Source organism: Vibrio nigripulchritudo (assembly GCF_027924785.1).
Taxonomy (GTDB): domain Bacteria; phylum Pseudomonadota; class Gammaproteobacteria; order Enterobacterales; family Vibrionaceae; genus Vibrio; species Vibrio nigripulchritudo.
This window is the reverse complement of record NZ_AP027050.1, coordinates 230,687-461,372: the sequence shown is the minus strand read 5'-3', so window position 1 is coordinate 461,372 and position 230,686 is coordinate 230,687. Positions and strand designations below refer to the sequence as shown.

Annotated in this window: 203 protein-coding genes and 1 pseudogene (2 of these 204 cut by a window edge); 97 read left to right on the top strand and 107 right to left on the bottom strand. The window is 46.7% G+C overall.

Going from position 1 to position 230,686, the window contains the following annotated elements; translation table 11 throughout:
* On the bottom strand, nt 1–324 hold the beginning of the coding sequence (locus QMG91_RS20365; protein WP_281831780.1) for a GMC family oxidoreductase. The gene continues 1,272 nt to the left of window position 1, outside the view; 324 of the gene's 1,596 nt are visible here — the first part of the coding sequence; it begins with the start codon at nt 322–324; its stop codon lies beyond the left edge, outside the window.
* 330 nt (nt 325–654) lie between these two features.
* Here QMG91_RS20365 and QMG91_RS20360 point away from each other — a divergent pair, with 330 nt between their 5' ends.
* The 9 genes from QMG91_RS20360 (at nt 655) to QMG91_RS20320 (ending at nt 9,889) form a co-directional block, all read left to right on the top strand.
* Nucleotides 655–1,299: a TetR/AcrR family transcriptional regulator gene (locus QMG91_RS20360; protein ID WP_022560866.1), complete on the top strand. Its 645-nt coding sequence runs from the start codon at nt 655–657 to the stop codon at nt 1,297–1,299.
* A gap of 219 nt (nt 1,300–1,518) precedes the next feature.
* A complete protein-coding gene (locus QMG91_RS20355) occupies nt 1,519–2,556 on the top strand; it encodes a zinc-dependent alcohol dehydrogenase (RefSeq protein ID WP_281831777.1) in 1,038 nt (345 codons plus the stop codon).
* 287 nt (nt 2,557–2,843) lie between these two features.
* A complete protein-coding gene (locus QMG91_RS20350) occupies nt 2,844–3,866 on the top strand; it encodes an aldo/keto reductase (protein WP_004403647.1) in 1,023 nt (340 codons plus the stop codon).
* Between the two features lie 74 nt (nt 3,867–3,940).
* Nucleotides 3,941–4,450, top strand: coding sequence for a VOC family protein (locus tag QMG91_RS20345; RefSeq protein ID WP_004403646.1), 510 nt, complete (start codon nt 3,941–3,943; stop codon nt 4,448–4,450).
* Nucleotides 4,451–4,521: 71 nt separating this feature from the next.
* Nucleotides 4,522–5,928, top strand: coding sequence for an extracellular solute-binding protein (locus QMG91_RS20340; protein ID WP_004403639.1), 1,407 nt, complete (start codon nt 4,522–4,524; stop codon nt 5,926–5,928).
* Nucleotides 5,929–6,050: 122 nt separating this feature from the next.
* Complete coding sequence (locus tag QMG91_RS20335) at nt 6,051–6,941, top strand: carbohydrate ABC transporter permease (RefSeq protein WP_004403633.1); 891 nt, start codon at nt 6,051–6,053, stop codon at nt 6,939–6,941.
* 12 nt (nt 6,942–6,953) lie between these two features.
* Nucleotides 6,954–7,766, top strand: a complete 813-nt coding sequence (locus tag QMG91_RS20330; RefSeq protein ID WP_004403632.1) for a carbohydrate ABC transporter permease — start codon at nt 6,954–6,956, stop codon at nt 7,764–7,766.
* A 12-nt stretch (nt 7,767–7,778) separates the two neighbouring features.
* Nucleotides 7,779–8,906, top strand: a complete 1,128-nt coding sequence (locus QMG91_RS20325; protein ID WP_281831773.1) for an ABC transporter ATP-binding protein — start codon at nt 7,779–7,781, stop codon at nt 8,904–8,906.
* Nucleotides 8,903–9,889 (top strand): zinc-binding dehydrogenase, encoded by a 987-nt coding sequence (locus QMG91_RS20320; RefSeq protein ID WP_281831771.1) that lies wholly within the window; start codon nt 8,903–8,905, stop codon nt 9,887–9,889. Before QMG91_RS20325 ends, QMG91_RS20320 begins: the two co-directional genes overlap by 4 nt.
* 57 nt (nt 9,890–9,946) lie before the next feature.
* Here the strand turns inward: QMG91_RS20320 and QMG91_RS20315 are convergent, their stop codons facing one another.
* Complete coding sequence (locus QMG91_RS20315; protein ID WP_022590903.1) at nt 9,947–10,699, bottom strand: SDR family NAD(P)-dependent oxidoreductase; 753 nt, start codon at nt 10,697–10,699, stop codon at nt 9,947–9,949.
* 173 nt (nt 10,700–10,872) lie between these two features.
* The gene (locus QMG91_RS20310) at nt 10,873–11,559 is read right to left on the bottom strand and encodes a glutathione S-transferase family protein (RefSeq protein WP_281831769.1); all 687 of its coding nucleotides are present in this window, start codon (nt 11,557–11,559) and stop codon (nt 10,873–10,875) included.
* Between the two features lie 187 nt (nt 11,560–11,746).
* On the opposite strand from QMG91_RS20310, the gene QMG91_RS20305 reads away from it, so the two are divergent.
* On the top strand, nt 11,747–12,634 hold the full coding sequence (locus QMG91_RS20305) for a LysR family transcriptional regulator (protein ID WP_281831767.1): 888 nt from the start codon (nt 11,747–11,749) through the stop codon (nt 12,632–12,634).
* Nucleotides 12,635–12,758: 124 nt separating this feature from the next.
* Complete coding sequence (locus QMG91_RS20300) at nt 12,759–13,124, top strand: nuclear transport factor 2 family protein (RefSeq protein WP_004403623.1); 366 nt, start codon at nt 12,759–12,761, stop codon at nt 13,122–13,124.
* A gap of 28 nt (nt 13,125–13,152) precedes the next feature.
* On the opposite strand, the gene QMG91_RS20295 is transcribed toward QMG91_RS20300, so the two are convergent.
* The 5 genes from QMG91_RS20295 to QMG91_RS20275 form a co-directional block, all read right to left on the bottom strand.
* Nucleotides 13,153–13,776 (bottom strand): lysoplasmalogenase, encoded by a 624-nt coding sequence (locus tag QMG91_RS20295; protein ID WP_022560857.1) that lies wholly within the window; start codon nt 13,774–13,776, stop codon nt 13,153–13,155.
* A gap of 14 nt (nt 13,777–13,790) precedes the next feature.
* Nucleotides 13,791–14,183, bottom strand: coding sequence for a hypothetical protein (locus tag QMG91_RS20290; RefSeq protein ID WP_281831764.1), 393 nt, complete (start codon nt 14,181–14,183; stop codon nt 13,791–13,793).
* A 318-nt stretch (nt 14,184–14,501) separates the two neighbouring features.
* Nucleotides 14,502–16,829, bottom strand: a complete 2,328-nt coding sequence (locus QMG91_RS20285) for a glycoside hydrolase family 88 protein (RefSeq protein ID WP_281831762.1) — start codon at nt 16,827–16,829, stop codon at nt 14,502–14,504.
* 50 nt (nt 16,830–16,879) lie between these two features.
* A complete protein-coding gene (locus QMG91_RS20280; RefSeq protein WP_281831760.1) occupies nt 16,880–19,273 on the bottom strand; it encodes a BNR repeat-containing protein in 2,394 nt (797 codons plus the stop codon).
* A 312-nt stretch (nt 19,274–19,585) separates the two neighbouring features.
* Nucleotides 19,586–20,287, bottom strand: a complete 702-nt coding sequence (locus QMG91_RS20275; RefSeq protein WP_281870329.1) for a FadR/GntR family transcriptional regulator — start codon at nt 20,285–20,287, stop codon at nt 19,586–19,588.
* Between the two features lie 477 nt (nt 20,288–20,764).
* Here QMG91_RS20275 and QMG91_RS20270 point away from each other — a divergent pair, with 477 nt between their 5' ends.
* From QMG91_RS20270 to kduD, 5 genes are all read left to right on the top strand, one after another.
* The gene (locus tag QMG91_RS20270) at nt 20,765–21,760 is read left to right on the top strand and encodes a sialic acid TRAP transporter substrate-binding protein SiaP (protein WP_004403616.1); all 996 of its coding nucleotides are present in this window, start codon (nt 20,765–20,767) and stop codon (nt 21,758–21,760) included.
* A 69-nt stretch (nt 21,761–21,829) separates the two neighbouring features.
* Nucleotides 21,830–22,459 (top strand): TRAP transporter small permease, encoded by a 630-nt coding sequence (locus tag QMG91_RS20265; protein ID WP_281831755.1) that lies wholly within the window; start codon nt 21,830–21,832, stop codon nt 22,457–22,459.
* Complete coding sequence (locus QMG91_RS20260) at nt 22,456–23,733, top strand: TRAP transporter large permease (protein ID WP_281870328.1); 1,278 nt, start codon at nt 22,456–22,458, stop codon at nt 23,731–23,733. Before QMG91_RS20265 ends, QMG91_RS20260 begins: the two co-directional genes overlap by 4 nt.
* An 84-nt stretch (nt 23,734–23,817) precedes the next feature.
* Nucleotides 23,818–24,648 carry a 5-dehydro-4-deoxy-D-glucuronate isomerase gene (gene kduI / locus QMG91_RS20255; RefSeq protein ID WP_022560851.1) on the top strand — a complete coding sequence of 277 codons (831 nt, stop codon included), beginning with the start codon at nt 23,818–23,820 and terminating at the stop codon, nt 24,646–24,648.
* A gap of 9 nt (nt 24,649–24,657) precedes the next feature.
* Nucleotides 24,658–25,413: a 2-dehydro-3-deoxy-D-gluconate 5-dehydrogenase KduD gene (kduD, locus tag QMG91_RS20250; RefSeq protein ID WP_281831749.1), complete on the top strand. Its 756-nt coding sequence runs from the start codon at nt 24,658–24,660 to the stop codon at nt 25,411–25,413.
* A gap of 108 nt (nt 25,414–25,521) precedes the next feature.
* Here the strand turns inward: kduD and QMG91_RS20245 are convergent, their stop codons facing one another.
* Nucleotides 25,522–26,175: a Qnr family pentapeptide repeat protein gene (locus QMG91_RS20245; protein ID WP_004403601.1), complete on the bottom strand. Its 654-nt coding sequence runs from the start codon at nt 26,173–26,175 to the stop codon at nt 25,522–25,524.
* Between the two features lie 324 nt (nt 26,176–26,499).
* Here QMG91_RS20245 and QMG91_RS20240 point away from each other — a divergent pair, with 324 nt between their 5' ends.
* From QMG91_RS20240 to QMG91_RS20230, 3 genes are all read left to right on the top strand, one after another.
* Nucleotides 26,500–27,120, top strand: a complete 621-nt coding sequence (locus tag QMG91_RS20240; protein WP_200768341.1) for an NAD(P)H-dependent oxidoreductase — start codon at nt 26,500–26,502, stop codon at nt 27,118–27,120.
* Entirely contained in the window at nt 27,117–29,036 is a 1,920-nt protein-coding gene (locus QMG91_RS20235; RefSeq protein WP_281831745.1) for a cation:proton antiporter domain-containing protein, read from the top strand. The genes QMG91_RS20240 and QMG91_RS20235 overlap by 4 nt, the downstream gene beginning before the upstream one ends.
* A 471-nt stretch (nt 29,037–29,507) precedes the next feature.
* On the top strand, nt 29,508–29,846 hold the full coding sequence (locus QMG91_RS20230; protein ID WP_281831743.1) for a DUF3316 domain-containing protein: 339 nt from the start codon (nt 29,508–29,510) through the stop codon (nt 29,844–29,846).
* A 94-nt stretch (nt 29,847–29,940) separates the two neighbouring features.
* Here the strand turns inward: QMG91_RS20230 and QMG91_RS20225 are convergent, their stop codons facing one another.
* The 4 genes from QMG91_RS20225 to QMG91_RS20210 are packed head-to-tail and all read right to left on the bottom strand — an operon-like array spanning nt 29,941 to nt 32,194.
* Nucleotides 29,941–30,426, bottom strand: coding sequence for a GNAT family N-acetyltransferase (locus QMG91_RS20225; protein ID WP_281831741.1), 486 nt, complete (start codon nt 30,424–30,426; stop codon nt 29,941–29,943).
* A 55-nt stretch (nt 30,427–30,481) separates the two neighbouring features.
* The gene (locus tag QMG91_RS20220) at nt 30,482–30,901 is read right to left on the bottom strand and encodes an N-acetyltransferase (protein WP_022560845.1); all 420 of its coding nucleotides are present in this window, start codon (nt 30,899–30,901) and stop codon (nt 30,482–30,484) included.
* An 8-nt stretch (nt 30,902–30,909) separates the two neighbouring features.
* Complete coding sequence (locus QMG91_RS20215; RefSeq protein WP_281831738.1) at nt 30,910–31,263, bottom strand: hypothetical protein; 354 nt, start codon at nt 31,261–31,263, stop codon at nt 30,910–30,912.
* Nucleotides 31,264–31,285: 22 nt separating this feature from the next.
* A complete protein-coding gene (locus QMG91_RS20210; protein ID WP_281831736.1) occupies nt 31,286–32,194 on the bottom strand; it encodes a GlxA family transcriptional regulator in 909 nt (302 codons plus the stop codon).
* Between the two features lie 119 nt (nt 32,195–32,313).
* Between QMG91_RS20210 and QMG91_RS20205 the strand changes: the two genes are divergently transcribed.
* Complete coding sequence (locus tag QMG91_RS20205; protein ID WP_281831734.1) at nt 32,314–32,862, top strand: cysteine hydrolase family protein; 549 nt, start codon at nt 32,314–32,316, stop codon at nt 32,860–32,862.
* Between the two features lie 61 nt (nt 32,863–32,923).
* Here the strand turns inward: QMG91_RS20205 and QMG91_RS20200 are convergent, their stop codons facing one another.
* From QMG91_RS20200 to QMG91_RS20180, 5 genes are all read right to left on the bottom strand, one after another.
* Nucleotides 32,924–33,562 (bottom strand): hypothetical protein, encoded by a 639-nt coding sequence (locus QMG91_RS20200; protein ID WP_281831732.1) that lies wholly within the window; start codon nt 33,560–33,562, stop codon nt 32,924–32,926.
* Between the two features lie 148 nt (nt 33,563–33,710).
* On the bottom strand, nt 33,711–34,121 hold the full coding sequence (locus QMG91_RS20195) for a GFA family protein (protein WP_004407455.1): 411 nt from the start codon (nt 34,119–34,121) through the stop codon (nt 33,711–33,713).
* 27 nt (nt 34,122–34,148) lie between these two features.
* Nucleotides 34,149–34,646, bottom strand: coding sequence for a GNAT family N-acetyltransferase (locus QMG91_RS20190; protein WP_281831730.1), 498 nt, complete (start codon nt 34,644–34,646; stop codon nt 34,149–34,151).
* 77 nt (nt 34,647–34,723) lie between these two features.
* On the bottom strand, nt 34,724–35,035 hold the full coding sequence (locus tag QMG91_RS20185; RefSeq protein WP_281831729.1) for a hypothetical protein: 312 nt from the start codon (nt 35,033–35,035) through the stop codon (nt 34,724–34,726).
* Between the two features lie 139 nt (nt 35,036–35,174).
* Nucleotides 35,175–36,110 carry a helix-turn-helix domain-containing protein gene (locus tag QMG91_RS20180; RefSeq protein ID WP_281831728.1) on the bottom strand — a complete coding sequence of 312 codons (936 nt, stop codon included), beginning with the start codon at nt 36,108–36,110 and terminating at the stop codon, nt 35,175–35,177.
* A gap of 148 nt (nt 36,111–36,258) precedes the next feature.
* Between QMG91_RS20180 and QMG91_RS20175 the strand changes: the two genes are divergently transcribed.
* From QMG91_RS20175 to QMG91_RS20165, 3 genes are all read left to right on the top strand, one after another.
* The gene (locus QMG91_RS20175) at nt 36,259–36,651 is read left to right on the top strand and encodes a rhodanese-like domain-containing protein (protein ID WP_022612745.1); all 393 of its coding nucleotides are present in this window, start codon (nt 36,259–36,261) and stop codon (nt 36,649–36,651) included.
* Nucleotides 36,652–36,877: 226 nt separating this feature from the next.
* Complete coding sequence (locus QMG91_RS20170; RefSeq protein ID WP_004407470.1) at nt 36,878–37,087, top strand: cold-shock protein; 210 nt, start codon at nt 36,878–36,880, stop codon at nt 37,085–37,087.
* Between the two features lie 419 nt (nt 37,088–37,506).
* Nucleotides 37,507–37,929: a hypothetical protein gene (locus QMG91_RS20165; protein WP_022595923.1), complete on the top strand. Its 423-nt coding sequence runs from the start codon at nt 37,507–37,509 to the stop codon at nt 37,927–37,929.
* Nucleotides 37,930–37,985: 56 nt separating this feature from the next.
* Here the strand turns inward: QMG91_RS20165 and QMG91_RS20160 are convergent, their stop codons facing one another.
* Both QMG91_RS20160 and QMG91_RS20155 read right to left on the bottom strand, forming a co-directional pair.
* A complete protein-coding gene (locus QMG91_RS20160; protein ID WP_281831722.1) occupies nt 37,986–38,345 on the bottom strand; it encodes a nuclear transport factor 2 family protein in 360 nt (119 codons plus the stop codon).
* Between the two features lie 123 nt (nt 38,346–38,468).
* Nucleotides 38,469–39,677, bottom strand: coding sequence for an MFS transporter (locus QMG91_RS20155; RefSeq protein ID WP_281831720.1), 1,209 nt, complete (start codon nt 39,675–39,677; stop codon nt 38,469–38,471).
* 103 nt (nt 39,678–39,780) lie between these two features.
* Here QMG91_RS20155 and QMG91_RS20150 point away from each other — a divergent pair, with 103 nt between their 5' ends.
* Nucleotides 39,781–40,689 (top strand): LysR family transcriptional regulator, encoded by a 909-nt coding sequence (locus QMG91_RS20150; RefSeq protein WP_281831718.1) that lies wholly within the window; start codon nt 39,781–39,783, stop codon nt 40,687–40,689.
* A gap of 15 nt (nt 40,690–40,704) precedes the next feature.
* Here QMG91_RS20150 and QMG91_RS20145 read toward each other — a convergent pair whose 3' ends face one another.
* The 14 genes from QMG91_RS20145 to QMG91_RS20080 form a co-directional block, all read right to left on the bottom strand.
* Nucleotides 40,705–41,079, bottom strand: a complete 375-nt coding sequence (locus QMG91_RS20145) for a hypothetical protein (protein ID WP_281831716.1) — start codon at nt 41,077–41,079, stop codon at nt 40,705–40,707.
* Nucleotides 41,080–41,281: 202 nt separating this feature from the next.
* On the bottom strand, nt 41,282–41,908 hold the full coding sequence (locus QMG91_RS20140; protein ID WP_281831714.1) for a cysteine hydrolase family protein: 627 nt from the start codon (nt 41,906–41,908) through the stop codon (nt 41,282–41,284).
* A gap of 2 nt (nt 41,909–41,910) precedes the next feature.
* Nucleotides 41,911–42,354: a MarR family winged helix-turn-helix transcriptional regulator gene (locus tag QMG91_RS20135; RefSeq protein ID WP_281831712.1), complete on the bottom strand. Its 444-nt coding sequence runs from the start codon at nt 42,352–42,354 to the stop codon at nt 41,911–41,913.
* Nucleotides 42,355–42,605: 251 nt separating this feature from the next.
* The gene (locus QMG91_RS20130; protein WP_281831710.1) at nt 42,606–42,971 is read right to left on the bottom strand and encodes an MmcQ/YjbR family DNA-binding protein; all 366 of its coding nucleotides are present in this window, start codon (nt 42,969–42,971) and stop codon (nt 42,606–42,608) included.
* A gap of 191 nt (nt 42,972–43,162) precedes the next feature.
* Nucleotides 43,163–44,620, bottom strand: coding sequence for a hypothetical protein (locus QMG91_RS20125; protein ID WP_281831708.1), 1,458 nt, complete (start codon nt 44,618–44,620; stop codon nt 43,163–43,165).
* On the bottom strand, nt 44,617–45,636 hold the full coding sequence (locus QMG91_RS20120) for a glycosyl hydrolase family 8 (RefSeq protein WP_281831706.1): 1,020 nt from the start codon (nt 45,634–45,636) through the stop codon (nt 44,617–44,619). Before QMG91_RS20120 ends, QMG91_RS20125 begins: the two co-directional genes overlap by 4 nt.
* Complete coding sequence (locus QMG91_RS20115) at nt 45,627–47,606, bottom strand: cellulose biosynthesis cyclic di-GMP-binding regulatory protein BcsB (protein WP_281831704.1); 1,980 nt, start codon at nt 47,604–47,606, stop codon at nt 45,627–45,629. The genes QMG91_RS20120 and QMG91_RS20115 overlap by 10 nt, the downstream gene beginning before the upstream one ends.
* Entirely contained in the window at nt 47,599–49,821 is a 2,223-nt protein-coding gene (gene bcsA, locus QMG91_RS20110) for a UDP-forming cellulose synthase catalytic subunit (RefSeq protein WP_281831702.1), read from the bottom strand. The genes QMG91_RS20115 and bcsA overlap by 8 nt, the downstream gene beginning before the upstream one ends.
* A 1-nt stretch (nt 49,822) precedes the next feature.
* Nucleotides 49,823–50,344 carry a hypothetical protein gene (locus QMG91_RS20105; RefSeq protein ID WP_004407493.1) on the bottom strand — a complete coding sequence of 174 codons (522 nt, stop codon included), beginning with the start codon at nt 50,342–50,344 and terminating at the stop codon, nt 49,823–49,825.
* A 327-nt stretch (nt 50,345–50,671) separates the two neighbouring features.
* Nucleotides 50,672–51,205, bottom strand: a complete 534-nt coding sequence (locus tag QMG91_RS20100; RefSeq protein ID WP_281832681.1) for a DUF6817 domain-containing protein — start codon at nt 51,203–51,205, stop codon at nt 50,672–50,674.
* Entirely contained in the window at nt 51,205–51,423 is a 219-nt protein-coding gene (locus QMG91_RS20095) for a DUF6500 family protein (protein WP_022599750.1), read from the bottom strand. Before QMG91_RS20095 ends, QMG91_RS20100 begins: the two co-directional genes overlap by 1 nt.
* Before the next feature lie 123 nt (nt 51,424–51,546).
* Nucleotides 51,547–52,554: a S1 family peptidase gene (locus QMG91_RS20090; protein WP_225911840.1), complete on the bottom strand. Its 1,008-nt coding sequence runs from the start codon at nt 52,552–52,554 to the stop codon at nt 51,547–51,549.
* A gap of 100 nt (nt 52,555–52,654) precedes the next feature.
* Entirely contained in the window at nt 52,655–53,641 is a 987-nt protein-coding gene (locus QMG91_RS20085; protein WP_281831697.1) for a S1 family peptidase, read from the bottom strand.
* 211 nt (nt 53,642–53,852) lie between these two features.
* A complete protein-coding gene (locus QMG91_RS20080) occupies nt 53,853–54,845 on the bottom strand; it encodes a S1 family peptidase (protein WP_281831695.1) in 993 nt (330 codons plus the stop codon).
* A 1,381-nt stretch (nt 54,846–56,226) separates the two neighbouring features.
* On the opposite strand from QMG91_RS20080, the gene QMG91_RS20075 reads away from it, so the two are divergent.
* Nucleotides 56,227–56,874 (top strand): hypothetical protein, encoded by a 648-nt coding sequence (locus QMG91_RS20075; RefSeq protein ID WP_022560819.1) that lies wholly within the window; start codon nt 56,227–56,229, stop codon nt 56,872–56,874.
* Nucleotides 56,875–56,962: 88 nt separating this feature from the next.
* Here QMG91_RS20075 and QMG91_RS20070 read toward each other — a convergent pair whose 3' ends face one another.
* Nucleotides 56,963–57,592, bottom strand: a complete 630-nt coding sequence (locus QMG91_RS20070) for an HAD family hydrolase (protein ID WP_022594427.1) — start codon at nt 57,590–57,592, stop codon at nt 56,963–56,965.
* A gap of 444 nt (nt 57,593–58,036) precedes the next feature.
* Here QMG91_RS20070 and QMG91_RS20065 point away from each other — a divergent pair, with 444 nt between their 5' ends.
* Nucleotides 58,037–58,378, top strand: coding sequence for a hypothetical protein (locus QMG91_RS20065; RefSeq protein WP_004407517.1), 342 nt, complete (start codon nt 58,037–58,039; stop codon nt 58,376–58,378).
* A gap of 153 nt (nt 58,379–58,531) precedes the next feature.
* Here QMG91_RS20065 and QMG91_RS20060 read toward each other — a convergent pair whose 3' ends face one another.
* From QMG91_RS20060 to tssB, 18 genes are all read right to left on the bottom strand, one after another.
* A complete protein-coding gene (locus QMG91_RS20060; protein ID WP_281831691.1) occupies nt 58,532–60,106 on the bottom strand; it encodes an EAL domain-containing protein in 1,575 nt (524 codons plus the stop codon).
* Nucleotides 60,107–60,377: 271 nt separating this feature from the next.
* Nucleotides 60,378–60,605 (bottom strand): hypothetical protein, encoded by a 228-nt coding sequence (locus QMG91_RS20055; protein WP_281831690.1) that lies wholly within the window; start codon nt 60,603–60,605, stop codon nt 60,378–60,380.
* Nucleotides 60,606–60,739: 134 nt separating this feature from the next.
* Complete coding sequence (locus QMG91_RS20050) at nt 60,740–61,759, bottom strand: SEL1-like repeat protein (protein ID WP_281831688.1); 1,020 nt, start codon at nt 61,757–61,759, stop codon at nt 60,740–60,742.
* Entirely contained in the window at nt 61,756–63,063 is a 1,308-nt protein-coding gene (locus QMG91_RS20045) for a type VI secretion system ImpA family N-terminal domain-containing protein (protein ID WP_004402262.1), read from the bottom strand. Before QMG91_RS20045 ends, QMG91_RS20050 begins: the two co-directional genes overlap by 4 nt.
* A gap of 70 nt (nt 63,064–63,133) precedes the next feature.
* Nucleotides 63,134–66,679 (bottom strand): type VI secretion system membrane subunit TssM, encoded by a 3,546-nt coding sequence (tssM, locus tag QMG91_RS20040; RefSeq protein ID WP_022590342.1) that lies wholly within the window; start codon nt 66,677–66,679, stop codon nt 63,134–63,136.
* 15 nt (nt 66,680–66,694) lie between these two features.
* Nucleotides 66,695–68,149, bottom strand: coding sequence for a type VI secretion system protein TssA (gene tssA / locus QMG91_RS20035; RefSeq protein WP_281831685.1), 1,455 nt, complete (start codon nt 68,147–68,149; stop codon nt 66,695–66,697).
* On the bottom strand, nt 68,143–68,841 hold the full coding sequence (vasI, locus tag QMG91_RS20030) for a type VI secretion system-associated protein VasI (protein WP_281870325.1): 699 nt from the start codon (nt 68,839–68,841) through the stop codon (nt 68,143–68,145). The genes tssA and vasI overlap by 7 nt, the downstream gene beginning before the upstream one ends.
* Nucleotides 68,814–70,364, bottom strand: coding sequence for a sigma-54 interaction domain-containing protein (locus QMG91_RS20025; RefSeq protein ID WP_281831681.1), 1,551 nt, complete (start codon nt 70,362–70,364; stop codon nt 68,814–68,816). Before QMG91_RS20025 ends, vasI begins: the two co-directional genes overlap by 28 nt.
* A 1-nt stretch (nt 70,365) precedes the next feature.
* Entirely contained in the window at nt 70,366–72,966 is a 2,601-nt protein-coding gene (gene tssH / locus QMG91_RS20020) for a type VI secretion system ATPase TssH (protein ID WP_281831679.1), read from the bottom strand.
* A gap of 69 nt (nt 72,967–73,035) precedes the next feature.
* A complete protein-coding gene (icmH, locus tag QMG91_RS20015; protein ID WP_022560806.1) occupies nt 73,036–73,815 on the bottom strand; it encodes a type IVB secretion system protein IcmH/DotU in 780 nt (259 codons plus the stop codon).
* 2 nt (nt 73,816–73,817) lie between these two features.
* Complete coding sequence (gene tssK, locus QMG91_RS20010) at nt 73,818–75,152, bottom strand: type VI secretion system baseplate subunit TssK (protein ID WP_004404970.1); 1,335 nt, start codon at nt 75,150–75,152, stop codon at nt 73,818–73,820.
* 3 nt (nt 75,153–75,155) lie between these two features.
* Nucleotides 75,156–75,626, bottom strand: coding sequence for a type VI secretion system lipoprotein TssJ (gene tssJ, locus QMG91_RS20005; protein ID WP_038123881.1), 471 nt, complete (start codon nt 75,624–75,626; stop codon nt 75,156–75,158).
* A 2-nt stretch (nt 75,627–75,628) separates the two neighbouring features.
* The gene (gene tagH / locus QMG91_RS20000; protein WP_281831676.1) at nt 75,629–77,173 is read right to left on the bottom strand and encodes a type VI secretion system-associated FHA domain protein TagH; all 1,545 of its coding nucleotides are present in this window, start codon (nt 77,171–77,173) and stop codon (nt 75,629–75,631) included.
* 6 nt (nt 77,174–77,179) lie between these two features.
* Nucleotides 77,180–78,166 carry a type VI secretion system baseplate subunit TssG gene (gene tssG, locus QMG91_RS19995; protein WP_004404978.1) on the bottom strand — a complete coding sequence of 329 codons (987 nt, stop codon included), beginning with the start codon at nt 78,164–78,166 and terminating at the stop codon, nt 77,180–77,182.
* Nucleotides 78,163–79,926, bottom strand: coding sequence for a type VI secretion system baseplate subunit TssF (gene tssF / locus QMG91_RS19990; protein WP_281831673.1), 1,764 nt, complete (start codon nt 79,924–79,926; stop codon nt 78,163–78,165). Before tssF ends, tssG begins: the two co-directional genes overlap by 4 nt.
* Complete coding sequence (gene tssE, locus QMG91_RS19985) at nt 79,926–80,366, bottom strand: type VI secretion system baseplate subunit TssE (protein ID WP_004404983.1); 441 nt, start codon at nt 80,364–80,366, stop codon at nt 79,926–79,928. The genes tssF and tssE overlap by 1 nt, the downstream gene beginning before the upstream one ends.
* Complete coding sequence (gene tssC, locus QMG91_RS19980) at nt 80,366–81,844, bottom strand: type VI secretion system contractile sheath large subunit (protein ID WP_004404985.1); 1,479 nt, start codon at nt 81,842–81,844, stop codon at nt 80,366–80,368. Before tssC ends, tssE begins: the two co-directional genes overlap by 1 nt.
* 35 nt (nt 81,845–81,879) lie before the next feature.
* Nucleotides 81,880–82,401: a type VI secretion system contractile sheath small subunit gene (tssB, locus tag QMG91_RS19975; RefSeq protein WP_004404986.1), complete on the bottom strand. Its 522-nt coding sequence runs from the start codon at nt 82,399–82,401 to the stop codon at nt 81,880–81,882.
* Between the two features lie 1,157 nt (nt 82,402–83,558).
* Between tssB and QMG91_RS19970 the strand changes: the two genes are divergently transcribed.
* The 8 genes from QMG91_RS19970 (at nt 83,559) to QMG91_RS19935 (ending at nt 96,066) form a co-directional block, all read left to right on the top strand.
* Entirely contained in the window at nt 83,559–84,077 is a 519-nt protein-coding gene (locus QMG91_RS19970; protein ID WP_004404988.1) for an Hcp family type VI secretion system effector, read from the top strand.
* Between the two features lie 171 nt (nt 84,078–84,248).
* Nucleotides 84,249–86,297, top strand: coding sequence for a type VI secretion system Vgr family protein (locus QMG91_RS19965; RefSeq protein ID WP_281831669.1), 2,049 nt, complete (start codon nt 84,249–84,251; stop codon nt 86,295–86,297).
* A complete protein-coding gene (locus QMG91_RS19960) occupies nt 86,297–87,838 on the top strand; it encodes a PAAR domain-containing protein (protein ID WP_281831668.1) in 1,542 nt (513 codons plus the stop codon). Before QMG91_RS19965 ends, QMG91_RS19960 begins: the two co-directional genes overlap by 1 nt.
* A complete protein-coding gene (locus tag QMG91_RS19955; protein ID WP_281831666.1) occupies nt 87,838–88,752 on the top strand; it encodes an ankyrin repeat domain-containing protein in 915 nt (304 codons plus the stop codon). The genes QMG91_RS19960 and QMG91_RS19955 overlap by 1 nt, the downstream gene beginning before the upstream one ends.
* A 62-nt stretch (nt 88,753–88,814) precedes the next feature.
* Nucleotides 88,815–89,801, top strand: coding sequence for a DUF4123 domain-containing protein (locus QMG91_RS19950; RefSeq protein WP_281831664.1), 987 nt, complete (start codon nt 88,815–88,817; stop codon nt 89,799–89,801).
* Nucleotides 89,794–90,732, top strand: a complete 939-nt coding sequence (locus QMG91_RS19945) for a DUF4123 domain-containing protein (RefSeq protein WP_281831662.1) — start codon at nt 89,794–89,796, stop codon at nt 90,730–90,732. The genes QMG91_RS19950 and QMG91_RS19945 overlap by 8 nt, the downstream gene beginning before the upstream one ends.
* The gene (locus QMG91_RS19940; protein WP_281831661.1) at nt 90,729–95,606 is read left to right on the top strand and encodes an HNH/ENDO VII family nuclease; all 4,878 of its coding nucleotides are present in this window, start codon (nt 90,729–90,731) and stop codon (nt 95,604–95,606) included. Before QMG91_RS19945 ends, QMG91_RS19940 begins: the two co-directional genes overlap by 4 nt.
* Nucleotides 95,607–95,613: 7 nt before the next feature.
* Nucleotides 95,614–96,066: an SMI1/KNR4 family protein gene (locus QMG91_RS19935; RefSeq protein ID WP_281831660.1), complete on the top strand. Its 453-nt coding sequence runs from the start codon at nt 95,614–95,616 to the stop codon at nt 96,064–96,066.
* Between the two features lie 77 nt (nt 96,067–96,143).
* Here the strand turns inward: QMG91_RS19935 and QMG91_RS29000 are convergent, their stop codons facing one another.
* Complete coding sequence (locus tag QMG91_RS29000) at nt 96,144–96,296, bottom strand: SymE family type I addiction module toxin (protein WP_409351283.1); 153 nt, start codon at nt 96,294–96,296, stop codon at nt 96,144–96,146.
* Between the two features lie 378 nt (nt 96,297–96,674).
* Between QMG91_RS29000 and QMG91_RS19930 the strand changes: the two genes are divergently transcribed.
* The 14 genes from QMG91_RS19930 (at nt 96,675) to QMG91_RS19870 (ending at nt 110,906) form a co-directional block, all read left to right on the top strand.
* Entirely contained in the window at nt 96,675–97,481 is an 807-nt protein-coding gene (locus QMG91_RS19930) for an RHS repeat-associated core domain-containing protein (protein ID WP_281831659.1), read from the top strand.
* Nucleotides 97,447–97,656, top strand: a complete 210-nt coding sequence (locus QMG91_RS28995; RefSeq protein ID WP_409351282.1) for an AHH domain-containing protein — start codon at nt 97,447–97,449, stop codon at nt 97,654–97,656. Before QMG91_RS19930 ends, QMG91_RS28995 begins: the two co-directional genes overlap by 35 nt.
* A 27-nt stretch (nt 97,657–97,683) precedes the next feature.
* Entirely contained in the window at nt 97,684–98,223 is a 540-nt protein-coding gene (locus QMG91_RS19925) for an imm11 family protein (protein WP_281831657.1), read from the top strand.
* 107 nt (nt 98,224–98,330) lie between these two features.
* The gene (locus QMG91_RS19920; protein ID WP_281831655.1) at nt 98,331–99,023 is read left to right on the top strand and encodes a hypothetical protein; all 693 of its coding nucleotides are present in this window, start codon (nt 98,331–98,333) and stop codon (nt 99,021–99,023) included.
* A gap of 94 nt (nt 99,024–99,117) precedes the next feature.
* Nucleotides 99,118–99,696: a hypothetical protein gene (locus QMG91_RS19915; protein ID WP_281870323.1), complete on the top strand. Its 579-nt coding sequence runs from the start codon at nt 99,118–99,120 to the stop codon at nt 99,694–99,696.
* Between the two features lie 234 nt (nt 99,697–99,930).
* Nucleotides 99,931–100,566: a hypothetical protein gene (locus tag QMG91_RS19910; RefSeq protein ID WP_281831653.1), complete on the top strand. Its 636-nt coding sequence runs from the start codon at nt 99,931–99,933 to the stop codon at nt 100,564–100,566.
* Between the two features lie 373 nt (nt 100,567–100,939).
* Nucleotides 100,940–102,154: a hypothetical protein gene (locus QMG91_RS19905; protein WP_281831652.1), complete on the top strand. Its 1,215-nt coding sequence runs from the start codon at nt 100,940–100,942 to the stop codon at nt 102,152–102,154.
* A gap of 403 nt (nt 102,155–102,557) precedes the next feature.
* Complete coding sequence (locus QMG91_RS19900) at nt 102,558–104,000, top strand: substrate-binding domain-containing protein (protein ID WP_281831650.1); 1,443 nt, start codon at nt 102,558–102,560, stop codon at nt 103,998–104,000.
* A gap of 78 nt (nt 104,001–104,078) precedes the next feature.
* Nucleotides 104,079–106,763, top strand: coding sequence for an ATP-binding protein (locus QMG91_RS19895; RefSeq protein WP_281831649.1), 2,685 nt, complete (start codon nt 104,079–104,081; stop codon nt 106,761–106,763).
* A gap of 25 nt (nt 106,764–106,788) precedes the next feature.
* Nucleotides 106,789–107,607, top strand: a complete 819-nt coding sequence (locus QMG91_RS19890) for a response regulator (RefSeq protein ID WP_281870321.1) — start codon at nt 106,789–106,791, stop codon at nt 107,605–107,607.
* On the top strand, nt 107,544–107,900 hold the full coding sequence (locus tag QMG91_RS19885) for an ATP-binding protein (RefSeq protein WP_281870320.1): 357 nt from the start codon (nt 107,544–107,546) through the stop codon (nt 107,898–107,900). Before QMG91_RS19890 ends, QMG91_RS19885 begins: the two co-directional genes overlap by 64 nt.
* A gap of 411 nt (nt 107,901–108,311) precedes the next feature.
* Entirely contained in the window at nt 108,312–109,520 is a 1,209-nt protein-coding gene (locus QMG91_RS19880; protein ID WP_281831646.1) for an MFS transporter, read from the top strand.
* 320 nt (nt 109,521–109,840) lie between these two features.
* On the top strand, nt 109,841–110,248 hold the full coding sequence (locus QMG91_RS19875) for a hypothetical protein (protein ID WP_045965620.1): 408 nt from the start codon (nt 109,841–109,843) through the stop codon (nt 110,246–110,248).
* A 148-nt stretch (nt 110,249–110,396) separates the two neighbouring features.
* Complete coding sequence (locus tag QMG91_RS19870; RefSeq protein ID WP_004405018.1) at nt 110,397–110,906, top strand: hypothetical protein; 510 nt, start codon at nt 110,397–110,399, stop codon at nt 110,904–110,906.
* A gap of 85 nt (nt 110,907–110,991) precedes the next feature.
* On the opposite strand, the gene QMG91_RS19865 is transcribed toward QMG91_RS19870, so the two are convergent.
* Together QMG91_RS19865 and QMG91_RS19860 are read right to left on the bottom strand one after the other, a co-directional pair.
* Nucleotides 110,992–113,862: a cellulose-binding domain-containing protein gene (locus QMG91_RS19865; protein ID WP_281831645.1), complete on the bottom strand. Its 2,871-nt coding sequence runs from the start codon at nt 113,860–113,862 to the stop codon at nt 110,992–110,994.
* 363 nt (nt 113,863–114,225) lie between these two features.
* Entirely contained in the window at nt 114,226–116,118 is a 1,893-nt protein-coding gene (locus QMG91_RS19860) for a sensor histidine kinase (protein ID WP_281831644.1), read from the bottom strand.
* 150 nt (nt 116,119–116,268) lie between these two features.
* On the opposite strand from QMG91_RS19860, the gene QMG91_RS19855 reads away from it, so the two are divergent.
* Genes QMG91_RS19855 through QMG91_RS19845 form a run of 3 tightly spaced genes read left to right on the top strand, consistent with a single transcriptional unit; the run spans nt 116,269 to nt 119,761 of the window.
* On the top strand, nt 116,269–117,444 hold the full coding sequence (locus QMG91_RS19855; RefSeq protein ID WP_281831643.1) for a Mur ligase family protein: 1,176 nt from the start codon (nt 116,269–116,271) through the stop codon (nt 117,442–117,444).
* 52 nt (nt 117,445–117,496) lie between these two features.
* Entirely contained in the window at nt 117,497–119,071 is a 1,575-nt protein-coding gene (locus tag QMG91_RS19850; RefSeq protein WP_281831641.1) for a hypothetical protein, read from the top strand.
* Nucleotides 119,072–119,083: 12 nt separating this feature from the next.
* Nucleotides 119,084–119,761 (top strand): tail fiber domain-containing protein, encoded by a 678-nt coding sequence (locus QMG91_RS19845; RefSeq protein ID WP_004406761.1) that lies wholly within the window; start codon nt 119,084–119,086, stop codon nt 119,759–119,761.
* A 23-nt stretch (nt 119,762–119,784) separates the two neighbouring features.
* Here QMG91_RS19845 and QMG91_RS19840 read toward each other — a convergent pair whose 3' ends face one another.
* Nucleotides 119,785–120,414, bottom strand: a complete 630-nt coding sequence (locus QMG91_RS19840; RefSeq protein WP_022560777.1) for a response regulator — start codon at nt 120,412–120,414, stop codon at nt 119,785–119,787.
* Nucleotides 120,415–121,053: 639 nt separating this feature from the next.
* On the opposite strand from QMG91_RS19840, the gene QMG91_RS19835 reads away from it, so the two are divergent.
* Nucleotides 121,054–121,515 carry a hypothetical protein gene (locus QMG91_RS19835; protein ID WP_281831640.1) on the top strand — a complete coding sequence of 154 codons (462 nt, stop codon included), beginning with the start codon at nt 121,054–121,056 and terminating at the stop codon, nt 121,513–121,515.
* 10 nt (nt 121,516–121,525) lie between these two features.
* Here QMG91_RS19835 and QMG91_RS19830 read toward each other — a convergent pair whose 3' ends face one another.
* From QMG91_RS19830 to QMG91_RS19805, 6 genes are all read right to left on the bottom strand, one after another.
* Nucleotides 121,526–122,644 carry a M20 family metallopeptidase gene (locus tag QMG91_RS19830; protein WP_281831639.1) on the bottom strand — a complete coding sequence of 373 codons (1,119 nt, stop codon included), beginning with the start codon at nt 122,642–122,644 and terminating at the stop codon, nt 121,526–121,528.
* Between the two features lie 21 nt (nt 122,645–122,665).
* A complete protein-coding gene (locus QMG91_RS19825; RefSeq protein WP_004406755.1) occupies nt 122,666–123,436 on the bottom strand; it encodes a glutamine amidotransferase in 771 nt (256 codons plus the stop codon).
* A gap of 72 nt (nt 123,437–123,508) precedes the next feature.
* Nucleotides 123,509–124,597 carry a phosphotriesterase family protein gene (locus QMG91_RS19820; RefSeq protein WP_281831638.1) on the bottom strand — a complete coding sequence of 363 codons (1,089 nt, stop codon included), beginning with the start codon at nt 124,595–124,597 and terminating at the stop codon, nt 123,509–123,511.
* A gap of 7 nt (nt 124,598–124,604) precedes the next feature.
* On the bottom strand, nt 124,605–125,615 hold the full coding sequence (locus QMG91_RS19815) for an ABC transporter permease (RefSeq protein WP_022589920.1): 1,011 nt from the start codon (nt 125,613–125,615) through the stop codon (nt 124,605–124,607).
* Nucleotides 125,615–126,451 (bottom strand): ATP-binding cassette domain-containing protein, encoded by an 837-nt coding sequence (locus QMG91_RS19810; RefSeq protein ID WP_281831636.1) that lies wholly within the window; start codon nt 126,449–126,451, stop codon nt 125,615–125,617. The genes QMG91_RS19815 and QMG91_RS19810 overlap by 1 nt, the downstream gene beginning before the upstream one ends.
* A 33-nt stretch (nt 126,452–126,484) precedes the next feature.
* The gene (locus QMG91_RS19805) at nt 126,485–127,426 is read right to left on the bottom strand and encodes a substrate-binding domain-containing protein (protein ID WP_022593771.1); all 942 of its coding nucleotides are present in this window, start codon (nt 127,424–127,426) and stop codon (nt 126,485–126,487) included.
* 479 nt (nt 127,427–127,905) lie between these two features.
* On the opposite strand from QMG91_RS19805, the gene QMG91_RS19800 reads away from it, so the two are divergent.
* Nucleotides 127,906–128,730: a S1 family peptidase gene (locus tag QMG91_RS19800; protein WP_281831633.1), complete on the top strand. Its 825-nt coding sequence runs from the start codon at nt 127,906–127,908 to the stop codon at nt 128,728–128,730.
* 158 nt (nt 128,731–128,888) lie between these two features.
* On the opposite strand, the gene QMG91_RS19795 is transcribed toward QMG91_RS19800, so the two are convergent.
* On the bottom strand, nt 128,889–129,920 hold the full coding sequence (locus tag QMG91_RS19795) for a LacI family DNA-binding transcriptional regulator (RefSeq protein ID WP_281831632.1): 1,032 nt from the start codon (nt 129,918–129,920) through the stop codon (nt 128,889–128,891).
* 457 nt (nt 129,921–130,377) lie between these two features.
* On the opposite strand from QMG91_RS19795, the gene QMG91_RS19790 reads away from it, so the two are divergent.
* Together QMG91_RS19790 and QMG91_RS19785 are read left to right on the top strand one after the other, a co-directional pair.
* The gene (locus tag QMG91_RS19790; RefSeq protein ID WP_022560768.1) at nt 130,378–131,706 is read left to right on the top strand and encodes a trypsin-like serine protease; all 1,329 of its coding nucleotides are present in this window, start codon (nt 130,378–130,380) and stop codon (nt 131,704–131,706) included.
* A 222-nt stretch (nt 131,707–131,928) separates the two neighbouring features.
* Nucleotides 131,929–133,362: a serine hydrolase domain-containing protein gene (locus tag QMG91_RS19785; protein WP_281831631.1), complete on the top strand. Its 1,434-nt coding sequence runs from the start codon at nt 131,929–131,931 to the stop codon at nt 133,360–133,362.
* Nucleotides 133,363–133,736: 374 nt separating this feature from the next.
* On the opposite strand, the gene QMG91_RS19780 is transcribed toward QMG91_RS19785, so the two are convergent.
* The gene (locus tag QMG91_RS19780) at nt 133,737–135,035 is read right to left on the bottom strand and encodes an aminotransferase class I/II-fold pyridoxal phosphate-dependent enzyme (protein ID WP_281831629.1); all 1,299 of its coding nucleotides are present in this window, start codon (nt 135,033–135,035) and stop codon (nt 133,737–133,739) included.
* A gap of 143 nt (nt 135,036–135,178) precedes the next feature.
* Between QMG91_RS19780 and QMG91_RS19775 the strand changes: the two genes are divergently transcribed.
* From QMG91_RS19775 to QMG91_RS19745, 7 genes are all read left to right on the top strand, one after another.
* A complete protein-coding gene (locus QMG91_RS19775; RefSeq protein ID WP_281831627.1) occupies nt 135,179–136,069 on the top strand; it encodes a dihydrodipicolinate synthase family protein in 891 nt (296 codons plus the stop codon).
* A 25-nt stretch (nt 136,070–136,094) separates the two neighbouring features.
* Entirely contained in the window at nt 136,095–137,312 is a 1,218-nt protein-coding gene (locus QMG91_RS19770; protein ID WP_281831625.1) for an MFS transporter, read from the top strand.
* Between the two features lie 278 nt (nt 137,313–137,590).
* Nucleotides 137,591–138,718 carry a FecCD family ABC transporter permease gene (locus tag QMG91_RS19765; RefSeq protein ID WP_281831623.1) on the top strand — a complete coding sequence of 376 codons (1,128 nt, stop codon included), beginning with the start codon at nt 137,591–137,593 and terminating at the stop codon, nt 138,716–138,718.
* A gap of 49 nt (nt 138,719–138,767) precedes the next feature.
* The gene (locus QMG91_RS19760; RefSeq protein WP_281831621.1) at nt 138,768–139,751 is read left to right on the top strand and encodes an ABC transporter substrate-binding protein; all 984 of its coding nucleotides are present in this window, start codon (nt 138,768–138,770) and stop codon (nt 139,749–139,751) included.
* A complete protein-coding gene (locus tag QMG91_RS19755; protein ID WP_281831619.1) occupies nt 139,735–140,508 on the top strand; it encodes an ABC transporter ATP-binding protein in 774 nt (257 codons plus the stop codon). Before QMG91_RS19760 ends, QMG91_RS19755 begins: the two co-directional genes overlap by 17 nt.
* A gap of 32 nt (nt 140,509–140,540) precedes the next feature.
* On the top strand, nt 140,541–141,326 hold the full coding sequence (locus QMG91_RS19750) for a class I SAM-dependent methyltransferase (RefSeq protein WP_281831617.1): 786 nt from the start codon (nt 140,541–140,543) through the stop codon (nt 141,324–141,326).
* A gap of 243 nt (nt 141,327–141,569) precedes the next feature.
* Nucleotides 141,570–142,781: an acyltransferase family protein gene (locus QMG91_RS19745; RefSeq protein ID WP_281831616.1), complete on the top strand. Its 1,212-nt coding sequence runs from the start codon at nt 141,570–141,572 to the stop codon at nt 142,779–142,781.
* 90 nt (nt 142,782–142,871) lie between these two features.
* Here QMG91_RS19745 and QMG91_RS19740 read toward each other — a convergent pair whose 3' ends face one another.
* Entirely contained in the window at nt 142,872–144,176 is a 1,305-nt protein-coding gene (locus QMG91_RS19740) for a serine hydrolase domain-containing protein (RefSeq protein ID WP_281831615.1), read from the bottom strand.
* 103 nt (nt 144,177–144,279) lie between these two features.
* Between QMG91_RS19740 and QMG91_RS19735 the strand changes: the two genes are divergently transcribed.
* Complete coding sequence (locus QMG91_RS19735) at nt 144,280–145,167, top strand: LysR family transcriptional regulator (protein ID WP_281831614.1); 888 nt, start codon at nt 144,280–144,282, stop codon at nt 145,165–145,167.
* Nucleotides 145,168–145,268: 101 nt separating this feature from the next.
* Here QMG91_RS19735 and QMG91_RS19730 read toward each other — a convergent pair whose 3' ends face one another.
* Nucleotides 145,269–147,191 carry an amidohydrolase gene (locus QMG91_RS19730; RefSeq protein ID WP_281831613.1) on the bottom strand — a complete coding sequence of 641 codons (1,923 nt, stop codon included), beginning with the start codon at nt 147,189–147,191 and terminating at the stop codon, nt 145,269–145,271.
* A gap of 172 nt (nt 147,192–147,363) precedes the next feature.
* Between QMG91_RS19730 and QMG91_RS19725 the strand changes: the two genes are divergently transcribed.
* Nucleotides 147,364–148,254, top strand: coding sequence for a LysR family transcriptional regulator (locus QMG91_RS19725; protein WP_281831612.1), 891 nt, complete (start codon nt 147,364–147,366; stop codon nt 148,252–148,254).
* A gap of 67 nt (nt 148,255–148,321) precedes the next feature.
* Here QMG91_RS19725 and QMG91_RS19720 read toward each other — a convergent pair whose 3' ends face one another.
* Both QMG91_RS19720 and QMG91_RS19715 read right to left on the bottom strand, forming a co-directional pair.
* Nucleotides 148,322–148,516, bottom strand: a complete 195-nt coding sequence (locus QMG91_RS19720; protein ID WP_281831611.1) for a hypothetical protein — start codon at nt 148,514–148,516, stop codon at nt 148,322–148,324.
* Nucleotides 148,517–148,531: 15 nt separating this feature from the next.
* Complete coding sequence (locus QMG91_RS19715) at nt 148,532–149,089, bottom strand: hypothetical protein (protein WP_281831610.1); 558 nt, start codon at nt 149,087–149,089, stop codon at nt 148,532–148,534.
* Between the two features lie 259 nt (nt 149,090–149,348).
* On the opposite strand from QMG91_RS19715, the gene QMG91_RS19710 reads away from it, so the two are divergent.
* Entirely contained in the window at nt 149,349–149,540 is a 192-nt protein-coding gene (locus tag QMG91_RS19710; protein ID WP_281831609.1) for a hypothetical protein, read from the top strand.
* 65 nt (nt 149,541–149,605) lie between these two features.
* On the opposite strand, the gene QMG91_RS19705 is transcribed toward QMG91_RS19710, so the two are convergent.
* The gene (locus tag QMG91_RS19705; protein ID WP_022589896.1) at nt 149,606–150,127 is read right to left on the bottom strand and encodes a DUF2058 domain-containing protein; all 522 of its coding nucleotides are present in this window, start codon (nt 150,125–150,127) and stop codon (nt 149,606–149,608) included.
* Nucleotides 150,128–150,233: 106 nt separating this feature from the next.
* Here QMG91_RS19705 and QMG91_RS19700 point away from each other — a divergent pair, with 106 nt between their 5' ends.
* The 4 genes from QMG91_RS19700 to QMG91_RS19685 all read left to right on the top strand — a co-directional run bounded on the left by QMG91_RS19700 (nt 150,234) and on the right by QMG91_RS19685 (nt 156,872).
* Nucleotides 150,234–151,619 carry a multicopper oxidase family protein gene (locus QMG91_RS19700; RefSeq protein WP_281831608.1) on the top strand — a complete coding sequence of 462 codons (1,386 nt, stop codon included), beginning with the start codon at nt 150,234–150,236 and terminating at the stop codon, nt 151,617–151,619.
* Between the two features lie 361 nt (nt 151,620–151,980).
* Nucleotides 151,981–155,097, top strand: coding sequence for a hypothetical protein (locus tag QMG91_RS19695; protein ID WP_281831607.1), 3,117 nt, complete (start codon nt 151,981–151,983; stop codon nt 155,095–155,097).
* Nucleotides 155,098–155,100: 3 nt separating this feature from the next.
* Nucleotides 155,101–156,378 (top strand): patatin-like phospholipase family protein, encoded by a 1,278-nt coding sequence (locus tag QMG91_RS19690; protein ID WP_281831606.1) that lies wholly within the window; start codon nt 155,101–155,103, stop codon nt 156,376–156,378.
* A gap of 170 nt (nt 156,379–156,548) precedes the next feature.
* The gene (locus QMG91_RS19685; RefSeq protein ID WP_022589892.1) at nt 156,549–156,872 is read left to right on the top strand and encodes a hypothetical protein; all 324 of its coding nucleotides are present in this window, start codon (nt 156,549–156,551) and stop codon (nt 156,870–156,872) included.
* A gap of 204 nt (nt 156,873–157,076) precedes the next feature.
* Here the strand turns inward: QMG91_RS19685 and QMG91_RS19680 are convergent, their stop codons facing one another.
* From QMG91_RS19680 to QMG91_RS19670, 3 genes are all read right to left on the bottom strand, one after another.
* Nucleotides 157,077–158,075: an AraC family transcriptional regulator gene (locus QMG91_RS19680; RefSeq protein ID WP_281831603.1), complete on the bottom strand. Its 999-nt coding sequence runs from the start codon at nt 158,073–158,075 to the stop codon at nt 157,077–157,079.
* Nucleotides 158,062–159,438 (bottom strand): MATE family efflux transporter, encoded by a 1,377-nt coding sequence (locus tag QMG91_RS19675; protein WP_022560746.1) that lies wholly within the window; start codon nt 159,436–159,438, stop codon nt 158,062–158,064. Before QMG91_RS19675 ends, QMG91_RS19680 begins: the two co-directional genes overlap by 14 nt.
* Nucleotides 159,439–159,664: 226 nt before the next feature.
* Nucleotides 159,665–160,957, bottom strand: coding sequence for a hypothetical protein (locus QMG91_RS19670; RefSeq protein ID WP_281831601.1), 1,293 nt, complete (start codon nt 160,955–160,957; stop codon nt 159,665–159,667).
* 518 nt (nt 160,958–161,475) lie between these two features.
* Between QMG91_RS19670 and yegD the strand changes: the two genes are divergently transcribed.
* The 4 genes and pseudogenes from yegD (at nt 161,476) to QMG91_RS19650 (ending at nt 167,369) form a co-directional block, all read left to right on the top strand.
* On the top strand, nt 161,476–162,846 hold the full coding sequence (gene yegD, locus QMG91_RS19665; protein WP_281831600.1) for a molecular chaperone: 1,371 nt from the start codon (nt 161,476–161,478) through the stop codon (nt 162,844–162,846).
* Between the two features lie 623 nt (nt 162,847–163,469).
* Nucleotides 163,470–164,828, top strand: a pseudogene (locus QMG91_RS19660) (S8 family peptidase); the annotation flags it as partial.
* 15 nt (nt 164,829–164,843) lie between these two features.
* On the top strand, nt 164,844–165,230 hold the full coding sequence (locus tag QMG91_RS19655; RefSeq protein ID WP_281832679.1) for a PPC domain-containing protein: 387 nt from the start codon (nt 164,844–164,846) through the stop codon (nt 165,228–165,230).
* A gap of 471 nt (nt 165,231–165,701) precedes the next feature.
* A complete protein-coding gene (locus QMG91_RS19650; RefSeq protein ID WP_225911834.1) occupies nt 165,702–167,369 on the top strand; it encodes a PKD domain-containing protein in 1,668 nt (555 codons plus the stop codon).
* A gap of 44 nt (nt 167,370–167,413) precedes the next feature.
* Here the strand turns inward: QMG91_RS19650 and QMG91_RS19645 are convergent, their stop codons facing one another.
* The gene (locus tag QMG91_RS19645; RefSeq protein WP_281831598.1) at nt 167,414–168,211 is read right to left on the bottom strand and encodes an arylamine N-acetyltransferase family protein; all 798 of its coding nucleotides are present in this window, start codon (nt 168,209–168,211) and stop codon (nt 167,414–167,416) included.
* Between the two features lie 340 nt (nt 168,212–168,551).
* Between QMG91_RS19645 and cysS the strand changes: the two genes are divergently transcribed.
* Nucleotides 168,552–169,928, top strand: a complete 1,377-nt coding sequence (gene cysS / locus QMG91_RS19640) for a cysteine--tRNA ligase (protein ID WP_281831596.1) — start codon at nt 168,552–168,554, stop codon at nt 169,926–169,928.
* A gap of 69 nt (nt 169,929–169,997) precedes the next feature.
* On the opposite strand, the gene QMG91_RS19635 is transcribed toward cysS, so the two are convergent.
* Nucleotides 169,998–170,903, bottom strand: a complete 906-nt coding sequence (locus tag QMG91_RS19635; RefSeq protein ID WP_281831594.1) for an EamA family transporter — start codon at nt 170,901–170,903, stop codon at nt 169,998–170,000.
* A 211-nt stretch (nt 170,904–171,114) separates the two neighbouring features.
* Between QMG91_RS19635 and QMG91_RS19630 the strand changes: the two genes are divergently transcribed.
* The 4 genes from QMG91_RS19630 (at nt 171,115) to prfH (ending at nt 177,848) form a co-directional block, all read left to right on the top strand.
* The gene (locus QMG91_RS19630; RefSeq protein ID WP_281831592.1) at nt 171,115–171,600 is read left to right on the top strand and encodes a MarR family winged helix-turn-helix transcriptional regulator; all 486 of its coding nucleotides are present in this window, start codon (nt 171,115–171,117) and stop codon (nt 171,598–171,600) included.
* Nucleotides 171,601–171,786: 186 nt separating this feature from the next.
* Nucleotides 171,787–175,695 (top strand): amino acid adenylation domain-containing protein, encoded by a 3,909-nt coding sequence (locus QMG91_RS19625; protein ID WP_281831590.1) that lies wholly within the window; start codon nt 171,787–171,789, stop codon nt 175,693–175,695.
* A gap of 357 nt (nt 175,696–176,052) precedes the next feature.
* Nucleotides 176,053–177,228, top strand: coding sequence for an RNA ligase RtcB family protein (locus tag QMG91_RS19620; RefSeq protein WP_281831588.1), 1,176 nt, complete (start codon nt 176,053–176,055; stop codon nt 177,226–177,228).
* Nucleotides 177,225–177,848, top strand: coding sequence for a peptide chain release factor H (gene prfH, locus QMG91_RS19615; protein ID WP_281831586.1), 624 nt, complete (start codon nt 177,225–177,227; stop codon nt 177,846–177,848). The genes QMG91_RS19620 and prfH overlap by 4 nt, the downstream gene beginning before the upstream one ends.
* Nucleotides 177,849–177,904: 56 nt before the next feature.
* Here the strand turns inward: prfH and QMG91_RS19610 are convergent, their stop codons facing one another.
* A complete protein-coding gene (locus QMG91_RS19610; protein WP_281831584.1) occupies nt 177,905–179,482 on the bottom strand; it encodes a S8 family peptidase in 1,578 nt (525 codons plus the stop codon).
* A 463-nt stretch (nt 179,483–179,945) separates the two neighbouring features.
* Between QMG91_RS19610 and QMG91_RS19605 the strand changes: the two genes are divergently transcribed.
* Entirely contained in the window at nt 179,946–180,887 is a 942-nt protein-coding gene (locus QMG91_RS19605) for a bile acid:sodium symporter family protein (RefSeq protein WP_281831582.1), read from the top strand.
* Nucleotides 180,888–180,930: 43 nt separating this feature from the next.
* Here the strand turns inward: QMG91_RS19605 and QMG91_RS19600 are convergent, their stop codons facing one another.
* On the bottom strand, nt 180,931–182,352 hold the full coding sequence (locus tag QMG91_RS19600) for a sensor histidine kinase (protein WP_281831581.1): 1,422 nt from the start codon (nt 182,350–182,352) through the stop codon (nt 180,931–180,933).
* Entirely contained in the window at nt 182,330–183,010 is a 681-nt protein-coding gene (locus QMG91_RS19595) for a response regulator (RefSeq protein WP_022595722.1), read from the bottom strand. Before QMG91_RS19595 ends, QMG91_RS19600 begins: the two co-directional genes overlap by 23 nt.
* Before the next feature lie 160 nt (nt 183,011–183,170).
* Between QMG91_RS19595 and QMG91_RS19590 the strand changes: the two genes are divergently transcribed.
* Nucleotides 183,171–183,668 (top strand): GlcG/HbpS family heme-binding protein, encoded by a 498-nt coding sequence (locus QMG91_RS19590; RefSeq protein WP_004398216.1) that lies wholly within the window; start codon nt 183,171–183,173, stop codon nt 183,666–183,668.
* Nucleotides 183,669–183,732: 64 nt separating this feature from the next.
* On the opposite strand, the gene QMG91_RS19585 is transcribed toward QMG91_RS19590, so the two are convergent.
* Entirely contained in the window at nt 183,733–184,707 is a 975-nt protein-coding gene (locus QMG91_RS19585; protein ID WP_004398217.1) for an alpha/beta hydrolase, read from the bottom strand.
* Nucleotides 184,708–184,829: 122 nt separating this feature from the next.
* Between QMG91_RS19585 and QMG91_RS19580 the strand changes: the two genes are divergently transcribed.
* Both QMG91_RS19580 and QMG91_RS19575 read left to right on the top strand, forming a co-directional pair.
* The gene (locus QMG91_RS19580) at nt 184,830–185,720 is read left to right on the top strand and encodes a LysR family transcriptional regulator (RefSeq protein ID WP_281831579.1); all 891 of its coding nucleotides are present in this window, start codon (nt 184,830–184,832) and stop codon (nt 185,718–185,720) included.
* Between the two features lie 311 nt (nt 185,721–186,031).
* Nucleotides 186,032–187,732, top strand: a complete 1,701-nt coding sequence (locus tag QMG91_RS19575; protein ID WP_281831577.1) for a S8 family peptidase — start codon at nt 186,032–186,034, stop codon at nt 187,730–187,732.
* A 100-nt stretch (nt 187,733–187,832) separates the two neighbouring features.
* Here the strand turns inward: QMG91_RS19575 and QMG91_RS19570 are convergent, their stop codons facing one another.
* The gene (locus QMG91_RS19570; protein WP_022610184.1) at nt 187,833–188,186 is read right to left on the bottom strand and encodes a MerR family DNA-binding transcriptional regulator; all 354 of its coding nucleotides are present in this window, start codon (nt 188,184–188,186) and stop codon (nt 187,833–187,835) included.
* 79 nt (nt 188,187–188,265) lie between these two features.
* On the opposite strand from QMG91_RS19570, the gene QMG91_RS19565 reads away from it, so the two are divergent.
* The 3 genes from QMG91_RS19565 (at nt 188,266) to QMG91_RS19555 (ending at nt 191,443) form a co-directional block, all read left to right on the top strand.
* Entirely contained in the window at nt 188,266–189,081 is an 816-nt protein-coding gene (locus QMG91_RS19565) for an aminotransferase class IV family protein (protein ID WP_281831575.1), read from the top strand.
* Nucleotides 189,082–189,407: 326 nt separating this feature from the next.
* Nucleotides 189,408–190,028, top strand: coding sequence for a dioxygenase family protein (locus QMG91_RS19560; protein ID WP_004398222.1), 621 nt, complete (start codon nt 189,408–189,410; stop codon nt 190,026–190,028).
* 215 nt (nt 190,029–190,243) lie between these two features.
* Nucleotides 190,244–191,443, top strand: coding sequence for a CobW family GTP-binding protein (locus tag QMG91_RS19555; RefSeq protein ID WP_281831572.1), 1,200 nt, complete (start codon nt 190,244–190,246; stop codon nt 191,441–191,443).
* 57 nt (nt 191,444–191,500) lie between these two features.
* Here QMG91_RS19555 and QMG91_RS19550 read toward each other — a convergent pair whose 3' ends face one another.
* The 22 genes from QMG91_RS19550 to QMG91_RS19445 form a co-directional block, all read right to left on the bottom strand.
* Nucleotides 191,501–192,004 (bottom strand): GNAT family N-acetyltransferase, encoded by a 504-nt coding sequence (locus tag QMG91_RS19550; RefSeq protein ID WP_281831570.1) that lies wholly within the window; start codon nt 192,002–192,004, stop codon nt 191,501–191,503.
* Between the two features lie 8 nt (nt 192,005–192,012).
* Nucleotides 192,013–192,438, bottom strand: a complete 426-nt coding sequence (locus QMG91_RS19545; protein ID WP_345739843.1) for a GNAT family N-acetyltransferase — start codon at nt 192,436–192,438, stop codon at nt 192,013–192,015.
* 27 nt (nt 192,439–192,465) lie between these two features.
* Entirely contained in the window at nt 192,466–192,879 is a 414-nt protein-coding gene (locus QMG91_RS19540; RefSeq protein ID WP_281831569.1) for a GNAT family N-acetyltransferase, read from the bottom strand.
* Nucleotides 192,880–192,909: 30 nt separating this feature from the next.
* Nucleotides 192,910–193,401, bottom strand: a complete 492-nt coding sequence (locus QMG91_RS19535) for a GNAT family N-acetyltransferase (protein ID WP_281831567.1) — start codon at nt 193,399–193,401, stop codon at nt 192,910–192,912.
* A 104-nt stretch (nt 193,402–193,505) separates the two neighbouring features.
* A complete protein-coding gene (locus tag QMG91_RS19530) occupies nt 193,506–194,318 on the bottom strand; it encodes an SDR family NAD(P)-dependent oxidoreductase (RefSeq protein WP_281831565.1) in 813 nt (270 codons plus the stop codon).
* Between the two features lie 47 nt (nt 194,319–194,365).
* A complete protein-coding gene (locus tag QMG91_RS19525; protein WP_281831563.1) occupies nt 194,366–194,743 on the bottom strand; it encodes a MerR family transcriptional regulator in 378 nt (125 codons plus the stop codon).
* A gap of 151 nt (nt 194,744–194,894) precedes the next feature.
* Nucleotides 194,895–195,410 (bottom strand): copper-resistant cuproprotein CopI, encoded by a 516-nt coding sequence (copI, locus tag QMG91_RS19520; protein WP_004403771.1) that lies wholly within the window; start codon nt 195,408–195,410, stop codon nt 194,895–194,897.
* A 64-nt stretch (nt 195,411–195,474) separates the two neighbouring features.
* Nucleotides 195,475–198,597, bottom strand: coding sequence for an efflux RND transporter permease subunit (locus tag QMG91_RS19515; protein ID WP_281831561.1), 3,123 nt, complete (start codon nt 198,595–198,597; stop codon nt 195,475–195,477).
* Nucleotides 198,598–198,599: 2 nt separating this feature from the next.
* Nucleotides 198,600–200,300: an efflux RND transporter periplasmic adaptor subunit gene (locus QMG91_RS19510; RefSeq protein ID WP_281831559.1), complete on the bottom strand. Its 1,701-nt coding sequence runs from the start codon at nt 200,298–200,300 to the stop codon at nt 198,600–198,602.
* A gap of 12 nt (nt 200,301–200,312) precedes the next feature.
* Nucleotides 200,313–201,629 (bottom strand): TolC family protein, encoded by a 1,317-nt coding sequence (locus QMG91_RS19505; RefSeq protein WP_409351281.1) that lies wholly within the window; start codon nt 201,627–201,629, stop codon nt 200,313–200,315.
* Between the two features lie 154 nt (nt 201,630–201,783).
* Complete coding sequence (locus tag QMG91_RS19500; RefSeq protein WP_281831556.1) at nt 201,784–202,230, bottom strand: hypothetical protein; 447 nt, start codon at nt 202,228–202,230, stop codon at nt 201,784–201,786.
* A 113-nt stretch (nt 202,231–202,343) separates the two neighbouring features.
* Nucleotides 202,344–202,724 carry a VOC family protein gene (locus QMG91_RS19495; protein ID WP_281831555.1) on the bottom strand — a complete coding sequence of 127 codons (381 nt, stop codon included), beginning with the start codon at nt 202,722–202,724 and terminating at the stop codon, nt 202,344–202,346.
* 145 nt (nt 202,725–202,869) lie between these two features.
* Entirely contained in the window at nt 202,870–203,565 is a 696-nt protein-coding gene (locus QMG91_RS19490; protein ID WP_281831554.1) for an RraA family protein, read from the bottom strand.
* Complete coding sequence (locus QMG91_RS19485; RefSeq protein ID WP_281831553.1) at nt 203,562–204,257, bottom strand: alpha/beta fold hydrolase; 696 nt, start codon at nt 204,255–204,257, stop codon at nt 203,562–203,564. The genes QMG91_RS19490 and QMG91_RS19485 overlap by 4 nt, the downstream gene beginning before the upstream one ends.
* Nucleotides 204,254–205,213: a cupin domain-containing protein gene (locus QMG91_RS19480; RefSeq protein WP_281831552.1), complete on the bottom strand. Its 960-nt coding sequence runs from the start codon at nt 205,211–205,213 to the stop codon at nt 204,254–204,256. The genes QMG91_RS19485 and QMG91_RS19480 overlap by 4 nt, the downstream gene beginning before the upstream one ends.
* 137 nt (nt 205,214–205,350) lie before the next feature.
* Nucleotides 205,351–206,319, bottom strand: a complete 969-nt coding sequence (locus QMG91_RS19475) for a nuclear transport factor 2 family protein (RefSeq protein ID WP_281832677.1) — start codon at nt 206,317–206,319, stop codon at nt 205,351–205,353.
* 3 nt (nt 206,320–206,322) lie between these two features.
* Nucleotides 206,323–207,339, bottom strand: a complete 1,017-nt coding sequence (locus QMG91_RS19470; protein ID WP_004403802.1) for a LacI family DNA-binding transcriptional regulator — start codon at nt 207,337–207,339, stop codon at nt 206,323–206,325.
* A complete protein-coding gene (locus tag QMG91_RS19465; RefSeq protein ID WP_281831551.1) occupies nt 207,339–208,106 on the bottom strand; it encodes an SDR family NAD(P)-dependent oxidoreductase in 768 nt (255 codons plus the stop codon). Before QMG91_RS19465 ends, QMG91_RS19470 begins: the two co-directional genes overlap by 1 nt.
* A gap of 1 nt (nt 208,107) precedes the next feature.
* Complete coding sequence (locus QMG91_RS19460; protein WP_281870318.1) at nt 208,108–209,187, bottom strand: ester cyclase; 1,080 nt, start codon at nt 209,185–209,187, stop codon at nt 208,108–208,110.
* A gap of 18 nt (nt 209,188–209,205) precedes the next feature.
* On the bottom strand, nt 209,206–210,516 hold the full coding sequence (gene hisD / locus QMG91_RS19455; RefSeq protein WP_281831549.1) for a histidinol dehydrogenase: 1,311 nt from the start codon (nt 210,514–210,516) through the stop codon (nt 209,206–209,208).
* Nucleotides 210,517–210,544: 28 nt separating this feature from the next.
* Nucleotides 210,545–211,075: an ester cyclase gene (locus QMG91_RS19450; RefSeq protein WP_004403813.1), complete on the bottom strand. Its 531-nt coding sequence runs from the start codon at nt 211,073–211,075 to the stop codon at nt 210,545–210,547.
* Complete coding sequence (locus QMG91_RS19445; protein ID WP_004403815.1) at nt 211,072–212,142, bottom strand: ABC transporter ATP-binding protein; 1,071 nt, start codon at nt 212,140–212,142, stop codon at nt 211,072–211,074. Before QMG91_RS19445 ends, QMG91_RS19450 begins: the two co-directional genes overlap by 4 nt.
* Nucleotides 212,143–212,560: 418 nt before the next feature.
* On the opposite strand from QMG91_RS19445, the gene QMG91_RS19440 reads away from it, so the two are divergent.
* The 5 genes from QMG91_RS19440 (at nt 212,561) to QMG91_RS19420 (ending at nt 219,078) form a co-directional block, all read left to right on the top strand.
* On the top strand, nt 212,561–213,802 hold the full coding sequence (locus QMG91_RS19440; RefSeq protein WP_281831548.1) for an ABC transporter substrate-binding protein: 1,242 nt from the start codon (nt 212,561–212,563) through the stop codon (nt 213,800–213,802).
* Nucleotides 213,803–213,872: 70 nt separating this feature from the next.
* Nucleotides 213,873–214,904 (top strand): carbohydrate ABC transporter permease, encoded by a 1,032-nt coding sequence (locus QMG91_RS19435; RefSeq protein ID WP_281831547.1) that lies wholly within the window; start codon nt 213,873–213,875, stop codon nt 214,902–214,904.
* Nucleotides 214,905–214,915: 11 nt separating this feature from the next.
* On the top strand, nt 214,916–215,797 hold the full coding sequence (locus QMG91_RS19430) for a carbohydrate ABC transporter permease (RefSeq protein WP_004403824.1): 882 nt from the start codon (nt 214,916–214,918) through the stop codon (nt 215,795–215,797).
* A 49-nt stretch (nt 215,798–215,846) separates the two neighbouring features.
* Nucleotides 215,847–216,851: an ester cyclase gene (locus tag QMG91_RS19425; RefSeq protein ID WP_281831546.1), complete on the top strand. Its 1,005-nt coding sequence runs from the start codon at nt 215,847–215,849 to the stop codon at nt 216,849–216,851.
* Nucleotides 216,852–218,082: 1,231 nt separating this feature from the next.
* Nucleotides 218,083–219,078: a S1 family peptidase gene (locus QMG91_RS19420; protein ID WP_004403828.1), complete on the top strand. Its 996-nt coding sequence runs from the start codon at nt 218,083–218,085 to the stop codon at nt 219,076–219,078.
* 40 nt (nt 219,079–219,118) lie between these two features.
* Here the strand turns inward: QMG91_RS19420 and QMG91_RS19415 are convergent, their stop codons facing one another.
* Nucleotides 219,119–219,529, bottom strand: coding sequence for a GFA family protein (locus QMG91_RS19415; RefSeq protein ID WP_457853494.1), 411 nt, complete (start codon nt 219,527–219,529; stop codon nt 219,119–219,121).
* Between the two features lie 146 nt (nt 219,530–219,675).
* Here QMG91_RS19415 and QMG91_RS19410 point away from each other — a divergent pair, with 146 nt between their 5' ends.
* The 7 genes from QMG91_RS19410 (at nt 219,676) to QMG91_RS19380 (ending at nt 227,395) form a co-directional block, all read left to right on the top strand.
* Nucleotides 219,676–220,062: a winged helix-turn-helix transcriptional regulator gene (locus tag QMG91_RS19410; RefSeq protein ID WP_200768243.1), complete on the top strand. Its 387-nt coding sequence runs from the start codon at nt 219,676–219,678 to the stop codon at nt 220,060–220,062.
* 211 nt (nt 220,063–220,273) lie between these two features.
* Entirely contained in the window at nt 220,274–222,544 is a 2,271-nt protein-coding gene (locus QMG91_RS19405) for an FAD-dependent oxidoreductase (protein ID WP_281831545.1), read from the top strand.
* A 44-nt stretch (nt 222,545–222,588) separates the two neighbouring features.
* Nucleotides 222,589–223,560 (top strand): NAD-dependent epimerase/dehydratase family protein, encoded by a 972-nt coding sequence (locus QMG91_RS19400; RefSeq protein WP_281831544.1) that lies wholly within the window; start codon nt 222,589–222,591, stop codon nt 223,558–223,560.
* Nucleotides 223,561–223,726: 166 nt separating this feature from the next.
* Nucleotides 223,727–224,695, top strand: a complete 969-nt coding sequence (locus QMG91_RS19395) for a TRAP transporter substrate-binding protein (protein WP_022560700.1) — start codon at nt 223,727–223,729, stop codon at nt 224,693–224,695.
* A gap of 69 nt (nt 224,696–224,764) precedes the next feature.
* Nucleotides 224,765–225,256 (top strand): TRAP transporter small permease, encoded by a 492-nt coding sequence (locus QMG91_RS19390; RefSeq protein WP_004403849.1) that lies wholly within the window; start codon nt 224,765–224,767, stop codon nt 225,254–225,256.
* A 2-nt stretch (nt 225,257–225,258) separates the two neighbouring features.
* Nucleotides 225,259–226,572, top strand: a complete 1,314-nt coding sequence (locus QMG91_RS19385; RefSeq protein ID WP_004403850.1) for a TRAP transporter large permease — start codon at nt 225,259–225,261, stop codon at nt 226,570–226,572.
* Between the two features lie 109 nt (nt 226,573–226,681).
* A complete protein-coding gene (locus QMG91_RS19380; protein WP_281831543.1) occupies nt 226,682–227,395 on the top strand; it encodes a helix-turn-helix domain-containing protein in 714 nt (237 codons plus the stop codon).
* A 95-nt stretch (nt 227,396–227,490) separates the two neighbouring features.
* Here QMG91_RS19380 and pstB read toward each other — a convergent pair whose 3' ends face one another.
* From pstB to QMG91_RS19360, 4 genes are all read right to left on the bottom strand, one after another.
* Nucleotides 227,491–228,240, bottom strand: coding sequence for a phosphate ABC transporter ATP-binding protein PstB (pstB, locus tag QMG91_RS19375; protein WP_004403855.1), 750 nt, complete (start codon nt 228,238–228,240; stop codon nt 227,491–227,493).
* Between the two features lie 49 nt (nt 228,241–228,289).
* Nucleotides 228,290–229,144: a phosphate ABC transporter permease PstA gene (pstA, locus tag QMG91_RS19370; protein WP_038125012.1), complete on the bottom strand. Its 855-nt coding sequence runs from the start codon at nt 229,142–229,144 to the stop codon at nt 228,290–228,292.
* Between the two features lie 20 nt (nt 229,145–229,164).
* Nucleotides 229,165–230,094 carry a phosphate ABC transporter permease subunit PstC gene (pstC, locus tag QMG91_RS19365; RefSeq protein ID WP_004403859.1) on the bottom strand — a complete coding sequence of 310 codons (930 nt, stop codon included), beginning with the start codon at nt 230,092–230,094 and terminating at the stop codon, nt 229,165–229,167.
* Nucleotides 230,095–230,175: 81 nt separating this feature from the next.
* On the bottom strand, nt 230,176–230,686 hold the 3' portion of the coding sequence (locus QMG91_RS19360; protein WP_022560697.1) for a phosphate ABC transporter substrate-binding protein. The gene runs 311 nt beyond the window's last position; only the last 511 of its 822 coding nucleotides appear in the window; its start codon lies beyond the right edge, outside the window; its stop codon occupies nt 230,176–230,178.

Sequence of the window (230,686 nt, the reverse complement as noted above, 5' to 3'; positions counted from 1 at the left end):
GCCATCTTCATTCGCCCAGCGGTCGTAATCTTCTGGGCAGCCACGAGTAAATACCTGTGCGTTAACCGAACTGCCGCCACCAATCACTTTTCCCTGTGGGTAAACAATGGAACGGTTAGAAAGATGCTCCGTTGGTTTTGTAAAGTAATCCCAAACCAAAGGACCTTTAGTGGTCTTAAAGAAGCCAATGGGCATATGGATATACATGTCTTTGTCGACAGGTCCCGCTTCCAGCAGCAGAACACGATTGTTGGGATTTTCAGTGAGTCGGGAAGCCAATACGCAACCAGCCGAACCCCCACCAATGATAAGATAGTCGTACATCTTTTATCCTTAAATGTTAGTGCCTTAGCACATTCCTTTGTTTCACTTATTGGTGTTTTGTAATGGTTATTTTGTATGAATGGACACCAAGTAACTATTTAGTTATATAATTGAACGATTAAATTTTCAACTGTTATTTATGTGACCTCCCGAGCAGATGAAAAGATTCACCCCGTATCACAAATGGAGTTTAGGCATAGAAAACTTATAGAAAGATCGCACTGTACCGATTAGCAGTTGCAGGCTAGTAAATATATAGTTACTTTATGATACCCAATATTCCGCACAACTCTTGTGCACAACGGTAAACATATTCAACAGGAAACGATTGTGGCGAATCAGAAAGCAAAAAAACCGATTCATCAAAGGGACAGCGAAGCCACTAAAGAACGTATTCTTCAGGCAGCCAAATACGAATTTGCGCAAAATGGATACGCGGGAGCAAGGGTCGACGAAATATCCGAACGCTCAGAAACCAACAAACGCATGATCTATCACTACTTCGGTGGTAAGCAGAAGCTGTTTAAAGCGGTTCTGGAGCAAGCCTATTTCGATATTCGAAAAGCCGAACGAGCGCTTCATCTCGAAGAAATGGAGCCTGAGAGAGCACTGACCGTACTGGTCGAGTTTACCTGGCAATACTATTTGGATAACCCTGAATTCCTCACACTGGTTAACAGTGAGAACCTTCATAAAGCTGAGCATTTGAAATCATCGGAAGTCATCGAATCTTTACGTGACCCGTTCGTTTCGATGATTCAGGAAATTCTTAAGCGCGGAGTAAAATCTGGTGTTTTCCGTGAAGACGTCGATCCTGTTCAGCTGATCATCACCATGGCCGCGGTGAGCTACTACTATTTCACCAACCGTTACACTGGCTCAATTTTATTTAACCGCGATCTGATGGCAGAGGATGCACTAAAAGAGCGTCTCGCATTTAATGTGGAAACCATTTTGCGAATGGTTAAAGCCTGATTGTAAGCTGTGCTCGCCAAGCCGTGCGGGCACAAATCCAGCCTCCTCTTTTCATTCCTCACGTTCTATTCCATCTTTCTCTGTTCGACCATTTCAAACTACGCCTTCGTCACTTTTCTTAGAGCTATTACTTGCAAATATGTAACTAACTATTTACATACTGTTACATCCATCTCTCACTAAAGTACGTTCGCCTTGAACGGCAACAAGGAGGTTTATATGAGTGAAATGCGAGCCGCATACCTGACCAAGCCAGGGAAATTCGAGCTGAGAACAGTGGCAAAACCCACCCCAAAAGACGATGAAGTATTAATTAAAGTATCTAACTGCAACATTTGCGGAACCGATATGCACATCTTCAACGGGCATTACTCTGCCGACAAACTGCCCATGGTGTTAGGGCATGAGTTTTCAGGGGTGATAACGGAATTAGGCAAGAGCGTGAACCACCTTTCAATTGGTCAGTCTGTCACCGTGGACATCAATAAAGGCTGCGGTCACTGCTACTACTGCCGCCAGAACGAGATCATGAATTGCCCGGATATTTCGCAAATAGGCATTCATGAAAACGGTGCTTTTGCCGAGTACATTGCCGTCCCAGCCAGATTGGTGCTGGTTGCACCTGAGGGAACATCTTTAGAATTACTTTCCCTTGTTGAACCGGTTGCTTGTGTGGTTCGGGCAGCGCGCAAAGCACAGGTCAGTTTCGGTCAAAGTGTCGTTATTCTGGGAGCTGGACCCATTGGCAATTTACACGTTCAAATGATGCGGTTGATTGGCGCCGCGCCCATTATCATTGCTGATCTTTCAGAAGAAAGAACGCAAATGGCACTGGATGTCGGAGCTGATATTGCGGTAACGAATATGGATCAGCTTCAGCAAGTAGTCATGAACCATACCGAAGGCAGAGGAGCGGACATTGTTATCGAGAGTGTCGGCATTCCGCAACTTTACGAAAAAGCGTTTGAGCTGATCAGACCGGGAGGACACGTCAGTGCGTTTGGTATTACAGATGAACACGGTGCCCTTTCACTAAAGCTGTTGGATATGGTGTTGAAAGAAACCTCCATTAAGGGATCTGTTGCCGGAATGGGTCAGGACATGCACGATGCAATGACGCTGCTTCTGCACTATCGGTTCAAAACGGACGCTTTTAACAGCTGTACTTTCCCGCTTGAGGATATCCAGAATGCCTTTGAGCAGGTTGCTAGTCAAAGCCGACCAGACGTGTTGAAAGTTCAGGTAAAAGTTTCCTAAATTCATCAAACAAGGAGTTCGGCGCTTGTCGGTCTGCACGAGCGTCGCCTCCACGAAACCAGCCAAACTTCCCTCTTATATACACCACTCCATGTGCCCTCAACTCCATATGGTGACGTCACAGGAAAACGTCTCCATCACCTTTCTTAGAATTGACACTTGCAAAATAAGTAACTAACTGTTTACATAATTACAACATTGCTTTTTCATTCTCATGCAGTATGGAGCCGTTAGGCTTCAAGAGAAGACACTTCAAATTGTAGATTCTGTTGACCAGAGGAATGGTTATGAAAGCAAATAAAATCAACACGTTCAGTCGAAGTGGCGTTGAGGTAACCGCCATGGGGTTCGGTGCCGCACCGATAGGAAATATCTTCCGCCCTATTGATGAATCCACCTCCGAAGCCATGATTGAAAAGTCCTGGAATGCAGGCATCCGTTACTTCGATACTGCACCTATGTACGGTCATGGTCTGTCGGAAGTGCGTGTCGGTCATGCCCTGCGCTGGAAGCCCCGCAACGAATTCACTTTATCCACAAAAGTGGGTCGAATTCTAAAACCTCAGGCTCGCGAAAAAATCGATTTTACGCCGTGGGTGAACGCCCTCCCTTTCGAAATGCAATTTGATTACAGCTACGACGGCACCATGCGCAGCATCGAAGATTCAATTCAGCGTATGGGGCTGGAGCGAATCGATGTCGCCTTCATTCACGACATCGATAACTTTACTCACGGGAAAGATGCGCAGCCTGCTCGTTTTCGCGAGGCCATGGATGGCGCATACAAAGCCTTGAGCCAGCTTCGTGACGAAGGGGTTGTTAAATCGATTGGTGTGGGTGTAAACGAATGGCAGGTCTGCCATCAAGCCTTGATTGAAAGAGACTTCGACAGCTTTTTGCTGGCCGGTCGCTACACCTTGTTAGAACAGGAAGCACTGGACGAATTTCTGCCACTTTGTGAAAGCCGCGGCGCGTCCATCATTATTGGTGGGGGTTTCAACAGCGGTATTCTTGCTACAGGTGCCACCGAAAAAGCCAAATACAACTACGCCCCCGCTCCTGCTGAGATCAAACAGAAAGTCGCGAAGATTGAAGCCGTTTGTGAAGAGTTTAACGTTGCCCTCCCAGCGGCTGCGCTGCAATTTGTGCTCGCGCACCCTTGTGTACCTTCCATTATTCCGGGCACCCGGGACGTTTCACAGCTTCAGCAGAATCTTGACTGGATCAATCAGGCAATTCCGACCGAATTCTGGGAAACGCTGAAAAAACAACAATTGATCCGAGAAGACGCCCCAACACCTAACGATTGATTTTTGCCCCTCAATAAAGGATGGGGGTATTTTACCCTAACAATAACTAACTAGTTACTTATAGGTATATGAATATGATCAAAGTACATGGAATTAACCACATTGGCTTCACCGTTCCAGACATCGAGCAAGCCGTCGAGTTTTTTACCGAAGTATTCGGAGCAGAAACCATCATGAATGTGGGGTATGTGGACGTCGATGATGAGTTCATGGACAGAAGACTCGGTGTAAACGCGGGCAGAAGAATCAAAGACATGCGCGTTTTGCAATGTGGTAAAGGCGGCGCACTGGAAATATTCGAATACAGCGGTGAAGACGCTTCACCACTGAAGATGAACAGTGAAATTGGCGGTTTTCATATCGCGCTCGAAGTCGACAACGTTTATGAAAGTGCCGAAAAAATGAAAGCCATGGGTGTCGACTTACTTGAAGGTCCCACTCTGATTGATGCAGGTCCAATGGAAGGGCTGAACTGGCTGTATTTCCGTACTCCCTGGGGTCAGTACATGGAAATTGTCAGCACCGAAGGTCCAATGGGCTACGAAAAGGACGGCGGTCCTAAAATGTGGTCGCCAAAACCCTAAGAAAGACAACATCGCGCCAGGACGTAATGCGCGAATTTAACCAAACTACGAACAGCACAAGGAACCATGCCATGAAAAGGATGATATCGGCTTGCTTGATCAGTCTGTCTGCGCTGCTGGCAATGCCCGGACACGCACAGGACAAACCTTTCGCAGGAACCAAACTGAAAATGCTCGCCATTGGGGATACCTCGGTAACCCGAGTCGCACCCATCATTGGAGAGTTTAAAGAAAAAACAGGGATCGACGTTCAAATTGATCAGTTCCCTTACCCGGGTCTTATCGACAAAATCATTATTGAATCGAGCGCAAATAGCCCGACCTATCAACTACTTTGGGTAGATAGCCCATGGGTGGGGGTTCTGGGTGAATCCGGCGCGCTGGAAGATCTTACCTCTCGCGTGAAGCGCGATGCCGATGAAGTCCACCTGGATGACATCATCCCAATTCAGCTACAAGAAAATTCGTGGCAGGGCAAACTGCTCGCCTTCCCGGCGTCTGGCATGATTTGGTCGGTGAACTACCGCAAAGATCTGTATGAAAATGCCGACGAGAAAGCCGCTTTTAAAGCGAAATATGGCTACGACTTAGCCCCTGCTAAATCCTGGAAACAGTACATTGATATCGCGGAATTCTTTACGCGTAAGAAAGGTGACACCTTAGCAGGTAAAACGTTAACCAAGGACTTCTACGGTAACGCTCAGGCATTTAGCCGGGTAGCGGGTGCAATCACGCACGATTACTTCCCTATCATGAGAAGTTTCGGTGGTGATTACTGGGATCCGAAAACAGGTCTTTGCGCCATGACGGGCGAACCGCATGTGAAAGCTGCGAACGTGATGAAGGAGCTGGTGAAGTTCAACCCGCCTGATTACCTGGGTTTGATGTGGGACATCCGCACAGGCTACATGGAGCGTGGCGAAACAGCGACATCCGGTTACTGGTCAGTCAGAACCGTCCGTCTGACCAACCCGGAAGAAGCGGTACTGCCTACTATTGGTGAGGCAGGCTATGCACCAAGCCCAACGGGAGAAGGTAAACCGCAGCCGACATACACCGGTGCTCTGTCTTTTGCTATCAACAGCAAATCTTCCACCAAACAAAAAGATGCGGCTTGGGAATTCATTAAGTGGAGTACCAGCCGCGATCTGATGCGTCGCTTTGCTAATGAAGGTTCTGGCGTAAGTCAGTTCCATAAATCAATTCTTGCCGATCCTGAACTTCAGAAAAAATACCCTTACTACAAGGTGCTTCTGGAAACACAGGACAACGCCAAACGCCGTATCTTCCACCCGTTTTACGCCGATGTCGAAGAGTCGTTTGGTATTGAGTTGAACAAGTTTGTTGCAGGAGAAACCGCAACGGCTGAAGAAGCGTTGGAGAAAGCCTGTACGCAAATCAACTCTCGCCTGAAGATCTTCCCAACAGACATGCGCTTACGTTGGATCAACGACGTGCCTGTCGAGGTTCTTCAATAACTTAGGGTTTGCAGACCTAGGGTTTGCGAACCTTAGGGTTTTGTTGACCTTTGTATTACGGACAAAGGCTGGGCAGGCGCCCAGTCTTCTTCGCACAGAATGTGCTGACACGGATTTCGTCTATGAGTTTTATCAAACAGAGAAACCGAGCACTCGCCACAACGTTTCTGTTGCCCGCGGTTGTTGTTCTGTTTTCCGTCACTATTTACCCAATGCTGTATGCACTTTGGCTAAGCTTTCGCAGTTATGACCTTGCGAAGCCGTTTATTCCCAGAGTGTTCGTTGGGATTGCGAATTACCAAGAAATTCTGACTTCTTCACCTTTTTTTCATTCACTGGTCACCACCTTCAAACTGATGGGTGCTACTTTATCGGTGCAATTAATTCTGGGGTTGGGGCTGGCGTATCTCGTTACGCGTCCAATTCCCGGAATGGCTGTAGTAAGAACGCTGCTTTTGATTCCTATGATGATCGCCCCTGTGATTGTCGGGCTGGTGTGGCTGTTCCTCTACTTCCCGGAATTGGGCTATCTCAACTATTTTCTGGGGCTGGTCGGCATTGATTCTGTAGGCTGGATCACCAGCACCAATTGGGCGCTTACCGCCATAGCCATTGCCGACATCTGGCAGTGGACGCCTTTCTTTATGATGGGTATCGCCGCGTCGATTCAGAGCATGCCACCGGAACCGTTAGAAGCGGCAAAGATCGATGGCAATTCCAACTGGGATGTGTTCTTCCATATTACTCTGCCACAGCTCAAGCCTGTGTTGATCAGCCTGCTGTTTTTGCGAGCCATTGATGCCTTCAAAATTTACGACATCATTTTCGTGCTTACCAAAGGCGGACCGGGCGATTCAACCGAAGTGCTTTCGCTGTTCATTTATCGCCAAAGCTTTACTTTCTGGCGTATGGGAGTCGGTGCTGCCGCGTCGTTCGTTTCACTGATCATCATCGTTGTGTTGATCACGCTGTTCTTCCGCTCGTTGCAGAAGAACCCGCAGACAAATGGGTAAGGAGCGTATCGCATGAAACAGAAGTTACTCACTTATTTCTTTGTCGCCATTGCGCTTGTGCTGTTTATGACGCCCATCTATCTGATTCTGATGTCGTCGTTAAAACCGTCTGCGTACATGTTTTCTCAGCCACCAGCATTTTTCTTCGAGCCAACACTGCAACACTATTACGATCTGTTCACCATGAGACCGTTTCATCTGCAGATCCTCAACAGCCTGATTGTTGCGCTTGGATCAACCGCATTCAGCCTTATTGTGGGTGCATCGGCAGCTTATGCTCTGTCTCGGATTCAGGGGAAATGGGTAGGCGATGTCGCGTTCTGGATCCTTTCTCTCAGAATGTTCCCGCCGATTGCAGTGGTGGTGCCTTACTACATCATTTTTAAATCGGTCAATCTGTTGGATTCCCCGCTGGCACTCATCATTGTTTACTCCACGTTCAACATTCCGCTGACGGTTTGGTTAATGAAAGGGTTCTTCGATGAGATCCCAATGGCACTGGAAGAAGCTGCACAGGTAGACGGACACGGGCTGCTCTCAGTGTTCTTCAGAGTCACTTTGCCACTGACCGCTCCGGGGCTCGCGGTGTCTGCCGTGTTCTGCTTTATCTTTTCGTGGAACGAGTTTCTGTTCGCTCTGATGCTCACTGGGTCTAATGCCCAGACGGTTACGGTTGCGGTGATGTCGTTCTGGTCGAGCGATGCGGTGCAGTGGGGTCGAATTATGGCGGGTTCATTCATCATTTTGATTCCGGGGGTTATTTTCGTTCTCACTTGCCAGCGCTGGCTGGTGAAAGGGCTCACCATGGGTTCGGTTAAAGGTTAAGAGGAAAAATTCATGACATCAGTGACATTAACAAATATCACGAAAAGCTATGGAGAGACCGAAATCGTCCATGGTATTGACTTAAACATTGAGCCGGGCGAGTTCGTTGTCCTGCTTGGTCCGTCTGGGTGCGGTAAAACCACGACCCTTCGTATGATTGCGGGGCTGGAAGACGTCACCTCGGGGGACTTGTGTATTGGCGATTCGCGGGTTAACGATGTGCCTCCTAAAGATCGTGGTATTGCCATGGTGTTTCAGAACTACGCCCTCTATCCGCATATGACGGTTCGGGAAAACATGGCGTTTGCCCTGAAACCTCAGAAGCTTTCGCAGTCGGAAGTGGAGGAGCGCATTAAAAATGTCTCGGAGACGCTGGGGCTGGACACCTTGTTAGAAAGAAAACCCAGCCAGCTTTCGGGCGGTCAAAGACAAAGGGTTGCCATGGGCAGAGCCATGGTGCGCACACCCAATGTGTTTCTGTTTGACGAACCTTTATCCAACCTGGATGCCAAGCTAAGAAGTAAAGTGCGTTTTGAAATCGCCAAGCTCCACCAGACGTTAAAATCGACGGTTGTTTACGTTACCCACGACCAAATCGAAGCCATGACGCTGGCGGATAAAATCGTGGTGATGCGGGACGGGCTGATAGAGCAAATCGGCTCACCAGAATCCATCTACCGCCACCCTGCAAATACCTTTGTAGCAACCTTTATCGGTAGCCCGGAAATGAACCTGCTGGATGCACAGCTCCAACAAAACGGGGCAGAAAATCAGGTTCTGTTTAATGGTGCCAGCTTTCCACTCAGTGCTATCAAGCTGGCGAAAGCGCCCACCGATTCCAACATTGTTCTTGGGGTTCGCCCTGATCACCTTCTTCTCTCTCATCAGGCATTTAAAGATGTACCGTCACTCGAAGCGAAAGTGACTCTGATTGAGTATTTGGGTCAGGAGAAACTGATTAACCTGACGGTTGGGGATGTCGACATGTGTGCGCTGGTTTCCAGTACCACGTCCTTTTCTGAGGGGCAGAGCCTGTTCGTCAGTTTCGATATGTCTCAGGTCAGTATTTTTGACAAATCAACTCAGGAAAACCTTATGCCAAATGGCGGTTCTTCATCAGCAAAACGGAGCGCAGCATGAACAAAGAAATCGTATTCACCGCCCCCAATACGGCTGAATTGTGGGAATTTGAACTCCCACCTTTAGGAGAGACAGAAATCCGGGGTAGAACGGTGTGCTCTCTGATTAGCCCCGGTACAGAAACCGCTTGGTTTACCCAAGGGGAATATCCGTTGAAACCGGGGTACGCCGCAGTTTTTGAAGCTCAGGAATTGGGTAGCAAGGTTAACAGCATCAAACCGGGACAGCTCGTTTTGTGTATGGGCGGACATCGCTCTGCACAACAGTTTGATGAAAAGTACGTGGTGTCTTTGCCCGAAGGAATGTCAGCATCCACAGGTGTGATAGCTCGGTTGATGGGCGTTTCCATGACCACCTTGATGACCACAAAAGCACGACCGGGCGATAAAGTGATTGTGTCTGGCGCGGGCCCCGTCGGTTACCTCGCTGCTCATCAATGTAAACTGGCGGGCTACGAGGTTGCAGTGATAGATCCCAATCCGCAACGCCGTGAAGAAGCGATAAAAAGCGGGCTTAATGCTTTGCCTTCTTTCCCTCTAGAGGATCCCGATTACGCGAAAAAAGTCGCGCTGGTGATTGACTGCTCCGGTCACGAGGCTGCCATACTCGATGCCTGTCGAATAGTACGCAAAAACGGCGAAGTCGTCTTGGTAGGCGTACCCTGGAAAGCCAACACCGACATGTTGGCTCATGCGATTTTGAATGAAGTGTTTTTCAACTACGTCAACCTTCGTTCTGGCTGGGAATGGGAAGTGCCTTTGCTTTCAAGGGACTTTGTCTGGGAAGAGCTTTACGAAGGTTACAATAATGCACCTTACAGTACCTTCGATGGGTTCAAACGTGCGCTTAAGTGGTTGTCTTTGGATGGAGTGATTCCACTGAATGATCTTACTCAGGATCTGAAAATGGACGATCCTCAAGCCATATACAGTGACTTGGTCAGTGGCAAACTCACTAAGCCGTTCAATGTGCTGAATTGGTAACGTCTCCCCCACCTCAAAATATTTTGAGGTGGGGGTTTGTTTTCAGGGTATGCCGACCTACTGAACGGGCTGCCCGGTATGTCCGTCCATTCCGCCTGAAATAGGCAGGTTTACTCCGTTGCATGAACGGGAGGCTTCAGTTGCAAGGAAATACATGGCTTCAGCGACTTCATCAGGAGTACAGATTCTGCCAAGCGGGTTTTTCTTGTTAAACAGATCAATCACATCATCTGGATTCGCTAAAAACATCGGGGTCGCGCAGGCAGAAGGACAGACACTGTTCACTCGAATATTGTATTTTCCATAATCCAGCGCCATGGCTCGGGTCAGGTTCACCACCGCGCCTTTTGCTGCGTTGTAAGCCGCCATGCTGTAATCACCGTAAAGTCCAGACACCGACGCGGTGTTCACTATGGTGCCTCCCCCATTTTCAATCATGTGTGGAACAAAGCTTCGGGTCGTCAGAAAAACAGATTTAACGTCCACATCAAAAATCGCATCCCAGTCCTCTTCAGACGTTTCGTGCAGTTCACCGCCACGCCAGATCCCAGCATTATTGATAACACAATCTACATGTTTGGCGTTTTCCATGGTAAAGCTGGCGAGCTTTTCTACATCGTCACGCTTACCGATGTTACAGCAGTAAAACCAGACGTTTTCATAACCTGCTTCTTTGAGCTGTCTGACGTGCTCAGCACCCGCATCTTCACTAATGTCTACCATCACGACACCCCAGCCTCTTTCCAGAAAAAGCTTGGTCGCACTGAGCCCCATTCCTGAGCAGGCACCTGTAATTACTGCATTTTTCATTTTGCACTCCTTTGCATTAGTAAATGATCAACAACGAATAACTTAAATTGTAACTATCTAGTTATATACCTTGAAAATAAAAAAAGCAATGCGCAAAAATTAGACAAGGTATGTCGCTTTTCAATATTGATTAGCATGAGTGTTTAATGCAGTTACTCAGTCACCTTCAGCAATTATGTTCCTTCCAAATCACCGCTATTTAATAACCGCGAGAGATAACTTTGCTTCTTCATGGCAAAAGCAATAAGCGCCGAATCAAAATCTTTGGCTACTGCCTCTTTAACGGACGATCTTGAAGCCAGTATCTCTCGCCATTGCCCTACTTTCTCAAGCCCATCAAACAAGTCGCTGCTCATGCGCTGTTCAAAAACATCAAAGTAGCGAAAAACGGGAGCATAAGCCGCGTCAACAAGCATAAATTCTGTTCCTGAAAAATAGGGACCAGATATCACCTCTTCAAGCTTTTCAAAGCGGCTGCGCAATTGTTGCCTGGCGTGGTTGAAAGTTGCTCTGTCTTTGGCTGAATAGTACTGCCCTATCGCATTTAAGGTCTGTGAGGCAAACTCTATCCATGAGCGGTGTTTTGCTCGTGCCAGTGGTGTGTCAGGCAACAAGGTGCCACCTGAACTGTCATTGAGAAACTCACAAATGACCGCCGATTCAAAAACAATATGCTCATTATCTAGTCGCAATAGAGGGACTTTGCCATTGGGTGAAAGTGCGTTAAACCAATCGGGTTTAGCGGAAAGGTCTATATCTGTACGCGTAAAAGGTATGCCTTTTTCCAGTAGTGTAATCACAGATCTTTGCACATAGGGGCACAGTTTATAACTTATGAGTTCTAAGCTTTCAGTTTGCATGGTTTACCTCCTTGGTAATAGCGTATTTGCCACTGCGAATGTCAGGCAGTGGATAGGTTCAGCGAACGTTACCTTGGTGAAATATTCATGAAGGCTTCCTGTTTGATGCCCACAATCAAAGCTTACAAGTTGCATTAATGCTCCGGTAGTTGTAATTTTTGCATTAAACAACTGCAAAATTGCAACCATGGACTGGAACTCACTCAAGACGCTGACCTACGTATCCCAAAACGGCTCAATTACCTCAGCCGCTAAGGCTTTAGGGGTTAACTACACCACGGTGTTGAGAAGAATCGAGTCTCTGGAAAAAGAGGTTGGTGGCAAGCTTTTTGAACGTGGCTCGAAAGGATACAAGCCAACTCCGCTGGCAGAAGAAGTACTGGCGCTGGCATTTTCAATGCAGGAGAGCGCAGAGAAAATTGAGCGTCATATCGTCGGAAAGGAGTTTTTACCTAAGGGAATCGTGAAAATTACGGCTCCGTTTAATATTACCAACCATTATTTGCCTCAGGTCTTAGCTTCCATTACTCGTGACTATCCCGATATCCGATACGAAATTCTGTCTAGTAATGATTTATACAACCTTAACTCCCGAGTCGCCGATATTGCGATCAGAGCCACCAGTTCTCCGCCTGAACACTTAATAGGACGAAAAGCGGCAACTATCCCTTGGGGAATGTTTGTTTCAACGCAGTTTGAAAGTACCTGTTCAGCTTTACCTACCTTAGACACACTAGCCGACTTTCCTTTAATTGGTGGCATGGGGAACATGCTTAACCTGCCTGCTTTTTCTTGGCTAGAAGCCCACTTTGCTCGTTCTATTGTGATGCGGTGTGATGAGTTAACCGCAATGTCTTATTACGCTCAAAGCGGACACGGCATTGCCTTTTTGCCCGTTGACCAGCGGCGGGAAGGACTATTAGAAGTCGCAAAATTTGAACCTGGGGAAACCAGTGATCTATGGATACTTACACATCCGGACTTACGTAAATCAGAGCGTGTCCGTATCGTCTCGCAATATCTTGTGAACTACTTTAAAGCGATAAACTTTGAAACACCCTCTAGTCCTAAATGAACCATGGACCACCTAGTTTTGAATGGCTTTATACTTGGCGAACACTGCATCTTGAAGCCATTTGACTATACCTTTTGCTTAATTGTGTATACCCTCTTCGCCAAACAAAAAATAGGGATACCAGATGCATACTGAAACGGAACTTGCCACCATTGCCATCGTCGATCAACAACTCGACGCCTACAACGCTCGTGATATCGAAGCCTTCGCTGCAACCTATCACGATGATGTGGAAATACACTCTTTCTCTCAAGGCTTAATGTACACGGGAAAAGATACGCTGATTGAGCGCTATGGAAAGAAGTTCGCCAGCCTGAATTACCTGAATGCCAGCTCACTTAAACGCATTGTTCACGACCGCTTTCTGGTGGATCATGAACTGGCAGAATCTTCCAGCCTGCCTTCTTGCGAAGTGGAAAACAGCGTGAAAGTTATCGCCGCTTATGAAGTGGTAGATGGACTGATTAAGCGCGTCACTTTTATGGGCTGATGGGCTCTAGGGCAAATATACTCTTAGCCTAATAGACAACAAGAGAATAGGTGATCAGCGCCTGCGCTCCGTAGTAGCTGGTCATCAATATTTGCTGAGCATAGCGCCCTGCACTTCTAAATCGATCCATTGCTAACACAAGATCCGAAACCATAAAGACAATGGCACCCACAAACGCCGCTTTGGCTGCGAGAGAATGATCCTGTAACCACCAGGCTCCTGCCGCCCAGGTCATCTGAACAATCACCAAAATGTAAAATGCAACAGGCAGCTTAAGCTTTCCAAGTGAAGGGAGCAAAAGCAGATACACCATGATGCCTGCCGAAAATAGCACGGCTGGCAACCAGGCAGTCATACTGCCCTCTATCAGACTCCAAAAGGCACATCCATAGGCGACATGGGCAATAAAGAAAGACACCAGCCCGGCGATAAACCTGTCTTTCGGTTGCATTAAAAACACGTCACCAATAGCAGAGAACGCGAGTCCAAAAGCAATAAGCCAGGCAAATGGGTAAGTTTCTGAATGCGTTGCAGCGAGCACCAGAAAACAAATAACAGGAAGCGGTTTGCTCAGATAAAAAGCCCAGCTACGGGCTTTGGAAAGAGTAAATAAATGAATGACTGCCGCCAGCAGCGCAAATGACCAAGTCACAATAAAGCCCTGACCTAATGTGCCGTCATTTCGTTATACGCTTTGATAGCGTGGAACTTTTCTATCACGAGAATGTAATCTTCGCGGCAAATGGTTTTGTGAAGCCCTGTATCCAGATCCTGTGTTTCTGGGTTACCAGATTTCACAATAGCGCGTAATTCATACACGGGTGACTTAGCGTAGGTGTACCAGAAAACCAATAAGAATATAGGCAAACCTGCGTACAGAGGGTGGACAAGAAGACCAACAAAACTGAAAACAAACGCAATCAGCAACGCGCGTTTCATTTTGTCCGAGATGGTGTAATCCTTAACATAAAGCTCTTCAATCTTTTCTATATCAATCACAGAGTCACCGACTTTCAACCCTGCAGAAGTCATACTAGGAACGTCCACTTTTTTAAACATCAAAACATCCTATTTCAACGTAACCTACTTGTTCATATCTGGCATTTTGTGAGCCATTAACCTTTATAATTTTAGGTATATTTTACGGCTCAAGACCAAGAGGAAATAAAAGTTAACATATAACTTATTGATCTGGTGTGCACCAGATTACAAAACCATCAAGAAACTGGCGGATTTCTGCGCTTTATCGCAAGATTTTTAACCATCACGGTTATGGAATTGACTTCTCACATCTCGTTGTAATAAGAATTTTTTACCTGACTGCCTCGGAATCAAACATAAAAAAGCGCTCTGTTTAGAGCGCTTTTACTGACTTAACTATTCGTACATCGAAAGTTCCGTCAAGCTGGTCCAGGGAATAATACCCGGAGGAAACTCCGTTACCGTTAACCTAAGTTTTGACGTGTTAACAGGGTTAGCCAATATGTGCTGAACGCCGGGTTGTGCTGAAGCGGAATCACGTTCATCAATCACTTCATAGTTACCACTGGCTACAAGTGCCTCCAGTTTGTACCCGTATTTTCTATCCTGATACGTACTCAAACTGTAGGCTCGTAGAGCCTTCTGGCTGCCAAAATCAATATCAACGATGCCGTATCCGTCCGTCGACCAACGATCACCTGAAGAAGTACTGCCATCAAACAGGTTTTCGCACCCATATTGCGCTTGTGGTTCCTTATTACAGGTATAAGACGCCGGTTGAATCAATTCTGGCGTGTACTCTCTCCCATATAAATCCCATTCTCGCAGACTTACCCAATTAGACGTGTTGTTTGCAATGCCTGTTACGGTCAGTTTCACGAATCGGGCGACAACCTGAGGGAGCGATTGATACTGCCCAGAACCATCACCACCATTTATCTGAGCAATGGTCTGGTAGTCTGCCTCTTGTGTGGCTTTCACTTCAATTTTGTAATCGTAGTTTCGGTTGTAGAGTGCACTCAACGCAAACCCATTTAAGGTGTGCAAGTCGCCAAGATCAACTGTCACCGACTGAGGGAAAGTCATGGCTGACCAGCGATCCGCTGATCCTGTTTTGCCATCCACGATTTGGTCACAGCTGTATTGTGGCTGAGGTTCATCGCTACAACTGACCGATTTGTTCAGAGCGATACTTTCCAGAGTCGAAGGTTTTCCAAACACCTCTACCTCTCTTACGCTGACCCATGGACCGTTGTACGTTGCGGCACCTTCCACAGTCACCCGGACATATCGTCCAAACGTATTGTCAGGGAAACCAATCAGGCTTGCCCGACCGTCGGTGTTATCCGATTGATCAATAACCGTCTCATATTGGCTCCCAGCATCGACTTTCACCTCAACTTTATATTGGTAGTCGCGGTCAAAATAGAAGTTGCCTCTGAATGCCGAAAGCTCGCTAATCTCACCGAGATCGATTTCGATCCAGGCAGGAAACTCATCCGCAGACCAGCGCTTATGTCCTGCCAAGTTTCCGTCGACCGCCTGACTGCACGGTGCAACCGAGGGCTGGGGTTCTTTTGAACATGTCACTGATTTATTTTTTGCGATGTTTGAGTCAGCCAGAAGGTGGTATATCTCACCCGATGCCGCCAGATAAGAACCTACGGTATAAGGCTGACTGGAACCCGCTCTGGCGTATGCCATGTAGGGTTCATGAGCTACACCCTGTGCCCACCCTAATCGACCAGAGTCCTGTAGCGCAGTGTTCGCCAGCGCCAGCCACCCTTTCTCGATCACTGGCATATAAGTGTCTGCATCTAATAATCCCAGTCGCACACCAATTGCCATGCCATAAACAAAGAAGGTCGTACCACTCGACTCAGGGGCATTGATATGATGAGGTTCAATCAGATCGGCTCCCCAGAATCCATCGTCCTGCTGAGCATTTTTGAGTGCTGCTGCCACTTTGATAAAGTTAGTCACGTATTCATCATAGTGGGGAGCATCGGCTGGTAAACGATCCAATAGCCTAGCGATACCAGCGAACACCCAACCATTCCCCCGAGACCAGAACATCGGGCTACCGTCTGGGCTAGGGTTTCTGGGATAGACGTATCGAGAATCTCGTGCCCAGAGATCGTACTCTTCATTCCAGAGCTGATCGTAAGTGGATCTATATTGGGTATACAGCGACTGATAAACCGTTTCTTTTTCTGATTCATCAGAGAGAGTATCAGCCATCAGCGGCCAGACTGCTGGTGCCATATATAGGGCATCTGCCCATGACCAGTAACGGGGATAAGAAGAATTCACCACCCCCATGACACTTTCTTTTAAACAGTCCAGAATGGTGCCAGGTTCATTCGCCAATGGTGCCAGTTCAAAGAAAACCTGCCCTGCTGCCTGATGATCCGCATGAGTTGTTGAACATGAACCGTGTGGTTCATAAGAAAAATCTCTCGCCCAACTTAGTGTGTTGTCCCACGCTTTTCCGTTTCCAACCAGCTTGAAATATTCAAACTCACCGATATGGTATGCCCCATAAATCCAGTTTGTGTCTGGAGTATACTGGCTGTTGTAGAAGCCATTATCTACCCAGTAATCGTGCACCAGTTTTGAGGTATTTAGCATGTCGTTTGGGGTAAATTTGTAAGCCCCGGAAGCAGTTGCGCTCGCTAACATTGCGCCTAATAGCGACAACTTTATCATTGATAACTTGTTCATTTTAACTGTCCTTAGTTAAAAAGGATGATGATTAAACCTTACGCTTTGACCTATAGTGCCGGGTCGCATCGGTCATCAATCTGGTTTCCGTTTGCATCGTCAAACACACGTACATTGCGGAAAACCGACTCGCCGTTCTTTTCACCATTGTCATGGTCAGCAATCAGAACTAAGTACTTGGTGTTTTCAGCCGAGGCATGTTGACCGACAGGAATCGTGAAGTGCTGGAACTCTCCGCTGCCGTCGTAGTTTTTGTAGGATTCGTTTGAACTCGGATCGGCTTGAGTTCCGTAGAGAGAAAACCGGGTTTCACCATTGTTCAGAACTAAATCTCTGTCCATCGCAATACCGTGAAACTCACCTTGCTGAGCACTCTTGAACTCAAATGTAATAACGGTATTTGGTGTGATGTCATAAGGAAGCTCAATCACTCTCCAGCCATTGTCGCTGATCGACAATGTACTGCCGTCAGGAGAAACCGTGAATGTTCCTCCATCTCCCTGATTCGGATCGTAAACATCAACTTGATTGCGACTGAAATAGATGTCGCTGTAGTCTTCAAACAGAGTGATATTTCGGAAGGTAGAATCGCCCTGAGCGTTCGCGTCGTCGTCTGCGTTTAATACTAGATAATTGGCATTAAATGGCTGATTGGCGATGGCTTTTCCTAGCGGCGCTATGTAACGGGCAAACGCTCCACTGGTGTGATAGGTATCGAACCTGCCTTCAATATTGGCGTCTTTTTGTGTGCCATATAAACGTGTTCGCAGGTGATTGCTGACCGACAGGTTATTATCAAACCCAATGGCGTGTTCTTCACCCTGAGCATCCGATTTAAATTCAAAGGAGACTGTGGTGTTTGGTGTCACCCGGTAGTCGATATCAATCGCCTTCCAGCTGTTCCCTGTTAGGGTTATGCCATTACCGCTGAATGTTGCGCTTCCCTGATCCTGACTGCCACCATATGAAGTGGTATTTGAGTTTGACGGGCTTACTTCTACCGCACGGCATGTGCCCGCGATGTATGAACCTTGTCTGCTAATGTATTTACCGACAATTTTCGAATCGTAGCCTTTGAAATAATAACGTTCGCCCGTGCTCTGTAGGTTCTTATAGCCGTTCACGAAAGACTCATACTTTCCGGTAAACCAGATCACTACCTGTTCGCTGGAATTTGAGGCACCAAAGGGGACAAACGGTCGGTAGTTATTGTCTGGAGAATCCGAAGTCAGCGCTTCCCATGTGAAGCCAGACCCATTGAACGATCCTTTGTAGATTTCAAACTTGCTTGTATCCAAACCCGTTGTTGGGTTCACATTGGTGGAAATAAAAAGTTCAGAAGAATTATATGGGTTAAGCGTGATGCCCCCAGCATAGTCAATCTGAGAACCGCCAAATCGCGTTCCATCTGGTGCGGTCATCGCCTGAGGGATTAGTGAATCTCCTGCATCTGCCACCCATATCTTATTCCACTGATTCGCAGTGTCGTCCCAAACCGCCATGTAGTAATCGATGGTATTTCTGTCTTGCTGATGGCTGTAAAGAAGTACCGGATTTCCAGATGCATCATAGCGAACTTCGTGGTTCCACGGAGAGCGGTTGGTACCGTCTTCACCTTGCTGATACACGACCGTTCCGTCAGATACCACAAACGGTGCATCGGCCAGATTACCGATCAGAGTGCCGTCGGTTTTGTAGGTTTTTCCGTTTTTAATGTAGAGGTGATATAGGCTGGTCCGTTTTTGGGTTGGGTGACCGTCCGTAAAGAAAAAATCGATGCGATCAACGCCATTCGACGCATATTTTGCGTAAGCTCTGTCCCACCATTGGTTGCCGTTCTGAATAAAATGTTTCGCTTCAGTGGGGTTGTCACCATTAGCGTCGAAGGTGACGTAATAAGGGTCGCGCGCACCTACGCGAAAGAAGTTATAAATTTTACCGTTTTCAGCAGAGAGCTGATACGCATTGTTGTAGGTTGCAGAACCCGGAATGGGATAGGTTTTCTCGTCTCCCCAATCTTCAAGGGTCAGTGGCAGAGAAGTGTTAGAAACCCGATAGTATTGTGTACGCCTTGCATCATGCAGAGTGTAAAGCGACATCATTTTCCCATTTTGTAATGGAAGAATGGCACCATTATTGTGGTCGTCAGCTTGCTGGAAGCTACTGAGATCGATGTCGTCACCAATTCTGGAACCTGACTCCAGATCCAGTGTAGACATACCTGTGTAGCCATCAATCTTCACATAGGACGTATACAGAACCCCATTGCTAATTCGAGCTCGTTCATCAATAAACCAGATGTATGTGCCGTCTTCCGTGACGACAAAATCGTAGTCGTTTGATACTGGGGATGCATTAAGTGCATTGGCAAACACCAGACAGGCGGAACATAACGCGCCTACTGTAAATCTGGTATAGCTTACTTGCCATGTTGAGGTGAGCATTGTTGTTACCTCTCAATCAATTGATCCAGTTAGTAAACTGAACCAAAGAAATATCGAAAAGTAACCGACAATAAAGCAGCTAAAAATAACTATTCTTCTTTGTCGATTACCACTTAAACAACTAAAAAAAGCATTAAAGTTGTCGACAAAGAATGAACAACGCAGGACAATTTTAAATTACTAAATGATCACATTGTCAATATGAACCAGTATAAAAACCATCCTTTTTGAGATGTTAATCACATCAAAAATAATAAATATGAGAAACGGGATAGAGGAGAAATATTTTATTAAATGAGTAAAGTTGCTTAACTAGCAACTGGATTCAGAATCCAGTTTTTTATATCTGGAAATTCCTTTTTCTAAATGGGCAGCCATTGTTTTACCTGCTTTTTCTATATCCCTTTGCGCAATGCATTCATACATCGCTTTATGTTCCAGATATACGCGATCGAGAAAATCCGCTTCGTCGTCAGGTAATTGATAAAGGTCTATTCTTGAATGAGGAATTATCTGGGGTCCGAGATGCTCTAGTAATTTAAGGAAATAAGGGTTGCCAGAGGCTTCAGCAATGGCGATGTGAAATTGAAAATCAGCAATGGAAACTTCGCTGTAATCGTATTCTGCATTTTTAAACGCATCCAACGCATCTGCGATTTTTTCTAACTGAGATTCGGTGCGATACTCGGCAGCAAGTTGAGCGGCTTTTGTTTCCAGACACAACCGAAGATCGAGCACATGCAGTATGTCTTTCAATGTTTTAGGGTTAAAAAGCTCCAGCTTACTCACCGGGTTTTCTGTGACGAATGCACCAATGCCCTGACGTGTCACCACCATTCCATCGGCTCTTAATCCGGCAATGGCTTCACGCACAACTGTTCGACTGACACCATATTGATTAATCAGGCTCTGTTCTGATGGCAATTTATCTCCGGGAGACAGAACACCATCAATAATGTTTTTCTTTATTTTCTCAATAAGTTGAGATGCTAATGTTTTTCTTTTTCCTAACATATTTCTGAACCGTCTACACCGACATTAATTGTTCCATTTAAGGCTGTATGACACTCTTTTTAATCTTTTTTATACGCATCTGGCAATATCATCCTAATTCAATTTCATAGAAATAAACAACTTCGATTAACAACCAGTATGAGCGTACTCGTCTATTAAAAGAGATAAATTTCCCATCTCTCTATGTCTCAAAAATAATAATTATTGACATTGCGCACAATAACAAAAAATCAATTTCTGAATTTTATGCCCTGATTATCAATTTATCTCGACCCCACAAAACCATATTTTTCATAAGGTTGATTCTCGAAAACATTCCAAAAAACACACTTTACTCATATAAAATATGGCAAAAGTTGGTTAAAAAAACAACTTGTATGATGACATACATGTGTTAATTTTTAACCGAAAGAATGACAACGCATATACATTCAAATCAAAAAACAACCAAAAAACACATAATCCAAGGAGCGTACAATGGACAGAAGGAATTGGCTCAAACGCGCAGCAGTAAGCTTCACAGTTGCATCTTTCGCACTATCTGGTTTGTTTTCTCCAGTGGCGATTTCAGGCGAAAAGCTCAAATGGGCACACGTATATGAAACGTCTACTCCCTATCACAAATGGGCTGAATGGGCAGCGGAGCAAATCGGGAAACGAAGTAACGGAAAATACGAGGTTCAGGTTTTTCCTGCTGCGTCTTTAGGGAAAGAAAATGAGATCAACGAATCATTGAGCTTGGGCACCATTGATATTATTTATACTGGCTCGACGTTTGTGGGCCGGTCATATGGTCCGCTTGCGATCCCCAGCGCTCCATTTATGCTGCGCGACTTTGATCACTTCAATGCTTATGCTAGCAGCCCGCTTTTTTCCGAGCTGAGTGATGGTTATCGGTCGGTCACTGGTCACAACATTCAATCACTGACTTATTACGGTCAGCGGATGGTGACTTCCAATAAACCTGTTTATAAACCCGCAGACATGAAGGACATGAAGTTGCGCGTTCCACCCGCTCCACTTTTCCAAATGTTTACGGATTCAGTGGAGGCAAATGCCACGCCTATTGCGTTTTCTGAAGTTTACTTGGCGCTGTCACAAGGCGTTGTTGACGGACAGGAAAACCCACTTCCAACCATCAAAGCCAAAAAGTTCTATGAGGTGCAAAAGTACATCAATCTGACGGGGCACATTATCGACAGCCTGGTGACGGTGGTTGGTGGACCTACCTGGAACAAGCTGTCTGACAGTGACCGAGCCATGTTTAAAGAAGTGTTTGTAGAAGCTGCGGCAGGGGCAAGTAACGACATCCAGAAATCGGAAAAAGAACTGGTCGCCTGGTTTGTTGCTCAGGGCGTAAACATTAATACAGAAATTGACCGCAAGGCATTCCGTAAAGCAGCGATGACCGTTCATAACGGTAAACATGCTTCATGGTCAGAAGATGTCTACAAGCGATTCCAGGAACTTTAATATCAAATTCAGTCTGGTTCGCCCGTGAAGTTTACACGCGAACCTTTCTGTAACCCATAGGAGGGTGAAATGTTAGAAGTAAAGGATGCGGTCGCCTCTCAAACTTACCGGTCAGGTAACGGAGATATGAGTTCAAAAGCTACAACAGGTGAACAACAGCCCGGCATTCAGCAAACAGAGGAAAAAAGCGGGTTTATCGAAGATGAAGATAAGAACTTCGCGTGGCGAGATATAGGAATACTGGAGTGGTTTTGTATATTCGCCTTCTGGGTCTTGGCGTTTGTAGTGTTTTACCAGTTTTTCACCCGATATTTTCTCAATGACTCGGCGGTCTGGACGGAGGAAATCGCAAGAAATATTCTGATTATTCTTACATTCTTTGGTTCTGCACTCGCTCTTAAAAGGCAAGCACACATCAGTGTTCAGTTTTTTGTTTCCAAGCTTGCCGTCTCTCATCAGAAAAAGATGGTTTGGATTAGCTCGATATTGCAGTCAGTGTTTTTCGCCTTTGCGGTATACCTTTGTCTAACGGTCGCGGAGGCAATGAAGTTCCAGAAGCTGATGGCTATCGACTTATCCAGAAGTGTCATCTACCGGGCAGTGGCATTGTCTTTCGTTGCCATGCTCATCATTGAGCTTTACCAGTCGGTAAAACGGCTTAAAAGCAACGAAGATCGTTCACCAGGAGGTCAGTCATGATTGCCATTCTCTTTGTTGCCGCAGCGGTCTTTATCTTTATTGGTTTGCCTGTGGCGGTATCACTGGCAGGCGCATCCTTACTGTTTATTTTGATCGACGACAGCCTGCCGAGCATGGTGGTGCTCCATCGTATGGTCAGTGGTGTTGATAGCTTCCCGCTGTTGGCGGTGCCCTTCTTTATTCTTGCTGGAAATCTGATGAATTCAGCTGGAATAACCAACCGTATCTTTGATTTTGCTAAGTCCATTGTTGGCTGGTTGCCGGGTGGGTTAGGTCATGTCAATGTCGGCGGAAGCGTGGTGTTTGCGGGCATGTCCGGCGCTGCGGTTGCAGACGCTGGCGGGCTTGGAGCTATTGAGCTGAAAGCAATGCGTGAAGCGGGTTACGACACCGAGTTTTCTGTTGGTATTACCGCTGCGTCTTCCACAATCGGACCTATTATTCCTCCTTCCTTACCTATGGTGATTTACGGTGTTCTGGCATCAGCATCCATTGGTAAGCTGTTCGCCGCAGGGCTCATTCCGGGGCTGATGATGGCTGTGGCGCTAATGCTGATGATCGCCTGGTATGCAAAACGCAGAAATTACCCTGTAGACAGTGCATTTTCTTTTAAAAGGGTGGCATCAAGCAGTAAAGGCGCATTTTTGTCTCTGCTGACTCCCATTATCGTTGTCGGAGGCATCACTACCGGAGTCCTGACACCAACAGAAGCCGCCATTGCCGCCGTTGCATGGGCGCTGTTCTTGGGTTCTTGTGTCTACAGGACGTTAAACCTGAAACGTCTTGCGGTTGTATCGCTCAAATCCATCGAAACAACAGCCGTGGTGTTGTTTGTTGTGGCAGCGGCTTCCATATTTGCCTGGCTACTCACCAACCACAATATCGCCACCGCGATGGCTGATGGGCTAATGACACTCTCGGAGAATAAGTACGTCATCCTCAGTATTATTCTGCTCCTTTTACTGGTCATTGGTTGCTTTATGGAAACCATTGCCGCTATGACAATTCTTGTCCCGGTCATGCTGCCCACAGTCACTCAACTTGGAGTCGACCCGGTTCACTTTGGTGTCATCATGGTGCTGACTCTGATGATCAGCCTGCTCACTCCCCCCGTCGGAGTGGTGCTTTACGTTTTATCCAGTATTTCAAAACTGAGTTTCGAACGCTGTGTTGTGGCCACAATGCCGTTTCTGGTGCCCCTTGTCATCGTGTTACTGATCGTCACCTTTATGCCGGGTCTGGTTATGTGGCTACCTAACCTGCTTTACCCGTAAACCGATAACCAACAAAACTCTACGCGAACCCATCATGCATCCATGGGTTGGGTTCGCTCGTTTCAAATTTGACGGAATCATAATATGAAGAGCTATTATTCAACGCATTCTGATGATTACAGAAGCTACGACACACAAACTTTACGAGACAGGTATCTGATTGAATCGATATTTAAACTCGGACATGTTCAGCAATATTATTGCCACGATGACAGGCTCATCATTGCCGGGATTTGCCCAGATCATTCGCCACTGATGCTTACCGAAGGTAAAGAGCTTGGAGGGCTGAGTTTCTTTGAACGCCGTGAAGCGGCTACCATCAATTTAGGTGGCGAAGGTCGGGTAAAAGTTGGCAATGAGACTTTCTCTTTAGGTCACAAAGATGCTCTGTATATTGGTCAGGGACCACATATCGTGACTTTCGAAAGTGTTGATCCTGACCAGCCAGCACGTTTTTATCTGTGCAGTTCGCCAAGTCATTACTCCTATTCCACCACCCTGATAAGACGTTCGGAAGCGAAGCAAATTCGTCTAGGCGACCCAAAAGCTTCAAACGAAAGAATCATCAATCAGTACATTCATCCCGATGTGTGTAAAAGCTCTCAACTTGTTATGGGGCTGACGGAACTCATCAACACCTCCAACTGGAACACCATGCCCTGCCATACCCATGCTCGCCGAATGGAGGCTTACTTCTATTTTTCAGAACTGGAAGACGCGCAGGTGTTTCACTTTATGGGTAAACCTGATGAAACCCGCCACATCGTTATCTCCAATGAACAGGCAGTGATCTCACCGAGCTGGTCAATTCACAGCGGGGTCGGTACTTCTCCATACAGTTTTATCTGGGCAATGGCGGGCGAAAACCAAGAATTCGATGACATGGATTTTGTCGCCCCACAGGAAATGCGTTAAGAGGTCGTTATGGAATTATTCAATCTAGAGGGAAAAGTGGCGTTAGTGACTGGCGCATCTAAAGGTTTGGGGCAGGCGATGTGTATTGCTCTGGCGAAAGCAGGAGCCGATATCGTTGGTGTCGCCCGTTCATCTACAGAGCAAACACAGGCAGGCGTTGAGTGTCAGGGCAGAAAATTTATCGGCATTGAAACGGATTTAGGGAGAAGAGACGCCATAGACAGCATTATTCAGACGCTCGCTGTTCTCGATTCCACACCAGATATTTTGGTCAACAATGCTGGAATCATAAGAAGAGAAGACAGCATTAATTTTTCAGAAGACGACTGGGACAGCGTGATGGACATTAACCTCAAATCTCTGTTCTTCCTGAGTCAGGCAGCGGTTAAACAGTGGGTGGCGCAAAACCGAACCGGGAAAATCATTAACATTGCTTCCATGTTGTCGTTTCAGGGAGGGATACGCGTCCCATCCTATACGGCAAGCAAAACCGGCGTATTGGGCTTAACCCGAATCGGCGCATGTGAATGGGCAAAATATGGCATTAACGTTAACGCCATTGCGCCGGGCTACATGGCAACGGATAACACTCAAGCGTTAAGAGAAGATTCCAATAGAAATTCCGAGATTCTGAATCGAATTCCAGCGGGAAGATGGGGAGAGCCTGAAGACATGCAAGGTGCCGCTATTTTCTTAGCCTCTTCAGCTTCTGATTATGTTAATGGAGCGGTACTCACTGTCGATGGCGGCTGGCAAGCCCGATAGAGTACCGATAAACGGATTCCTGATTTCCAATTAGCGATTATTTTGCCTGTTTCAGGCGGCTCATCCCCAGGGTTTGCCCGGTTTCGCCGGGCTTTTTTTTGATGCTAACTAAGGAAGAACAATCACACCCAAAGGTTCAAGAAGTTGTTCTTGTTGCCACTCGCAGATTTTCACACCATTTAAGGAAATGCGCCTCGGATCCAGACCATAAAGTTCCGTATGAGTGAGATCACAATGCTCAAAACGGAATTGCGACCACGCATCTTCTGAGAATTCTCCTCGAGACAGATCCGAACCTTTAAAAGAAGCCCCATTGAGGTTGGCACCTGTCCAGCGATTTTCAAACAGGTCGCACTTCTCGATACAGGCATTTTCAAAGTTCACGTAAGAGAGGTTGCAACCCGTTATGTATACTGAACAGAAGTAAACCTGATGACTCACACGGTTTGCGAAATTGACCTTCAGAAAATTCGCGCCTTTCATGTCGCATTGACGAAATTCGGTACCGAGACAGTTGGCACCTGTAAACTGTGCCAATGCCAGCTGGCAGTTTTTAAAACTGGCGTCTTTCAAATTGGCATACTGAAACTGACAACCTTCGTGCGCCCCTGCCTGAAAGAACTGGCAATCTTCAAAAAGTGCGTCGGTTAAGTCGGCACGTGAAAAGTCACACCTTTCAAAAGTGCACCTGAAAAATCGATACTCCATCATTTCGTTTCGGGCAAAAGACTCTTCAGTGAAGTGCTGTTCAATAAATTCCATTAGGGCTCTCTCAAAAACTGAATGTGTCGCTAAACTAACACTCTAACCCTTTGAAAAACAAACATTTTAAAACCTTAAAAAACAAGAGCTTAAAAACCCTCAAAATCGCCAATTTAAGGCACCTAGAAAGCTCTCTAAGCCCTCTGTTTTTAAATAATCGATAGCGCATATTCAGAAAAAAGTTATTCGCAGCTCACACACAATCAAAAAATCGCGGGGTTGCTCAAGAATTCTGCTCAACATAATCAAATAAATGACCTTGTTACACACCTGATACAAACTGTATGGTATTCGTAAACAACCAAAAAAGTTCAGGGAAGATCTATGCCCCAAAAGAAAGTTCTGGTGCTTTTTGCACATCCGTCTCATAAAAAATCTGAAGTGAACATCCCGCTGTTCCGAGCGGCTCAACACGTTGAAGGCGTCACTTTGGTCGACCTCTATCACGAATACCCTCGCTTCAACATTAATATCGACCGGGAACAACAAAGACTGCGAGATCATGACATTGTGATATTTCAGTTTCCTCTGTATTGGTACTCGACTCCAGCCATTCTTAAAGAGTGGCAGGATCTTGTGCTGGAATACGGCTTTGCCTACGGCTCTGAAGGTAAAGCCCTTCATGGAAAATACTTTATGTGTGCCATTACTGCTGGCGGCACTGAAAGCGCTTACTGTACCGATGGATACAACCACTTCACCATTGGCGAGTTACTCCAGCCTCTGGAGCAGATGTCGTCTCTTACCGGAATGAACTACTTAGCTCCGTTCGTTCTGTTTGGTTCGCGCACCGCAGCGGAAGAAGGAAGGATCGAAGGGCACACCAAACGATATCAGGAACTGCTTACCGCTCTGGTGGAAGACGAGATTGATATGGATAAAGCAGCAACCGCATCCAAAATTACCAACGACTTATCACCGCTGCTTAAGGAGAAGGCGCAATGACCAGTTATTTTCTTCAAGCCTTTATCTACCTGATTGCCGCGGTGGTCATGGTTCCTATCGCCAAAAGGCTCGGCTTAGGCAGTGTGTTGGGGTACCTTATTGCAGGCGTCATCATTGGTCCGGTTATTGGATTAGTTGGTGAAGAGACAACGACGATTCAGCATTTTGCAGAGTTCGGTGTTGTCATGATGCTGTTTTTAGTTGGCTTAGAGCTGGAACCCAAAATGCTCTGGTCGATGAAAAACAGGCTGATCGGATTGGGTGGTCTGCAAGTCGGTTTAACTACGGCTGCCGTTATGGGCATTGCCCTTTGGCTTGATCAACCTTTGACTATTGCACTCAGTATCGGCCTCATTTTCGCGCTCTCTTCTACCGCTATTGTTCTGCAAACTTTCAATGAGAAAGGTTTGTCTAAAACCGAAGGCGGACGTAATGCCTTCTCGGTATTACTTTTCCAAGATATCGCCGTTATCCCAATGCTGGCGTTTATTCCGTTACTAGCGCTGCCGGAACTGGTTGAAAAAGCGCAAAGTGCAGCGCAAGCGGCAGCTGACCATCACGAAGAAATGAGTCTGGTGGCGGGTTTACCGGGCTGGGCTTACGGGCTGGTGATCATCGTTACCATTGTTGCCTTGGTCGTTGGCGGTCACTTTGCCAGCCGGCCGCTGTTCCGGTTTGTGGCAAGTTCCGGGCTGCGTGAAATCTTTACCGCTACTGCTCTGATGCTGGTCGTCGGAATTGCAGCACTAATGAGCTTGGTCGGGCTCTCCCCTGCTCTTGGTACATTCCTAGCGGGAGTGGTGTTGGCGAACAGTGAGTTTCGACATGAGCTGGAATCCAATATCGACCCGTTTAAGGGGCTGTTGTTAGGTCTTTTCTTTATTACCGTTGGTGCTGGTATTAACTTCGATATTCTGGGTAACCAGTTCTTTGCCATCATAGGCATGACTATCGGGGTCATGCTGCTCAAAGCGTCAGTACTATTGGTACTGAGTTTATTCTTTGGCATTCGAGCCAGCGACCGCTGGTTGTTCTCGCTCAGTCTGGCTCAGGCGGGTGAATTCGGTTTTGTTCTGCTGAGTTTCACTGTGCAAAGCCACGTATTACCAACCGAACTGGCGCAAACTTTATCGATGGTTGTTGCCCTGTCTATGTTCCTAACACCGGGGCTGTTCATTCTGTTTGATAAAGTGATCGTGCCGAAATACATCGACAATGAAAACAGCCGTGCCGAGGACGATATTGAGGAAACGGGCAAGGTCATTATTGCAGGTGTCGGTCGGTTTGGTCAGATAGTCAATCGACTGCTGGTGAGCAATCACATCCCTACCGTGGTTCTGGACTGCGAGGCTTCTCAGGTAGATAACCTGCGCAAGATTAACACTAAGGCTTACTTTGGTGACGCCACTCGCCCAGACTTGCTGCACACGGCAGGCATTGAAGAATCCAAGCTTTTGGTTGTGGCGATGGATGCCCGAGAAAGTGCGGTTGAACTGGTGCAGTACGTGAAACACACCTACCCGAAAGTGACCATCCTTGCACGCGCTTACGACAGAGTTCATGAGCACGCCCTTCGCCAGGCTGGCGCTGACTTTATCGAAAAGGAAACATTCCACAGTGCACTGGAGGTTGGAGCACAAGCTCTGAGAAGCCTGGGCACGCATCCATTCCAGGTGGAACAGCAAAAAGCCGCCTATGTCGATGTAGAAAAAGAAGGTTCTGAAGTTCTGTATCAAGCCTGGGTAGAAGAGTCAGACGGAGAACAGCGTTTTGATAACAATTATCTCAAGCTCTTTATGCAGTTAGAGGAAACGCTGAAAGCGTCTTTACACAGTGACCGACGCGGCAAACACGATGTGTCTGAGCGAAGCTGGACTCCTCCACCAAAAGGTTACTTAAAAGATTTTGAAGAGTAGCTAGGGTCTGTTGACCTTTCGAGATGATTTTTGCAGCCATTTGTGGGTTCTTTATACAAGGCAGCGCTTATTCGGTGTAGTCGCTCTACATCAATAAGCGGTAACACAGTAGAAAGGAGCCACAAATGCTGCCCAAAGGGTTCGGTTCTATGCGCTTTACTCTTTGTTGTAAAGTATTTGCTTAGAATGACTAAGCGAAAGACCTTACGCCGCGATTAAACCACATAGAACTCGAACAAAATTTAACCGCGAAAGGTCAACAGACCCTAATTTAAAAGTCATTTTACTGATGGAAAATTTACAAACATCTAGACGGAGTTTTACCTAGCCTGACGGACTCTTTACAAAGTAATCAGTAATATGGGTGTTACCAGCTTGATAGCGACAGAGCTAATCGCTCACTAGCCTCTCGGCGAGTCTCGGATAGCTATCAGGCTGGTTTATCCCAAGAATCTTTTAAGGAGTATTGTTATGAAGAAAGTAACCGTGTTAGCTACCGCTCTGTTACTAAGTTCTACGGCATTCGCATCAACTCAGTTGAACAACAGTGCCACTTCGATAACAACAGAAGGCTTTGCCACGCAGGAGCAGGCAATGAACGCCGGATATACTCTCATGGATGAAATCAACCAAATGACGTCGAGTGAGCTAGTCAAGAAGCTGCCGATAACCGCCTACACTGTCTCTTACAACAGCGTCGAAGTGAAAGACGTTGAAATGCATATCGAAGCGTTCTCGAAAAAACGCGGAGAAGTGCAATACCGTGCGGTAGTCGATGTGGATTATCAGTACGAATCCCGCGATAGCTGATTCACGCTAAACCCAAAATCATTCATATATTAAAAAAGCATAAACCGGGCGAATCACAGCCCGGTTTTATCTATACCTAAGTGGTCTCTGGAAGTCACTTGGCTAAAAGTTTATAACTCATCTGGTAGATTGGCCACTCGACTCCATCAAACACTTTAAAGTACGGCGCCTTATCCACGACCTCAAAGCCTACCGAATCATAACAGCGTTTTGCTGACGTGTTACTGTGAAATACCGCCAATGACACTTCTTCTACCGCAGGATCTTGCCTGATTTGCTGCATTGAAAATTCAACCAGTTTCCTGCCTACCCCTTTGCCTCGAATATCCGGATTGACGGCAACTCGGCAAAGGCGGGATTCAGTTGTAGACACACGATTGATTTCGATAAACCCGACCAAAGCTTCACCATCAATCAAAACATAGAATTTAAGATTTTCTTCTTTCGATCGTTGGCAAATTGATTCTGCCGTTAGCGGCCAGTGAAACACGCGACCACCCCAAGCCAGAAATTCATCTCTGGTTCTAAACCATGTAGTGATGGTTTCTGCGTGTTCAGGTTTGAAAGGAATGAATTCCATTTAAATTCCTTAGGACTGTTTTAAGTCGACTTTAACAACGGCAAATCGACTGACCTTAATTGGTCATGGTGTACTCTGGATAGCCAGTGTGTTCGTCCGTTTGTTCACTGATCACTTTAAACCCTTGTGAAAGATAGAACTGGTAACTTGCCTGATTGTCTTTGTAAACCGATAAGGTCAGGGAATCACGACGTGACTTTGCATGCGTAATGAGTTTTTTCCCTAACCCTTGCCCCTGAAAGTCGGGGTAGACAAAAATCGCCGCTAAGCTGTCTTCGTACAACGCATAAAAGCCGACGACATCACCGTTCAGTTCAAATACGTAAACTTCCGATGCCGGAATGTATACGTCTCGCATATTACTTATCTGATCTCGCCAAAAATCAGCTTCAACAAAATTGTGTGCGTCTATGGAAGCGGTCAGCCAAATATCCAGTACCGCATCGATATCTGACTGGGTAAATTTTCTTATCATTATTAACCTCAAATAAACTGACTTGCTATACACACCAATAGCGCCGGAACACCGGAAACAAAAAACTTCTGGTAAAGCACTACATTCTCTTCAAAACGTTCTTCATCAATCTCATCAGCAACTTCAGTATCCACAAGAGATCCTGCCGCATTCGCTGGTCTGTTATCTGCATCAGAAAAATCATTAGTCAATGGAGGAAACTTGAACAGCACCATGGCTATTCCCCATAAGACCAAAAGATTGAAAAACGCGTAGTCCGTCCAATATTGAAGACCGAAAAAACCGGTTGAATATTCCAGAATCACGATGAGCGCGAGCACTAGTGTATTGCTGACTATTGCAAAGGTTACAAAGCCTTTCATTTTTACTCCTACCGTTATGAAGCTAACCTACGCGCTGCTTAAACTCTGCGGGAGTAATGCCCGTTGTTTTTTTAAACAGCTTGGTAAAGTTACTGACGTCTATATACCCTACCGCAGCTCCCGCCGCTTCAATAGTAATATTTTCCAGTTCTATCAATTGTTTGGCGCGTTCAACCCTAAGTTGAATGATGTATTGCTTTGGTGTGTAGCCCGTCGCACTCTTAAATCGACGTAGCAGGCTTCGCTCGCTCAAGTGGCAATGCTGTGCGATATCTGCCACCGCCAGATCCTGGCTAAAGTTCGCGTCACAAAACCGCTGAGCTTTGAGCACGACAATATCACCATGAGTCAGATCAGGAATAAATCTCTGGTAGTACGCCTGCATCCGGCCTTTAAAATCTAACAGGCAAAAATCTGCGACCTGTTTAGCCAGCTCAAAATTGGCGTATCTCGCCATAACGTGAAGCGCCAAATCCTGAAAGGCGTAAAGCCCCGCAGCAGTCACGATGTCTCCTTCATCCACCAGCATTTCATGGGCGCAGACTTTGGAAATAGAGGGATAATCGCGCTCAAGCTGATCGCAAAGCCGCCAGTGAGTCGTCGCGTATTTGCCATCCAGCAAGCCTGCATTTGCCAGCCAAAACACACTCGCGCAAGAAGAGACAATCACAGCACCAGCGCGGTGCCATTCTCGTATCAGAGTGATAACAGCCTCAGTTTGGAAATCTGGCAGGTCGGCAGACAAACACGGAGGAATGAAAATCAACGCATTCCCATCCACTGGTTCTGAGCTTTGATAAGCAAGCTCTCTTACGTCAAATTGCTTACTCCCAAACTGCTGATTGGCAATCTGAAATAGGTCTTTGACTCCCTGAACCGCGGAAGGCATCACTTCAGGAAAAGTCAGTATGTAAATATTCAGTGTTTTCATATTGGCGAAATTTAACCATAAAAAGTCAATTTACGCCATTAAATCATCTTGGCTGTTTATGTACATTATCTCCTGAATTAGCAATCAGTTTTCTTGAAATAGCAATAAGGATTTTCCACATGAACAATACTGCTTTGGTTTTGATAGATATCCAGAACGACTACTTTGAAGGTGGTGCATTGACACTTCAGGGTCCGGTGCAAGCAGCCGAGAATGCTAAAAAATTGCTAGATGCATTCAGAGATGCAAAGCGCCCGGTTATACACATTCAGCATGCTGCGGCATCGCAAGATCTGGGATTTATGATTCCCGGAACAAGGGGGCAGGAGATCTACGCTGGTGTGGCTCCTCATTCTGATGAACCGGTTCTTACCAAACACTATCCCAACTCTTTTTGGGAAACAGGGCTTGAAAACACCTTACGCGAATTCGAAATAGAACACGTTGTGATAGCGGGAATGATGACGCATATGTGCGTCAGCACTACAACCCGAGGAGCCATGGAGCGTGGCTTTCAGGCGACGGTGATTCAGGATGCCTGCGCAACAAAAGACCTTAAGTTAGGAGAGAAAACCATACCAGCGGATGTCGTGCATGAAACCGCGTTAGCTGAGTTAACCATGCTTGCCGACATCAAGCCTTTAGAGGATTTTCTGGCAGAAATGTAGCCTTAACTTCAATTAAAAAACGGAGCCTTGACTCCGTTTTTTATTGATGAGAATACGTATCCTATTGTGTCACGCGGACGGAAATGCCTAACCAGGAGGCATTTTCTCTTTTGTTGTCACTGGAATCCCATCGCTCAATCTGATCCCAGTGGAACAAAGGCTCTTCCAGGTCAGAATCAAACCATTCGCCACTCGAATTATTGACTACGTAGTGCAAGTTCGGGTAGCTAATAACGGAAATCAATAATCCATTTTCAGGCGTGGAGGAATCGGAGTTCAGGTAGGAAATGGGCACTTCAAGTTTATTCACCAATTCAATTTCAGTTGGGAATGCACTCTGGATTTGTACGTGAGTGTCAGGATCTTTAAACAACACCTCCGTTTTCAACCCACACTCCTTCAATATATAGAGCATTGCACCAAGCGAATTGTACCCTGCTTCATCTATGTATTCTGGGTTAAAACCTTCCTCAAGAATCCCGGTCACCTGATAAAAATCCATTGCCAGCTCCGTCAGATTGGAACTGTCTTCAATCTTTATACTGGTATTAGAAAAACTTTTATCCATCCGATTGTAACGATTGAGCGTCAATGGGGAGTGAAATGGAAGCTTGTTGAAAGCATAAAGAGTCGCCACCAGACAGTAAGCGCCACAATACAGACTACCTTCAGGTTGCTGCATACTGGGAAGTGAATTCATACGCAAATATTCTCATATTTAAATTGACACACTCAAAGTATCATATGCTACTTAATGAAAACACTGCCTGGCACAAGTTTTCTAACAATGTAACTCTCTATTTCTTAAGCTTAATTTTTCGATTCACTAATCAATTTCAATTTGAACATTACTTTAGTCGGCTTGGTTCAAAGGTCTCATATTGAGGCAAATCTTCATTCAGGCTGTCCCAGTTGGCTTTGGATGTAACAAAGTTATGGGAGATTGGTCTTTCTTCAATGTCAGAATCCAGAATGCCCAGACGAATTCTGATTTTACTCGGGTTTTCATCATTGGAACTGTAGACAGGAGAGGCGCAACGGGTACAAAAATGGCGCTTTTTACCCGGTTTAACTTCGTAGAAGCCCATCAGTTCAGCGCCTTTGGTGATTTCAAATTCACTTGTGTTGACGAAACCGTTGGTCGCAAAAGCCGTTCCGCTCGATTTTCGACACAACGAGCAATGGCAATGAATGATGTCGGTTATCGATCCGGAAATGGTTAGCTCCACACCGCCACATAAACAGCTTCCTTTGTACATATTGCTTCCTTATTTTAGTTGTATTGCTCAGGATGAGTAGGCGTAAAGGTTATTCTCTTCACCGTAGAGTGCTTGCGTTCCTGTAAGCTCAAAACCAAGTTTGACTAAAAGTCGATTCGAGCTTTGATTGTCTGGCAAAGTGACGGCAAGAATCGTACTGAGATTATGCTCTGTCGATCCGTTTGCTAGCACCGCCGATCCTGCTTCCTCTGCGTAACCATGTCCCCAGTAAGACGACAAAAGCGCATAACCAAGATCAGGGCTCTCCAATTCTTCACGTTTTAGAATTCCGCACATTCCGATTGGGGTTTCGTCTTTCAACATCACTATGTTCAGTCCAAAGCCATACTCCTGATAGCTGGCAAGAATACGTGAGAGATAGCTTTGTGCCGCTTCAATGGTGTGAATTTGTCTGTCGCCGATGTAGCGAATGAAGGCTTCTTCGTTAAGAAGTTGAATGATGAAGTTCGCATCATCCAAATTATAATGACGGATAATCAAACGATCCGTTTCACAAACTATCACCGACCCTGCTCCCTGCAATTTTATTGATAGAAGGGACTTATAACATAGATGATATAAAGGTAACTATATTGTGGAAATTAAAGGACAACACCGCTTTGTGTGGCGAGTTGCTGTTTGAAGAAAACGAGAAGAACAAGCACTAAACCTGTAATCCACATTGCGGTTGGAATTTTGGCTTTGTTCCAGTTTAGAAAAGTAAAGACGAGCCCCATCAGTGGACCCAAAAACAGGCAGCCCAATCCCCAGAGCTTACTTTTACGAAATGCTTCAGTGAGGATAAGAACACTTCCTAGCAGAAACAGGACTAATCCTGAAACAGCCATCAAATCTATCACTACAAAACCTACAAAACCTACAAAATACAAAACTTCGGTGCTTCTGGTGAGCACGCAGTACAACTTGCTGAGAATTTACCACGAAGATTTGGTAAATCGAGTGCATAGCAACACTTACTTTCAATTTTGCGATGTAGTTTTATAAAAACTCTCAAATCCCTTATAGATAAAGGGATGAGAGAACAAAGTTTAATCAGGTATCCGAAAATTGCTGGCGATATTGATTGGGTGAAATGCTGAGTTGTTTTCGGAAGTGATGACGCATGGTGATCGCATTATCAAAGCCGCTGAGGTCTGCGACTTTTTCAACACTGTAGGTTTTGTTCTCTAACAACGTTTTAGCTTTTTCTAGTCGCTGTTGAGTTAACCAGGCTTTGGGGCTGAGGTTAAAGCTGCTTCGGAATTTGCGATCAAAGGTTCGTCTCGACATGCTGGCGCGAGCGGCTAAGTCGTCCACTTCAATGTTCTCGTTCAGATGAGAAAGCGCCCAGTCTAGCGCTTCTGAGAACTGGTTTGGTACAGCCAGAATAGGAGTCTCGACAAACTGCGATTGCCCGCCCAGGCGATGAGCCGAAACCACCAGCCGTCTGGCGACCTGATTGGCAATAGCGTAGCCAAAATCCTGCCTGATAATTTCTAACCCGAGATCAATCGCGGAAGCACTTCCGGCAGAGCACCCAACCTGACCATCATAAATGTAAAGCACATCGTCTATGTAATTCAGATGAGGGAATCGCTTTCTGAATTTATCAGCGTATCGCCAGTGTGTTGTCGCATCGCGTCCTTGAAAAACATTCAGTTCAGCTAGCAGAAATGCACCAGAACAGAAGGACACAATGCGTTTTCCGGACTCATAAAAGGACTGGACCGACGCCTTTAAAACGCCTGGCATATCATTACCCTCAGCCGACCAGCTAGGAACGACCAACATATCGTAGTGGTTAAGATCTTCCACGCACGTTGCCCGAAGCATCAATCCGGCTGTTGACTCCAGTTCCGTATCTTCAAACGTGACCACATCGCATTCATACCAATCGTCAAACTCAGGTCTTGGCAACGCAAACAGCTCGACGGCGCAAGCAAGTTCAAACAAAGCAACGTTTGGGTAACTCAATATCGCAACTCGCATGGTTCTCTCTCCAATGACATGGCTTCTAAGATCTGTTGGTCTTAATAATGGCTGAAAGTTAACGAACTATGACTTATAAGCCAATCGTCAGTCAACCCACCTTCAACCACAATGAGTCATAGGCAAATACTAAGAAAAGGAAAAACTTATGACATCAGCAGTATCAAGAATTCCAGCGGCATCCAGTGAAGAGGCATTGGCGCATTTTGAATCTTTACTTCGCTTTGAAACGGATTGTTGGGATGTTCATCATGCCATGACCAACAACCGACAAGACTTCGTTTTGCTGGACGTGCGAGGAGAAGTGGTCTTTGAAAAAGGTTATATCGAGGGAGCGATAAACTTACCTCACTCAAAGATTAACCCGAAGAACTTGTCCCATTACACTGAAGATACGTTGTTTGTGGTGTATTGCGCAGGTCCCCATTGCAATGCAACGGAGAAAGCAGCTATTCGCCTTGCGAAGCTTGGTCGACCAGTAAAGAAGATGATCGGAGGCGTCACCGGGTGGATTGATGAAGGGTTTGATCTGGTTAAATAAACACAAGCAATTAAAACACCTGAGATTCTCACCCAATATCTGATGTTATTCTGAAAGGATTTATCAATTTCGCGACAAACAGTAAGCGCTCAAGGATAAATAAAGTTAAGTTAATTCAATAATGATCTAATTATTGAATTTACCACTTGTTCCTTATTTGAAATATGTTAGTTTCAAAATTCACATTCAAACAACTATTTCCAATAAAGAAATTCAGGGGAACAACATGTCAGATAAAGTAACCGGAAAAGTTAAGTGGTTTAATGAATCAAAAGGTTTTGGTTTTATTGAGCAAAACAATGGTCCAGATGTTTTTGTACACTTTTCAGCAATTACCGGTGAAGGCTTTAAGACGCTCGCTGAGGGACAGCAAGTTGAATTCAAAGTATCTCAAGGAGTTAAAGGTCCTCAGGCTGAAGAGATTTCGGTACTTTGATTGATCAGAATTGAACAAGAGCAGCCGCTAAATGCGGCTGCTTTTTTATTAATATTGAGAATAAAACGAAAAACATTAATAAGAAAACTCTAATTTTCCCTGTTATTAAATAATCGATAATAAGATTTCAACGTCATACCAAAAAATATCTCAACTTCAAGACCCGTCTGAATTATCCCTATTTAATTATGGGTAAATAAAAATTAAGACTTCCTCCGATAATAGATGCTCAAAAAATATTCGACGCACTAAACAATTACACACTTAGTTTGAATATACAGCACACTAAAATTGTGACTTTGCTTCATTTTCATAATATAACTGCGTCATATTTATAAAATAACCGAACATTCAGAAATAAAACCTTATGACACTCGGTCTGTCTGTGTCCGCATTCGTTTAATCAGAGGATACAAACCTTGAATATCTCATCGAAACAACAAAAACAAATCGCTTATGGCCTGCTCGCACTTCGCGTGACTGTCGCATTGGTTTTCTTTATTTGGGCTATGGATAAAATTCTGGTTCCCGAACACTCAACCAAAGTGTTTGCTAAGTTTTACGGGCTGGATGTTTCAGCAGGGTTCTCACTGATCATTGGTTTGGTTCAGCTTGTGTTTGTCGCTGCCTTGGCGCTCGGCATTCAAAAATCAACGACCTACTTGCTGGCACTGATTCTCCATGGTTTTTCTACTTTCTCGTCTTTTATGAAGTACCTGGACCCATTCAACAACCTTCTGTTTTTCACCGCATGGCCGATGCTTGCTGCATGTCTGGCACTTTATCTGATGCGTGATCTGGATACGATAAGCTTAGGGGGCAAGTCGCAGGAAGAGGCTTAAGAATTGAAATATTGCCCTGCTCTGAAGAGCAGGGCAATATGAAGAACGGGTTGACACTACTCAGTTGGAATTGGAAGGTTATGTGCCCGCAAAAAGCTGAGTTTGTCCCAGTAACCTCTTTGGAAAGTAATCAAACCGCCCTCAATTTTGAAGAATCCACATCCGCGCAAGCCAATCGGATCTTTCCATTCTAAAACAGCCCACTCTCCATCCTGAAAGATATTCTCTACAATGCATACCATTTCTGCCGCTGAGAACTCAGCCTCAAACATGGCTTTGATGGCAGCTTTCCCTTCTACGGGTTCATTGGCAACTTGATGATTGGCTGCGTTAGTATGGTAAAAGTCAGCAATTTTATTTGCATCACCTTGGTTAAAAGCCTCAACCCATTGTTCAACAACTTTTCTTGGTTCCATAACAAGTTACCTCTGTGACAGTAAAGATTTTTCACTATCCGATATGGCAATATTGAGTGTCAATACCTGGCAGATTTTTTACTCTGCTTTTTCTCCACCTATTCCGTACATCAAAATTCACACTTACTGTTTTTTGTACCAATACCAGATTATTGGCGTGCTTAAAGTCAGGAGTGAAGAGATGTATAACAAGGGTGAGAAATCCAGAGTTGAGTCCATTTTCGAATAAATCACCAAGCTGCTTAGCATTCCACCAATTCCCACAGCGAGATGCTGGATTGAATTTTGTGCACTGATTAAAAATACGCGCTCACGGGCTGGCAAAGCGCATATCAATTCAGTAACAAGCACAAGCGTTCGAGTAGAACTGACAACAACAAAAACACTGAATGCTATGGACGCCAATTCGACACTTTTCGTCTGAAAGCCCGAAATAACGGTCACAACCATAGCGATCGACAGCAACAGGATTAAGAGCCCTACATTCCTTTCATTCGCTTTTGTCCGACCATAAAACTGTACTGCGGCGAAAGCCCCGACTCCACTCACAAGGTAACAAATACTGAGGAGATTAGGTGATATACCCAAATTCACAGAAAGCATGACAGGAAATTGAGTGGAAACGGCAAAGGTGCCTAATATCGCGCTAAACGCCAATAGGATAGAAAACCAAGCCGTACGACTTTTTATCGCGTCTGACACTGAAAACAGGTCACTATTTGGAGCTGCGACGTTTGGGATCTGATGTTTATCGCCAGAACGATCAACGCCAAAAAAGAGAATGGAGACGAGCAGTAAACTCACGGACAAAAACTGAAAAGCGAGACGCCAGTTCTCCCCAGATGCCAGCAGAATCAGGAGTGGAACACCGACCGCAAGAGCCAGCGGTAACGAACTCATCAGAACCGCAGTATTACGCTTTTTGTTCTCGTCACCAGACCTCAGAATAACGTAGTTCAGGTTTACCACTGCCAGCGCACCACCAAAAATTCCGGTCAAAACCCTGCACAAAATCATTGTGGTGAAATCATGCACCAAGGTGGTAAAGAAAGTGGTCAGTATGATTCCTGCCAGAAAGAAGAGCATTCGAATCTTCTCGCGCCTGATGTTAGAAGCCCCTCTTACACACAAACAAGTTATTGCGGCTGAGATCGAGTATGCCGAAACCAGATAACCAGACCAAGCGGTGTCAGCTCCAACGTATGACGTCATTATTGAACTGAAAGGGACAATAGCCAATGCATCAAGACCAACCAGAAAATGTATCAGGAACAGAATGGTCATCTCAAACTGAAGAAGATGGGTAGTCTTATTCTTTATTTTTTCTTTCACTTATCAAGCCTATACTCATGAACGGTAAGAACATTGTATTAACTCGCCTCTGGCGATAAAGTGTCGAAAATGAATTTTAGAATCCAATTAATTGGGACAATACATGATTGAGCAGGTAGAACAGCAATGGCTCAGAACTTTTCACTGTGTGTACGAAAATAACGGTTTTAAACAAGCCGCTGACACCTTGAATCTGCCCACATCAAACGTCAGTCGGCATATTGCTATTTTGGAAGACAAACTCAATACCAAGCTGTTTGAAAGAACAACACGGCGAATCGCACCAACTCACGCAGGAGACCAACTTTACGCAGCAACTTTGCCTTTGCTTGAAAAACTGGATGACGCCCTGAAAAACGTCAGTCGGCACTCACATGAGGTTATTGGACAGCTCAAGATATTGATGCCAGACAGCCCGGCATTGGCAAAGTCAGTGATTGCATTCTGTAAGAAATACCCTTCCATAGAGCTATGCTGCGACACCAGCTTAAGCCCTAAAGAAGATCTGTTTGATGGCTTTGACCTGATCTTAAGTTTCCACAGGGGAGCACTGCCCGACAATAATTGGGTGGCTAAGGAAATCAAACGATGGGAAAGTGTGGTCGTTGCGTCTCCAAACCGGATAAAGGAATCCTCCCGCCCTCATAAGGTAACGGATTTGAACCATGTTCCCTGCATTAGCAGCCTGACTGCTGCGGGGGGAACACCGTGGATATTCAAAAAACCAGATGGCGAGTTAGTTACTCAAAACGTTAAGTCATCGTTTAAAGTAAACAGTGGAAGCCTGGCGAAATCGGGGGCGTTGGCAGGTTTTGGTTTTGCAATACTGCCCGCAGACTCCTGTAGAGAAGACGTTGAAGCTGGCTTATTGGAAACTGTGACACTTGAATACCAGCCTGACGATCTGGTTCTGTATGCCTACCATGCATCGCGAAAGCATCTGCCAAAGAAAGTCTCGATGTTTGTCGAACACCTACAATCTGAAGCGAGTTCGACTGACGCTAAAACTTAGTGATCAAGTGTGTTGTTAGATCGAAATACCAAACCATACCAACACACTTACCAAGCCAAACACCACCCAGGAAAGGTGCTTCCCTTTTGAGCCAAATAAAGCAATGAGGAAGTGGATAGCGAAAGTAATAGCAATAATTTTTCCAATCAGAGGTTTACTTAGTTCAGGCTGGGCAAGCGCAACTAAAATAGCCGCCAGCCCAAGCCACGCAACAGATGTAACATGCCATGCAAAGCGAAGGGTCTTCTTTGTGAAATCATCACTACCAAAAAGCTTGGGAAGATTGTCTCGTTTAAAAAGTCGGATAAGAATGTAGCGCTCCCCCAGATACGAGTGCGCAAACGTTACGACTACCAGCAGCAACGCCGCCAGATACATAAAGACTTCCATTTCTTCTCCTTAAGCAAGACCATCTTCTCTGACTCTCGAAACGACCATTCGCATCATATACCTAACCTTGTTAATACGTATTTTAGATAGGCGAACCCCTGTTCGTGTAATTAGTCAAACAGGCTTAAAATTAATTCGCGAATGGTTGAGCATCACCAAATATCCAATGGGATAAAGTAGATGTGATTTCACACGTATATCGCTATTTCAATATCGCTCCGGCTTGAGATACCGTTTTCAACGCTTTTCGTCCTTGTTCAGGTTCGGCTGCCAAAATTCCCTTTTCTATAAGCGTCACCTTATAACCGCGACCAAGCGCTGCCATCGCCGTCTTATTGATACAGTATCTGGCATCCAAACCTACGATCCGTAATTCTCCGACATCTAATTTTTCCAGTAGCTGATCCAACTCGCCCGTCTCAAATGAATCTTGCACCCGTTTTGTTAAAACATAATCTGGAAAACCGGTAAAAGGCTCGGCGATTTCCGTTCCTCTGGTTCCTGCGATTGCTTTTCCTCCCATGGTTAAACGCGCCAGTACTTTCGTTGAGAGGATTGACCATTCCTGTCGTATTGCAATAACGGGAAACGCTTGCTTTTTTGCGCTCTTCAATTCGTCAATAATTGCTGTCTGAGCATCAGACATTGAACGTTCAGTAAACAGATTTGAGTCCCAAAAAGTTGTTTGAAGATCAACCATTAAAATCGCCGTATTGGGTCGTTCGCCTATGGGTTGCCCTTCGCTGACTTTCCCAATAAGGCGTATACCGTTGGCAAGCCAGGTAACTAGGGTAATAAATGGTAGAGCAATCAGAAACCCTGTCATCATTATCAATCCTTACTCTTAACTTTAAGCTCATTAACCAAATACTTTACGAGCGAAAGAGCCGCTGTGATGTCTTTTTCAGGCAGGTCCGTTGATATCTCACCAAGGAGCTCTTTCTCCTGCTCCATCACTTGCCTGATAACGTCCCGACCAGACTGGGTCAGTGAGATAAGACTGGAGCGTTTATGCCTTGGGTTTTCAATTTTTTCAGTCAACCTAGACTTCAAGGTTTCATTGACCATAACCTGAACATACTGGCGTTTTATATCGAGATGATGTGCTATTTCAGGAACTGCTAATCCACCTTGGTTATGCAACACCTCAAGCACAGCACGCATTCGCACCGTCAACCCTGTTCCAGCCAGACCTTTCTCCACAACGACTTCAGCCGCTTGCATCAAAGGGCGCGACGCCCAAATCAATTCATACAGTTCTTTTGTCTTTTTCATGACATCATTAATGCCACATTGACATTAATGATGTCAAATTTTATTGTGCAATTTTCGAACAAAACTAGAAAAGCCATCACCTTAAGATGGTAATAATTAACTCTCAGGTGATAGTAAATGAATATGTCTCGAGGACTTAAGAACAGGGTCTTGAAGAAAGAATATTGGGAAATCGTGATGCTCGGATGTAGCCCAATCCGAGAATCAACATAACGAGGCTATTGGAATTGATGGTTTGAAGCGATTCAGCTTCAATCCTGATTTAACCCAAGTTCTTTCTGCTTGGCTTTGGTTAACCCCAGAGAGACGATTCGGTAGGACTCCTTGATGTAGTAAATCAGTTCTTCATCTTTCTCTTTAGATGTGTCTGTCTGCTGAATCCACTTCATCCCACGGTTGGCAAAGTAAGGAGCAGGACGGTAGCCTTCATGATCACTGAGAAAATCAAAGTTGTTATTTGAGGTTTTGAAAATATAAGCGGGCTTTTTATCTTCACCACAGCCTCCAATGGCAAATACCTTGCCCCCAACTTTCCAGACATGTGAATCGCCCCACTGAATAACGTGGGTCGTTGCCGGTAAATCACCACAAAACTGATTAAATTCTTCGTAAGTCATGGTCGTGTCCTCATTTTATATCGAGGATCACAAAGGCAGGAGATATTGGCAAGGCTGTATACCCAAACCACCTTAAGATGTGTGATTTAGAACTCTATATTCTGTTACCGCTCTGAGGGAAGTAACAATGGATTAAAACCCCAAACAAGGTGTTTGGGGTTTTATTTTTTACTTTAGACAGATCTTTGCCGTTAGTACCCTAAACCTTGGCATATGCTGGAATTTACGGCGAAACCGCATTTCAGGATCTGGTATGAGCGTTGGATTTTTTCATCATGCGGAAAAGATTCCGCCAGCACAGTGTATTCGTCCAGCGCCTCTTTCTTTCGCCGACTGTTGTACAAAGCCCAGGCTTTCATTTCGATCAGCTCGACTTCCTTTCCGAAAATGGCTTCGTACTGTGAAATGCGAAAGAGCGTTTCGTCATACTCTTTTTGCTCAAAGGCATAGTAGACCTGCTTTAACGCAATCTGCTTGTCGATTTTACCGCGCTTTTCGGTGTCGTTGATTTGTGTGGCGATCATCTCTGCTTTGTCGGTATATCCCGCATGTTCCAGAGACAGCATGTAACCGTATTGAGTCAGATCCCAGTCCTCATCAGTTGGTGGCAACGTCGCGAGGGATTGCTCAAACGCCAGCGCTGCTGAGATAGGTCTTTGCAATTCGTACAACTTCCAACCTTTCAGAGCGAGCTCTTGCGGTGATAACGTCTCTTTATCACGCAGTGCTTCCAGACAAGTCTCAGGGGACGATTCGCATGCGAGATCTATTTCTGCCCCCTCTCCAAAATCGAGTTTAGCGATCTCAGAAAACTCTTTCGCCCAGATCTGTTGTTCGACGTGCAAACGCTTTTGTTCACCTAACCCTTGTAGGCTTAGAAGTTTACCTTCCACACGTTTTGAGGTTGCTCCCCCCCAACCAATAGCATTTTCAAACCACTCCAATGCCTTTTCCGGTTGACCGCTTTCCAGATACCTCCAGCCCAGAAGCTCGGCCAGTTTGGCATCCTGCTTACCTGCAACGCGTCGTTCAGACTGGTCAAGATTGTTTTCATCAATGCGGACAAACGTCTGCTTTTCCGCATTTAAATCTCGTTGAATCTTAGCTCCAGCTTTTGCATCGTAATTAGGGCTGGACTGGTATCGCGAAAGAACATCAGATTTTGCCTGCCCTGATGTCCAGCTCAGCAGTTTTTGGGTAGTGCTGAGTTCATGCCCCGAGCAGTTATCCAGAATGTTCTGGAATTTCGCGCGAGCGTTTTTCCCATAGCCCGTGCTCACTTCGTTTTTCAGATCCAGCCACAGCCATTGAATGCGATCGCAACTCTGCCATTCGGGATGCTCATCAATAAGGCCCGTCGCGCCTGCGGTTTTCCTTTTGGCTACCAGAGTATCGAGTTGTTTCAATGTCTCCTGATAGGTAAGCTCCCCACTCAATTCAGGAGAAATGGGTTGTCCCTGAACTGCTTTCTTTGTCGCTTCCCATCCTTGCTCATTGAGCATGGTCCAGTATTGGTTTTCATCGAAACCTGATGCTGTTTCTTCACTCACCTCAACCACAATACGATCATCAAATAACGTAATATCCGGTTCAACCTGGCTGTATACCGGGCTGGTCAGTATTGCGGTGATTGCCAGATAATGTCTCATTGGCAGAACCTCTCGTTGTAGGCGATATGGGAAAGCAGCACCAGGCTGTCTGAATAATAATCCTTACCTTCTGGTCGAACGGTAATTCCCTTATCACGGATTTTCGGGTTGCTTGCGACTTCAACAAGCTGTGAAATGGCAATCGCGCCTTTTGGTGGCGGGTAAGGTGCCGTTTCTCCGGTATTTACATTTACCCAAGCAGTGTCGCTATTTTTTAACCAGTTATTGAACATCCAGGTCACTCGGTGAGGTCTTTCTCCCCAAATCAGATGCAGTGGAATCCGATAATTTGAGTAGCTGAACTGAGGCTCAAACTTCTTCGCTGGCTGCCAACCTCCCTTACCTATTTCCAGCCAGTCTGGCGGCAATAAATGGTGTCCATACAGGTTCTTATTCAAGATATCCATGCCACTAACGGAGAGGTGATTCCAGGTCGAATTGAATTGGCTGAAATCGTCAAATGCCGGGAACACCCAGTACGCAAGGTTGGCAATGGTTTTGTCGCTGAACTCAAAGCCATAACCACCCGGCAATAATATGAACTCACCACGTGTGTCTTTTAGGTGCGATTGCTCTAACTCATTGATGATTCGTTTTGCTTTGGCGCGGTACTGGTTTCCCGACCAACGCTGTTCCGCTCGCAACAAAGCCCATGCAATAAGAATATCGCCATCACTGGCGTTGTTTATGTCTGGGACATGAGGCTTCTTCGGCTGCCATTTCCAGGAAAACAGATCGTCTTGTTTGCGACCTAGATTCACCTGAGTCCATTCCCAAACACGATCAAAGGTTTTCTTGTCACCGAAGTGTTCAGCGATGAGCATTCCATATCCCTGCCCCTCGCTGTGTGAAATATACCGATTGCCGTTATCAACGACTCTTCCTTCACGGGTTACAAAATTCTTCTTGTAAGTGGTCCACATGGATTTGTCGTTGCTGCACGCTGGCGACGCAATAGTATGACCGCTCAATAAGAGTAACGAACACCCACCTAATTTAATCGCTTTTAACCGCATTTTCGCTCCTCCAGATAGCGGGTAACCACGGCTGACATCAGCCAGATGATGAGCAGGGCAGACAATGCCAGACCGACAGGGTATCCAATGAATACGGCGGTAATGAACTGCTGAATATTGCTTGAAAAATTCCTTTCGCTTAACACACCTGTAGGCGGTTTTGCTGCGTCACTTCGAAGAAAGCTGTCGAATTGCTGGACGGTGCTTTCCATAAACTGAATTCGATACCAGCCTGTGTCTTTATCGTGTTTTACGACTGCCTGTGCTTCGTCTGCAAATACAAAAGGCACCTCAGAACTGGCGTATTCACTGTTTTGATCTTCAGCGACAAACTCAAACAACTGTTGTTTGACTTCGGCGATATTACTGGTTTCACTAACTGATTCACTGGATAGGTCCATCGGGTTAAGTGCCACGTGAAACTCTCGCTTCTGCTCGGCTTCGCTGGTCACCATTAGCTTGCTAGACACTTGCTGCGTCGAATGTGAAACGTAGCCGAGTAGTCGCCACAATTTGCTCAGTTGCGCGGGGTTTGAATCATCCACGGTGACCTGAGCCAAACTGCCATTTTCGTTCGCCAGAGCCAATAAATCGGCGGCGGAAACCTGATGACTCTCTGTTGGAATAAAGCTGACCCACGACCCCAGCTTCAGGTTTGACTTGTCCGACATAAATGCAGTAAATCGGCTTTGCTGGTCGCGGATTCCAACCGGACCATGCACCTCGACACTGATTTTATTGATGCCCGGTTTGAAATCTCGCATCGGGATGTTCAGCCGATAGTGCTGAGAATCTCTCCAGTAACTCGATCGCAGAGGCAGGCTACTGGTAAAGTTTCCGTTTACGCGCAACACCATCGAGCCTTGCCCAGGATCAACGCGAGTGTGGGAAAGCAACAGGTTTATCTGAGCCTTGTCCTCCCCGCTGAAAAGAATGTTGCTTGGCATGATGATCTTCAGATCCAGCGGCGAATCCGTAAGGTTAGTCTGAGATGTAAACAGAGAGAGCGGGTACTCTGTATCACTGCTCAAGATGCGATTTTCCGTCAACGCATTCTCAGCCACGACCATGTGAGTCTGTTTTGGAAGATGGTGAATGCTTTGTGCAAAATACTCCGCGGCTTTACGCACCTCACCGTCATTTTCACCCGAAATGATCATCAGCCATTCTATGCCCTTCACTGAAACATCGGTGCTCAGGAAAGGACCACTGATTTTCTCGTAGAGATCTTCATCTAACCAGCCAGTCTCAAGTAGCCGGTCTTTGTTGCCGAACACGATGGTTGGTCCGGTTAATGGAGTAATTCGATTTGAATCCATCGCATAGTCAAACTGGTTATCGTCCCTGCCACTTTTCAGTGTCCACCCCTGAACCAATGAGGAAGCGACGTTCAGCGAATATGCGCTGTTTTCTTCAATCAAAGACACTAGATGAATCGGGAAATGGCGATTTTGTCCGCTTTGAATCATTTCCTCAAAAGAATGCAAGGTTTGGATGCTTGCCCCTAAATCCTGAGAATAGGTCAGCGTATAGTGCGACTGCTCCAGATTCAGAGTGGTTTGCAATGTCGATGAATCAAACGAAGCCGGTTCTTTATCCAGCAGGTGCTGAACACGCAGTTTGATGTGCGGATTCTGTACGGAAATCAGCTCAGGCGGAATTTTAATATCGACCGTTTGAAGCCGGTTGCGCTGCCTTAGCTCAACATTCGCCAGTTTCCGATTTCCGGCAGCAATCCAAAGAAGCGTGCGATCAATCTGATTATTGTTATACAGAGAAAGTGCCAAATCTACCGATTCAACTTTTTGCCCATCTAAAACGGAAATCGGAATGGTGATGGTCTGGCTCTGACCTCTCAGAACCAAGTCACCTGTTTTGTCTGTCGCATAGTGCAATGGCACTTTGATGCTTTTTTCGGCGTATACCAATGGTGCCAGAATAAGCATGAATAACGTCATTAACCTATTCACTTTGAAGTTCCTTTCTTCCTTGATAATCCGATGTTTTGACTTTCTGTTTCACCGACGTTGTCAGTACTCGGGTGAGGTGGTGACATGCCAGAGAAAACAACCCGACAACAGAGGCAATCACGCCACGTTTCAGGCTTTCTTCATACTGCCTGCGTTGCTTCCATCGACTGCTTTGTCCATATGCCTTGGCGTACTGTACCTGCATGTCTTCTGCCAACTGACTGGCGAGTAGACAGCTGATCTGATGACCCTGAGGTCCGTTCTTCACCGATACCACTCTCATGTTCAGATTTACAAATTTGTAGTGAGGCTTCTTACTCTTGGAATAGCGCCCACTTTCAGAGAAGTATCCAACATTGATGATGTCACCGCGCTGAACGTCATGCCCTGCTCCTCGCAACGTCAACTTCGCGCCTTTAAGAGAAATGTCATTCAAGGTAGCGTGAATGGTTTGCTCACCCTGCTTGATCACCGCTTTTTCATTCACCAGTAATCTCGGTTCGCTTCGACGTTGTTGCCTTTCCAGCATGGCTCCGAGACACAGCACAATCAGAAGCAGGTTGAAAGTGTTAAACATGATCACCAACATGAGCTGGCTTTGCTCGGCAGGGAACTGGATGTAACGGTAAATACCCCATATTTCTGCCAATACCACCAAGCCACATAGAGACGCCATAAACGGTGTTAGTTTCGAGAAAGAAACCGTTTGAGTGGTTTCACCTTTCGGCGTCACCACAAAGCTTGGCTTCTTGGGCTTAATGAGTACCGATAATGTCGGCAGGCAAAGATAAATTGACAACGCAGTTTCATAGAGTTCTGAGAAAAAAGCCCGCCTTGTTTTGCCAAACAGCCTCTGGGTGATCATAACGCTGATAACAAGGTGTGGAATCACGTAAATCAGAAAGTCTTTGGTGTTGCCGACAAATATCTGTAGATCCAATAGCAGATACAGTAAAGGCGAAATCAAGAACACGGTACGGAATATCGGGAAGAACCAATAAAGCGTGGAATTGAGGTAACAGATCCTTTGTGGCAACGATAACCCTTTTTTGAAAAGCGGGTTGTTGAGTAAGAAGATCTGAATCATTCCCTGCGCCCAACGGGAACGTTGAGTCACGTAAGCACCAAAAGTATCAGGAGATAGCCCCGCGACCATCGCCATATTGAGGTAAGCACTGCTCCAGCCATTCGAGTGAATGTTCAGTGCGGTATCGGCATCTTCAGTAATGGTTTTTGTTGAAATGCCACCCACCTCTTCCAGTGCTGCCCGACGAATCACCGCCGCGCTGCCGCAGAAAAAACATCCATTCCAGAAGTCCATGCCCACCAGCGTTTTGTTGTAGAACATTTCATTTTCTGACGGGACTTTGTCTTCAATGCCAAGGTTTCTTTCCACCGGACCGGGTGTAACAAAGAAGTGTGGCGTTTGCACAAAACCAAGTTTGGAGTCCTGCTGGAAAAGCCCGATGGTATTCATCAGAAAGTCTTTTGTTGGAACGTGGTCCGCATCTAAGATCAAGATCAGTTCGCCGGACGTCTTACCCAACGCATGATTGATGTTCCCGGCTTTTGCCTGCTGATTCTTTTCTCGTGTAATGTACGACGCACCCACTTCTTCGCAAAACGTTTTAAGGGCAGCGGCTCTGGATCGAGCTTCTTCCGCTGCGTCTGCATTTTGGTCGTTTAACTTTTGCTGGGTTCCACCATCATCCAACACGAAGACACGAAATTCTCCCGGGTAATCAAGACGTGATGCCGCCAGAATAGTAGGTCCCACCACATCCATAGGCTCGTTGTATGTAGGGATGTACACATCCACGGTTGGAAGGTGTTCGTCTTCGTTGATGGGGACTCGTTTACGTTCGTATGGCTTAACTGTGACAAACATACCCATGATATAAACCAAAATACCGTAGCACTCTGCGGCAAACAGTAACATGGCAAACGGGAGGTCCAGCCCGCTTTCCCACGGTAAGGTTTCCTGAAATCGCCAGTAAATGTAGCGAAACGAAATAAACGCGCCGATGAAGAGGATGAATGTGGTTGCTCTTGTCGACAGATTTCTGGACAGCAATACGATCAAAACGAACGAACTCGCCGCCAGCCAGAGATGGGTTTCTGTTGAAATATTGAGCGTTGCAAGAACATACAGCGCATAAAGGGCGCAAAGAAGCAGCAGCCCCTTGAATAGCTGCTTCGTGAAGCCAGGAATCATATTAGTATTTCTCTAGAATTAAAGATGGTTTGAAATGGCTGACCCAAGTAAGGCTTTTATCTTTGTCAGATGTGCAATAGCGAGTAAAAATTGAAATCCAGAGCGAATCTTTCCTCGCATTCTGGCGAGCATGCATACAACGTTCGCCACTTTCGGTTTCATTGACCCAAGACTGATAGGGTCCGAGAGAATTGATAGAAAATGCGCCATTTTCTGTTGGTAAGTTAAAACCAAACATGGCTGGAGGCTGTTCTAGTGGGCGAGTGCCAAGGACTTGTACGACTAGGTTCTCTCCCGGTAAAAAAGTGTCGTTTCCTAGCTGAGTCCAGAACCAGGTTTCATTCACTCTGGTTTGCCGAAAACTCTGAACGACAGGAACATTTTCAATAAGAATGGGTAACTGGTATTCGTCTATCTTAGTCGGATCGTAAATACGCCCTTGATGCCCTTGCTGAGTAAGCTGACACCCCGACATTAACATGGTGCAGAGCACACCAAGACCAAGATTCCATTTGATTGTCATTTACAATTATCTCATTTGATGGTCGCTTAAAATATGTGCAGAAACACGTATTCAAACACCAATATTTGGAACAAACGTCGATAATTTTTAAGATCATCAAAATAAAAGTCAAACAAATAGAAAATAAAACTTGACAAATAAAAATATAGAATAATGTCTGGTAATTAATTTATGACTAAATTAGTGAGATCTTGATCATGTTTTTGAGGGAGCGGAAAATTCACGGGTTTTTGATTACAAATAAGTCAATTGAGCCAATTGAAAAAGCCAGCGTTTACGCTGGCTTAACAAGATTTATATTGGGAATAGCAGTCAAAGAAATGAGCTCTAAAGGTCAGATAAAGCTTCCCTGTAAGCCTTTACCACCTGAGGTGATAGGTAGGCATCCATGCGCCTGAATAGCTCTAACAGTTCTTCTCCATACTGTTTCTTAATGTCGTCGCTAGCCAGCACGAGTTCCAGCTCATTGGCGACAGTGAGCTCACAAAATAAATTCAGGGTTTTGTCGTCAATTTCGATCGATGTCTCATTAAATCGATCGCGAAATTTTATCGATTTTTCTTTATTAAATTGTGGGAAAACATGATCTCTATCACATGAGCAATAGAGGTAAACCAGCGCTTCTTCTTCCTCTCCGATAATCTCAGCAATGTACTTACGCTGGTCGAGAGACACCATATTTTCATCAAAACCTGCTGTTCCGTAAGCAGCATGAAATAACCCCGCGGTTTGCAACACCTCCGACGCTCCCCACTGCTTAAGAATGTTTTGAGTGCCTTTTAAGTGCTCCGTCAGAGAACCATTCAAATGCTGGAAATCCCCAGCACCCAGCTCTGCCAACTGTTTAAACTTCTCTTTAATCACAACCCTTCTTCTACCATTTGTATGATCTTGTGTGCTTTTTCAAAATGGTCGAGTTTATGGGTCTGAATCCACCAGGTTGCGGCTTCCATAAGAAGTTCTGGGTCGTCATTTTTGTTGGCAAAAAACGCGTAAAACGAAACGCCTACGTTGTCGCCTTTCTGTGAGATTTTCTTATTGCATACTTGCAGAACTTTCTGTCTGAGCGAGTCTCTCATTGTTATTCCTTATCTACTGACGTTGAATCTTTATACACAATATCAATAGGTTATTGCAACAACACTCAGAAATTGATTCGTAATGAAAAGCCCGACTTACAGTAAGCCGGGCTAGTTTCTCGATTAGTTACAGGTCTGAACCATTGTCCAGTAACCCCAGTAATCGCTGAATGGGTTCACGCCATAGTGACGGTAGTTCGCTTCGAATAATGTTCCATTCGCAACAACACGATCACCCTGTTTGTATTGCTTGTAAAGTTCCCAAGCTGCCACATCGGCACATGCGTCTGTTGGCGGCGGTGGTGGTGGCGTTGTGCCTCCGCCATCTGGTGCTACACCGGACTTTTGAGTGATCCAAGGAACAAACTGAGTCACATCGGCAAATGCAGTGGCCGCAACACAACCAGGTTTACCCCAGCTTACTGCCCCTATCAGATAGTAATCGCCACCCGATTGCTTCACGAAAGGACCACCGCTGTCGCCATAACATGCACTTGTTCGCGCTTTGTAGCCACAAATGTTGTCTTTTGGCACGCTTCTACCTGGCTGAGCAATTCGCTGGCTACATTCTGAATTGGAGATGATGTTCAGATTGGTTGCTTTTAGCACGGCGCTCCCTCCAGAAGGGTTACCTGTTACTGTTTGTCCCCAACCTGACACTTTGACGGAGTTACCTACCGAAGCAAGACGCGCCTTAATTTCTGGTGTTGGCAGTTTTGCGATTTTGTATTTTGAGCTGACTGGCGAAGATAGTCTTAGCAGTGCAACGTCGCTCCCTGCAGTTACGCTACCTCTCCATCCCTCATGCACGATGATCTGAGATACGTTATGTGTATCCCCCTGAGAGGTACGCAAGTCAGTAACACCCACTCGCACTTTGACGTTTCCTGCAGATTTATCATCGATACAGTGTGCCGCAGTAAGAACCCACTTAGAGTCGATCAGTGTACCGCCACAAAACTGTCTGCCACGGCTGTTTGTCAGTGCGACCTGATATGGCACGGTGGAGTGAGATATTTCCGAGCCACCAATGATTCTTGGCTGAACGTCACTTTCAGCCGCGTTGGCATTTGCAATGAAAAATGACCCCGCAACAAGTGCAGACAGTAATTTTAGTTTTCCTTTCATCATTAATATCCTTCCAAAGGATTGATTTTATTTATGCTCTTTCGAACGTTAACACTTTCAACAATGAGCCAGTCACTATGCGGGACTGGCTCGGTTTAGTGGATTAGTTACAGGTCTGAACCATTGTCCAGTAACCCCAGTAATCGCTGAATGGGTTCACGCCATAGTGGCGGTAGTTAGCTTCGAATAGAGTACCGTTTGCGACAACGCGGTCACCCTGATTGTATTGCTTGTACAGCTCCCATGCTGCAACGTCGGAACAAGCGTCTGTTGGTGGTGGTGGTGTTGTACCTCCACCATCAGGTGAAACGCCTGACTTCTGAGTGATCCAAGGCGTAAAGTGCGTAACATCAGCAAATGCTGTGGCTGCATCACAAGTACCCGGTCCCCAGCTTACGGCACCAATCAAGTAGTACTCGTTGCCTGAGCGCTTAACAAATGGACCACCACTGTCACCCATACAAGCACTTGTATTGGCGGTGTAACCACAAATGTAGTCGTCGGACACACTCGATTTGTTACGCTGAGCACATTCAGAGTTAGAAATAATATTGAGATCGGTTGCTTTCAGAACAGGGCTTCCCGCAGGAATTGCAGCAACGTTACGCCCCCAGCCAGATACTTTCACTGAGCTACCCACAGACGCTATCTGAGTTTTAATTTCTGGTGTTGGTAGTTTAGCGATCGCGTATTGGGAGCCGACAGGTGAAGCCAGCCTCAGCAACGCGATGTCATTACTTGATTTGTTACTGCTTCCCCAGCCTTCGTGTACGATGATCTGAGACACGTTATGCGTTTCACCCTGTGATGTACGAAGATCCGTTACACCAACTCGAATTTGAACACTTCCCGCAGAAGCGTTATCCACACAGTGTGCTGCTGTCACAACCCAGTTAGTGTCGATCAAAGTACCACCACAGCCGTGACCACCATTCATAGTCAGCGAAACCTGATAAGGCACTGAAGAGTGAGACACTTCTGAACCACCAATAATTCTTGGCTGAACGTCACTTTCAGCCGCGTTAGCGTTTGCAATGCAAAACGACCCTGCGATAAGCGCAGACAATAGTCGTAGTTTTCCGTTCATCATTAATATCCTTCCAAATGATTGATTTTGGTTATGCTCTTTCGAGCTTTAAAACTTGCAGTTGTCTTTGATCTGCAAGCAATACACACCCAGACCTCATTTCCACTTCTGGGGTGTATTTCTTTTCGAAGCTCGAATACTTCGAAAATATCGAGATGTTTCGTTAGCACTTTGGAAAGCCAGCTTCGATATGAAGCTGGCAAGAATTGCAGGATCAGTTACAGGTCTGAACCATTGTCCAGTAGCCCCAGTAATCGCTGAATGGATTCACGCCGTAATGGCGGTAGTTCGCTTCAAATAATGTGCCATTGGCAACAGCACGGTCACCTTGGTTGTATTGCTTGTATAGTTCCCAAGCAGCAACACCAGAACAGCCATCTGTTGGAGGTGGCGTTGTGCCGCCGCCATCAGGTGTGACTCCAGATTTCTGAGAGATCCAAGGAACGAACTGAGTCACATCGGCAAATGCTGTGGCTGCAGCACAACCAGGTTGCCCCCAGCTTACTGCGCCTATCAGATAATAATCGCTACCTGACTGTTTCACGAAAGGACCACCACTGTCGCCATAGCATGAACTTGTACGAGCTTTGTAGCCACAGATGTTGTCTTTAGGCACGCTGATACCAGGCAGATTAATTAGCTGTGTACATTCGGAATTGGAAATGATGTTCAGGTTAGTTGCTTTTAGCACGTCGCTCCCCCCAGAAGGGTCGCCCGTTACTGTTTGCCCCCAGCCTGACACTTTGACGGAACTACCTAATGACGCAAGGCGCGCCTTAATTTCTGGTGTTGGCAGTTTGGCAATTTTATATTTTGCATCTACCGGAGTAGCTAGTTTAAGAAGCGCGATATCGTTACTTATTCCGGAAGTGCCCCAACCTTCATGAACGATGAATTGTGATACGTTATGCTTTTCCCCTTGGTTTGTTCTGAGATCAGAAACACCAATTCTGATTTGGACGCCGCTCGCAGATTTACCATCCAGACAGTGAGCTGCCGTTAATACCCAATCTCGCGCTATGATGGTTCCCCCACAGAACTGAAAACCTGAAGGCGTCTGTAAAGCCACCTGATATGGAACGCTTGAATGAACTACCTCAGATCCCCCGATAATACGAGGTTGTACTGAGTTTTCCTCTGCTTGTACAAATGCGGTACCGAATGTGCCTGCAACTAATACACTGAGTAGTCGTAGTTTCGATTTCATTGTTGATATCCTTCCAACTTTTATTACATTAAAATCAACTCATTACGAGTTATTGATAGTTCCCTACAACCCTAAAAGCTGTAGGCGTTATCACACCTCTATCCGAAATAGTGTGCGAATTCTTTCAAACTCATGACCATGAACTAATGGATAAAATTGGAGCGCCTGAAATCTCCTCGAAAGATCAGAAAACTTTATATTCAGGCATAACTTCCCCGTCCAAGTGATACCCACTTTGGAAATTAATCGATGCTAATTTTTAAAAAATATAACTCACACCTTGATATTTACATCAAGGTTAATGATATTTTTACCTGCTATTTATATTGTAAATTTGAATATTTATTTCTTTATTCAGAATGACATTCACTAATTTATAAATTGAACTTGCGAATTAAATTAAACAAATAAATTTAGAAGTACACCAGCAAACGGACAATGATTAATCATCCGTGAGCATTATCACGATATTGAATATACAAAACGGATCGACCGGAATTAACATCACACAAACTAGTGTATACACAGGGGAAAGGTTACACATCCGACAGTAGTGTAACTCTTTGTTTTTAAATTATAAATCGAGCTGAATTTATACATAAGCTCATGAACTCTCACCGTATTATTAGCACATTGTAAAACCTGCCTTTTGTAAAAAATCCGCTTTAATATTGTGTATTACTTCAATCTTATATAAATAATAAGCGAGTGAATTTTATCGTATTTTTCGAAACCACTTTACAAACATTATTCTGTCATTTCGTTTCAGGCTCAATGGAATACATGTCATAAAATTTATGATCTTTTCTTCATCTTTTTTAATTAATGAACCTAGTGAAATACGCTTAACTCAAACCAAAATTATTCAGGAATTATTTGGATGAGTAAATATTGATAGAACTAACAATATAATTCTTTCAAAAACAATTTATGACTTTGCGCATATCGTAAATTTTTTCCTTGTATGTATACCCAAGTAACCTCAAGATGCATGGTTCAGCGAGAATTAACTGGCTTTCAGACAAGACACCGATTTGTAGATCTAGTGGGTCTAAATCAAGAATCGGTAACGCAGTATGAAAGCCAGTTAAACTCGCCCATGGGATCCCATATTCTGCTCCATTTCATCGTCAAAGAACTTGGAAAGGACTTGTCATTCCGCTGCGTTCTTTTCCTTGAACTGAAACAGAATATGAGGATCTGATTCATACATCTTGAGGGCACTTGGGTATAAGACACCAAGATTTGCCAATTCTGTCGCAGTTTCTCGTAACAAGAGCGATTACCTATCGAATGAAATATAAATCATTGATAAGAATATAAAATTCTCGACGTGGTTAAGACTTACACTCGGACATTCAATCAGAAACGAGGAAACACGATGAAACTAAAACTTATTGCATCTGCTGTAGTCGCACTAATTGCTTTCCCTTCTATGGCTGCACATTGCCCGGAATTCAGCATCCATCAACAGTATTACAATGGTGATGAGATTCAGAAAGACGGGGCATTTTTCCGCGCTCAGAATGATCCGCACAAGGGCGTTGATGTTTCCAGTTCCTGGTTCTGGCAAAGCATTCCAGAGTGTCAGTCAGGGTTGTCACAAATCAGGCTAGAACACCCTCATCGCTTTTTGGCGGGAGTAAAAACTGACGAGATTCTAGCGGGTGATGGGATCACTAACTACACCAGTATCAACCAAAATCAGGTGTATGTAGCGAATAAAACAGAAGGCACTTACTTCCAGACCTATGTTCGTCCAACAGATGTGACGCTGTCAGATCGGTTCTCTGTCGGGCGTTCAGAAACCAAGATAAGAGCAGGTAGCCTGAAATTTGAAGAATCTATTTACGGTAAGCAGGACAGCACAACAGTTGATGCACAGTCTGTAAAAACATCGTTTGTAGAAGCAGAAAAAATGATTATGGCACCAATGGCTGTTATCGGTGATCGTGACATAATGGCTTACATCAAGTCATTAGAAGCAAGAATTGCGGATCTTGAAGCCAAGCTGGCTCAGCAACCTTAAGAAACTTTAGCCTAGTAGATGAAAGCAACAAAAGCTGGGCTGCAAAATTGCAGCCCAGTGAAAAATTTTTTAGGTATCGTTCAACTATTCATAGCTCTTCAAAGCTTGAAATCACGCCTTTCGCGTGCTGAAAATCATTCATAGCGTTGAAGTCGTGCCGAATAGCTAATACATCACACCCACTGCTTCTTCCGGCTTCTATTCCCGCCGCCGAATCTTCAATCACAACACTTTCCTCCGGTGAAACATCCAATCTTTCCAGAGCAAGAAGATACGCTTCTGGGCTGGGTTTATGCTCAGATACGTCTGCCTGAGTGATAACGACATCAAACAAGCTTTCTATCTGAAGGGATTTTAATATTTGTTCAACCATCCATGGGGCTGCAGAGCTTACCAGTGCACATGCCTTTCCCGACTGCTTGAGGTAAACCAGATAATTGAAAGCCCCGGAATGCAGTGCGAGTTCTTGGCTCAATAACCCTTCATAGTGCTTTCTAAAGCGCAGGTTAAATGCATCCAGATCTGGGGAGATTCCCCCTTCTTCAAAAAAGTGTGTTGTTACTGCTGCCCAGCTTTCCCCCATAACGCGCTTATAGATATTGAAGTCCACTTCTGCTCCAAAGTCTTTGCACGCGAGCGACAAGGCTTTCCCTTTTAAAGGTTCGGAATTTACCAATGTCCCATCCATATCAAAAAGATATGCGTTGTAGTCTTTCAAACCTAGCCCCTGTTGTCTGTTATGTCGGGTATGTGGACATCAGACTTTGTAGTGAGTTCGGTTCATTTTTTGATTTAACCGTCTGCTGGCACACAGCTAACTTAAGATGTGTGAAGCGCGCCTCGGTTTATTAAGAATGGCTGTAACAACCAATGTGATTTGACTACTGAGTGAATAGTGCTAATTACTTATAATTTCAAAAAATCTGGCTATTATATAATTTGAAACTCATCGTAACAAATAATATTTTGTACTGCCTTATTCCTGTCTCATATTTATTTCACCATCGTGTTCTATAAATGAAACCCAAGAATAAGTGACCTTTTTTCCATTATTTTTATGTGAGCACTTTCAATAAATTTTTCTTTTTTCGCTGTTAATTTCTCCTCGAAAGGCAAATCGCCTATTTTCGCCAACTTTGGCAACATTAATGAGGATAATAATATGAGAAAAGCACTTTTTGGGGCTATATTAGCCGCGTCTGTTATTTCTGCTCCTGCTCTTGCAACACCTAAGGAAGGAAAAGAATGCGTGAATGGTTACATCAACAACATCTCTACTGGCGGCTACTATGGTCGAGACTATGACAGCATGGTCGTGGTTAACATTAATGGTCAGGATTACATCTTAGATATTTATCGTAACCTTAACGATTCAATGGGCCCTTCAATACTGGATAACTTACTCGCCGCAGCTCAAAATGGACGTCGTGTTGCTCTTATTGACCATGCACACTCTCACAAGATTTGTGATTATTTTGATGAAGTAAGAGTGTATTTTAACTAAGCAAACCCTAATTCAATTAAACTTAATATAATATTATCTAATGAATATTAGGGTCTTTATTTCTAAAGCCGATAATAATTATCGGCTTTGTATAGCTGTCCTATAAAAAATAAGAAAATCCTAATTAATGGTTTTCTATTTTTTATTCAACACTCAAGCATCAATTAATTTGGATTGTCTTTCCATTTCCTGACACCAAAACTCTTCAAACTCGACAAGGCTCAGCTCTTTAGAAAAAGCCCACCCCTGCCCATACTCGACCCCCATCTCTCTAAGAATACGATGCTGGATAGAGTTCTCTATGCCCTCGGCCACCAGCAAAAGGTTCTCTTGCTTAGCTATCGCGACAATATGTTCAATCAAAGAAGAGCGAATGGAAGCGTCTTCCATCTCTTGAATAAAGCTGCGATCTATCTTCAGGCTGTGAGCGTTCATTTTTCTTAATTGGTGCAAGTTGGAATAGCCAGTACCGAAATCATCAATCGCTATCTGCATCCCCTTGTCTCGCAAGACTCTAAGTTTATGCAATGCTGAACTGTCTTCCAGTTCCTCACTCTCTGTGACCTCCAGAACCAATACCCCTCGGAAATCGTAGGTTCCCTCTTCGTTCACTAGTTCCAGAATCGACTTCTTATTGATGTCTGAAGAAAAGATGTTCACATTCAGTTTGAATTCTGCTGGCAGGTTATCTATTCGATGAAGCTCCGATATGGCTTTCTTCATCATATTTTGAGTAAATTGCCAGGTCTGACCGGTTTGTACGATGATAGGGATGAATTCATTGGGCTCTATACTACCTCGACGGTCGCTATAGCGTGTGAGCATTTCGACCCCAATGGTTTTTTGGGTTCGCAGATCCACTATGGGTTGATAAACACAATGGAAGGAATTCGAGTTAATCGCCTTTCTGATACGGTAACGGTCGGAGAACAGGTACTTTAACCATCTGACACTGAACATATAGGCGAACAAACCAATCAGTAAGCTAGTCGCGATGGTGAAGACTCTCAATACAGCAGTATCGCTATCCAGTTTGTTCGGGTTCAACTTCATCCCTAAACAAAAAGCTCTTCGAATATCGCACTGCTTTACCAGATTATTTCCTTCTCCATCCAGAAAATTCCAGAGGGTTGGTTCAGGTAATGAGAAAATTCCCTCATGACCACCAAAGTGGATGACGTCTGATTTTTTCAGATACACCAGCTCCCAGAGAAAGCTGTCATCAATCAATTCGTTGAGTGATTTCTCATCCAGCACAATGTTGTAATTGCCCTTTCGGATCACCAGCGAATCGTAGGTATTGTCGAGAATGATGAGTTTGACATGACGCCAGAATTTAAAGCCTTCCTCTGTGACCAGATGTGGCGTCGCACCGCCAACGAAAGGTGGAGACAGCTTGCCCTTTCCGGTTGTACAAAAGAGGGTGTTGTCTTCCAGATACCCTATGTCTTTAATGTAATCGGAAGTGAAGAGCAGCTTTCGCATCATCAGGTTATGTTCGTCAGAACATGTCCTCAGTTGCAAATGATTCAGAGTGGTCAGAACTTCCACCACTTCTTTGTGAACATTGCTGACGGTCTCAAGCACTCTTATTGCGTCTTTGTTCTGCTCCTTCCAAAGGTAATACCCTACTGCACCCTGAATTGAAAAATAGCTCAACATGGCGATCACGAAGGAGAGTATGAAAGCCTTTAAGTAAAGCAACGGGTTCCCTGTGTTTGTTTTCATCTAAGCCAACTTTATATCTTTACGGGAATCGTGAAACGTATAAATCTGCCAACAAATCGGTGACATAAGCCTTATCAGCCGATCTTCTTCCCGCATTTCTATCACATTCGAGCCAGCGTTTTGTCCGCCATGTTTACAAAATCTGTGTATAACTCTGAGCTCTGTCCGTTAATCTCAAAGTTAACACGTGTAGGGAGGTGTTCTCAGATTTGAGGCACCTGTTTGTGCCCACCGGAAAGGAATATCAAATAGAAAATATCTTTGAGAGACATCACTTCTTCGATGGACTCACTTCGCCAAACAGGCAAAACAATGTCCAGATGAACGTGACAACAAGCCCCAGTGGGATACTGCCAAACAGCAACCAAGGGACAACATCGCCGTATGAGTTGAAGTGCTTTGGAAGCAGCCAACCTTTGAGGAATTCAATTAGAGTGGGGACAGACATGGGGGCAAATGCTACTGCCCAGATAAGATAGTAACCAGCAAAAATAACCAACGCCTTCGTTGAGTAATAGTAAAAAATCGCAAGGATTATCAAGCCTCCCAGATACCCAACCAATAAGGAAGTGGGGTGGAGACACAGTATAAGTAAATCGAAAAGCATAGGGGGCTATGAACCAGGTTGTTGACCTAGTTCATTTCATATTTCCAAGGTGTTTCAAACAACATAACGGTGTGATTTTTCTTGTATTCCTGATGAAGTTTTTCTGCGTCGGCAATTTGCGTTTCAGTGAGTTGTTCCTTCACCGCTTGCTCCTCTTTCTCTATCCGCTTGCGGGTCCCGATCAATCTGTCTGATCCCATCGCATCCAGATAATTGAGGTAGTAGCTGTAAGATTTCACCAAGTCTTTCTCGACTCGGGTTTTGGGGTAATTACCTGCATATGCTTTTGCCAGCAGAGCCAAAGACGTCGCATCCCCCATTCGCACCGCTTCCTCAAGCCAAACCACCGCCTGATGAGTTTTGTCGGTTTCTATCAGTAACTGAATCGTTTTTTTCACAGCAGGCAGGTAGCCTGTTTCAGCCAGTTCGGCGTATCGCTGTTTACTTTCTTTCATTCGGTTTCCCGGCAGTACAAACCACTCTTCGTATCCCTGCTCCACCAGCTCGACTTCTGCCAGCTTTGCCCGCTCAGATTCCTGTTCCAATGCTTTGGTCAGCCAGATTTTGGCTTGCTTATATTTTTCATCTCTTTTCAGATAAAACATCGTCAGAATGGCTTTGGTATTACCGTTTTCGGCTTCTTGCTCCAATGACGTTAAAAAGCGCTGCTGCCACTTAACCCGGCTCTCTTCACTACCCGAGCGATTGGTGTTTGCCAACCGCTCCATTGCCCAGATGTTTCCACCTTCTGCGGCTTGCAAGGTGTAGTGGATAATCTCTTCCTGACGCCTGACCGCGTGGGGCAATGTGGCTAGCTCGTCGGCGTACAGCAAAGCAGCCATTGAATGCCCTGAGTCTGCGGCGTGTTTCAGGTATTCCAGCGCCTGTTCGTTATGGTATTGCAGCCTCAGCACGCGCCCTTTTTCGAACGCCTGCTCTGGAGTGATGTCTTCAATTTCATTCAAGGCATAACTGCTTAATGGCAGGCAGAGCAGTGACAGCGTCAGAAGTTGTTTTACCCCTTTCATGGTTGAGCGCCTGGTCATGGTTGGGCACCCGACTCTTCAATGGCAATTTCTTCACTGCTCTTAACCGCGACGACCGGGTCATGAGCGACGTCTGAAAGCGCATTTTGATAGGAGGACAATTGCCACACGATCCGAGCGACACGTTCCTGCAGTACCGACAGCTCTTCTTTAGCGAGATCGTAGTTTTGCTTATCGATTTGCTCCTGAATATAAGCGTTGCGACTGTAGATTGGCGACAGGCTCAAAATATACTGCTCCAGTCTCTCAGCACTTTCCTGATTATTTGCGTGCTTGGTTTCATTCACCAGATTCGCTGCCAGTGTTCTTGCAGAATAGAAACGCTCTAAATCGCGTTGTAACTCTTCACGATACCCCTGGCTTTGTACCTCAATTTTCTTGATTGCGGCTTCCACTTCCGGGTTATCTGGGAACAGTTCTTTGGCCTTTTCCATTAACATGACAACGTTGAGGTATTGCTGATAAACCGTGATCTTCAAATCGCTGTCCATAGCATCAACCAATGCAGAGCGAATCACAATTTGTTCATCAGGTGGCAACTCGGCAACCGACTCCTCGGTCAGCTTTGAAAGCAGCTCTTCCGTTGGGGCAGTCACAGTGCGCTTCATGCCTTCTACGGCGTGGCACACCTTTAAACGCTCAACCGAGTAAAAGTAAGCCACCGCAACCGTTAATGCCCACGCAAGAATGAAGAAAAACATCCAGATATTCCGACCAGACTTACTGGTATTGTCGGTTGGCAAATCTGGCTTCTGAACCACTTGAGTTACGGTTTCGATGCGGTCAATATGCTCGAAAATACTAAAGGCTATGCCTTCAAAATTAGGGCTGGATTCAGGCTGAAAACGCTCACACAACTCATTGAGATCCTGCAAAGCACGCTCACAGCGATACAGGTCACGAATCTGGTCCTTATTGGGCTTGATCAGTTTGAGATCAGACGTGACCTTGCTGGTCATCCACTGAATAATTTCTTGCTTGTGATGGCTTGAAAGTGCCTGGTGATCTTTGTCTTCCACATAGGCGGCAAGCATCAGCTCTAACCCCGACGCAAAGCCTTTCACTCCTTCAACTTTAAACCCTGCAACTGAAAAGTAGCTGGTAAGCAGGAAGTCCATTCCCACTTCGGTGCCCAGTTTGATGCACTCATTAAACACGGATTCCCACTGAGTCGCCCCAGACAGAAATCCCATTCGACCATTAATTTCACTGCGAATTTTTTGATAGCGTTCGGAATCCCTGAGCGAAGGCTGGTTGCTCAGTATGGTAAAAATTCCGTGGTCGATATAAATCTTGTTTGACACCCAAATACCTTATTTTTACTGGCGCGATTTAACGCGCCATGCATCTAATGTGTGACTGACTTTCTGCGAGCTAGTACAGAGTGCTCGATAGTTTGAACGAATCGAACAGACGTTCTTTAAACGGATTCACCGCCGCTTCGGAGTACAGGCGATAAGACACATCACCGCGATCGATCGCGAACTTGTAATCCACACTGGTGATGCTGCCCCCTACCACTTCACTCTTATCAAGCAGTCGGAACAGCGCCCAAGGTCCTTTGCGCTCGATACTGCGCGGCGACAAGTTCGACTTGGTTGGCACTAATGTCACTTTCGACACCGAGCTTCCACGCAAGGTGTTTGGCCAAATCAGCTCAACCGACTGGCGAGGACCGTGGCTGTATTCCACATACTGACCATCGATGTTGATCACCGAGCGACGCTTGTTAGACGTCAGGCGAATCGGCTCAAGCGAGAACGCCACATCCAGAATCCCTTTGCGGTTAAAGAAGGCGCGCTGGATTTTCTTCGCTTGTTTAAGCTGCGCCAGTACTTCTGGGCGAATAAGGGATTGCTGCGCCGAATCTTCAGAAATGGAGATCCCTTCTTCGATGAACATCTTCAACTGCTCGCTGTAAAAGCTGTCCAAAGTGCCGTCTGGCGAGAAGAATTCTTCAAAGTCTTCCAGTGCCACGTCTTTACGCGACTCTTGGTCGAACGGATAACGGGAGGCAAATTTCTCCTGGAACACCGAATACACGTCACGCTGCCAGCGAATCTCCAGGTGCTTGATGGCTTCTTGTTTCACCACATACCAGCTTTCGTCGGCGATTTTAGACACCATGTTGTCGAGCGGGCTTGGTAAGCCAGAGGCGATACGTTTTAGTGTGTAGATAGGGTCTGCGTTACTCAGGCTGATTCGCGCTTTGGTTGCTTCCAGTGCAGCACGCCCCACATCCGGAGCATCCTGAATCGCTTTCAGGTAGTTCAGCAGTTGCACCACAGCAGTCTGTACTTCATCGAAGTACGCTGGTTGCGCCCCTTGCGCATGCAGCATGGAATTCAGCTCTGCAAACGGCGCATGAATCATGGACGCAACTTTGTACTTCGGTGATTTCAGCAACTCTTCACGCGCTTCTTCATTTTCTGGTAACTCACTGAACAAGCGGGTGTTGTCTTCAAGGGTTTGAAGCAAGCGGGTGAATGGCTGAGTGCTACCCGTCAGGTTATCCAGCACCAAAACGGCGTTGTTGATGTCGACGAAGTACTTCACATCCACTTCGTTCATCGCGTTTCGCCATGTATTGGTGTAGTCGACGACGTAGAGCGAGCGGATCTTGTTCTTCAGGGCAATCTTGTCTGCGGCGCTGAATTCCGCCACTTGTGTTTGCCCCAATACCCAACTGTCTATCAACGCCAGTTCAGAAACCGAATCCGACTGCTCAATAAAGTAGCTATCAAAACCTTGCTTGGTCAGCATGCGCGGCACCATCAGGTTTTCACTGTCGATGACACGTTCTTCAAAGACCACATCAAATACCGGCCCCACCTGATTTCGCACATTGATGGGCGCACCAAGGTAGGTTGAAGAATTGGATTTCAGGTTACGATATACACGCTGCTCGATGGACATCGCACTTAAATCACGCTGCGCTTTAGAAATCAGCCCCTCGTAAGGTTTCACTGAAGCAATCGCCGCCTGATCACCTTCTTTGTACTGAGTCGCCAAATCGGTGTGGTTCATGGCGTAATCGAGGTGCTCTAACAAACGTTCTTGAGTGACACGGTTCCCTACAAACTGTCGTTGCCAGTTTTTAGAGAAGTAATCCATAACGAACTCTTTGTAACGACCGCTTTTGTCGATCATCATTCGGAACACCCTCAGAACTTCCAACTGATGCTCTTCGTTTTCCGCGTTCGACAACTCCAGTGCGATGTCTTTCATCAAAGACGGTAAATAACGGCTTTCCAGCAAAGCAAGATACGTCTGCTCAACTTTAGGACCGATCATGTGCCCCTGATACAAGCCCATATCCGAAATGTATTCTGGTTTTTCACGGAAGAAACCAAACTCCAGTGTGGCTTCACGAATGGTATCCAATGGCTCCAGAATCTCTTTCTGATTCAACAAAGAGAGATCTTCCGGGTACTTGTTGCGAAATTCATTCACCTTAGCCAGTACCGCATCCGCCTGATTGACGTTCTTGATGTAGTACCCGTGCCAACTGCCGATCAACATAAAGGTGGCGATAAGGCACACCACTGTCGACAACGCCACAATGCGGCGTTTCTGCTTGGCTACGCGGAAATTGTCCGACGCCAAGCCCGCCTCTGGATACACGATCCCGTTGAACAGTTTCTGGGTGAAGTAAACCGTGGAGTTTTTCGCGTCCTGCGCTCGGTTGATCGCGTGGCTCAGACCGTAACGACGTGATGCCGCATCATCAAAGGCATTGGAAGGCACGCCCTGCTGGAATACAGAAGTAAAGTAAACACCACGAACCAAAGCCGACGTCGAGAATTGATCGCTGCCCAATGCATCTTGCAGGAATTCGTGCAGCACTTCTTTCAGACCCGAGATCTGGCGCGTAAAGCCATAGATGCTCTGGCGCTCAGAGTTGTCCATGGTTTCCAGCAGCGACAGTGGCAAACTCTCTTTAATGCGCTCAACAAATCGACCGTAATCTTCGGTGAATTCATCCAGCCATTTGTCGAGATTGTCGACTGAATCTAGTGAGAAGGTGAAACCCAGCACTTCATCACGTTTGCTCTTTGGGTAATGACGGAAGAAAGGTTCGAAGCCGTGTAGCAAGTCCATTTTGGTTAACGTGACATACACTGGCATACGCGTAGACAGGGTTTCCATCAGCTCGCGTAAACGGGTGCGGAGTAGGCTGGCGTAAGCTTTTCGGCTGGAAGTCGTACCGGATGCCAATTGCGCAACATCAAGGGCAATCACCACGCCGTTCAAAGGACGACGGCTTCTGGTGCGCTCAAGCCATTCAATGAAGTGCACCCATAGACGACGTTCCATCTGACCGTCATTGTCTTCGTTGTTGTAGCCTTGAGTCAGCAGTTCGCCATCAGGGTCAATCAGCACCGACTCTTCGCCAATCCACCAGTCGAAACTGTAAGGGTTTTCGCTTTTCTTACCCGATGCGCGCATCACGGTAGAGAACACAAAATTCTGACCGGAACGGTTAATAAGGCTGGTTTTACCTGCATTTTCCAGACCAATCACCAAATACCAGGGCAGTGCGTAAAGGTAATTGCGCTTGTTGAGATTCTCCTTCATGTTGACCATGATCTGGTTCAACTCAACTTCCTGACGCTCTTCAAACTGAAGAATTGGGTCCGCTTTTAGCTGTTCTTCTCGCTTGATGCTGGCTTTAAAGCGGTTCAGCGCTTTCCACTGATACATACCCCAGAAGGCAATACAGATAAGCGAGAAAATCACACTCGCAATCACGCGAGACATCACGGAAGACAGTGGGAATGTCTCCTGATATTCCAGCATCGGACCTGCCCACCAGATGGCGACGATGATCAGCACACACAGCGCGACCAGCAAAATCGGAATGGCCGATTTGAAGCTCTGACCCATTTTTTTAAGCAAGCCGCTGATAAACTTCCCCATGTTTCTTACCTTGTATTATTCCGTTACGACGAATTGTTGTAATTGATTGATGAGCGACGGTTCCCATTCTTCGACCTTGGTTTCGATAGCCGATTGATAAAGGGATTGATAGTGCTGATGCGCCATCGCTTCTAGCCCGTTGTTTGCTAATAAATCGGCGGTTAGCAGCCGCCAGTAAAAGACATCTCGAGGTTCTTTGGCAGCAGACAAACCTTCGTTGAGCATCGCCATGGCGACGGACAACCCCGCTTCTTTAGCCATCACAAACGCTTCATGTCGCTTGTCATCCCAGCTGTTCACGGTGGAGGTGGTTTGCACGCGCTCATTTGACTTGAGCCAGCTTCGGGTGTCTTCCCCAATAAAGGGCAAACCGCCTTTGAAGCTCATACCCGACAGTTCAGGGATGCGAGCCAGAAAGTTCTGAGTTTCTTCCAGAATGGCGTCTGCCCAGCTTTGCTGACCAATCTTGGCGGCAATTTGCGCACTTAAATGCTGACCATCAAACCAGTAAGGTGCGATGGTTAAGCTCTGCTCGACTTTGCGCCACAACGCCAGATCGGGGTTACGTTGCAACTGCTCGTAATACTCACTCACTCGCTCCCCCACCATAGCGCGAAGCTGAGTTTCACCCTTATGGTCACCATCCGGTGGCGTCGTAATCGACGACCAGACGGAAAAGCGACGCACGCGAACACTCAGTGCATGCCCGTATTCAAATTCGCTCAGGAAATCGGCGACCTTTTGCAACGATGCCTTCATCGCTTTTTCGTTGCCAGTATCCACTTCGACTGCTCTTGGCGTTACGGCAGCATTTCCAGAAGACTGGGAAACAGAATTCGACTCTGCCGAAGAAACCGGCGCAGAAGATGGCAGATCTCGCAGTTTGTTTGACTCTAACCAGCGTTCCAGTTTGCGGATGAAAGCGATAAAGTTGTCATTGTCCAGAGACAGTTTCTCTGCTGTATCACTCCACGCGATCTTGGCTTTACCAATGGCTTCGCTCTGCTGTTCAGTGACAGGAAGAGTGCCTTTCACCAGCTTTTCCAACGCCGTATCGAAACGCTGAATAATCTGGCTATAGAACTTACGCCTCGGCAACACGCCTCGCGCACCGGGCGCTGGGTAGCAAGTTTCCCAATAGGTCGCCATAAAGTCCGTCATCACTTGAATCGACAGGCAAAATCGGTCCACCGTGTTGCTGTGGTGAAAACACTGCAACAGATGAGCCATCAATTTCAGATCTTTGGTTTTTTGCTCAAACAGGGAAATGATCCCGGTTTCCACTTCTGCCCAGCGAACTTCTGCATGAGAGAGTGAACCGACCTTCATCATCTGGCTTTCAACAAAATCGAACACCGGATCATCCACAACACGCTCACCCACCGGGCTCTCTTCCGAAATAGGCGCGCGCAGTTTTTCCCGAATCGCTTTGTCATCCATGCTGACAGGTTGCTCATCCATGACTACCATCGGCACAGCTCCCGCAATTCGGTGATTGCCGATTTTCCGTTTTCGGTTTCAAACACCAGACCATCGATACGATCCGCATTGGAACGAACGTGAATTTGCGGCGCTCGAACCAGTGGGCGCATGATGCCAATAGCGGCTAATCCACGACCGGAGCGCAGTACCATACCCTGTTCATCAAACGTCCATCGTTGACGTTCAGAACCCAGCGATACATCGGCTCTCGCGCCTTTTTGCACTTCTGGGAACAAGATTTCTAAACGGGATATTTTGTTGATGCAGCTCGCCATCAAAATAACGGGCGCTTCTGTCGATTCCACCCTAGGGTTCGAGGTAACGGTAAACCACAAGGCTTTCTCACCATTGCTGTCGATGGTTTCACTGCGAAGCCAGCCCACTTGTCCGTTTCGCTGAGCTTCACTCTTCACCGCACGTTGCCAAGGCTCTGGGCGCACCAGTTCCTGTTCCACAGGTGCATCAGCGATGGGTGTACCAAACAAGCTATCAAAGCACGACAGCCTTTCGACTTTGGACGCAATGGTCCGGCACTGCTGCGCTTTTTCCATTAACGCGTCGGCAGAAGAAACCTGAGCCGATTTATCTTCTGCAAATGCCGAAGATGAAGCGCCAATAAGAAGACTTGCCGTAAGTAAAGTGCGTCGAATCATCAGATATTGATCTCCAGTTTGGAACATTTATCCGCCAAAGTGCGCTTTGGAATTCCCAAGCTTTCTGCCGCGCGGGAGCGATCGCCTTTGTACTGACGCAGGCGCGTCGCAATGATCTTGGATTCATAACTTTTCACCGCTGAACGGAGATCAGAAATCGACAGTAGCGTTTGTTCTTCGTCCGGCACGTCCTGAACGTTGTCTTCGTTGGCCGCCATCCCTCCGGTATCCTGAATGTAACGCCCTAACTCATCCGCCATCAGCTCGTGCCCGTTGTGCAGGTGCGCACAGCCAAACTCAATAAGATGACGCAGTTCGCGTACGTTCCCTGGGAAGGTGTATTGCATCAGCATATCGAGTGCTTTGAAATGAATACCGCGCACACGTGTGCCATTGGCTTGGTTAAACTGGTCGATAAAGTGCTTGGCAAGCACCTCGACGTCTTCCATCCGCTCTTTCAAACTCGGTACGTTCAACGGGAACTGGTATAGGCGGTAGAACAGGTCCTGACGGAAGGTTTTCTCTTCAATTTTCTGGCGCAGTTCCACATGCGTCGCCGCCACTAAGCGAAAATCGGAGCTCTGCTCTTTCTCTGCCCCCAATGGTCGGAAAGTGCGGGTTTCCAATACACGCAGAAGCTTGGCTTGCAGCATCGGGGGCATATCGCCGATTTCGTCGAGAAACAGAGTGCCGCCATCAGCCAGCGCAATCAGTCCCGGCTTATTTGAAGTGGCGCCTGAAAACGCCCCTTTGGTGTAACCAAACAGCTCGCTTTCCAGCAAGTTTTCCGGAATCGCGGCACAGTTGATCGCCACCAGCGATTTGTCCCGGCGTGAGGAAAGCTCATGAATGGCAGACGCCACTACGTCTTTACCCACACCCGTTTCACCCTGAATCAACACCGTCATATCCGACTGTGACGCCGTCGCAATTTGCTCGCGCAGCGCTTTCATCGGCGTACTGTCGCCCACCAGCTTGCTGCGGATAGAGTCCGACTGTTTCAGAATGGTCTGAGTTTGCTCCACATAGGAGAGCGACTCTTTCAACTGGCTTTTTGATGCCGAAGCGGCGTTCAAATCACCAAGCCACTCCCAATGACGAGTGAACAGGTTGAGGAAACGCAGGTAATTGGACTGCCCCACTTCGTTTATCCACATCGCCACATTCACCAAGTTGACCGACAAAGCCAAAATCGCGCCTGAACGGCTGTGAAGTGGGGTAATCACGATTTTCTGATCCGGTCTGCACCCGTCGATCAGGGAGATAAAGTTGGTGTCCCCTTCCCAATAGACCAGATGTTCGTGATTAATGATTTTTTGCCCGCCGTTTTGCAGTACATGGGCAAATGGGCACTCAAAATCGGTGACGTTCCAGCAGAGATCCGGCACACGATTTAAGGTAATCAGTTGGCGACCGTCTGGTGTCACGGCAACAAAGAAGCTCTTGTCTACATGCAGGTCGTGCTGCAAGGTATCCAGCATGACCTGAACCAAGCCGGAGGCTTCTCTGGCGTTTACCAGTTTGTCTGCGACTTTTAGCCAATCACTCATGCTATTCCACCTTCCCGATGAATTCGCCGTCTTCGGCAGAAATGGCTATGTGAGTAACGGTCTCTTGGTTCGCCAGTTTCTCAAGTAACGCCAGAGAAATGGGTGGCAACATCTGCCCTTCGATGATGGCTTCGAGCATGCGAGCGCCGTTTTCTGAACGCGTGGTTCGGGAAAGGATTTCTTCGATCACGCTGGAAGCAATGTCGACCGTCGCTTTGTAGCGCTCGGTTAAGGTGTTTTCGAGCTTGCTCAGCTTGCCGCGAACAATCTTCTCCATCACCTCCTCACCCAGCGGCAGATACGGCACCGTTTCCATACGGGCGAGCAATGCCGGTTTAAAGAATGCCGCCAGCTCTGGGTAGAGCGCGTCGTCCATTTCGTCGGTGCGCTCGGCGTAATCGACAATGGTCTGGAAGCCAAGGTTAGACGTCAGGAAGAATACGATGTTCTGGCAGTCAATCAAACGACCTTCTCCATCCGCCAGTTCACCCTTATCGAATGCCTGATAGAACAGGTTCAGCACTTCTGGGTGTGCTTTCTCCACTTCATCCAGCAACACAACTGAATACGGCATCTTGCGAATCGCTTCAGTTAGCACACCGCCTTCACCAAAACCTACGTACCCCGGAGGCGAGCCAATTAGTCTGGAGACTGTGTGTTTCTCTTGGTACTCCGACATATTGATGGTAGTCAGGAAGCGTTTACCGCCGTACAGCTCTTCTGCCAGTTGCACCACGGTTTCGGTTTTACCCACACCACTTGGCCCAACTAATAGGAAGGCGCCCTTTGGTCTTCCCGGGCGTCTTAAATCGGCACGAGCGGTCAGCAGGTGTTTGTGAATCCGATTGATGGCGACATCCTGACCTTTGATGGCGTTTTCCAGAATCTCTGGAAGGTGCGTCAGCTTGGTCAGCTCATCGGTATTCATTTGGTCAATTGGCACCCCGGTCCAGTCTGCGATCACTTCCGCGACCTGTTGTTCGTCGACTTCTGGGTGAATCAGACGATCCTTGAAAGGGGTTTGATCAAGCTGTTCGTATAGAGCTTCTAATGCTTGTTTGGTATCGGCGAGGTCGTCTTCCGACTGGTCGTCACTGAGCAATGTTGTCCGCAGTTCGATCATCTCGTTGATCAAATCGCGCTGTTTCTGCCAGGCTTGTTCGGTTTCCTGATACTCAGCTTTGCACTCTTCGTCTTTGGCGATCAGGGTGGCAAGACGCTCTTCATCTATCTTCTGACCAATCTGAACCTGACGCTCTAGCATGCGACGCTCTAACTCGTATTGATGCTGTAAGGTTTCCAGCTCGGACATGCGAGATGGCGGCGTACTCAGATTGATAGAGATACGCGCACACGCGGTATCAAGTACGTCAATTGCTTTGTCCGGCAGTTGTCTGCCTGATACATAACGTGCCGACAAGTGTGACGCGGCTTTTAACGCGCTGTCTGAAATCAGAACCTGATGATTCTTCTCATACACTTCGCACAAGCCGCGAAGGATATCGACGGTTTGATCCGCAGACGGTTCATCCAGCTTCACCAGCTGGAAACGACGACTCAGAGCAGGATCTTTTTCGAAGTATTTCTTGTATTCTTTCCATGTAGTAGCAGCCACGGCGCACAATTCGCCACGCGCCAGCGCAGGCTTCAACAGGTTGGCGGCATCGCCTCCCCCTTCTTGATTACCCGCTCCAATCAGCGTGTGGGCTTCATCGATGAACAGAATGATCGGCGTTGGCGACGATTTCACTTCATCAATAATGGATTTAAGGCGCTTTTCAAACTCGCCTTTTACCGCAGCCCCCGCTTGCAGCAAGCCCAAATCTAAGCTCATCAGTTCGATGTTTTTCAGCTTATCGGGCACCTTTCCGTCCACAATGCGATTGGCTAAACCTTCAACCACCGCACTTTTACCGACACCAGCATCACCCACTACAATTGGGTTGTTCTTGCGGCGACGGCAGAGGATGTCGATCATCAGATTGATCTCTTCATCTCGGCACAGCACAGGGTCAAGTTCCTGATTGCGCGCTTGTGCGGTGACGTTTGCGCAGTATTTGTCGAGCGCACGCTGGCCGTCGTTGCCGATAGGTGCTTTGCTTTTCTTACCTGTACTTTCTTCAACCGGAGTTTCAGAAGAGTCTTTCAAAATGTTGAAGAACTCACGGCGAAGGGTCTCGCGATTCAAAGACTGGAATTTGTTCGCCAAAGGCAGTGGCAGGTAGCGATCCGGACGCATGATGGCGGTCAGGAAAATTACACCGGAGCGGAGGTGATCCAGATTCATTTCCGTCGATGCCAACAACCAGGCATCTTGCAGCAATTCAATCAGCAATGGTGAGAAAACCGGATAGGTATCGTGCCCCGTTTCACGCGGAAACGCGCCGTGTACTAAATCCTGAACTTCGTGATGGTCGGTATTGCCGCTGCGCAGAATTTCGCGCACATCGCTGAGCGGATTGTCCAGTAACACATGCAAATAGTGCTCGAACGTGACTTCAGAATGTTCGTGTTCAAGGCACAATGAGGCAGCTTGCTCCAGAGCCAGTTTGCTTTGGTCGTTCAGTTTACTGATTAATGTAGGAAGTTCGATTCGAATCACGGCGCAACCTTTGACATTGAAAAATGAAAATAAAATCTATTGATATCTTTGAGTTATATAGAATGTGTTTTAAAGAATCTGGTTTAGCTGATTGAGTACATCGAGCGACTTGCTGTGAAGCATGTAGCGGTACACAAAAAACACCACTGCCCACAAACCCGCAAAGCCTGCAAAGATCAGCCAAATCGGCATCTGACGACTCAGGCGATATTTGGTGGCAACCACGTGGTCTGTGGCGCTGGTCAGCTCTTCTGGCTCTTTGTCATCCAACCTTGAAAGCGTTTCGTAAAGCTTGATGGCGACACGTTCACGCTCTTCTTTTCCGCCTTCCACCACTTTGTATTTGCCCTCAAACCCGAGCATCAGGCAGAGGTAAATGAACTCCAGCAACGGGCGATAGCGAGGTGGATCGCTCAGCAAGCGGTTCAAAATAGTGAAGACTTTTTCACCGCCCCAGGTTTCGTTGTGAAAGCGGGTCAGCAATGAATGTTCTGCCCATGTGCTGTCTGCCCCCCAAGGCGTGCTCATCACCGCTTCATCCAGTACTGCACACAACACGTAGCGGTACGCCATGATCATCGCGTGTTCTACATCCACCTGAACCAGTTCCATTTCGATGGCTTTGATCTCTTCTTGAGCTTGCTTGTAAATGGATTCGATGTTGTCGCACTGAGCCAGTGAGCGAATACGCAGTGACAGCCCTAAAAGCGGAGTCGCAGCGTCGATCATTTTGTTCTGGTTATCACCGCGCAGCTTGAACCAGTAATCCTGATCCGCGTCGATGCTTTTCACCTGATCAAACAGGAGCTCGTCGTAGCGGTCTTTATTGAATTCTTCAGTGACGATCATGATTAGCTCCTAATTGCCCAGAATTGCAGATCCAGTTCGTCGAACTCGCCCGCGACGTGGAAGGCAAAGCCGCTGGCGTTTTGCAGCATGCGCCATGCTTCGCTGGTTTTGTCTAGCTGGTAGTAGGTGTAACCCGCGTGGTAAGGCAATTGTCTTGGTGCCACAGGAAGCGGGTTAACGGGAATACCCGGCAGTTGAAGAGAAATAAGCTCGCGGATTTTTTCCACCGACGCCACTTTGGTTTGCTGCACAAACAGGCGACGAAGATCTTCCAAAGGCATACGCGCACGCACTGCCAGAATGAAATCCGCCGATTCCAGTAAACTTTGGTCTTGGATTGGAGCAACCATAAGCCCGAAGCGACGTTTCTGTAGCTGGATGGAGACGGCACGCGGTTCGAGTACAATGCTGAGTGACTGGCGCAATTTCACCATAAGAGACTGGAAAGACTCGGTCGGCATTTCGTGTTGGTACACGGTAAATTGCGGAGGCATCCGGCTTTCATCAGTGAAGGTCGCCAGCTCGCCGCAAATGGCGGTCAGCGATTCGTACAAACGCTCGGGATGCAGGCTACGCAGGGAAGACAAATGTTGCAGTTGTGGCTGAAGTCGGTTCAGCGATTGCAGCAACATAAAGTCTGACACATCAGCTACCCCGCCCTGACTTGGCGAGCCAATACGCTGGGCGATGTTCTTGGCACGCTCACGCATCAGCCCCGACATTTCACTGATGAATCGGTGCAAATGCGGAATGCCGACTACGTTGAAATGGCAAGGGACAAAATCCGGATCCAGCATGACGCTGCCATCGGGTCTTTTTTCCAGAATTCGGGCAATGGCGATGGAAGCAAATGCGCTGCGATCCTGCTTTTCTAACATCAGGCGAGGCTGTACAGGTGAAACGTCCAATACCGTGCTGTCGCCTTGTGGTGTATGAACGTCACGCACTTCTTGTTTGCGCGCGGTGTAACGACCTGTGCCTTGAGAATCCGGGAAGCTGATTTCGGCTAATGAATCACTGCGAAGCGGAAGCGCCAGATACACGATCTGGTTTGCCAGTGAATCGTCGGCAATCTCCAACGCTTCGGGCATCAAATCTTCTTGTGGAATTTTGAATACCGTGCCGTCTGGCATTACGCCCACCGCACGCTCGATCGCAATTCGACCAAAGCTGAGGTATTCCGGGTTCAGAGACAATTCTGACACGCCAAACAGATATTGGCTTGCTGACGCCACTCGCTCATCCAGCGCATATTCCATGTAGCGTTGTTGCTGTTGAAAATGCTGCGGCTTGATGAATAATCCTTCGCTCCACACGACTCTATTTCGAGAATACATACTCTATTCCACCTTCTCTAACTTGATGTCGTAATCTTTAAAAAGCATCAGCAAGTGGTACTTGCGACCCAAATTGATGATCTTCACTGCCTTTTTCCATTCACTCAGTTCTGGCTCGGCAAACTTCGCCAGCACCCCGATGTACCGGGTGTCTTCGTCCACTGAAATGTCGTCCACGTATTTGAACTGCCCGGGAGTTAACACGTAGTCGTACACCTGTATGTAATTGCTTTTCAGCACTTTTTTGTGATCTTCATTGATCTGGTCAAAATCAGCTGACATAAACATGGAATCGTCCACCAACTCGAAGACCTGAACCTCAACAGGGGAAGACTCGCCGAATACGTTCGGGTTTACGCCTTCATCTGCCACCATGCTGAATGACACTACGGTCGGCAGTTCTTTCACGTTTTCGCTGGAACTGCATCCCGCTAACAACACAACGCCCAACAATATGGACAGCACTTGTCTCACGATCACGACTCCATCTGCTTCTCACGTAGCAAGCGGTCGTACGCTTGGTCGAATACTTCCCAGAAGAGTTTTTCAAAGCCTTGCTGGCGATCCGACGTCAGCTCTTTGTAGTAGCTTTGGTACATTTCCCATGCCCACGCATCCGAATTTTGCTCTGGCGTCTGGTAAGAGCGGCGGTAGTTCTGGAAACGACGCATCAAGACTTCTGGAGAGAAGGCACGAACGATTTGTCCCAGAGCCAGAGTGGTCGCCATTTGCACCACGTCGTTGTGATCTTTGAGGTTTTTCAGGCTTTCAGAAATCGCTGATGGCGCGGAAAGGTGAACGGCACCCGGATTGGTGTTGAACAGGGTTTTTACCGTGTCTTCATAAGACATGCCCAAGCGAAGTGGGTTGTCTTCTATCGGCTGGAGATTCTTGTTGATCACGCCATAGCGGCTGTCATCCACATGCTGGTGCAGATCCAACAGACCTTTTACTGCTGCCTGAAGCGCAGCCCCGATTTCCTCTGAGGTCATTTGCACGTCACCAGACTGGTGAGACGGTGCAACGGACACACCCAAACCACGGAACAAAGGACCCGATAACAGGTGGTTGTTGTCATCGCCAAGCGGCATTTCTGCCTTAAACTGCTCGTTTTGGGCGATTTCTTCTTCTAATAAATCCAGGGTTTTATCGTCCATCATGTAGCCCTCTGTTCTGAACTCGTTTTGCGCACCTGCGTTTTCCGCAACGTACGATTCAATGGGTTGATTAGCCTGCTGACTGTTTTCAACTGGCTGTGAATGGGTTTGCGCTTCACTGATCTCGGTTGCCATTTCTGGCTCGGATACGGGAGCGTCAGGTTCTGACTTGGAAAAAAACGAAAATGGATTGAAGCGGCTTCGTTTTTTCAATTTGATGGCAGACGAAATTTCGTATTCGCTGTCTGCCTGTAAGGTTGGCTTTTCGCGACTTTCCAGTTCTTCATCCGCAAGAAGGTGATTGGCTTCGATCTGTTCTGGCGAAAGTTTTTCTTCCTCTTCCGCGTACAGTTGCTTGTGTTCCTGGGCGCTTTCTCCCCCTTCCAGAACATCAAGCGGATCGACGTATTCAACGTCGTCCCGCAACGCGACCAACCTTTCTGATTCCGGATCGCCTTTGACTAAAGCGGCGTCTTCGGTAAATAGCTGATCAAGTGATTGGTTGTGAGAGTTCATCGCAGCGCGACTGGTGCCGCTCACTACCATCAATTCGTACACACCGACTTTCAGGGTATCTTTGGTGGTGATTTGCGCCATCTTCCCTTTGCCGACAGGCATGGTTGCCCCGTTCACATAGGTGTGACCGGAAAGGTCGCGTACGCAGAAATGGTTGTCGTACACCAAAACTTCACAATGGCTGCCCTGCACTTCTCGGCGCTGATCCTGCAAAATCCAGTGCGAACTTGGGCTGGAACCAATCACACCGCCTTCCTCTGTGAACTCACAGGAAGGCGTTAAACCGGGTTCCAGCTCCTTGGTATTCGACACCATCAAGTTCAAACGTTTGTTCTGTTCCACTTCCATTCGCCTCTACTGCCTGACCTGAATGGTGACACTCTGTTTGGTGTCGCCTTCACCTAAAAAGGTGGACCAGCCAAGAGGCATATCAATGCGATGATCCAGTACCATGGCAGATACTGCGCCTTCCTCTAGCTGCAATTCCAGGTCGTACGCCATTTGCTCTCGCAGAACGAATTCCACAACTTTGCAAAGTGGCAGGTAATCTTTTCCTGTTGGTAGAAAGTCGCGAAACCTCTTCTGGCTCAGTCCTTTCAATACCAAAGTGAATTTGCCGTTACACTCGGTCACGCGTTCACCAACGACCGTGTTTTCACCCAAACTCATGTTTGCTAAACCCAGCTCCATCTGCTGGTTTTTGCGAATATCGACTTTTCTTTTCACCCACTGACGAATCTCAACATCTTCAATATCGAAACAGTGAGCAATGATCCCCGACACCACCTGCGGTGAGCGGCTTCGCCCTGCCAACATGCCGGCGTAAGAAAGCATCTTGCACCAGTTGATGGGCGTTTCGCCGCGAAGGTCAGGGTCGGCTAACCCCACCAATGCGAAAAGCTGAGCGGAAAAGTCATCGCTCGCGCCTTCCTGAAACCGAATGTAATAGCGGTACTTTCGCCAAATCCGATACACCAGAGTGATCATTCGGTTGTTGAAGAAATCGAGAAACGGCCCGCGTAAGCCGAACTCGCCTTCAGTTAACACCTGCTCCAGCAGATACCCGGGAAGCGGCGACTGCGATCCTGTTAGCCCAAGGAAGGTAGTTTCCAGCTCCATTCTGTCGTCGTGCTTGGTGTCGAGCGACGACACATCAGACGTTGAAAACCCTAAACTTGGGTTCGACTTAAACACGAACTGACACTGGCGCTCCCAATCTTCGTCCTCGGGATCCATGTCATTCAGTTGCAGCAGCAACTCCACCAACTGATAGAAGTTGAAGCTTTTGACATCCAGCTCTGCCAACTCGTCCTGAATCGGCTCAAGGTTGGTTGATCTCATATCAGTGGCTGCATTCCATGCTGGTTACCCCAGCTGTATTCTTCTCGACTCTCGGCGTTGACCACTACCAACTCGTGGAACGAGTTGATGCTGGCGTACAACGCAAAGAACTGGCTGAGTACGGTGCCAAACAGGTACAAATCCCCTTCCGAACCAAACGCATTCGGGTCCATGGTGATTCGCGATAACAACCCACGAACAGGCATGCCTTTGATGAGCTTGTCCAGGGGTTCAGATTCAATCGATACGATGCCATCCATACGCTGACGCGAGATGCGCGCCGCCTGCTGATCCACCAAAGAGCGGAAATCGTAAGCGCGAAGCACAGAGCAAAGCGCGTTCTTGTCCAGCAGCGACAAATAGTTCAGCGACAAATTGGAGATCAGCGTCCACAGCAAACTGCCATCCAGTACCGGGCGCAGGGTTTGCGTTGGGATGGTGATGTTTTCAAAATCGGCAAATGGGGGCGATGTGTCCGTGCTGACACAAATGTCTCCGACAGCCAGTTCTGCCGGCAGTTGTCGGTTGGTGCACGTCAGTTCAAGCGTGACGGCTTCGTCGAGCAGGTAACCTGTAGTTTCGTCACCGCGGACAAACGAAATATGATGATCAAAGCCGTCTTTGCGAATGCTGTCTTTCACACGAACACGGTAGTACAGCGCCAGCCTCTGGCGAGCCAGTTCTATCTCGTGCTGAAAGCTTTCAAAGGGAGTGTATACTCGGCGCTGACCACGGACTCTTCCGTCCGAGGTTTCCTGCCACCCTTCCACGTGATCGACACTGAATATTTCATAGTGCCTTGGGTAACGACTGGAGGGTGCAATTCGGTATTCTGTTCGTTTGCCTGTTAAATCAATCGGGTCCGCATCATGGCGAAACAGATTGACTATTGGTGTGGCATACAGAATGAAGCTCTCATCCGACACCAAAGTGCTGCCCGGCAAGGTCTGCGTAAAGTGGAAACGAAGGGTGAACTTGCCCGTTACATGATCGGGAATATAACGCCCAATGTGTTTCAAATCGAAGAAGTGGAACGATTCCGGAAACGCGAGATACTCCTGAAAAATCCGGTAACCCTGATACACATTCTTCGGATATGGCAGTAAACCGTCGTTATCAAACCCGACAACATCAAACACATCAGTCGGCACTTTTACGCTGCCGCCGTCGTATTCCACTTCAATCGAATCTAGATAGTGCCCCAGCCACAAGTAGAGGTTTTGTGCGCTGTAAGTATCGCCGCCCAGATAAAAGCGGAGCGAATCCAGTTCCACTGAGCCTATCGATTCGTCTTTGTTCAGCATCGACATTTCCAGAGATACTTTACTGGCGTCTTTGGTGTGAATCGCCGAGATTCGGTCGCAAACAATCGGGTAGATTTCTACATCACGACAAGTGCGAAACTGGCAAGGCGTATCGAAGACGGGCACCGAATCGACTTTGGTCTGCTTTTTGATGACCTGACGAGTACTGAAATTGCCTTTCGGGCTGAATTTAAGAATGCTCATGCTGGGAATAGGACGAAGGTAATTCGGCCACAGCATGTTGATGATCGAGTGGGTTAACTCGGGAAATTCATCTTCGACTTTCTCTCTCAGCTTACCGGTTAAAAAGGCAAAGCCTTCCAACAGGCGCTCGACGTCCGGATCGGTATTCCGACCATTCAAGAAGCGAGAAAGTTGAGGATGAATCTCGGTAAACTGTTTTCCTTGGTCTTTTAAAAACGCCAGCTCATCTCTGAAATATTTGTCTTGTGCCACTAGGTTACTACTCGGTATTTTCTATTGTTATCAAGGAGTAAATTGATCTTTACCCTTTCATGAATCGCTGATGTATCTATGGTCGCTGCCACACTGAATCGTAAGTTCAGGGGCTCTCTTTCATCCTGAATGACCATTACGTCGACTTCTTTTAGCCGAGGCTCAAACTCCTCCAGGCAGCGCTTTATCGACAGTTTCACGCGGATAGACAGATCCAGCATCGCCATCGTGGCATCGTTAAAATCCACCAGCCCAAGATTCGGAGAGCTCAGTGACTCTCCGATTCGGGTGTTCAGAATGTTGGACACATTCCGTTTGATGGATCGCAGTACCTCGGCAGAGTCCGGGCCTTTTGAAAGTGAAATGGGTTTAGCGTCAGCCTCTAAACGCTCGAAGAGGCTGACACCGTACACACTTTCTTCAGGTGCGATGTATCCCATTAGGCTTGATCCAGACGACCAACCAGAGACAGTTCAAAGTTCGCACCCATATACTTAAAGTGAGGACGAACCGATAGCGACACCTGGTACCAGCCTGGTTCGCCTTCCACGTCATGCACTTCGATAGCGGCTGCACGAAGTGGACGACGGCTGCGCACGTCTGCCGGTGGGTTTTCCTGATCCGCCACGTATTGCTTGATCCAACCGTTTAGCTCACGCTCCAGATCCTGACGCTCTTTCCAGGCACCAATCTGTTCGCGCTGCAGCACTTTGATGTAGTGCGCAAGACGGTTGATGATCATCATGTAAGGCAACTGAGTCCCCAACTTGTAGTTGGTTTCGGCTTCTTTGCCTTCTTTGGTGTTCGGGAAAATCTTTGGTTTCTGAATTGAGTTCGCAGAGAAGAACGCGGCGTTATCGCTGCCCTTACGCATGGTCAGAGCAATGAAGCCCTCTTCCGCCAGTTCGAACTCTTTGCGGTCTGTGACCAGTACTTCCGTTGGGATCTTGGATTGCAATGCGCCCATGGATTCGTAAACGTGAACTGGAAGATCTTCCACCGCACCACCGCTTTGCGGACCGATGATGTTCGGACACCAGCGGTATTTCGCGAAGCTGTCTGTCAGACGAGTGGCAAATGCAAACGCTGTGTTACCCCATAGGTAGCTTTCGTGAGAATCACTGACGTTCTCTTCATAAGAGAAGGATTTCACAGGGTTTTCTGTTGGATCGTATGGCACACGAAGTAAGAAGCGAGGCGCTGTCAGACCCAGGTAACGCGCATCTTCAGATTCGCGAAGTGAACGCCACTTGGTGTATTTAGGTCCTTCAAACGTAGACTTAACGTCTTTCAGATTCGGTAGCTCTTCAAACGAATCAATGCCAAAGAACTCGGGACCGACACTGGAGATAAATGGTGCGTGCGCCATTGCGCCAAGCGAGCCCATGTATTGCAGCAGTTTCATGTCTGGCGTAGATGGGGTGAACGCGTAGTTACCGATGATAACGCCGGTTGGCTCACCACCAAACTGGCCATAACCGGATGAGTAAACGTGTTTGTAAAGACCCGATTGAGTGGTCTCTGGTGCGAATTCAAAGTCGTCCAGAAGCTCTTCTTTGGTTACGTGTAACACGTCAACTTTGTTGTTTTCGTTGAAATCGGTGCGGTCGATCATCAACTTAAGACCGCGCCAAGATGACTCCAGATTCTGGAAACCGTCATCGTGAAGAATTTCATCAACCTGAGCACCGATTTTTTTGTCCAGTTCCACCAGCATTTGGTCAACCAAAGCCTTGTTAACGGGTTCTTCAGTGCGGTTTGAACCTACGAGATTCTCGATGAAAGCAGCAACACCTTTTTTGGCGATGTCGTAGGCTTCTTCGTTTGGTGCAATACGGGTTTGCGCCATGATTTCATCAAGTAAATTTGCTGGCTGCTGCTCTATTGTTCTTTCTACAGCGACTTCATTTGTTGTCATCGGAATTATCCTTTCGTTCCTGTTTTTCACGCTGGTTATTCATTTCCCTGATCAGAGGTTTCGCTCTCATCACTTGCCACAAGATCCAGTTCCGCTAGCAGCTTTTCACGTGATTCATCAGAAGACAGGAGCTCTTGAAGACGAGAACGGAATGCTGGCACGTTGCCTAATGGACCTTTCAGCGCCAGTAGTGCTTCGCGAAGTTCGATCAGTTTGCTTAGTTCAGGAACCTGTTTGACGATGGAGTCTGGAGTGAAGTCTGCAAGAGACTCAAATGACAATTCGACAGGTAAATCAGCGTCGTCTTCATCAACTAACTTGTTTGAAACTGAGGTAGACAGCGTCAGTTGGCTCTCTTTCATCACAGATTCAAAGTTATTCTTGTCGATGCTGACAGGTTTACGTTCCTCTAAAGGGGCTTCTTCTGGATGCCCTTTAAAGTCCCCAACCACTAAAGTTTTCAACGGCAATTCCACTTCTGCCTGAGCATCGCCCGTTGCAGGAATGTACTTGATATTGATTCTTTCTTTCGGGGCAACACTGCCTTCTTTGGACATATTACGGTCTCCTTCGTTTGTCCCAATTTTTCTAGGGTCTTAAACCCATACAATGTTGAATTTATTGCGAACAAACTTCCGCCTCGAAATTGGAATTCATCACTGCTTTCGCAATTCCAAAAACAAGTTGAATGGCAATAAACAAACACAGATTCGCCCTGCTAACCAGAGCAAAATTCTTTATATACTTTGTAATGAGCTTCTATTTAGGAGAGTCAAGAATGACAGGATGACGTATAAACAAGGTATGAGAAAGCGCGTACATCTGCTGTACGATAAATCCATATACACCATTAAAGCCTAATTAGAACCAATTTTTAAATATCAGTCTAGAAATTCACCAGCCAAAGCGAAAAATTATTTAATTCTCATTTTTAAGATTATTTTCATTATGATTTTGCGATCAGTTCTTTTATTTATCTTCCGATTCAGCTCAATCAATTTGTGTGTTTAACCTACTATATCAAGATAAAGTAAAACCGTTACAACCATCACAAAAACAAGATGATAAACATCTCAATTAAAAGACAGACACTACCGTAAGTGACTAAATTACAATCATTAATCATCAAACTTAAATGTATAGATCAAATGCAACAAACCACTATAAAAATTCTTGCTATTCAACAGTTAACCACATTTTTCAACGGTAAAAGTTTGATATGAAATTCCTGATGACATTTATCATTGTTACTTGATCTAATATATTTTGCCAACAGAAAGTTTTCTTTCATTTATCATTCATGCATTCATAACAGGCTGTATTAATCAAGGCATTTATAAAATCAAAACTGAGACAATCACGCAAACACAAGCAATTACTAAAATATTAATTATTGTATTAACCTCACAATTACTAATTAAATGGTAATTCGGTGAAATTTATTATCACGTGACTTTGATCCAGGCATTTATTCGCTGTTCGAGCAATAAATTGCCCAGGCAAAAGCAATTAATTGCTTGGTTATATATCGCAATAAACATAACCCTATGATTTTAGAGTTATTTATTATTTGGCACGGCAATTGCCTTATTAGACTCGTCGATTGACAACTGAAAAAAGCGAATAAACGCTTACATCTATTTGTTATTAATATGTTGCTTAAAACGGGGTTGTTGCCAAATTAGGAGCTGCCCAAGTCAAAAGAGGATTGAATATGCCAACTCCATGTTATATCTCCATCGAAGGTGAAACGCAGGGGCTAATTACTGCAGGTGCATTGTCTACAGATTCTATCGGTGATGCATTCGTTGAAGGTCACGAAGACCAAATGCTGGTTCAGCAGTTTGACCACAACGTGACAGTACCTACAGACCCTCAATCTGGGCAGCCTTCAGGTCAGCGTGTGCACAAACCGTTCAAATTTACGGTAGCACTGAACAAAGCTGTTCCGCTGTTGTACAACGCATTGGCGTCTGGCGAGAAAATGAAATCTGTTGAGTTGAAGTGGTACCGCACATCGATTGAAGGTAAACAAGAGAACTTCTTCACAACCTCTCTTGAGAGCGCTTCTATCGTTGATATCCACTGTGAGATGCCACACTGTCAGGATCCAACAAACGCCGACTTCACGCAAAACGTTACCGTTTCTCTGTCTTACCGCAAGATCAACTGGGATCACGTGAACGCTGGTACTTCAGGTTCAGACGACTGGCGTAAACCTGTCGAAGCATAATCAGGTATATGACCAGTATCACGCTTCGCCAGTGCTTGCTCCCCCTTGTACTGGCGTGCTCCCCAAGATACTGGTCATCTGCAATGACGCAAAGTCACGAATTGTGGCTTTGCGTTTTCACTACCAACTCAACGCTTTGGCGCGGATTAGATTGCAAAACGGAATGAATGCATGGGCACCTTAAATTTTACCCTAGATGTTGACGGGTTGGCTCCAGATACCCTTATCGTTCGAGAGTATGAGGGACAAGAGTCGCTATCTGATTACAATCATTGCCATGGATTCAAATACCAGATTGAGCTGGCTAGTCGCCTGACTGATATTTCTCCAGATCAAATCGTAGATAAAAGCGCCTGGCTAACCATCATTCAAAACGGGGAAGTGACGCAAGTTGTACACGGCATCGTCAGAGCCTTTTTTAAAGGAGATACGGGTCGACAGCACACGTTTTATTCTCTCACTTTAGTGCCAGCTATTGAACGATTATCGCTGCGCCAGAATAGCCGGATTTTTCAGAACCAGAATGTGCCCGATATTTTGTCGGTGTTGTTTCAGGAAATGGGCATTAACGACTATGCCTTTTCCCTAAAACGATCCTGCCAGCCAAGGGAGTTTTGTGTTCAGTATCGCGAGACTGACCTTGAATTTATGCACCGTTTGGCGGCTGAAGAAGGGTTGGTTTATCGAATTACTCATGAAGTAGGAAAGCACACCATCGTTTTCAGTGATGACAGCCAAACCTACGATGAGTTACCTCTGCCTGTTACTTACAATGCATTGGCAGGGGGGCAGATAGATACTCCTTATGTCTTTGGCTTAAATGAAAGAATTCGTTCAGACGTCACCAACGTTACCTTTCAAGAATACAGTTTTAAGAAGCCCACCTATTCCTTCAAACAAGAACAGCTTGGTAAGGACATGGCGTACCAGCGTGATGGATACGAACATTACGATGCGCCAACGCGCTACAAAGATGACGAAAGCGGTCAGGCGTTCAGTAAATATCGCCTGGAATACCTTCGCCGTGAATCTCATATTGCGCATGGACAAAGTAATCACGCTGGTTTGCAAGCCGGGGTTAAATTCACGCTTACCGATCACCTTGACCCGAAATGCAATCGCGCCTGGATCATAATAAATGCCGTTCACTCAGGTACTCAGCCTCAGGCGCTTGAAGAGGAAGGGGGAAGCGGAGCGACCACCTACAGTAACCAGTTTACTGTGATTCCGGCGCAAACTCAGTGGAGAGCCAAGCCCCTGCCTAAGCCACAGGTAGACGGTCCGATGATCGCTATGGTTGTGGGTCCTGCTGGCGAAGAGATTTTCTGCGACGAACACGGTCGCGTAAAAGTTCACTTCCCTTGGGATCGCGAATCCTCACAAGATGAACACAGCTCGTGTTGGGTACGTGTATCTCAGGGATGGGCAGGCGGACAATATGGCATGATCGCCATTCCACGCATTGGGCATGAAGTGATTGTTTCTTTCTTAAATGGTGACCCTGACCAGCCGATCATTACAGGCCGCACTTATCACGCCACCAACGTAACGCCTTATATTTTGCCGAGCCATAAGACTCGGACAGTATTGAAAACACAAACGCATCTGGGCGAAGGATTTAATGAGCTGAGATTTGAAGATGAAGCGTCTCGCGAACAGATCTATGTTCACGCTCAAAAAGACAAAGATGTCGTGATTAACAACATCAGTCGCGAATCGATTGGTCTCGACTTTCATCAAAAAATCGGTCAGCACTTCTTCCAGATGGTGACAGAAAATACGCATCGTTTGGTGGGTAAGAACGTCACCGAAGAGTTTGGTCAGGATCACCACTACAAAGTCGGTCGTAACTTAGTTCAGCGAGTCATTGGCGCAGTGAACCGTTTTATCTCTGGCGGTATGGTCACCAAAATTGAAGGGGGCAGCGTCACGTCGATGTCTGCGTCTGAAGAAAAAGAGATCGGCGCCAACCAACGTATCGCGGTGAACAATGAAAGTTATCTGAATGCCACTAACATCGTGCTGGAAGCCAAACAGGAACTGACCATCAAAGGTCCGGGAGGCTTCGTCAAAATCGATGGCGGTGGGATCACCATTTCAGGAAACGTGGTGAAGATTAACGAAGGTGGTTCGCCAGGAAGCGGCACCGCACCAAAAGCGGTTGAGCCACAGCCACCTGCGAAACCGCAAGAGCCGGACGATCCGGACAGGAGAACCTAATGCCAGCAGCAGCTCGACTTGGAGACAGCTGTGCCGGACACGGCTGTTTTCCCGCCACACCGATTGTTGCAGGCAGTGGCGATGTGTTCATCAACGGTAAACCTGCCGCCAGACAGGGCGATACTGTTTTGCTGCACGCCTGCCCTTGCCCCAAGATGCCTCATGGCATTCATGGTCGAAGCATTTCGGCAGGTTCTTCTACCGTTTCCATAAATGGAAAGCCGGCTTCTCGAGTAGGCGATGCGATTGGATGTGGTGGATCCGTTGCCGCAGGTTCTGGTGACGTATTCATTGGGGATACCCCCTACTCCTCACCCGCACACAAATGTGCGGAAGGCGCGGCTGCAAGCAAGTCGCCGTTTTTAAAGATAACGCCTTTGGCGGAGCCGCTGGGCAGTGGCTGGGCGAGCTCTATCTTTACACCAGAATTCTACAAATCTGCATTGCAGAAAATGGCAGTTCAAGCTGACATCGCACTATTGAACAAAGCCATGGAGCTGCAAGAAATGAGTTCTCTGGCACAGTCCATTATTACGGCAGTCGACAACGGTGCAGACAAACAAGAAATGCTAGACGTGCTAGAAACCAACACCACGAAAGCACAGCGAAGAAAAGCGCGAGAAGAAATTACAGAGCGGGCAAAATCGACTAAACCAGAGCCAGCAGACCGATTCGCTATGGATATGGATGCCGCTGAGAAGGCCATGTTAGCTGACCACGTATACACAGTTGGCAAACCCGATAACAAACTAGACGAGCGGCGCTTACAGCTAAGAAAGGACTTTGAAGGCGATTCTGGATGGTCTGAAGCATCACCTGCAGAACTCAAAAATTTAGGTCTACGGAAAAAAGATCTGACGATTAAAGACAGTAACTTTCAGGCACAAGTATATATGCCCGACAAAAACGTCTTTGGTCCTAGCGCCAAGCCCGTAGTGGTGTTCAGAGGAACAGAAATGCCCAAACTGGACGATTGGAAAAACAATTCTGCCCAGGGGAGAGACAAAGAGTCTGCATATTATCGCAGGGCAGTTGATATCGGCAAAGCGGTCAAGAAACAAGGCTTACCTGTTGAAATATCCGGACATTCACTTGGCGGTGGCATGGGCAGTGCCGCTTGTAAGGCAAGTGCAATGCCTTGTGTCACTTTCAACGCCGCTGGTTTGCATAGCAATACAGTAGAAAGATATGGCGTCCCCAAAGCCAAACAAGGTCCGGATACGTTGATTAAAGGGTATCGAACGGAAGGCGATATTTTGACATACGTTCAAGAAGAGAACTTTATATTAAAGCACATTATGCCCGATGCAGTTCGCGATAAATCGCTAGACACAACATTGCCAAAAACCAAGTCTCTGACCCCTCAAGCCATAGGAGCAGCAACGTTAGCGGGTGTTGCCTCCCCCATATACTCTCCCATGGCATATGGAGCGGTGAAAGCCAAAGAAAAGGTCGATATGCATGGAATGGATCAGGTGCGGCTTGCCCTAGAAGAGCGTAAAGTGAACGACTTACACACACTAACTAAGAGTGGAGCTTAATGAAAAAGTGGGGATGGCTTCTGATTGCAGGGCTGCTTGCTTTATCTATGGCAGCAAAAGGAGATTTGATGAATATTTTTGGCAGCAAACCTTATGCCGACGCCTTTTTTGAAGGGGATATGCTGAACATTGCAAAGGCGATAAAGAAAAAAGACGGTGAAGTTATCACCAAACTAGGGAAAGCGATTGAAGATATCGATGCCCCAGGAAAACACGGGATGACACTGCTTGGCTTTGCAGTGAATGATGAAAACCCCGTAGCCATTAAAGCATTGATGGCATTAGGTGCCGATCCGTCTATTGAGCTGCCGGAATTAGGCAGCGTCGCTTACCACGCCATGTGGCGAAAAAGTGACGAACCACTAAAAGCTCTTCTTGAAAGTGGTATGGACCCTAACCTGCGTGATGAAGAAGATACTTTGATTTTCAACACCCCCTTGCTCGAAGAAAGTGATGCCATGAAGCTTTTGGTTGAATACGGTGCTGATGTGAATGCTCGCGACTCGTTAGGAAATACGCCTGTATTGCATTTGGTTTCGACTGCCTTTGATGAGGTTCTGTATTTATTGGATCATGGCGCAAATGCCGACGTTATGACAGATAGCGGCGTTTCATTAGCCTACAGCGTACAACTTGATCTTGAAGATATGGATCAATCCACCGAAGCCTACCAAAAGATGCTCAAAATCCAGCAGAAACTTGTTGAAAAGGGTGTGAAATTTCCTGCTCTGACGCCTTTCGGTGAACGCTTTCGAAATAACATTGTATTTTGCCAAGAACCACACGGTTATATGCCTAAAGCCGAATGCAAAGTGGAAGGTGTGAATGAATACCTAAGGGAACAAACCGAGCAAGAAAAACGCCTGGATGAAAAGATCCTTAAAGAACGTTTTGGTATAGAGCACCGCTTCTAGCGCTGCAAAACCAAAGTTTCCGAAACATGAAGATCTGACGAATACAGATCGGGATAGTACTTATGATGCCAGAATCTTCCAACGACGAAATAGACACTGAAAGCGTATCGCTGTTCGATATTATGTCAAATACGACTGGCACTCTTTATTTACTTGTCGACAAACAGCTGTTTCCTAAATTGGATGAGTTCTGGAATGCTTTTTCTGGTCGTCACGATGCTCGATCTATCCCTCTTTACCGAGATACGGAATATCACCAGCTTCTTGAGTTCTCCCCATTACTCATTGAGATAGAAAACGGCAACCCCGGAGAAACGCTTTTCCATTGGTTGCTTGAACAAGGTGACGCGTTTCTTCGCTTTGGCTTGGTTGGCGTTTATCCGGGTTCACTGAATGACATCCAGGCACATTGGGCTAAGTGGCTAACCTGTATTTACCCTAATGGGGATCAGGCTATCTTGCGCTTCTATGACTTTTCAGTGCTCCAAAAATTGTGGCGAGTCTTTACGTCAAATCAGCAATCAGCTTTTAGCGGTCAGCACGATTCTTTATATGCCCCGCACTCTCCAGAGAAAACCCAGGCACTGGTTAAAATATCTGATCAAGCTTGGTTAAACGAAAAACAGATAGAATCGCAAAAAGCATTCACCCAACTAACACTGACACAAACTCAGTACGACGCTCTCTTTTACGAAAAACGTGTGAATGCTTTAGCTTGCAAACTTCACGAAGAACTCGCTCCTAGATACGGTTGGCTTTTGCCCTACGTCAATGTACGGGAAAGATTTTGGGAAGGTCTCTCTATCGCCATTGAGAAATTCCCCGACGAGTCTTCACTCGCCCACGAAACCTACGCTATGTACCGGTTTTATTTAAGTAGCCATTTTGATGATCACCCTGATTTTCAAAAACTTCTGCGTCAGTATCCTCTTCGCGAGTCAATCAAATACTTTCATGAACGATTGCGACGGGAACCTGATTTACTGAATGAATATAAACAAGAAGGCTGGTTAGGCATCGAAGGTCGTGCGGAGTTAAGCAATGACTGATTCCCACCTCCTTATCTTTGACAGAGTTCCGCTTGCCCAATGGCAGGAAAACGCTCAAGACAAACCAATATTTGTACTGGCTGAATCTGTCATCAACCCTCAGGTCAGAACATTGGCAGACAAAGCGCTTAATGAAAGTTCTTCTGAAAGCCAAGAAAACTGCCTGTATTGGGGGGAAATGGGTAGGGTTCATGCCTCCATTTCACCCTACTTATTGAAATTGGATAGCTGGGAAGATTTCGAAGAGACGATCGCCTTCCAGTCTAATTGGGGGATTATCCTCACCCTGAGTGAAGATAAAGCAAAATACGAAAACCCGTTATTTTATCTCTTAAATCATATTCGTGAGTGGACGTTTATTGAACCGCCAAAAGACAGCGGAGATCAGGGTCCAATGCTTCTGCGCCTTTCCGACTGGGATGTCTTACAAGTTTTGCTGAATGCCAGCAACGACGTAGAGCTCACCTCTCTGTTTGGTCCAATAGAAGCCTTCGCTTACTGGCACAAAGATCAAGTTGACGTTCAGCAAATTAAGTTGAAAGCCAAAGCGCAACAAACACTTGCACACCGCTCACCGCAGCTTATTAGTGAAACTCAAAACTCGGCTCTCAGAGCGTTTGCGCATCGCCACCAGCATAAGAAATACGCGGATCATTTAAAGAAACATCACGGCGAAGTAAAAAACTGGAGCGATGAAGACCTCTCCTCTTTTTTACTTCGCAACATCGATACCGCTAACCAACTCAAGTTCAACACAGAAAAAGATGTCGTTCGCTATTTGAGCTTAGCCACGGTATTTGGTGAGCAATTTGTTGAAACCCCATGGGCAAAACAACAACTTAAAAAACCTGCGGCGATTGGTACTCAGTCCCGCATGGATATGCTGTATCAACGAGCTTTAGAAGAACTGGATAAGGAGCCGAAAGGATGAGTCAGGACAGAAAAACACAGCTTATGAGCAGCGCAGAAGCTGCCGAGCAGAATTTCTCGACCGACAACGTGCTTTCTGGCGGCTGTGTCGAGTGCGGCTGCGAGGTGTTCATCCGCTATCACTACGATGACGAAAAGCCAGTGCCTAATGCGCCATTTATTCTGAAAGACAGCAATGGCACCGATATCGAGGGCACCACCGACGATAAAGGGCTTTGCAAAATCGAAAACATGGGCTGTGGTGGATTCGAGTTATTGCTTGATGAAGGCAGCGATGAATTCAGCCCCGAGGAAGCGATCGCGAACAACCCTTCTCTTCAACACAACCCAATTCATGCCGCGATTGCGGGAGAATACTTCTCGCTTTACAGCATTCTAAGCCGGGAAAAAATCCTAACTTATGACAAGGATGACAGCTCCGATGCCTTTATCGATATTGACGACGAGGGCTGGTTTGGTACATGGAGTGTGGAAGACAAATACGACCCGGCGTATCGGCGCTTTTGGGAGCTAAATGAAAAGATAAATGAAGGTCCCAGAGATCTTCGTGTTGCGGTCAAAAACATTCATACCAGCCTGGCTGCAGAAGTCGCGGGTCAGTCTCAGGACAATTCTGCCATCCTTCTTTTTTGCCAGATTGCCCTTGGCTTTGTGCCTGTGGTTGGGCAAGCCATGGACTTGTACGACCTGGGTGATTGGGGTTGGAAAACCTATGAGGGTAAAGATCTCGATACCTGGCACTGGGCTTCTGGCGCATTGATTGGTATCGGCTTTGTTCCTGGCTTAGGTGATGCAGTGAAAAAAACCGGTAATGCGGTCATTGATGCACTGCGTAAATCCGATTCAGCTGCCATCCAACTCGCCATCAAAACCATTCGAAGTTTGTCAAACGGAAACGTGGTCAGGTACTTGTCTGATTTTGGCTCGAAGCTGCAGGAGTACGGCAAAAAAGCGGTCGATTTGATCGACAAAATCATCGCAGGTCTTGTTCAGGCTCTCAAAGACGGCGCATCGTGGATCATCAGGCTAATGAAAGACGCCTTTCAAGGCATGATCAATGCCATGAAAAAGCTGTCTGAAAAGGTGGCTGACATGATTGCCTGGCTCACCAATAAAGTAAAAGAGTTTATTGGGAAAGTCGTGACGCGCGTGACTGGTACGGCGAAGAAGAAAGGGTCGGCTAAAAATCCTGAGAATACCAATGCGGGAACGAACCGAGACGGTAACAACGGACAAGGTAACAGTGATAAAAGCAGTGACGCCAATGGCAAACAGAGTTGTAACTCGGACGGCCCTTGTGTCGATGATCCGATCAGTACCGCTACAGGTAAGGTCATTGAACAAAGGGACGATTTTGCCCTACCCGGCTTTTTACCCATAACGCACAGCCGTTACTATCACTCGGTTGGACGTATGGAAGTCGGATTGCTCGGCTCTGCGTGGCGAAGCTCTTGGGACACGTCCCTCACCCTAGAAGAAGGGATTGTGACCTTTGTCGACCAAGACTACAGCGTGGGTATTTTCCCAACACCGACTGACGAGAAGCCAACCCAGTCTGAACTCAAGCCAGAGTGGCGACTCTATCGCACCAATGAGGAATTCGTTCTTCAAAATAAAGACCGCCAACGCCTGCACTTTGCGCATGCTATCGGTAACCAAATACGTTTGACCAAAATGTCGGACAGCTACGGCAATCAAACTCACTTCTTGTATGAAATGGGTACGTTGAAGTGGGTAGTACTGTCGGATCAAAAGTTGATACAGGTACACACTCGAAACCGCCGTATCCAGAAACTCGACTTATTGGAAGAAGACAAACAACTCATCCAAACCTTGGCGACTTACCAATATGACAAGCGTGGTCGATTGCTTTCAGTCAGAGCAAGCGAAGGTCGGAACTTCGACTATCAATACTCTGATGAAGGTTGGCTGACCCGTTGGGATGATCTTTCCAATACTTGGGTAGAACACGACTACGACGAAAAAGGACGCGCCACGAAAACTCGCTGTTCAGGTGGTTATTGGGCAGGGCAACTCCACTACGATGACGACAATAACATCACATCGCACAAAAGTGCGTTTGGTGGGATCTCTCAGTACTTCAAAGACGATAAAAACCGCATCATTGCGATTGTCGATCCTGAAGGCAACCGAACCGAGCAAGAGTGGAATTTTGATAACCTGACAGCAGTTACAGACCCTCTAGGTCAGCGCACCGAATACGAATACGACGACTGGGGTAACGTCACTCAGGTCACCGAGCCTAATGGGCAGATTCATACCTATTCCTACGATGAAAACGGACAACTGCTGAGCTACTCAGACCCACTGGCGAGTACGTGGCATTACGCTTATAACTCGACAGGCTCACTGGTGTCGGTACAAGATCCCGATTCCCGTGAGTGGCGACATGAATACAACGCGCTAGGTCAGCGGACACTGACAGCTTTGCCCGATGGTTCAGAAACACGCTATGGCTATAACCCGCAGGGGATGCTGGAACGGGTTTCCCCCGACAACAGCGTTGGATTTACCTTTTACTACGACAAACAATGTCGATTGGTGAAACGTACCAGTGATGAGCAACTGACCCGGCGCTGGTACTACAAAGGCAACAGCCTATCTCCTTACCAAGTAGAGTATGAAGACGGTTCGAAAACCCAATTCGAGTACGATATTGAAGGCAACATCACCGCCATTACTGATGCCCTTGGCAATGTCTCTCGCTATGAATATGGCGCATTCGATAAATTGGCGTCTGCCACTGACCCACTGGGCGCTACTACCCACTACCATTACAACGTGGAAACCGAATTCGCGGGTGTGACCAACAGTAAGGGCCACCAATGGCGATACGAGTTTGATGCCCTAGGGCGAGTGAAAACCGAGCGTCATTACGACGGGCGCAAACACCATTTCGGCTACGATGCCGCCGGTCGAATTGTTTCTCAAACCAAACCCAATGACCATGTGCTGCAATACGACTACAACGAAGGCGGTCAGCTTGCCGAGATACAAACGCTCGACCACGAAGGCAATGCCACGAGTAAAACATGGTTTGAGTACGATGAGGCATCTCGCCTTCTTAGCGCAGAGAATGGCGACGCTTGGGTGGGGTTTGAATACAACGCTTCCGGACAGGTCATTAAAGAAACGTTGAATGGGCAAACCCTTACACACCGCTACGACAGTGCGGGCATTCGAGAATCGTTAGAAGGGGCAAACACACCGTTACAGTTGCTATGGCAGAAAGGGCAACTCCAACAATTAGGGATTGGCAGCCATCAACCTCTGAATTTCAGCCACAACAATGCGGGCTTTGAAACCTTAAGGGACAACCAGAACGGATTCAGGCTACACCATCAGTGGGGCAAAACGGGCTTACTGGAACATCAGCAGCTAGGCTTTTTGAACGAGCAAACCGCCGACCTTACCGCGCAGCCCAGAGACCGATATTTACTGCGTAAGTATCAATACGACGCCCTCGACCGCCTGGTCGGCATCAATGAATCTTACTTCGGTAAAACCGACCTTCGCTTGAATCCGAATGGACAAATCAGCGAAGTGCGGCAAACCAAATCCTGGAAAGATAAGGCGACTCAGGTTCAGCTTTTCGGCTACGACAGCGAGCTCAACCTCAACCAGCAAAGCACTCTACCGTTAGCTGACAACGTGATTGACTTCGCCCAAAAGCGCGAAGAGAAGAACACACATCAATACGACCGTGCGGGCAGGATTGAGAAAAAAGGTCCCTATACCTATCGCTACGATGAATGTGGTCGGGTTATAGAGAAAATCGAGCAGCAGAATGGTTACAGAGCGAAAAGCACCAAGTTCATCTGGAACGCCTTTGATCAGTTAATTAGAGTCGAGCTGCCCAACCAAGAGCGTTGGCGTTACCGTTATGATCCTTTTGGAAGGCGAATCGCAAAAGAGTGTGAGCAAAGCCAAACCGAACACGCTAACCTGCATTACCTGTGGGATGGCGACAACCTGATTCAGCAGCAGAAAGTGTGTGCGGATGGCACAGCACTCAGCACCATAGAATGGGTGTATGAACCCGACAGTTTCCGACCACTGGCCCAAATCAATACCGATAACGTGCTTGGCTCCTCGGCGCTCAGCTATGTGGTGACCGATCACGGAGGTACTCCGCGTGAGCTGTGCAGCGAACAAGGCGACATCATCTGGCGAGGACAGCATGAAATTTGGGGCGGCTATAAGCAGCAACATCAACAAGGCCTGCTAAAGAAATACGCCAGTGATGCGGCTAACGACCCGATTGAATGTGACTTGCGTTACCAAGGGCAGATTTACGACCGGGAAACAGGGCTTTACTACAACCGGCACCGCTACTACGATACAGACAGCGGGCAGTATTTAAGCTCTGACCCTATCGGTTTTGCTGGTGGTTTAAGACCACAAGCGTACGTACACAATCCGATGGACTGGGTGGATCCGTTTGGGTTGGCAGGATGTAGTTCAAAAAGTAAATATCAGCCTGAAGAGGTGCTTGGTAGAAAAGTCTATAAAAATACAGAGGATGTTTTACCGGGAAAACCTGAGTTTGTCGATTCATCGGTTCATCCGTCTATTAAAAGTAAAGTTGCAGATGGTTGGACTAACGCAGATCTAATGAAAAAAGGCTATGCACCGATTGGTCCGGACGGAAAACAAATAAACTTGCATCATGTAATTGGTAAAGAGCCAGGACCGATGGTTGAAATAGTTTCATCAACGCATAAAAAACATCATAAAGCTTTACACGGACTAATAGAGGATGGAAATAGTTTCAGAAACAATGCTAAATTAGAACGTCAATATAATAGATTTAGAAAGAATTACTGGAAAACGAGAAGTTTAGATTTTTTGTGAGGTAATAATGAAAACAATCGCTGAGTTGGTAAATCATTTAAATAGTAATGCTGATGACGAAGTGTTTTGGTTGGGACAGGCAAGTGATGAACAAATCCATCTCTTAGAGTCGGAGTTGAGAGCTGTACTTCCTGAATCATTAAAGAGTTTTTTTCGCTTAGTTGGTGGGGGGGGGACTGTAGAAGAAGAGATATCTGGGATCATTTCTGATGATGCATTAACGGAGTCTCATGGTGGCATGCTGTTTGATACACTTTATTGCAGAAAAGAGTTTGGATTACCTGACTATTTTGCAGTTATATATTTCAGGGAAGATGAAGTCTGTTGGTGTATAAACTTATTGCCGAACGAATCTGGTAAGATCGTTAGTTATAATCTGTTCAAGCAGGAACCAGATAAAACAATGTATGATTCTTTTGAACTTTTCTTAGAAGAATATGTGGAACTTAGAACAGAATAAAGAACGATACAGCCGGGCTCAACCTCCCGGCTCTTTACCCAATCAACTCATCCCAGCGACGCTTTTAACTGCGCCATCTATTCCAGTAATGCTTGCCCCTGCGGGCTTTCGGGGATGAGCACAATACAATCCCCGGCGATATAAACAGTGACATGCGTGCTGGTCTCAAACCCGGCCTCGCGCAGCCACTTACCCTTGAAATGAAGGGCATAATCAAGGACAGACGCAATTAGAAAAACCTTGAAGTCCCTTCTTGTCGTTTATTCCAGGCTCGACTCGTATCGATAGAATTAGATTCAATATGTAGAGTATTTGCCTAAAAAGTAGCGAATATCCGTTACCTTCTTGGTTTTTTAGGTATGCAAAACCACCAATGTGGCTATTAGATTAATAGTTCGAGGTGTGTTGTTTGTCTGGAATAACAGAGGACACTCACTTTAAGGAAATAAGAAGGGCAACTCCACTACGACGATGACAATAACATCACATCACACAAAAGTGCGTTTGGTAGGATCTCCCAGTACTTCAAAGATGATAAAAACCGCATCATTGCGATTGTCGATACTGAGGGCAACCGAACCGAGCAAGAGTGGAATTTTGATAACCTGATGGCAGTCATGAACCCTCTAGGTCAGCGTACCAAATACGAATACTGGAGTAACGTCACTCAGGTCACCGAGCCTAATGGGCAGGTTCATACCTATTCATACGATGAAAACGGTCGGGTTATAGAGAAAATCAAGCAGCTGAAAGTGTGTGCGGATGGCACGACGCTCAGCACCATTGAATGGGTGTATGAACCCGACAGTTTCCGACCACTGGCGCAAATCAATACCGATAACGTGCTTGGCACGTCGGCACTCAGCTATGTGGTTACCGATCACGCTGGTACGCCACGTGAGCTGTGCAGCGAACAAGGTGACATCATCTGGCGGGGGCAGCATGAAGTTTGGGGTGGCTATAAGCAGCAACATCAACAAGGCTTGTTAAAGAAATACGCCAGTGATGCGGCTAACGACCCAATTGAATGTGACTTGCGTTACCAAGGGCAGATTTACGACCAAGAAACGGGGCTTTACTACAATCGGCACCGCTACTACGATACAGACAGCGGTCAGTATTTAAGCTCAGACCCCATCGGATTTGCTGGTGGTTTAAGACCACAAGCGTACGTGCACAATCCGATGGATTGGGTGGATCCTTCTGGTTTAGTTCTCGGCAAAACACAGCCAGCTTCTGGTTGGAATTACACTAACATGCCTAAGATCAGCGGATACCAAAACCACCACGTTATACCCAGATCTATGAAAGCTCACCCAGCATTAAAATCGGCAGGCTTTGACATAGATGGCACTAAGAACTTAATCTACCTTCCAAAAGATCGTTCCATACATCCAACAAGGATGTGTACATAATGGTTGGAACAAAGCGCATGCACAATACAATAGAGATATGAGAGCGGAGCTCGATGAAATTTCAGCGATTGGAAAAGAAGAAAAATGGAGCCAGCAACAATATAAAGATGCAGTCGACGATCTACGTAGAGAAACTCGTCAAAACCTTAGACAAGGTAAAGCTGTATGTGGTTAAAAAATATAAACACTGATGGAGAAAGTCATGTACTTTGATTTGCAAGATTTCTATTTTAAAGATGTTTGTTTCAACTACTCTGATAATAATGAAGTAGATTATGTTGACGCTCTTAACGGAAAAATCCCTCAGAGCAAAGAGCTAATTTATGAAATCGAGAAAATAGATAATAAAATCAATGAATACGATATCCTACCTACTATAGGTCTACCTCTTGTAAGTAGAAAGCTAATATCTGTGTTTTCAGAATTTCTAGAGAAAGACATAATAACTTTCCCAGCAAAAATAATAGATGAAAGTGGGAACAGTAATTCAGATTTCTCAGCTCTATTTGTTATAAATAGTTATGAGTGTGTTGATATTGAAAGATCTGAAATAAAATATAAAAAGTATAGAAGCGGAACACAGTCAATGAGAATTATTGACTTGTACATTGACACTAAAAAAATAGGAAATTCCCCTATCTTTAGAATTAAAGAGAAAAATGGCTACATAATAATTAACCAAAATATAAAAGATATGTGTTCAAACCTTAAAGGTCTAGAATTCAAGAAAGTAAAGTCATAATTTTTTAAAAATCTAAAGTAGATACTCGAGGAAGCAATCAACTGTATTGTTTGAATCAATTAGTATAACCGAGTATTATTAATTAGTTAGATTCCCTGATTTTCAGTATGAATATTTCAACTTTTATAAATTACATAGAATCTGCGCCTAAAGGTGTATCAGACTGGAAAACATGGGAAAGCTCGTTACCAAATTTTACTTCTTTAGACCCTGTACTTGAGTTTATTAACGAAGTTCAGTGGTCTAAAGACAATTGGAAAGCAATAAGAGCTTTCATTCGTAAAGGATATCTAGAGCAAAATTTACCTTCAGAATCAATTGAAAACAATGATCACGTAAATATATTCAACTCCAAAATAGACAATGTTGAGATATTTAAATCAAAATCTTTAAGCTTATCAATCGTTCGCTCTTTGGAATCCGTTAATTTGCTTTCTGAGTCTATCGAGGCGTTAAGTATATCTCACGCTAGTAAGCTTTCCAAAATCACTGGAAATATCGAAAATTTAAAAATTCTTTCTTTAAATAAATGTCCTAAATTAAATATAGACTCGATTATGCATTCTCTTGAAGATATTAAAATCTTAGATATGAGTAGTAATAAGCAGTTACTAAATATTGAGGCGTTACATGGAAAAAGTAGTATATTGGCACTATACCTAAGTGATACCAATGTAATTAAGCATGAAAAAACAATAGATACACTAACATCAATGCGTAATTTAGAGAGAGTATGGATAAAAGCCAATAAGAGGCAACTTGACGAGCTGAGAGAAGCGCTACCAAATATAGTAAATTGAGTTTATCCCATCACTTAAACTATTAGTAATAGTATCATTTTTGTTACCGTTAATTTCTTCACATTCAGTGGATAACGTTATAGGGGTCAATCAGGTGCCAATCAACTCTACTTTAAACAAAATAAACGAATTGATGCAATCTCATGAACAACGCGGCGGCTTTCAAGAAAATCATTCTGTTGAATGGTTTACAGATCTGCCTTCAAATGTTCGACTAGAACAATACTATTCTACAAAGGGTCCAACAGTTGGCACATGCTTAGAGGTTGGAAGCTCAGTTTTGTATTTCATTACCTTTTCTAATCTAGCTGAAGCACAAATAGGCTATCGCACTCTCGCAAATGGGCAGCCATGTAATGGGTGGGATCAAGGTTGTGTTGTAATTGCGCTGTTTGACGATGAACCCATTATGGTGAATACCACAAGTGAACAGGCTGCGGTTTGGACGTCATATGAGAGCGGAAATCCGAAGTTAATCGCTGATAACCTAGAAGGCTTTTTCCAATCCATACATACCGTTATTGATATTCAATACAAGAAATATAACTTTGAAGTATTAAATGAAGAAACTCTAGAGTATAAGGAAGAGTATCTAGCTGATATCAACCAAAAGCTTCGCGAGCTCCTTCCAGAAGACCAGTTGTGTGCCTTTATGGACTTTTTCTTTGGTTAGCGTTGTTCAGAGATATACTCGAAACACAACCTATTCAATTCTTGAAATCGCAATCGTGGCGGTTTGATGAAACTACTACTGTTACTTCTGTCGCAATTTTTACTCTAATAAAAATAGTTTCTCCTCACACCCACCTCCTTAATTTACTCTCCTGTCAGTTAAATTAAGACCACGTTATCAGATAGAAAAATGTACAACAAAATCAGGCTTTTTATTATTGAATGTGTTGATCCTATGGATTTGCTTAACGAGCGTTCGGAGGCTGAAGCACTCGAGCAGGTGTGTAAAATTTTTGGTCACAAAGTCGCCAAATTTATCGCCTATTCGGAAAAGGATCTTATCAAGTATTGCAACTACATCTCTTCCATCGATTCTAGTCATGGTCCGAGAGGTGAAGAGCTTATGCCTTTATGTATCCACATTTCAGCCCACGGCAATGAAAGAGGGGTAGAATTTGGCAGCGATTTTCTCAGATGGCGAGAAGTATTCGAAGCAATGAAACCCATCTTTACGGACATGAATGATTACGACGGAGAAGTCTTTGTATCATTGTCTTCCTGTGAAGCTGGTAGCCAAGGTTTAGACAGACTAATTGCCAAAGAGTGGGAGCACACAGGGAAAATAGATCCACCCCGCTACATTTTCACAACCAGTGACGATGGCGGCGTTCGATGGGATCACGCTGTTGTTTCCTGGACTGTTTTTTACCATCGAATTGCTAACATTCAAATCATTAAGAAAGACCAAGTGCAAGACGTAATAGATGACATAAAACAATGCATTGATACTCATATCTCATATTTTCGGTGGGATTCCACCAAATCAGAGTACCTCTACTACAGCCCTGATGATGACGGTTCATATTGTTAGTGCGCACCAAAAAATTTGGTGAATAATTTGAAGCTGTTCATTCGAAAACTTGTTGCTAAGGTTAAGCTCTAGAAAGAAATTGCCACCCAAATACTGGGTGGCGGGAAGATAAGTTTTAAACAACAGAATTAATTCATCTCCTAATAACAGAGTCCGTTTCTTTTATAAGAACTTAAGTGATTATCCACTCCCCTCTCTTAACAAGCTTTTTCTCTCGTGATTATCATAAATCATCTTCCTGAACTCGATGTTGAGTAAACGTTGCCACCATTTATTCTCGTCAAGGTTGTTGAGGTGTCGTAGGTCAGGCGGAGCTTTTATGGTGGTACTCATCAAAGTTTTTGACTCATGAATACACCAACAGGGAAAGCTAATGAACAGAAGAAAATTTCTTGAACGTATAGGGCTGGCAGGCGTTGGCAGCACTACGTTTATCAGTCAGCTAACCAATGCCAACGAGCATAAACCACAAGAAAGCCGCGCTACTCAGAAAACAAATTCAGATTCCGACCACTTTTTCGGGCTGATTGTTGCGGCAAAAAATGCCAGTGCCCGAGATAAAGGTGCTGCGCATTATGTTTGCAATGGAAGAAACGATCAGAATGTTATCAATCAGGCTTTGGTGGATTTAGGAAGTAAAGGCGGAGTGGTTCATCTGACACCCGGAACCTACGTTTGCAAGGGGGCTATCAAGATGCGCCACCGCACTTCTTTACTCGGTAGCGGTCGGGCAACGATTCTTAAGGCAGTGGGCACATGGACCTCCCAGGATGGTGAGCAAGGCGCAGTGATTGAACCATTGAACTCTCGTATACATATATCACGAGTAGGATTCTTAAGCATTAACGGCAATCGCTACAATGGGGCAAACGTTCAGGGCATTTACTACCACATCAACTCAAAAGGTGACTTTGATGAGGGTTCTGACGCAATCCATCACTTCGAAGACATTTATATATACGAAACAAATCAACATGGTTTTCATGTGGCGGGAAGTTATATGCGCGCCACAAAAGCATCCAACATACGTGTTTACAATGTCGGAGATGAAGGGGCTGCCGAGGGAAACAAAGCTCATGGATTTTTCATAGCATCACCCGACGGTATGTACCATCAATGCGATGCTGGAAGCAGCGCGGGTCATGGCTTCTATGTGGACCATGCAAACAATCATTTCACTAATTGCAAAGCTTGGTACTCGGGGTTAAACGGATGGAATATCCGCAGCGTGCGCGGAATGTACAGTGTTTGCGAGGCTCAAGATAATAGTGGACACGGTTTCTATATCGATGCTGGTCCAAACTCTCTGACAAGTTGTCATGCCGATTCCAATAGCTGGCAATCGGATGATCCATCGGCTGACTTTGATGGGTTCCATATCCCCTGGGGCGAACACATTCAGCTAATCGCATGCAGTGCTTACGATAAAAATGAAAGTAATCGAGGTCATTGGCAACGATACGGGTTTTACTTGGGTCGGTATGCCGAGCATGTGCAGATCTTAGGTACCACCATAGATAACAATATCGGGAGTACCGGCGGCGCAGGCATAACAGGACCGACAAACAGTGTTCAGGTAACTGGGTAATAACTGCTTCCCATTTAGCTGATGAGAGTTCATTAAAATACTGTGGTACCCGAATTGCCATACCAATGCCTGATCCTGCAACAAGGGTTTATATCCAAACCCTCTTTTTATAAAAGCTCAATCTCCCTAACTTTTTCGGTTCCATGTGAGTTGCGATAAGTGTGTGAACAGACATAAAAAAACGCGGTAACCGATATAATACTTCTTCCCCTACTGTTTCTATGGTTGGCGTTTTAAATCAACCTAAACTATCTTTTTAAATGTGTTTTCCTCATCGCTGTTTAGACAACATAACCTAGAAAAATAGCGGATTTCACAAATAATTATTGCGTTCAGTTTAGGTAAGAATGCAAAGATTTTTAAGGCTATTTCCTTAAACGAAAATATGAAAGCGGGTATATAAATGTGGAATTCTAAAGCTAAGCTACTAACGATAATCTTCACAGTCTTTTTATTAAATCCTCTGTTTTCGATGGCAGCCGAAAAGCAAAAGACTGTTGCCATCATTACTGTTGATTTTCAATCAAATACGATGCTTAGATTTGGTAATTCGTTTTCATTACGAGCCAAAGAATATGGTTGGAACGTCATTAAAGCCGAAATTTTTGGCGATTATAGTAAGGCAGATCAATATTTTGATGAATTCATAGAACGAGATGTTGATGCCATTTTCAACGACATGTTGGATCCAAACTTAATCGAGTCTGCACTCTTAAAAGCCAAAAAGGCAGGAATTCCAGTGATAAATGGTGATGCTGGATTCCACAAAGACGTTGTCACAAATATCACTTCAAATAACTACTTTTTGTCCGCGCGAGTAACAAAATATTTATTTGACAAAATGCTTATCGATAACAAGAAAGAACTGTTAGGCATTACCTGGCTAGATCACCATGGTATTCGAAAAAGAACGGACATAATGGAAGCCATTCTGGCTGAATACCCAGAAATAGAATTAGTCAAAATGCATCACACCAGTATCCCCGGACAAGTGCAGGATTCGAGAAACTTCGTGTCAGACTACTTAAGCAATAACCCTGATTTCGATGGATCAGTATGGGCTGCATGGGACGAGCCTGCCGCTGGCGCTACACAAGCTATTTTGAAAGCAAGAAAAGGAAACAGCATATACACCACAGGTATTGACGGAAACAAATGGACGTTTGACATGATCAGACAGAGACCGCCTTTTCTGGCAACAGAGTCTCAGAACTTTGAGATGATGGGCAGACAGGTGGCGGACTGCATGAATGACATTTTCAACAAAGACACCGAAACAGAGAAAGTGTATTGCGGTAATGTTGTGCCATATAACCTGTATGTCCCTACAATTCTGGTCACTCAAGATAACCTCCCACCTGTTGGTAAATTCCCTTGGAGCGAATCAGGAGAGTTTTCTCAACAATACAGCGACTCCTCTTCCTGGCCTACGCTTGATGGGCGCTGGGGATTGGAAGTGAATGAGGGACTAACCATAAACGATTACACGTTGTCTGCGTTAATCACTCCACTTCTGTTTGACAAAATGACAAAAAATAACAAAACGGATTTATTGGTTATTACGGCGGACGATAATGTTGCTTCTCGAAGAAGAGCAAGAATTATGGATGCGGTATTAAAAACGTACGACAACCTTGATGTTAAAGGCAGAACTCAGATCGCTATTTCGGACCAATCTGTACAAAAAGCACAAGCAGCAGTAGAAGAATTCTTAAAGCAAAACCCCGATTTTAAGGGCGCAATCTGGTCTTCGGTAGACATTCTTAACCAAGGGGCGACCCAGGCAATAGCCAACCTAGAAAAGGAAAAAAATGTATACACGCTGACTGATGTGAGGGGCTTTTAACTGGCACTACACTTATGGCAACGCCTACATAACAAACTACTGGGGTATACGTTGTACTAACTACGAAGAATTCAAAATATGAAAAAGTCCAATTTATTCAATAGTATTCGTAGCAAGTTTGGAGTCCCCCTTCTTATAGTTTTCATTATTATAAGTTCTATATTGGGCGTGTTTAATTATTACCAGTCTGAAAAAGAACTGGAACGACAAGTTGAAGAAAAAATGGAAGCTACCCTAACTCGATTATCGCTCGGGTTAGGGAAATTGCTTTACAATTTTTATGGTGACCAGGTATATCAAATCATCACAACAGAAATGAATGACAAAGAGGTTCATTCAATCCTTATCAAAGACGCAACCAACACATACGTCACCCATGGTCAAACCCGAAATAAAGACTGGAATCTAGTCAACATTAGTGAAGATTTTCAAGATACTAGCGAAGATCTTTATCATAAAGAAGTAACGATATTATTTAATTCGGTGGGGTCAGACGACTCAGCCGATGATGAAGTAATGGGCGTTGCAAAAGTCTATGTAACGAAGAAATTTTTAAGAGATAAATTAACAGACTTAATCATCACCACCGTTATCGAAAGTATTGTTCTTTTTACAGTACTGTACGTCGCTATTTATATGATTCTTATGATTGTCATTATTAATCCCTTACAAAAGCTAAAAACATCTTCTGATGAATTAGCCAAGGGGAATTTATCTTATGACATTGAGACAGAGAGAGAAGATGAAATAGGAAGTCTCGCCAATAGTTTTGAGATTATGCGGGATTCCATTCGCAAAAAGATATCTAATTTAAATACCTTAAACACAACAGGAGAAGAGCTTTCAGAGTTTATTTCCTCGGATAATCGAGAACAATCAAAACTTTACATACTTTCCATTATTCAAAAGGTACTCGTAGATTATTTGCACTTGGATTCTTGCAAAATATTCATTTGGGACGAAGAAAATAAGCAGTTCTGCAAAGACTTTGGTGAAATGAAAAGCATCGACACCCTAATGTCGGATGCAATCAAGAATAAACAAGTAGAGTTTGCGCACAATGGAGACGAGCTGAGATGCTGCATGCCTATGGTTCATGGAGACAGCGTCATTGCCATCTTCGATGCCACAGGTAAAGAAGGAAGCATTCAACGACAACATATAGGTAATGAATTTATCTCGACTCTTTTCAGAATGGGGATCACGGCAATTCTAAGAGTGACAATGCTTGGCGACATTCAAAGGTTAAATCAGGACCTAGAAAAACGTGTTAAGGAGCGCACAGCGGAACTGTCAGTAGCGCAGATGCAGTCAGAAGAGGCTCGAAAAAAGGCGGAGATGTCGAAAGATGAAGCGGAACGGGCCAATCAAGCCAAGAGCCAGTTTTTATCCAACATGTCGCACGAATTACGAACTCCACTAAATGCCGTTCTGGGTTTTTCTGAAATGCTAAAGACCCAAATGCACGACAGCAAAAGCATTAGTTACCTAACAGCCATTAACACTGCCGGTAATACCTTGCTTGCTTTAATCAACTCTGTCCTCGATCTCGCTAAAATTGAGTCGGGAAAAATGGAACTTGAGTACAACCCTACTTCACTCAAATGCCTCTTAAACGAACTGCATAGTTTCTTTTACCAGCAAGCCAGTGAGCGCGATATCCTGTTTGAAATACAACTCAGTGATGACATAGAAGAATGCGTGTTGCTGGACACGTTAAAGCTAAAACAAGTTTTAATTAACCTGTGTAGTAATGCGGTCAAGTTTACCCGCGATGGCAGTGTCACGGTTAAGGTCAGAACTTTAGCTTCAAGCAATGAAGCCAAAGTTAATATCTATATCGACATTGTCGATACGGGGAAAGGCATTCCAAAATCCCAGCAGGAACGTATTTTTCACGCTTTTGAGCAAATATCTGGGCAAAAAAGTTCAGAATATGGAGGAACGGGTCTTGGGCTGGCCATTACCCTGGAAATTGTTCATTTGATGGGCGGTACAATCAATGTTTCCAGTGAGGGAGAAAATAAGGGTTCATGTTTTAGCATTATGATACCTGATGTAGAAAAGTGCAGCGCAGAATTAACCGAATTCGCCACCGAAAGCCCAACTATCGATTTTGAAGAAATACTCTTCGAACCCGCCAAGATCATGATTGTTGATGACATTCCACACAATAGAAATCTGATTTCGAGTTATTTATCTGACTGGAAGTTTGACATTCTAGAAGCAAAACATGGGCAGGATGCTTTAGATAAAGTTCATGATTTCAGTCCAGATTTGATCTTAACCGATCTCAAAATGCCTGTTGTTGATGGCCAAGAGTTGTGCATTAAACTCAGAGAGGACATGGGCTCCAACTGTATGCCGTTGGTTATGGTGACAGCCTCTGCAATGGTTGAAGAACAAAAAGACCTACTCAAAGTCTGTAATGACCTATTAACTAAACCTTTGGCAAAACAAACATTGATTAACTGTTTGCTCAAGCATCTAGAACATTCCATTGTCGAATCAAGCTCTAATAAGGGCAGATCCGGCGACAATATAGAGTATCAGGACATCAACTTGAGATTACTGCCAGACGATCAGCGCATCGCGCTCGTCGAGTTTGTTGAGATAGGGGATACCGAGAATGCAATCAAATTGTGTGTGGATTTACCATCTGATTTAACCAATGAGTCAAAATGGTTAATAGAGATGTTGGAGAGTTTTGAACTAGCGAAGATTTTGGATAGATTAAATTCCATCGAAAATCCAATAAGTTAACTATCGCGGACTGGGGGTAGTTCGAATGAACGAAATTATGATAGTAGATGATACGCCTGCTAATTTAAAACTTTTAGAGTCCATATTAGTGGGTGAAGGCTACAACATAAGAGTCGCGATAAGCGGTGAAATGGCCATAAAGAGTGCAGCTAAGTTTCTTCCTGATCTCATTTTAATGGATATTAACATGCCAGGAATTAGTGGTATTGAAGCCTGCACAAAAATTAAATCAGACCCAGAATTAAGTGAAATCCCTATTATATTCATTAGCGCAAATTCAAATACTAACTCTATAGAAGAAGCGTTTGCTGCTGGCGGGCATGATTATATAACCAAGCCATTCCGGTCTCGGGAAGTTCTCGTTCGCGTTAAGAGTGTATTGTCAATGATACAAGCGCAGAAAGAGAAATATCGTGCGCAGTTATTATCATCTATGATCAATATTATCATGGGGGTGGCGCACGAAATGAACACGCCGATAGGTGTGTGCGTAACAGCGAGTAGCCATTTGCTGGACCACGCGGAAAAAATGAACGTTAAGCTAGAATCAAATACCATTAAACGGGATGATATTAGTGATTGGATTGACCAAGATAAAGACATCTCACAGCTAGTTACAACCAATCTAAGTAAATTAAATCAACTGGTTACAGCATTTAAAACATTACCCGTGCATGATATATCGGATACAGAAGAAGTCGATCTTTGTGAACTCATGAATAGTGTTGTTGAGTCAAATGAAAAACTCCTTGAAAAGAACGATGTAACAGTGAATTTATCTTGCGACAACATTACTGTTCCGACAAAGAAAAAACTTATTTTCAAAAATTATTTGATAAATTAATTGAAAACTCCATAGATCACGCATTTGAAGGAATAAAAAGTAGGGCTATCGACATTGAATTTAAAAATATTGGTAAAGAAATGAATATAATTTATCAAGACAATGGTGTAGGAATGGAATTCAATAACTTGGAAAATATTTTTGACCCTTTCTTCACAACCAAAAGAATTGATAAACATTTAGGATTTAGTGCGACAATTATTTATATGACCGTTATATGGGCGTTGGAGGGCAGTATTCAGGTAAAATCTGACAATGGATTAAAATACATCATAAGAATCCCATTTAATTAATATTGAGTAATAGTTCAACGCCAATCAAATAATGCTTACGAATAAAAATCTAGTTACAAGCCATTTCCCACCAAACCGGACACCATTCGAATTTATATCACTCGGAAACTTAGTATAGAGCTCAATCCTGAAAAGGTTCATCGAGCTTATCCGAAGAAAGACTGCGTCATAGCCTTGATTGAAAGATAGCGCCCTAGTAACTGGGTAGTCACTACGAGCTATCAACCCGTCTAACTAAGGTCATTTCAGCAGAATGCTATATGGGTATTGTTCCCGTTAGGTTGTCAACAAGTCCTTTATGCACCTCAAAATTGATAATGAGAATCTTTTTCATTAATTCCTTTTAATAGAAATTTATAGCTTGTATATTCAACAAGATGTTTTTGTCATTTTGATATGGAAATCAATATTATGAGCCCTCTCAAGCAGTTATTTATATTAAATGCGGTTTGCATGACTGCAATGATGTCGATCATTCCAGTGATCGGTCCTATTATTCGTGAAGTGGGACTATTGGAATGGCACGGAGGGCTGGTGGTAGCCATGTCGGGCATTACGTGGTTGCTTAGCGCTAAGAAATGGGGTACGACCAGTGATCGAAAAGGTCGAAAGCCTGTATTACTGATCGCTACTTTAGGTTACGCCATCTCCTTTATACTGATGACGATATGGCTAGACTTATCTTTACAAGCAACTTTCAATACACTCGTCATACTGGTTGGTATGATTGTTGCCCGTGCTCTGGTTGGATTGTTTTTGGCAGCTATTGCACCTGTCAGCACTGCGTTTGTAGCAGACATCACCACAGCAAAGGAGCGACAAAGTGCGATGGCTAGTATTGGGGCGGCTAGTGCTATTGGCTTAGTTGCTGGTCCCGCTCTGGGAGGGTGGCTATCTCAGTACTCGCTAACGCTACCACTCTACGTATTATCAGTATTCCCCGTCATAGCATGGATTTTCATTAAAATCCGCCTGCCCGAAACACAAACAAACATTGTGCCGCCAGAAAACACAATTAGCTTTTTCGATCCTCGGCTTCGTTTTCCTGCAATCGCAATGTTTATCAGTATGTTTGCTGTTATCACCGCTCAAATCATCATAGGTTTTCTTGTATTGGATCGTATCCGAGACACAGCAGAAGAGACAGCGCAACTCTCGGGAATTGTTCTGACAATCACAGGGATTACATTAGTAATCACGCAGGGCATGTTAGCTAAAAGCCAAGGCAATTTATTGCTCAAGAGTTGTATAATTGGTCCTATCGCTGCTGTTGCTGGTTTGTGTATCGTTTCCGTCGCACACTCGGCCTTAGCTCTTATTGCGGGTTACGTATTCATGGCTTTTGGGCTGGGGCTACTGTTTCCGACAATACAAGCAATCACTGCCAATTCGGTAGGGAAGGATGAGCAAGGTGCAGCTGCAGGTACAATCTCGGCAGTCCAAGGCCTTTCTTCTATTTTGGTTCCTATTATTGCCACCGTGTTGTACCAGAGCAATCAAAGCTTCCCATATTGGTTCGCCGCATCGCTGATGGTTGTGCTGTTTTTGCTTGTATTGACCAATCAAGCAAAATTCAACTCTCCGAATACCAGTCAGACCAAACAACCTGACCTTAATTAACTCTCAAATACTGTTCGAATTGTCGTCGACTAAGATGACAATCCGAACATATGGTCCTGACCAGAAGAAACCCAATACCCCATCAAACACTTCTTCAAACCTTTCTTATCAATCGCTCACAACTCTTTCTACTTAACGTTAATAGTGGTATTGCCCGTATTAATGTGGCTTGACCTTTTTCTTTATCAAAAACAGAAAACACTATAAATATAAAATTAATATTGATCTTATTTATTGATAGTGTTTTCATTAAATTATTGAACATGATTTAAACAATAACTGAATCCAGAACTGGATTTAACAAAGATTGAGGTGCATTTATGCTTTATAAGATTTTAACTGCAATATCGGCATTGTTATTTATTTACTTGTTTAATCTACTCTTTTTCTCTTCATCTACGTTCTTATCTGACGTAGGCTTACCTGGTAATGCAGATGCATTGTTTATGGGTAAGCGCGCCGCCATGCTGATGTTAGGAATGGCGTTTTTCAATATTCTAGGGTTTCAAATAATCAAACCGCATTTAAGAGTTCAGTTTTGTTTAATGATCACAACTGTATTGGTGGCATTAGGATTTTTAGGCTTACATGAACTGGATCGGGGTGTTGTAAATGAGGGAATCATGACGGCAGTTTATGTCGAGTTCACTCTGGCTGGCTTGTTTGTGATTGCTGCCGCTTCCAGCCTAAAGGGTTACTTAGCTTCTCAAATTGGTCCGGCAGACTAATTTGAGCAAACCTCTTTTTGTTGCTGGAACTTGAGGGTAGCCATCTCAATTTTGATTATTTACCAAGAATTTACAAACACATAAAAGATTCATTCGAGCAACCAATCATCATTAGGCTTTTCATCCAAAAGCCTAATGAGACAATATAATGAAATTTAATCTTCCTACTGCGCTTGCGTTGACCGTGGCGTTCGGATCTACCTCTGTTTCCGCCAATACCATCGATAATCTCGTTGCCGATTTCGTTCAAAAAATTGAACAAAATAACTGTTCTGCCGACCTTACGGATTTAGAAACATCGCAAGCTATCTCTCAGAGTTTAGGAGTAAGGGTTCACCCCACTCTTCATTTAATGAAGGATTACCTCATTGAACAGGGTACGCTTGAATACAAAGACAGAGGTGGCGAAGTGATCGCCAAAACAGCTGCTTGTGGAGGCGAAAAAGCAGTACCAGTTCCAACAGAAAGCCTTAAGAGTACACTCGAAGAATCGGGCAAATGTTCGCTAAGCAAGCAAGATTTCAGAAGTTTACTCAAAGCTTCTAATATCGGTGGCTGGGAAGGTTCAGGAGCACTAAAAGCGCTGAGCAAAAAAGGCGACGTTGTTTACGATAAAAAAACAGACAATATGAACATCAAGTTCGGAAAATGCAGCTAGGGTTATCCAGCTCAAATAAAAGGAGCTCTCAATGAGAGCTCCTTTCTGTTCCATTCAAGGAAATTAAGCTAGTTAGACCAACAAATTATTGTGGGTTCAGACCAAGTTTCTGAAGTACCAGTTTGAAGTTTGCACGACGTTCAGCAATCGCGTGAACTTTACCACTTACCGGACAAGCATCGTCTGGGCAACCACGGTTAACAATACCGGATACCGCATCAACAAACTTAGTACCTACCATGCCACCATCAACGTAAGCTTTTAGCTCATCATGATAGTTCCAGGCTGCGTATGGACCACCTACATCGCTGTAGTTCTGTACAGACGTCATCCAGAAGAACAGACCTGCAATCCACTTGATCTCTGTGTTCTCTTCCGTAGAACAAATCAACTGAGGGTTAGAACATAGGTCTAAGTCAGCGTATAGCGGGTTAGCCGGAGCTGCTTCAACCAAAGTTCCTTCGATGGTTTGACCAACCGTTTCAGGATCAACGTGGCTACGACCAATGAAGTGGTTCAGCGTACCGAAGTTCTGACGACCAGTGGTCTGGATTACACCACGACCCCACCAGCCACAACCTTCGATGGACTGCTTGCTGCTGCCATCCCACAAGAATGCACCCGCTTTCTGACCAGCGTAGATCTCACACTTGGAGCGTTCCCAAACTTGCTTGTTCTCGTCGATGGTTTGAGGGCTCGTCATACAGTGCTCGCCATTGATGTCCCAGCGACCTGCTGCACCCGCGACCATTTTGCCTTCTTCTTTAAGAACCGCATCCGGTGCTACAAAGATAGGAGCTGGCGCGCCATACCATGAAGCGTGCGTATTTGCAGAAAGCTCCAGTTTGCTGTTACGTGGACAAGAGTAAGGGTGGTCTCTGCCCGTCACAGGGTTGTAGCCGTAATCGGCGTATTTCTGGTCTAGCTGACCGCAAGACGCACTGTTCGGGTGGTTTGCTGGCGCACCGTACTTAATCTCTGCCCAGTTGTTTTCGTCACAAGCGTTGTAACGGATGGTTTCCTGCATGCTTTGAGACAGGAACGCGGCAATAGCGACTTTGGCGTACTTCTTATTGGTTTCAACATCTGCGTTAGGATCAATCAGCCAGAACTGGTTACCCGCAACGCCTACATTGTGCATGGAGTTCAATGCTTTCAAGAAGTCTTTCCACTTGTAGATAGTCGAAGGAGCCCACTTGTTGCCCGGAAGCTCATACAAGAACGCCTCGTTATCCATTACCGTTTCAGCACCTTCTAAGTCTGTATTAAGTGCTGCGATAGAAGTTAACGGCGTTGCTGTCTGGCTTTCTGGCACATAGTAAAGTGGAATTGGGTTGGCTTGGTATGCCGCCACTTTGCCTTTCAGCCAGTCCGTGTTCGTTGTAGCAGAGACAACAGGCGTCGATGTGTCACTTCCCCAAAGAATAGAGAATACGTTGCTGTAAGCCGCGCGACGAAGTTGGCTTACGCCCCAGTCATGAGATTCCTGCTCGACCAAAGAAGCAACAGAAGAAACACCGTAAGTTGCACTGTCTAGAGCAATCGATGCAACATCGCTGCGAAGGTTAGCCGATGTTTTACCCAGAGACTTATCGCCCATGAAGAAGCTGGCTGCAGTACCAGCCTGAGTTGCCACGTCGTAGTTACCAGATTGTGAATTGGTAGCCAGATGTGCGCCCGGCAGTTTGTACAACATTGCTGGTACATTGATGGAATCGGTCACCTGCTTAACATAAACAAGGTAGTTATCCCATGCGACAGGACCAAATGCGTGCTCTGCACGACCTGTATTGGAAAGACCATTGTTGCTGCTTTGCTTGAATACCAGGAAGTCAGGCTTCGCTGCCGCATCTGCGTAAGCGCCTGTCCAGTTCACAAATGAAACCACAGACTGAGATGCCGCATTCCATGTTGAGCGCAACCCAGCGTAGTCTTTGTGAACCCAGTTTGTTGTACCCGGATTAGAAACGCTTAGTGACCAGCCGTAAGACGCGTCTTTGGCAAACTGCTCAATCACAAAGTTTTGAGACGCAACCCAACCCTTAATGTTGTCTTCCAGTTTTGTCACTGCCGTATCGATAGCCGACAGGTTGTACAGGCTTGAAATACTTTGCGACGTTCCTGCCGCGTTCGTTACTGTTAGTTTACCCGCATTAGTGATCGCTTCACGCAGTGCACGCTTAACCTGTACTTCCGTAAATGCGCCATCAACACCAAATGTGGTCGCGAAAGTTGTGTCTTGGTTCGCCTGCCACGTTGCCAATAAATCTTCGTTTAGAACGATAGAACCTGGCGATGCATGAGCGCTGTCTTTAAATACCTGAACCTGAGCCGCAATCTGGATAAGGTTTTGATAATGCGTAACCAGATTTGCGTAAGTCAGAATGTCGGCATCACCCAGACCAGACGCGGTAGAAACAGCCGCTACTGGTACGATGGCTTCACCGCCATTCACTTTTTCTACTTCTCTTGACTGCTTAAGTGTTGCAAGCACATCCGCCGCATTAGTCACGACGCTGAATACAGAATCAACTTTAGAGCTTGCCAGCGCACCATTTAGTGTCGCTGAGTTATCTGTGAACGTACCGATAGCCAGCTTACTTGGCCAGCCCGCCACTTCTAAGTTCACTGGGTCTTTACGGATAAGCAGAGTGGCATCACCAAGAACCGGACCTGGGCCAGGATCCGTACCCGCACAGTCAAAAGCAAACGTCCAAGAACCATCGGAACCCGGAATAGACGATGTATGCCAGTTAGCGGTGTACGCCTTGCCCTGGTATTGCATCTGGTCACCCTTTTTAGCGTGGTTCGGGTTACCAGCCCAATCGACCTGTGGCCAGTTCGGGTATTCATTGATGCCGGCACAAACATCAGCGGCTAATGCGCTGACTGGGCTAATTGCACCAACGGCTAAAGAAACGGCAAAAATGAGTTTATTCTTCTTGAAAATTGTCATTAAAATCTCTCGCACCTCAGATGTAAGATGTTCAACGTTATCAGCTCCATTTTTTGCTCGAAGCCGCTTTATTGGATCAACTTACATGTTGCGTAGAGTTGGCGACGCACTCAAATGAGTATTTACTTAGCAGTGATACTTTTCGAGTGACTGCACAGTGGAAATGTATATCGAAGAAAACCGAATTGCACATTGCCCAGCAGGGTCATAAATCTCGTGATTTTTTATATGATTATCAGATTTGTGACTAATGTTATGAATGCAATGTCCCCTCTTGCAGCTTGTTGTTCAGTAAAAACGTGAGGCTTTCATCTACGTCAAAACAGTGGGAAGTAAGACCTGTCACCTAACCCTTTGAAGTTTCTACAAAGGTACTGTCACCTTCGCCATTCCCCCTTCTTTTTTCAGCTCAAAATCAAACTGACCATTCATCTTTTTTGCTCGATTTTGAATCGAAGACAATCCATATCCATCAGATTTCTTATCAACAGAGTCTTTGGAATTTTTCCCGTTGTCCTGTACCCGAATGATGAGCTGGGAGTCGTTTTGAATGCAGTGAAAACTCACCTTTGTGGCTTGGTTGGCGTGCTTGATGACGTTGGTAATCAGTTCTTGCAGAATGCGTAGTAAGTCCAGTTTGGATTGTGGCGTGAGGGTCACGGCGCTGTCCTCACACTCCACAAACCATTCCAGTTCTATATTGGCGGCTTGAAGCACAGGATCAATACGCGCTCGCCATTGCCCGAGTAACACACTGAATTGCGCATCAAAGAGCGGGTTACGTGAATCAAGAATCAGGCGTAAATCGTTCAGGCACTGCGTTGCTTTGAGCTGAATATCGGTTTGGTTGGTGTTCGGCACTCTTAGTAACGTAATCAGCTCAACGAGTTGGCTGCCTAGCCCATCGTGCATGTCAGAAAGCAGGCTCTGACGCTCATCCATTAATGCCTGTTTCTTTTCCAGATCGTGCGCCACTGCCTGCTCTTTTTTATACAGCGCGACGGCTTCCACTACTTTCTGTTCTAGAGTTCTTTGCAACTCTTCGCTGCGGTTTAGTGCACTGGCATATCGATAGATAAGAAGCACGCACAAAGTCAGAAAAATAAGTAAGTTTGCATGGGCGCTGAGCGGGAAATGCATCTCCAGAAGCTGCATCCCATCCAGCGAATCTAATATCCCAGATACCACACCAATCATTCCTGCCGTAGCAAGTAACAAGGCACTTTTGCTGCGATTGAATAACGCCTGGGTCACCAATACATAGCCGATATACACCGAGCTCAATGCAACATAACCACGCAAAGCGCTTTCGTTAAATCGCCACCAAAGTTTGGTCGGTTCATATTCATAAATAACGAAAGACGATGCCGCCAGAGCCATTGTCGCCACGCTTACGATTAGCTCGACAGACGGGCGTTTAAGCTGATACCAGCGATGCAAAAACAGCATCATAAACAAAGTCAGGAAAGGCTGAACCGTTACCGTCGTCATCCAGTAAGTTTGTTGGGAAATAGGCAGCGACGACACCGTAAATGTCATATTGCTCATTGCCCAGCATGCAAAGCCCAAAGCAAAGAAAAGGTATTCAGTGTTGTTGCGTCGAAACCACCACAGCAGCAGGTAAAACAATGTAATTAGCGGAGTCAGCCACTGCATCACAATGTGCAGCCCAATCTGCGACCAGTACTGAAACTGATAGTAGGGCTTCACCTGAGCTGGCGTGCCATAAAAAATATTGGGCATTTGCAGCCCACCACTGGACGCGATTTTTACAGTGAGCGACAGTTCATCCCCATCAAATAGCGAATTAGGTAGCTCGTGATAGGAAGGGCGATAGCGAAACCTTGGCATCATAGAATCGCGGGAATGAGCAATCGGTGCCGTCTGCCAGATCAACTGCTCGCCCAGATAAAACTCGGCTGTGTCCCGGAAAGGTGGCAAAAAGATAGCCGTTGTCGCGTTTGATTCTTTATCGACTATGGGAAGCGAGATCCGATACTCGCCATAAGAAAAATTGAGGTGCTGGCTGTAATTATGAGGTAGAGCGACATCTATCAGCTTGGTGGTTTCATTGTCTTTAAGAACCAGTACACCTGACTGCACCGACGGTAGAGAAACGAGATCACCATACCTCAGCAGCGATACCAGTGCGTAAATTGCCACAACAGGCAGCAAAACAATGATCGCCAAGCGCACAAATACTTCCCGAGATGCACTTTCAGGTCTGTTCAGCGATGTCCTTTCGCTCGATTGCATACCGTTTACTATTTTATAAAAACTCAGTCTACTGCCATTTCTATCCACTCTGCAACCAAGTCCCCCTAAAACTGGGGATGGTGAATCCCCCTTATCCGCGTAACGTAAATATCCAGTCACGCAAGTTAACTGATTCGAAAGGATTCGATAATGAAATGGGCAGCGGTTACTGGAACTAATGGCAAAACCACCAGCGTAGAATTAGCAAGGCAATTGCTTTCCAAGCTTGGTATTCATGCAGCCAGTTGGGGCACATTAGGGGTGGGGTTGGATGGGGAGTTTGAAGAAGTCCCCTGGTATTGCAATTCCAGCCAACGGGTTCACGAATTCATTCAAGATCTCACCGAACAGAATCAGGTAGATGTCTGTCTGATGGAGTGTTTTAGTCGCCTGATAGAAATTGGGCAATACCAACATTTCGAGTTCGATTGTGCTGCCTTTACCAACTTAACGCACGATCATCTGGACTACCACCCCACCCTCGAAGACTACCTCAATGCCAAACTTAAACTGCTGAAGCATTGTAAAGCTGGCGCTGATGTGTGGATCAACCAGCAAGATCCCATGCACCCCAAATGGGTCGATGCAAGCCAGAGTGCTGGATTGAACGCTCGGTTATTTGCCGACTCAACGTCCATTCCCGGATGGTTTGGGCGGCTAGAGGGAAACACATTATCGCTCAACCTAAACGGTTATGTATGGCAGGGAGATTGCTCGTTCTTTGGCGAACATAACGTTCAAAACCTGCTGACTTCACTCGGCATTGTCCAGAGTCTTTATGGTAAGGAAGCACTCACACAGGCTTGCCAATATATCCCCACTCTTTCTCTGCCACCCGGTCGGCTAGAATCCATCACCACTAAAGGCAACAGACAGGTATTTGTCGATTTTGCCCACAACCCAGACGGGCTGATTAAGTCTCTGGATTCACTGAATCAAACCTTTGGCAAAAAGCTGGTGGTGGTATTCGGTTGCGGGGGTGACCGAGACAGAAGCAAACGCGCACCCATGGCAGAAAGTGTCAGACAGTTTGCAGACCAAGCCTTTATCACCAGCGATAACTCACGAAGCGAGCCGCCTGAACAGATCTTCGCACCACTCAAAAAAGTCCTGCCACATGCCCGAGTCATCAAAAACCGGACGGACGCCATTTATCAAGCTTTAAAAACACAGCAACCCGATGAAATCGTGGTGGTCGCCGGGCGAGGTCACGAAGGCATAAAAGTGGATTCCGCCACGGAGCTGATCGCCCCTTTAGAAAGGACGCAAAACGTGCGGGATGCCGACATTATTCATCATTGCTTAGCGCAGTTGCCGCACTGGTAACTGCGCTAGGCAAAACCCAGCCAGATAACACCTATCTAAATTCAAGGAGGACATGATGCGAATAGCCGTTATTGGTGATTCCGTGATGTGGGGACAAGGTATTCCCCGTCACTTAACCTATGCGAATCAACTCGTCAGTTGGCTTCGACAAAACGTAAATAGTGGCGCAAACGTGCGGGATCTTCACCAGCCCGTCACTGGCGATTACAAAGCCCACTCAGGTGCCATTATCGGGAACGACAACGAGCACCACCGACGCCCGAGCTACGACACCAACTTGCCACAACCCACCTATTTTGGTGATTTACCTGCGTCGTACCCGACCATTACCAGACAACTCACAGACATCAAACAACCTGAAACCGTCGACTTGCTGCTGATGAACGGCATTGCCAACGACGTGGGGTTTAAGTCTGCCGCCACCGATTTTGAAAAGACGGTGCAGAAGCTAGATGGACTGGTCGACGACCGCCTGATCCCATTTTTGGTGAAAGCCAGAAATCAATGCCCCAATGCGTTGATCATCTATACGGGATACTTCCCGGCCGTTTCCCCGCATTCAAAATTTGAAAGTGTTGAGCAGGTATTAGACGTGATGGAGCAAGCGGGTTCGGTGTTGCAGGAAATTGCTAACTTCCGAACCGGAAACCGTTTTGCCGACACCATTATCGAGTTTGCCGAAGCGCTCACGCCCATCGATGACATTCTCGGATGGATGGGCGACGGGCTGACTGCGCCAGCCGACCAGCTCGACATCATCAAACTCAATGCTTATCTGTTCTATACCGCCATGGAACTGGGCGCAATGCGTGCAGCCAACAAGGTCAACCAACAACTCACCGCCAGTGGCAAAGCGCCCATCTGGTTTGTTCACCCCGGTTTGTCCGCCAGCAAAGCCATGTTCACACGGCAGCCGCAGGTGTGGGGGTTGCGAGGCGATCCTCTGGTCACTCGCGAGCGCGTCAAAATGTGCCCGAAATATCAGGCAACGTTGAGTTTTTCTGCATCGGAAGGGTTGGAATTGGGACAAAACCTGCTCACTGCGGTGTCTTGCCAGAAAGCCCATATGCTTCATCCCAACAAATCCGGAGCAAACCAGTATTTTGCTCGTCTGCAATCCATGATGACCGACCATCACACCTTCAGTCTGCGAAAAGTGATGGGGCAAATCGCACCAAATTATCGCGTTCGTAAAGCCACAGAAGAACTCGGAATTCCATTTAATGGTTCGCTGCGAAACCTAATTCCTCATCAAACGTTAAATATGCTGGGGGCTACGTTGACGGTACAGGCGAGAAGCAACGCAGAAAAGCTGGTGTTCAACCTCCATTACGGGGATCGCAAGTTCCCGCTGGTAGTGAAATCGCTGGTGAATCAGGGGGCGATGAAGCTCTATGCTTCCGAGCAAGTGGTGCTGGATACAGAAGCACGAGTTCCCATGAAGTCCGTCAGCAAACTGCACCTTCGCTGCGCGACATCGGGGGTGAACAAAGTCGCTAACGTGAATCTGCAAGTGATGATCAACGGCGCGACCTTCTCATTCGATTTAGAAGAAGCCAACGGCACCCTCAGCAGTACCGGAACTCCGCTACCATTCGGGCTCTTTTCTACGCCAACTCAAAACTAAAAGGACTTAATTATGACTACCGACATCAAACTGGGCACCCGCCGCATCGACAACATCGCAAACCACTTTCGTTTTGGTCAGCGAGCCGAAGAAAACAAAGGCACTGGCGTTGAGATTCTGCGCGACAACTTAATCATCACTTCAGAATTTTCTAGCCGCGCCAACCGCACGGTTATTACGCCAAACCGCGTTCGCACCAAATCAACCGTGTCCGATAAAGTGTTCTGTGAAGAACAGGAGTGCCGCAAAGAAATCAGTGTGGGCAGTGTGGCAGCGGTAACAGAACGCATCGACAACGAAACCGGTTCAATTAAAGTCATCACCCCCAAGGATACCCCCGATATTCACGTCGATGGGGAAACCGGAGCCATCAAAGCACGTAACTTTCGTCGAACGTCTGATGAAAGGCTCAAGAAAAACATCAACCCTATCCTTTCACCACAGCAAATCCTCAGTCAGTTGAATGGCGTGACATTTTTGTGGAAAGACAGCCACAGTAACACCACGGAATACGGACTGATTGCCCAACAGGTAGAAGCGGTTATCCCATCACTAGTGGATGAAGACGCCGAAGGCATGAAGAGTGTCGACTATGAAGGGCTGATTCCGTTGCTGCTGGAAACCACCAAGCAACTGCACCAGCAGGTTCAACGATTGGAAGAACGCATCATGGTGCTGGAAGCGAAGTAAGCTAGTTGAGGCAGGGGTTGAGGTTACTTGATCAGCCCCTGTTGATTGGCTTCATACACCGCTTCACAGCGGCTGTTGACTTCAAGTTTGCGATAAATCGCTTTGATATGATCGTTCACCGTGTAATGAGAAATACCCATCATATTACTGATTTCGCTGCTTTTAAGACCTTTTGCCAGCAAAGTCAGTACTTCGTTTTCCCGACCCGTTAATGGATTCGGCAAAGGTTCTTTTTGCCCGCCCTGAATTTGGTTCAACACATGGGCAGCCACGGCAGCACTCATGGGCGCGCCTCCGGCAAGTTGGTTAGCGATCGCCTGCTCTATCTGTTCGAATGGGGTGTCTTTCAGCAAGTAACCACGAGCCCCCGCTTCGATGGCTTTGAGCACATTGTCTTCGTCGCCAAAGATGGTCAGCACCATGATTTCCGTTTTTGAGGATTGCGTTCTTAAGTGAGCGATCAGTTCCCGTCCATTACCGTCGGGCAAGCCGAGATCAACCAAAGCTAAATCGTATTGATACTGCTTAACCAGCTCGAAAGCCTCCGCCAGACAACTGGCACTGTCGCAATGGCTGATCTGCTCAGAATCCGAAAGCTGAGATAAAAACTGTCGATATGCGGGAATGTCTTCAACAATCAGTAAGCGGGTCATGCGCGTCTCTAAAGGTATGGAAATACAATGTTATACATCAGTTCATCGGTGAGAAAGGTGTGCTACTGCAAAGTTCAGAGAACGGTATTTAAAACGTCATCAATAGGAGATATGGCTTCAAGCAAAATGTTGCTTATACCCAAGTAACCTCAAGATGCTAGGTTCAGCAAGAATTAACTGGCTTACAGACAAGACACCGATTTGAAGATCTAGTGGCTCTAAATCAATAATCGGTAACGCAGTATGGAAGCCAGTTAAACTCGCCCTTGGGAGCCCATATTCTGTCCCATTTCATCGTCAAAGAACTTGGAAAGGACTCGTCATTCCGCTGCGTTCTTTTTCTTGAACTGAAACAGAATATGAGGCTCTGAATCCTGCATCTTGAGGTCACTTGGGTATATAGGGCAAATAATTGCCCACGCTGTGCTTAGTACAGGTTCAGCTTGAATTTAATTTTTGGTGATGAGCTCAACTGATTTTCCTGTTGAAACAAGTATTTGTATCAAGATTAAGAACTTGAGGGGTTTTCGCATTAATCCATCAAGATTTGACAAGAGCTGAATTCGCAAAAGGCATATTCTTTGCTATTTAAATGTCTATTTTCAAACAACAAGAAGATTGATCAGATAAGGTGCAATCATGAACAGGACCCTACTGCTGATGTTAACGCCAGCAATATCAGGTTGCTTAACCGATGAATCCGCAACCCGATCGACTAAGAAAACGGACATCTTCTCATCGGTAATGAATCAGACAGTGGGCATTTACCCCAAGTCTTTCACGACTACCCCTACAGGCTGTCGCTGCATTTACGTTGCTAAAAATGCCACCGATACCAAGCTAACCGATTTAAAAATGAACATTAAAGTGCACAATCAGTATGGCACTTTCAATTGTGGTATCTCGTTGGGGAAGGATAAGCTGGAACCGGGAGAAGTACAGGCGCTAAGTAACCTGTCCGTTGGGATGGCGTGCGGTGATGTAGAGCAAGTTGAAGCCTTCCACACAGAGGAATGCCATTTTGAAGGAAAACCTAGCGAGTTCTGTCAGCCCCACCAGTTCGTGTTTGAACCATTCGGTGATATTGACTGGAGACACTAACTCAAGACTTTTAGGTGTTTAACTGCCACGAAGAGATCAGCTCTCCATAGATATCAACAGCCCGAACAATATTCTCAACATAACAGTATTCGTCAGTCTGATGCGCCATCTCTGGGCTTCCCGGTCCCAACAAGACTGTCGGTATATTGTTCAACCGCGGCTTAAGAATGGCTGCATCGGTGAAGTAAGGCATGATCGTCGGTTTCAGTTCTTTGGACGAATCTACCTGACACACTTGATAGCACAAGTTTATCCATGGATGACTGGCGTCTGACAGCATAGGCGGCAAATCCATGACCGTTTCTAAGTGCCCCTGACCACCAATTAGCTGCTGAATTTTCTGACTGACGCAGGAATGATTCATGCCTTCTACGGTACGGATGTCGATATGAAAATCACAATGATCGGGCACGGAGTTGATGTTGATTCCCCCTTGAATAGTGCCAATGTTCAAAGTGGTACTCCCCATCAGAGAATGGCTTTCTCCAATCGATAAATGCTTCAGAGAAAACACCGCTTCCGACGCATCATAAATCGCATTGTGTCCCTGCTCTGGCATGGCGCTGTGGGCAGTGACTCCCTTAAACGACGCTTTCAGCCACAGCGCACCTTTGTGTCCAATTACGGGGTAATTACTGGTGGGTTCGCCGACAATCAACGCACCAACTTCGGGGAAATCAACGTTATCGGCGACCATGGCTTTTGCTCCGTCACAGCCCGTTTCTTCTCCGCCTGTCAAAATGAGAACGACTCCTTTACCTTCTTTGATCGCCGCCTTGTTTTTGATGCATGCCGATATAAACGCTGCAATGCCGGACTTCATATCACTGGAGCCCCGACCATACAGGCGCCCTTTTTCGATTTCACCACCAAATGGTGATTTGCCCCAGTCAGCATTGCCCAGCGGCACGGTATCCATATGACCAGTAAAGCCAAGCGGCTCCCCGCATTCTGCTCCCGACATTTCCGCTATCAGGTTTACCCGCCCTTCACCAAAACAATGAGTGCGAACCTGAAAGCCTTCCAGTTCCAGAAGTGACGTGAGGTAACGCGAACATTCTTGCTCATCACCAGGCGGGTTAAGTGTCTGAATGTTGATCAGCCGTTGTGTCAGGGATACCGCGTCCATAAACTTTACCTTTTTCGTGTCTTAAGCGGTGGCAGGTATTTCTGTCAGCCAGTCGAAACAGTTCGTCCAGATGCGTTTATAACCCGACCACGCAATGAAAGGCTCAGGCACCCAATGCACAGCCATATCGCTCGTCCAGACTAATGCACGCCCACGACCAAATTCCTGACACGCCAGTAACGGATGCTGCGATTCCGGTACTACAGCCAGTACCGTTGCCCCCTCTTTGGCTTCTACCTGATTGTACCCGAGCAGATAGGGCCACTCTTCGTCCTTAACGCCACTTAAAACAGGGTGATCTGCGACGAGTTCGGCAACGAACCCTTCTGGCACTTCCACTCGATCATCTCGCTGCAAACAGGTCACTGGCAGCACATCTTCTACTGGTGTTCCGTGGTATCGGGCAGCGCCATTAATGCCCTGAAAACTCAGGTAACCACCGATCATCATCAGTGCACCACCTCCCAGCACATACTCTTTAATCAGCTTGAGTCGGTTAGGGGTTCTGGCGCTTTTTGCCCAGGTGTCTGGGTGCAACAACAAAGTATTGGTGCCAATGTCAGACAGTACGACGATGTCGTAAATATTCAGCTCTTCCAGCTCAGTTGGAAACCCTTCCTGCGCTTCATGGTTTGTCATGTAGGTGATCTGGTAGTTACTGTCTTCCAGTTGTTGCAGAAAATCCGTTGCTCCGGTTTTGAATGTCGCGGTCGCGAACAGATCAAACCCCTTTGTATGGCTTTCATTGGTCGTCCAAGATTCACCGACCAGTAAAACATTTTTCTTTGTCATGGTTTTTCATCCTTGTTATTGGTGACCCTAGCCTTCCGGGCACCGCTAGATCAGGCACTGCTATATTGGTGTCTAATCAATATTTGAAAATACACGGGTAGGATTGGTGATCATCAGCGTTTCCAATTGCTCACCCGATACGCCCAGCCTGCGAAGCTGAGGCACAAAATGCTTGAGAATATAGCCGTACCCGTTGCCGCCATATTTTTTAAGCATCGACTTTAGAAACACGTCCTGAGACAGAAGAATTTGCCGCTCATAACCCGATTCAATCAGCTTGAGAATGGCTTTGGCGTTGTCCTGATCACTGGGCGACTGCGCATCCTCCTCGGCGTAGTAGTAATCCATACCGATCATGTCGTATTCGAGAAATGCCCCTCTGTCTGCCAGTTCGTGCTGGTAGATCTCGTCGTCATAAGACGGATTCATGTGGCACAGCACTACATGTTTCAGGTCTGCTCCTTCCGACTCCAGTACATCCAGCACTTGGTGCCCCAAACGCTCCCAGCCCGGCAGGTGCACCTGAATAGGCACCTGAGTGATCGCACTGGCTCTTCCCGCAGCCCGAAGGCTTTTTTCTTCATTGGCAGTAAACTGGCTGGATACGCCAATCTCACCAATGAATCCAGCCATGACCGAAGGTTTTTCCTCGCTGCCGCCCACATCAAACACCAGCTTAGCGGTGAGATCTTCCACAGAGCTGGACGCCACGTATTCCGGGTGTGAGGGCTCCAGATAGAACCCCGTTCCCATTACAATATTCAGCCCGGTGCGGCGCGATATTCTCTGCAACGCAAGTGGATCCCGACCAATTCCGATATTGGTGGGGTCAACCACAGTTTCGCCCCCCAGCTCGACATAAAACATCAGCTCTTCAATGGCTAACGTCTCGTCGAACAACTGGCAGTTATCCTTGTTGATAAGCGGGTTTCGACGTAGATCGCTCAGCATATCTACGCTCACTTCACGCTCAGCAAAATGCCGGTCAGAGCAGCAACATGGGGGCACCCATTTCCCTGATGCATCCACCAGAATGTGCTCGTGCATCAGAGTTACGCCCATCTGCTCTACTGGCATGGGACCCAGTACCGTCATGACGCAGCCCGAGTTCACGCCAAGAGGCAGAGGATCAGGGTGAGTAAATATCGTACCTTTTTTCATACCTGACTTACCCCTTTGAGCTGGATGATGGATTGAAGATTCGGGTGTTCAGCCAGATGGCGATCAGGATAATCACACCGGTAACAATCTGGGTGTAGAAAGGTGAAACGTGCGCCAGAATCAAACCGTTATTGATGACCCCAACGGTCAATGCACCAAGCACTGTCCCTACTATGGTTCCGCGCCCGCCAAACAGGTTGGTACTGCCAATCACCACAGCCGCAATCACTTCCAGCTCGAAACCCACTCCCTGATTGGATGAACCACTGCCCAGCCTTGCCGTGATGATCACTCCAGCCAAAGCCGCCGCCATCCCACTAAGAACATAGACACTGGAGATGATGGATTTGGTATTCACGCCTGCCCGTCTTACGCCTTCCGCGTTTGAACCAATGCCCGTCACGTAACGGCCGTATCTCATATTATTCAGAGTAAGGTAAGCACAACCCACCACGGCAAAGGCGATGATGCCCGGCAATGGCACATCAAACAGCCAGGCACGACCAATATGCGCAAAAGGCGAGTCATCTGGGATTGGAATGGAATACCCCTGAGTAATCAGAAGCCCGATCCCCCGAATGATGGTGAGTGAAGCCAGAGTCACGATGAAAGCAGGAATCCCCTCATACGCGATAAAGTAGCCGTTGATCGCTCCAATAAGAGCCCCCAGAGCCAGAGCAGCTACCACCACCACAGCCCAGTGCACTTCCCAGTGGCTGAGCGCAACTGCTGACAATGCGCCAGTCAGTGCCAGAGTTGACCCCACCGAGAGGTCAATACCTCCTGTGGTGATCACCAACGTCATGATGGACGCCACAATCAGAAGCGGTGCGTTCTGCCTTAAAACATTCAGCAGGTTTCCGGAAGTCATAAAGTGATCAGTACTCAGCGAGAACACCACCACGCACAACAGGAAAAACGCTGCGATGCTTACCACTCCTGCGTGTTCCAACATCAGTCTTCGGAAAAATGAGTGGTTCAGTTCCCTTGAGTTATCCGTCATCGAAAGGCTCTCCATTATGCGCCTCCTGAGTTGAGTTGCTCGCCACGAGTTGATGAGGAGCCTTTGGCAGAAGGCAGTCCCTGCGCGGATTGCGCCGTAAATTTCTGCCCCACAATCAGGTCCACCACATCAGCGAGATCCGTCTCATCGATTTTTTTCTCGGCGACGTTCTGTCCTTCAGCCATCACCATAATCCGGTCGCAGACCAGAAAGAGATCCTGCAATCGGTGAGTGATCAGGATGACGCTCACACCAAGCTCGCTCACTTTTTTGATCAGTTCCAGAACGGCTTCTACTTCAGCAACCGCCAACGCAGCGGTAGGTTCATCCATGATGAGTACCTTAGGGTTGAACCCCACCGCGCGGGCAATCGCAATTGCCTGACGCTGCCCGCCAGACAGATGTTGCACCTGAGTACGGGTATTGGGGATTTTCACCCCCAGCCCTTTGAGCATTTCAGACGCTTCATGATGCATGACCGCCTTATCCATCAGCTTGAGACCGCACACCGATTTAAGCGGCTCTCTTCCCATAAACAGGTTTCCGGCGACGTCGACCGTGTCACACAGCGCGAGATCCTGATACACCATCTCGATGTGCTCTGCTCTGGCATCAGCTGGCGATTCAAACACCACAGGTTTTCCTTCTAGGGTGATGGTGCCACTGGTTGGTGACACCGCCCCAGACAGAATTTTGGTTAACGTCGATTTACCTGCCCCGTTATCTCCCACCAAGCCCAGCACTTCACCCGCTTTGAGTGTTAAATCGACATTGCGTAGTGACTGAATCGCCCCGTAGGTTTTGCTGATTCCGGTCATCTTGATTCGATCCAGATGCACATCCGTATTCATCAAATGATCTCCTTTTACTGCTTGCTGTGTGCGCTACTTGAACATGAACCGGAAATCGTCCACGTTGGCTTTAGTCACAATGGTAACGGGAACATCAATCTGCTTATCCACGGCGTTACCTTTAACCAGATCAACCGCAGCGTTAACGCCCGCTTCACCCATACCGAAGGTGTTTTGCTGAATCACACCGACTACCCAGCCCTCATCGATACCTTTTACTGCCTGCGCGGTCAGATCCCACCCGAATACACGCATTCTGTCTTTGGCGTTTTGTGAAATCGTCGCGGCCAGTGCACCAATCAGTGCTGGTTCACCTGTGGCGTACACCAGATTCATTCCCGGATTCGCAATCAGTAAGTTTTCAGCCGCAGTCTGGGCAACATCCTGAACATTTCGACCGTCCACCGTGTCGACAATTTTTCCTTTGGAAAGCCCGTTTTTAAATCCGTCCAAGCGCACGTTCTGGATATAGGAATTCAGCGCCCCAACTACGCCCACACTCGGGTTATTCAGGCTTTTTTCATTGATGTACTGAGTCATAAACTCGCCAATCTGTTTACCGGCAAGCAGGTTATCAACCCCCACCTGAACGTCGTTGACTCCTTCAACGATTCCATCAATGGTCACAACCGGAATGCCCGCTTCCTTGGCAGAAACAATGGCAGGCCGAATACCGTTTACGTCAATGGGAAGCACCAGAATCGCATCCACCTTGTCCTGGATGTAGGCGTCGATAGCATCGTTCTGAGCAGAAGGTTTGTCGTTAGCGTTATAGATCAGAAGCTCAACACCAGCTTTGTCTGCCGCTCTCTGCGCTCCTTCGTTGATCTGGTTGAAGAATAAAGCCTGCTGATTGATCTGAACCAACGCGAATCTCAGCTTCTCTTTCGCTAGTGCTGGTTGAAAAGACATAGCCACAATCAAAGCGGCTACTCCCGTGAATGAAGTGAGTAATTTCCATGTTTCCCTAAACATTGTCTTCGTCCTTTTCTGAAGTCCATTTTTGTTTTGTAAACCGGTTTACCTGATCGATTATTAACCAGTAAAATTGATAATGTCAACAATAACGGTCACTTTTTAATCACAGAAAAATGGAGAGATCGCAGGCTTTCACAACAAGCCAGTTGAATTCGTTAGGAAAAAGCAGTGTTCCTCATCCACACGTAATTCTCAAAAGATGGAAACCAATAAGCGAATAGGAAAACACGACTTTGCTACTTCGATATCCTCACGCTCTGGCTGAGGTTTCAGATAAAAATCACTCTAAATTGTCCTGGTGGCACTTTGTTTCAGCTCATGGTTTGATGTTCTGGGTGTATATTTTATAAATTACATTCAATTATAGAAATTTAATTGTTGAGCAATTTTTAAGCGATTAACATGCTTTATGCCTACAGAGGCATATACGTAAGTAAATTTGGATATTACTGACAAAAATAGAAAAGGATAAAAGCATGAAATCACAGATGAAACTAAGCATTCTGGCTGTGGCTGCCAGCTTAATGTTGCCCACTACAGTTAATGCTTCAGACAACGTATCGCCAAGAATCATTGGAGGAATGGATGCCAACCCTGCAAGCTGGCGCTTTTTTGCTCAACTTATTCCTTCTTCCACTGATGAACCTTTCTGTGGCGGTAGCTACATTGGCAATGGTTTTGTATTGACCGCTGCACACTGTGTCGCTAACCGGTCCAGTGCAACACTCGATGTAAAGCTGGGTGGCTATAAGTTTAATAGCAAAGACGGAACTCGCTTTGATATAAAACGGATAATTAGGCATCCAAGTTACAACTCTACAACCGTGAAACACGATGTTGCGGTAATAGAGCTTAATACCATTCCTCAAGGCTTTCCGGCTGTAGATCTTGGTCAGCATAGCCTTGCCCAGTATGCCCGTGCTGGAGATCTCCTCACCGTCGCTGGTCTTGGCTTCACTGCTCAGCATGGTGGGCGACCAGACGTACTTCAGGAAGTAAGTGTACCTTTAGTTTCAGCTGAAACCTGTCACGAAGCGGGAGGTTCTTACGCTCAGGACTACATTGGCGTATCGGCGTTCTGCGCAGGATTGAAAGAAGGTGGTAAAGATTCCTGTGCCTATGACAGTGGTGGTCCAATCGTGGTTAATCAGGGTGGGCTAGTCACTCAGCTTGGAATCGTAAGTTGGGGTGAAGGTTGTGCTCTCCCAGGAAAATATGGCGTGTATGCCGACGTTCCTCATCACTACGACTGGATTAACGGCGTTGTGACGAGTCCAAACACTCCGTTTACGTTCGACTAATTCAGACAAGTCTTGGCACAATCACGACCAGATCCTCTGGTGAGAACGCGTGATGAATTCTTGTGTCAGGCTCCCTTTTAGGGGTCTTAACTATGGTTGGCTAGTACTCCGATTGAATGGGGTGTTCAGCCAACCTTTTTGTTTCAGCTACCAACAATCTATGAGAGTGATTTGATCGAATCCCGTATCACTAACTCAACAGGTATACGGCGCAGTTTGGTCGGTGAGGAAGACGCTTCCAGATCAGTCTGCTTTAAAATGCCAAGTAGGGCTTCCACGCCCAGTCTCCCCAATACCTGTGCAGATTGCCGGATGGAGCTGAGCGATGGGGTGAGCAGTCCCGCGAAATTCACGTCATCGAATCCGATGATGGAGATGTCGTCAGGCACCTGAATACCATATTTTTTCAGGCTTTCAATCACCCCTATGGCAATATAGTCACTGCCGCAGAAAATCGCGGTCGGTCGCTTTTCTAACGCTGCGATCCAATCTGCTACCTGATTCCCGTAAGAGCGTGAATATTCACCATAAAAAATGCGGGAGGAATGACAGGCTAACCCCGCTTCAACCATTGCACTCTGGTAGCCTTCAAAGCGTTCCTGCACGCTCATTAGAGTTTCGGGACCACCTACATAAGCAATGTCGGTATGCCCCAGTTCAATCAGTTTCTGCGTAGCCAGGAAACCGCCTTTAACGTTATCGGAAAAGATCTTGATGACACCTGTTCCCGGCACATCTTCGTCCAGCAAGACCACATTTGTCCGTTCACCAATAAGCGTGTTCAGACTGCCGTCATCAGGTCGGTTGGTGATAAATAGCAAACCATCAATATTGCGGGTATCCAGCCAGCCGATGTACAACCCTTCGCGATCAGGTTCGCTTCGGGTAATGCATATCGTCAGCTCGTAACCGTGAAGAGACGCGGTCGCTTCTGCGGAATCCGCTAATTCTGAAAAGAAGGGGTTTGAAAGGTCCGGTACCGCCAACCCGATGGTTTCACTGACACCTGCACTCAGCCTCCGGGCCAATCGGCTCGGTTTGTAATTAAGCGCTTTCACCGCCTCGTTGACACGTTCTGCCGTTTCGGGGGCGAGATTCAGGTTTCCATTAAGATAACGAGAGACAGCAGACTTCGACAGGTTTGCTTTTCGAGCGACGTCAGAGATGGTTGCAGACGATGATTTGGTCACTTTTACTCCCTCTCCTTGGGCACACTAATGATAAAAATAGTACTTATGTAACTCACAATTCAAAAGTTATTTTAAACAATCCCTCAACCTGAAACCGATTCCCTGATCGAAAATTGTTCATTCTCTTCCTCAAAACCGGGAGTAAGTTTTCTTTTTCTCTGCATAAAACATCAGTTTTCACTGTGTGGACGACAGAGATTTAAAGAACGTTATTCTTATTATATTTCAATGCGTTATCTATCAATAATTTCAGATAAAAGTCACCCTAAAATGTCCGATCACGACTTTGTTTCAACCCGTGTTTTGATACTCAGTACATAATCATTTATTAACTTGGTTTTATTTTCGAAATCCATTTGTTGAGCAAAATTCGGACGACTAACATGCTTTATGCCCACTGAGGCATATGCCCAAATTACAACGAGAAATTGGGTACGACTAACAAAAAGGATAAAGCATGAAATCACAGATGAAACTAAGCATGCTGGCAGTGGCTACCAGCTTGATCTTGCCTGCTACTGCAAGTGCTTCAGACACCATTTCACCAAGAATTGTCGGCGGTTCAGACGCCAACACAGCCGACTGGCCGTTTTACGCTCAGATCGTTCCGTCTTCCAGCGAACGCTCATTTTGTGGCGGTAGCTACATTGGCGACGGCTTTGTATTGACGGCTGCGCACTGTCTTCGCAATAAGCACACCGCATTTTTTGATGTGAAGCTTGGCGGATACAAATTTGAAAATAAAGAAGGAACGCGCTTCGATGTAAAACGCGTATTTATGCATCCTGATTATGTTGCAGAATACGGTCTAAACGACATCGCTATCATCGAACTTAAAACCATTCCGCAAGGCTTCTCGGCGGTCAATCTGGGTCAGAACAACTTAAGCCAGTACGTTCGCGTTGGCGATCTTCTGACGGTAGCGGGTCTTGGACGCACGGCAGAGAAAGGACCACCTCCAACAGTACTTCAGGAAGTGGATGTGCCTCTGGTGTCTAAAGAAACCTGTAACGCAGCGGGTGGACCATACCAGAATGGTTATATTGGCAAATCGGCGTTCTGTGCTGGCTATCTGGAAGGTGGCAAGGATTCCTGTTCTGGTGACAGTGGTGGTCCTATCGTTGTAAATCAGGGCGGTCAAGTGAGCCAGCTTGGGGTTGTTAGCTGGGGTCGCGGTTGTGCGCGTCCGGGTAAATACGGCGTATACAGCGACGTAACTCATTACCACGACTGGATCAACGGTGTACTTACCAACCCGGATGATCAGGTTGCTTTCAGCTACAAGAAATCACTTCAGGTTGAAGGCTTTGAACTTGGTCAGACTAAGAAGCATTTCTTCACAATCCGTAATACGGGCACAGCAGACATCAACATTACGTCTGCCACTCTGACTGGCGCTGGCGTTGCTGAAACTCCTGCTATGACCATCGACAGATGTACGACAGAAACCCTGCTTGCGGGTCGTGCATGTTCTATTCAGGCTACCTTTGGTGCAACTGCCGCAGGTACAGCAGAAGTGAAGTTGGATTTCACAACCGACAGAACGGGCACTACTGTTCACACCGCCGTGATTAAAGCGACAGTGACGGATTCTTCTGGTCCGACTAACCCGGGCGACGGATGTGCACAAACTTGGCAAAGTGGAAAAGCTTACCAGTCGGGCGAATTAGTGAGCTGGAAAGACCGAATTTGGAAAGCAAGACACTGGACTAAGGAAGAACCAGCAGACACAGGCAAATTCGGTGCTTGGCTGGATCAGGGTGCAGACACCTGTACAGGCGCTTAATATCTTCTAACTTTGGTTGGCTAGCGGCATGTTAGCCAACTTTCATCTTTATGCATTAACGATTGTTAATGCCCTGTCGAGCTCGCGTTAAACATCCTCAGTTAAACTCTATTTCACTGATTTATAGCAATTTTATTTTCTACATCGCATTTTGAGCATTCAAAGTTCAATAGAAAACCCGTTTTCTATATCTTAAAAAATACTGACTTTTGTGGGGATATTATGATGCGAATACCTTCGTCTTTGACATGCCTGAATTGTACCCTTACCGCGATCCTGACCGCAGCTTTGCCCTTGGCTGCCAACGCTCAGGAATCGAATGACACCGACCAGTTTTTGGGATTGTATACCTCCAAATTCGATGGATTACCTCATATAAAATTTTATCGCGACAAAGAGAAACACTACCTGCTTACCGCTTGGGGAAATGAGCCCATCGCTATTTCGCAGAATGGCGAATTCCATTCTCAACTCGAAAACACTGGCACCAGAGGGCAGTTTAAGAAAGGGGCAAATGGGGAATACAGACTCGCATCGATCACTTATTGGGGCAACGAATTGGATCTTTATCGGGTTAAAGACGCCACAGGCGAAAAGTTGGTCGAGAAGCTCTACCAGACACCGTGGATTCAACCTCTCAACTCAAAGCAGGAATGTAACGATGACTGGCTAGAGAAAGATGAGAACCCAGTTTATGACCGCGAAAAGCTCTCGGCACTTTACAAGAAGTTTGATGACAACGCGCCGTTATATCAGCACACCACCAGCTTATTGGTAATGAAAGACGGCAAACTGCTGATTGAAAAATACCGGAACGGTTGGAAGCGCGACTACCCCCATTCAATTCAGTCGATAACCAAAAGTCTGACCTCCCTTGCCACGGGTGTTGCCATTGAAGAAAAGAAACTGAAAAGCATAGATCAGCCTATCGCTAGTTTTCTTCCCAAGTATTCTGAATACCTTCAGGGTGACAAAGCCGCTATCACCCTTAAGCACATGCTTATGATGGGTTCCGGTCTTCAATGGGACGAATGGAGCATTCCCTACACTAACCCAAACAATCCACGTTCAAAAGAAATGGCGAGCTATGATCCGCTCGAATTTATCCTGAGCCACCCTCTTTCCGAAAAACCGGGGACCAAATTTAACTACAACGGCGGTAACGTGACGGTAGTAGGAGAAATCATCGCTCGGCAATACGACAAAGAATTCCTGACTGAAGCCATTTCCGATTCCGCGTTATCCAAGCTGTGCTTCATAAACGGTTATATCTCGGGACAAATGGGATACGTAAGCAATGCCGCTGGCGGTGGCTACCTGCGCCCACGGGATATGTTAAAACTTGGCATATTGGTCAATGACGATGGTAAATGGCAAGGTGAGCAGCTTGTTTCGAAAGAATGGATTAAAGACTCCACTCACAACCATTTAAAAATAAACGCAGACAGCAGGGCTTATGGCTACTACTGGTGGCTGGACGAACACTTTGTGGATGGCAAAACCTACAAAGCCATTTATGGCATAGGGCACGGCGGTCAGATGGTTGGTATAGTCAAAGAACTGGACTTAGTGGTTGTTAAAACTGCCACTAACTACGCCAATCGATATGACGATATACATATAATGCAAAACGACATTATTCCAATATTCAAGTAATGAGAAATTAGCTGAATAACCAGACTGGCTAACTAGGGTCTGTTGACCTTTCGAGCTGATTTTTGCAGCTATTTGTGGGTTCTTTATACAAGGCAGCGCTTATTCGGTGTAGTCGCTCTACATCAATAAGCGGTAACACAGTAGAAAGGAGCCACAAATGCTGCCCAAAGGGTTCGGTTCTATGCGCTTTACTCTTTGTTGCAAGGTATTTGCTTAGAATGACTAAGCTAAAGACCTTGCGCCGCGATTAAAACGCATAGAACTCGAACAAAATTTAACCGCGAAAGGTCAACAGACCCTAAGATTGAAAGGGGTGAAAGAGCCTGATTTGTACAAATCAGGCTCTTTCGTATTCATGATTGTGGCAATACGTTTTACAGGCAAACCGAAACAATGTCCTCAGCCAGCCGTTGGGCTTGTTCCTCATCCAACTTAACTGTGGTAATGCGCAGCCCCTTAGACTGACCATCAATATCGTACAGGCTGCCGGGTCTGACTAGCCAGCCCATCTTAGAAAGCTCGTAAGCGGCTCCCTGTGAATCCCCATTAACAGGCACCCACACGTTGACGCCTTCAATATCCTCAGAAACTGACAACCCATTTTTTGCAAGAGCGTGAATCAGCCACAGGCGACTCTGGCGACATTTCTCACTGGTATCGGTAAGCTGCTTTTGAACAGTTTCAGACTGTAAAGCAGTGAAAACCATAGCCTGTAGAACGCGGCTAACCCATGTCATCCCCGGTATCAGGCGGCTTTGAAGCCGGCTTGTCGTAACCGGATCCGCAGCCACAAATGCTAAACGGAGATCCGGTCCCAACCCTTTAGAAACCGAGCGGTACACCGCCCAATGCTGCGTATTATCTGCGATCAGATTCTGGTACTCACTGGTAGAAAGCAGAGCGTAGTGATCGTCCACCAGCACCGGAACATTCGGGTAACGGGCAAGCACATCGCGAATTTCTTTGGCTCGCGCTTTGCTGTAACAGCACCCCGTCGGGTTTTGAGCTCGTGGTGTGAATAGTACCGCCCGCGCTCCTTTTTTAAGCTGAGCGTCCAGTTCTTCTGGCAGCATACCTTCGCTATCCATACTGACCCCTACAGAGATCATTCCAGCCAGTTTTATCGCATTGGCAGAGCCGAGATAACAAGGATCTTCTACCGCAATTTTATCGCCGGGCAGTAGGTGCGTAGCCAGCAAGCGTTCCAATGAATCAACGGCTCCACCCGTGATTGTGAGCCCCATTTCCTCGGGGCAATCTGCCTTGAACCACTCACGACCATAGTCTTCTACTTCCGGCAAAATAGACGATTCGCCATAAACAAACTGCTTAAAATCACTTTGCTGAGCAATCTGGTTGAGATCGGGAAGCCACTCTCGCTTTAAGTTACCGTCCGCAAGATCCACCAGTTGAGTTTCTGTTATTCCGTCGTGCTGACCTGCTGTTTGTCGGGCTTTGACTCTGGTCCCTAGCCGACCTTTTGTTTCCGCCAAGCCCGCTTTTACCAAGCGTTGATACACGCTGGCAACCGTATTTCTGTTCACACCAACTTCTTGCGCGAGCTCCCTTACTGGGGGTAAAGCGCCCCCCTCTTCCAGCTCTCCAGAGGCAATAAGCGACCTGACCGACTCAAAAATTTCTTGGCCAGTTTGTCCTTTTATCTTGATCTTCATCTTTGTCCTATGACAATATACAAATCGAACTATGACAATAAATATTTAGCACTATGACAATGATACCATCTTGATCTTGTCTTTGCAGAGCGATGCATTCAGCCAAATATTTCCACCCCTAACGCCTAAAGGAATACGCGAAGATGTTTACCGGATTAAGTGCTTTCCCAATCACCCCTCTCACTCACGACCGACTCGATCCTACTGCCTACGCCAACATCATTGGTCGTCTGGCAGACAGCAAGGTCGATTCAATCTGCGCCCTCGGTTCGACTGGTTTGTACCCCTACTTAAACGCCGAAGAAAAAGGTCAGGTTATCCGCGTTGCCGTTGAACATACCGGAGATGTACCTGTTCTGGCAGGCATTGGATCATTAAGGTTAAGAGACGTGTTAGCGAATGCCGAGCAAGCTGAAAAGCTTGGTGTAAAAGGTCTTCTGCTTGCCCCTCTCTCTTATCAACGACTGACCGAAGAAGAAGTGTATGAGCTGTACCGACGTGTTGACGAACAGGTTTCTGTGCCGATTTGTGTTTATGACAATCCAGTCGCTACCCACTTCACGTTCAGCGACGAGCTGCATTCAGAAATCGCCAAGCTGAAAATGATTCAGTCGATCAAATTCCCGGGTACACCTTTTGTAGAAGCTGGGGAAAAGCGCATTCAACAGTTGAAAGGTATTTTGCCTGCGGATGTGTCCATAGGCGTTAGTGGCGATGCATTTGCCGCTTCTGGGATCCAATCTGGCTGTGATATCTGGTATTCCGTTCTAGCGGGTCTGTTCCCTCGCACCGCGAGGCATATCTTCCACCGCGCGAAAGAGTGCAATTCAGCACAAGCCAAAGCGCTTTCACAAGAGTTTGAACCTCTGTGGGATCTGTTTACCCAAAATCTGGGAGGAATGCGGGTCATGGCAACCGCAGCAGAAATACTGGGGTATGCCGAAGCGCCTTGTTTACCTGCTCCGCTTACTGGTCTTAACCCCGATTCACGTGCTCTTCTTCGCAACCTCATTTCTGAATTGGAACTGAGCTAGAACAAACGAATAGTGGAGCATAAGTATGGACGGTATAAGTAAAATGCATCACGAGCCTGAAAACACTTCTGCTCTGCTGATTCTGTTCGCTATTCTTGCCATTTTTGGGAGAACAGCAACAGGCGCCGCCACAGTCGGAGTGTTGATTCTGGCGGCTGAAAATGGGATTAATGGGCATCAGATAGGGATACTTGCTGCCTGCCTTACCGCTCCGCATTTGTTAGGTCCCATTTGGGGGCGCTGTCTGGATACGGCTAAAGACTCTCGCACGCTAATTGCTTTTGCTGCCTGTTGCTATAGCCTGTTTTTGGTTCTGGCAGCCCTATCTTTTCCTGCTCTTCCTTACCCAGCACTGGTTGTCATTTTGATCGTATGTGGCGGTTCTGCCCCCTTTCTGATGGGAGGCATCAGCGGGCAACTCAACCTCGCTTTCAAAAATCAGCAGCACATAAGAAGAAAAGCGCAGGGATGGGATGTCGCTTGCTATGCCATAGGCACCACTATCGGTCCCCTGTTAGTGGCTTTTGTTGCCAAAACCATCAACGCTCAGGTCGCCGTTGCTGCCATTGCCGTCATGCCTTTGGTTACTGCTTTTTTGGTGATGAAGCTTCCCAAACATGAAAACAAAGTCAGTGGTGAACAAGCGGTACCCACTGTCGCCGTGGTCGCAAAACAGATTCTTCAAAACGGTCCGTTAAGCCGCACACTCTATCTGACGATGATCACTTCTTTCTCTCTGGCGGCATTGCCAATCTGCGCTATTTTTCTGGTATCAGACTGGCAGCAGGAACCCGCCAGTGCCGCAACACTCGTCAGTGGGTATGGCATCGGAAACTTGCTTGGTTCTATGTTTTTAATCCGGTGGCCGAATCAAAAAGAAGCCGACCCTCAAATGACCATTTCCGCGCTAGGTGTTGCTTTCGGGATCTTACTTATCGCCACTGCAACGTCCTATTCACTCGGGCTTGGTGCTTATCTGATTTGCGGCATCGCCAATGCCTTTTTCTTTGCATCTACGCTCGCAGCAAGAACCGAATACGCACCTTCACAAAGTGCATCGCAAGTCTTCATGTGGATTGCCGCAATGAAAATAGGCGCGGTCTCGGTTGGCAGTTATCTTGCTGGTCTGCTGGCAGGGCAGTCACCCAGAATGACGCTCTGGGTCAGTTTACTGATCATCATTAGCTTCGCGATCATCAGTATGATTCACAGACGCTTGGGCAAACCAAAGCAGGTCGGCTAGCTATGGATAAAACCCAATGTAATACACGTTCGAAAGAACAGTATTTTTCAGGCTCATCACTCTTCATTTACTAACATTTCTCCCATCAAAAAATCTCACTTTTAAAACAATAACTAAGATAAACAAGAGACCTTCACCCCAATATTACTTGTGTGCTTTTCTCTATAATTAAATTGTTATGTTATAACAATTTAATTGATATTGATTATCATTCTCACCACTGTTAATGTCATTTATATCAACAATGACCGAGATAGGATGAATGAGGAGCTGGTCGTATGTTTTCTGAAGTGAAGGGCTACTGGCACAGGTGGAACGGAAAGCATGCAAAGGCGGCATCACATCATACGGACGGCGCCATTTTCTCTGGTTCCCACGCTGACAGCCGCGCCTTATTTTACGCACTGGTCACGTTCACTGTAATGGTTTGCGCTGCGGTGTTCTCTGCGGCAACCGGAACAGTGTCTATCGAGCCTCTAACGGTGCTTAAAGTTATCTCTCACCACATAATAGGTATTCCTGAAAAACCGACGTGGTCTGCCCATATCGATGCCATTGTCTGGCTCGCTCGTATGCCAAGAATAATTATGGCCATGGCTTCGGGGATGATTCTGGCGATTGCTGGTGCGGTTTTACAGGCGATTGTGAGAAACCCATTGGCCGACCCTTACATTTTAGGCGTGAACTCAGGGGCTTCGGTAGGCGCAGCACTCATACTTTCCGGATTTGGAGTTTCAGTAGCGGGAGGATTGTACCTTTCGGGTGCGGCATTTGTTGGCGCTATTCTGGCAATGCTGCTGGTGCTTTTGATCACAGGAACATCCAGAGCCAACTCTTTCCGACTCATCATGGCTGGGCTCGCAGTGGGTTATGGGCTGAATTCTGTAACTAGCTTCCTGATCTTTGCTTCGGATTCTCCTGAGGCGTCTCGCTCCATCATGTTCTGGCTTATGGGTTCTCTTGCCGCTATTCACTGGGAAACAGCAATCATCACTGGCTGTAGCGCACCCGTGTTTTACCTTCTAATCCGAGCATTTTCAAAACATCTAGATGCTATCGCTTCGGGAGACGAAACCGCGATCTCTGTCGGTGTGTCAGTGGAAAAGACCCGCCTGATTTTAATGGTTATTGTCTCGCTTGGGATAGGCGTTGTGGTGGCAGGGGCTGGGAGCATAGGTTTTGTAGGGCTGATCATTCCGCACTTTGCCCGAAAGCTGGTGGGGTCAAATCACAGCGCCATGTTATTGGTTTCCGCTTTTCTGGGCGGCAGTTTTCTGCTCGTAGCAGATATGGGGGCACGTCTGTTGTTTGCGCCTCATGAAATGGCCATTGGTGTATTAACGGGAGTAGTAGGCGCACCGTTCCTGCTACTGATATTACGTTCAAGTAACTCGCGAAAAGTTTAGGGTCGATGACCCAGTACTCACTTATCTCTTTTATGTAAGGAAATTAAAAATGAAAAGGATGATTGGCAAGGTTTTCTCAACCTCAATCCTTGTATTTGCGGCGCCTTTTGCCGCAGTGCATGCGGGCTCTTTCCCTGTTCAGGTCGAAAATTGCGGCGTAAATGTCACGATTGAGAAGTCACCGCAACGCATATTTTTGGTGAACAACGACAGCATTTCTCTGCTTGAACAGGTTGGGATGCTGGATCGAGTCATCGCAAGAACCGCCGAACCCGTGGAAGGCGTATACAGTGAAGACACCGTGAAGACTATTTCTGAGGTCCCCATCGTCAGTAAAAAGCGTAAAGATACGGGCGGTTCGATCATCACGCTTGAATCGGTATTAGCCTACAAACCAGATTTGGTGCTGGCGCCGGAATCATCAATAGACAGAGACCTTCTACTCCAAAGCGGCATCCCGCTCTATTCACCACCGGCTTACTGTAAAAACAGTCAAAACCGACCTTCAGGTGAAGCCAATTTTCAGCGCGTGTTCGAACGAGTCAGAGACTTTGGCAAGATGTTTGGTGTAACCGAGTTAGCAAAAAGCAAAATCAAGGAACTGTCTAAGCTGATTGACTCATTTGACGACAAAGAAAAGCAGGTGCACGGAACGGCTATTGCCATTTATGTGGCGGCATCGGGAACATTGTACCCCTACGGCACTGCAAGCATGGTCACGCCCATATTTAAAACCGTAGGCTTAGAGAACGTATACGGAGATGTAAAAGAACGAGTATTCGAAGCCAGCATCGAAGACATACTTGGTCGCAACCCAGAAACCATCGTGCTGCTTTACTCCCACAGCAAAGCTGAAGATGTAATTGCCGCATTCAAACGAGTGAGCGGCACACAGGCACTTAGCGCAGTGAAAAACAACAGAGTGATTGCGCTGGAATTCGCTTTTACCGATCCACCGACACCGCATTCAATTTTAGGGACAACCCGATTAGCCAAAAAGGTATCTGAGCTCGGTCATGATCACAGCCACTAACCTTTCTCTTAAGCTGGAAGGAAAGCCAGTCTTAAAGAACATTCACCTACGGGTAAAAGCCGGAGAAGTCATTGGGATCGTCGGTCCCAATGGCTCCGGTAAAAGTACCCTACTTCGGGTTTTATCTGGAATCCAGAAGCCAGACGCAGGTTCGGTGACGATAGGCGATACCAGTATCCTGAAGAAATCGAGAAGGCAAATGGCGCAGATGGTGTCTTTTTTGCCGCAAGAACGCCCTGTCGATTTCGGGCAACGCGTTTTGGATTTGGTATTGCTTGGTCGGTTATGCCACAGCGGTCTGTTTTCTTCTCAGAGCAATGCTGATCTGGATTATGCCATGGCAGCACTGGATAAGGTCGGGCTGAAGTTATCGGCTTATCGAAAGTTGTCTGAACTCTCTGGGGGGGAAATTCAAAGAGCGTTAATCGCACGAGTAATCTGCCAGAACAGCACATGCATGTTGCTGGACGAGCCCACTAACCATTTGGATCTCCACTACCAGTTTCTGATTCTCGATTTGCTACGGGAGCTTAAATGCACCGTCATTGTGGTTCTTCACGAACTGAATCTCGCTTCCCGATATTGTGACAGAGTCATTCTTTTGAACGAGGGGGCGATTCATGCAGAAGGTCATCCAAAAGACATTTTTACCCAGGACATTCTGGCACCTGTTTACAACATAAATGTCTCCCGCTTTGAAACCGAATCGGGATATGTCCACCTGGTGGTTTCAGATTCATTAAAGAAAGCGATTTAAGTTTTATCTTCACTTCTAAGAGGTTTAGTGAAATGAGTAATATTGAAAACGGTGTCAATGATGCATTGACATTGTTACAACGGTGGAACGCTCAGCAAACAGGGTTTATAGAACTCCGACCGCTCAAGCTGAACATCATGAGCAAAGTTGTAGAGCGTGTGGGAGGGGAAAACCCAGTGATTCTGGATCTTGCATGCGGTCCCGGTTCGCTCTCACACGCCATACTTCAGACCAATCCAAATGCCAAGATAGTCGCGGTCGATAAAGACCCGGTATTGTTGTCGATTGCGCGAGATGTATTTGCCGACGATCAACGGGTAAAAGTTGTCGAGGCTGATTTGGATCTCCCCGACTGGAAAAATGCGGTGATGGAGGCGTCAGGGCAACCATTCGATGCGGTTGTCAGTGCAACCGCATTGCATTGGCTACAACCAGACGTCCTGACCCGAGTCTATTTTGAGCTCGCAGATATGGTCCGACCCGATGGCATTGTGATGAATTCCGATCATCTTTTCTACGACGAATGTTCTCAGCCACGTTTAAGGGCGTTATCTGATCAGTTAGAACGTGAACACGAAGACACCAGCTTTAGCAAAGGTGATATTGATAACTGGGATCAGTGGTGGGAAGCCGCCCAGTCAAACCCAAATTATGAAGAAGCCGTCAGACGTCGGGAAGAAATCTGGCATGGGAAGTTAGACCCAACCCCTAAAGTGACGCCAAACTTCCACCTTTCCACACTGCGAAGCGCTGGATTCCGAGAAGTTGGAATTATATGGCAGTACTTTAATGATTTGATTGTATGTGGGTATCGTTGAGGGTAGATATCTTAGTTTAGCGTTAAGGATAATATCTCCTTAACGCTTTGTTTTTTATTGGTCAGAGCCAGAATATTTTGGTACCTAACTAATCGAATCTGCTGGAAGAAATGATGCGAAACAAGCAAAGTTGGTAAATGTATTTACCCCACTCCATTAACAATCCTTAATCAAACGTCAGTTTAGTTTTTGCTATAGGTTTCGCACACTTACGGCACTCCAATTTTAAATGCAGGTGTCGATATGACTGCCGCTCCTCCTCGCCAATTACCTTTACTGACCCCATTGAGAGGGTTTGCCGCGCTGTTTGTGGTTTTCTTCCATGCTCGATTGATTTTATTCCCCCAGTGGAAAGACCCTATTGCGAGTTACACGTACTTTCTTGAGAACAGCTACATCTGGGTGGACCTGTTCTTTATTCTTAGCGGATATGTGATGGTTCACGTTTACCGTGATGCGTTTAAAAAAGAGGGCGTGACGTTTTACAACTGGTGGCGCTTTATGCACCTGAGATTTAGCCGGGTATATCCGCTGTTTCTGGTGACACTGCTGGCGCTAATCGGGTGGGAAAGCTACAAAGCGGTGCACGGCATTACCTTCTATGCAGGACCACTGGCAGAATCATGGGGCATGATTGGTCAACAGGCGTTTGAAGGTCCTTTCAACCACGCCAGTTCCATTTTCGCTAATCTGTTGATGCTCCAGAGTATCGATAACTCTCCGGCGCTCAGTTGGAACATTTCGTCATGGTCGCTCAGTGTCGAGTGGATTATCTACTGGTTCTTTCCTTTGATTGCATCCTGCTTTTTGAAAACTCGTGGTCGCAGCTGGGCGGTGCCTGTTATCGCTTTGCTTCTGATTTATAGCCTGATTGTTCAGGGCAACACGCTGGATTACACCAAAGGCGAATTTGCGCTTTGCCGAGGCTTAAGTGGGTTTGTTCTTGGAGCCTGGCTATGTCACAGCGGTGCTCAGGCTCTGTTTTCCAAACTTCAGGGCGGTATATGGATATGGGGCATCATTGCTGGAATCGCGGTTTCAATGCATGTGAAACCAAGCCCATTGAGCTTAATGAGCACTTACATTCTGTTTGCGGCATTGGTTGGGGTCTCGGCGGTGCAGCGCAACCCGAAACAGTTACTGACGAGAATACTCGACAATCGAGTCACTCAGTTTTTAGGGGATATTTCTTACTCAGTTTACCTTTGGCACGCGGTTTTAATACTGGCGGGTACAGAAGTGATTCATTACGTTGCGCCAGAATCTTTGGCATGGTGGTATCAGCAAACCAGTGTAATGAGTGGTTTGGTCGGACTAATCGTATTTTCTGGCGTGACGATTTTGGTCTCAACGCTGAGTTATCGTCTGATTGAACGACCAGCCCAACGCTGGCTTAGGAAAAGAGCCAAGCCTGTCGAATCAAGTTCAGGTAACCTCAGTTCACCCACCCCCTAGTTGAATACTTTCTATTTGAAAAAGACAAGGCAGCCTTTTGGCTGCCTTTGTTATTTATTGTTTATCATTCTTCACGGTTTCAGATTCTAACTACAGTGATTCTGCCAGTGACTCAAAAGCCTCAAGACGCGCTTTTGACGTTTCACGGGCGGCATTGGATGCACTGTCTGCTGACGAGAAGGTAGCAATCACTAAGTTCTTGTCCTGATTGATATATAGGAACTGACCGTAAACCCCACGGAACGTTGCAATGTGCTTTTCTGAGTCATGCACCCAAAGGAAGTTTTTGTACCCTTCAAGGTGAGTATCATAAACCGCCGCGTCTTTGTCTTTGTATACGCTGGCCATCATGTGCTTGTTCTCATCTTCGGTGATGTTAAAGCTGTCTTTAACCCACTTCTCAGAGAAGACTTGTTCTCCGTTGTATTTTCCGTTGTTCACCATCGCAAGACCAACGCGTGCAAAGTCACGAAGTGTTGTGTTGAAGCCGCCTGTTGCAACAGCGTTGTAACTCAAATCTGCCATAAAGAAAGCATCGTGCTCGACACCAAGTTTGCTCCAAAAATGCTCGGCGAAAAACTTATGTAAAGGTTCCCCTGTCACTCTGGCAATCACCCAGCCTAAAACATCCACATTCGGGCTGTGATATTCAAATTTTGTGTTTACCTTTAGCCCATTCGCCTGCTCAAACAGGGGCAGGTATCCCAGCACATCGCGAGGTTCTTCTGCTTTCGTTGGGTCTAATGCCATTAAATCGTAAGCGGGGAAGAACCCAATTCGACGAAAGTACTCGGTATGCACTTCACCTGGAGTCATTGCTACGTAGTCTTCACTGTAATTAAGCGCCGACGTCATATTGAGAACAGTGCGTATGGTTTGCTCACCAAAATGCGTTCCTTTGAGCTCTTCAACATACAGCCCAACTTTTGCATTTACATCGATCTTACCTTGTTCGACAAGTATTCCAACCGCCTGACCCACAAGTGATTTTGTTGACGATGCCCACAAATGGTGATCTTTGGCGGTGAAACCCTCAAAGTATTCCTCATGTAAAACCTTGCCATTCTGAATGATGATGTAGCCATCTGTATGATCATTGATCATCGCCTGGCGGAAGGTCATCTTCTCATCACCGTAAGTGAACTTGTGGTTTACGATGTCTGGGTTTAAGGCTTGAGGGATCTCGGCAATGATACCGTCGCGCGGCACCATCAAAGACGGATGGATCCCCATATTCTGGAACGCCCAGTGATTGTATGGTGTTTCCGAAAAGTTACTTAGTGTCACTTGCTCTTTGGGTTGAGCCGGCACTGTGGACATCGGATTCACGTTCTCTGCAACAGAAATAGAGGAAACTGAGCTCGCAACCATTAGGGTAATAAGTGATCTTTTCATATCGAATCTCCGCTGACACTTTAAATCGTACAAGCAAAGAATAACGTGCTATTTTCATACATATAAATCCAAAATGTACGCTTAAACAGTACAAATAGCCTTTATGATTTCAATTGAACAAATCTCATGTTTCACCGCGGTATACGAGCTCGGGAGTTTCAGCGCAGCCAGTAAGAAATTGGGAAAAGCGCGTTCGACAGTTCGCGAACGTATTAACGCACTTGAAGATATGATGGCAATGACGCTATTTACTATTGAAGGTAAACAAGCGCTCCCGACCGACATCGCTCATCGGCTGTACCCTCGTTCTCGGTTACTTGCTCGTCAGTCGCTGGAATTCGAAAACATCGTTCTCTCCGCTTACAAAGGGGAACTGAGCAATATCACGGCCTATCATGACAGCTCCATCCCAATCAGTTTGCTGCTTAATATTGAAGCGGAGATAAAGGCTCAGTATCCCGATGTCACCCTAAACTGGCTACAGCGAGACAGATACCATTGCCTGAATGAAGTGGAAAACGGTGATGTGCTATTTGCGATTATGCCTGGACTGGGTAACCTGCACCCGAATACAGGGATAGGCAACATTAACTTAGGGACTTATCGCCTTGGGGTCTACACCGCTGCGGATTCATCCATTCCTGATGTTCCTATTTCTTTATCTGAAATAGCGACTAAACGTCAGCTCGTCGCCGAAAACGATGTAAATAACGCCCTTCGCCATACCAAATTGAGCAGTGAAATCGAAATCGTGGCTTCACGATCACTACTGATGGAAAAACTAAAGCTGGGAGGTTGGACGGTATTGCCAGTGGACGATATGAAGCGTCTGAACAGGCATCGTGAGTTTCGTGCCGTCGATCTGGTTGAAGTACCATCACTACTCAAACAAGATTGCATTTTGTTTTACAACCTGTCATCGGAAGCCTCGGTACAGGAAAGCAATATTCTGAAGCTGATTTCGCATGTGTGTAAAGATATGGATATTTAAGAGCATTCAATGTTCAAAAGCCCGAAGTGAAATGGACGATATAAACAAGGCAGCCGTTTGGCTGCCTTGTTGTGTTAAGGGCTTTATTCAGAGTGAGCTACCTATTGGCTTGCTTCCGCTATGGCTTGTTGGAACAGTAAGCTGGTCGCGCAGAATTCCTCATGGTGTGCCTGACCGGGCAACATGGCGAGGGTTCTCATTACTCGCTGATTGGTGGCACTTAGCGCCATCCCTGAGTTGCTGTTTACTATTTCCGCCACAACCCCTCGGTAGACAGTTGCTTCGACTTCAATCTGATTGATGGTTTTCGGGTTCACTGTGTAAGGGTTGCTATCCAGAATGGTAAAGTCGGCGTATTTGCCCGGCTCTATCGTTCCAATGCTGTCTTCTAGCCTTGCAGTGTATGCTGCGTCAATGGTGATGGCGCGCATGGCTTCGTCTACTGAAATTCTCTCTTGCGGTCCCATAATGCTTTGACCTGACAACCCAATGCGGTTCACTGCAGCCCATACCAAATACAGAGGCTGTGCCGGAGCCATAGGCGCATCGGAGTGCAGCGACAAAACGCCACCAGCGTCTATGAATGAACGGCCACGAGACATTTCTTCAGCTCTCTCTTTGCCGACACCGAATTCACTGTATTGCTCGGCAAGCACATGGGTATAGAACGGGTTCACACTGAAGTTCACGCCAGACTCCACCGCTCTTGGAATATCATTTTTGTCGGTGATGCCCAAATGATGAAAGCTGGTTCGGTGGTCGGTTCTTGGGTGCTCTTTGTTAAGGTTCTCTACTACCTTTAATGCACTTTCAAACCCCAGATCTCCGTTGGCGTGAATCACTACGGTGTAATCGTCCTGCCAGTAAGGACGCATGCTGTCTTCCAGTTCTTCTGGCGTTTGTAACCACTCACCTTCATGGCCGTCGGTATATCCGTCTTTAAGCTGCATTAACTGGCTGTACATGGCTCCGTCTGAGAACAGTTTGATGTAGTTCGGCAACCAGCGAATTTGCTCTGTTTCTTCAAATGTTTGGGTTTGCCCTTCAGCGATGGCTTTGCCTTTTTCTGCGTTGTAACCGCCCATTGAATAGGTGAAGTTACCAGCAGGCATGAGCCAGTAGTCCATCGGGAAATCATCATTAAGAAGAATATCGACCATCTGTTGGTACATTTCTGGCGTCACAATCACACCGGGATCAACAGCGGTTGTAATGCCACCTGAATGTACATAATCACGGGTTCGCTCCATGCCAATGGCAAAGAAGCCATCTTTAATTAAGTAGCTAAGCAAATCACTCAGGATGATTTTTCCACCGTTTTCATAAGCGTGCCCTTTTTTCCAGTCCAGCTGATCATAAGCTGCGCCTTCTCCTGTCCAATCTTCTTCTGTCCAGCCCAGCATTTCAAGAGCGGCATCGTTGAAGTAGAGCTCATGGAAACTGCGATGCCAGACAATGATCGGGCGGTCTTCTGAAATACTGTTCAGCAGGGTTTTGCTCATCTCCTGACCGTGGAAATACTGGTGGTAACCCCACGTGATCAGGGTTTCTCCTTTAGGTGTTTTCGCTTCAATGTCGATCAGTTTTTGTTTGTAAGCATCGGCACCCTGAACACCTTTTACATCGCCCCAGGGCAGTTGCCAGTCGGCGGGGGTGATGAACTCTGTGCCTAGCAATATACCGCTGAGCCATAAGTGGATATGAGGTTCAACAAAACCCGGTGTCATCACCTTATCGGCGAACTGAGTATTCAGCCTGACATCCGGGTGCTGAGCATATTTTGTTTTCAGGTCGTGTTGGTCACCAACAGCCAGAATTTTTCCGTTTTGTACCGCCACGGTATTGCTGTCTACTGGGGTGTTCTCTGCCAGAGTGATCAGATCTTTGGCAACATAGAGTGTGATTGGGCTATTGTGGTCAACGTTGGTGTTTATCTGGGGTTGTTCCACTTTATTGCTCTGAGTGCAGCCAATCACCGCCATCATGCTTAATGCCACTGCTGAGTATCGGATTGCTTTTTTCATATTTGCACCTGTTATCTAGAGGTTTCCGACCTGAAAAATTTACTCTCATCCACGCATATTGAGAGCTGAATCCCGACTTTGGATATCGGGAGGATTTACCAGAAGGTTAACAATATAAATTCGTTCAAAATAATGCATTATGATGGGTATATTCCTACATTATGGAGCCACTATGTTTTCCTATGATCATCTCACTGCTTTCTGCGCCACCGCCGAAGAAGGCAGCTACAGTCAGGCGGCGCGTCGTCTGGGGAAAGACAGAACCACGGTGCGGGAACAGATCAAAGCCATTGAAGACAGCTATGCCATTACTCTGTTCAATATTGAAGGCAAAAAAGCGGTGATGACGCCTCAGGCAGAGGCTTTCTACAAACAGGCAAAACTGGTGGTTCGTAGCAGTGAAGCGCTGAATTCACATATGATGAACAGCTATCAACAAGTGTTTACCCACTTCGATATCTACCATGATGCTTTGGTGCCAACGACACTGATCGCACAGGTGGAATCAGCGTTTACTCAGCGCTTTCCTCACATTAAGCTGAACTGGCTGCACCGCAATCGCGACGAAATTCTTGAAACGGTGTCTACCGGAACACATCAACTGGCACTTATGCAATATCGACTGACCAGTGACATCAAAGTCCCCTATCGGTTTCTGAATCTGGGTTCGGAAAGCTTTATTGCCTGCTGCAATCCTAAGCATCCCCTTGCCAACAGCAATATCGCCTCGATAGAAGAACTTAAATTAGAGAAGCAATACATCACCGAAAACCTGTACGACGCCATCCCCGATTTGTTTGGTGTGTCCCCGGATCTTCGGTTCGTCAGCAATAACGATGTGCTCATCGAACTTCTGAAGCTGGGCGGTTGGGCGATTTTGAGCAAAGCTCAGGCACAACCCTATCTGGACAGAAAAGTGCTGGTAGAAATTGCGATAGACGAGGTTCTGTCGCCGCCTAGATCCGGCATAGCTTTTTACTTTCCCGTTGCTCTGGAAAAAGAAAAAGAAGTTCTGCACATCAAAGAGATCTTATCCCTTTACGCCAAAAAACATTTCACCTGAGAACGAATACAAAAAAGCCCAGCGGGAGATACAAGCGCTGGGCGAACCTGCAAAAAGGGGCAGAAATCTAAAAGAACCACTTCACCCCCACCTCAGCTTTCAATTCGTAGTCGCCATCTAGGTGGATACCTGTCGGGGTGACTATGTTTGCCGACGCGTATTGCAGTTTGGTCATCAGCCACTGGGTTCTGTCGGTTTTCAGGGGTGCATTAAACATCAGGTTATAAGCGGTGGATTCCATCTCAACGGTGTCTCCACTCACAGTGAAGTATTCCGGTCAGGCTTGAATAAAGGCTCCGTTATCCCCCATCGGGATGGTTGCAAAAACATTCAGCATGTAGCCTTTGGCAGACTCACCAAACACTTTGCCTGTGGTGTAATTCACGTTTGGAAACACCATGATTCCTCCTGTGTAATCAGGATTGATGGAACCAATCGCCCCTATGGAATACAAAGTGGTGTCAGGCAGCCCCTCATTTCTCTGATGGATGATGTCTGCCATAAACCCAACTCGGGGGAACAGGGTATTGTCTATGCCTGATACCTGAAAATACTGAGCACGGGAACCCAGATAATCCGCCCCTAATGTATCCTTTCCTGCTTTCGCCTGGCTGTCGCCAAAATTGGCTTCAAGAAAACCACCAAACTGAATGTTTTCTGTCCATGCCCCTGTAAGCATTGAAGACAGACGTACATCGGCATCCGATGTAACAAATACCGCAGCCTGGGTATACACACGGGTCAGATCCGACGGATCAATCGTCTCTGTTTCTTCGGCAATAACATGAAGGGTAAAGGCAGAGGTGGCGATGGCAGTCAGAATGTGTTTTTTCATACATGCTCCTACTTGGTTCAATAGGTAAGCATCCTTACTGACCTGAAAAGTGGCACTCAAATCTTGAGAGTCAATTTAGCAGGGCATTTAAACTCAAAAAACATCATAATGATTGGTAAATTCCAACATTAAACCACGACAAATAACCTTGTTATTAATGCGTGTAATGTTGGATTTCATCCCTCATATCTGATTATGCAACCGGTAGAATTTGGCGTAGATTTTAGTCGTTGTAGATTCCGTTCATCTGGAGGCTGCCATGACCAAATCCAATCAGTTCTTGCTCGCTTTGATTTCCATATACGCCACAGTAGTGGCTTACGGATTTTATCTGGTGAAAAACCAGATTCCGGCAGAAGCCCATCAGACGATGGTTGAACAACCCGCTCAACCGACCATTCAAGCGATCAAGAATGTGCATCATCGCCTGACAACACCAAGACAGCAGTAATAGAAAAGCAGCGTTTCCGCTGCTTTTGAAGTGACTGAGTTAGTCTGGATAATTCAGATTGGTGATTACCACATCAAATCGTCTGGCACGACGAAATCTTTGTACGGATCGTCTTCCGCTGGAATCTCTTCTTCTGCCGATTTATTTTCGATGATCGATTCTTCATCTCGCATGGCGATTTTCTTCGCTACCGCAGATGGGATAACCACGTAACCGTCTTCATATTTTGCGACAGAAAGAATGCCTTTAAGCAGTTGATCGCGAATCAGCTGTTCCACATAAAGGGATTTGATCAGCTTGCCATCGGTAAAGTTGTATTTGATGTCGCCATCTTTCAGATCCAGCTTGTTCATTTCGATAAGCTGCTTCACCTGAGCACGAATTTCTTTATTGAGCTGCTGCTCTTTCTGCTGCTGGTTCAGCTCTTTGTCGCGTGCTTGTTGCGCCGCTTTGTTCGCTTCTGCCGCCGCTTTGGCTTCACGAGCCTGTACGCGAGATTTTTTCGAACCTTTTTTCGCTTTCTTGAGCTTCTTCTCGTTCACCAAGCCGGCTTTTAGCATTTGCTCTTGAAGGGTTAATTTAGCCATGATCAATCCAATTCATTAAAACTCCCAATAGTTTAACCAAGGCACCATTGGAAGAAAACCAATTGTGTTATCGTTTCTGCCAAGAAGCCTAAATCAGGAATCAATCATGGACATACAAAGACGCAAGCTCTTGCAGGCGGGGCTGGCATTGCCCGCTATTTTTGCTTTACCTGCCTGTACCGTGACTAAAGCCAGCCACAGCAAAAAGACAGGCTGGGTGTACGAGCTGACTGCAGAAGAAACCACCGCTGAACTGGTAGAAGGATTTCAGACTGATGTGATGGGGTTCGATGGCAAGATCCCCGCCCCGACTCTAAGATGTCGCCAGAATGAACCCGTCACCATAATTTTCACCAACAAACTGAAAGAGCCAACCACCATTCATTGGCATGGGCTGCGTATCCCTATTGAAATGGATGGTGTGCCTTTCTTAAGCCAGCCGCCAATTATGCCCGGGGAAACTTTTACCTATACCTTTACGCCACCGGACGGCGGCACATTCTGGTATCACCCACATGTGAACAGTGTGGTTCAGCTCGGTAAGGGGTTGGTGGGTGCCATCATAGTGGAAGAGGAACAGCCCGTTGAATTTGATGAAGAACATACGCTGATTCTGAAGCACTGGCACATCGATAAGCAGGGTAACTGGAAGAAACTGATGATTCCGCGCTACAGCGCCCGAATGGGGACTCCGGGTGAATGGGGAACCGTGAACGGCAAGCACCAGCCTGTTTATCAGCTAAAAGAGAACGCCACCACGCGCCTGAGAATCGCCAATGTGGATAACACGCTTACTTATCCCATTGTGGTTGAGGGTGCGGAAGCCTGGGTAGTTGCGATTGATGGCAACCCAATCAAAACCCCTTATAAGCTGAAAGCACATAAAATCAGCCCGGGGATGCGGGTGGATCTGGCGGTACACGCGCCTAAAAATGGCGAACGTTTTTATGTCCAATATCTGAAGGGAAAATTCCCATTCCCACTTTGTGAGTTCGAATCGGTCGCATCAGACATTGCCGTGAACAAGCCGTTTCCTAAGCTACCACTCAACCCCGTTCCTGAGCTGGATTTAGCTAACGCAACGGAAATCGATTTTGTGTTCGAATGGGAAGGCGCTATCTCACCCACCAAGAAGAATGGCAAGGTGGACACCAAATTCTGGCTAATGAACAAACGGGCTTGGGAAGGAATGAGTAAAAACAACATTCCCGCACCGCTGGCTACGCTGGAATATGGCAAAACTTACATCTTCAACCTGAGAAACGTCACGCAATACCATCACCCGATTCATCTGCATGGTCATACATTCACGGTATTAGAACTGGACGGCAAAAAGATCGAAGAACCCTTCCATACCGATACCGTATTGCTTGGCAAAAACGGCAAAGCACGCGCTGCATTTGTTGCGGATAACCTCGGTCGCTGGATGTATCACTGCCATGTTATCGAGCACATGAAAACCGGGCTAATGGGCTACATTGAAGTCGTATAAATCGCGTTTTCAACCGTGAAATTATCATCCGTCGTTTGGCAACCATCTCGCCAGACGGCGGCTGTATCAGGATTCAGACACCAAAATAAAAACCCTCTAATTGCGCCGCCTTCCCTGAACCAAGCTCACATGTTAGTGATAAATACATTAGCAATTTATAACTGACCTGCCGCATTATAAATCCCGAGCAACTTGTATGAGTCGTCTTGCACTGCTCTTCCTCATCGAAACGAGTACGGAGACCCAATGCAAGTTGCTTAAGCCTGAACGTTTTTTGAAAAAACTCAGTGTTTGAATACACCTGACGTATGAAAAAACATTCTGTTTAAAGCGATTTGCATTTCTATTTCAGGAGAAATCAATGGAAACTTTATTCAGATTGGTGCTCAAACGTCCTGCAGTATCACAAAGTGAAGACGCTCCCAGCATTGAACTTTCCCAAGCCACTGCCTTTCAGGCGGAACTCGGTCAGGCAGAAGGTCAGAATTCCCCCCGCCCTGCACTGAAAGCCGCCGCACAGAAGTTCGTCCAGAGCCCGAATTTCGTTCAGACTCCCAAAACACACGATATTTATCGCCCCTGGCGCGCCCTTTCTGCCTCGCTGGATTCACTCGAACCCAACAAAGCCGTCACCAACGCCGAAGTGTCTGCCGCGATTAACGCTGCTTTCGGCTCTGCTCCAAATCAGGTGGTCGGACAGCCTCAGTACACCAAAGCGGTAGAACAACTCAAAGACAGCGTTCTTGCCATCAAATATTTGCCGCCTCAGCATTCCAAGCCTATTGAGGAAATGTCACAGATCCTGCGCGATCTGGAATTGATTGCGAAAACTAATGACGACAATAATTTTCCGGGAACAGGCGCAGCATTGCGGCGTTACCGTAAACGCTCACTGAAAATGCCAACCGAATCCCAGTTGAAATCTTCCCTCTCAACGGTGGAAGCGCAGCGAGAAAGAGAAAAGATGCGTCAGGAAGCGTTGGAGCGCAGACGCAAACAGGCAGAAGGTCGGCTGAGTCTCCACGGTAGGTTAAATAGCGCGATCAAAGAACTGACCGCTCTGGAAGGCAATGCGCTGGTGCAAACACCGCAAGACAACAAAAAAGGCTTTCTGGTGCCTTCTGAACTGCGCCCTTCCGCCACATTTGAGCGGCAAAGCAGCGTCATTAATGAATTTACTAAAGGTATCGTCGGGCGTTCTAAAATCATTGATGCCAATCTGAAAGAAGCCAAAATTGGTCAGTTTACGATTGATGTCGGCAGCGAAAGCAAATCACTCTCTTCCCTGCTTGAACAGGCACGTCACTTCAAAGCTGGGATTCAGGTTTTCAACCCAGTCGATTTAACCCGAATTGGTTTTCTGGCCACCAAAGAAGCCGGAGCGGATCTGACGGACAGCACGCGAAAAATTCTGACTGCCAGAAAGCTGGATATCACCCGACGTCCGATTGATGAAATCATTCAGGTTCTGGAAGAGGAAGTCGAATCTCTTGCTCATGAACTGGATGGCTTGCTGGGCAAACCCATGAAGAAGTCATTCAAGCGAATGGGCAGAGCATTGGTGATGACCAAAACCCCTATTTCAACTGCATGGAATAATATCGCGATTGGTACACTCAGCCCGTCACTCGCGCCATTATTGATTGATAACCGCGTACCGCGTTCACACGGCAGCATTGCACCTGCTGGTATTGCAGATCTTCTGGTCGTGAAGCAACAACTTAAAGGCTACGAAGGCACCGATGTCGCCCACATTGAAAATGTTCTGAAAGGTGAAAAGAAAGAGCGCGAGCACATTCGCCGCCGTGAAACAGAAGAACTGCTGTTTCAGGAAACGGAAATCACCACCACAGAAGAACGCTCTCTGGAATCCACCAGCCGCTTTGAAATGAGCCGTGAAACCAGCGAAACCATTCAACAGGATTCATCTTTGAAAGCGGGGTTGAGTGTGTCCGGTAAATACGGTCCAGTGGTGGAATTTTCTGCCAGCGCAGAGGGATCTATCTCGCGCAGCAAGCAGGAAGCAACCAAAACCGCGGCGAACTTTTCTCAGGATGTGACTCAGCGAAGCGCCAATAAAATCACGGAAAGAGTGCTGGAACGCTCTTCTCTCCGGGTCACCAACGAAGTAACAGAGCGTTCGGCGCATGGCATCGACAACACTGGCGGTGACGGACATATCTCTGGCGTTTACCAGTGGGTGAACAAAGTCTATCAGGCGCAGATGTACAACTATGGCATCCGCACCATGTACGACTTTATGGTGCCTGAACCGGGAGCATTTCTGATTGAGACCCTATCTGATGCTCACGCCAGTGCATTGCAGATCGAAAAGCCGATGGAGTTTCCCCTCAAACCCAGCCAGATTACCGAGCATAACTACCACACCTGGGTGCAGGAATACGGGGCAACTGATGTGTCGCCTCCGCCGGAAATTTACATCACCAAATCGCTGGATTTCAAAGCCGGAGGTGGCGACAGTGATACCCACTATAACCATTCCGGTACGATACAAATTGATGAAGGTTACAAAGCGATTCATGGCGTGATAGGAAATGTCGTCAATATCTGGGAAGACAACTTTGTGGTTGATGTGGTGATTGGAAACCGCTCTCATCGATTCGAAAATGGCGACTGGGTATGGAGCACCAGCCTGAGCAATGAAAGAGACAGTATTCCATTTGGGCTGCAAACATGGAAAGTCAGCGATATCGCAGCCATCGTGGAAGTGAAATGCCAGCGAACCGACCGCGCTTTGATGAAGTGGAAGCTAGACACACACGCAAAACTCACCAATGCCTACAAGGCTCGTTTGTCTGAGTATGAAGAGAAGCTGGCTGCCGCCGAGTTGCAGGCAGGCGTGGCGATAGAGGGCAAAAACCCGGCTCTGAATCTGGAGATCATGAAGGATGAGCTTAAAAAACACTGCATTAGCATCCTGACGGAGCAGCACTTTGATCTGTTCAATGCCATCGATACCGGAGCTGAAGGCTTCCCACAAATTGACCTGTTTGAAAATGAAGCAGAAGGACCTTATGTACGTTTCTTCGAGCAAGCCTTTGAGTGGGAGCACGTAACATGGGTGACTTACCCTTACTTCTGGGGCAGAAAACCCCTATGGGATGAACGCATTGCCTATGAGGATACCGATCCACTGTTCAATCAGTTCCTCAAAGCCGGCTATTGCCGCGTGTCAGTCCCAATTCGACTGGGTTTTGAAGGTGCCGTTGACCACTTTATATCCTTTGGCGAGCTTTGGGATGGCGGACCGCTTCCCGCTATATCAAGCGATCTGTATCTGCCGATTGCCGATGAAATTGCCGAACGTCTGGACAGACCGGGAGAAGAAGAACCGCAAGGTGACCCTTGGGATGTGCGCATTCCGACCACCTTGGTGCACCTCAGAGCCGACGACAAGTTACCGAAATGGAAACAGAATGAGGACGGAGAATGGGTTGAAGATCTGGACGGAGCGTAAGCCATGGCTCGAATCTCTAACCCGACCGATGTCCACTATCTCGCGCTCGAAGGCGGCGGGGGCAAAGGGGTTACCTACCTTGGGGCAATACGCGCTTTAGAGCGGCTTGGGGTATTACCCATTAACATCGACACTCCGGGTCAAAACCAGATCCGGGGCATCAGTGGTGCTTCCGCAGGTGCGATTACGGCGATGTTTCTGGCGATGGGATACAACTCAACACAGTTGCAGCAAGTGTTGAGTAATTCCAGTACCTTTACTGGCTTCTTTGACGGACCCAGTACAGGTTTGTCGCGTTCGGTAGACAGTAACAACCGCCCCGCTTTGCATACCAGCGCCCCCAATGGGGTGCGACCGATTGATCACATTCGCCAGCAAACCCGAAGCATTCGGGGTATTTCTACCCTTGCCGGCGCATTGGGTTCTCTGGCGCGCAATGGAGCATTCGGTTCCACATCAGACCCGATTGTTCAACGGCTGATCGCTCACCCAGAGCAGTACCTGTTCAACATTCTGTTTGATAGGGGCATGTTCCCCGGTACCAATGCCAGAAACTTTCTGCAAAATGCCGTCTATGGCAGGTTATGGGATCGTCTGGTCAGGAGCCGTCTCGCACCCGGTCAGCCCATTCCCATCATGGCAGTGAATGGATCAGAACTGAATTTCACGGAGTTCTTTAATCTGACGGGGGTGGACTTGGTGATCACGGGTTCAAACCTGACTAAGCACAAACCGGCGGTATTTTCTAAACGGCATACCCCACATTTCCCTGTGGCTGAAGCAGTGGGCATTTCGATGAACCTGCCTATCCTGTTCAAGCCTGTCCATGTGGAAGCCAATGTGCCTACGGGGCAATACAACCGCAGAGCCGATGATTACCATGGTTTGTGGATGGATGGTGGCGTGCTAAACAACTTCCCGTTGCATGCGTTTGATTTCCTTTCGCCACAAGTGTCGCCCCAATACCCTAACCTTCGTCCGCTGAACCCGAACGTACTTGGGTTAAGGCTGACGGATGGTCACCCGACACCTCAACGAGCATCGCCACCGCAACAAGGCACGTTTGATGTGCTGTTGAGCCATCTGGGAGATGTATTAGGGACGGTGCTGTACCCGTCTGAAGAGGGGCAAATTCGCAACTCAGATGAAAGGGATCAGTCGATTGACCTGTATACCTATGATCTGGCAACAACGGAGTTTGCGCCCCCAGCCAGTAAGAGTGCGACTCCCATCGCCGAGGCAGAACGGTCAGTGGACAGGTATTTCGCCGCCTCCCCTTAGCGAGGTTTCAATACAATCAACCGCTCAGTTCGTTTATCGTTCTGAGCGGTTTTATTTTGCTCTGCAAGCACCGAAATAAATACATTGAGGCTGCCAGTTCTTACACTGGCTTACGTAATTTCCACAATTCGAGTGTTAGCATCTCCGCATGACTATTTGGGATAAAACACATGAATAAACTACTGATCACATTGATAACGATTTTGGTTATCTCCGGTTGTTCAAACTTGGGAGATCGTTATAGATACCGTCATGCTGTCGTAGGTGAAACCAGCTCAGAAGCTCTGATCAAAGAATACGGTCATGCGACGACTTTGATTGACCAAGAAAACGGTAAAATTTCATACATTTATGACAAAGGCGAATACATGTACGCGTTCACCTTTGTCGATAATGTACTCATCTCCAAAGAGAAGGGTGAAGAAGTGAATGGTGAATACATTTTTACCGAATTGACGGACATTGAATTCGGTGCCGATGGCGAATTCAACTGACCAACCTGAACTCGGGATAAGAGGTTAGCTAGTTCGTTCAAATAACTAAAAACTTTCTACCGAGACATTCTAATGAGAAATTTTTACTTAAGACAAGACGAAACCACGAACCAATAACGGGTTATTGGGAGAGGGTTCAACGCAGTATTAAGTGAAAAGAGCCATTAGAAAGCAAGTTGTTATCCCGAGTTCAGGTTAACAAATTTAACCGCTCAGTTCGTTCATCGTTCTGAGCGGCTTCATCTTGATCCACACTTCCATATCTATCCATTCCGGCTTACCGTTATCATCAAATCGCGTGGGGATCGGTTTGTCATAACGTTCAATCAGAGGTGCGGTATCTGGCTCGTAACCACTGTAAGGCAACCATTTTGCATACAGGCTTAGCTGAAATTTTGCGGCATCATCTGGCTTACCCTGATAACGAAACGCCGCATACCGACCCGCTTCCAGTTTCCCGAGTTCAAAAGGTTCTTTGATTTTGCTTTTCTGCTCCGACGTGATGAAAAGAGCAGCGTCGTAGCGGCACTTTTCTCTGGGAGTAAAAAGCAGATTATCGCGACACATAGCCAAGCGAACCTGCTCCATCGGACCTATTTCGTTTTTGATTCCCCATTCAATCAGATTTTTCCAGCATTTAAAGATGCTGGGTAGCAGATAACCGCGTTTCGACCTGAGCAAACAAAGCTCTTTTTCTTCGGTTTCGAAGATTCGTTCTGGCGTGATGGCTTCGCTTGGCTCGCAGACATCCGCTTCACGACGCAGCGAATGAAGATGCTGTAACACCGACGTATCAATGGGTTGCTTTAACTCAGTTTCTATATCTTTTGCTTTGCTCGACTTTCCACTTCGCACACCATAAGGCGTAATGCCAAAACGCTCTTTAAACGCACGGGAAAAGTTTGCGCTACTTGAAAAACCGTGGCTCAAGGCGACCTCGGTAATCGACTCCGAGCGAGCAAAAAGCAGCCTGTTGGCTGCTTTTTCTAACCGTAACCGATTGCTGTACTGGGTCAGGCTTTCACCAATGATTGCACTGAATATCCGTTGAAAGTGGAACTTTGAAAAATGACTCAACTCCGCCGCCTCCTCTAGTGTGAGCGGCTTTTCAACATGAGCGTGAATATGCGACAAAACGGGTTCAAGCCTTTCCTTGTAAACCTGCCAGCTTTCTGCTGACACCGATTCCTTACTTAACGTCAACGTAACTCAACTCCGGTGAAGACAAATTGCGGTATTCCTTAAAGCAGAATAGGAAAGTGATGACCGCAGAAAAAACATCGGCTGCCACAATTGCCATGAAAATACCGTTCATACCAAAGTAATGAGGAAGGATCAGCAACAGCGGCGACATAATCAATACCACGCGCAGCAAGCTGTACAGCATCGCCAGTTTTGCGTTGCCTTTTGCCTGATAAAACCCAGTTGCCAGCATGTTAATCCCAGCCAGTGGCAATCCCCATATGGTGGCAAAAATAATAACCTTACCGTAATCAATAAGCACACTTTCTGTTGTGAATATTCCAAGTAACCATTCGGGTATGACAAGCAAAGCCACCGTCACCAGGCTTGAATACACCACCATTGCGGTAAGTGAAACTTTGATGCTTTCCTGAACCCGCTCGAATGCACTCGCACCTAAATTAAATCCACATATGGTCTGGAAGGAGATCAGCATGGCGATCATTGGCAGGATGATGAAGATAGAAAGTCGACCAAGAATACCGTAGGCGCTGATCCATTCTTCTGTCGCCATGAAGGTAAACTGGTAGTTCACCAATCCAGTCTGAATTGCCATTCCCATCTGCGCGATCAGTACCGGGATCCCAAGTGCCAGAATCGAACCCCAGAACTTAAGATGTAACCCGAACGAGAACCGCACCAAGGTGCCGCCTCTGAGATATAAGCTTACGGCGATAGTCAGTGACACGAGCTGAGCAATGATGGTGGCCCACGCAGCACCCGAAACTCCCCAACCCAGAAGAACAATGAAGATGTAATCCAGAATAATGTTGAGAACGGACGAAGTGAGCATCAACAGCATCATGATCTTGGCTTTGCCTTCTGCCCGGAATACGTCCCCGATCACCGGAAGCAAAACTGCGATTGCGCCCCCTACAATGATAGGCTGAGCGTAATCATAAGCCAGTGGATAGAAAACCGGAGGCACCGCTAAGAATTCCAGGACTGAATCCAGTTGCCACATTCCGACCACAAAGAACAGTATGCTGAACACCGAAACCAAAAGGACTGAGTTTCCGGCAATCTGACCGGCTTCTGGCAGCTTCTTCTCGCCAATCAGCCGAGTGAGAATTGCAGCAGTACCGGATGCCACCATGGCACCAATCGAAGAGATCAGCATTTGAGCCGGGAAGACCATAGAGACGGCACCAATCGCATCGGCACCAACCCAACGGGCAATGAAGATTCCATCAACCACTCCATATAAACCAATCACCAGCATACCGATACAAATCGGAACTGCTGTCTGCATAAAGAGTGTAAAGACGGGCGTGTTTGCCAATCTTTTCGTGGATTCGTCTTCTGCGAATTTCGTTTCTGACATGAGTTATCGTTTTCCTTTTGATTTAGCCTGACCGACAGTTTACGAATAATGCTGAGATAAGAATTTTCAATTCTTGCGAACTTAGCGCAACTGATTTTACAAGTTAAGTTTGCCCTTGCTCGCTCGGGGGGAGGATATCTGAAAGTGATCTCAAAAAGAAAAGCCCGGTTGCACAACAACCGGGCTTAAATGCACGTACTCTAACAGATTGTATTTGAAGATTTATTTAACCAAATACAATTGGGATGTTCTTTTTCTCAGTAAGAGTGATGACCTGACTTGCAGTCACAATGTGAAGCTTGCGAACGCTAGGGTTAGAGTAATCAATGATGACCGATTTTGTCTCTGGCAGAACATTGCGAAGTTCTGTTGTGACGATATTTGCTCGATCAGCGCCCGCTACTTCAGCCTGATTCAAGGAACCAGAGTCGTTCGAACCCAAAGTCACAATGGTCTTTGATCCATTGCCAGTGATGCTCGCAACCACCTCTGTCAGCGAGTGGCTACCAAAAGTCACATTCACTTGCTGGTCAGCTACCTTTGCGACCCACTCTGTATTTCTCAGGTCTGCCACTCTGGCTTCTTTTACCAAACGTTTGAACTTGATGTTGTCTTCCGAAGAATCTGAAGACAGGGTCAGAGTATTGCCATCGTATTGGAAACGATTTTTGGTTCTCAGTTCGTCAGACCATCTCAGATGGATACGGTGAGACCAATGTAAGTTGCCAAAGTTTACGGAACCCTGAGTAAAGTCGTAGCCTGACTGACGAGCGTAATCAAAATTGAACTGAGTACCTTTGTTCCCCTTCTCCAACGTTCCGTTGGTGATGTGAAAAGGACGACCTGCACTGGTCTCCATCGCCAGACCAGAGTCAGTATTGTCGGTTTCAAATATACGAAGAGCATATTTGTGAGCCACATAATATGACCAGTCTTTTGGTGTGTGCTGAAGCTGCTCCAAAATTGGCTCAACGGAATTGGCATTTTCAACCACAAACTCAGGTCCCGGATTTTCTGGGACCCAGTAAGAGTCGAACACCGACTGACGAACATTTTGCACTTCTATGGATTCTGTCGCATCACGAAATGCCAGTGTTTTTCCCGTAGAGCTGGAAGAAAGGTGCATTTCAGTGGTCATCAGTCTGAACGAGTTGATGTTGTCTGCTGTTACTAACGCTCTTAGATCATCAAATTCTGCGGTTGAACAACGTTGAGTGTAACCAAAATCTTTAACGGTCACGTTCATGTCACCGCCAAAGGTACTTTGCGGATCGCTGAGATTAAGGACTCCAGACACGTGCCCACAGGTATGGTCGATATCAAACGCAATCGAGCCATCCGCCGACTGCTCCGCAAATGTCATGAGCATTTTTTGGTTTAGTTTATTGTCTGCGAATTCCATATAGGACATAACGCGACCTTCGAGGGATTCCGTGAAAGACGGGGACGATGTTTGGGCAATCGATGACGCAGAAGACAATGTAAGTGCAACTGCCAATGAAACTTTAGAGATTTTCATTGTTTTTCCTTCATTATTTTTATGGTCTGCCTGTATTTCTGAGGTCATTTCAACCTCAAATACGAGCGAATAAAGAAACGCTCTGCGTTTGTAAAAAGTAAACTCGATAAGAATTCATTCAGCATGACGCAGAAAAACGCGTAACTTCGCGAAAGTATTGATTAGTAAAGCCTTAACTCTTTGGTTAAATACGTTTTTGATAAAACTAACAATACGGAGGGGAAACTATAAATTTCGAAAATCTGCGTCAATGGGAATGTTCCCTTTTATTGATCTTTTCCTCACTTTTAAATAATTCTCATTCAGGCTGAAAGTTTTTTTAACATCTTGTTTTACAAGAAGATCACATTTTCCATACATTAAAGTATGACCACCTGTATTTTTTGAGACGCACTATTTCGCACACCAAGAGGCGGGGCTTACTCACATTTTGTCATTTTGATGCATATACCAGTTTCTATGGCATTCATTTTGCTGTAGGATCGCCGACCTTTTTTCACTCAAATACGGGAGGTTACATGTTCATCGGTTTTGATTATGGAACAGCAAATTGCTCAGTCGCATCTATGGTGCAAGGTGAGTCGAAAGAAGGGAAAACGCCCTCGCTCATCCCGTTAGAAAAAGACAGCCACTTTATTCCTTCCACACTCTGTGCCCCGACTCGTGAGGCGGTATCGGAAGCCCTGTTCCGTCATCATGGTATATCTCCGAGTGATGAAGCTGGGGAAAAGGCATTAAGGCGAGCCATTGCTTTTAACCGCGAAGAAGGCATCGAATTACAGCCAGAAGATATGCTTTTCGGGCAAGCGGCACTGGATCTCTACCTGGAAGATCCACGTGAAGTGTATTACGTGAAGTCGCCCAAATCGTTCCTTGGTGCCAGCGGATTGCACGAAATGCAGATTCGGTTTTTCGAAGATCTGGTGTGCGCCATGATGGTTAACATCAAAAACAACGCAGAGTCGCACCTTGATAAGATCATTACGGATGCCGTGATTGGTCGCCCAATTAACTTTCATGGGCGCGGTGGAGAAGAATCTAACCGACAGGCAGAAGGCATTTTAAGAAGAGCGGCAACCCGAGCCGGGTTTAACAACATCGAATTTCAGTTTGAGCCTGTCGCGGCGGGGCTGGACTACGAAAGCACATTAAACGAAAACAAAACCGTGCTTGTCGTGGATATTGGTGGTGGTACAACCGACTGCTCACTCATCGAAATGGGACCAGACTGGGCACGTAAAACCGATCGCAGTGATAGCTTGCTGGCTCACAGTGGTCAGCGTGTTGGAGGAAACGACTTCGATATTTATCTGGCATTTAAACAGCTTATGCCTGCGTTTGGCAGAGGCAGCAAAACCAAAGCAGGAATCGATATTCCCTTGAACCAGTTCTGGAATCCGGTTGCCATTAACAATGTGGAAGCTCAGAAAGATTTCTATGGTCGAGAGAACCACAAAGTGCTTCGTCAGCTAAGAAAGGAAACACTGGAGCCTGAAAAACTCGACCGACTTTTACAGGTTTATCAGGAAACCCTGGGCTACAGTATTATTCGTCAGGCAGAGCAGGCTAAGATTGCGCTCTCTGACAATACCGTTCATCAGGCGCAATTAAACCTGATTTCAGAGATGCTGGACGTTGAGGTCACTCAGAGCCAAATGGCAGAAGCGGTCACGACCCCGCGAGAGAAAATGATCGATCTGGTGGCAGAGGCATTGAAACTGGGTGGTAAAAAACCTGACGCGATTTATCTGACCGGAGGAAGCGCGCGTTCACCGATGTTGCGCAGCGCAATAGAGACTCAATTGCCTAACGTCCCTATCGTCAGTGGCAGCTACTTCGGCTCGGTCACGGCAGGGCTAACCCACTGGGCAGATACCTGTTTCAGTTAGTGTGACTTTGCGTTAAGTCTCTACCTGTCTTATTTTAAAACAAGTGCACTTATTGAACAGATAAGTGCATCCCCTTCCCCCCATCCGTACAAAAAAACAGACAAAATGTGATTTTAGTTATTTTGTAAACAGCCAGAATTCCATCCAGCAAAACGAATATATCTAGAGACTTTGACCTTTAATTCTCATTTGAATAGCTTTTCTCAAAATAAATCAATCCTAAATCAATCAAGCAAGAAATTAAGTATCAAACAAATTCCATTAATTACTAAAAGATAGATTTCATCGCTATACATGCCGTTTTATATTGATGATTCCATATATTCACTTCCATTCTATAAACCCCATTTTTTATACCTTAGTGTTTTTAGCGAAATTTAGAACGGGAACGGAGATCCCGATTTGTGTTCGATTTGGTTGGTGATGGATTACATAACCGAATCATTCGCAGCTCGCTAAATTCAATCCGATTCATGTGCACATTCCAGTATGTAAGGTGGGGAGACAGGTAAACCTCCTGCATACGTGCACAGAGAAGAAGGTTGATGGCGAGTCGCTATTTGTCACGGAGATAAGAAGTGAAACTAACAAACTTCAAACACACAGCAGTGGTAACGGCGCTTATGCTAGCGGGAGTATCCGCATCTAGCGCTTTTGCGGCAGATTCGTCTGCGGCTCTTGTTCAGGCTCAGAACTCAGTGCAGGCACTGTCCCGAGCGTTGGAAACGATCCCTAGCGATAACGTACAGCTTATCGTTAAGTACAAGGCGTCTGCGACTGCGAAAAGCGGCTTCATGGCGTCAATCGTTAAAGCTCAGCAGTCTGATAACATTCGTAGCTTGTCTAATGATCTGACGAATGAATTAGGTAACGAAATCAGCTACAAACGCGCCATGCTTCTGGACGATCACCACGTTGTGAAAGTGGGCGGTGCGACCAACGCATACGACTTAGAAAACATCATTCAGAAGCTAAAAGCCGATCCGAACGTAGAAAGCGTGGAACTGGATGGCTGGGCAGTACCTTTCTACACACCAGCGGATCCACAGTATTCAAGCCAGTGGCACTACAGCAACAACACAACAGGTATTCGCGCACCTCAGGCGTGGAACAAAGCGACTGGTCAGGGCGTCACAGTCAGTGTTGTTGATACAGGTTTCACTAATCACCCAGACCTGACTCCAAGTCTGGTTTCTCATTACGATTTCATCACCAATGCCTGGACATCGCGTGATGGCGACGGTCGTGATTCTAACGGTATTGATGCTGGTGACCGCTCAGCGTATGGCGAATGTGGTCGCGACAAGTATGGCAACCCTATTCCAGCTCGTAATTCCACCTGGCACGGTACACACGTACTGGGTACAGTCGGCGCGGTTGAAGGTAATGGTCAGTACGGTGTCGGTGTTGCGTTTGATGCAACCCTGACCTCTGCACGTGTACTTGGTCGTTGTGGTGGTTCTTTATCGGATATTGCAGACGGTATCATGTGGGCAGCAGGCGCGGGTAACGTGTATAACAGCAATCCAGCACAAGTCATCAACCTCAGCCTTGGTGGTTCTGGCGCCTGTGGTTATACCTATCAAAACGCCATTAATGCGGCACGTAATAAAGGTGCTGTGGTTGTTATCGCGGCAGGTAACGACAGAGTCAACACTGCGAACGTAAGACCTGCAAACTGTCAGGGCGTTATTACAGTAGGGGCATCTGACCAAAGCGGTAATCAGGCAAACTTCAGTAACTTCGGTTCTGAAGTAGACATCATGGCACCGGGCGTAAGTATCCTGTCTACTGTAGATTCAGGTACAGCAACGCCTTAGGGTCCTTCTTCTACCCGTATGAGCGGCACCTCGATGGCAACGCCACACGTGGCAGGTGTTGCAGCTCTGGTGAAACAAGCATTCCCGGCAGCAACTCCGGATCAGGTGGAAAGCATCATCAAAGATTCTGCTCGCCCATTCCCAGGCTCGTGCAGCAATGGCGGTTGTGGCGCAGGTATGCTAGACGCCAATGCAGCGGTTGATCGCGCAATTCAGCTTACAGGTGGTGGCACACCAGACCCGGATCCAAACCCAAATCAAGGTGGCACCGCTTCCGCTAAGAACCTTTCAGGGGCTCAAGGCAGCTGGGATCACTACAACATCGACATTCCAGCAGGAATGAGCAAACTGGTTGTCAGCATTGCTGGTGGCACAGGTGACGCCGACCTTTATGTGAAGTTTGGCAGCCAGCCGTCTACTTACGACAACGACTGTGCTCCTTGGATCAACGGTAATGCAGAATCATGCGTTATCAACAATCCAAGCGCTGGTAAGTGGCACATGAGCCTGAATGGCTATCAGGCATACTCAAACGTCGATTTGACAGTTACGTGGACTCCATAACTTCAATGGAACCTCAATCCATTTTGCCCGGCTGACGCGCCGGGCTTTTTTGTATCTGGAACAAGCACCTAGCGTGTTAAAAGCGAGTATTTGTTCAAATTGGAACATTGTCACTAAAAGAAAAACTGAGAGATTTATTAGTTTCATTTAATCCGAACTGCTCTCATAACTTCATAAAATGCATTGATTTTTTGGCAAAAAAATAAAGCGGATTCAGTGTGTTCGGCTAAGTTTTTATTGCTTGAAAAGAAAGGGGAGTTCTCCTGTTCGCACAAACAGGGTGATTATCTTGAGAGCAAACATTCGATTATTCATAGAAGTTAGGCGCTTAAGCTGAGCAGATACGTTTAATCGGGTAACACAACCTGCTCAATTTCAATAGCTTGTCCTTGCCGTCACGTCCTTCAGGCAGGGTTTGGGGTTCCAGGTAAAAGTTGAAATCAACAGATGCATAAAAATGGAATTAAAAAAATGAACCGCAACATCAAACAACTTAATAAGAAAAAAAACCACCTCATGGTGATCAGCGCGTTGGCAATGGGAGTGGCAACAGCCACGTCAGCATTTGCAGCCCATGACCAGATCCCAGATGTACTGCCAACTATTTCTGAAGAAGTCAGCGCACAGCTTTCTTTAACAGCAAGCAGTGCTCTGGAAGAAAGTGCTAACCTGCTTTATTCACCAGGCGCAAGCTTCATTAAAGTTCACTTCTCTCAGTTTCAGGTGCCGGAAGGCATGGCAGTAGAAGTCTCGTCCCCAGACAGAGATGAAGTACTGCACTACGGACCGGGTTTGAACACAGCGAAAACCTACGATTCTGCTGCGGGAGATGACGGCGTAAACAGCTTCTCTGCGATGTCGATTCAAGGCGACACTGTGCATGTAAAAGTCATCGGTGAAGCTAAGGATCCAAATGCGGTGCTTAATGTGGTCATCGATCAGTACCAGAAAGGTAAAACGCAAGCCGAGATCGATTCGATAATCAACATGAATCCAGACGGCACAGAGTCTATCTGCGGTACCGATCAGAAGAAAGCCGCGGTGTGCTACAAAGATTCTCACCCAACAGAATTTGCCCATTCAAAGCCAGTTGCAAGACTGTTGATTGGCGGTCGCAGTTTGTGTACAGCGTGGCGTGTCGGTCCTGACAACCTGATGATGACCAACAACCACTGTGTGGAATCTGCCGCTGAAGCAGCGTCTACAGAAGTCTGGTTCAACTACCAGCAGGCATCCTGTGGTGGAGCGAGCGCAACCACAGTTAAAGTTCAGGCGAACAAGCTACTGTCTACCGACTACACGCTGGACTACACCCTGTTTAACGTGAAGAACTTCTCTCAGATTTCTAAGTTTGGTTACCTTGGTTTAGACCCTCGTATTCCTAAGCTTTCTGAGCGTATCTACATTCCTCAACATCCCGGTGGCCGTAAGAAAGAACTGGGGATAGAGACTGACAGAGGTCTATGTCAGGTCGATCGCCCTGTAACAAATGGTCGCGGTACTAATACGGATGCTGGCTACCTGTGTGATACCGAGGGCGGTTCCTCCGGTTCACCTGTGTTGGCGGCAGCCAGCAACAACGTAATTGCACTTCACCACCTTGGTGGTTGCTACAACAAAGGTGCACACATCAGCAAGATCTGGCCAAAAGTGTCGTCTCACTTCCCGGGCGGTGTACCTAACAGTAAAGTGGACTTGATTGATATTAACCAACCACCTGTTGCTGATTTCACTTATACCTGTAACGAGCTTGCCTGTACCTTTGATGCGTCTAAGTCTTATGACAACGACGGAAGCATCGTTCAATACGCCTGGAGCTACGGTAACGGCAGCACTGGTAAGGGCGTGAAAGGCGTTCAAAACTACGTCGCGAACGGCACTTACACAGTCAAACTGACCGTCACCGACAATGGTGGTAAATCGGCTTCTTATAGCCAGAAAGTTTCAGTCAAGAAAGGCTCAAACGGTGGAACTTGTCCGGGGCTTGCAACCTGGGATGCAGGTACTGTGTATCTGACTGGCGATACTGTTCAGCACAATGGTGTAAAGTACCAAGCCGAATGGTGGACTCAAGGTGCAGATCCAGAGAAAAACTCTGGACCTTGGGACGTATGGAAAGATCTGGGCGCTTGTAACTAGCCCCCTAGCAACCTCAACAAAACCGGAGCATTAGCTCCGGTCTTTTAGTCCTGATTAAACCAGCTTTCCACATCGAAACCAGTCGGTAACACCACGTCAAAATGCTTTTTAAGCAGGGTATGGTATTCCTGTACAGAGTTGACGGGTTGTTCAAACTTCTTACCTTGTCTGGTTGTTACCAGCTTACGTCCTGTCAGGGTTAACCGACCATCAGGCGTAGCGATTGAGCAACTGGTTCTCTGTGTGAAAATGGCTTTGGGAGACGTCTGCTGATAATCACACATCTCAGTAAAATCACTTAACATTCGTTCCCTCAAAGTGAACTGATATTGAGGTTGCCAGGTTTGCTTGTCTTCGCTGCGCATCAGGAAAAGTTGCCCGTCTTTATCTTCGACTTTGTAAGAAGAATAGGCGTCATGATGGACAGTGCCATCTATCGAAATTGGCACCAGAAAGCTGTCTCCTACCCCAACATCAGCCAAAAGCTGTTTACCCTCGATCTCGACCAGTGGCATTAGGTGATCAAACTCCGGTCCATAATCTTCAGAACCAAGGACTCTTGCCGAAAGCAATTGAACCTTGAACCCCATTGAGAGCAACAACAGATAAAAACCGTAGTTGAGCTCGTAGCAAAATCCGCCCCGCTTTTCCTCCAGCAGTTTGTGAAGGATCTTCGGTTCTGAAAGACTGATTTTTCTGCCAAAAGTAATATCCAGATTTTCAAATGGCAAATGATATAAATGGGCAAGATGAAGCTGTGCTAACAACTCACGCGGGTCTTTTGGTATTTCGGTTATGTTTAATCTTTTCAGGTACAGTGCTTTTTGGTTATCCGTTAACATGGTTTTCCTGTTTGCTTTTAGCTTCTTGACGTTACTTGGTTATGGTTGAAACTGCACTCTAAAACCTCAACTTAGGTCGAGGTCAACACTTATTGCAGTTTATATCAAACTCCCCCATTGCAATCTGGTCTCATCTCGCTTAATTTAAAAAACATGAACTTAATGACTGCGTTTATCAATCAAGAGTGTTGTTGCTGTAAATCCTGCATTTACGGCTGCATTCGAGTACCTGACGCATAGTTAACCAAGATATCAATATCACTCGATTACCAAGGCCGTAGATGCTCCCATCTACGGCCTTTTTTATTTTGTTCACGACAACCGAAACAAGGATTGAATTATGGCTCAGCCAGCACTGCAATTTTTTAACACTATGGACAGAAAACTCATGCCTTTTAATGGTATTGAGGAAGGAAAGGTTGGGTTGTATGCATGTGGACCGACCGTTTACGACTACGCTCACGTTGGCAACCTTCGCACCTATCTTTTTGTCGATGTGTTGCGCCGAGTTCTCCAGTTGAATGGCTACGAGATAAAGCATGTCATGAACATCACCGATGTTGGTCACCTCGTATCGGATGGCGACACCGGCGAAGACAAAATGGAAAAAGGGGCGCGTAAGCAGCAAAAGTCTGCTTGGGAAATTGCCACTTTTTTTGAGGACGCTTTCTTTCAGGATTTCGAACGGCTGAACATTCTTACCCCATCGATTACGTGCCGCGCAACCGAGCACATTCAAGAGCAGATAGAATTTATCCAGTCTCTGGAAGAAAAAGGATTTACCTACCAAACCAGTGATGGCGTGTACTTCAACACGGACAAACTACCGGATTACGGCAAGCTGGCGAAACTGGACAAGCAAGGACTGGAAGCAGGCATTCGTGTGGACATGGCGGAGAAAAAGCTGCCCACCGACTTTGCATTGTGGAAATTCAGCGGGGACAAGCAGAGACAGATGGAATGGGACAGTCCTTGGGGCAGAGGTTTTCCAGGCTGGCACATTGAATGTTCAGCCATGGCAGAAAAATATCTGGGGGAAGTGTTCGATATCCATATCGGAGGAGAAGACCACATCCCGGTTCACCACACCAACGAAATTGCCCAGTGTCAGGCAAAAAACGGTCACGTTCAGGCAAACTATTGGTTGCACGGTTACTTTCTGAAAATCGATAACGAGAAGATTTCCAAATCTGGCAAATCCCTCCGTCTGGAAAGCTTGTTGGAACAAGGCTTTGAGCCACTGGCTTACCGATATCTGGCTTTAACCAGTCATTATCGAAGCCACCTGAGTTTTACTTGGGACGGCTTAAAAGGCGCGCAAAAAGCCCTTAGCCGACTGAGAACCAAAGTAGTGGCACTGCCCGATGGTGGTCAAGTTGATGAAAAGTTCCGACAGGAATTTCTAGAGCGAACCAATCGTGACCTTAACATGCCACAAGCATTGTCCTTGGTTTGGGAAGTATTGGACAGCGCACTTTCTCCCGAAGACAAAAAAGCCACGCTTTTGTATTTTGACTTGGTGTTTGGTCTGGAAATAGACAAGGTTAAAGAAGAAGCGATCCCAGAGGAAATCATTCAGCTTGCCGAAAGACGAGTGAAGCTCAAGCAGGAGAAAAAATACGAAGAAGCGGACGCAATCCGAAATCAGATTCTGGCTCTTGGTTATCAAGTCAACGACGCGGGAAAACAGTCAACCGTGATCAAAAGTACCAGTTGATCACATCATAGAAACTGAACAGGGCAGCAAGCTGCCCTGTTTGTACTTAATAATCTTCAGATGTTCAGCTCAGCGAGAGCTTGTTGCAGGCACCGAATCCTCCACGCCTTGAGGTTTCGGAGGCTGTGGTCTCGCAAGATAAATTGCCACGATAATGGCGAGCGCACCCAGCATTTGTAAATGAGTGAATGTCTCACCAAGCACAACATAACCAAGCAAGCTTGCCGAAACTGGGCTAAGAAAGCCTAAAAATGAAGTCGTGATCGTATTTAATTTTTCAATTCCCCTGAACCACACAAAGTAGCCAAATGCTCCACCTATGATGCTCAAATAAACATAGCCTGAGATGTTGACCAGGTTCAGTGAAGAAGGAAAGTCTTCATACATCATGGCGGCAGGGAGCAAAGCGATACCGCCCAATGTAAGCTGCCATCCGGTGAAACCAAGAACCGTCATCCCTTCTGGTCTTCCCCAATGTTTTGTCAGCACAATTCCAAGCGCCATACTCAGTGCTCCGACAAAGCCGAAAATCACACCCATTGGGTTCAGATCAAATGCACTGTTCACCACCAGTAAACCGATTCCTAAAACGCCGATAACCGCAGACATCAAGTTCGTCAGGTTAAGCTTACTTTTTAAAATCAGTGCTCCAAGCACAATAACAAAAAGGGGTTGTGTGGATAAAAATAGCGCGGCGATCCCACCCGGTAAGTAGTAAGCCGCCGCAAACAGGCAGTAAAAGAAGAGACCAATATTGAGCAACCCCAAAACACCGATTTTGAACCACCATTTACCAGAAGGCAGGGTTCTGAACAGCATTACTAGAATTAACCCGGCACCTAATGCGCGGATCACAGAAGCGTAAATGGGGAGGTCTGCGGGGAGGGCTTCTGTTGTCACTATATAAGTGCTACCCCATACAATGGGGGCTAACGCAGTAAGAGATATATTGAAGAGTGTCTGGAGCTTAGTCATTGTTCTACCTCTACATTTTATAAAATCACCATCTATTGATTCCTTTTAATAACCAGATCAAGTTTGTGGGTGAAAGTGGTGTGTAGTAACAAGTTTGATGATAAAATTTTGTATCTTTCTAATAAATATCTTTATGAAAAGATAAATCCAAGTTAATGCATAAATAATTCAATGTAAAGTATCTTCTTGGAAAGCTAAATTGGTGTGCAATATGGAATACGATCATGTAGATAAATTACTACTTCAGTGGCAAGAACAGCGACCTGAACTGGATTGCTCGTTGATGGGAGTAGTTGGTCGGCTAAGACGCATGAGTCAAATCATTGAAAAAAAACAGAATAAAGTCTTTAAAGACCATAATTTAACCTCAGTAGAGTTCGATATTCTTGCGACATTAAGACGAAATAATGAACCACTGACCCCTACCGAGTTGTATCAGACGCTTATGCTGTCATCCGGTGCCATGAGCACCCGAATCGAACACCTTGTTCAGCGAGATTTAATAGTGAGAGTGGCGAGTAACGAAGACAGACGCAGCTGCAAAGTCACGTTATCAGAAGAGGGGAAAACCCTGATAGATAAAGCCGTTGAAGCACATCTGGCGAACGCTGAAAAAACCCTTTCGCCTTTGACACTTGAAGAACAAAACCAACTTGCCTCAATCATGAGGAACTGGCTTGTTGTAAGCGAAAAGTAACCTCCCCTTCCTCCCGTACATCCAAGTTATTTCATAATTCTTACCTGAGATACATGTACGGGCTATGTCATTTTTTTATAAGATTTTATCTTTCACAAAAGATTCTCTTGTGTAAGTTTCTTTCATTATGTAGTTTTCTCTGTAGGCCTTCCCACTGCGTTCATTAACAAAAGGAGCTTACTCAGAATGAACACAGCTATACCTAAATCCGTTCCCAACACAAACCTTATTGAAGACGATAACCTAGCCTCCTGCGATCCTTGTTTGCTAAGCATGCTGGAATCTCATGCACTCACCCATCCAGAAGACATCGCCGTTCAGGATCTTACCGCCTCTCACACATACGTTGAGTTCTTCCAACAGGTGGTTAAGAATGCAAATGGCTTGAGCAGCGCAATTGATGATCAAGTATCCCGTATTGGCTTGTACTTCAGTCCGTCCGCTGACATGGTTCTTGGCGCGTGGTCCATTCTCGCTTCAAATCGCGCGTATCTTCCCTTAGCCCTTGATTATCCAACCGAACGCCTCCGGTACATGGTGGAGGATTCTGGTATTCAGGTTGTTCTGACCTCGGAACATCTAAAAGAGCAACTCACCTCCATCGTCACTGAAGGCATTAAGATTGTGACGCTAGAGGAGCTGAATAACTTGCCCACAAGCAGTAAAACAAACGGCAATACAGACGTGTCCAGCGAACGTCTGGCTTATGTTATTTACACGTCAGGAAGTTCGGGTAAGCCTAAAGGTGTCATGGTTACGTACCAGAACATCTCCAATCAAATTGCATTTATGAAGAGTCAGTTTGGGTTCGACCGATCTGACCGAATCATTCAGAAAACGCCATCCAGCTTCGATGCTGCCCAATGGGAAATTCTGGCACCCGCATACGGAAGTCGGCTAGTTGTAGGACCCGAAGGATGCTACAAAGATCCGGATGCGATGCTCGAAACCATCATTGATGAAGAAATTACGGTATTGCAGTGTGTACCCACATTGTTACAGGCTCTGGTCGACCACCCGCTGTTCCCCGATTGCGAGTCTCTCAATCAGGTGTTCAGCGGGGGAGAAATTCTCACCAGGAATCTGGCGAAGCAATTTTTCAATAAGATGCCAGATGCTTCGCTCACCAACCTGTATGGCCCCACCGAATGTACCGTTAACGCTTCCACCTTCACCCTCTCCCAAAGCTCAATCAACACATACCCAGATGCCATTTCCATAGGTAAACCCGTTGCCAATACCATGTATCACGTACTCCGAGAAAACGGTGAACCAGCGCTGGTAAATGAAATTGGCGAGCTTCATATATCTGGGATTCAGGTATCTAATGGCTATCACAATCGCCCAGAATTGACCGCCGAGAAATTCATAAAAAACCCCAAAGCCTTTCTTCCCGGTCATGAAATTCTCTATAAAACCGGCGATCTCGTTAAACAGGACAACGACGGCAATACACACTTTATCGGGCGAGCAGACAGCCAGATAAAGCTTCGAGGGTATCGTGTAGAGCTGGATGAAATTCGACTTGCGATTGAAAATCATAACTGGGTAAAAACCGCAGCAGTGGTGGTTAAAGGTGATGCTCGTACAGGTCACCAAAACTTAGTTGCCTGTGTTGAGCTTGATGAGACTCAGGCAGCATTGATGGATCAGGGCAATCACGACAGCCACCATCAATCTAAATCCAATAAGTTTCAGGTGAAGGCGCAGCTTTCAAACTCCGGAAGCCTTTCGCTTGAAGGCCGCAAACCTGAGCACATTATCAACCTCTCGGGGAAAACCGCTTCGAAAGAACAAAGAGCCCGAGCGTTTGGTCGGAAAACGTATCGCTTCTTCGAGTCCGATTCCAGAATCACGAAAGACACTCTGCTTAGTTTGCTAGAACATCAACCACCAGCGCCCTGTTCCATGGGTAATCAGGGTCGTATTTCTCTTGAAAACTTTGGCGTGCTTTTGCGTAACTTTGGTCAGTTCCTCAGCGAAGAACGTCTATTACCAAAACATGCTTATGCGTCTCCGGGGGCGCTATACGCCACGCAAATGTATTTTGAATTGAGCGGCATGGAAGGGTTGCAACCCGGTGTTTACTACTATCACCCAGTTGAACATTGTTTGATACACATTCGCGCGTTGCCAGAAGATTGCGCTCCCTGCTTCAACATTCACTTCATCGGCAAACGCAGTGCCATCGAACATGTTTACAAAAACAATGTTCTGGAAGTCTTGGAGATGGAAACCGGGCACATGCTTGGTCTGTTTGATGAATTGCTGCCAGAGCACACTCATTCGGTTTCCCAGAACCTCTCCGTTTCACGAGACACACTTCCAGAATGGTATGAAGGCGAGCGTAGCGACTACTATCTGGGGAGTTATCGCATTGAAAACCGCACTCCAAGTACCGCATCCGATGCCGTTCAGATTTTGGTTCAGGCGCATGAAAATAAAGTCGAAGGATTGCCCGCGGGTCTTTATCGATACCGAGATGGCGACTTAGATTTCATGACCAATCGCGTCATCGAGAAAAGTGACGTTATCGCCATCAATCAGAAGGTGTATGAGCGTTCAAGTTTTGGTATCAGCATGGTTTGCAACAGTGAAGACAAAGACAGCCATTATGTTCATCTTGGTCGCGCGCTTCACCGTTTCCAAAGCAACCACCAGCTACTGGGTATGATGTCTTCTGGCTACAGTTCCAAGTCAGGAAATGATCTTCCTTCGGCATTAAAAATCCGTTCCATCGTGTCGGAATTCAACCTTCCAGTTGAAAGCTTCTACTTCTGTATTGGCGGTTCGGTCAGCCAGGAGCAGTATCAGAGCGAAGGCATGTACGAAGACAGCGTACACATGAAAGGCCCTGCTGAAATGCTGAAAGAAGAGTTAGAGCAACAACTGCCTAACTATATGATCCCTAACAAGGTACTGGTTCTTAATAATCTTCCTCAAACCGTGAATGGAAAAGTAGACCTTGCCGCACTCAACCAGTTGGACGCACTCAAAAGTCTGGACATCAACCGGGAGATGGTTCCGCTCTGTACTGAGGCTGAAAAGAAAATCGGCGATATCTGGTGCAGGGTGATGAAGTGGGAATCGGTTTCCGCGCAGGATAACTTCTTCGAATCAGGAGGCAACTCACTGACGGCTGTGGCTCTGGTTAACCGCATTAACGGCAGCTTTTCCATAAAAATGCCCCTTCAGGTTCTGTTCGAAAAACCCACCATTGCGGATTTGGCAAAATGGGTTGAGGAAAACGGAAATAAACAACATGAGAACGCCCGATTTATACGCCTCAGCAAAGGAACTCAAGATCCTGTGTTTTGCTGGCCAGGATTGGGCGGTTACCCACTGAGCCTGAGATCGTTAGCCGACGGGCTGTTTACCGATCAATCCCTCATTGGAATACAGGCACTTGGGATCAATCAGGGTGAAGTTCCTCTGGCATCGGTGAAAGACATGGCCGCAGAAGACATCAAACAAATAAAGGCACTGCAACCCAACGGACCTTATACACTCTGGGGCTACTCCTTTGGCGCACGTGTTGCATTTGAAACCGCAGCGCAGCTAGAAGCCATGGGTGATGAAGTCAAAGCCTTGTATTTACTGGCTCCGGGTGCCCCCGTTACCCAAATGGAGAGAGAAAAAGCGTATTCTCACGAAGCACGATTTAATAACCCAGTGTTTCTCGCTATTCTGTTTTCGGTATTTGCACACCGGATCGAAGGAAAGCTGCTGGATCGCTGTCTGCAACTGTGTCGAACGGAAGACGACTTTGTTTCCTTTATATGTCAGAGATTTACCGAGCTTGAGGAAAGCCTGGTGAAACGAATCATTCGTGTTGTAGCCATGACTTACGGTTTCAGCTATCAGTTCGACGAGCTGGCAAACCGAAAACTCAATACGCCAATTACGATTCTGATAGCGCAGGGAGACCACTACTCATTTCTTGAAAACTCGCCACCATTTAGCCAGCATCCACCGAAGATCATCGAACTGAATGTGGATCACTACCAAGTGTTAAAAGAGGCAGGAATTCAGGAGCTGAAACATCTACTCCAGAACGAACATGATTTGAGGACGCACTCACTGCGTAGTCAATAGCTCAATCAAGGTCACTCTCTTAACGAGGTTGCAGGTAGTCGGGATATGAGCCAAACCTGCTGCAACTTCAATTTGAGTTCACATAACCCTTTACTTTGCGATCTAATCCAGCGAGTTAAGACGTTAAATTCCATTTGATTTCTGATTTTCTATTGATTACTATTCGCCCGCTTCACGACGAAGCGATACTTTTCATAGCTACTGCGGAGGAGAAATAACATGCTTAATCAATCTTTGTCCTTTGCAGGTCTTGCCCGCTAAGTAACGCTCTACACTTCTTTACGCTTACTTGTCGCCCGGTCAATCGACTTGCCAATACGTTATTCGTTTAAATCCTATTTTTAAGGAATTGGTATTATGGGCAAATCCGTCCAAATAATTACTGACTCTGTCACCCTTATTGCATCCGAAAACACATGGATTGAAGGGCTGGCAATACAACAACTCACCAAAACTTCTGAACTTAAAGGTGTGCAAAAAGCCGCTGGAATGCCCGATTTGCATCCCGGTAGAGGCTACCCAATTGGCGCGGCATTTTTTACACAAGGGAAAATTTATCCTGCTTTAGTGGGCAATGACATTGGCTGCGGAATGTCTCTGTGGCAAACCGACATCAAAACCAACAAGGTCAATGTAGACAAACTTGCTAAAAAACTGGAACGGGTTGAAACGCCACTTGATGAGAGCTGGCAAGACGTTATTACTGAAAGAAAAAGCGACAAAGCGATTCAGACCTCACTGTTTGATCGTGCATTGGGCACAATTGGTGGGGGTAATCACTTTGCTGAGTTTCAGTCAATTGATGCCGTATACAACCAAAACTCATTGGAGCAGCTTGGTCTGAATAAAAAGCAGTTGCTGCTTCTTGTTCATTCAGGCTCCAGGGGCTTTGGGCAATCGATATTAACCGAACACATCTCTCACTATAGCCATGACGGGCTAAATGAAAATGACGAGGCTTTTCAAGGCTATCTTTCACAACACGATGAAGCGGTTCGCTGGGCAGAACTGAACCGGGAGCTCATCGCTCGAAGGTTTCTGGAAGCCACTCGTTCAGACGGGCATAACGTACTGGATGTGAACCACAATCTGGTCAGCCGAAAATCAATTAACGGAGTGAACGGCTGGATCCATCGAAAAGGAGCAACTCCCAGCGATCAAGGCTATGTGGTTATCCCGGGTTCTCGTGGTGATTTCAGTTATCTGGTTAAACCTAAAGAACAAAATGCAGAACCTAGCGATAACGTTCTTGCCAGCCTGTTCTCTCTAGCTCATGGCGCTGGCAGAAAGTGGAAACGTGGGGAGTGTAAAGGTCGCTTGGGAAGTAAGTACAAGCGAGAGGATCTGTATCGCACAGTATTGGGCAGCCGGGTTATTTGCGGCAACAAAGAGTTACTTTTTGATGAAGCTCCTCAAGCCTATAAAAAGTGCGAAACCATCATCTCTGATTTGGTAGATGCCAACCTAGTTGAAGTGGTGGCAAGGTTAAGACCGGTTCTTACGTTCAAAACTCACGGAGACTGCCGATCATGATTTTGCTTCAACTTACCGCTGGGCAAGGTCCGACAGAGTGTTGTCTGGCAGTGAAACTTGCCGTCAAACATATTGAAAAGCAATGCGGGAATCAAGGCATACGGATGGATGTGCTTGATTTGGTTCCTGGCAGCAAAAACGAGGGTTACAAGTCGGTTTTACTGCAGCTCGAATCGAAACAACCGAAAGTGGCACAGGCGTTTGTTCAGCAGTGGCAAGGAAGTATCTTGTGGGTATGCAAAAGCCCAGTTCGTCCGAGACACAAGCGAAAGAACTGGTTTATCAGCGGTCAGGTTTACGACGTTTCTGAATCGAGCTTCGATCAGGAAGTGTGTTTTCAGACCTGTAGGGCATCGGGTTCTGGCGGTCAGCATGTCAATACCACCGACTCGGCGGTTCGAGCCACTCACGTTGAGACGGGTCTGTCCGTTAGAGTCGAAAGTGAGCGTAGCCAGCACAGCAACAAACGACTCGCCAGAGTACTTTTGTTCCAGAAGCTGGAACAAATGAAGGAATCGGAAATGTCAGTGCAAGAAAAGCAGCGTTGGCAACAGCACTGGGAGGTAGAGCGGGGAAACCCAGTTCAAACCTTTAAAGGTGAGTCTTTCCGACCAGTATAAAACTGAATAAAAATAATAAGGCAGGTCTCTTAGACCTGCCTTATTAGCGACTGTACTTAGTAGCTGGCTTTCAGGGTTACACCACTTGCTGTGGAGTAACCATTCAGCATGATATAGTAGCGACCATTCTTAGTCGTCGGTACTGTGCAGGTTTCACTGTTACCCCAGCGGTATGGGCGGCAATCCCAAGTACTGGTTGTTGGCTGCGCACCAAATCGAGTGTAGAGGTCTGCGTCACCAGAACCACCACTGATTGTCACTGACAGGCTTCTTCCCGCAGGTACATCGATGTAGTAATGTTTCTTCTCACCACGACTTACCGCGATACCTGTTTCAGCCTGACCATTTTTTAGTTGACCGTCTCCCGGATTAGGGCAGTTAGTATCGCATCCGCTGCCTACCTGACTGTAAACAAGTTTGTTCACAGAACCTTTGGTATCGCTGACTTTACCGACACTTGCGCGATTACTGATAAGTGCAGAAACCTGAGCAGGAGAAAGCGCGCCGTTTTCTTGCAGATAAAGCGCTGCTACACCCGCGACGTGTGGAGTCGCCATTGACGTGCCGCTGATGGTTTTGTAGCTACCGTCGAACCAAGCAGATTTGATGCTGGAACCCGGCGCAAATACGTCAACACAGCTACCCCAGTTAGAGAAGCTGGAACGGCTGTCGCTGCTGGTTGTCGACCCAACGGTCACACCACTTGGCTCACGAGCCGGTGACGAGTTACAGGCATCCGCATTAGAGTTACCTGCCGCCAGCATAAAGCTCACACCAGACTGAACGGCATTGGCAACCGCACGATCAAGCGCAGTCGATACACCACCGCCCAAGCTCATGTTAGCGACTGAAGGACCCGAGGCATTGGCAGCTACCCAGTCAACACCCGCAATAACACCAGAAGTTGAACCGTTACCTGTACAACCCAAGACTCGGACACCTACGATGTTCACGTTTTTCGCCACACCGTACTGAGTACCACCAATGGTTCCCGCTACGTGCGTACCGTGACCGTTACAGTCAGTGGAATCAGCGTCGTTGTCGACAAAGTCATAGCCCGATACAGCACGACCGCCGAATTCTGGGTGAGTAGTGGTGACACCGGTATCGATGACATAAGCAGTAACGCCTGTGCCGTCGAAGTTGTAGTTGTAGTTGCGGTTAAGTGGCAGGTCACGCTGGTCAATTCGATCCAGACCCCAGATTGCGTTGCTCTGATTGGCGTTAGCCGAAACAACCGGGTCGATGGAAATGATACGGTCCTGCTCAATAAATTCTACACGCTGATCTGCACGCAGCGAACGAAGTTGCTCGGCATTTAGCGTTGCAACAAAACCACTGATTGAGCGATCGAATACCTTCTCAATCTTCACCGCTTGCTCAGTTTCAAGGCTAGAAACTGTTTGCTGCGTGAAAGACTGAATGGATTCAGGGTTGCTCGCCAATGTCAGAGGCTGTTTCAGTACCACAATGTACTGACCTTCAACGCCTTGGCTTTCCGGTGCAGAAACCAGAGGAGCCAGTGTTTGACCCTCCGCTGTAAATCCTTGTACTTCATTTTGTTGTGCCTGACTTGACGTTGAGATCACCGCAAACGAAGCAGCGATACAGCAACTTAGTACTTTCCTTAACATACTAATTATCCTGTGAATATTCTTAAAATATTGAAATTCAGCCTACTACGTACATCAAGCTCGTTCTTGTGAGTGCCATAGGTATATGGTCTTTTTAACTTGCTCTAAAAAGCTATGCGCGAATGCGATGAGTTGCACTTTTGGAATGAGGTGGAAAAGATGAATTTGAGACGATTTCTGACAATCGAGAGCTGAATTTTCGATCCGTTTCTTTCTGAATGAGACAATAATGCCAAATGAAACATTTTACTTAACACAACCAAATTCACATGCTATTGAACGAATAATTGATAGTTAACCAAAATTACCAACTGGTTTTTTTTAATTAACTGGATTTTTACACTTAAGAGAAACCTTAGTTTTTGACCAGTTTTAAACACCAAGCTACCTAAAACGCTTGTACATACCGACACATTTGATGGATTATCAAACACACCAATGAATCCATTCTCATATATTCATCATGCTTAAAACAATCATCAACTGGTTCCCGCTGTGGGCGATCTTAGGATCCGCGGCGGCATATATTCAGCCAGACATATTCGTTCCGCTGAAAAGCCAAATCGTTCCACTGCTTATGATCATCATGTTATCGATGGGCTTAACACTGAAAGTTGCCGACTTTAAGCGCCTTTCTTCATACCTGAAAGCCGTAGGTGTTGGGGTATTTCTTCAATTTTCTATTATGCCTCTTACCGCTCTTCTGATTGCGATGGCGTTTGGTATGGATGAAGCGCTGACTATCGGTATGGTATTGGTGGGCAGTGTCGCAGGAGGAACTGCATCCAATGTAATTTGTTACCTTGCGAAAGGGAACGTTGCACTTTCTATTACCATGACGGCAATCTCCACTTTGCTAGGCGTGGTCATGACTCCGTTTTTAGTGGATCTCTTTTTAGGCGTCAGCGTTGATGTTCCCGTCATGCAAATGGTGATGAGCCTTGTGAAGATTGTGCTGATTCCCGTGAGCATCGGCGTATTCGTCAACCACTTTTTCAGTAAAGCCATTGAACGTATTAACCCTTTGCTACCGCTGATTTCTATGGCAGCCATTGTATTGGCGATTGCAATTATCGTGGCGTTAAACCGCGATCAAATTGCCAATATTGGCGCCTGGGTGTTCTTCGCCGTGGTGCTTCACAACAGCATTGGTTTGATTGCTGGCTACGGTTTATGTCGTGTCTTTGGATTCGATAAAACCATCTGCAAAACCATTGCTATTGAAGTCGGGTTACAAAACTCGGGTCTGGCGACCGCTCTTGCGCTGAAGTTCTTCACACCGCTGTCTGCGTTGCCAGCAGGGATTTTCTCCATTTGGCACAACTTATCCGGTTCAGTACTGGCGTATTTCTGGTCGAAAGAAGAGGATAAAGACAAGCCATTTCAGGAACAAAAATCTTTATAAATGAATAGCCTTTAAATGAGCCAGTGGATGACCACTGGCTTTTTTACGCCATTACCTTCTTCAATCCAACCTTAAAACAACTGCCCTGCCCCAATGTAGATTCAACCGAGATTGAACCGTTAATGCTGTCTACCATCGCCTTGGTCAGCGACAACCCTAACCCATACCCGGGCGTTAAATTACGGCTTTCATCCACCCGAAACAGGCGCTTGAAAATCAGCTCATGGTATTCGGGATCAATACCAATACCCGTGTCTTTGATAGCAATCTGGTAATCACCTTGGTGAACTGAGGTGGAAAGAGTCACTGAGCCACCTTCTGGCGTATATTTCAATGCATTGTCTAACATATTGACAATAATCTGAGTCAGCTTGTAAGCATCGGCTTCCACAAAGTGGCTGTCTGCCAGTTCCAGATTCAGGTGAATACCATTTACCTCTGCAATGTCTTCGTACCAGCCCGCGACTCGGCTCATCATTACATTCGGGTCTATCTTTTCTAATCTCGTAGGTTTCTTGCCTGTCAGCTCGTCATTCAGTTTCATCAAAGCGGTGAGCAGATTGTTGGCTTGAGTAGAGTTTTCTGCGCAGTCACTTAACGCCTGAGTTAAATCCGAATTGGCTTTAGAAAGGTGTTCTGGAGAATGATTTTGAGCTGGCAGCGACAAGGCTTTTTCTGCCGTCAGGTGAATGCGGGTGAGTGGCGTGCGGAGATCGTGTGCAATGGCATCTAACGTTCTGTCTAACGTGGTGATACAGGTTGTCAGCTTACCCAGCATATTGTGGACACTGCTATAAAGCAGAGCAAAACCGTCACTGGCTTGCGAAACCTGAGTTTGAGAAATTTCATTTAGATGGCCTTCATCCAGACGCTGAATGTCTTCTGCCAGATGAGACAGGGGCAGCAGTGTTTTTGATAACAACCGATGAACCAACACCGCAGTGATGAGCGAAAGTAACACCACAGACAGGCAGGTAATCAACCAGTTTTTGAACGCAGACGCATAGCGGGAATCCAAATCCACAACCAGCCTAAAGACATGCGTCTTTCCTTGCAGTTGAATAGCCAGATGCGGCTGCGAAAGGAAATAGAAAAATCCCTGATCGCCCCAATCCATTATCGCTTCATCCAGCCCCATGACAGGAAACTCATCCCCCGCAAAGTAGCTGAGCACACCAGATTTATCTGATAGGTAGACCGAAATATGATTTTCAAACAAACGCTGCTGATTGGATTCGATAACGTGGATCAGCTTTTCATCGGATTCGTAGGTCAGTATGCGCTGATATTCAGTGGAAAGACTGTGGAGGTATTTCTTTTCTTCTTTGTAGGAATCGAAGAAAAACACAATGCCAATCAGCAATAAGATCACCACTAAACCGCCAAACAGCAGAGCCATAAACTGGGAAAGCAGCTGCTTTTTAGCTTGTTGAAGTGCCAACTCAATATTCTGTTTTGAGGACATAACCCACTCCCCGAATAGTATGAATCAGCGACTGGTCAAAGCCTTTGTCTAGCTTGGCGCGAAGTCGGCACACCAACACGTCGACCACATTGGTTTGCGGATCAAACTGATAACCCCAGACCGATTCCAAAATGCTGGTTTTCGAGAGCACTACTTCCGGGTTCTGAAGAAGCAGATAAGCCAACGCGTATTCCCGCTGGTTGAGTGCGATGGTTTTACCGCCCCGAGCCAGTTCTCGTTTCAGTGGGTTCAGTTCTACATCCAGGTATTTTAAGGTGGCATTTGGCGTTGAAGAAACCGACATTCGTCGTAGCAATGCCTGGCAGCGTACCAGCAATTCACTGAATGCAAATGGCTTAACAAGATAGTCATCCGCACCACATTTGATTCCCTGTACTCTCTCTTCCACCGAGTGCTTTGCGCTAAGGATAATCACCGGGATCGAATGCCCTTCCCCGCGCAATTCAGAGAGGATCTGAAACCCATCTTTGCCCGGCAACATGATATCGAGAATCAGAATATCGAACGGCTCACTCTTCGCCAGATGTACACCATCCAAACCATTGGCAGTATGGGTCACGCTGTAGCCTTCTTGTTCCAAACCCTGAATGACAAAGTCAGCAATAAAGCTGTCGTCTTCAATGAGCAACACTCTCACACAGATTTCCTTTTTACTTGTCCTACAGGTCAAATTTTAACAGCTTTTCTGCGGATAAATTGAACATTACCAGTTTGTAATGTTGGTGAAAGTATTCGGTAATTCGACCTTATTTAAGATGGCTCCATCAAAACAGACATCCAATAACAAGGAGATACCCATGACAATGAAACACACCTTATTTGCTGCTGCGTTTGCTGTTACCGGTCTGATGAGCACCAATGTTTCCGCATCTGAAAACAAGACCGTGAATGTCGCTAATATTGCTTCACAAACCGCATTTCAGTTAGCACTAGAATCTGTAAACCAATGCCATTCCCAAGGCTACCGAGTAAGTACCACTGTGGTTGATACCGCCGGCCGTGTAGTAGCTCAACTGCGTGCAGATAACGCCGGGACTCACACGCTGGAAAGCTCACGTAAAAAAGCGTTTACGGCAGTAAGCATGAAGCAGCCTACCGCAAACTTGATGAAGACCATCTCTGAAAAACCAATTTTGCAACCACTCAAAGACATGGATGACAACCTGTTGTTGCTTGCAGGTGGCATTCCACTCAAAGTGAATGATCAAATCATTGGTGCGATTGGTGTAGGTGGTGCTCCGGGTGGTCACCTAGATGTAGCATGCGCGGAAGCAGCTATTAAGAAAGTGCTTTAATCGATATAAAAAAGCACTCTCTATTGAGAGTGCTTTGCATTAGATTCTATGATTTTTCTATTTCTTATTGAGTGACACGTTCGATAAACTCGACCATCCGCTGCTCTATTGGCTTACGCAAACCATCACCGGACAAAGCCACCGAGCCAGCAGGATAGAAATGGCTTGCGCCGGGGATCCATGAGTAGGAATAGTCAACACCCACATTATTGTAATGCTCTAAAAGATCCGGAGTACCAATGAAGGTCGCTGGCAAATCGTACTGACCCTGAAACATCAGAATTGGGCTCACTTCTTCTCCATCTTTGACGGTTTTCTTAATATCGAACCCAATCTCTGCTGTACCTAACATCATCACGCCCGCTACAGGTTCCTGCATACCATGCCCAACATTTAGGCTGGTAATTGCCCCTGCAGAAAAGCCACCTAACACAATTTTATCTGGGTCAATGTTGTATTCACTGGCGTTGTCTTTCACGAAACGAACGGCGCTACGCAAGTCTTCTGCCGCTGAGAGTACGGTATTTTCGAGTATCTCTACATCAGCTTGATTGTTGAAGTCGAGTGCTGGCAGCTCCATAAGAGAGCGAACAATGTTCACCTGACCTTGCATGTTGGGGACGGCATCCATATTCAGCATGTCTTCACTGTATCCTTCACGAGTTGGGACTGGTTGTTCCGGAGCCACTCGATAGTCAATGGTAAAGCAGGCATGACCACGTTTTACGAACGTCTCACAATACTCTTTCATTGAAGTCGTTTGAGCGCCTTCCATTAAATAAGGGTTGTGCGGGTGACCTCTATGGTATGCACCACCAAAAGTCATAAAAATAGCCTCAGTCGGTTCAGCCTGAACATTTTCAGGTAGATACACGTCCATCCATAGATCTCTTGGTTGCACTTCACCGTTTAGCGTAACGTCACCCTGCCCATAAATAACACCTTCAATAACCTTGTAATCATTAGCCACCGCAACGCTAGAAAAACCCACACATGCAGACATCAAAACGGCAAAAGAAACCTTGTTAAACTTGAACATAAGCACCTCACTTAAGGAAATTGTTTGTTAGCTCATTTGCTATATGTTCAATATACCGCTCAAATAAACTATGATATAACCACTTTTGTTGGGCTTTCCCATCCATAAATTGAATATAGGCAATGTTTACACGAGATCAGATAGTGAGCTTTTGCGCGGTATATGAATGTGGTTCTTACAGCGCTGCAGCGAGGCGTATCGGAAGAGATCGCTCGACAGTACGTGAGCATGTGACGATTCTTGAAGACAGTATCGGGGTTGATCTTTTTAACATTGAGGGACGCAGCGCAGTCCCGACAAACGCGGCTAAACAACTTTACCCCAGAGGTGCAGCCATTTCCCGACAAATAGAGGAATTCGAAAAAGCGGCACTGAACTCCTTTGATCAGGAGATACTCTTCCTCAATATCTATCACGACGCAATGATACCCTCTTCTCTAATTGCCCATATAGAGAGAAACATTCGCCAACAGTACCCACAAACCCAACTCAATTGGTTACACCGAAGTCGTCAAGAAGCGATGGAAGACTTGATAAATGGACAGGCACACCTTGCATTAATGCCGATAAAAATGATGGTTCGTCCAGACAAAGAAGTGAATTTTATCAATCTGGGACGGGTTCCTTTGTCCATTTATGTTGGTGCGGACAGCCCGTTAACAAAACGTTCTGATGTAAGAATCACAGACCTTCAAATTGAAAAGCAGTACATATTAGAAAATCACTCTGATACTGGGCTGCAGGGAGCTAAAGTTTCTCCAAACTCAAGCATAGTCAGCAATAACGACGTCGTCATAGAGCTACTTAAGCACAATGGCTGGGCAGCTTTGCCTGATGAGCTGGCGACACCTTTTTGCCAACTAGGACATATTTCTAAGATCGACTGTTTTGAGGTAGCCAGTACAATTAACTACAACATTTGCGTATTCTTCTCTCCATCTCTGGAGCATAACGAGATCATTGCTTATGCGCTTGGAGAAATCAGAAAGTACTCTCAAAGTGCATTCGTTTAGGAAAAATATCTGTGGTCTTATCGATATTAAAAAACACTTTAATCGACTGAATTTAAATAACAATATGGGAGGCGTAGCCTCCTTTTTTGTTTGTTTCACCAGTAGAAAGACAGAGAATTTTTAGCTAAAAAACGGCGAATTCCCTTCCCTATTTTCCATTCATTTCAAACTTATATGCATATTTTAATATGCAATACATTGCTTTATGGAATCAATTACTCACTTTATAAATTATGAGAATGATATTCAACTGTATTCATTTTATCTTCAGGTCGCTTTTTGAGCACATAATGATAAAAGGATGCAACACAATGAATAAAGGATATACACTTTCCGCTCTTGCAGTGGCGATAACTGCTTGTACCAGTTTTTCAGCTTATGCAAATGTCGAAGGAGACCCTATCAACTCTCCTTTCATAAAAGATGTAAAAGGCACCATCGTTGAGGATCACTCTCCTCAGTCAGTTAAACCGGTGTTAAGTGTTCTCAGAACACTGAGCGACCCGACAGAACACCGCGGCGACTGGTTCAACGCTTCTCCAAACTATTCAGCGATTCAGGGTTCTGGTGTCGATTTTGTATACGACCACCTTCTTCCACCACTTCAGCCACAGCCGATCATTGTCGCGGTTCTGGATTCAGGTGTGGATACCGACCATGAAGACCTGAAAAACAAGCTTTGGACGAACGAAGACGAAATTCCACACAATGGTATTGATGACGACGGCAACGGTTACATCGACGATATTCACGGATGGAACTATCTGGGTAACGCGTTTGGCGTCAATATGGAACAAGATACCTTAGAGGTGACGCGCGAGTACAAAAAGTACCTCAAGCTGAAAGAAAAGGGATATTGGATCTCGCCGAAAAAACGCGCTTACTATGAAGGCGTAGAAGCGGATTACCTAGAGTCGGTGGCTTACTACCAAAATGCATTGGATCAGGTTGTTCTGGCTACTGAGCAGGCAAACCAGTACAAAGCAGAAATTTTAGCTGTCGTAGACCACACCGATTTTTCTAAGGAAGGGCTTCAGCCACTACTGACTCATTCAGATGCTACTGTCGTTGCCGCTGCACAAGGTCTGCTGGTTGTATTTGAAAAATGGCGTTCATTTGAATACCTGGAGTCACGCGTAAGCCGCTACCAGGAATCCATCAACTACCACTACAACTTAGACTTTGATCCACGCAGAGACATCGTGATGGACAACCCAAGAAACCCTTGGGAAAGAGGTTACGGTAATAATGATGTGAAAGGACCAGTTGGCAGACACGGTACACACGTTGCTGGCATCATTGCTGCCGAACGTAACAATGGCGTAGGCATCGACGGTGTGGCTGACTACGCTCAGATCATGGCTGTGCGCATGGTTCCAAACGGTGATGAGCGCGATAAAGACATCGCTAACGCGGTACGTTATGCCGTTGATAACGGTGCAAAAATAATCAACATGAGCTTTGGTAAGAGCTACTCACCTCACAAATACATTGTGGATGAAGCCTTCCGTTATGCAGCAAGCCGAGATGTACTGATTGTTCATTCCGCTGGTAACAGCCGCAACGATAATGACATCAAACCAAGCTACCCGAACCGTTACGCGGTTCACTACGGAGGTCACCCAATCCCAACGTGGATGGATGTCGGTGCTTCCGATAAAGCAGCGGATGAAAATCTGGTGACTTTCTTCAGTAGCTTCGGTCAAAAGAGCGTTGATATCTTCGCACCGGGATACCGAGTGCTTTCGACTACACCAGACAACACTTACGCCGCTTACAGTGGCACAAGTATGGCAGCTCCAGTCGTTTCTGGTGTCGCGGCTCTGGTCTGGTCTCGATACCCAGACTTATCAGCAACACAGCTGAAAAGACTGTTGATGAAACATTCCACTGCATACCCAGGGCTATTGGTTAAGAAACCGTCTTCGCCAGAAGTTCTGGTTCCATTCAGCACCCTGTCGATTTCAGGTGGTGTGGTTAACGCAGAAGCGATCTTTGCTGACCTGAACTAAGCAATTATTACGTCATCACCCATTTTAAAAAGGGTTGATGGATGAAAATTAAAACGCCCAATGAGTTTCATCGGGCGTTTTTGATCTTGCTATCTGTTACTCAATTCTCTTCTATCTCTCTTAAAAAGTTTTCGAGTATTTTTCGGCTTTCAGCGATTTTAGCCACTTGTTCATTTGCGACACGAATCTGTTCATGCAAAAGATTTCTCAGCTCATCACACGGTTCCAGAACGGGTCTGTCACCTCTTAAGCAAGGTAAGAATTCCAGCATGGTCGTCAGCTTCATTCCCGCTGCGCTCAGAAGTTTTATTCGCTCCAGAGTACGGATTTCTCCACTATCAAAATCTCTGTATCCGCTTGGTGTGCGTTTGGGCTTTAACAACCCTTGCTGCTCGTAATAACGCAACATCCGAATACTCACTCCTGATTGCTTAGATAGCTCGCCTATCTTCATTTTTCCTCTTGACTCTGACAGCAGTGTGAGGGTTTATAGTATTGGCTCCGCGTACCTTTTTCAATTTGGAGCCATCAAAATGAACAGTGATATCTACACAGAACAAACCCTATTAAATGGGGAACTCATTCCCAATTCAGAAATATGTCGCCTTGCATTTTCTGGCTTTGCTCACTTCACCGCACTTCAGGTTCGAGACAGAAAAATAAAGGGTATGGACTTGCATTTGGAGCGATTGAGAAATGCTTCAGTGACGCTTTTTGGAAAGACGGTACCAGATGAGATAGTGCGTTCTTACGTCCGTACAGCGCTAGAAAAAGGTCCTGCAGATCTTTCGCTTACTGTGACGATCTATTCGCCCGAGGGGGAATTTACATCAGCAAGTATGAACATTGAACCGAGAGTACTGATTCGCACTAGTGCGCCATCTAACGGTCCAGACGCTCCTCTGAAACTCGCAGCGATCCATCACCAAAGACCGCTGGCGAACATCAAACACGTCGGCGAGATAGGCAAAACCTACTATCTGCATCAGGCAATAAGACAAGGTTTTGATGATGCGGTATTCATTGATAACAATAACCGCATAAGCGAAGGAACTATATGGAATATGGCTTTTTGGGATGGTGAATCCATCGTCTGGCCAAAAGCCGATATGCTGAAAGGCACAATGATGGCAATGGTACAAAGACAGTTAACCAAACTAGACATCCCACATCGAACAGATCCCGTGCCCCCTGAAGACCTTTCAGAATTGAAAGGAGCGGCGGTAATGAATTCGTGGACACCCGGAATCAGCGTCAGCGAAATCTCATCACACAAATTTCCTCAATCTAACGAGCTATCGGCATTACTTCATAATGCGTACGAGAATGAGCCAGTCGAAGACGTCTAAGTGGGTGAACTCAAACATTCGGGAGCTGGATAGGCTCCCGAATAACTCTTCATCTGATTTAGGCGATTAAGCACTCCATTTATCGAAAAATAACCCCAAAAACTCAAAATAGTTAAGAAGATAAAATCTTCATTAATTCAACTAGATATTTTAAATCACCACAAGCTCATTACTAACATATTAATCAATAACCATTCATTCACTGAAACATTGAGCCTTCTTTAATGTCAGATTGATGAGATGACATGTTGGGAGTTGGGAGCCTCAACTATATTTTCCTAACACTGTCATAAGAAAAATCATAACTACAAGGAAGCTCTCTATCTATGAAATCAGTAAGCCGAAGAGGTATTGTAAAAGGCATAGCGGCGCTCGCAGCATTACCCATGTATTCACGCAGTTCTATCGCAGCAGTGTTCACTCCTAGCGCCACAGAAGGTCCTTTCTATCCGGAAACGTCGATGCGTTTTCCTGATATCGACAATGATCTGGTGAAAGTGGCTGGAGCCGTTGAACAAGCCGGCGGTGAGATCATTCATCTAAAAGGGAAAATTCTTTCTAAAGCGGGTCTGCCTTTAACCGGACATAGAATTGAAATCTGGCAATGCGATGTGAATGGAAAATATCTACACACAGGCGACGATAGAAATGTCACTTACGATTCTGGATTTCAAGGGTTTGGGCACGATGTTACAGATGAAGAAGGCAACTATCGCTTTCGAACCATCAAGCCTACCGTTTACCCAGGGCGTACCCCACACATTCATGTAAAAGTGTTTGATGGGGATCGAGAGCTTTTGACTACCCAGTTTTACATCGCAGGTGATTCCCGAAACCAAGCTGATAGCATTTTCCGCCGAATGTCTAAGAGCGAAGCAGACAGCGTCTCTATGGAATTCGTCGAAAATAACAATAGAGTTGAAACTCGGGTAGATGTCGTCGTCTGACGGATTTGGCAAATTCAATGCGCAACCCAATTAGGTTAGCAAATATACCAGCGAGCAGTTCATGAACCAAAGGCGGTGGACAGGTCTCCATCGCTTTTCGGTAGATTTCGCTCTCTTAACCGATAAAACTTACAAACTCATCTTGTTATGTTATAACGTCAACCAATTCAGATTTGATGCTCGTTAAGCATCTGTTCAAATAAAGGTTTACGTTCATGGCTACCATCCCTGTCACTATTTTGCACGGTTTTCTCGGGTCGGGAAAAACCACCGTTTTACGTAGCGTTCTGGCTCAGACTCAGGATGCCGACAGTGTTCCATCGGTGGTGGTAAATGACATGAGTGAGCTGGACGTCGATGGCGTGCTGATCATGAACACCGACGTTGTTAATGAAAACAACGGCAATTTTATGACCATCAGCGGAGATAGTGTAAGTAGCCCGGAAGGTGTTAAAAAACTCCATAAAGCACTCACCAAACTCGTGAAGAAGAAACAGCCACCGTGGATTCTTATTGAAACTTCAGGTAGTAGCCACCCTTTGCCTCTGGTCGAATATTTTAAACGCCAACAGCACGCCTACTCGTTGAAAGGTGTGATCACTCTTGTTGACTCTACGTGGTTAAGGGACGATTACGACCACGCGGAAGATTTAATCCCAACTTGGCAGGAAAACCTGCAAAAAGGCATCCGTGGTTTGGAAAACCTTCTGGTTGAGCAGATCATGTTTTCTAACCGCGTTTTCCTAACCAAAACCGATAAGCTGGAAACGGATTCGGTTAAACGCATTGCACAGGCACTGCATCCACTCAACCCTTACGCCAATATCATACAAACCTCATGGGGTAACGTTGGGATTGAGCAGTTCAGAGACATTGAAAACTACAATTTCTTCCTGGTCGAACAGCTATCCGCAGAGCTGAGAGATCAGGTCAATGCTCCGCTCACACTAGCAGGAAAGCACGACCAAAAAATTGTTGCCAAGGTCATCAAAGACGACCGACCTTTCCACCCTGTTCGCCTTTGGCAGACCTGCCACAGCTACCTGACTAAAGGAGTTTTTCGCAGCAAAGGCTTTTTCTGGATGCCTACCCGAGATGATGTGTCCTTGCTGTGGAGTCAGGCAAACGGAAACGTTGGGCTTGAGGTAGTGGGCTTCTGGCGTGAATCGGTTATTCATGATGAATCACAAGACTTCACTCCAGAACAGAGAGCCATTCTACAGGAGAAAATCGATGCCGTTGAAAGTCGGTTTGGTGATCGCCGATGCCGACTGACCGTGATTGGTCAAAGTGATGAAGCCGATACCTTTATCGAAGCGTTAAATCGCTGCTTCTTAACGGATGAAGAACTGGAACTGTGGAAAAACGGCGGAGAATTCGACGACCCTTGGCCAAAGAAAGTCGCTAAAGTCTAACCGATTCAGGGTTCAGGTAATCAATAAAGCCAGTGATGTTGTCACTGGCTTTTTGGTTTAAAGAAGGCTTGAAGGTTCATCCAGAGCGTAAACATAACCAATACCGCGATAGCTAAACTTAGATATCGTTATGTCTCGCTCTTCCTGCCGAACTGGGTTATGCCGGGCATAGAAGGCATTATTTTTTGCGCCTAGCAGAGTCCAAACCATCATAGCGTTCTTATTCTTATCGCTAAAATACGACTTTGCATCTTGAATCAGTACGCTTCCAATTCCCTGATTTTGGGCGCTCGGGCAAACATATAAGCCCGTCAGTTCAGCGACATCGTCTTCTTCACTGTATCTGCCTGCTGCGTACCCAACAATGGAACCATCTCGCTCGAAAACCTTTGAAAACGCTGACTCTCGCTCTAAGTCTTTCTGCAATTTTGAAGCAAACCAATCAATGGTAAATAAACTGGTTACGCTTGGAGAAACCAGTTCTATCAGATCTTTCTGCCATGCATTATGAATCAAAATCGCAATTGCGTGAATATCCGTCTTTGTGGCTTTTCGTATCAATTGAAATCCTAATCAAATTTTAAGCTCATCGTTATCAACGCATTTTCTTCTGACGCAAGAACAAATCCGTGTTTTCGATACAAAGATACAGCAGGGTTTTCGCTGAATACACGAAGACGAATTTCAGATGAGCCACGCTGCATTGCATGCGCCAGTGCCAACTTCAGGCTTTCAGACCCAATTCCTTTGCCTTGAAATTCAGAAGACAGCTGAAAGTCTCGAAGGTAAGTAATGTTTTCTTCGTAGGTAAATCGTACAACTCCGACTCGCAGGTCTTCGCTAATTACTTCAAAGTTGTCGTACTCTTCCCAGCTTTTCATAAACAACTCATGGCTCCAATCAATCCCGCGTTTTTGGTAGTAAGGAGCCATATTGGTTTTTGTGAGATCTTCGGCGTAATCTCGATCGCGGGAAGGGGCAAACTTAACTGTCATTACTGTCCTTTGCGTACGGTGTAAATACTAGGAGTGTTTAGGAGCAAATTTCTTGGTCATTCCATGGCTTCTTGGTGACACCAACTTGTAGCCTAACTTCTGGTAGAATTCCGGCTCGTCGGCAATCATCGAAACATAAGAACCTTCAAGCGCCACAGAAGCGATGTACGCATCAATGTACTGCATGATTTGTTTGCCTAGCCCTTTACCTTGATAGCTTGGGTCGACCGCAACGTCTACCACTTCAAAGTTGCATGCCCCATCGCCGACGACTCGCCCCATACCAATAAGTTTGCCTTCGTCTCTAATCGAGACCGCATAGAGTGAATTGGGTAAACCAATTTTCGCTGCTTCCAGTGACTTTGCAGATAAACCCGCAGTAATCCTCATGGCTACAAACTCTTCAGGGGTCGGTGCTTCTTCAAAGGTTTTAATACTCATAAACTCGCCAATAGTTTAAAGAAAACAATACTATAATAGCCTTTCCATTCGTTCTAGATCCCAGACATTTTCTTTGAAGTGCATGGCTTCTTTTTCAATCGAAACGGTTTTAAACCCTAGCGACTGATACACCTTTTTTGCCCTTTGGTTATGGCTGAATACTGCAAGGCTGAGTTTGTTACAGCCGTAATCATGTTTAGCCACATCGGCAAGCGTTGTCAGGATAGTTTTTGAAATGCCTTTGCCGCGGAACGAATCCGAAACAAACACCAAACATATGCGGCAGTGCGTTTCTGATTGTCGGTTGAGTTCAACAAAACCGGCTGCCTGATCATCATATTTGATCAAGAAAGGGATCACTTCTGGTTGCTGGCAGTGCTTGCGTAATTGTTCATGAGTAAGCGGATACTGAAAAGTGGGACCAGCCCAAAGGTAAGTAAGCTCTTCTGACACTATCCAATCAGTCAGATGCTCAAAATCATCTTCCGAAAAAGGGACAAGCGCGCAACTTAATTTTTCCATACTGCTTCAAACTCCTGAATTAGAGGAAGGAAGGGAAACTTGAGTAAAACCGTTTCCATCCTCTCCAATATACTCATAAACAGTGGCATCAAATAGCTTTGATTTTATACATTCTTCATCGCGCTGCTGTACATTTTCAGCATCCCATCTTTAGACAGAATTCGATTCAAGAAGACGTAGAACTTATTGTCTAGAAACGGAATTTCTCTAAAACGCTCCTTGAACAAAGCATCTAACCCTTTCTGTGCGACTTTTGCTGGGCTGACTCGGTATTTTGCCGCAAATGTCCCCGTGCCAGAGCTCGACTCGTCTTTGCCATCGAAAGTAAAGAAGCCTGTATCTGTTCGCCCCGGTGACAAACAAGTGATATTCACATCTTTGCCTTTCATTTCTACGGCTAAGGCTTCAGTAAAACTGGCGACATACGCTTTGCTGGCGGCATACGCTGCCATATAAGGCTGTGGTTGGTAAGCAGCGGTGGACGCCACATTCATTAGGTATCCTTTGCCTTGTTTTTCCATTCGTCTGGCAAAGTACTCACTTAAGGAAGTCAGCGCTAACACGTTGACCGACACCATTTGCTGTATTTGTGCCGACGTGTGCTCGATATGCGCACCATACAGTCCGTAACCTGCATTATTAATGGCAACGTCGATGGAGTTGGAATAAGCTTCTAGCTGTTGAATCACTTGAGCATGCGTAGACGGATCGGACAGGTCAGCACAAATGGTTTGGGTGACGCCTTCAATTTGGCGTTCGAGTTCTGCCAATTTCTGAGGGTTGCGTCCGTGAACGATCAGTGCGTAGCCTTGTTCAGAAAGAGACTTTGCAAATTCGAAACCAATACCAGATGTTGCGCCTGTGATGAATGCCGTTTTCATAATGTTGACCTCTGTTTTGTCTGTTGAGGTCTTCATCCTAAAGTCTCCCGTATAGGGGAGAGTCAACACCTATTTACCAAAAATTATTGATTAATATTTTCCAATAGACACTGATTGTAATGTTGAACGCTGATTTCCAGCTCATCCATTTCTTCGAGTCTTTTTTCCAACTCCGCTTTTTTGACAAGAATATCGGTGCGCTTTTTTTGCAGTTCGGCTTTCAGTAAGTCCATCGGCACCAAGCCTTCCTGGGTTTTGGCTTTCGCGATGGTTCGAAGCTCCTCCAAAGTAAACCCTAACCCCTTTGCAGTTTTGATCATGCCTAGCACTTGAATATAACTGTCGTCGTAAACTCGGTATTTGCCATCGCGTTGGGGCGATTTTATCAACGCAATGTCTTCGTAATGTCGAATCGCTTTAACGCTGACTCCGGTCTTTTTCGATAACTCTCCAATATACATTGTGATTTCTCCTCCCTGATGTGTTGCAAGAGTCTAAGGAAACCAAACTAAACAGCCTCTAAATATCGGAAGAATTTACAATGTAAATTAGAAAAACTCGGACGATACGAATACCGCCCGAGTTTCAATCTCAATGAGCTATGAATTCTACTTAGATTTGAATCGACTTCACCATGCCTGCTTCGTAGTGCCCAGCAATGTTGCAGGCAAACTCGACATTGGTGTCACCATGAAAGTGCCACGTCAATTGTTTCGCTTTGCCGGGCTTAACCGTCACAGCACTACCCGTATCGTGAGCATGTGCGCCTTGCTCTTTCATCATGGCGCGATGCTTTTCCTGCTCTGCAAGTGAACCAATCGCAAACTCATGGTCGATCTTTCCAGTGTTGATCACCACAAACTGAACCACATCATTAGGCTCGATATCCACCTCTTTCTTAAACTTGATGGTCATGTCGTCGCTCAAAATAACGTGTACTACCTTGTCTGGCTTCGCGCCTTTGGCGGGCATCCCTACATCCGACATGCCTTCCATGTTCATCATATTGGAGTGGTCCATCTTGCTGTGATCCATTTTGGAATGATCCATCTTAGAGTGGTCCATTCCTTGAGCGAAGACGCCCGTTGTTGCCATACCGAGAATCAGTGCAATGATTGATTTTTTCATCTGAATATCCTTCTTTTTTTGAATTTGAATTCAGGGTCAACCAGCGGGTAACCCTGATCTAGAGTTACTCGCGCACTTCGCGCTGTTTCCACAATTTGAAAATGGCAGGGAGCACCAACAAAGTCAGTAACAGTGCCGACGCCATACCACCGATCATAGGGGCAGCAATGCGCTGCATTACCTCAGAACCCGTACCATCACCGTACATGATTGGTATCAAACCAATAATCACCGTAAGAACCGTCATCATGACTGGGCGAACACGTAGCCCTGCCCCTTCACGAATGGCGTTGGTCAGGTCGTCTTTCGTCAATGCGGTGTCTGTTTCTGCTGCATCCAGCTTTTTGTAATGCCACGCTTGATTGAGGTAGACCAGCATGATGACCCCAATCTCAACCGCCACACCTGCCAAAGCGATAAACCCGACCCCAACCGCAATGGAGAAGTTGTAGCCGAGGTAGTGCATCAGCCATAAACCGCCAACCATGGCGAGTGGCAACGTCAGCATGATGATCAACACCTCACCGATACGTCGGAAGCTGAAATAGAGCAGCAGCATAATGATGGCAATGGTGATCGGTACGACGACACTTAAGCGCTCTTTCGCTCTCTCCATGTATTCGTACTGCCCCGACCAAGCCAGCGAATATCCGGCAGGAAGTAACAACTCGCTAGCCACAACTTTCTGCGCTTCGGCCACATAAGAGCCCAGATCACGACCTTCGATATCGACGAACACCCAGCCGTTCGGACGAGCGTTTTCCGTTTTGATCATCGGGGGACCGTCTTCATAACGAATGTCAGCGACATCAGCGAGGGCAATACGCGCACCGTTTGGTGTCACCAAAGGCAGGTTTTCCAACATCACCACAGAATTACGATACTCCTGTGGGTATCGAACGTTGATCGGATAGCGCTCGAGCCCTTCGATGGTTTCGCCTACGTTCATGCCCCCGACCGCCGTCGAGATCACTTGCTGAACGTCTTTAATGCTCAAACCATATCGGGCAGCCGAGCGGCGCTTGATGTCGATGGTGACATAGCGTCCACCCGCTACGCGTTCAGCGTAGACGGAAGCGGTGCCGTTAATGCCATTCAGAATCGGTTCGAGCTCTGCACCTATGGTTTCAATCACCTTAAGATCAGGACCCGCTATCTTGATACCAATCGGGGTTTTGATGCCCGTTGCCAGCATGTCGATGCGGGTTTTGATCGGCATAACCCAAGCGTTGGTTAAGCCGGGGAACTGAACCAGATTATCGAACTCTTTCCGCAAAGATTCAGATGTCACCCCTGCTCGCCATTCCGATTTGGGCTTAAGCTGAATAACGGTTTCGATCATCGTCAGCGGTGCGGGATCGGTAGCGGTTTCGGCACGCCCAATCTTGCCCCACACGGTGTGCACCTCAGGTACGGTTTTGATCAGCTTGTTGGTCTGCTGCAAGATTTCACGCGCTTTACCAATTGAAATGCCGGGATAGGTCGTCGGCATGTACATCAAATCGCCTTCATCCAGTGGTGGGATGAACTCGCTGCCCAATTTGCTGGTTGGGTAATAGGCAGAAGCCATCAGCGCAAGAGCTAAGACGATCATGGTTTTAGGAAAACGCAGGCTGACACTCAGCAGCGGTTTGTAGAGCGCCACCAGCCCTTTATTGACCGGATTGCGGTGCTCGGGCAGTACCTTTCCGCGAATGAAATAGCCCATAAGCACTGGCACCAGCGTAATCGCCAGCCCAGCCGAGGCTGCCATGGCGTAAGTTTTGGTGAACGCGAGGGGTGAGAACATTTTCCCTTCCTGCCCTTCTAAAGCGAACACGGGAACGAAGCTCAATGTGATGATGAGTAGCGAGAAAAACAGTGGCGCGCCCACCTCCTCCGCCGCTTTACCAATCACCTGCCAGCGGTTCTTATCGGTCAGGGGTGTACGCTCAATGTGCTTGTGCACGTTCTCGATCATGACGATGGCCCCATCCACCATGGCACCAATGGCGATCGCGATTCCCCCAAGCGACATGATGTTGGCGTTGATACCCTGCCAATGCATGACCATAAATGCAGCCAGTATCCCAACGGGTAAACTCAGCGCGATAACCAAAGAAGAACGGATGTGGAACAGGAACAGGGCACAGACAATCGCCACCACGATGAACTCTTCCGCCAGCTTCTTCCAAAGGTTTTCCACGGCCGCGTTGATCAGAGTAGAGCGATCGTACGTCGCCACAATCTCAACGCCCTCAGGCAAACTGCGTTGTAACTCGGTCAGCTTAGTTTTGACTTTGGCAATCACCTCACTGGCGTTCTCGCCAAAGCGCATCACGATCACACCGCCTACGGCTTCCCCTTCGCCATTGAACTCAGAAATGCCCCGACGCATTTGGGGTCCGAGGTTGATGTCTGCCACATCGCCAAGCAGCAGTGGCGTGCCTTTTTCGGTTACCTTTAACGGCAGCGACTGAATGTCTTCAATGCTGCTCAGATAACCCGTGGTACGTACCATGTGTTCGGCTTCTGCTACTTCAATCACCGACGCGCCAGTTTCCTGATTGCCGTTTTGAATCGCCATATTCACTTGCTGCAACGTCAGGTTGTAAGCCCGCAATTTGGCAGGGTCTATCTGGATTTGGTACTGCTTGACCATGCCGCCCACAGTAGCAACTTCCGATACGCCATCGACCGTTTGCAGCTCGTATTTCAAGAACCAGTCTTGCAGGCTGCGTAGTTGAGCCAGATCGTGCTGACCGGTTTTATCTTGCAGCACGTAACTGTAAACCCAACCGACTCCCGTGGCGTCTGGTCCCAACGTTGGCTTTGCATTCGCAGGCAAATTAGGGGCAACTTGACTGAGGTACTCCAACACCCGCGAACGTGCCCAGTACATGTCGGTATCGTCATTGAAGATGATGTAAACGTACGAATCTCCAAAGAAGGAGTAACCGCGCACAGTTTCGGCTCCGGGCACCGCTAACATGGCGGTTGTCAGCGGATAAGTCACCTGATCTTCGACCACTTGAGGTGCCTGACCGGGGTAACTGGTTTTGATGATCACCTGTACATCTGACAAATCCGGAATCGCATCCACAGGCGTGTTTTTCACGCTGTAAAGCCCACCAAGCACCAGAGCTAAGGTAGAAATCAGCACCAAGAATCGGTTGCTAATGGACCAGCGAATGATTGCATTTATCATACTCAGCCCTCAGCTTCTATTTGTTTAAGTCGATATTCGCTTCCTTGCTTTTCGACTAGAAATCGAACCTTTTGGGCTTCCTGAAATTCGGTAAGATCAATGCCTTCCTCAACCGTGAAATTCATCTCTCCTGCTTCCCAATTCCACTCGGCAACGGGTGAATGGCTTAAGGTGATCATCCCGAAATCTGCCATCAATAGAGTGACGTCTCCGGTTAACCAGACTTCACTCGCCAGAACGCTTTCCCCCACTTTGTAGTCCACAATTTCATATTGACCGGACTCGGTTTTCTGCATTTCAAAGTCGATGGCTTGTCCTTTGCCAAGCCCTTTCATTTCCACGTTTTCAGCAAAGGTGAAATTCATCACCATGCCTGGCCAGTTCCACTCAGGTACAGGCTGATGATTGATGGTCAGCATCCGGTGTCCTTCCATGACATCGGTGATTTCCCCTTTCGCCCAGACGGTCTCGGCATCTGCCTCCACTCCGTTGATGCGCGCCAGATCGGCGGTCTGGCTCGATTCAGAATCCAGCATGAAATGAGCAGAGGTAACGATTCGGTCTTCCGGCTTCAGCCCTTGCAGCACTTCCACTTTTTCACCCGCTTCACGCCCTACCTGAATACGGGCGGAGCGATATTTCCCTTCTCCTTCGGCAAGCACCACTCGGGTCATGCCACCAGAGCGAATCACCGACGATTTAGGAATCGTAAGCACTGATTCTTCACTGACGGGTTGTAAGGTGATATTGGCGAACATGTTGGGCTTCAAATCCCCATGAGGGTTGGGAAATTTCAGTCGGACACGAAGCGTACGGGTTTTAGGGTCAAGAATCGGGTAGATGTAATCCACCTCACCCTGCCACTCACTGCCCGGAACAGAATCCAGGGTCATCTTGGCGTTGCTGCCTGTGCTCACCCAGTGTGCCTGACGCTCAAACACTTCAGCATCGACCCACACGTTGTCGAGCGGTCCGGCACTGATCACCGCCTGAGAAGGCGATAAATACCCACCCTCTCGAATGTTTAGACTGGCTATCACGCCATCCGCAGGTGCTTTGATTTCGATGGTTTGCGACGCTCGACCGCGGCGGGTGATGGTTCGGATCTGGCTACGATCAACACCCAGCGTCAACAGGCGTTCGGTCGCCCCTTTCACCAAGCCCTTTCTCCCGGTCTGGTAAGCGCTGATCAGTTCTTCCTGTGCTTTAACCAGCTCAGGCGAATACAGGGTGAACAGTACGTCTCCCTCGTTGACTTTCTCCCCCACGGCGTTGATGAACAGCTTTTCTACCCAACCGGCAACACGCACATTGGTTTGCCAGAGTTGGCTTTCATCAAAGGCGATGTAACCCACGGTGTTGATTTTCGGTGCCAACGGCTCGCGACTGACCGAGGCGGTTTTCACCCCGAGATTGTTTTCGACCGATGGATCAATCTTGACCGTGCCCGGCTGATCGTTATCGCCATTCAAGTCTTCTGCGTAAACGGGAACAAGGTCCATTCCCATTGGTGATTTCCCCGGTTTGTCTCGTTGGTAATTCGGATCCATAGGTGCAACCCAGTACAAAGGTTCATTGGAGCTGTCTGCAGGGCTGGCAACAGCACCCATACTGTGGTTTTCACCTGCGACGTAGTGATTCACCCCATACCCCAGGGCTCCGCCTACCAAAAGTGCAACGGTGGCAACTTGCATTGTTTTCATTTGTTGTTTCCCTTATTGAATTGAGCGATAGGTGTGCGCGAGATCAGGCGAGTTGACCTGAAACTCAAAGGCGCCGAGCAGAGCCGCGAGATTGCTGTTGACGACATTCAGGTCAGTCAGCAACCGTTGCTGTTCAAGTTGGAGTGCCAGCTCATCGTTAGAGGCGGCAATCACATCGCTGAACTGGGCGGTATTGTTCTGATAACCCCGTTCTACCGCACGAATCCGCGCGTTGATTTGAGGCATAAGGGAAGACTGGTAACGCGCCAATCGCTGTTGCAGATTGATTCGGTCACTCAGAAGGGTGTTCACCTTGGCGTTCATTTGCTGAAGTAAGGTGTCTCTTTGAAGCTGCGCCGCTCCCACCTGATATTGAGCGGCAGACTTGTTTTTGTCCTGTCGGTTTTCCGTAAACAGAGGAATGTCTAATGTGAGGTACGCACTGACCAGATCCGATGCTGGCTCGCCGCGCATGTTGTTAGCTTGTCTGTGGGCGTACATCACCTCAATGCCAAACTGTGGCGTGTACGCCTGTTCGGCAATGTCCACCTGCGTTTTACTGACCTGAATCTGGCTGTCTGCCATTTTCACCATTGGGTGCAATCGCAGCGCGGTGTAATGTCTGGTGGCGTCAGGCGTTGAAGCAAGTACCCGCTCCAGTTTCAGCCAATTGCGCTGGTTAGACGCCTCCAGTTTACGCTGCGAAGAAGCGAAACTGTCTAGCCAGTCTGCACCCAGCCACTCGGACATCTGAGCCATCAGGCGACGCTGCATTTGCTGATTGGCTTCAAGTTTTTCATCCAGCTTAGCGACTTGAAGCTGGGCATCTAACCAGTCCTGCGCTTCGCTTTTCCCGTTGGAATAGTTGGTTTTGACAAAGCTTTCCAGCTCCGTCATCAGGCGTTTTTTCTCTCTTAGGATTTGCTCCGTTAACTGCTGATACCCAAGCTCTAACCAAAGGGTGGTCATGCTGTTGGCAATGTCCAGCTCTCTGGCTTCGACCTTAAGGTTCACTCCCTGCGCCTGCTGATTGGCTTTTTTCTGGTTGAGCTCTAGGGTTGAACCGCGCTCAAATTGCTGCATGACCCCGACCGACAGATTGGTCATCGGGTCTTGATCGAACTGAAAACTGTCGATGGGCAAACCGCCAAATCCGACTTTGACTTTTGGGTCCATCAAGGTGGCGCTGGCCACGCCCATCTCGCGCATGGCAACGGACTGAGCGTAGAACTGCTTTCTGGCAGCGTCTTGTTCTATGGCGGCATGAATCAATTGCATCAAGGGTTCATAACGTGCCACTTGAGTCGATCCAGCTTGCTTGGGCGTTATCGATGAAGACTCGGAAGCACCCACCCATAAAGGCGTTGCAGCCAAGCTTACACCGACAACCAGTGAGAGCTTTCTAAATTGTATTGTCACTGTGTATATCCAAAATCTGGGCGCAATGCGCCAATAAATCGGGCTTCATTCAGAAGCGGTGAAATCAGAAAATGGATTCAGTGATTGGGGGTCGGAAAAGGGATTGAGTGCGAGAAAGTGCATCACCGATAGTGATGGAAGCGATTGGGGCAAGGGCAAAATCTGCCACATTCATCGCGCTACGAGTAAGCAAAGGCACAAAAGTGACACCACACACAGCGGCACAACAGGTATGTCCTTCATGGGATGCGGAAGAACAAGCGTCTGACGCGTTGTTTTTGCCGCTATCCACCATCAATGAATGGATGGGTCTGTCTGGGGAATGCGATTTGTGAGCAGATGGGTTATCTGCCATAAGAGAGGAACTGGCATGACAGGGAGAAACATTACTTTCAATCTGATGTTCCGCCATTGTCATCATCATAACAGGGGCACTGGTGACAAACCCTGAAAACAACAAGGCAACAATGCTGAGCATTGTAATCCAGGTTGTTTTTAATCGTCTGTTCATAGCGCACCTTTAAGTCAATCGCATCCCGACTCTAAACCTTACCCTAGGGGTAAGGTCAACAGATTCTTATAAGGATAGCAGCCTGACTCAACATCTTGATTTCTTTCTCAGTACTAGCTTGGTTTTGCGAAAGCCAGAATGTGACCATCTATATCCTTGCTGTATCCAACCAGAGCCCCCCAATCCCTTTCTTGAACAGGGCTGAGTTCTGTCGCTCCGTGCTTTAAGCTGCGTTGATGGTATTCAAATGGGTCATCCACAATCAGATACAACTCGGAATTTGGATTGTCGCATGCCTGATCGGGTGAAGTAAGGTGAGGACCTAGCAGTCGGCTTATCCCCTCATAAGGCATCAATCCAAGTTTCGAACCCTGATCTAACTGAAACTCAGTCATACCCGGAACGTTGATCACTGGGCTGGACAGGAGAACACGTTCGTAAAATCGGGTGCTTGCTTCCTGATCCAGTACGTAAAAAATGAAATGTGAAATCATAGCCCCTCCAACTTAAACAATGCGACCTGTAAAAACCAAGTCACATTGTCTCATTGGAGAACCTCTCAGAAAGTTACTGAGCGGTCATTTACGGAGAAAAGATAAAACTTTCACATACTCTATCTAACGTCTGAGGCGGGGGTTATTAAGTCCGAACTCGCTCAAACTCTGCCCATGCTTTTTCAAACGCTTCAAAATCGAAGTTGTCCTGTTTAGTGGCTTTCAAAACGATTTGCTCGTTAGCCAGCAAGGTGGTGATCGCGGTTTCTAAGCTAGGTAAAACCTCATTTGGAATCACCAGTGCGCCGTGGCGATCCGCATGAATCAGCTCGCCCGGTTCCACATTTAACCCCATCACATTGACAGGCTGATCGATGGTTTTTACGTGCACAAACCCATGGCTTGGACCAATAGAACCCGCGAGCACAGGGAAATTTTCCGGCAGGTCATCCAGATCGCGCATCACACCGTTTGTGACCACACCACTCATCCCAAACCCTTTATGAATATTGGTGTTCAGCTCTCCCCAATAAGCACCAATCGCATTGGGGAAATCGATATCCTCTAGTACAGCGACAGAAGGGAATGGGGACTCCGACATATAACGATAATACGCCATGCGCCTTTCCCGAATCACATCAGCGGATTCCTGAGCTGGTTCTAGCGCAGCAATTTGGGCTGTTTTCGCGTAACCCACCATTGCCCCGCACCTAGTGTCTGAAATCAGCATGGTCTGCTTGGTAAAGCGGTCGAATCCGCGTTTACCCTGCGCCACTTCGATGGCATTGCACACCGTGGGCGTATCTACACGTTGTAGTAGCTTTAATAAAGACTCGTTCATGATTCTAACCACGCGCGCAAAGCGGCGTTTGTCGCCTCCGGTTGCTCTAAAGTTGTCAGGTGTCCCGCTTTGGGGATCAGGGTAAGTGTGGCATGAGGAATTAGCGCTTTCATGCATTCGTGTCTGTCTAACGGGCAGAGCTGATCGTCTTCCCCAGCCAGAATCAGGGTCGGCTGAGTGACGGTGGCCAGCGTTTGTTGCTGATCAGGGCGCTCCCGCAACGCCAGCGACTGACGAACAAACACTTCGTCCCCCAACCCATTTGCCATATCCAGGCAAAGTTTATCGATACTGGGATTAGGGAAATCTCGGTGGCAATATCTTGGGATCATCTCCTCACTCATAACATTCAGCATCTCGCCTTTTGCAACGCGATCCAGCTGCCTTGCTCGCCCTTGCTTCACTTCGTCCAGCTCTGCCCGGGGATTCGTGTCTAGTAGCGCCAGACGCTCAATGCGTTTGGGCTGCTGCCTGAAGACTTCCATGGCAACGATGCCACCCATCGACAATCCCGCCAGCGCAAAAGTGGAAGGCGCTTTTTCAAGCACCTTCTCCGCCAGTTCTTGCATGCTGTAAGCTTGCGTTACAGGCAAAACAATAACCTGTCGTTCAGAGCTGAACTCCGCCACCTGAGCATCAAACAACCGCTCGTCGCACATCATGCCAGGCAGCAATACCAGCGGCGTATTCATCGTTTGGGAGTCCATGTTGGTCCGGCACTATCGAGTGTCTTGCTGATTCGGTACAAACTTGCGTCGCCAGACGCAGTCACCGAAAGTGAGTAGTCACTACCAGCAGGCATCCAGATGGTGTCACCCGGATTTAAAATGACGGCGTCTTGCCCCCACTGAACTTGCCAATGACCGTACATCACCATCAAAACCTGATCCTGCTCTGCGTGATACGACTCTGCTTGCGGCGTATTGTGGTTAAAGAAATCGACTTCAAAACCCGGCTTATCGACGATAAGGGCATTTTCACCGATCACACTGCATGGCTTATCGTTTGCCAGAGCCATCATGTCGAGGTAGCGTGCCACGTATTTCGGGACAACTTCGCTAACACTTGGCTGACCAATCTGGTCAAGTTCTTCTTGAGTCAGCACAGGCATCTCTTTCACGCCTTCAGGGAGGTTCTCTCCTTTTTTGGTGTCGTAAAGCCTGCCGGTTTCACTCAGTTTTAAACCATGCGCGACTGCATCTCTTAACACCTGAGGTGCCCATACAACGCCACCGCCAGCATCATCGCCACCCAGAATGGACATGATCATACCGTAATCGGTCCCTACGTTTTCAAAACCGCGGAAAACGTGCGTTGGGATATTGAAGATGTCGCCTTCCGATAAAGTCACTTCTCCGGCTTTACCATCGTGCCCCCAGAAGAAACGCCAGCGACCTTTCAACACGAAAAAGACTTCTGCCGTGTGGTGATAATGCAATGAGTTAAAGCACTTTGGCGGTTGACCTGCTGCTCCAATATTGAAGCCCGGCGTGGCAGTAATATGTACATGCTGGTCAGGGCTCTCCGAGACTCCCCCGCCAATAATCGTGAAGTTTTCTTTTTGTGATGAACCGGGTGTATGAGCATCAATAAATGCCGTGCGACAGGGTTTGAGTTCCCCAAATCGCACCCATTGTGGGCTTTCCATTCTCGTTATCTCCTTTGGATTCCAACACGCGGACAAGTACTAAGCTGCCTTGCGTCCGTCATGTCAGTAATAAGCGAAATTCATCGGGTTGAGCGGCTTGAACACCCAATCCCGATCCTGCAACTCACTAGACTGAGTTACCCTGTATGCAGAGCGATTTGTTTCCAGACGGAGGTCTCGTCAAATACAACAAACTCGCGTCGAATGCCCCAAGGGCCAAACTCGACATGAGCGACTGCCATGACATAAACATCAGCTCCTGTTGGTGCGCCAAATCGCCCCCACCCATCATGCTTTCCTTGCAATGAGAACCGAATGGCGGCTCTCGGTGGCATCATTGGATCTTCGCGTCCAATTTGGTGTTCTATGGTAAATTCTGCGTTCGGGAAGCTGGCTCGTAACCCTTGCCAGAAGGCTTCAATCCCAGCCCAAGAGTGGATGGTTTCACCACATGGGTATTCCCCCGTACAAGCGCGATCGTATTCATTTCGAATGCAGGCAATATCAGCATTCATAATGCGCTTGAGCACATCGGCGTACTGTTTGCCGTAGGCGTTGTCGTTTCCTGTGCCTTGGTACGGTCCTTTCTTGTCTTGTGCCGGAGTAAAGGGCACTGTGCACGCTTGTGACCCTCCCTCATTTTCAATCTGAGTGAGAGCGTATTGCTTTGGGTCCCAGCCCATCTGCTTAACGATGGCACCCAGATCCCGAATCAGCCATTCGTCATTGATCTGATTGTTGATGGCGTGACAATCGGCGATCACTCGGTACTTGAGTGGTGCGCCTGTGGCGTTACCGAAAATACCGTCTCCTAAATGTGTCGCGGTGGACAGGATCCGATGGGAAGACAACATGCCCGTTTCAGGCGTACCACTCCATATCACGTCTTCCCCCAGCAGTTGCCTGTCTGGAAATTCATGCAATGTCGATAAGGTGGCAGCAATGACCCCTTCATTTCCCACTGAAATGCTGGCAGGTGTGCGAACGATAATATCGGGTGAGTAGTAATGCTCTAGCGTCGCAATCCCTCTGTCTTCCCAAATCTCTTTGGTGATGGACAGAATGTAATCGGGGAAGTCCTGAAACTTGCTGTCGAATCCTTTCATCATCTAGTTAATGTCCTTTGGCAATTTGGCTGAGCCTCGGATCACGAGTGGTGACCCAATGGCAATTTTCTGGGGTGACGCGCTGTCACCATCAATTTGTTGAAGCAAAATTCGTATGGTTTCACTGACCATGGCGTCCGCTTGCTGGCTCAGTGTCGTCAGGTTATAACTCGGCCAGCTTGCAGCAGGAACATTGTCGTACCCCACGACTGACACGTCCTCTGGCACCTTGATGTTCAGCTCGAAGCGCAAGGTGTCCATAACCGCAAGTGCCATGTGATCATTGGCGATAAACAGCGCATCAGGCGGATCGTTTCGGAACATCTTTCGGGTGGCCTCTTTGGCTTTTTCCATCGAAAAATCCCCGACTTCTCTGGCATGTAGCTCAAACCCCTCTTGCGATAAACCGGCTTTGAAGCCCAGTTCGCGATCGCGCTGAGTAGACGCGCCTTCCCAACCCGCAATGTAACCAAATTTCTTATGACCACCCCGAATCAGGAACTGAGCGGCTTTCAGACCACCAACAAAGTTGTCTGAGGTCACAGCAGAAAAATCCCCTTCTTCCTGAGAACGGTTGAACAACACAATCGGCACGTTGGCCTGACGGCACCGCTCGGCGAGCTCTGAAGTCATGGCTACTGAGGCCGCGATAATGCCATCAACCTGATAATCCAGAATCTCTTCCACCACAGAATCGATGGAGTCTGCTGTCTTGGATGCCATAAACATCAGAACGTGGTAGCCCTGTTCTTGCAGAGAATTGGAGAGTTTTTCTAAGGCATCGGGGTAAAACTGGTTATCCAGATACGCCACAATTAAACCTATGATTCGGCTTTTTCCTGATACCATGGCACGTGCCAGCGAATTGGGGCGATACCCAAGCTCATCCGCGGCTTTCTTTACTTTGTCCATGGTTTTCTGTGAAACCGATGCGCCGGGCGTGAATACACGGCTCACCGCAGACTGGCTGACACCAGCGTGTTTGGCGACATCGGTTGAAGTGACTTTTTCATTTGCCATTATTCTGCCGTCCAACCTCCGTCCACACGCAGCGAAGTACCGGTGATCATGGCGGACGCATCACTGGCAAGGAACACCACCGCGCCCATCACATCTTCGACTTCTCCTACTCTTCCAATGTGGATTTTGCTCTCAATCCAAACTCGGAGTTCAGGGTTCTCAAACGTGCTTTTTGTTAATTCGGTTTTGATGAAAGTCGGGCAAATGGTATTGACCCGAACCTGGTGCTTACCCCACTCGATGGCCATGGCTTTGGTAAAGCCTTCCACCGCGTGCTTTGAGGCACAGTAGACAGCGCGCTCCAACCCACCAACGTGCGCCATCTGGCTTGATATGGTAATGAGGCTTCCACCTCGGTTGGCATCAATCAGCTTTTTCGCCACTGCCTGGCATAAGAAATATGCCCCTTTCACGTTCACATTCATCACGGCGTCGTAGTCGTCAGGCTGAGTCGATAACGCATCGGAATGACGAGCCAACCCAGCGGAGTTCACCAACACATCAAACGCGTCTTGCTGATCGATCAGTGCCTGAGTGCTTTCAATATCCGCAACATCCATTTGCAGGACATCGACCAGCCATTGCTGGCGTTCAAACTGCTGCTTAGCGTCTTCAAGCAAATCCGCTCTGCGCGCTGCAAGCGTAACGTGAGCCCCAGCTTCTGCTAATGCAGCAGCGCAACCCAATCCAATGCCCGACGATGCGCCGCAAATCAAAGCTCGCTTACCTGTTAAATCGAATCCGGGTGAAGTTGGAAGAATTTTCATGTCACACTCCCTGTGGTAGTTGGATATCGCCAATCACACGAGCTTTATTGAATTCTTTCATTCTGGCAATTACATCAATACCGAGTTGTGAATAGACGTCGATTAAGTCCACCAGTACCCAGTTTTCCCGAATTTTTCCGTCTTCCAGTCGCCAGAAGTCCAGACTGCGTAGGGTGATTTTCTTCCCAGATGGGGCGATGCCTAGCCAGCCTCCGTGCGTCAGTGTCTGGCACATATTGGGCCAGCCTGTCACCGCGACGTATTCACCAGAGGCAAAAAAGTGTGTTTGGATTTCCTCTTCATGCTGACCGCGATCAGGCATGGCATTGAGAAATGGTATTTGGTGCCAGTGTCGAAAGCCCGCAATGCCCCGACAGGTGCCGATGCCAGCTGGACCATACCAGCTCAGGTTTTGGTGCCAGAATCGATCCATCGCCATCACTTCAGGTCCACCCTGACTCGGATAACGCTGCAAGTGTTCCAGCATATCCAAAACGTGTTGACGGCTTAACTCTGATTTCTGCGATGTTTCTGATTTCCGCGAAGAAGCGCTCCATTTACTTTCGATACCGTCGCAGGTTGCAGGTGCTGGCACTAAACCTTCTCGCCCTAATGACGGCACCAGCGGCCAGGCATTGGCTTGCATCATGAGTTCTGGAATGTCCCAGATGATTTGCGCTTCGACGATGGCATCGTCTTCCATTCGGTAAAATTCGTGGAACCGCATATGGGCAAAGTGCCCTGTTGCCGGAATGTCCAGCCAAGGTCTGATAAAGGTGCCACAGTAATAACCGGCACATCCTATCCATCCATTTTGGTCAGCATCTTTACCCGATATAACGATGTAGTCACGCCGCTCTAAATCCGGCATCGAATCAGCAAGTGAAGTGACACAAGTGTCGAACCAATCTACAGCCGAATGGTAATCCCCAAATGGCGCGCACATGTGAAACGTGGCGTCGGAAGCAAAAACAGAGCCCATCTGCATTCGGGCTGAGGCGATATCTCCCTTATAAAGAGACTGTCGCCATTGCGCTAGCTGGCTGAATAACTGCTCTGTTGATTGCGGGGATTCTGACATTGCCATCTCCATCAACCGTTATTGCGCTGGTTGTCCGTAGGGCACGTCTTTATTGCCGTAGCGACGTACTCGCAAGTTGCACTGCTCGGCATGACCAACAAACCCTTCCAGAATACAGAGCCTAGAGCCGTATTCACCTATTTGAGTGGCGGCTTCATCGGTTGTCACTTTCTGGTAGCTGTGAGTTTTTAAATACTTACCTACCCACAACCCGCCAGTGTAGCGACCCGCTTTTTGGGTTGGCAGAGTGTGGTTGGTGCCAATCACCTTGTCGCCATTGGCAACATTGGTTCTTGCTCCCAAGAACAAACCGCCGTAGCAGGTCATGTTTTCTAGGAACCAGTCGTCGCGATCCGTCATTACCTGCACGTGCTCGTACGCTTTGTCTTCCGAGACTTGCAGCATTTCTTCGTAACTGTCGCAGAAGATGATTTCACCATAATCTTCCCAACTGGCAGACGCCGTTTCCGCCGTCGGCAGAATCTTAAGGATGCGTTCAATTTCTGCCATGGTGTCTTCTGCCAGTTTTCGGCTGTTGGTCACCAATGCCGCAGGGGAGTTAAAACCGTGCTCCGCCTGACCTAACAAGTCTGTGGCACACATTTCTGCATCAACAGTGTCGTCAGCAATCACCATGGTTTCAGTTGGTCCGGCAAACAGGTCGATGCCCACTCGTCCGAAAAGCTGACGTTTGGCTTCTGCCACAAAGGCATTGCCGGGTCCCACCAACAAATGAACGGGATCGATGGTGTCGGTACCAATAGCCATGGCGCCCACAGCCTGAATGCCGCCAATCACGTAAATTTCATCGGCACCACCGATGTGCATAGCCGCTACAACCGCGGGGTTCGGCTCCCCTTTAAAAGGAGGAGTGCAGGCAACAATGCGGGGAACCCCTGCCACTTTGGCAGTGGCTACCGACATGTGCGCCGAAGCCACCATCGGGAATTTGCCACCCGGGACATAGCAGCCAACGCTCTGCACCGGAATGTGCTTGTGGCCCAGAACCACTCCGGGCAACGTCTCCACTTCGATGTCTTGCATGGAGTCACGTTGTTCTTTGGCAAAGTTGACCACTTGATCGTGTGCAAATTGAATATCCGCCAAATCCCGCTCAGGCACTTTGGCAATCAGAGCTTGGATCTGTTCTTCAGAGAGTCGGAATGAGTCTGGGGAATAGCTATCGAATTTTTCCGACAGTTCACGTACCGCTTTGTCGCCTTCGCTCTCAATGTACACCAGTGTATCGGCGACCACAGAGGCAACCTTGGCGTTATCTGACGCTTTGTCCTGCTCTGGTTTGCTGCTTTTTAAATATTCAATTGTCATGATTTCCATTCATCCTGTTTGATTGCTTCTATCGCTGTGGTCTTGGTGGGGTTCGTTCGCCCCGGTCATAGGCTTCCCAGCCTTCACCGTTGAAGACGTCCACTCCTAACTGTGCGAGTACATGGGGAAAGTCCACCATGACCCAGTTGTCGACAATTTTTCCGTCCTGCACTTTCCAGAAATCCATATAGCGGATTTCCACTTTTTTCCCTGTAGGGGCAACGCCCATAAACTCGCCGCTGTGGGTGGCTTCCTGTCGACCAAATGCTGCTGCCCATTCCCCCATATACAAACGCGCTTCATCGACACACGATTTGTCGGAAAATGCCGCTTGAAAAGGTCGCTGCCAGTTTTCCTGAAACTCTTGCAGCCCGTTTTTTCTTCCACATCCTTGATTGCCTAACCAACGAAACTGCTGAGAGAAAAACTGACCTATGTCGTCAATTCGGTGATCGTTTAACCCGTCAACCATGCCTTCGATCACCGCTCGGGTTTCGTCGGTTTTGCTCATATCGGTATCGCGGGATAATTCAGCTTGCTGAGGTCTTGAACCTTTCATGATGCCTCCGCCAAAACAGGGGAAATTCGCGCTCCGGTCTGTGCATCAAACAGGTGACATGAAGCAATGGGAATGTGTGCCGAAAAGGGCTGACCAATATCGATTCTGAAATCTTTGTCCGCCTTGATTGCGACAAACGCATGACCAACTTTGGCGGTGATCATGGTGGCGTCACCCAGAAGCTCCATGGAATACACATCAGCCTGAACCTGAGCAGACTCCCCGCTCAAACTGGCGTCCTCCGCTCTGAAACCTAATGTGACCTTGCCAGACAACGAAGCATCCAGACCAGAAATGGTGATCCCCTCAGCTTCGAATGTGCCGTCGGTAATCGTACCTTCCACTAAGTTCATTGCCGGGGAGCCAATAAAGCTCGCCACAAAGGTATTGGCAGGGTTGTTGTAAATCTCGGTTGGGGAACCCACTTGCTGAACCACCCCTTTGTTCATGACGACAACACGATCGGCCAGAGTCATGGCTTCGATTTGATCGTGTGTCACGTAAATCGTGGTGACTTTGAGCTCGTGTGTCAGGTTCTTGATTTGCGCTCGGGTTGAGACACGCAATTTTGCGTCGAGGTTAGATAAGGGTTCATCCATTAAAAAGACATTCGGCTCACGCACAATCGCCCGTGCTAAAGCCACACGCTGACGCTGACCGCCTGACAACTCTGAAGGTTTGCGATGCAAGAACTCATTCAGCTCGACCATCTCTGCGGCTTTCATGACTTTTTCATCGTGGGTTTCTGGGTCGATCTTACGTACCTTGAGCGGAAACCGGATGTTTTCATACACCGTCATATTCGGATACAACGCATAGCTCTGGAACACCATGGCGACGTCTCGATCCTTTGGTTCAAGCTCGTTCACCACTTTTCCGTCAATCAGAATTTCGCCATCAGAAACGCTTTCAAGCCCTGCGATGATTCTCATGGTGGTGGTTTTTCCACAACCGGAGGGACCAAGCAAAACCAGGAACTCCTGATCGGAGATCGTCAAATCAAAGTCGTTGACCCCGATAAATCCGCCCCAACGCTTATTGACGTGTCGTAGTTGTATTTCCGCCATGAAATGTCCTTTTTCAAATTTTGGGTACGTATTCAAAATTATCAGACGACTTTTTAATCAACAAGGTCACAATTTAAGCAAATTAGAAGATGATCACACTAATAACAATTCAATCAAAAAGTGTGAAAAACCGGATATTTTCAATAATTCAAAGAGTTACAGCGATACTCAAAACACTTAGAAATAAAAATAAATTATTTATATTCATATAGTTAAATCAATAAATACAATTTATTCACAAATAAAATACAAATCTTGATCAAACGTAACTTTAAAGCATAGGATTTTTGCATACGTTCCCATTTTTTAGGAAAAGGGCAAGGAAGCGCTGCTGAGTTATCCAAGTCGTTTAACGGCGAAATCAGCCGCCTGTCGTGGTATTGCCCACTTGATGCTGCCAGCTAAAGGAGTAGAAAACATGGCAAATGTAACTCAATGGGCGTTGCGTGCTGCTGCCACCGTCGCCATCGCCAGCGCAAGCAATGTGTACGCGAGTTGTGGAGTAGAGTCGGGTAAAGTAAGCATTCTTTCCAACGACTTCCCTGCATTGCACGCCGTGGCCAACATGGCAGAAACGTGCGCCAGCGATAAAGTCACGGTGACCAAAAACCAGACGAAAGACCACCGCAATCTTCAGGTAGCGGCACTCAAAGCCAACCCCGCGAAGTATTCAAGCGCTATCGTTTCCACCAGCTCGATTGTTCCGTTGCTCAACGAAGGCTTGGTTCGTCCATTGGATGATTTAGTGGCTAAATACGGTGCCAGCCTACAACCTTCTCAGTTGATTCGTGTGGATGGCAAAGTCATGGCTGTGGCATTCATGGCGAACAGTCAGCATCTCTTCTACCGCGAAGACATCCTTAAACTGGCTGGCGTAGAGCCTCCGACAACCTATGAAGAGCTGATTGCTGCGGCGAAAGTCATTCGCGACAAAGGCATCATGTCTAACCCTATTGCCCTGAACACCAAAACTGGCTGGAACCTCGGTGAGGAGTTCATCAATATGTACAGCGCAACGGGCGGTGAATTCTTTAAAGGCAACAGCGCACAGCCCAATATCAACAACCCGATGGGGGTGAAAGCACTGAATACGCTCAAAGCCCTGACGGAACTGTCTAACCCAGACTATCTGACGTTTGATTCCAACGTGACACAGTCGTTATGGGAAGACGGAAAGGTGGCGTTTGCCGTGATGTGGGGATCACGCGGCAGTGCCATCTTAGACGATGAAGGCTCTGAGCCAGACATTGTGGCTTCTACTCGTTTAGTCAGTACCCCATCGCTGGAAAAAGGCGGTTTACCTGCCACCACATTATGGTGGGATGGCTGGACGGTCTCTAAGAATCTTTCAGACGCAGATGCAGAAGCGACATTCAAAGTGATGGTTAAAGCAACTTCAACGGAAATGATGAAAGCCAACAGCGAAAAAGCGGTTTGGCTTATTGAAGGCTATCAGCCTAACGATGCGGCTAAAGGGGTGATCGACTCTGTGCAAAACAAAGCGCGCCCATACCCAATGCTGCCTTATATGGGGTCTCTTCACTCCGCACTTGGTTCTGAACTGTCCGACTTCCTGCAAGGCAAAGAGTCCGCAGAACAGGCATTGAAAGATGCCGAAGCCGCTTATACCGCGTCTGCGAAAGAACAGGGCTTCTTGTAATTCACTTCTCCCACTCCCTCTCGCTTGAGAAAAGTCAGAGGGAGTGGTGTCTGGCATTGAGGTTATACGTATGCCCCATCGCACTTTTTTGCAGTTTATGTGGCCGTCTCTGACGATCATGATTCTGTTGATCGCTTTTCCCATCGTCTCCATTTTTGTGCAGTCGCTTTATGTCGAGCATGAGCAAGTGGTGATAGAAACCGAACAGTGTGGTCCTTTTGGCTGCACCAAAACCACTGCCATCGATTTAGAGGCCACCAACAAATTGCGTGAGGAGCAGCCGTTAGGACGCTTCAACGGTTTCGGCACCTACACCAACCGCAATCATCTGGCGTTTTCCGAAGTGGGCGAAGCGTGGGACAGCTCAGAGTCTCTGTCTGACTTCACCTCGAAGCTGCTGAATATGCCGTTTTACAAGGCGCTGATTTTTACCCTCAGTTATACCTTTATTGTTACGCCGCTAGTGATTGTTTTGGGGATGCTGGTCGCCCTTGGTGTGAATGCGTTGCCCAAGCTTTTTAAAGGTCCGACGATCTTCTTCTCGCTTCTGCCCATGATTGTTACGCCACTTATCGGTTCGTTGATTCTGTTCTGGATGATCGATGCCGACGGTGTGATTGGCGCTTCCCTGCAAATTTTATTTGATGATCCCGATTTATCCTTGAAAGCGTCACCAACGCTCACTTGGATAACCTTGTTTGTGTATGGCGTCTGGCACTCGATTCCTTTCTCTTTCATCGTGTTCTATGCCGGTTTGCAAACCGTACCAACGGATACGGTTGAAGCGGCGATGATCGACGGGGCATCTCGCTGGGAACGCATTCGTTATATTGTGATTCCTCATATGGCACCGCTAGTCACATTCGTTGCCCTGATGCAGTTGATGGATAACTTCCGTGTATTCGAACCAATTGTTGGGTTTGCCGCCGAAGCCAACGCCACCTCACTAAGCTGGATCATTTATCACGATCTGAAAGAAGGCGATGCACAGCTCTTTGGCTCTGCCGCCGCGACTTCCATGTTAACCATTGTGGGTATCGCCATTCTGCTTACCCCTGTACTGATCCGCACCTGGCGTGGATTTAATAAGAAACCCGCTTAGGAGAAATGCACATGGAACAAGCTATAGATAAAAAGTCCCCATGGCTGAAAACCGCCTCGATTTTATTTGTGATCGGATGGTTGATTGTTGCCGCGGGACCTTTCCTCTGGACCACCTGGGGCTCCTTTAAAGTTCAGGGCGATTTCTTTTCGAAATCTGACTGGATGAACGCCATCTATGGGGTAAAAACTCTAGTCGAAACAGGCAGTGAGTTCACCTTTAAAGGTTATTACGGCGCATGGGTAGAACAAGGCTTTTGGGTCGCTTCTATCAACACCATGGTTGTGGTGGTTTGTGCGGTGGTGATTTCTCTGACCATTGGCACACTGGGCGGCTACGCGCTGGCGCGCTCCGGTTTTCGCTATTCATTATGGATTTTGATGATTGCGCTGGTGTTTCGCGCGATGCCACATATCTCCTTGGTGTCTGGTTACCTGCTGCCCTTCTTCGAATGGAATTTATGGGGGCATTTGCCTACAACCATCATAGTGCTGGTAGCCATCAATCAGCCCTTCACCTTGTGGATGTTGCATTCGTTCTTTTTGAATATCCCGAAAGACATGGACGAGAGTGCCATGGTGGATGGGTGCACTCGCTTTCAAGCATTTCGTCACGTGATCATTCCGGTGATGTGGCCGGGGGTGGTCACAACCGGGCTGTTCAGTTTCTTGCTGGCTTACAACGATTTTGCCGTCACTGGTATGCTGCTCAGCCAGGATAATCAGACCATGATTCCGAAGATCGCCAGCTTCCTTGGCACAACCCAAGTAGAAGGCAATGTGATGTTTGCGGTTGCCGCAGTAGTGTCTGCCATGGTGCCTCTGTTCTTCTTAGTGCTTTTCTTCCAGCGTCAGATTGTATCAGGACTGACCGCTGGCGCAGTGAAAGGCTAACGTTCTATACCCAAGTGACCTCAAGATTCAGGTTATATAAGGAAAATTCATGTCATCAGACACTCAAAATGCCAAGCAGGTTGTATTGGCATTTTTCAAAGAGCTAGACAACGCCAGCCCAGAAAATGTGGAGGAAGTGCTGGCGCGCCACACCTCAGAACATTACCAATGGCGAGGGTGTCATCCATTTAATGAAATCACCTCGCTGAATGAATTGAGTACATCGTTCTGGCAGCCATTGAAACAATCCCTGAAACGCATTCAGCGCCGACAAGACGTGCTGATGGCGGCACAAAACAGTTTGTCCGATGACCCCTCTGTTTGGGTGGTGTCCATGGGGCACTTAATGGGGCTTTTGGATCAAAACTGGCTCGGTATTCCAGCGACTCATAAGATGGCATTTTTGCGCTACTGCGAGTTTCATGAAGTCTCGAATGGCAAAATTCAGCAAACCGCGATGTTCTTCGACATTCCTCATCTGATGGTTCAAGCTGGAGTAAACCCGTTTCCACCTCAAACGGGGGCATTTATGGTGCAACCCGGTCCTATGACCCATAACGGCGTGATGACTGATGCTCAGCCATCGGAGGAAAGTGATAAAACGCTGGCACTCATTAACAGCATGATCAGTGATATTGGTAACTGGAAAAATGCGCTGTCTCTGGAAGAAGAACTGGCACTGACGTGGCACGACGACATGATATGGTGGGGACCAGCCGGAATCGGTGCCAGCTACACCATCGAACGCTACGCCAAACAGCACTCCGGTCCTTTTCGTGAGGCGTTTGATGACCGAATCTTCAACGGGCATATTTGCCGTTTAGCCGAAGGGGAGTTCGGTGGTTTCTTTGGATGGCCGAACCTAACGCTAACGCCAAAAGGCGGCTTTATGGGCATGCCCGCCTTCAATAAGCCTGTCGATATGCGGGTGATCGATATCTACCGACGTGATGGCGACAAACTGGCTGAAAACTGGATTTTCATCGACCTGCTGCATTTCTGGCATCAACAAGGGCTGGATGTTCTTGGTCGGCTAAATGCAGGAGCAGAATGAATAGAATAGTTTAGTTAACCAAGCCAGCGACATGCTGGCTTCATACCCAAGTGACCTCAAGATACTCGGTTCAGCGACTTCTCTATTTAAGAATAGGGAACTGGCTTTCAGACAAGGCACTGATTTGAAGATCTAGTGGCTCTAAATCAAAAATCGGTAACGCAGTATGAAAGTCAATTAAACTCGCCCTTGGGAGCCCATATTCTGTCCCATTTCATCGTCAAAGAATTTGGAAAGGACCAGTCATTCCGCTGCGTTCCTGATTTTGGTATAGAGAGGCTTGAACTGAAACAGAATATGAGGCTCTGAATCCTGCATCTTGAGGTCACTTGGGTATATACTTTCTCTTTCAAAAAACACCCCTTAAATAAATTTATTATTTGGCTTATTAAACACACAGTATAAAAATGGTTAATTGGTAGCTTTAATATTCTGTATTAATAATGCGTTGAAATGAAATTTTTCTAAAAAATAAAATAGATAAACCTTCAGAATAAAGTCAACATTTATCCATGTATCAAAAAAGAATCATTTTATAAAATAGTTATGAGATCAATTTCAAATATTAAATGGGAAATAATATCAATTGAGAAACATTAGAAACTAATAAATTATCAATCACTCAAATAAAAGGTCATATAACATGCCTGTGCACTAAACGTAGAATTCAGTGAGAATAATTTCAAAACTCTCTACCAAATGCTCATACAAACCTTTAAAAACAACGCTTTATATAAACATTAAGTTATCGACCACAATTTAAAAATAGAAGTAAAATCACATTAAGAAACCACCATCAAATTGAAATTCAACTTTGCACTGTGACTTCAATTCCATACAAAAATACCGTTAGTGACAATACTCACAATTAACTAAATAGAATTTTTAATTTAAACGCCACTCCCCTATTTAAATAACCACCAAATTTAAAAGTCGATAATTAATATCTGGCTTTCAATTAGTATTTATTAAATTAAATCAAACTTAATTGTTTACTTTAAAGCTAACCAAAAAATAAGGGAAACTCATTTCATATAGTAAGAATAAATATAATAGTCACTTTGCATTTTTAATAGCACCAAGAAAAAAGCACACCAGACTGACGCCAGTGCAAGGGAAGGCGTCGGTCAGTGTATCGCTTGCAGTTAGTTAAGCTGTCTCTGCAGGCTTCGTTTAGAAAGTCAGGTACGACTTTCTGAGTAACAAGTCTATGTAGAAAGGAAATAATAAAATGAAAGGAAAAAACAGCCTGCTTACCGCGCTGTTCGTTACAGCCTTAGGCATGGCACAAGTCCAGGCTGCAGAACCAAGTGTGGAACCGAGAATAATTGGCGGGTCAACCGTCAACCATTCCACCGTGCCGTACCAAGTTGCGTTAGTCTCATCGGGGCGGCAATTTTGTGGCGGTACTCTGATTTCACCTCAGTGGGTACTGACCGCGGCACACTGTGTGGAACGATCATCCGCCGGCTCGGTACAGATTCGAATTGGTGCATCAGACCTGAGAACGTCGCAAGGGGAAACACATCAGGTTTCGAGAATTTATGTCCACGAAAACTGGACAGGTAGCCTGGCAAACGGAAACGATATTGCGTTGCTTCGATTGTCCAGCAACGTAAGTTCCGCTTATACACCAGCGAAACTACCAACTCCTCAAATCAAAGCCAGCCTGGCTGCTCCGGGTCAGAGCCTGAAAGTATCTGGTTGGGGCAGAACCAGCCGCAATTCCAACGCCGGAAGCCCGGTACTGAAGGCGACGAACCTGGAAGTGGTGACCAATTCTGAATGTACCAGCCTGATGAACGGCATTTCCGTATCTGGCGCTTACATATGTGGTTACGACCGTTCGTCTACCTCATGTAACGGCGACAGTGGCGGTCCTTGGGTTGCCCGTTCTGGCAGCGACTACTACGTTTTCGGCGCAGTGAGCTGGGGGCTGGAAAACTGTACATCAGCAACCGCCTTTACCGACGTGACGGATTACGTTTCCTGGATCACCCAGAAATCAGGAATCACACCTGATGGCGGTGGTACAACACCACCACCACCACCGCCGCCAGCGGATGAGTGTGCTGGTGTAGGTCAATGGGATCCGTACAAGTTCTACTATGTAGGCGATCGCGCTGTAGTGAATGGCTTCCTGTTCGAGTCTAACTACAACCAGTGGGGCTACAACCCATACTACGATTACTGGGGAATCTGGTCGTTCATTAAGACCTGTAACTAATAGCCAGTAGACTATACCGGGCATTTCAGATGCCCGGTTTTTACATTTTTGGCATACCTCCAAATTTGGGCAGCTCATCTGGCATGTGATCCCAGGAAGCGCCGCTGTCGGAATAAACCACCATGCTTGGCTGGAATTGTTCAAGGTCGTCTAAACTGCCCGCTCGAATAAATTCCATCTCCTGCATACCAGAGTTTTCCGCATAAATGTGACTCCCACACTTTGGACAAAACCCTCTACGGATCATGTTTCCACTATCTGCTTCTTTCTCGTGAAAAGCCATTTCCCCGTAAAACGTAATACTTCCTCTTGGTACTGCGATGTTAGACATGTGGCCAGAGCCACTAATTTTCTGACAGTCCTTGCATTGACAATGACCGCCCATAATTGCTTCTGAATTGCATTCATAGCGAACATGTCCACATAGACACCGCCCTGCTAATTTGCTCATGACACCTCTCCTTGTTTGTTCATGTGAACGGTTGACTCAGTTACTTACGAAATTGAAGTATCTTTAACATTAAATAAGTCACTTCAATTTTGCAAGTAACTTTTTTATACTCCGAAGAACACATAATTTATGCATGGAGGCACCTCTTGAGTAACACTAGTTCGAGTAGCGAACCTGCATTTTTGCGTTCTGGATGCCCGATTGTTAACGGGTTAGATATCTTCGGTGACAAGTGGACACTTGTGGTTCTGAGGGACTTGCACTGCGGTAAAAAGACTTATGGTGAACTGGCTGATTCACCAGAACATATCCCGACAAACCGACTGGCAGAGAGACTAAAAAAACTGGAGTCAGAAGGGCTTATCACCAAAGAGCTTTATCAGGAACGTCCAAAACGCTACCAATATTTGCTTACAGACAAAGGCATGGAAATATTGCCGATCCTTCAAGCCATTTCTCGCTGGAGTAACAAGCATATCGATGGAACCTGGATTCCTCCTCAATGGTTCATGGATAAAGAGATCCCTCGCTAAATAAGAAGTTTAAATTCTAATTCAAATACCTGAATCCAATGCCTGACTCCGTCAGGCATTTTTATTTTTCAAAAACTTAGATCCATTCAGAACTCTCACTTTTCCGTCCTAACACCGCTATTAACATTTTTGTTACTTGAGTCACATCATTTGATGAGTGGTTAATTTATGATCATTTCTATTATAGATATTACTATTATAGAAATTAAATATGATTAAAGAGTCTGCTTCAGAGCCAAGAAGCTTAAAAATAGAGAATCTCGATTCGGATTTAGTTGTTGTCGGAGGAGGACTGTCTGGCCTTTGTGCTGCTATCGCTGCTGCCAGAAACGGGCTTAAGGTTGTTCTGATTCAGGACAGGCCGGTATTGGGCGGAAATGCCTCAAGTGAAGTTCGTCTCTGGGTGTTAGGAGCGACATCTCATGGTGGAAACAACAATCGTTGGGCTCGCGAAGGTGGGATCATTAACGAGCTTCTGCTTGAAAATCAGTTCCGAAATCCGGGGGGCAACCCGGTGATCTTCGACTCTATTCTGCAAGACTGGGCAGACAGAGAAGATAACCTGACGCTTTTGGTGAATACAGTGGTGTTTCACTGCGAAAGTGCTGACAACCAGATCCGTAAAGTGCACGGATTTAACTCTCAAAACAGCACCATGTATCACGTTACAGGTTCACTGTTTGCCGATTCAAGCGGTGACGGAATTTTGGTCCACTTGTCTGGTGCTGCGTATCGAATGGGCGCAGAACAGGCTGAGGAGTTTGATGAGCCCATGGCTCCCGGCGAAGACTATGGCAAGCTGCTGGGTCATTCGTTGTATTTCTACTCCAAAGACGTTGGTCACCCTGTCGACTATGTGGCACCGGAACTTGCTCTTAAAGACGTTCCCGCTTTAATCCCCCGTTATCGCAGCTTTAAAACATCAGAGCATGGCTGCTCGCTTTGGTGGATTGAGTGGGGTGGAAGGCTGGATACCATTCATCAGTCCGAAGAGATCAAAATTGAGCTTCAGAAGATCGTCTACGGCGTCTGGAACTACATTAAAAATTCTGGTGAGTTTCCTGAAGCCAGAAACCTTGCGCTGGAATGGGTCGGAACCATACCCGGAAAACGGGAAAGCCGACGCGGCGAAGGTGCCTACATGCTGACGCAAAAAGACATCGTTCAGCAAATTCCGCATTCAGACTCAGTATCTCATGGTGGCTGGTCGATTGATCTTCACCCTGCTGACGGCATTTACGGTCAGGAGCAAGGTTGCAACCAATACCACGCAAAGGGCATCTACGGCATCCCATTCCGCTGTATGTATAGCCAAAACATTCGTAACTTGTTCCTCAATGGTCGGTTACTTTCTGCTTCGCACGTAGCGTTTGGCAGTACAAGAGTAATGGCCACTTCATCGGCGGTTGGGCAGGCAATCGGCACAGCGGCAGCCGTGTGTAAAAAACACAATGCCCTACCACATGAACTGCCTGATTCTGAGCTGATGCATACTCTGAAAAATCAGCTCTCAGCAGACGGGCATTATGTGCCGGACTTCGATGCATTAAGTCACGATAATCTGGTCTCTGAAGCGAAGATTACTGTCAGTTCCGAATACCGACTGACGGGCTTTGAACACTCCGGTGGATGGAAGCCACTCAATGAGAGTTACGGTCAGCTTTTGCCTGTTACCAATTCTGGGGATCACCTTATTACTGTGCCCTGCATTGCCAGTGAACCCACCGAACTGACCATTGAGATTCGGGTAGCCGAGAAGCCAAGCAATCACACCCCTGAAAGAGTGGTTGCTGAGCACAAACACACGCTGACTTCTGGTGAACAGCTGATAAGCATTCCTCTGCAGGGTGAGTTTGCCAGCCAGTATCAATTCGTCTGCTTCAAGAAAAACCCATTAGTGTCCATAGGGCTAAGTCAGGATTTCGCCGCCGGGATTCTTACCGTTAAGCAAGGTGGGTTGGAAAAAGTCAGTACCAAAGCAAAACAAGACGCACCTGAAGGGTTAGGTGTCGACAGTTTTGAGTTTTGGGTTCCGGAGCGACGACCAAAGGGTCAAAACATAGCCTTTCAGTCCGCAACTTCTCTGCACTCGTTTTCAAAACAGTCTTTAACCAAAGGGGCGTTGAGACCGACAGCATTGCCCAACGTCTGGATGGCAAAGCCGAGCGACCCATATCCGAATATTACGCTGGAATGGGACAAGCCTGTAACAGCGAAAACTCTGACGCTGTACCTGGACTGCGATTACGACCACCCGCTGGAGAGTGTGCAATACCGCCATCACGATCGAGTTATGCCTCTTCTGGCTCACCAGATTCGGTGCTTTGTAAATGGTCAGCTTTATCGGCAGATCCACGACAACCGAATGGGTGTAATCCGGATTGAGCTCAACCCTGAAAAGCCGTTAGAGAAGCTGGGGCTTTCACTCAGAAACTCTCAGGGAGCACCAGTTGCGGTTTTTGGTATTCGTGTAGATGAATAACCTTCTAGGCTAAAAAGAACAGAAATTAAAAAGGTGGAATTAGGATGACAACGTATCTTGTGACAGGTGCTTCAGGTCGGATTGGATCGGTACTCGCACAGCAGCTTCTGGATTCAGGCAATCAGGTCATAGGGCTGGATTTGCAGGAAAGCCGCTTAGAGGCGGAGCAATACACTCACATTCAGACAGATTTCAGTGACCCAGAGTTATTGAATCAGTCGATGGAGGGCGTTGAAATTGTTCTTCATATCGGAGCGTTTATGTCTTGGCGGAAGCAGGACAACAGTGCCATGTATCAGGCGAATGTTACCGCCACGCAGATGTTGCTTGAAGCAGCCAGCCAAAAGAACACCATCAAGCGTTTTGTGTTTGCCAGTACCGGAGAAGTCTACCCGGAAGTCAACGCAAAGTTCTTACCGATCACCGAAGATCACCCCCGCAATCCCAGCTCTTTCTATGGATTGACTAAGAAGTTAGGCGAAGATCTGGTGGCTTTCTACCAGCTGCAGGGGCTGGAAACCTGCGTCCTTCGTTTCCCTCATACTCAGTCGGCTGACGAGCTCATCGACCCCAACTCTTTCTTTTCTGGTGCACGTTTCTTCCTGAGTGGGAAGATCAGGCAACTGGAATTCTTCGGAAATCAGAAGGTAGCAGACAAGCTGAAACCGTTGGCAGACAAGGGGGAGCAAATCATCATTCAGTATGGTGAAGAAGACAACAAACCTTACATGATGCACATCTGTGACGTGCGAGACACAGCGGCGGGGGTCTTGTTGGCAGCCACTCACGAAAACGCAGCGAATCAGGTGTTCAATCTGGAACCTGATGACGTGGTCGAGTTCGACAAGGATGTGCCTCAAATCGCTGACCAGCTTGGGTTACCGGTAACCAATGTCTACATGCCCGGTAAAGCGATTCGCTACGTGACCAGTAACAAAAAGATCAAGCAGATGTTGGGCTATCAACCCCAATACAGCTTTAGCGCGATGCTCAAAGAAGTTGCGCAGAACAAATAACAATAAGTTGAAAGCAAACCTTTCAGAAATAACCGATAGTGAAACAAGGAGAATTTGAAACTACTCGTTTGAAATCCATAACGTTTACCGCTCTCAACAGGGTCTGCTGACCTTTATGCAGGTAAACCTAATAGGCATATCGTGTTCACAACGATTAAGGAAGATTATGAATATGAAATCCACACTACTGGGCGGAGTTTTAGCATTATCAGCAGCCTTTTCTGCTGCCGCTGAAACGTTCGTTCTTGTTAACGCCGACTCCATTGGTTCACCAATGGACGAGATGAACAAACACTTTGCTGAGCTGGTTGAACAGCGTTCTGACGGCAAAATCAAAGTCAATTACATTACGGGTACACAATTAGGGACACCACCGCAGGTGATGGATCAGATTGCCTCTGGTTCTGTCGATGCGTTGGGAACCGCCGCAGCGTGGCTGTCTTCGTATGCTCCCGATACTCAGATCCTGACCTGGGGCTTCACGTTCCGCGACGGTCAGCATATGTTCGACTTCTTCGACAGCGAGCTGTTTCAGGGGCTAACGGAAGAAATGCGCACAGAAGATCGCATCCGTGTCCTTTCTGCCGGTCCTACTGAGCCTCGTATCGCTTACCTTGTGAAACCACTTGGTAAAGATGGTGCATTCACAGGCAGAAAGATGCGTATCCCGCAAATCCAGTCATACCTTGAGCTATGGGGAGCATTAGGTGCTCAGCCAACTCAGGTGGCGTGGGGCGAGGTGTATCTGGCTATGAGTACCGGCATTGTCGACGGAGCGGAAGGTCCTCCAACTGCTGCTGTTGCTCAGCGTTTTCATGAAGTCGCTCCTAACATCTACCTGACTAACCACGTCTGGGCAACATCGACCATTGTCTTTAATGAGGACAAGTTCAACAGCATGTCTGCAGAGCATCAAAAGCTTCTGGTTCAGGCTGCCAAGGATGCGTCCAGATGGGCATACGATGATGCGACTAACCGCCGAGAGCAGGTGCTTTCTAAGATGAAGGCGGCTGGTGCCACCATCAATGAATACGACTCAGCTCCTCTGCGCGAAGCGGCACTGAAAGCCGTAGGCAAAGTGGAAGATCAGGGTCTGTGGAAAAAAGGCTTATTTGAAGCGGTACAGAAACTATAACTACAAAGGGCACGCTTCTTCTGACCGAACTGAGCGTGCCCGTACCCATGCATTTCACAGGAGTTTCGAATGCAAAAATTCTTTAAGTCCTTGATTAGCTGGCAGGGCAAAATTGAAATGGCTGTGTGCATGTTTCTGACCCTTGCTATTGTTGCCACCATTGCTTATCAAATTATTGCCCGTTTTTTCTTTAACGCGCCGATTGCCTGGATGGAGGAAGCCGTCACCATCATGTTCATTCTGCTGACGCTGCTTTCCGCTGCGGTTGCGACTAAAGAGAAAAGGCACATCATTGTCGATTTATTCCCCAAGGGGGAGATTGCTCGCGCGCTCAGTATCATCATGTCGATCATTACTGTGGTCACTCTGATTACTCTGCTGTTTCACATCAGCCCAATCATTAAAACCGAGCTACGCCGCAGTACCATTTCACTGCCGATGAACTTTCCGATTGCGTTCTACAATTCGGTCCCTTTGATCTACTGCTTCGTCTCCATCTGTATGTCCATCACTTATGACGTTATGTTTGAGCGCAAAGCGGATCAGGAGGCATTGGTTTAACTATGGAAGCACTTCTACTTTTAGCGATTCTGTTCGGGTTGATATTCCTGCGCATGCCCGTTCCCTTTGCGATGCTAACCGCCGCCGTCGTGTTCATTCTTATCCAGAAATGGACTGGTGGTATGCCACTGTTTTCGGCTGCTGGTCTCAAAATCATCCCGCAGCGTATTCCGCCCTCTCTGGAAAGTTTTCCGTTACTTGCCATTCCCCTGTTTGTGCTGGCAGGTAACCTGTTAAATGTGTCGGGTATTACTGATCGCATCTTCGCCTTTGCTCGCGCGTTGGTGGAGCATATACATGGTGGTCTGGCGCATGTGAACATTCTCGCCTCGATTGTGTTTTCCGGTATGTCTGGTGTGGCTACGGCTGATGCCGCCGGATTGGGCACCATTGAAATCAAAGCGATGAAAAAAGCGGGCTATGACAAAGCGTTCAGCGCGGCGGTCACGGCGACGTCGTCTATCATTGGTCCTATCATTCCGCCTAGCGTCATTATGGTGATTTACGCGGTGCTTTCGGGTGAATCAATTGCCAAACTGTTCTTAGCCGGGATCATCCCTGGGCTGTTTCTGGGCGGTATTCTGATGTTGCTGATTTACTTTTTGTCGGTAACGGGTCGGGTTTATTCTCCGGTAAAACCCAGAGCCACGTTCAAGCACGTGCTTTATACCGCGTGGAAAGCGCTGCCCGGTCTGCTCGCCCCCATCATTTTGATTGGCGGTCTGCTGACGGGTGTAGCAACACCAACAGAATTAGGGGCTATCGTAACCATCTATGCGGTGGTACTCGGTTTATCCACTAAAGAGCTCACCTACAGCAATTTCATTAATGCATTAAGAGCAACGGTTTACACCATTGGTGCATTGGTGTTTATTCTCGCCTGCGCAGCGCCAATTTCATGGCTGATCTCGGTACTGAATGTCCCAGCGACTCTTCAGCAAGCGTTGCTGGCTATTTCAGACAACCCTATCGTTCTGCTTTTGATGATTAATGGCATGCTGCTGATTGCTGGTCTGCTGCTGGAAACCACCGCCATCTTGCTGATTGGTGTCCCGACACTGTTGCCTTTGGTTGAAGCCATTGGAATGGACCCAACCCAGTTTGGCGTCATGATGATTTTTAACCTGTTGATTGGTGCGATTACCCCGCCATTTGGGGTGATCCTTTTCATTATGATGGACATCGCAAAGGTGAGTTATGGCGCATTAGTACGGGCGATCATTCCGTTCTATCTGCCCATATTGATTACGCTGTTGATCATTACCTTTGTCCCGACCATTACACTATTCCTTCCTGCATTGGTTACGGGTGGTTAGGGCTTGTTGAGGTTACTTGAGTATAAAGCCAAAGGAATGGCATGATTAGAAACAGAAGAAGACTTGCGAATATTCGTGAGCCTTCTTCCTGATTTTGAGGAGAAGTACTTTGTCGTCACAACCAAACCAAAGCTTAATTGATGGGATCCGCTGTTTTCAGGAACTGACCACCAGCGATTCCCCACTTGGCAACAAAGAGCTGGCAGAGCGTCTGGACATTAACGTCGTCCGAGTAAACCGATTACTCAGAACGCTAAAATCCATCGGCATGGCAGAGCAGAATGCGCAGAAGAAATACATGCCTGGTCCTGCTGTGCATTTGCTGGCGGCACAAAGCTTTCATAGCTCGGTTTTGTTTCGCAGCGCCACCAGCGTTGCGATCCGAACCAATTACACGGATCGCACTCTGGCTATCGGAGTCCTGTGGAAAGATATGGTGGTCTATATGTACCACGCAAAGGCAGGTCAAAGCCCAGCAGAAGGGCTAGGTGGTTATCATATTTACCATGTCTCTCAGTCGTCCATTGGACAGGTACTTCTGGCGGATCTGGATGACGAAGAAATCGAATCCCGAATAGCTCACTGGACAGAACCTCAGAAAGCTCAGATCCAGTCTCAGATAAAGCAGATCCGCTCCGATGGCTACATACTCCATCAGGATGATCAGCAGGCTGTGGTGAATATCGCCAGTTCATTTTCAATTGAAGGCGCTACCGCGGGCGTCGCTTTTACAGACTTTGAAGTTCCTTTCGCCAGTCATCAGGAATACGTAATTCAACTTAACGCCTTGATTGAAGAGATTAAAACTAACGCAAACTGTTAGGGTAGAAAAAAGCCCCTCCAGTGGAGGGGCAAGAGTTACCATCGCTTATAGTTATAGGTCTATGCCAGTAAAAGCGGTTCTGATAAAGCCGTTTGTTAGCCGAAGTCGCCGTTCACGTAACCCTGCGTGCGATCATCTTTTGGTTGGCTGAAAATCACCTGAGTGTCATCGTGTTCAACCAATTCACCCATCAGGAAGAAAGCAGTACGGTCTGAAATACGACGCGCCTGCTGCATGGAGTGCGTCACGATCACAATGGTGTAGTCCTGCTTCAGAGACTCCATCAGTTCTTCAATCTTGTGGGTGGCAATTGGGTCGAGTGCAGAAGTCGGTTCGTCCATCAGAATCACATCGGGTTCCATTGCAATGGTACGAGCGATACACAGGCGTTGCTGCTGACCACCAGACAAACCAAACGCGTGCGACTTCAGACGATCTTTCACCTCATCCCACAATGCTGCACCGCGAAGTGACCTTTCAACCACAGTATCGATATGCTTCTTGTCTTTCACACCCTGAGCACGCAAGCCGTAAGCCACGTTCTCGTAAATGCTCATCGGGAATGGGTTCGGCTTCTGGAAAACCATGCCCACTTTAATGCGAAGATCCGCTACGTCGATGTTGCCGTAGATGTTTTCGCCATCCATATCCAGCTTGCCTTCAATCTTCACGCCTTCGATTAGATCGTTCATACGATTCAGGCAACGCAGAAGGGTGGATTTACCACAACCCGAAGGACCGATTAATGCGGTCACCTGACGAGAAGGGATTGGCAGGTTAATGCTTTTCAGTGCCTGATTGCTGCCGTAGTAAAGGTCTAGATTTTCAATATCAAACTTGTTCATTTTTCTTGCTCTCAATTCTTAAATTCTGTGTCAGTCTGCTGCGGTGGAATTAGTACGTTGCAGTGTTAAAGCGTTTTGCAATCAGTTTGGTGATCATGTTGATGACCAATACCACGACGATAAGGACAGTGGCTGTTCCATAAGCCTGATTCCATTCTTCAATGGTGAACAGCTCCGTTGTCAGCTTGTATAGGTGAACGGTTAACGTACGACCAGAATCCAGCAAAGAATCCGGAATACGGGCAACCATGCCCGCTGTCAGGAAGACAGGAGCAGACTCACCAATGACACGACCAATACTAAGAATGACCGAGGTAAGAATACCTGGCATTGCACTTGGCAAAATCAAGCGCCAGATAGTGTAGATTTTCGATGCGCCAAGACCGTAAGAGCCTTCGCGGTAAGTCTGTGGCACCGCCATCAGTGCTTCTTCCGTAGTACGGATGATCACTGGCAGAATCAGAATACTCAGTGTTAGCGCACCCGAGAGAATCGAGAAGCCTAAGCCAAGAATCGCCACGAAAAACGTCATACCGAACAGACCGAAAATAATCGACGGAATCCCCGCCAGCGATTCGGTACAGAAACGGATAATTTTCACCAGCTTGCTACCGACTTTGGCGTATTCAGTTAGATAGATAGCGGTCATGATGCCCAGCGGAGCAGCCACAGCGATGGACGCGATAACCATATAGATGGTCGACACAATCATCGGGAAAATACCCTGCTCGTCGCCTGTGCGAGTGTAGTTGTCGGTAATGAATGCCCAATCAACATGTTTTAAGCCATTGGACAAGATGTACCAGATGATCCAGAACAGAAACCCGACGGTTAACGCTGCCGAGATCCATACGAATGTATTGAGCACACCGTCTTTGAAATTGCGTGCCTGCTTCAGCTTCATTGCTTGATTATTATTCATGATTACTTCGCCTTCTCACGGTTCAGGTAAAGAAGCACAGCGTTCAACACCATGATGAATACCAGAAGCACAACACCCGTTGCGTAGAGTGCACTTGCGTGAACACCGCTTGCGTAAGACATTTCTATCGCAATGTTCGCCGTCAGGGTACGGGCAGAATCCAGAATACCTTCAGGCATTGCTGGCGCGTTACCCATTACCATGATGATTGCCATGGTTTCACCCAGAGCGCGGGCAATCCCCAGAATCACGCCCGTCATGATCCCGGAGCGAGCGGCTGGAACAAGCAGTTTAAAGATGGTGTAGATTTTCGATGCACCCAGTGCCAGAGAACCTTCTTTGTATGTTCTTGGGACGGCGCGAATCGAAGTTTCTGAAACCGTGATAACAGTAGGAAGAATCATCACGCCCAACACGATGATACCAGCAAGAATGGTGTTACCCGCAGGTACATTAAACACTTGCTGAATCAAAGGAACGATGATGACCAGGCCGAAGAAGCCGTAAACTACAGATGGAATACCAGCCAAAAGCTCGACCGCAGGTCGGATAATATCTGCCAAGCGTTTCGGTGCAATTTCTGCAATAAAAATCGCGGTGAGAACGCCAATAGGAACACCGACAATCACAGCTCCAAAGGTCGATACTACCGATGCAACAATCATGGTTGCGACACCGTATAGCGCTGGAGGTAGCCAGTCTTGCCCGGTTACGATGCCTGTTACGCCTGCTTCCTGAAACGCTGGGATACTTTCAGCAAAGATGAAGTAAGCAATGGTGGCAAGAGAAACAATACCGATAATGGCACTGCTAAGAAACAAAGAGTGGAAAATGCGTTCACGCCAGTCAACACGCTTTTGTCTGCGAAGCTGACGCGGTTTTGATGCATTTTCGCCATTCATAGACTTTTCACTATTGATCGCGATGGTCATAAAAAATACTCATATTCGAAAGTTTCGAAATGGAAAACGCTCAGCCCTCGCGGGCTGAGCAAAGTGTTCGTACAGCTTTAATTAGTTAACTGTGATGTAGCCTTTCTTCGCTACCAGAGATTGCGCTTCAGCAGCAACCATCCAGTCTAGGAATTTCTGAGTTTCTGCCGATGGTTTGCCTTCTTTGTATAGAACAAGGAATGGACGAGCGACTTTGTAAGAACCGTTCTTCACGTTGTCGACTGTTGCCGCTGTGCCATCGATAGCCAGAGCCTGAACAGAAGAATCAACCGTACCTAGAGAGATGTAACCGATAGCAAATGGGTTGCTTGCAACCATGGTTTTCAGTGCACCGTTGCCGTTTGCAACCTGAGCGCGCTGAGAGATTGCCGATACTTTCTTACCTGCAATTTTCTTTTTCAGTTTCATGATGTCTTCGAATGCACCACGAGTACCAGACGCCGTGTCACGAGTGATAGCAACGATTGGCTTGTTAGCACCGCCAACCTGGCTCCAGTTTGTGACTTCGCCTTTGTAGATAGCCGTTACCTGAGCGGCTGTCAGTTCTTTCACACCGTTTTTCGGGTTAACA

Excerpts from the sequence above, each read along its gene's own strand:
- QMG91_RS20355 (WP_281831777.1), top strand. The coding sequence starts at position 1,519 with ATGAGTGAAATGCGAGCCGCATACCTGACCAAGCCAGGGAAATTCGAG.
- QMG91_RS20350 (WP_004403647.1), top strand. The coding sequence starts at position 2,844 with ATGAAAGCAAATAAAATCAACACGTTCAGTCGAAGTGGCGTTGAGGTA.
- QMG91_RS20345 (WP_004403646.1), top strand. The coding sequence starts at position 3,941 with ATGATCAAAGTACATGGAATTAACCACATTGGCTTCACCGTTCCAGAC.
- QMG91_RS20340 (WP_004403639.1), top strand. The coding sequence starts at position 4,522 with ATGAAAAGGATGATATCGGCTTGCTTGATCAGTCTGTCTGCGCTGCTG.
- QMG91_RS20335 (WP_004403633.1), top strand. The coding sequence starts at position 6,051 with ATGAGTTTTATCAAACAGAGAAACCGAGCACTCGCCACAACGTTTCTG.
- QMG91_RS20330 (WP_004403632.1), top strand. The coding sequence starts at position 6,954 with ATGAAACAGAAGTTACTCACTTATTTCTTTGTCGCCATTGCGCTTGTG.
- QMG91_RS20325 (WP_281831773.1), top strand. The coding sequence starts at position 7,779 with ATGACATCAGTGACATTAACAAATATCACGAAAAGCTATGGAGAGACC.
- QMG91_RS20320 (WP_281831771.1), top strand. The coding sequence starts at position 8,903 with ATGAACAAAGAAATCGTATTCACCGCCCCCAATACGGCTGAATTGTGG.
- QMG91_RS20315 (WP_022590903.1), bottom strand. The coding sequence starts at position 10,699 with ATGAAAAATGCAGTAATTACAGGTGCCTGCTCAGGAATGGGGCTCAGT.
- QMG91_RS20310 (WP_281831769.1), bottom strand. The coding sequence starts at position 11,559 with ATGCAAACTGAAAGCTTAGAACTCATAAGTTATAAACTGTGCCCCTAT.
- QMG91_RS20305 (WP_281831767.1), top strand. The coding sequence starts at position 11,747 with ATGGACTGGAACTCACTCAAGACGCTGACCTACGTATCCCAAAACGGC.
- QMG91_RS20300 (WP_004403623.1), top strand. The coding sequence starts at position 12,759 with ATGCATACTGAAACGGAACTTGCCACCATTGCCATCGTCGATCAACAA.
- QMG91_RS20290 (WP_281831764.1), bottom strand. The coding sequence starts at position 14,183 with ATGTTTAAAAAAGTGGACGTTCCTAGTATGACTTCTGCAGGGTTGAAA.
- QMG91_RS20285 (WP_281831762.1), bottom strand. The coding sequence starts at position 16,829 with ATGAACAAGTTATCAATGATAAAGTTGTCGCTATTAGGCGCAATGTTA.
- QMG91_RS20280 (WP_281831760.1), bottom strand. The coding sequence starts at position 19,273 with ATGCTCACCTCAACATGGCAAGTAAGCTATACCAGATTTACAGTAGGC.
- QMG91_RS20275 (WP_281870329.1), bottom strand. The coding sequence starts at position 20,287 with ATGTTAGGAAAAAGAAAAACATTAGCATCTCAACTTATTGAGAAAATA.
- QMG91_RS20270 (WP_004403616.1), top strand. The coding sequence starts at position 20,765 with ATGGACAGAAGGAATTGGCTCAAACGCGCAGCAGTAAGCTTCACAGTT.
- QMG91_RS20265 (WP_281831755.1), top strand. The coding sequence starts at position 21,830 with ATGTTAGAAGTAAAGGATGCGGTCGCCTCTCAAACTTACCGGTCAGGT.
- QMG91_RS20260 (WP_281870328.1), top strand. The coding sequence starts at position 22,456 with ATGATTGCCATTCTCTTTGTTGCCGCAGCGGTCTTTATCTTTATTGGT.
- kduI (WP_022560851.1), top strand. The coding sequence starts at position 23,818 with ATGAAGAGCTATTATTCAACGCATTCTGATGATTACAGAAGCTACGAC.
- kduD (WP_281831749.1), top strand. The coding sequence starts at position 24,658 with ATGGAATTATTCAATCTAGAGGGAAAAGTGGCGTTAGTGACTGGCGCA.
- QMG91_RS20245 (WP_004403601.1), bottom strand. The coding sequence starts at position 26,175 with ATGGAATTTATTGAACAGCACTTCACTGAAGAGTCTTTTGCCCGAAAC.
- QMG91_RS20240 (WP_200768341.1), top strand. The coding sequence starts at position 26,500 with ATGCCCCAAAAGAAAGTTCTGGTGCTTTTTGCACATCCGTCTCATAAA.
- QMG91_RS20235 (WP_281831745.1), top strand. The coding sequence starts at position 27,117 with ATGACCAGTTATTTTCTTCAAGCCTTTATCTACCTGATTGCCGCGGTG.
- QMG91_RS20230 (WP_281831743.1), top strand. The coding sequence starts at position 29,508 with ATGAAGAAAGTAACCGTGTTAGCTACCGCTCTGTTACTAAGTTCTACG.
- QMG91_RS20225 (WP_281831741.1), bottom strand. The coding sequence starts at position 30,426 with ATGGAATTCATTCCTTTCAAACCTGAACACGCAGAAACCATCACTACA.
- QMG91_RS20220 (WP_022560845.1), bottom strand. The coding sequence starts at position 30,901 with ATGATAAGAAAATTTACCCAGTCAGATATCGATGCGGTACTGGATATT.
- QMG91_RS20215 (WP_281831738.1), bottom strand. The coding sequence starts at position 31,263 with ATGAAAGGCTTTGTAACCTTTGCAATAGTCAGCAATACACTAGTGCTC.
- QMG91_RS20210 (WP_281831736.1), bottom strand. The coding sequence starts at position 32,194 with ATGAAAACACTGAATATTTACATACTGACTTTTCCTGAAGTGATGCCT.
- QMG91_RS20205 (WP_281831734.1), top strand. The coding sequence starts at position 32,314 with ATGAACAATACTGCTTTGGTTTTGATAGATATCCAGAACGACTACTTT.
- QMG91_RS20200 (WP_281831732.1), bottom strand. The coding sequence starts at position 33,562 with ATGAATTCACTTCCCAGTATGCAGCAACCTGAAGGTAGTCTGTATTGT.
- QMG91_RS20195 (WP_004407455.1), bottom strand. The coding sequence starts at position 34,121 with ATGTACAAAGGAAGCTGTTTATGTGGCGGTGTGGAGCTAACCATTTCC.
- QMG91_RS20180 (WP_281831728.1), bottom strand. The coding sequence starts at position 36,110 with ATGCGAGTTGCGATATTGAGTTACCCAAACGTTGCTTTGTTTGAACTT.
- QMG91_RS20175 (WP_022612745.1), top strand. The coding sequence starts at position 36,259 with ATGACATCAGCAGTATCAAGAATTCCAGCGGCATCCAGTGAAGAGGCA.
- QMG91_RS20170 (WP_004407470.1), top strand. The coding sequence starts at position 36,878 with ATGTCAGATAAAGTAACCGGAAAAGTTAAGTGGTTTAATGAATCAAAA.
- QMG91_RS20160 (WP_281831722.1), bottom strand. The coding sequence starts at position 38,345 with ATGGAACCAAGAAAAGTTGTTGAACAATGGGTTGAGGCTTTTAACCAA.
- QMG91_RS20150 (WP_281831718.1), top strand. The coding sequence starts at position 39,781 with ATGATTGAGCAGGTAGAACAGCAATGGCTCAGAACTTTTCACTGTGTG.
- QMG91_RS20145 (WP_281831716.1), bottom strand. The coding sequence starts at position 41,079 with ATGGAAGTCTTTATGTATCTGGCGGCGTTGCTGCTGGTAGTCGTAACG.
- QMG91_RS20140 (WP_281831714.1), bottom strand. The coding sequence starts at position 41,908 with ATGATGACAGGGTTTCTGATTGCTCTACCATTTATTACCCTAGTTACC.
- QMG91_RS20135 (WP_281831712.1), bottom strand. The coding sequence starts at position 42,354 with ATGAAAAAGACAAAAGAACTGTATGAATTGATTTGGGCGTCGCGCCCT.
- QMG91_RS20130 (WP_281831710.1), bottom strand. The coding sequence starts at position 42,971 with ATGACTTACGAAGAATTTAATCAGTTTTGTGGTGATTTACCGGCAACG.
- QMG91_RS20125 (WP_281831708.1), bottom strand. The coding sequence starts at position 44,620 with ATGAGACATTATCTGGCAATCACCGCAATACTGACCAGCCCGGTATAC.
- QMG91_RS20120 (WP_281831706.1), bottom strand. The coding sequence starts at position 45,636 with ATGCGGTTAAAAGCGATTAAATTAGGTGGGTGTTCGTTACTCTTATTG.
- bcsA (WP_281831702.1), bottom strand. The coding sequence starts at position 49,821 with ATGATTCCTGGCTTCACGAAGCAGCTATTCAAGGGGCTGCTGCTTCTT.
- QMG91_RS20105 (WP_004407493.1), bottom strand. The coding sequence starts at position 50,344 with ATGACAATCAAATGGAATCTTGGTCTTGGTGTGCTCTGCACCATGTTA.
- QMG91_RS20095 (WP_022599750.1), bottom strand. The coding sequence starts at position 51,423 with ATGAGAGACTCGCTCAGACAGAAAGTTCTGCAAGTATGCAATAAGAAA.
- QMG91_RS20090 (WP_225911840.1), bottom strand. The coding sequence starts at position 52,554 with ATGATGAAAGGAAAACTAAAATTACTGTCTGCACTTGTTGCGGGGTCA.
- QMG91_RS20085 (WP_281831697.1), bottom strand. The coding sequence starts at position 53,641 with ATGATGAACGGAAAACTACGACTATTGTCTGCGCTTATCGCAGGGTCG.
- QMG91_RS20080 (WP_281831695.1), bottom strand. The coding sequence starts at position 54,845 with ATGAAATCGAAACTACGACTACTCAGTGTATTAGTTGCAGGCACATTC.
- QMG91_RS20075 (WP_022560819.1), top strand. The coding sequence starts at position 56,227 with ATGAAACTAAAACTTATTGCATCTGCTGTAGTCGCACTAATTGCTTTC.
- QMG91_RS20065 (WP_004407517.1), top strand. The coding sequence starts at position 58,037 with ATGAGAAAAGCACTTTTTGGGGCTATATTAGCCGCGTCTGTTATTTCT.
- QMG91_RS20060 (WP_281831691.1), bottom strand. The coding sequence starts at position 60,106 with ATGAAAACAAACACAGGGAACCCGTTGCTTTACTTAAAGGCTTTCATA.
- QMG91_RS20050 (WP_281831688.1), bottom strand. The coding sequence starts at position 61,759 with ATGACCAGGCGCTCAACCATGAAAGGGGTAAAACAACTTCTGACGCTG.
- tssM (WP_022590342.1), bottom strand. The coding sequence starts at position 66,679 with ATGGGGAAGTTTATCAGCGGCTTGCTTAAAAAAATGGGTCAGAGCTTC.
- tssA (WP_281831685.1), bottom strand. The coding sequence starts at position 68,149 with ATGGTAGTCATGGATGAGCAACCTGTCAGCATGGATGACAAAGCGATT.
- vasI (WP_281870325.1), bottom strand. The coding sequence starts at position 68,841 with ATGTTCCAAACTGGAGATCAATATCTGATGATTCGACGCACTTTACTT.
- QMG91_RS20025 (WP_281831681.1), bottom strand. The coding sequence starts at position 70,364 with ATGAGTGATTGGCTAAAAGTCGCAGACAAACTGGTAAACGCCAGAGAA.
- icmH (WP_022560806.1), bottom strand. The coding sequence starts at position 73,815 with ATGATCGTCACTGAAGAATTCAATAAAGACCGCTACGACGAGCTCCTG.
- tssK (WP_004404970.1), bottom strand. The coding sequence starts at position 75,152 with ATGTATTCTCGAAATAGAGTCGTGTGGAGCGAAGGATTATTCATCAAG.
- tagH (WP_281831676.1), bottom strand. The coding sequence starts at position 77,173 with ATGGAAGTGGAACAGAACAAACGTTTGAACTTGATGGTGTCGAATACC.
- tssG (WP_004404978.1), bottom strand. The coding sequence starts at position 78,166 with ATGAGATCAACCAACCTTGAGCCGATTCAGGACGAGTTGGCAGAGCTG.
- tssE (WP_004404983.1), bottom strand. The coding sequence starts at position 80,366 with ATGGGATACATCGCACCTGAAGAAAGTGTGTACGGTGTCAGCCTCTTC.
- tssC (WP_004404985.1), bottom strand. The coding sequence starts at position 81,844 with ATGACAACAAATGAAGTCGCTGTAGAAAGAACAATAGAGCAGCAGCCA.
- tssB (WP_004404986.1), bottom strand. The coding sequence starts at position 82,401 with ATGTCCAAAGAAGGCAGTGTTGCCCCGAAAGAAAGAATCAATATCAAG.
- QMG91_RS19970 (WP_004404988.1), top strand. The coding sequence starts at position 83,559 with ATGCCAACTCCATGTTATATCTCCATCGAAGGTGAAACGCAGGGGCTA.
- QMG91_RS19965 (WP_281831669.1), top strand. The coding sequence starts at position 84,249 with ATGGGCACCTTAAATTTTACCCTAGATGTTGACGGGTTGGCTCCAGAT.
- QMG91_RS19960 (WP_281831668.1), top strand. The coding sequence starts at position 86,297 with ATGCCAGCAGCAGCTCGACTTGGAGACAGCTGTGCCGGACACGGCTGT.
- QMG91_RS19955 (WP_281831666.1), top strand. The coding sequence starts at position 87,838 with ATGAAAAAGTGGGGATGGCTTCTGATTGCAGGGCTGCTTGCTTTATCT.
- QMG91_RS19950 (WP_281831664.1), top strand. The coding sequence starts at position 88,815 with ATGATGCCAGAATCTTCCAACGACGAAATAGACACTGAAAGCGTATCG.
- QMG91_RS19945 (WP_281831662.1), top strand. The coding sequence starts at position 89,794 with ATGACTGATTCCCACCTCCTTATCTTTGACAGAGTTCCGCTTGCCCAA.
- QMG91_RS19940 (WP_281831661.1), top strand. The coding sequence starts at position 90,729 with ATGAGTCAGGACAGAAAAACACAGCTTATGAGCAGCGCAGAAGCTGCC.
- QMG91_RS19935 (WP_281831660.1), top strand. The coding sequence starts at position 95,614 with ATGAAAACAATCGCTGAGTTGGTAAATCATTTAAATAGTAATGCTGAT.
- QMG91_RS19930 (WP_281831659.1), top strand. The coding sequence starts at position 96,675 with ATGGCAGTCATGAACCCTCTAGGTCAGCGTACCAAATACGAATACTGG.
- QMG91_RS19925 (WP_281831657.1), top strand. The coding sequence starts at position 97,684 with ATGTACTTTGATTTGCAAGATTTCTATTTTAAAGATGTTTGTTTCAAC.
- QMG91_RS19920 (WP_281831655.1), top strand. The coding sequence starts at position 98,331 with ATGAATATTTCAACTTTTATAAATTACATAGAATCTGCGCCTAAAGGT.
- QMG91_RS19910 (WP_281831653.1), top strand. The coding sequence starts at position 99,931 with ATGGATTTGCTTAACGAGCGTTCGGAGGCTGAAGCACTCGAGCAGGTG.
- QMG91_RS19905 (WP_281831652.1), top strand. The coding sequence starts at position 100,940 with ATGAACAGAAGAAAATTTCTTGAACGTATAGGGCTGGCAGGCGTTGGC.
- QMG91_RS19900 (WP_281831650.1), top strand. The coding sequence starts at position 102,558 with ATGTGGAATTCTAAAGCTAAGCTACTAACGATAATCTTCACAGTCTTT.
- QMG91_RS19895 (WP_281831649.1), top strand. The coding sequence starts at position 104,079 with ATGAAAAAGTCCAATTTATTCAATAGTATTCGTAGCAAGTTTGGAGTC.
- QMG91_RS19890 (WP_281870321.1), top strand. The coding sequence starts at position 106,789 with ATGAACGAAATTATGATAGTAGATGATACGCCTGCTAATTTAAAACTT.
- QMG91_RS19880 (WP_281831646.1), top strand. The coding sequence starts at position 108,312 with ATGAGCCCTCTCAAGCAGTTATTTATATTAAATGCGGTTTGCATGACT.
- QMG91_RS19875 (WP_045965620.1), top strand. The coding sequence starts at position 109,841 with ATGCTTTATAAGATTTTAACTGCAATATCGGCATTGTTATTTATTTAC.
- QMG91_RS19870 (WP_004405018.1), top strand. The coding sequence starts at position 110,397 with ATGAAATTTAATCTTCCTACTGCGCTTGCGTTGACCGTGGCGTTCGGA.
- QMG91_RS19865 (WP_281831645.1), bottom strand. The coding sequence starts at position 113,862 with ATGACAATTTTCAAGAAGAATAAACTCATTTTTGCCGTTTCTTTAGCC.
- QMG91_RS19860 (WP_281831644.1), bottom strand. The coding sequence starts at position 116,118 with ATGCAATCGAGCGAAAGGACATCGCTGAACAGACCTGAAAGTGCATCT.
- QMG91_RS19855 (WP_281831643.1), top strand. The coding sequence starts at position 116,269 with ATGAAATGGGCAGCGGTTACTGGAACTAATGGCAAAACCACCAGCGTA.
- QMG91_RS19850 (WP_281831641.1), top strand. The coding sequence starts at position 117,497 with ATGATGCGAATAGCCGTTATTGGTGATTCCGTGATGTGGGGACAAGGT.
- QMG91_RS19845 (WP_004406761.1), top strand. The coding sequence starts at position 119,084 with ATGACTACCGACATCAAACTGGGCACCCGCCGCATCGACAACATCGCA.
- QMG91_RS19840 (WP_022560777.1), bottom strand. The coding sequence starts at position 120,414 with ATGACCCGCTTACTGATTGTTGAAGACATTCCCGCATATCGACAGTTT.
- QMG91_RS19835 (WP_281831640.1), top strand. The coding sequence starts at position 121,054 with ATGAACAGGACCCTACTGCTGATGTTAACGCCAGCAATATCAGGTTGC.
- QMG91_RS19830 (WP_281831639.1), bottom strand. The coding sequence starts at position 122,644 with ATGGACGCGGTATCCCTGACACAACGGCTGATCAACATTCAGACACTT.
- QMG91_RS19825 (WP_004406755.1), bottom strand. The coding sequence starts at position 123,436 with ATGACAAAGAAAAATGTTTTACTGGTCGGTGAATCTTGGACGACCAAT.
- QMG91_RS19820 (WP_281831638.1), bottom strand. The coding sequence starts at position 124,597 with ATGAAAAAAGGTACGATATTTACTCACCCTGATCCTCTGCCTCTTGGC.
- QMG91_RS19815 (WP_022589920.1), bottom strand. The coding sequence starts at position 125,615 with ATGGAGAGCCTTTCGATGACGGATAACTCAAGGGAACTGAACCACTCA.
- QMG91_RS19810 (WP_281831636.1), bottom strand. The coding sequence starts at position 126,451 with ATGAATACGGATGTGCATCTGGATCGAATCAAGATGACCGGAATCAGC.
- QMG91_RS19805 (WP_022593771.1), bottom strand. The coding sequence starts at position 127,426 with ATGTTTAGGGAAACATGGAAATTACTCACTTCATTCACGGGAGTAGCC.
- QMG91_RS19800 (WP_281831633.1), top strand. The coding sequence starts at position 127,906 with ATGAAATCACAGATGAAACTAAGCATTCTGGCTGTGGCTGCCAGCTTA.
- QMG91_RS19790 (WP_022560768.1), top strand. The coding sequence starts at position 130,378 with ATGAAATCACAGATGAAACTAAGCATGCTGGCAGTGGCTACCAGCTTG.
- QMG91_RS19785 (WP_281831631.1), top strand. The coding sequence starts at position 131,929 with ATGATGCGAATACCTTCGTCTTTGACATGCCTGAATTGTACCCTTACC.
- QMG91_RS19780 (WP_281831629.1), bottom strand. The coding sequence starts at position 135,035 with ATGAAGATCAAGATAAAAGGACAAACTGGCCAAGAAATTTTTGAGTCG.
- QMG91_RS19775 (WP_281831627.1), top strand. The coding sequence starts at position 135,179 with ATGTTTACCGGATTAAGTGCTTTCCCAATCACCCCTCTCACTCACGAC.
- QMG91_RS19770 (WP_281831625.1), top strand. The coding sequence starts at position 136,095 with ATGGACGGTATAAGTAAAATGCATCACGAGCCTGAAAACACTTCTGCT.
- QMG91_RS19765 (WP_281831623.1), top strand. The coding sequence starts at position 137,591 with ATGTTTTCTGAAGTGAAGGGCTACTGGCACAGGTGGAACGGAAAGCAT.
- QMG91_RS19760 (WP_281831621.1), top strand. The coding sequence starts at position 138,768 with ATGAAAAGGATGATTGGCAAGGTTTTCTCAACCTCAATCCTTGTATTT.
- QMG91_RS19755 (WP_281831619.1), top strand. The coding sequence starts at position 139,735 with ATGATCACAGCCACTAACCTTTCTCTTAAGCTGGAAGGAAAGCCAGTC.
- QMG91_RS19750 (WP_281831617.1), top strand. The coding sequence starts at position 140,541 with ATGAGTAATATTGAAAACGGTGTCAATGATGCATTGACATTGTTACAA.
- QMG91_RS19745 (WP_281831616.1), top strand. The coding sequence starts at position 141,570 with ATGACTGCCGCTCCTCCTCGCCAATTACCTTTACTGACCCCATTGAGA.
- QMG91_RS19740 (WP_281831615.1), bottom strand. The coding sequence starts at position 144,176 with ATGAAAAGATCACTTATTACCCTAATGGTTGCGAGCTCAGTTTCCTCT.
- QMG91_RS19735 (WP_281831614.1), top strand. The coding sequence starts at position 144,280 with ATGATTTCAATTGAACAAATCTCATGTTTCACCGCGGTATACGAGCTC.
- QMG91_RS19730 (WP_281831613.1), bottom strand. The coding sequence starts at position 147,191 with ATGAAAAAAGCAATCCGATACTCAGCAGTGGCATTAAGCATGATGGCG.
- QMG91_RS19725 (WP_281831612.1), top strand. The coding sequence starts at position 147,364 with ATGTTTTCCTATGATCATCTCACTGCTTTCTGCGCCACCGCCGAAGAA.
- QMG91_RS19715 (WP_281831610.1), bottom strand. The coding sequence starts at position 149,089 with ATGAAAAAACACATTCTGACTGCCATCGCCACCTCTGCCTTTACCCTT.
- QMG91_RS19710 (WP_281831609.1), top strand. The coding sequence starts at position 149,349 with ATGACCAAATCCAATCAGTTCTTGCTCGCTTTGATTTCCATATACGCC.
- QMG91_RS19705 (WP_022589896.1), bottom strand. The coding sequence starts at position 150,127 with ATGGCTAAATTAACCCTTCAAGAGCAAATGCTAAAAGCCGGCTTGGTG.
- QMG91_RS19700 (WP_281831608.1), top strand. The coding sequence starts at position 150,234 with ATGGACATACAAAGACGCAAGCTCTTGCAGGCGGGGCTGGCATTGCCC.
- QMG91_RS19695 (WP_281831607.1), top strand. The coding sequence starts at position 151,981 with ATGGAAACTTTATTCAGATTGGTGCTCAAACGTCCTGCAGTATCACAA.
- QMG91_RS19690 (WP_281831606.1), top strand. The coding sequence starts at position 155,101 with ATGGCTCGAATCTCTAACCCGACCGATGTCCACTATCTCGCGCTCGAA.
- QMG91_RS19685 (WP_022589892.1), top strand. The coding sequence starts at position 156,549 with ATGAATAAACTACTGATCACATTGATAACGATTTTGGTTATCTCCGGT.
- QMG91_RS19675 (WP_022560746.1), bottom strand. The coding sequence starts at position 159,438 with ATGTCAGAAACGAAATTCGCAGAAGACGAATCCACGAAAAGATTGGCA.
- QMG91_RS19670 (WP_281831601.1), bottom strand. The coding sequence starts at position 160,957 with ATGAAAATCTCTAAAGTTTCATTGGCAGTTGCACTTACATTGTCTTCT.
- yegD (WP_281831600.1), top strand. The coding sequence starts at position 161,476 with ATGTTCATCGGTTTTGATTATGGAACAGCAAATTGCTCAGTCGCATCT.
- QMG91_RS19655 (WP_281832679.1), top strand. The coding sequence starts at position 164,844 with ATGCTAGACGCCAATGCAGCGGTTGATCGCGCAATTCAGCTTACAGGT.
- QMG91_RS19650 (WP_225911834.1), top strand. The coding sequence starts at position 165,702 with ATGAACCGCAACATCAAACAACTTAATAAGAAAAAAAACCACCTCATG.
- QMG91_RS19645 (WP_281831598.1), bottom strand. The coding sequence starts at position 168,211 with ATGTTAACGGATAACCAAAAAGCACTGTACCTGAAAAGATTAAACATA.
- cysS (WP_281831596.1), top strand. The coding sequence starts at position 168,552 with ATGGCTCAGCCAGCACTGCAATTTTTTAACACTATGGACAGAAAACTC.
- QMG91_RS19635 (WP_281831594.1), bottom strand. The coding sequence starts at position 170,903 with ATGACTAAGCTCCAGACACTCTTCAATATATCTCTTACTGCGTTAGCC.
- QMG91_RS19630 (WP_281831592.1), top strand. The coding sequence starts at position 171,115 with ATGGAATACGATCATGTAGATAAATTACTACTTCAGTGGCAAGAACAG.
- QMG91_RS19625 (WP_281831590.1), top strand. The coding sequence starts at position 171,787 with ATGAACACAGCTATACCTAAATCCGTTCCCAACACAAACCTTATTGAA.
- QMG91_RS19620 (WP_281831588.1), top strand. The coding sequence starts at position 176,053 with ATGGGCAAATCCGTCCAAATAATTACTGACTCTGTCACCCTTATTGCA.
- prfH (WP_281831586.1), top strand. The coding sequence starts at position 177,225 with ATGATTTTGCTTCAACTTACCGCTGGGCAAGGTCCGACAGAGTGTTGT.
- QMG91_RS19610 (WP_281831584.1), bottom strand. The coding sequence starts at position 179,482 with ATGTTAAGGAAAGTACTAAGTTGCTGTATCGCTGCTTCGTTTGCGGTG.
- QMG91_RS19605 (WP_281831582.1), top strand. The coding sequence starts at position 179,946 with ATGCTTAAAACAATCATCAACTGGTTCCCGCTGTGGGCGATCTTAGGA.
- QMG91_RS19600 (WP_281831581.1), bottom strand. The coding sequence starts at position 182,352 with ATGTCCTCAAAACAGAATATTGAGTTGGCACTTCAACAAGCTAAAAAG.
- QMG91_RS19590 (WP_004398216.1), top strand. The coding sequence starts at position 183,171 with ATGACAATGAAACACACCTTATTTGCTGCTGCGTTTGCTGTTACCGGT.
- QMG91_RS19585 (WP_004398217.1), bottom strand. The coding sequence starts at position 184,707 with ATGTTCAAGTTTAACAAGGTTTCTTTTGCCGTTTTGATGTCTGCATGT.
- QMG91_RS19580 (WP_281831579.1), top strand. The coding sequence starts at position 184,830 with ATGTTTACACGAGATCAGATAGTGAGCTTTTGCGCGGTATATGAATGT.
- QMG91_RS19575 (WP_281831577.1), top strand. The coding sequence starts at position 186,032 with ATGAATAAAGGATATACACTTTCCGCTCTTGCAGTGGCGATAACTGCT.
- QMG91_RS19570 (WP_022610184.1), bottom strand. The coding sequence starts at position 188,186 with ATGAAGATAGGCGAGCTATCTAAGCAATCAGGAGTGAGTATTCGGATG.
- QMG91_RS19565 (WP_281831575.1), top strand. The coding sequence starts at position 188,266 with ATGAACAGTGATATCTACACAGAACAAACCCTATTAAATGGGGAACTC.
- QMG91_RS19560 (WP_004398222.1), top strand. The coding sequence starts at position 189,408 with ATGAAATCAGTAAGCCGAAGAGGTATTGTAAAAGGCATAGCGGCGCTC.
- QMG91_RS19555 (WP_281831572.1), top strand. The coding sequence starts at position 190,244 with ATGGCTACCATCCCTGTCACTATTTTGCACGGTTTTCTCGGGTCGGGA.
- QMG91_RS19545 (WP_345739843.1), bottom strand. The coding sequence starts at position 192,438 with ATGACAGTTAAGTTTGCCCCTTCCCGCGATCGAGATTACGCCGAAGAT.
- QMG91_RS19540 (WP_281831569.1), bottom strand. The coding sequence starts at position 192,879 with ATGAGTATTAAAACCTTTGAAGAAGCACCGACCCCTGAAGAGTTTGTA.
- QMG91_RS19535 (WP_281831567.1), bottom strand. The coding sequence starts at position 193,401 with ATGGAAAAATTAAGTTGCGCGCTTGTCCCTTTTTCGGAAGATGATTTT.
- QMG91_RS19530 (WP_281831565.1), bottom strand. The coding sequence starts at position 194,318 with ATGAAGACCTCAACAGACAAAACAGAGGTCAACATTATGAAAACGGCA.
- QMG91_RS19525 (WP_281831563.1), bottom strand. The coding sequence starts at position 194,743 with ATGTATATTGGAGAGTTATCGAAAAAGACCGGAGTCAGCGTTAAAGCG.
- copI (WP_004403771.1), bottom strand. The coding sequence starts at position 195,410 with ATGAAAAAATCAATCATTGCACTGATTCTCGGTATGGCAACAACGGGC.
- QMG91_RS19515 (WP_281831561.1), bottom strand. The coding sequence starts at position 198,597 with ATGATAAATGCAATCATTCGCTGGTCCATTAGCAACCGATTCTTGGTG.
- QMG91_RS19510 (WP_281831559.1), bottom strand. The coding sequence starts at position 200,300 with ATGAAAACAATGCAAGTTGCCACCGTTGCACTTTTGGTAGGCGGAGCC.
- QMG91_RS19500 (WP_281831556.1), bottom strand. The coding sequence starts at position 202,230 with ATGAACAGACGATTAAAAACAACCTGGATTACAATGCTCAGCATTGTT.
- QMG91_RS19495 (WP_281831555.1), bottom strand. The coding sequence starts at position 202,724 with ATGATTTCACATTTCATTTTTTACGTACTGGATCAGGAAGCAAGCACC.
- QMG91_RS19490 (WP_281831554.1), bottom strand. The coding sequence starts at position 203,565 with ATGAACGAGTCTTTATTAAAGCTACTACAACGTGTAGATACGCCCACG.
- QMG91_RS19485 (WP_281831553.1), bottom strand. The coding sequence starts at position 204,257 with ATGAATACGCCGCTGGTATTGCTGCCTGGCATGATGTGCGACGAGCGG.
- QMG91_RS19480 (WP_281831552.1), bottom strand. The coding sequence starts at position 205,213 with ATGGAAAGCCCACAATGGGTGCGATTTGGGGAACTCAAACCCTGTCGC.
- QMG91_RS19475 (WP_281832677.1), bottom strand. The coding sequence starts at position 206,319 with ATGAAAGGATTCGACAGCAAGTTTCAGGACTTCCCCGATTACATTCTG.
- QMG91_RS19470 (WP_004403802.1), bottom strand. The coding sequence starts at position 207,339 with ATGGCAAATGAAAAAGTCACTTCAACCGATGTCGCCAAACACGCTGGT.
- QMG91_RS19465 (WP_281831551.1), bottom strand. The coding sequence starts at position 208,106 with ATGAAAATTCTTCCAACTTCACCCGGATTCGATTTAACAGGTAAGCGA.
- QMG91_RS19460 (WP_281870318.1), bottom strand. The coding sequence starts at position 209,187 with ATGTCAGAATCCCCGCAATCAACAGAGCAGTTATTCAGCCAGCTAGCG.
- hisD (WP_281831549.1), bottom strand. The coding sequence starts at position 210,516 with ATGACAATTGAATATTTAAAAAGCAGCAAACCAGAGCAGGACAAAGCG.
- QMG91_RS19450 (WP_004403813.1), bottom strand. The coding sequence starts at position 211,075 with ATGAAAGGTTCAAGACCTCAGCAAGCTGAATTATCCCGCGATACCGAT.
- QMG91_RS19445 (WP_004403815.1), bottom strand. The coding sequence starts at position 212,142 with ATGGCGGAAATACAACTACGACACGTCAATAAGCGTTGGGGCGGATTT.
- QMG91_RS19440 (WP_281831548.1), top strand. The coding sequence starts at position 212,561 with ATGGCAAATGTAACTCAATGGGCGTTGCGTGCTGCTGCCACCGTCGCC.
- QMG91_RS19435 (WP_281831547.1), top strand. The coding sequence starts at position 213,873 with ATGCCCCATCGCACTTTTTTGCAGTTTATGTGGCCGTCTCTGACGATC.
- QMG91_RS19430 (WP_004403824.1), top strand. The coding sequence starts at position 214,916 with ATGGAACAAGCTATAGATAAAAAGTCCCCATGGCTGAAAACCGCCTCG.
- QMG91_RS19425 (WP_281831546.1), top strand. The coding sequence starts at position 215,847 with ATGTCATCAGACACTCAAAATGCCAAGCAGGTTGTATTGGCATTTTTC.
- QMG91_RS19420 (WP_004403828.1), top strand. The coding sequence starts at position 218,083 with ATGAAAGGAAAAAACAGCCTGCTTACCGCGCTGTTCGTTACAGCCTTA.
- QMG91_RS19415 (WP_457853494.1), bottom strand. The coding sequence starts at position 219,529 with ATGAGCAAATTAGCAGGGCGGTGTCTATGTGGACATGTTCGCTATGAA.
- QMG91_RS19405 (WP_281831545.1), top strand. The coding sequence starts at position 220,274 with ATGATTAAAGAGTCTGCTTCAGAGCCAAGAAGCTTAAAAATAGAGAAT.
- QMG91_RS19400 (WP_281831544.1), top strand. The coding sequence starts at position 222,589 with ATGACAACGTATCTTGTGACAGGTGCTTCAGGTCGGATTGGATCGGTA.
- QMG91_RS19395 (WP_022560700.1), top strand. The coding sequence starts at position 223,727 with ATGAATATGAAATCCACACTACTGGGCGGAGTTTTAGCATTATCAGCA.
- QMG91_RS19390 (WP_004403849.1), top strand. The coding sequence starts at position 224,765 with ATGCAAAAATTCTTTAAGTCCTTGATTAGCTGGCAGGGCAAAATTGAA.
- QMG91_RS19385 (WP_004403850.1), top strand. The coding sequence starts at position 225,259 with ATGGAAGCACTTCTACTTTTAGCGATTCTGTTCGGGTTGATATTCCTG.
- pstB (WP_004403855.1), bottom strand. The coding sequence starts at position 228,240 with ATGAACAAGTTTGATATTGAAAATCTAGACCTTTACTACGGCAGCAAT.
- pstA (WP_038125012.1), bottom strand. The coding sequence starts at position 229,144 with ATGAAGCTGAAGCAGGCACGCAATTTCAAAGACGGTGTGCTCAATACA.
- pstC (WP_004403859.1), bottom strand. The coding sequence starts at position 230,094 with ATGACCATCGCGATCAATAGTGAAAAGTCTATGAATGGCGAAAATGCA.